Origin of the sequence: Streptomyces sp. NBC_01498, from assembly GCF_036327775.1 — a bacterium.
GTDB lineage: Bacteria > Actinomycetota > Actinomycetes > Streptomycetales > Streptomycetaceae > Streptomyces.
In genome coordinates this window covers 1,207,106-1,432,582 of the sequence record NZ_CP109598.1, presented here as the reverse complement: position 1 = coordinate 1,432,582, position 225,477 = coordinate 1,207,106, and the positions used below count along the sequence as shown (strand labels likewise).

Here is a 225,477-nt window from a genome sequence, read left to right as displayed (position 1 = left end):
ATCATGGGGAGTCGCCACTCCGACCCCCTACCGAAGGACCGTCATGCCTCGTTGGAGATCCGCCCTGGCCCCCCTCCTGGCCGGTTTCGTGGGCGCCGCCACCCTGCTCCTCGCGCCGCCCGCGCAGGCCGCCCCCAGTGACGCCGATCTCGCCTACCGCTGGGCGCCCGTGCACTACCAGGACAGCTCGGCGAACTACTACACCGCCGACTACCTGGCCCCGGTCGACTACGACGGCGACTGGAACGCCCTCAACAACTGGGACAACCTCGACGCCCACACGGCGGGGCTGACCGGCAACGCGTACTACTCCGTGGCCGAGACCCCGACGCACTGGTACCTCACCTACGCGTTCTTCCACCCCCGGGACTGGAAGGACCACCCGCTGAACCTCTTCTCGCACGAGAACGACATGGAGGGCCAGCTGGAGGTCGTCCGCAAGGACGGCAGCGAGTACGGCACCCTCCAGGCCGTCGTGACGCTCGCGCACGACAACTTCTACTCGTACGTCCCGCCCGGCAGCCCCTTCACCGACGGCCGGGAGAACATAGACGGCTCCGTGGTCATGCAGGACCACGACGGCGCCCCGCACCCGACGAGCTTCCAGGAGGCGCGCGGCCACGGCGCGTACGCCTGGGACGGCGGCGGCTTCCCCGGCGGCGACGGGATCGTCTACCGGCCGAGCCGCACCGGAGGTTCGGTCCCGACCGGCGGCAACGACCGCGACGCGCGGTACGGACTGACCGACCTCACCACCGCCGACAGCCTCTGGGGCCGGCGGAACAACACGGAGACGTACGCCTCGTGGGGTGCTTTCCGCGGTGACAACGGCAAGGACAACTCGGCGCGCGCGCCCTGGTCGTGGGACGACAAGACCGACGGCGGCGACCTCCAGGCGGGCGCGATCGCGACCGACCCCGCCTATCTGATCTCCCAGTACTTCGACAACACGGGCGACCTGAGCCTGACGTATCTGCGCAACCCCTACCGGGGCTGAGAGTTCCGCGTACACCCCGTCCCGGGCGGCCGGGCCCCAGGTCCACCGGCCGCCCGGAACGGAACGGCCGTCGCTCCGGAGGCTTCGGTGCCTCGGTGACTCCCGCGCCCCGCGCTCCTGCTTTTCCGTATGCCGCGACGCTCGGGCGGCTGGCGGCGGGGCCCCTCAGCTGTTGTCCTCGATCTCTATCGCCTTCCGGAGGTCGCGCAGGGCCTCGCCCTGATTGCCCTCCTGCGTTTCGAGGAGCGCGGCGGCTATGGCGTCCAGTTTCCGCTGGATCGCGTACTCCGCGCGCCGCTCGGAGTTCTTCAGCAGGGCGAGCAGCAGCAGCGTCACGGCGGTCATCGACTCGCCGGCCAGCAGCAGCCAGGTCACGTCGAGCTTCGCGAAGTGCGCGCCGATGACGACGCCGACGAGGATCATGCAGATCCCGAAGAACGCGGGTGAGCTGGTGAAGTTGGAGGTGTACTCCGCCAGGCGGGCAAACCGGCCGGGCTTGTCGCCACCACGGTCCGCGGGATGTTGAAGCGTCATGCGGACGAAGGTACGGCACCCACCAGGAGTCGATGGTCCCACCAGGTTTCACCGCTGAGAGGGGGGTACACGGTGCGTACGGAACGAACCGGCGCCGCCGACGGGCGGTCGTCACGGATGGTTCGCCCGGCCCGCCCGCAAGGCGTGTCCGGGCAAGAAGGCCGCGTCCCCCTCACGGGCGTGGCCGTACCGAACCGACCCTGAAGATTGGGAACACCATGATTCTTCTTGGACTCATCCTGCTTGTCATCGGCCTTCTGGTCGGTGTGTCCCTGCTCACGACCATTGGTGGTGTGCTCGTTCTGATCGGCGCGATTCTGTGGCTCCTCGGCGCCACCGGTCGGGCGGTCGGTGGCCGGAAGCACTATTTCTGACCGGTCCGTGCGTGACGGAGTACGTCGTTCCGGCCGTCGTCCGGGTCCGCGCCTTCAGGGCGCGGGCCCGGAGCGCCCGGTCGGGGCCGCCGGCTCCGGCGCATGTGCACAGGACAGCCGGCACCGCCGGGACAAACAGGAACGCCGGACCCGAGAAGCCCGTGGACGGGCCCCGGATCCGGCGTCGCGTATGCCGGGAGAGGTGGTCGGGAGGTCGTCAGACCCCGACGCCGAAGTCGGTGGCGATGCCGGCGAGACCCGAGGCGTAACCCTGGCCGACGGCGCGGAACTTCCACTCGGCACCGTTGCGGTACAGCTCACCGAAGACCATGGCGGTCTCGGTGGAGGCGTCCTCGCTCAGGTCGTAACGGGCGAGTTCGGCGCCGCCGTCCTGGTTCACCACGCGGATGAAGGCGTTGCGCACCTGGCCGAAGCTCTGGCCGCGCGACTCCGCCTCGTGGATCGAGACCGGGAAGACGATCTTGTCGACGTCGGCGGGCACCCCGGCGAGGTTGACCTTCACCGTCTCGTCGTCGCCCTCGCCCTCACCGGTCAGGTTGTCGCCCGTGTGCTCGACCGAACCGTCGGGGCTCTTGAGGTTGTTGTAGAAGATGAAGTGCTGGTCGGACGGCACCTTGCCGGCGCCGTTCACCAGCAGCGCGCTCGCGTCGAGGTCGAAGTCCGCGCCGGTCGTGCTGCGTACGTCCCAGCCGAGGCCGACGAGCACGGCGGTCAGGCCCGGGGCCTCCTTGCTGAGCGAAACGTTGCCGCCTTTGGAGAGGGAAACTCCCACGATCTTCTCCTGTGCTCGATGGGTACGCGCCGGACGCGCGCGGGGTGCGGGACGGACACGCGACGGATGCCCGAGATGCCTGTCCGTCCGGACCCATGAAAATCTACAACACTGTAGAAGTTGTGCGGGGATCGACCCGGCCCCGGACCACCCGGCGCCCCCCGCTCCGCCGCGCCACCCCCCGCACCCCGCAGTACGCTCGAACCATGGGTACATGTACGGATCTCGCCGACGCGACCGCTGACGTGGCGCCCCTCTCGCCCACCGACGAATGCTCCGACTGCGTCGCTCTCGACCGCCGGGACTGGGTGCATCTGCGGCTCTGTCTCACCTGCGGTCATGTGGGCTGCTGCGACAGCTCGCCCCTCAAGCACGCGAGTGAGCACTTCGCGCAGACCGGCCACCCGGTCATGCGGTCCCTGGAGCCCGGCGAGAACTGGCGCTGGTGCTTCACCCATCAGTTGCTGGGCTGACCGCCTCCGTACCGCGCGCCTCCGACCCGGCCGCCTCCTGGTCGATCGGCAGGCACACCTGGAACCGGGTGTCCCCCGGCTGCGAGGTGACGCGCAGATCGCCGTGGTGCTTGTTGACGACGATGCGGTACGAGATGTCGAGCCCCAGGCCTGTTCCCTCACCGACCTGCTTGGTGGTGAAGAACGGCTCGAAGATCCGGGGCCGTACGTCCTTCGCGATCCCCACCCCCGTGTCGCCCACCTCCACCACGAGCCGCTCGTCCTCCCGCCAGGTGCGCAGCGTCAGCGTGCCGCCGTCGGGCATCGCGTCCAGGGCGTTGACGATCAGATTCGTCCACACCTGGTTCAGCTCCGCGCCGTACGCGGAGATCGACGGCACGTCCCGGTCGTACTCCCGGACGACCCGCACCTTCTCCGGGATCTTCGCCTGGAGCATGGTCAGCGTGGCGTCGAGCAGCGCGTGCACGTCGACGGTCTGGAGCGGTGTGCGGTCGAGCTGGGAGTACTGCCGGGCCGCGCCCACCAGCTCCGAGATCCGTTCCACGGAGTCGTCGATCTCGCCCATCATCAGCTCGGTGTCGATGGTGTACGTGATCCAGCGCACCGCCGCCTCCAGGTGCTCGGCGCCGACCGACCGCGCCGCCCCGGCCAGCCAGTCGACCCCGACCCCCGCCGCCACCAGCGACGGCGCCAGGTCCCACGCCCCGGAGACCTGGTGCTCGTCCAGCCAGTCGCTGACGGTGTCCTCGGCGTCGGCCGCCTCCATCGCCGTCAGGCTGACGCCCCGGGCCGCCCGCTTCACGGCGTCGTCCTGGAGCCCCACCAGCCGGTGCAGCCCGGCGCCGTCCACCCGGCCGTCGGCGATCATGGCGAGTTTGTGCCGCATTCCGGTGACCCGCTCGCGCAGCCCGGCGGTGGCCCGCAGCGCCGCCGCCGCGGGATTGTTCAGCTCATGGGTGAGACCGGCGGACAGCGACGCCAGCGCCATCAGCCGTTCCCGCTCGCTGACGATCGCGTTGGCCGCCCGCGTACCGAAGAACAGGCCCTCCAGCAGATGCAGCGCCATCGGGAACCAGGTGCGGATCGCGTGCGCGAACTCGTCGGCCGACAGGACGTAGAACTCGGCGTCGCTGACCGCGCGCAGCGTGTGCGGGTACGTCTGTTCGACCCGGTCGCCCAGGTACGAGCGTGTGGCGCCGCTGTAGACGCCCCGCTGGTCGGTCCGGTTGACCTCGACGTCGTCGCCGTGCAGCACCCGGTGGAGCGAGAGGGCGCCGGTGAGCAGGATGAAGAAGCAGGTGGCGGGCGCGCCCTCGCGGTACACCACCTCGCCGGCCGTCCGCCGGTCGATCCGGCCGCGCGCGGCCAGCCAGTCGAGCTGGTCGGGGCTGAGGTCCTCGAACAGGAACAGGGTGCGCAACTCGTCCGGCGTCAGCCGGTCCTCCGCCGGGATCTCCGCGGGGGTGCTGGTCACTGTGCCTCCAGGTATCGGTGCACCAGGGAGACGGCCATCGCGCCCTCGCCGACGGCCGACGCGACGCGTTTGACCGAAGCGGCGCGCACGTCGCCGGCGGCGAAGACGCCCGGAATGTTCGTCTCCAGGTGGTAGGGGTCGCGGGGCAGCCGCCAGTCCGCCGGGCGCTGCCCGCTCGTCAGGAGGTCCGTCCCGGTCATCACGAAGCCGTGCGCGTCACGGGTGACCGCCCCGTCCAGCCAGTCCGTGTGCGGCTCGGCGCCGATGAAGACGAACAGCCAGGACGTCGGGACGCTTCTGCTCTCGCCGCTCCGGCCGTCGCGCAGGGTCAGGCTCTGGAGGTGGCCGTCGCCCTCGGCGCCGGTCACCTCGGTCCAGGGATGGATCTCGATGTGGTCGATGCCGTTGAGCTGGTCGATCAGATAACTCGACATGGACCGGGTGAGGTCGCCCTGGCGGATCAGTACGTGGACCCGGCGGGCGTAGCGGGAGAAGTACACCGCCGCCTGCCCCGCCGAGTTGGCGCCGCCGACGATGTAGACGTCCTCGTCGGAGCAGTTGACCGCCTCGGTGACGGTGGACCCGTAGAAGACGCCGGTGCCGGTGAACTCCTCGACGCCCGCCGCGCCGAGCCGCCGGTAGGACACCCCGGTGGCGAGGACCACGGTGTGGGCGGTGACGGAGCTGGCCTCGCCCAGGCGCAGCACCCGGCCGGAGCCCGCCGCGTCGAGCGCGACGGCGCGCTGGGTGCTGAGGATCTCGGCCCCGAACTTGAGCGCCTGGCGGCGGGCCCGCTCGGTCAGCTGCCGGCCGGACACACCGTCGGGGAAGCCCAGATAGTTCTCGATCCGGCTGCTCTGGCCGGCCTGCCCGCCGGTGGCCTGCTGCTCCACCAGCAGCGTACGGAGCCCTTCGGAGGCCCCGTACACGGCCGCGCCGAGCCCGGCGGGGCCGCCGCCGACGACCACCAGGTCGTAGAAGTCGGCGGCCGGTACGGTGCTGAGCCCGACGTGGTCGGCGAGTTCCCGTTCGGTGGGGCAGACCAGTGTCTTGCCGTCGGAGGTGACGACCATGGGCACGTCCGCCCGGGTGAGCCCGGCGGCGGTGAGCAGCCGGTCGCCCTCCGGTTCGTCGGAGAGCAGCCACCGGAACGGCACGAGGTTGCGGGCGAGGAAGTCGCGTACCGCGAAGGACGGCGCCGACCAGCGGTGGCCGACCACCCGGGTCTCGGTGGCGACCGGGTCGGGGGTGGCCAGCCACAGTTCCAGGAGCGAGTCGATCACCGGGTAGAGGTTCTGCTCCGGGGGGCTCCACGGCTTGAGCAGGTAGTGGTCGAGGTCCACGACGTTGATGGCGTCGATCGCGGCCTCGGTGTCCGCGTACGCGGTGAGCAGCACCCGGCGGGCGAGCGGGAAGAGGTCCATGGCGGCTTCGAGGAACTCCAGGCCGTTCATCCGGGGCATCCGGTAGTCCGCGAGCATGATCGCGAGCTGGTCCCCGCGCAGCTTGATCTCCCGCAGGGCCTCCAGGGCCTCGTCGCCCGACACCGCGCGCACGACGCGGTAGCTCTCCCCGTAGTGGCGGCGGATGTCGCGGGCGACGGCCCGCGACACGGCGGGATCGTCGTCGACGGTGAGGATTGTCGGATTCGCCATAGTTCCATCATCACTCGTGGCGGCGCGGGACGCGGGGTGCGGGCGCCGGTCCGCCCGGTCGCTCTCTGGCGCGGGCTGTTGACAAACCGGTGACATGCTTGAAAACTCTCACTGCCTGATCGCAGGACTCGAACGGCGAAGCTCAATTAATTGCGGTTGCCTTGCAAGATCAGGACGGATCGCAGCGGGCGTTCCATCCTGTTTGTCCGCCCCGATCGATCCGCGCAGTCGCCCGTCCACCCCCACCACGGACCGGCGTCCCTCACTCTGTCGACCCCACCGAAACAGAGGACCCCATGAAGTCGAAGTACCTCCGACGACGCCTCATCGCTGGCATGTCCATGACCGGACTGCTGGTCGTCGGGCTCCTGCCCGCGGCGTCCGCCGCCACCCCCGCCGACGCGCCCGAGGCGTCCGCGCCGTCCGCCGCCACCTCGGCACGCCCGTCCGCCGCGCGCGGAGCCGCCCTCCCGTACACCGAGTACGAGGCCGAAGCCGGCGACTACGACGGCACGTTGCTGGAGGCGGACCCGGAACGCACCTTCGGGCACACCAACTTCGCCAGCGAGTCGTCCGGCCGCGCGTCGGTACGGCTCGACGGCGAGGGCCAGTTCGTGGAGTTCACCTCCACCAACGCCGCGAACTCGATCGTGGTGCGCAACTCGATCCCCGACGCCCCGGGCGGCGGCGGCATCGACGCCACGATCAGCCTCTACGCCGACGGCGTCTTCGTGCAGAAACTGGACCTGTCGTCCAGGCACAGCTGGCTGTACGGCGACACGGACGACCCCGAGTCGCTGACCAACACGCCCCAGGCGGACGCCCGCAGACTGTTCGACGAGGCCAACTCGCTGCTGTCCACGACGTATCCGGCGGGCACCACGTTCAAGCTCCAGCGAGACGCCGACGACACGGCGCCCTTCTACATCGTGGACCTGATCGACCTGGAAGAGGTCGCGCCCCCGGCCGCCAAGCCGGCCGAGTGCGTCTCGATCACCGAGTACGGAGCGGTCCCCGACGACGGCGGCGACGACACCGAGGCACTCCAGGACGCGGTCACCGCCGACCAGAACGGCGACATCCCCTGTGTCTGGATCCCGCCGGGCCAGTGGCGTCAGGAACAGAAGATCCTGACCGACGACCCCGACAACCAGGGGCAGTTCAACCAGATCGGCATCAAGAACGTCTCCGTCCGGGGCGCGGGCATGTGGCACTCCCAGCTCTACACGCTGACCGAGCCGCAGAACGCGGGCGGCATCAACCACCCGCACGAGGGCAACTTCGGCTTCGACATCGACGACAACACCCAGATATCCGACCTCGCCATCTTCGGCTCCGGCCGTATCCGGGGCGGCGGGGGAGCCGAGGGCGGAGTCGGCCTCAACGGGCGCTTCGGCAAGAACACCAAGATATCCAACGTGTGGATCGAACACGCCAACGTGGGTGTCTGGGTCGGCCGCGACTACGCCAACATCCCCGCGCTCTGGGGCCCGGCCGACGGTCTTGAATTCAGCGGAATGCGTATCCGCAACACCTATGCGGACGGGATCAACTTCACCAACGGAACGCGGAATTCGACGGTGGACAACTCGTCCTTCCGCACCACCGGTGACGATTCGCTCGCCGTCTGGGCCAATCAGTACGTGAAGGACCCGGCCGTGGACGTCGCCCACGACAACGTGTTCTCCGACAACACCGTTCAGCTGCCCTGGCGGGCCAACGGAGTCGCGATCTACGGCGGTTACGGAAACACCGTGCGGAACAACCTGATCGCCGACACGGCCAATTACCCGGGCATCATGCTGGCGACCGACCACGATCCGCTGCCGTTCTCCGGCGAGACCCTGCTCACCGGGAACGCCCTGCACCGCACGGGCGGTGCCTTCTGGAACGAGGACCAGGAGTTCGGCGCCATCACCCTCTTCCCGGCGAGCCGGGACATCACCGGGGTGAAGATCAGGGACACCGAGATCCTCGACTCCACCTACGACGGCATCCAGTTCAAGAACGGCGGTGGTGCTGTGCCGGACGTCGAGATCAGCGGCGTGACCATCGCCAAGTCCAACAACGGCGCCGGAATCCTGGCGATGGGCGGCGCCCGCGGCAGCGCGACGCTGACCGGCGTGACGATCACCGACTCGGCCGAGGGAGACGTCCTGATCGAGCCGGGATCCAGCTTCGTGATCACCGGCGGGCCCGCCGCCGGGCGGAACTCCTCCTCATCCACGGCCGGTGGAAAGCGGTAATTTGTCCGCTTTGCGGATAGGGCGTTATGGGTATTCAGCGGATGACTTGTCCCTTTCTGGGTGGGAGGGGTCGCATGGTTGCGCTGAAATGCCGTGATGTCCGTCACAAGCGCGGCCGAGTGTGCGAACGGCCCGGCCGCCCACCGTCCGCGTGGGAAAGGAAAGTTGGGCGATGAACCGCCGGGCGGGAATTCCAATTTCCGCCCGGCGGACGCATGAATGGCATGACGCCGTGAATTCAGGACTTGTTTCGCCCGGATGTTCTCGCTTACGTTCTCGTCATTCCGGGCGGAACGCCGAATCCTGCCGCCGTCCGGAAACCGCATCCACCCACTTCACGTACGGCAGGAGCGGGGGACCCAGGTAAGTCGCCGATCCGGAAAACTCCGGACCGGCTCGGGGTGAAGCCGCGCCACTCGCGCGGCCGGGCAACTCCCGCCCGAACCCGACAGCTCACCTCGCAGGCGACGGAGAGGACTTCGTCATGCCCGCAGAGGGTAAGCACCGCCGCAATTCCCGCACCAGTCCGCTCGCCCGCCGGCTCGTCGCCCTCGGCACGGGCGGCGCCGCTCTCGCACTGCCCCTGATCACCGCCACGACGGCGGGCGCCACGCCCGCGCCGCAGCACATCACGGCGGCCCCGGCGGCGGTCCACGCCGCCTCGCACCGGGTGATCCACGTCGTGGTCAAGGGCGAGTCGCTGTCCAAGATCGCGCGCGACCGTTCGGTGAGCGGCGGCTGGAAGGCCCTGTACAAGACCAACCGGCCCGCCATCGGCGACAACCCGTCGCTGATCCACCCCGGCCTCAAGCTGAAGCTCTCGGGCAAGCCCGTATCCGCCCCCAAGGCCCCCAAGGCCCCGAGCGGCACGTCCTCCGCGACCGGGAACACCCCGGCGGCCACCACCGACGCCATCGAGACGGTCGCCAAGAGCTACACCAACGACCTCGACGGCTGGATCCGGGAAGCGCTGGACGTCATGGCGCAGCACGGCATACCCGGCTCGTACGACGGCATCCACCGCAACATCATCCGCGAGTCCTCCGGCAACCCCCGGGCCATCAACAACTGGGACTCCAACGCCGCCGCCGGCACCCCGTCGAAGGGCCTGCTCCAGGTCATCGACCCGACGTTCCAGGCGTACCACGTGTCCGGCACGTCGACCGACCCGTACGACCCGGTCGCCAACATCACCGCCGCGTGCAACTACGCGGCCGACCGCTACGGCTCGATCGACAACGTCAACGGCCCGTACTGACCGGCGCCCCCACACCGGCTCCCACCGGCGCCCTCGTGAGCGGCGTCCTCGTGAGCGGTGCCCCCTGACCGGCGCCGCTCGACCGACGGCACTGCCGGGCCCCCCGTGCCCGGCAGTGCCGTTCGCCGTACCCCGCCGCCCGGTTGACGCGTCGTCGGATCACCGGCCGGTCGCGCACACGGGCCGTCCACGCCCGCACTCCACCCGCCTACGCGGTGACCTGCCGCGCCCCACTCCGCTCCGTACGGCGCGCGGCGGCGGCCTCGTCCACCAGGGCACGCAGATCCCCGGCGGCCTCGGGGTGGTCCCGCAGCAGCGCGGCGAGCCGACGCGACCAGGGGCGTACGAGATCGTCGCGCACGCCCTCCATGTCGTCACCCGCCCCCTGGACCAGCTCGGCGTCGGCGCGCAACTGCGCGTCCATGACGGCCGCGCGCTGTACGTCCCGCCGCCGGAACACGTCCACGACCCGCTCCCGCGTCCCCTCCCAGGCGGGGGTGGCCATCGCGGCCACGACGGTCCCGGCCCCCGTCATGGCCGGGACGCTCATCGGATCGGACACGGACATCCCCCGTCTCTCGGTGCGTAGATCCGCATCACATTAGTGACCGAGGGAGATTTTTCCCGGTGACCATCACTCGATGGAGTGATGAACAGCCGTGACGGCTCCGCTGCCAGGTGCCTTGGTCGTTACGGCGCCCCGGCCAGTTCCGCCGCCAGTTCCGCCACCCGCGCCCGCCACGCCGCCAGCGCTTCCGCCGCGTCGAAACCGTCGCGCGGCCCGGTCTGGGTGAGGACCAGCCGGGGCCCGTGCCCGGTCCCGGCGCCCAGCTCCCAGCGGACCTCGCCCCCGGCACACCAGGCGTACGCGAGGAGTTCCGACGTCCTGACCTCCGTGACCGGCCCCGCCGGGACCGTGCCCACGGTGAAGCCCGGGGGCACCGGCCCGCCCGCCGACGGCTCGGCGCCACCGGTCAGCCGGTCCCACACCGCCCCGGCGGGCCGTACGAGCTGACGCTCCAGCCGGAGGCGCGTACCGCCCTCCGCCGTCTCCTCCACCCCTCCCCGCGTCAACTCGCCGAACCGCGCCAGATACGCCTCGTGCAGCGCGCCGCTCGTGTCCCGCGCGGCATCGACGGGCCCGCCGGCCAGCACCTGGGCCAGCGCGGTGACACACACCTGCCAGCCGGACGCGAAGCTCGCCGCGCCGAACCGGTCGCCGAAGGTGTGGACGAGCGTGAGCACCGAGCCGTTCGCCCCGTCCGGCGCGATCTCCCAGCGCAGATGGTCCTCGCCCCAGGTGAAGGCGAAGAGACGCGGTTCGTCGGCGTCGGTGACCCGCCCCGTCATCGCCGGACCGGGGCCGGGGTCGCCGGGGAAGTGGAAGCCGATCTCGCCGCCCGGCCGCAGTTCCACACTCACCTCCGACGGGAACCACCGCGCCAGCTGCGCGGGCCGGGTGATCGCGTCCCACACCCGCTGCGGCGGATGCGCCAGCCGGCGCTCCATGCGCAGCGCGGTCCGCCCGTCGTCCGCGTCGGACAGGGCGGCGGGGAATCCTTCGTCGTCGGGGCCGCTCGGGCTCCCGGGGTCCGTGGTCATGGGGAGTCGCTCTCCGTCGTGTCGAGATGCCGTTCGAGCGCGTCGAGACGGCCGGTCCACAGATGCCGGTAGTGCGCGAGCCAGGCGTCGAGTTCCGCCAGTGGTTCCGGCGCCAGCTCGTACCAGCGGCGCTGCGCGTCCTGCCGGACCCGCACCAGCCCGGCGTCCCTCAGCACCCGCAGATGCCGGGAGGTGCCGGGCTGGCTGAGTCCGAGCCGGTCGGTCAGCTCGCCGACCAGATGCGGACGTTCCAGGAGCAGATCCAGGATCTTGCGCCTGCTCGGCTCCGCGAGCACGTCAAAGGGGAGGGGCATGCCTCGAATATACCCCCAGGGTTATATAACTGCAAGATTATGAAAGGGGTGCGTCCTGTCCGGCCAGCCAGTCCAGCGCCGCCGGGCACGCGTCGAGGACCGAGACATGCCCGTCCTCGGGGCGTACCCACAGCTCGGCCCGGGGCAGACCGGCGCGCATCCACTCGGCGTGCGCGGGCGGCACGACCCGGTCGTCGCCGCCCTGTACCAGCAGTACGGGCGCCGACACCTCCGCCAGATCGAACCCCCACACGGTGGCGAACGCGACGTCGTCGTCGATCAGCCCGCCCGGCCCCTCCTGACCCGCCTTCATCGCGTCGGCGCCCAGCGACTTCCAGGTGCCCGCCAGTGCGGCGAAGTCGGCGGCGGTGAAGCTGGCGGGGTCGAACTCGTCGGCCTCCGCGTACAGTTCACGCGCCTCCCGCCCGTCGGCTGCGGCCCGCAGACCACCCGGCGCCACCATGCCCGCGTACCAGTCGAACTCCGTGGTGTACGGGGCGATGCCCGCCAGACACACCACCCCCGTCACCCGGTCCGGCAGCGCCGCGGCGCACGCCAGCGCGTGCGGACCCCCACCGGAAGCCCCCATCACCCCGAACGCCCCGACCCCGAGCGCGTCGGCGATCCGCGCCACGTCCTCGCCCGCCGCCGCCACGTTCCGCCCCGGCAGCGGACTCGACCCGCCGTAACCGGGCCGCCCGTACGTCACCAGCCGGACACCCCGCTCCTCGGCGGCGGTCAGCAGCGGCTCCAACGGCGCCCCGGTCTGCGGCGACCCGTGATGCCAGACCACGACCGGCCCGTCACCCGCCCCGCCCTCGGTGTCGTACGTCCGCAGGATGCGCCCGTCGTTCAGCTTCACGTCCTGTTCGATGACCACGCCCTCAGCGTACGGCCGCCCCGGTGGTCCGGCTCAGCGGATCCCGTCGCCCGGACCCCCGGTGCCGCCCCCGGTCACCACCCGATCCGCCGCCGCGCCCTCAGCCGGGTCTGCCGCCGGGTCCTCGGACGGGCACTCAGCCGGGCCGGACGAAGCCCGACTCGTACGCCGCGATGACCGCCTGCGTCCGGTCCCGCGCGCCGAGTTTCGCCAGGACGGAACTCACATGCGACTTGACGGTCTCCGTCCCCACCACCAGCCGGGCCGCGATCTCCGCGTTCGACAGGCCCCGCGCCATCAGCCGCAGCACGTCCGCCTCCCGCTCCGTCAGCGCGGCACGCTCCATGACGGTCCGCGCCTCGGCACTGCCGGGACCCCTCCCGTACGAAGCCGCCAACTCCCGCACCGCCGCCGGGAACAGCAGCGAATCACCCTCGGCCACCAGCCGCACCGCGTGCACGATCTCCGCCGGCCGGGCCCGCTTCAGCAGGAAACCCCCGGCGCCCGCGCGCAGCGCCCCGTACACGTACTCGTCGTTCTCGAAGGTCGTCACCACCACGATCCTCGGCGGGTCCGGGACCGTCCGCAGCACCGCCCGGGTCGCCTCGATGCCGTCCATCAGCGGCATACGCACATCCATGAGGACGACATCGGGGGCCAGTTCCCGTACCAGAGGAATCACCGCCGCCCCGTCGGCGGCCTCACCCACCACGGTGATGTCCGGCTGCGCCTCCAGCACCGCGCGCAGGCCGACCCGTACGAGCGGCTCGTCGTCGACCAGGAGAACGGTGAGCGCCATACCGTCAGCGTAGGCGTACCGATCACGGCCGTGAACAGCGCGCGATCAACGCGCGCCCGGGGCCCGGCCGGGACGACGGTCCCCCGGTCACCGCAGCGGCAGATCGACGCGCAGCAGCCACTGCCCGCCGTCCCGCCCCGCCCGTGCCTCGCCGCCGAGCAGCGCGGCCCGCTCACGGATACCGCGCAGCCCGCGACCACCGCCCGTGCCCGCCACCGGGGCCGTGCCGGGCAGCGGATTGCGTATCTCCAGGCGCAGCCACGCCTTCTCCACGGCGATACGCATCCCGACCGGCACGGGACCCGCGTGCCGCAGCACATTGGTGAGCCCCTCCTGGAGCATCCGGTACGCCTCACGGGAGACCGCCGCCGGGACCAGCTCCACCGGCCCCGTCACCTCCGCGTCCACCCGCGCCCCCGAGGAGCGCGCGGAATCCAGCAGCCGGCCCGCGTCACCGAGAGTCGGCCGGGCGGCGGCCGGCCGCCCCGACTCGCGCAGCACCAGCAGCACCCTGTCCAGATCCTCCAGCGCGGCCCGCCCCGTCTCCTCGATGGCCTCCAGCGCCCGGTCGGTGAACTGCGGGTCGCCCGCCGTCCGGGCGGCACCCGCCTGCACCACCGCCAGAGTCAGCGCGTGGCCCAGGCTGTCGTGCAACTCCCGCGCGATGTGGTCGCGTTCCAGCAACCGCTCGGCGCGCTTCTCCAGTTCGGACAGGCGCTCCCTGACCGACGGCCCCAGGAGCCGGCGGGCCGCCCGCGCCATGAGCGCTCCCGTCCCGGCGGTCACCACGATCAGCACCAGCACGGGCACCGGTGCCAGCAGGCCGTAACCCCATCCCGTGGCCGGGACGCGCAGGAACGGATCGGCGACATCGGGATCCCCGGCGGCGGCCCCGGCCAACGACAGCGCGAGCGTCCACAGCTCACGGGTCAACAGGGCGATGACCAGCCCTGTTTCGAGACGCAGGACCAGCCAGACACCGGTTCTGGCCCGGTCGCTCCACGAGGCGGAGGAGACGGTGGACACACCCGGGTCCTCCCCGGTCCGCCCGCGCGCGTAAGGACCGGGGAACAGCATCAGCCGCGCCTGAAGCCCTTCCGAACGGCGGACCGACGGCACCAGGGCGGCGATCAGGGCCAGCGGCACCGGAAGGACCGCGATCAGCAGCCAGTCCGCCGGCGACGGATCGATCAGCCCCGGATAGACCAACGCGCAGGCGAACGGCACGATCGCCCCCACCAGCAGATGCAGCCAGCGCGTGTAGGTCACCGCGTACGTCAGCGACAGCAGAAGGCCCGGCATGCCGTCATCGTGGCAGAGCGCCGGCGCCGACGGCTCCCCCGTGCGGGGGAGCGGCCATCCACCGGCGGGGGATCCCCGCCCGCCCCGTCCCGGCCACGCTGGGACACATGACCAGCATCGAGCTCACCCGGCTCACCAAGGAGTACGGAGCCACCCGCGCCGTGGACCGGCTGACGTGCCGCATCGGACCCGGCCGGGTCACCGGATTCCTCGGCCCCAACGGCGCCGGCAAGTCCACCACCATGCGCCTCGTCCTCGGCCTCGACCGCCCCACCTCCGGCACCGCCACCGTCGGAGGCCGCCCCTACACCACACTTCGCGAACCCCTGCGCACGGTCGGCGCCCTGCTCGACGCACAGGCCGCCCACGGTTCCCGCACCGCCCGCGACCATCTGCGCTTCCTCGCCGTCAGCAACGGCCTGTCGGCCCACCGGGTGGACGACGTCCTCCAGGAAGCCGGTCTCACCGCCGTGGCCCGGCGCCGCATCGGTACCTTCTCGCTCGGCATGCGCCAGCGGCTCGGCATCGCCGCCGCGCTGCTCGGCGATCCGCCCGTCCTCATGCTGGACGAGCCCACCAACGGCCTCGACCCGGAAGGCATCGTCTGGATCCGCGGGCTGCTGCGCCGGCTCGCCGGCGAAGGCCGTACGGTCCTGGTCTCCAGCCACCTGATGAACGAGACGGCGGCGCTGACCGACCACGTCGTCGTCCTCGGCCGGGGCCGGCTCCTCGCCGACACCCCCACACAGGACTTCATCGAACAGCACAGCCAGGCACGCGTCCGCGTCCGCAGCGGTGACCCCATCCGGCTGCGGGCGACCCTCCTGGCCCGGGGCCACACGGTGACCGAGGACGAGGGCGGCCGATGGGTCGTCGAGGACGCCACCGCCGAACAGATCGGCTCCGTCGCCGCCCGGGAGGGCATCCCCGTCCTCGAACTCACCGACGAACGCGGCTCGTTGGAGGCGGCCTACTTCGCACTCACCACGGCCGAGACGGAGTTCGCCGCCGACCCCGACCCCGACGCCGCCGACACCACCGCAGACGCCGACCCCGCCGCCGAATCCGCCGCCGGGAGCCGCCCGTCCCCGACCGGACCGCAGGAGGTCTGACCATGCCCGTCACCGCGCTGCTCCACTCCGAGTGGATCAAAATCCGGTCGGTCCGCGCGAGTTACGGCTCGCTCCTGGCCGTCTTCGTCAGCACCCTGGCCATCACCCTCCTCGTTTTCGCCACCGTCGGCCGGGCGGAGGCGGACAACGGCGGGGATACCGTCTTCAACGCCTTCTACGTGATCAACTTCGCGCAGATCGCGGCGATCTCGTTCGGCGCCACCGCCGTCTCCTCCGAATACACGGGCGGCGCCCTGCGCGTCTCCCTGTCGGCCGTGCCGCACCGGAGCCGGTTCTACGCGTCCAAGATCGCCGTCATGGCCGTCGCCGCACTCGCCGCCGGCCTGGCCGCGGGGTTCACGACCTTCCTGGTGGGCCAGGCGTTCCTGGGGGAGTACGCCATCGGCCTCGGCGAACCGGGCGCGCTGCGGGCCTGCTTCGGCGCCGGGATCTATCTGACCGCGATGGCCCTGTTCGCCGCAGGGCTCACGTTCCTGCTGCGCAGCGCCGTCGCGGTGATCAGCCTGCTCGTCCCGTTCATCCTGATCGTGTCCTTCGTGGTCGGAGACATCGCCGGGGGCGCCGCCGCCTACCTTCCGGACCGGGCCGGACAGCAAGTCCTGTACCAGGACCCGCCGGAAGGCCCCGGCCCCTGGGCAGGGCTCGCCGTGACGCTGCTGTGGGCGGCGGTCTCGCTCCTGGCCGGCTGGTGGGCCGTGCGCCGGCGCGACGCGTGACACCCGCCCCGGCGCTCCCGCCCCGGCGCTCCCGCGCCGGGCCGGAAACCGCGCCGACACGGGCGGGACGGCGGTGGCTCGAGCACGCTCGCGCCACCGCTCCGCCGCTGTGGCGTGTGCACAACTGGTGCGCCATTACCGGTAGTTACTCCGCCGGTCCCGAGGATGAATCGGTACGGCGGGGCGATGCACCGGCCGTAGTCCCTGGTGAAAAGCCCGATCCGGCCCGGAAGCCCGGCCCATGGCATCCACTCGGGCCCAAGAGGCCATTACCGTGCGTGTGTTCCTCCAGCGGCTGTCCACGACCCGGCGCGGCGCGCGGCTCGCGCGGACGCCGACCGCGCGGCAACTCGATTCGTGGGGTGTTCCGTACGGCTCCGAGGCGTCCGACGCCGCCTGCCCCGTCGTCGCGGAGCCGGCCGCCAACACGGTGCCGCACGGCCGGGTCCGGGGGCGGGACTTCGCGCTGCGGCTCGCGTACGACGAGGGCTCCGTACGGATCGAGGTGTCCGACACGCACTCCGCACTGCCCGCGCGGACGCCGGACGGGGCCGGGGCCGACGGCGAGCGCGGGCGGGGCCCGCTGCTCGTGGAGGCGGTCGCGCCGCGGTGGGGCGTCAGCGGGCGGTCGGGGCCCGGCACGCCGGTGTGGCCGTATGTGCGGTGCGGGCGTATGTCGCGACCGCGCCTCGGGGCGACGGCCGTGCCGGCGGTCAGGCCCGGTAGCGCAGGCCGTCCAGCAGGAGATCGAGCAGGCGGCCCGCCTGCTCGCGCATGTTCGGCTCGCCCGTCACGAGGGCCACGCCGCTGATGCTGATGAGGACGTCGTCGGCGTCGACATCCTTACGGAGGACTCCGTCGGCCGCCCCGGCGTCGAGCAGCAGCCTGATCGCCGAGCCGAGCAGGTCGCGGCTCTGCGCGTACGGGTTCCGGCCGGAGGCGATGACCGCGCGGAGCGCGTCGGCCATGCCGTGCTTGGCGATCATGAAGTCTATGTAGCGGTCCATCCACGCGCGCGCCGCCTCGACCGGGGGCAGGTCGGCGAGGAGCGCGGGGGCGGCTTCGCAGACGGCCGCCAGTTCGTTGCGGTAGACCGCTTCGACCAGGGCCTCGCGGGTCGGGAAGTGCCGGTACAGCGTGCCGATGCCCACCCCCGCGTCCTTGGCGATCGCGTCGAGGGTCGCCCCGCCACTGCCCCCGCCGCCGTTCCCGCTGCCCCCGCCGCCCTCCGAGAGCAGCCGCCTCGCCGACGCGAGGACCAGGTCGCGGTTGCGCCGCGCGTCGGCGCGCAGGGGCCGTTCGCCGCTCTCTGTCACGCGGTTCTCCGCCCCTCGTCGCTCGGCGATCGGGTATGTGTTCCGGCCAGAACGTAGCCCACGGCCGGGGCCGCTTGCTAAACGGAGGGTCCTCCGATTAGCGTGGGTGACGAGCGGAGGTTCCTCCGTTTAAGTGTACGGCGGTGCCTCCCGGCCCCGCCCTGCCCCGGCCCCGCGGCCTACGGCCAGTCCAAGACCGCCAACATCCTCTTCGCCGTCGAGGCCACCAAGCGCTGGGCCGCCGACGGGATCACCGTCAACGCCCTGATGCCGGGCGGAATCCGTACCAATCTCCAGCGGCACCAGAACGAGAACCCCGAGTTCCTGAAGATGACCGAGGGCGCGAGGTGGAAGACCCCGAGGCGGGCGCCGCCACCTCCGTCTTCGTCGCCGTCTCACCCCTGCTGGAGGGCGTCGGCGGCCGGTACTTCGAGGACGTCGCGGAAGCCGGTCCGTATGTCCCGCCGGCCGTGGAGGGTGTCGCCGACTACGCGCTCGACCCGGAGGCGGCGGCCCGGCTGTGGGTGGTGTCGGAGGAGATGCTGGCGAGCTGAGGAGGGCCCGCCGCCCGCTCCGCACACCGGGCAGGATCGGAGAAGCGCCCGTCACCCGGCCGCACTAGCGTGAGGTGCATGGAGGAGCGCACCTCACGGACGGAGAGACGATGAGCGGCAGCACGAGGACGGGCGGCACACGGGCCCCGGCGGGGACCGCCCCATCGGGGCCCGCCGGGAGCCACGGGGTGATCCGGGTGCACGGCGCGCGGGTGAACAACCTCAAGGACGTCAGCGTCGAGATCCCGAAACGGCAGCTGACGGTGTTCACCGGAGTTTCCGGATCCGGCAAGAGCTCCCTGGTCTTCGGCACCGTCGCCGCCGAGTCGCAGCGGCTGATCAACGAGACGTACAGCACCTTCGTCCAGGGCTTCATGCCCACCCTGACACGGCCCGAGGTCGACGTACTCGAAGGACTGACCACCGCGATCATCGTGGATCAGCAGCGGATGGGCTCCGACCCCCGCTCCACCGTCGGCACCGCCACCGACGCCAACGCGATGCTGCGCATCCTCTTCAGCCGGCTCGGCACCCCGCACATCGGCTCACCCGCCGCCTTCGCGTTCAACGTCGCCTCCGTCCGGGCGAGCGGCGCGATCACGGTGGAACGCGGAGCCCGCAGAACCGTGAAGGCGACCTTCAGCCGTACGGGCGGCATGTGCCCCCGCTGCGAGGGCCGGGGCACGGTCTCCGACATCGACCTGACCCAGCTCTACGACGACACCAAGTCGCTCGCCGAGGGCGCGTTCACCATCCCGGGATGGAAGTCCGACAGCTTCTTCACGGTTCGCGTCTACGCCGAGTCGGGACTGCTCGACCCGCACAAACCGATCCGGAAGTTCACGAAGAAGGAGATGCGGGACTTCCTTCACCGGGAGCCCACCAAGGTCAAGGTCGAAGGGGTGAACCTCACGTTCGAGGGACTGATCCCCAAGATCCAGAAGTCGTTCCTCTCCAAGGACCGGGAGGCGATGCAGCCCCACATCCGGGAGTTCGTGGACCGGGCGGTCACCTTCACCACCTGCCCCGAGTGCGACGGCACCCGGCTCAGCGAGGCAGCCAGATCCTCGAAGATCAGAGGCATCGGCATCGCCGACGCCTGCGCGATGCAGATCAGCGACCTCGCCGAATGGGTGCGCGAACTGGACGAGCCGTCGGTCGCCCCGCTGCTGGAGGCGCTGGGCGGGACACTCGACTCGTTCGTGGAGATCGGGCTCGGCTATCTCGGACTCGACCGGGCGTCGGGCACGCTGTCCGGCGGCGAGGCGCAGCGCGTCAAGATGATCCGGCATCTCGGCTCCTCGCTCACCGACGTCACGTACGTCTTCGACGAGCCGACGATCGGACTGCACCCGCACGACATCAGCCGGATGAACGACCTGCTGCTGCGGCTGCGCGACAAGGGCAACACGGTCCTCGTCGTGGAGCACAAGCCCGAGACGATCGCCATCGCCGACCACGTGGTGGACCTCGGGCCGGGCGCCGGTACGGAGGGCGGCACCGTCTGCTTCGAGGGTTCCGTCGACGGGCTGCGGAAGGGCGGCACGGTCACCGGCCGGCACTTCGACGACCGGGCCGTACTCAAGGAGACCGTGCGGACACCCACCGGCACCCTGGAGATCCGGGGGGCGGCGACGCACAACCTGCGGGACGTGGACGTGGACATCCCGCTCGGTGTGCTCACCGTCGTCACCGGGGTCGCGGGCTCCGGGAAGAGCTCGCTGGTGCACGGGTCGCTGGTGCGGGGTTCGTCCGTGCGGGGGTCGGCGGCGGGCGGTACGGCGGGGGCTGGCGGTGCTGGTGGCGCGGCGGGTGCGGGTGGTGCGGGGGTGGTGTGGGTCGGGCAGGAGCCGATCCGCGGGTCGCGGCGCAGCAACCCCGCCACGTACACGGGTCTGCTGGAGCCGATCCGCAAGGCGTTCGCCAAGGCCAACGGGGTGAAGCCGGCGCTGTTCAGCGCCAACTCCGAAGGCGCGTGCCCCAACTGCAACGGCGCGGGCGTCGTCTACACCGATCTCGGCATCATGGCCGGGGTCACCACGGTGTGCGAGGAGTGCGAGGGGAAACGCTTCCTGGCGTCGGTGCTGGACCACCACCTCGGCGGCCGTGACATCAGTGAGGTGCTGGCCATGTCGGTCGCCGAGGCCGAGGAGTTCTTCGGCGGCGGCGAGGCGCACACCCCGGCCGCGCACCGGGTCCTGGAGCGGCTGGCCGACGTCGGGCTCGGCTATCTCACCATCGGGCAGCCGCTGACCACACTGTCCGGCGGTGAACGGCAGCGGCTCAAGCTGGCCACGCACATGGGCGAGAAGGGCGGCGTCTACGTCCTGGACGAGCCGACGGCGGGGCTCCACCTCGCCGATGTCGAGCAACTGCTCGGTCTGCTCGACCGGCTCGTGGACTCCGGCAAGTCGGTCGTCGTGGTCGAGCACCACCAGGCGGTGATGGCGCACGCGGACTGGATCATCGACCTCGGTCCGGGCGCCGGTCACGACGGCGGGCGGATCGTCTTCGAGGGGACCCCGGCCGCTCTGGTCGCCGACCGCTCCACCCTGACCGGCGAGCACCTGTCGGCGTACGTGGGCGCCGCTTGAGCGGTCGCGTGCCGGACGTCTCCCGGACTCACCCGTGTCCGACCCGTGTCGCTATTGGGCCGAACGGGTGAGGGGCGGGAGGATGGCCCGTATGACGACACAGCGCGCGGGCGGGGCGATCCGGTGAGCCGGTACGGCGGTTACGACAGATACGACGCCACCGACGAGCAGTGGGAGGGCCTGGCTCAGGTCGTCCCCCTGCGGGGGCGCAACGAGTGGCCCTCACGCGTCGACCACCGGGCGGTCCGGGAGGACTACGCGCCCGAGCAGCGGCGTTTCGTGGTTCTGCGGGTACAGGTCTTCGCCGACGCGCGTGATGTCGCCGAGCGTCTGATCGCGCAGATCCCGGTGCTCCTCGATCTGACGCAGGCCGACACCGACGTGGCCAAGCGCATCCTGGACTTCAGCAGCGGGGTCGTCTTCGGCCTCGGCTGCGGCATGCACCGGGTGGACCGCAACGTCTTCCTGCTCGCCCCGGCCGGCACGGAGGTCGAGGGGATCACGGCGGTCGTCCAGCAGCCCTGACGGGCCGGCCGCGTTGACGGCGTTGACGGCCTTGACGGGTCGGCGGCCTTGCGGGTCGGGGCGGTCCGGCCCTGCGGCGGCCCGACGGGTGCGGCGGCCCGACGGGTACGGCGGACAGGACGGGTGCGGCGGGGTTCCGGCCTTGCTGGTACACCTGGGTCCGTGACGGAACTTGATGTGGCGGGACTGCAACGCAGACTGGTGGAGTTCGCGGCGGCCCGCGAGTGGGAGCCGTACCACACACCGAAGAACCTGGCCGCGGCGCTGAGCGTCGAGGCGTCCGAACTGCTCGAAATCTTTCAGTGGTTGACGCCCGAGCAGGCGGCCCGGGTGATGGAGGACCCCGCCTCGGCGCACCGGGTGCGGGACGAGGTCGCGGACGTACTGGCCTATCTGCTCCAGTTCTGCGACGTGTTGGGGGTCGACGCGCTGTCCGCGCTGTCCGAGAAGATCGACCGCAACGAACACCGTTTCCCACCGAGCGCCACCGGCCGCTCGACGTCCACCTCCGACTGATTCGTCACTCTGCGGAGTGGGCGAGTTATCCACAACCGGCTTCCTGTCCACAGATTTCCGAATTCCTCTGGTCTTTCTGTTGCTCGTACCTCACTCTGGGTAATGAAGTAAGTGGGTGGGGTGTTCGACCGGCAGGAACTGACGGGCGGGGATTGTTCGACGGATGCGGACGGACCGACCGTCCGGATCTTCGGATCGTTCGGATCGATCGAGTCGGCCGGATCGGCCGGGTCGGGCAGACGGAGACGGGGACGACGGATGGACGCGGAGAGGCTCATCGGGGCCGGCCGGGTTGCCCTGGCCCGGAGCGGTGCGGCGCTGGACATCGTGGCGGAGGCATGGCAGGCACAGGCCCTCGCCCAGGCGATCGGAGACCAACTGGCCCTGCACGGACCGCAGGAGCTGAAGACGGAGGCAAGGGATCTCGCCGAGACGGGTGCGCGGGGCGTCGTGTCACCCGACCACCCCTCGCTGCGCACGGGAGGGATACGGGCGGCGCGGCTCTCGACGGTCATGGACCCGTACGGCGCCCTGACCGGGCTCGGCGCGCTCCTCGGCGAGGTCGGGATCGCCCTGGTCTCGGTGGCCTGCGGGACGGACGAGGAGGGGTTGTACTGGCAGTGCATCGAGGCGATCGACGCGGCCGACGAGTCGAACGACCGGGTGCTCGGCATGCTGCGAAGACTTGACCAAGAGGAAGGGACACGCGAGCGCGAGCGGGTCCGGGCGGCCGAGATGAACGGGGGCTGAGATGAACGGGGAGTGAGAGACAGGAACGGGGGTGCGACAAGGTGAGAAGAAGGCGGGGGAATAGACGGTGCGAAGGCGACGAGAACGCGGGGACCGGAACACGGGGACACAAGGGGATCGCGCGGGGCCCGGCGAGGAGGCACGGCCGACGGCCGCTCGAAGGTGCAGGATGGACGCATGGATCTTCGAATCTTCACCGAGCCCCAGCAAGGGGCGAGCTACGAGACGCTGCTGACCGTCGCCAGGGCCACGGAAGACCTCGGCTTCGACGCCTTCTTCCGCTCCGACCACTATCTGCGGATGGGCTCCGCCGACGGTCTTCCCGGCCCCACCGACGCCTGGATCACCCTGGCCGGTCTCGCGCGGGAGACCAAGCACATCCGGCTCGGCACCCTCATGACCGCGGGCACCTTCCGGCTGCCGGGCGTGCTCGCCATCCAGGTCGCGCAGGTCGACCAGATGTCCGGCGGGCGGGTCGAACTGGGCCTGGGCGCGGGCTGGTTCGAGGAGGAGCACACGGCGTACGGCATCCCGTTCCCCAAGGAGAAGTTCGCCCGCCTGGAGGAGCAACTGGCCATCGTGACCGGGCTGTGGAACACCCCGTCCGGGGAGACGTTCTCGTACGACGGGACGCACTACCAGCTCACCGACTCTCCCGCGCTGCCCAAGCCGGCCCAGTCCAAGGTCCCGGTGCTGATCGGCGGACACGGCGCGACTCGCACCCCGAGGCTGGCCGCGCAGTACGCGGACGAGTTCAACATCCCGTTCGCGTCGATCGAGGACAGCGAGAGGCAGTTCGGCCGGGTGCGGGCGGCGGCGGAGAAGGCGGGACGGAAGGCTGACGACCTGGTGTATTCGACCGCGCTGGTCGCCTGCGTGGGAAGGACCGACGCGGAGGTGGCGCGCAGGGCCGCGTCCATCGGACGGGAGGTGGAGGAACTGAAGGCGAACGGACTGGCGGGCTCGCCCGCCGAGGTGGTCGACAAGATCGGCCGGTACGGAGCCATCGGGGCGTCCCGCCTCTACTGCCAGATGCTGGACCTGGACGACCTCGACCACCTGGAACTGCTCTCCTCACAGGTCCAGTCCCAGCTCGGCGGCGCCCCCGTCGAACAGTCCACGAGCTGAGCCGACCCGGACCTCGGCTCTGCTCGGTCTGGGTCCGGCGGGTCCGGTCCGAGTGGGCCAGTTCCGAGTGGGCCTGTCCCGAGTGTGTCCGGGTCCGGTCGGGCAGCCTCGGGTCGAACCGAGTCGGGTCGGTCGGGTCGAGTTGAACCGAGTTGGTCCGCTCCGATCCGCTCCGAGATGGTCCGTCCGCCGGCCGAGGACAGGGAGGTGTCCGTGAAGCCCGACCGTTCGCTCGCCGACGCGCTGGGCGAGGGCAGCCTTGTCCTCGACGGCGGGCTCTCCGACCAACTGCGGGCCCAGGGGTGCGATCTCTCCGATGCCCTGTGGTCGGCGCGCCTCCTGGCCGACGGGCCGGAGCAGATCGAGGCGGCCCACGCCGCGTACGTACGGGCCGGCGCCCAGGTGCTGATCACGGCCGGCTACCAGGCGACGTACGAGGGCTTCGCCCGCCGGGGCATCGGGCGGGCCCGGACGTCCCGGCTGCTGGCGGACAGCGTGACGCTGGCCCGGAGCGCGGGAGCCGCGGTGGCACGGGAGGTCTGGGTGGCGGCCTCGGTGGGCCCGTACGGGGCGATGCTCGCCGACGGCAGCGAGTACCGGGGGCGGTACGGGCTGTCGGTGCGGGAGTTGGAACGGTTCCACCGCCCGAGGATCGAGACCCTGGCCGAGGCCGGACCGGACGTCCTCGCGCTGGAGACGATCCCGGACACCGACGAGGCCGAGGCACTGCTGCGGGCGACCGCCGGGTGCGGGATACCGGTCTGGCTCTCGTACACGATCGCGGGCGACCGCACCCGCGCCGGCCAGCCACTGGCCGAGGCGTTCGCCCTGGCGGCGGGCCGGGACGACGTGATCGCCGTGGGCGTCAACTGCTGCGCCCCGGAGGACGCGGACGACGCGGTCCCCCTGGCGGCCTCGACCACGGGCAAACCGGTCGTGGCCTACCCGAACAGCGGGGAGCGGTGGGACCCGGAGGGGAAGGGGTGGGTGGGGGAGGGGAGGGGGGAGGGGCCCCTCCCCCCGGACCGCCTCCACGCGTGGCAGCAGGCCGGAGCCCGCCTCCTCGGCGGCTGCTGCCGCACCAACCCGGCCCACACCGCGCGACTTGCGGCGGCCCTGGCCTCGCGGCGACGCGGGGTGTGAGGCCAGGGGCTCGACTGCTGGAGCGACTCCGCCCGGCTTGGGGCCAGACGCCCGGGACCTGACCGCCGGAGCGACCCCGCCCCCACCCCTCGCCCGGGACTGCCTCTCACACCCCCGTGACTCCGTCGATCTGTTCGCGGATGAGGTCGGCGTGGCCGTTGTGGCGGGCGTATTCCTCGATCAGGTGCACGATGATCCAGCGCAGGGAGACCTTCGGATCGCCCATCTGCTCGGCATCCTCGTCGGGCAGGCGGCCGGAGTCGTCCAGCGACGCGTCCGCGACCAGTTCGCGTGCCCGAGCGATCTCCGTCTGCCAGGCAGCCGTCGTCTCCTCGATTCCCCGCTCCGGGTGAAGGGCGAAGCCGTTTCCTTCCCACTGACCGAAGGCCGGGGGCACGTCCTCGCCGGCGAATACACGCCGGAACCACTTCCTTTCGACCTCCGCCATGTGCTGCACCAGACCGAGCAGTGTCAGGGTGGACGGTGGCGCCGCCGGGAGCCGTAACTGATCGTCCGTCAGGCCCGAACACTTGAGCGCCAGCGTCGCACGGTGGAAGTCCAGCCATGCTTCGAGCGTGGTGCGTTCGTCCGCGTGCGGGGGTGGGATCGGCCGGCCGTCCGGTGTCGTATTCATCAGCCCACCATGCCAGGAACACACCTGGTGCGGCCGGGTAATCCAGTACCGGGAGCGGGCCGGTGACACCCATACTCGGACAGGTGTTCCTGACGATCAGTACCTCCGGCAGCCCTGAACGCCCCGCCACCGACCTCGGGTTTCTGTTGCACAAGCATCCCGACAAGGCGCAGACGTTCTCCACCGCTCACGGCATCGCGCACGTCCTCTATCCCGAGGCGTCCGTCGAGCGGTGCACGGCGGCGCTCCTGCTGGAGATCGACCCCGTGGCACTCGTCCGGCGCGGCAAGGGCAAGGGCAAGGGGCGCGGCGGGGCGCCCGACGCGGCGCTCGCGCGGTATGTCAACGACCGTCCGTACGCCGCGTCCTCGCTGCTCGCCGTCGCGCTGAGCACCGTCTTCAAGAGCGCCCTGCGCGGGGTGTGCAACGCGCTGCCCGAGCGTGCCGCCGAGCCGCTGCCCCTGCGGATCGAGATCCCCGCCGTGCCCGCCCACGGTGGCGCCGACCTGGTCCGTGACCTTTTCGGGCCGCTGGGCTGGGCGAGGGTCGATGTGCGGCCGGTGCCGCTGGACGAGACGTTCCCGGCGTGGGGCGACTCGCGTTACGTACAGCTCGTCCTGGAGGGTGAGCTGCGACTCGCCGACGCGCTGCGGCAGTTGTACGTGCTCCTCCCGGTCCTGGACGACGCGAAGCACTACTGGGTCGCGCCCGACGAGGTCGAGAAACTGTTGCGGGCCGGTGAGGGCTGGCTGGCCGACCACCCGGAGCGCGGGCTCATCACCAGCCGCTATCTGTCCCGCCGTTGGGGTCTGACCAGGGAGGCGACCGAACGCCTCGAACTCGTCCGTCTCGCCGAGGCCGACGACATCGGTGTCGAGGCGATCGACAACGCCGTGGAGGACCCCGGCCCCGAGCCCGAGGAAGAAGCGAACGGCACCCCGGCCGCCCCAGGCGCCTTGCCCGCCCCAGCCACCTCGGTCGCCTCAGTTGTCCCTGTGGCCCCCGCCGCCCTGACCGTCCCGGACACCCCCGCCGCCGCCCCGGCCGCCCCGGCCGGAAAGGCCGTCTCCCTCGCCGAGCGGCGTCGCGCGGCGATCCTTGCCGCCCTGCGCGAGGCGGGCGCCGCCACCGTGCTCGATCTCGGCTGCGGTCAGGGCCAGTTGGTGCAGGCGTTGCTCAAGGAAGCCCGCTTCACCAAGGTCGTCGGGGTCGACGTGTCCGTCCGCGCGCTCACCGTCGCCGCCCGCCGGCTCAGGGTGGAGCGGATGAGCGAGCGCCAGGCGTCGCGCGTCACTCTGACGCAGGGCTCGCTCACGTACACGGACAAACGGCTCAAGGGATACGACGCCGCCGTGCTCAGCGAGGTCATCGAGCATCTGGATCTGCCGAGGCTGCCCGCCCTGGAGTACGCGGTGTTCGGTACGGCCCGGCCCGCGACCGTCGTCGTGACCACACCGAACGTCGAGTTCAACGTCCGCTGGGAGACCCTGCCCGCCGGGCACGTACGCCACCGGGACCACCGGTTCGAGTGGACGCGCGCGGAGTTCCGCGCCTGGGCGGACGCGGTGGCGGGGCGGCACGGGTACACCGTGCGCTACGTACCGGTGGGCCCCGACGATCCGGAGGTGGGGCCGCCCACCCAGATGGCGGTGTTCAGCACCGCGACCACCACCGCGCCCGCCACCGCGACGGCACCGTCCATCGGCACCGTCACCCCACCCACCGCGCCGACTCGGAACACACCCTCCACCCCGACCGCCCCGCCCGCCCCGAAGGAGGACAAGGCCGCATGACCGACAACGAGACCACCCCGCCCGCCCGGCTCCTCCCCGTCACCGACCTCTCCCTCGTCGTCCTCGTCGGCGCCACCGGCTCCGGCAAGTCGACCTTCGCCCGTACCCACTTCAAGTCCACCGAGGTCCTCTCCTCGGACTTCTGCCGCGGCCTCGTCGCCGACGACGAGAACGACCAGAGCGCCAGCGGGGACGCCTTCGACGTCCTCCACTACATCGCGGGCAAACGCCTCGCGGCCGGGCGCCGTACGGTCGTCGACGCCACCAACGTCCAGCCGGAGGCCCGCGGACAGCTCGTCCGGCTCGCCCGCGAACACGACGTGCTGCCCGTCGCGATCGTCCTCGACCTGCCCGAGGCGGTCTGCGCCGAACGCAACGCCGCCCGCCCCGACCGGGCCGGCATGCCGCGCCACGTCATCAAACGGCATCAGCGCGAACTGCGCCGTTCGCTCCGGGGCCTCGAACGCGAGGGCTTCCGCAAGGTCCACGTCCTGCGCGGCGTCGAGGAGGTCGCCCGCGCCCAGGTCGTCACCGAACGCCGCTACAACGACCTCACCCACCTCACCGGCCCCTTCGACATCATCGGCGACATCCACGGCTGCCGCTCCGAGCTGGACACCCTGCTGGCCGCGCTCGGTTACCCGGACGGCGACGGTGCCCACCCCGAAGGCCGTACGGCCGTCTTCGTCGGCGACCTGGTCGACCGCGGCCCCGACAGCCCCGGTGTGCTGCGCCGTGTGATGCGGATGGTCGGGGCCGGCAACGCGCTGTGCGTGTCGGGCAACCACGAGAACAAGCTCGGCCGCTGGCTGAAGGGCAAGAACGTGCGGCTGACGCACGGACTCGCCGAGACCGTCGAACAGCTGGGCAAGGAGGACGACGCCTTCCGCGACGAGGTACGCACCTTCATCGACGGCCTGATCAGTCACTACGTCCTGGACGGCGGCAAGCTGGTCGTCTGCCACGCCGGTCTGCCGGAGAAGTACCACGGCCGCACCTCGGGCCGGGTCTGTTCGCACGCGCTGTACGGGGACACGAACGGCGAGACCGACGAGTTCGGCCTGCCCGTCCGCTACCCGTGGGCCGAGGACTACCGGGGCCGGGCGGCCGTCGTCTACGGCCACACCCCCGTCCCCACCACCTCCTGGATCAACAACACCCTCTGCCTCGACACCGGCGCCGTGTTCGGCGGCAGGATGACCGCGCTGCGCTGGCCCGAGCGCGAACTGGTCGACGTACCGGCGGAGCGCGTCTGGTACGAGCCGGTCAAGCCGCTCCACACCGACACGCCCGGCAGCCGCGAGGGCCGCCCGCTCGACCTCACGGATGTGGCGGGGCGGCGGACCGTCGAGACCCGCCACATGGGCCGGCTCGCGGTGCGCGAGGAGAACGCGGCGGCGGCCCTGGAGGTCATGAGCCGCTTCGCCGTCGACCCCCGGCTGCTCGCCTACCTGCCACCGACCATGGCCCCGACCGCGACCTCCCGTGAGGAGGGGTATCTGGAGCACCCGGCCGAGGCGTTCGCGCAGTACCGCGACGACGGTGTGGAGCGGGTCGTGTGCGAGGAGAAGCACATGGGCTCGCGCGCGGTCGCGCTGGTCTGCCGCGACGCGGCTGTGGCGCGTGAGCGTTTCGGCGTGGGCGACGGCGTCGCGGGCCACCCCGCGCCGACCGGTGTGCTGCACACCCGCACCGGCCGGCCCTTCTTCGACGACCCGGCGGTCACCGAGGAGATCCTGGGCCGCCTCCGTACAGCCGTCGGCGCCGCCGGTCTGTGGGACGAACTCGACACGGACTGGCTGCTGCTCGACGCCGAACTGATGCCCTGGTCGCTGAAGGCCACCGGGCTGCTGCGCACCCAGTACGCGGCGGTCGGCGCGGCGGCGGGTGCCGCCTTCCCGGCGGTCACGGGCGCGCTCGAAGCGGCCGTCGGCCGCGGGGTCGACGTGGGCGCGCTGCTGGCCGGACAGCGGGAACGGGCCGCCGACGCGGCGGCTTTCACCGAGGCGTACCGCCGTTACTGCTGGGAGACGGACGGCCTGGACGGCGTACGGCTCGCACCTTTCCAGCTCCTCGCCGCGCGGGGCCGCAGCCTGGCGTCCGTACCGCACGACCGGCAGCTCGCCTGGATCGACCGGCTCACCGAGCACGACCCGACCGGACTGCTCCAGGTCACCCGCCGGCTCGTCGTGGACACGGGCGACGAGGAGTCGGTGCGCGCGGGCGCCGAATGGTGGCTGGAGATGACCGGCCGGGGCGGCGAGGGGATGGTCGTCAAACCGCTCCAGGCCCTGGTGCGGAACGACAAGGGACGACTGGTGCAGCCGGGCGTCAAGGTGCGCGGGCGGGAGTATCTGCGGATCATCTACGGCCCCGAGTACACCCGGCCGGAGAATCTGGAGCGGCTGCGCGGGCGGTTCCTGGGGCACAAGAGTTCGCTGGCGCTGCGGGAGTACGCGCTGGGGCTCGAAGCGCTGGACCGGCTGGCGGCCGACGAGCCGCTGTGGCGCGTCCACGAGGCGGTGTTCGCGGTGCTGGCCCTGGAGTCGGAGCCGGTCGACCCCCGCCTCTGAGCCGGCGGACCCTCTGAGCCGGCGGACCCCCGCCTCCGACCGCCCCCGCCTCCGACCGCCCCCGCCTCCGGCAGGCCCTGTCCGGCGGACGACGTGCTGGACGTACGAACCGACCGGCGTACGAACTGACCGGCGTACGACTTGATCGGCGTACGAACGGCCGGCGTGCCACCGGACCGGTACACGACCCGGTCGCGCGGTCCACTGCCGGGACCGCGCGACCAGGTCTCCGCAGCCAGGTCTCCGCGAGCGCGCCGCCGTGATCAGGTCTCCGCGACCAGGTCCCGGCGACCGGACCGCCCCGGCCACACCTCCCCGACCGCGTCGCTGTGACCAGGTCCCCTCGTGCAATCCCGCCATGATCGACCCCCGATCCGCCAGGATGGGGTCATGGGATTCCACGTCGACTCCGAGACCGGGCGGCTGCGCCGCGTCATCCTGCACCGCCCCGACCTGGAGCTGAAGCGGCTGACACCCACCAACAAGGACGCGTTGCTCTTCGACGACGTGCTGTGGGTGCGCCGGGCGCGCGAGGAGCACGACGGGTTCGCGGACGTCCTGCGGGAGCGCGGCGTCACCGTCCACCTCTTCGGTGACCTGCTGCGGGAGTCCCTGGACATCCCGACGGCCCGCGCGCTCGTCATGGACCGGGTCTTCGACGAGAAGGAGTACGGCCCGCTCGCCACCGGCCATCTGCGGGCGGTCTTCGACGCGCTGCCCACGGACGATCTCGTGGAGGCGCTGGTCGGCGGCATGACCAAGCGGGAGTTCCTGGAGCGCCACGCCGAACCGACCTCGGTCCGCTTCCACGTCATGGGCCAGGACGACTTCCTGCTGGACCCGCTGCCGAACCATCTCTTCACCCGTGACACCTCCGCCTGGATCTACGACGGTGTCTCCATCAACGCCATGCGCTGGCCCGCCCGGCAGCGCGAGACCGTCCACTTCGAGGCGATCTACAAGCACCACCCGCTCTTCACGGGCCCTGCGGCCGGGCCCTTCCACCGCTGGTCGGAGGGGCAGGTCGACTACCCCTCCACCATCGAGGGCGGCGACGTCCTGGTCATCGGCGAGGGCGCCGTACTGATCGGGATCAGCGAGCGCACCACACCGCAGGCCGTCGAGATGCTGGCGCGCGGCATGTTCGAGGCGGGGTCGGCCCGCACGATCGTGGCTCTCGACATGCCCAAGCGGCGGGCGTTCATGCATCTCGACACGGTGATGACGATGGTCGACCGCGACGTGTTCACGCAGTACGCGGGCCTCGGCATGCTCCGCTCGTACACCATCGAGCCGGGCGCGGGCGGCAACGAGCTCAAGGTGACGGATCACCCGCCGGAGCACATGCACCGTGCGATCGCCGCCGCCCTCGGTCTCGACACGATCCGGGTCCTGACGCCGACGCAGGACGTCCACTCCGCCGCGCGTGAGCAGTGGGACGACGGCTGCAACGTGCTGGCCGTGGAGCCCGGGGTGGTGGTCGCGTACGAGCGCAACGTCACCACCAACACCCATCTGCGCAAGCAGGGCATCGAGGTGATCGAGATCCGGGGCAGTGAGCTGGGGCGGGGCCGGGGCGGTCCGCGCTGTATGAGCTGCCCGATCGAACGGGACGCCGTCTGACGGGACGAACGCGGACGCGCTCCGAGAAGAGGGGGCCCGGCCGCCGGGCGCACGGGACCGGGAGGGAAGTCCGTACGGCGAGAAGGGTGGCCCCTACGGCTATCTGTATATCAATACGGACGGTCGTATATAGTTCCAAGGTCTCTGTACCGGTCCCGTGCAGGTCTCCGTTTCGCGACGCAGGAGCAGCCACCATGGCGATACAACTCGCAGGCCGCCACTTCCTCAAGGAGCTCGACTTCACCGCCGCCGAGTTCCGCGGGCTGGTGGAGCTGGCCGCAGGGCTCAAGGCCGCGAAGAAGTCGGGGAACGAGGTGCAGTTGCTGCGCGGCAAGAACATCGCCCTGATCTTCGAGAAGGCGTCGACGCGGACACGCTGCGCGTTCGAGGTGGCCGCGGCCGACCAGGGGGCCTCCACGACGTACATCGACCCGTCGGGCTCGCACATCGGGAAGAAGGAGTCCGCGAAGGACACCGCGCGGGTGCTCGGCAGGATGTACGACGGGATCGAGTTCCGGGGCGACGCGCAGTCGACCGTGGAGGAGCTGGCCGCCCACGCCGGGGTGCCCGTCTTCAACGGCCTCACCGCCTCGTGGCACCCCACGCAGATGCTCGCCGACGTGCTGACGATGACCGAGCACACCGACAAGCAGCTGGAGCGGATCACCTTCGCCTACCTCGGCGACGCCCGCTACAACATGGGCAACTCCTATCTCGTCACCGGCGCGCTGCTGGGCATGGACGTACGGATCGTGGCCCCCCGCGCCTACTGGCCGGCGGACGACGTCGTCGCCCTGGCCCGGAAGTCCGCCGAGGTCAGCGGCGCGCGGATCACCCTCACCGAGTCGATCGCGGAGGGCGTGAGCGGGGCCGACTTCGTCGCCACCGACGTCTGGGTGTCGATGGGGGAGCCGCAGGAGGTCTGGGACGAGCGCATCACCGCACTCGGGCCGTACAAGGTGACGATGGACGTGCTGAGCGCGACGGGGAATCCCGACGTGAAGTTCCTGCACTGTCTGCCGGCCTTCCACGACCTGGGGACCGTCGTCGGGTGGGAGATCCACGAGCGGCACGGGCTCACCGAACTCGAAGTGAGCGACGAGGTCTTCGAGTCGGCGCACTCGGTGGTCTTCGACGAGGCGGAGAACAGACTGCACACGATCAAGGCCGTGCTCGTCGCGACGCTGGCCCCGGACCCGGTGACCCCCCGCAGTCCGGCGCGCGCCGGCGTACGGCGCTGATGCCACCGCCCGTCCCACCGCCCGTCCCGCTGTCCCTCCCACCGCCCGTCCCCGTGCCTGTCTCGCGGTCCGTCCCGGCGGCCTTCGCGACGGTGCGCCGGGACGGCGGCGCCCGGAGGAGAGGGCGCGGCCGGGAACTCAGCGTCCGGACAGGGTGAACCAGACCGCCTTGCCCTGGTCGGTCGGGCGGTGCCCGCAGTCGGCGCTGAGCGTACGGATCAGCAGCAGGCCCCGGCCGTGCTCCTGCCAGGGGTCCGGCAGGCGGCCGGGCGCCGGCAGATCGCCCGGCGGGCCCGGATCGCCGTCGTGGACCTCGATGCGGCAGCCCGCGCGCAGCAGTTCGACGACCAGCTCTATCGGGACGTCGGGACGGGTGTGCTTGACCGCGTTGGCGACCAGCTCCGCCGTCAGCAGCTCCGCGGTGTCCCGGTCCGTCGTCGGCGACAGACCGGCCAGCGCCGTACGGATCAGCGCACGCGCCATCGGCACCGCCGCCGCGCTGTGCGGCAGCGTGATGCGCCAGGAGTCGGTGTCGGACGAGTTGTCGAGCACGGCGGCATATCCGTTCGGGGGACAGGTCGAGGTGCATGAGACCTCCGGCCGGAACACGGGTGCCTCACGATTCGGGTGTGCTTGACGCCAGCTTTACGGAGCGTAAACGTCATCACAAGAGGCAGCGGACTGCCGGAAATGGGACCTCCGCCACATATCCCCCGGGACCTTCGGCGCCCGCCGTGGCGGTGGGGGCGTCCGCGCGCACCGTATCGCGGACTCGTGACGGCGGTCACGGATCGGTGATACCTTTTTTCGCAGAGTCCATGGATCCGAGTGCGGGCGCGACCGGCGTCAACCGTGCGTAAGCAAGCGGAAGCGTGTGGGAACGCATGAACCCGTTCCCACTCGCCGGTGCTCGCCGGCACTCGCCCGCATCCGCGCGCACCCCCGCACGGTCGGGGCGGTCGGGGCTGTCGAGGGCGCCGCCGCACCCGTCCCAGGGCATCGAGCTGAAGGAGGCCGCACCCATGAGCCCGTTCTCCGGCTCCACCCCCCGCACCGAGACCTGGCGCCATCTGCGGCTGATCCGCGCCGACGGGGTAGCGACCGTCACCCTCGCCCGCCCCGACAAGCTCAACGCCCTCACCTTCGGCGCCTACGCCGACCTCCGCGACCTGCTCGCCGAGCTGTCCCGGGAGCGTTCCGTCCGCGCCCTCGTCCTCGGCGGCGAGGGGCGCGGTTTCTGCTCGGGCGGCGACGTGGACGAGATCATCGGCGCCACGCTCGCCATGGACACCGCCCAGCTCCTCGACTTCAACCGGATGACGGGGCAGGTCGTCCGGGCCGTGCGCGAGTGCCCGTTCCCGGTGATCGCCGCCGTGCACGGGGTCGCCGCCGGGGCGGGCGCCGTCCTCGCGCTCGCCGCCGACTTCCGGATCGCCGACCCCACGGCGCGCTTCGCCTTCCTCTTCACCCGGGTCGGCCTCTCCGGCGGGGACATGGGCGCCGCGTATCTGCTGCCCCGCGTCGTCGGTCTCGGCCACGCCACCCGGCTGCTGATGCTCGGCGAACCGGTCCGCGCACCCGAGGCCGAACGCATCGGACTCATCAGCGAGTTGACCGAGGAGGGCGCCGCCGGCACCCGTGCCGCCGAACTCGCCCGCCGGCTCGCCGACGGCCCGGCCCTCGCGTACGCGCAGACCAAGGCGCTGCTCACCGCCGAACTGGACATGCCGCTCGCCGCCTCCGTCGAACTGGACGCCGCCACCCAGGCGTTGCTGATGAACGGCGACGACTACGCCGAGTTCCACGCCGCCTTCACCCAGAAGCGGCCGCCCGTATGGCGGGGCCGCTGACCGTGACGGCCCCCCGGAAAGCCGCCTCCGCCGAGCCCCTCAGCGTCGCCGTCATCGGTGGCGGCCCCGGTGGTCTGTACGCAGCCGCGCTGCTCAAACGCCTCGACCCGCGCCGCTCCGTCACCGTCTGGGAGCGCAACGCGCCCGACGACACCTTCGGCTTCGGCGTGGTCCTCTCCGACGAGACCCTCGGCGGCATCGAGCACGCCGACCCCACCGTGCACGCCGCCCTCCAGGGCGAGTTCGTGCGCTGGGACGACATCGACATCGTCCACCGGGGCCGCACCCTCACCTCCGGCGGCCACGGCTTCGCCGCTCTCGGCCGCCGCCGGCTGCTGGAGATCCTGCACCGGCGCTGCGAGTCCCTGGGCGTACGGCTCCGCTTCCGTACCCCCGCCCCGCCCGCCGCCGAACTCGCAGCCGCCCACGACCTGGTGATAGCCGCCGACGGGGTGAACAGCCGGACCCGTGAGACCCACGCCGACGTCTTCCGGCCCACCGTCACCACGGGGCGCTGCCGTTACATCTGGCTCGCCGCCGACATGGCGTTCGACGCGTTCCGCTTCGAGATCGCCGAGACCGGGCACGGTGTGGCGCAGCTCCACGGCTACCCGTTCTCGCCCGACGCGAGCACCGTCATCGTCGAGATGCGCGAAGAGGTCTGGCGCGCCGCCGGTTTCGAGACCCTGGACGAGCGGGGCTCGGCGCAGGTGTGCGCCGAGATGTTCGCCGACGCGCTCGGCGGCCGGGCGCTGCGCGGCAACGCCTCCTCGTGGACGGCGTTCCGCACGGTCGTCAACGAACGCTGGAGCCACGGCAACACCGTCCTCATCGGCGACGCCGCCCACACCGCGCACTTCTCCATCGGCTCCGGCACCAAGCTCGCCGTCGAGGACGCCCTCGCGCTCGCGGCGTGCGTCGAGGAGCGGCCCGATCTGGGGGACGCGCTCGCCGCGTACGAGGCGGAGCGGCGCCCCGTCGTGGAGTCGACGCAGCGTGCGGCGGCGGCGAGCCTGCGCTGGTTCGAGGAGTTGGCGACGTACACGGACCAGCCGCCCCGGCAGTTCGCGTTCGGTCTGCTCACCCGCAGCCGCCGGGTCACCCACGACAATCTGCGGCTGCGCGACGCCGGGTTCACCGGCGCGGTGGAGACGGAGTTCGGCTGCCCGCCCGGTACGCCCCCGATGTTCACGCCCTTCCGGCTGCGCGGACTGACCCTGCGCAACCGGGTCGTGGTCTCGCCGATGGACATGTACGTCGCCGAGGACGGCATGCCCGGTGACTTCCACCTCGTGCACCTGGGGGCGCGCGCCCTCGGCGGGGCGGGGCTCGTGATGACCGAGATGGTGTGTGTGAGCCAGGAGGGCAGGATCACTCCCGGCTGCACCGGGCTCTGGACGGACGAACAGGGCGTCGCCTGGCGGCGGGTGACGGATTTCGTGCACAACGGCGCGCCCGCCGGGCCCGGTTCACCCGGCGCGGCGATAGGCGTGCAGCTCGGGCACTCCGGCCGCAAGGGCTCCACGCGGCTGATGTGGGAGGGCATGGACCAGCCGCTGCCCGAGGGAGGGTGGCCGCTGTCCGCCGCCTCCGCGCTGCCGTATCTGCCGGACGTGGGCCAGGTCCCGCACGCGCTCGACCGGGCCGGACTGGCCCGGATTCGCGACCGGTTCGCGGCGGCGACCCGGCGGGCCGCCGACGCGGGCTTCGATCTTCTCGAACTCCACTGCGCGCACGGGTACTTGCTTTCCGGTTTCCTCTCCCCGCTGACCAACGTCCGCACCGACGAGTACGGCGGTGACCTGGCCGGACGGCTCCGCTACCCGCTCGAAGTGTTCGACGCCGTACGGGAGTCGTGGCCGGACGGCCGGCCGATGACGGTCCGGATCTCCGCGACCGACTGGGCGCCGGGCGGTACCACCGCCGACGAGGCGGTGGAGATCGCGCGCGCGTTCGCCGCGCACGGTGCCGACGCGATCGACGTGTCCACCGGGCAGGTCGTCCCCGACGAGAGGCCCGCGTTCGGCCGCTCCTACCAGACGCCGTTCGCCGACCGGATCCGCAACACGCTGAACGTGCCGGTCATCACCGTCGGGGCCATCTCGTCCTGGGACGACGTCAATTCGCTGCTGCTGGCGGGCCGCGCGGATCTCTGCGCGCTGGCCCGGCCGCATCTTCACGACCCGCACTGGACCCTGCACGCGGCGGCCGACCAGGGCTACAGCGGTCCGGGCGCGCCGTGGCCGCTGCCGTACCGGGCGGGCAGCCGCCCACCGCCGACCGGCCGCACCGACGGCCCGAAACCGCGACTCACCCTGAACTGAGCGGGTACGCGGCCTGTCTGACAGGCCGTCAGTCCTCGATCAGGCTGGTCAGTCAGTGTGTACGCACCGCGCCCCGGCGTCCCGCAGCCGTGCGTGCAGTGCCCGGAAGACCTCCGCCGAGCGACCGCCCGGCCAGTCCGCCGGGAGCAGTTCGGCGGGCAACCCCGGGTCGGCGTAGGGCAGTCGGCGCCAGGAGTCGAGCGCCGGCAGATAGTCCCGGTAGGCGTCCGCCGCCTCCCCGGCCACCGGCTCCCGGCTCTCCCACCGCTTCAGCACCGGCTCGTGCGCCGCCAGGAACTCCCGGTGCAGGGCGGCGATCGCGTCGAGGTCCCACCATCTCCCGACGGCGTCCGCCGTGGGCGTGTAGCCCAGGTGCTCGCCCCGGAACAGGTCCACGTACGGGTCGAGCCGCAGCCGCTCCAGCGTGTGCCGGGTCTCCTCGTGCAGCCGGCCGGGCGCGATCCACACCCCCGGCGCGGCGGTCCCGAAACCCAGCCGGGCCAGCCGTGAGCGCAGCAGATGCCGCTTGTGCCGCTCCGCCTCGGGCACCGAGAACACCGCGAGGACCCAGCCGTCCGACAGCGAGGGCGCGGGCGGGTCGTAGATGCGCCGGTCCCCGTCGTCCAGCAGTTGCCGGGCGTCGGGCGAGAGCGCGTACCCCGCAGCGCCCTCCGGCGTGCGCTCGGCGAGCAGCAGCCCGCGCCGCTTGAGCCGGGAGACCGACGACCGTACGGACGGCGCGTCGACGCCGAGCGCGCCCAGCAGCCGGACGAGTGCGGCCACGGCGAGCGGCGCGCCGTCCGGTGTCCGGCCGTACGCGCCGTACAGGGTGACGATCAGGGATCGCGGGGTGTGCTGCTCGGCCACGTGATCACTCTAAGGGGTGGCGGCGGGGCGGCCCGGACGCGTTCATCCCCCCGGGCCGGAGCCCGGCCGCAGCCGGAAGCGCTGGAGCTTGCCCGTCGGCGTCCGGGGCAGCGCGTCCAGGAACGCGAAGACACGCGGGCACTTGTACGGCACCAGCCGCCCGGTGACGAACGCCCGCAGTTCCTCCCTCGTCCCGTCGTCGGCCGGCACCCCGTCGCGCAGCACGACGTACGCGGCGACGAGCTGGCCCCGCAGTTCGTCCGGGTGGCCCACGACCGCCGCCTCCGTCACATCGGGATGCGCCAGCAGCGCCTCCTCGACCTGGGGGCCCGCGATGTTGTACCCGGCCGAGATGATCATGTCGTCGGCGCGTGCGACGTAGCGGAAGTAGCCGTCCGGCTCGCGGACATAGGTGTCGCCGGTGAGATTCCAGCCGTCCTGTACGTAGCCGGTCTGGCGCGGGTCGGAGAGATAGCGGCAGCCGATCGGGCCGCGTACCGCCAGCAGCCCCGGCTCACCGTCGGGCACCGGGTCGCCGGACCCGTCCACGACGCGCGCCTGCCACCCGGGCACCGGCAGTCCCGTGACACCGGGCCGGGCCGCGTCGTCGGCCGCCGAGATGAAGATGTGCAGCAACTCGGTGGCGCCGATGCCGTTGATGACCCGGAGCCCGGTCCGGTCGTACCAGTCCTGCCAGGTGGCGGCGGGCAGATTCTCCCCGGCGGACACGCAGCGGCGCAGCCCCGAGAGGTCGTACCCGGCCCCGTCCGGCCCGGCCAGTTCGTTCAGCATCACGCGGTACGCCGTCGGGGCCGTGAACAGCACCGACACCCCGCGCTCGGTGACGGCCGCCAACAGCTGTCTGGGGCCCGCCTGTTCGAGCAGCAGCGCCGACGCGCCCGCCCGCATCGGGAAGATCACCAGCCCGCCGAGGCCGAAGGTGAAGCCGAGCGGCGGGCTGCCCGCGAACACGTCGTCGGGCTCGGGCCGCAGCACATGGCGCGAGAACGTGTCGGCGGCGGACAGGACGTCGCGGTGGAAGTGCGTACAGCCCTTGGGCCGCCCGGTGGTCCCCGAGGTGAACGCGATCAGCGCGACGTCGTCGGCCGCCGTCTCCACCGCCTCGTACCGCTCCGGTTTCCCCTCCGCCAGCCGCAGCACATCGTCCGGCGCGTCCCCGCCGTACGCCGCGACGCGCAGCCCCGGTACCTCCGCCTTGATCAGGTCGTCCACCGAGCGGATGTCGCAGAGCGCGTGGCCGACCCGCGCGATCTCGCACATCGTGGCCAGTTCGCCCGCCCGCTGCTGGGCGAGCACCGTCACCGCCACGCCGCCCGCCTTCAGCACGGCGAACCAGCACGCGGCCAGCCAGGGCGTGGTGGGGCCGCGCAGCAGCACCCGGTTGCCCGGCACCACACCGAGGTCGGAGGTCAGGACATGGGCGATCCGGTCGACCCGGTCGCGCAGTTGACCGTAGGACCAGCTGTCGCCGGAGGGAAGACGGAAGACGGGACGGTCTGCGCCGAAACGTTCCGCCGTGCGGTCGAGCAGCTCGACGGCGCAGTTGAGCCGGTCGGGTCCGCGCAGGGCGGGCGGGTCGAAGACCAGTTCCGGCCACTGTCCGGCGGGCGGCAGATGGTCGCGCGAAAAAGTGTCACGGTGCGCCGAGGGTGTGAGAACCGCCGGGGTCAGCTCCATCGTTCGCCCCCTCGTGGGGTGGCTTGGTGGCCTTGTGCATCGAGCGTATCGTGTGGGTGACGACAGTCAACAGTCCGCGATAGACGCCATTCAAGTGAGGGCCCGGATGCCCGTATTCTCGCTCGATCCGGCACAAAATTCCTGGTGCGACGAGCTGCGCGCCGTCGCCGCCGACCATCTCCGCCCACTCGCCGAGAAGGGCGAACCGGGACGGATCAACCGCCCGCTGGTCGCCGCCCTCGGCGACCTCGGCCTTCTGAGCCGCATGCTGACCGCCGGGGCGCTCGACCTCTGCCTGCTGCGCGAATCCCTGGCCCACGGCTGTACGGAGGCCGAGACCGCGCTCGCGCTCCAGGGACTCGGCAGCTTCCCCATCGTCCAGGCCGGTACCGGGGAACAGCGCGCCCGCTGGCTGCCCGAGGTGGCGGCGGGCCGCGCCGTGGCCGCGTTCGCGCTGAGCGAGCCGGGGGCGGGCTCCGACGCGGCGGCGCTCGCACTCGACGCCGTACGGGACGACGGCCCCGCCGACGGCCCCGGCGCCCGCTGGCTGCTGACCGGCGAGAAGTGCTGGATCTCCAACGCGCCCGAGGCCGACTTCTACACCGTCTTCGCCCGGACGACACCGGGCGCCGGGGCGCGCGGAATCACGGCCTTCCTCGTCCCCGCCGACCGGCCCGGCCTGACCGGCGCCCCGATCGAGATGCTCTCCCCGCACCCCATCGGCGCCCTGGCCTTCGACGCCGTTCCGGTGAGCGGGGCCGACGTCCTCGGCGAGGTGGACCAGGGCTTCCGCGTCGCCATGAACACCCTCAACCTCTTCCGCCCCAGCGTCGGCGCCTTCGCCGTCGGCATGGCGACCGCCGCCCTCGACGCGACCCTCGTCCACACCGCCGGCCGCACCGCCTTCGGCGGCCCGCTCAAGGACCTCCAGTCCGTCGCGCACCAGGTCGCCGAGATGGCGACGCGCACCGAGGCGGCCCGGCTGCTGGTGTACGCGGCGGCCGAGGCCTACGACTCCGGGGCGCCGGACGTACCCCGCCGCTCCGCGATGGCCAAGCTGTTCGCGACGGAGACCGCGCAGTACGTGGTCGACGCCGCCGTCCAACTGCACGGCGCCCGCGCGCTGCGCCGCGGCCACCTGCTGGAACACCTCTACCGCGAGGTCCGCGCACCCCGCGTCTACGAAGGCGCGACCGAGGTCCAACGCACCATCATCGCAAAGGAGTTGTACAGATGAGCCTGGAGCGGACCAACCCGGCGGACCTCCCGCCGCCCAGCGGCTTCTCGCACGCGGTGAGCGTGACCGCGACGGACGGCCGCCTGGTCTTCCTGGCCGGGCAGACCGCGCTCGACGCGACCGGCACGATCGTGGGGGACACCCTGGTCGAGCAGTTCGAGACGGCCCTCACCAACCTCCTCACCGCCCTGACCGCGACGGGCGGCACCCCGGCCGACCTCGCCCGTGTCACCATCTACACCACCGACGTCCCCACCTACCGCGCGAACGCCCCCGAACTGGGCCGTGTCTGGCGCCGTTTGGCGGGCCGCGACTACCCGGCGACGGCACTCATCGGCGTGGTCAGACTCTGGGACGAGACGGCACTGGTCGAACTGGACGGCATCGCGATGGTCCCCTGAGGACGGAGTCACGGTATGAAGGACGTCACCCCGCTCACCGACAACTGGACGCTGCGGCACGTCCCGGACGGCGGCCCGGTTCCAGAGGCACCCGCCGGTGAGGTGGCAGCCCGGGTGCCCGGGTGCGTGCACACCGATCTGCTGGACGCCGGGCTCATCGAGGACCCGTTCCTGGCGCTCAACGAGACCGCGGTCGCCTGGATCGGGCGTACCGGCTGGCGTTACGACACCGAACTCGGCGCCCGCGCCACCGCGCACGAGCGCACCGACCTCGTCCTCGACGGACTCGACACCGTCGCCGCGGTCCGGGTCGGCGGGGAAACCGTCGGCAACACCCGCAACATGCACCGGAGTTACCGCTTCGACGTCACCGACCTGCTGGACCCCGCCGTGCCGACACCGCTCACCGTGGAGTTCACCTCGGCCTACACCGAGGCCGAGGCCGTACGCGCCCTGCTCGGGGAGCGGCCCAACGCGTACCCCGAACCGTTCCCGTACATCCGCAAGATGGCCTGCTCGTTCGGCTGGGACTGGGGGCCGACCCTGGTGACCGCCGGGATCTGGAAGCCCGTACGCCTGGAGCACTGGTCCACCGCCCGGCTCGCCCGCGTACGCCCGCTCGTCACCGTCGACGGCTCCACCGGCCGCGCCGAACTGCGCGTCGACATCGAGCGCACCGGCACCGGAAACGCCACGGGCGGCGGCACCGACGGCGGGCCCCGGCTCACGCTCCGCGCCCGCGTCGGCGACCACACCGCCTCCGCCGACACCGACGGCTCCCGCGCCGCCCTCACCGTCGAGGTCCCCGGCGCCGCCCTCTGGTGGCCCCGGGGCTACGGCGAACAACCGCTGTACGAAGCCGAGTTGGAACTGCTCGACGCCGACGGGGCGCTCCTCGACCGATGGCGGCGCCGGCTCGGATTCCGTACCGTCACCCTCGACACGAGCGCCGACGCGCACGGCACCGCCTTCACCCTGGGCATCAACGGCCAACCCGTCTTCGCACGCGGCGTCAACTGGATCCCCGACGACGCCTTCCCCTCCCGCGTCGGCCCCGACCGCTACCGCGCCCGGCTCACCCAGGCCGCCGACGCGGGCGTCAACCTCGTACGGGTCTGGGGCGGCGGACTCTACGAGAGCGACGACTTCTACGACGTCTGCGACGAACTCGGCCTGACGGTCTGGCAGGACTTCCCCTTCGCCTGCGCCGCCTACCCCGAGGAACAACCCCTGCGCTCCGAGATCGAGGCCGAGGCCCGCGAGAACGTCACCCGCCTCATGCCCCACCCCTCCCTCGTCCTGTGGAACGGCAACAACGAGAACCTGTGGGGCTTCCGCGACTGGGACTGGGAGCCCGCGCTGGACGGCGACTCCTGGGGCGAGGGCTACTACCTCGGCCTGCTGCCCCGCGTCGTCGCCGAGACCGACCCCACCCGCCCCTACTGGGCGGGCAGCCCCTGGTCCGGCTCCTGGGACCACCACCCCAACGACCCCGCCCACGGCACCGCGCACTCCTGGGACGTCTGGAACCGCGCCGACCACACCGACTACCTCGACACCGTCCCGCGCTTCGTCGCCGAGTTCGGCTGGCAGGCCCCGCCCGCCCACGCCACCCTGCGCCGCGCCCTGCCCGGCGAGGAACTCTCCGCCGGCTCACCCGGCATGCTCCACCACCAGAAGGCCCACGACGGCAACGGCAAACTGGACCGGGGACTCGCCCGCCACTTCACCCCGCCCGAGCCCGGCCCGGCCGGCTTCGACCGCTGGCACTATCTCACCCAGCTCAACCAGGCCCGCGCCGTCACCACCGGCATCGCCCACTGGCGCTCCCACTGGCCGGTCTGCGCGGGCACCGTCCTCTGGCAGCTCAACGACTGCTGGCCGGTGACCTCCTGGGCCGCCGTCGACGGCGACGGGCGCCCCAAACCGCTCTACTTCGCCCTGCGCCGCCTCTACGCGGACCGGCTGCTCACCGTACAGATACGCGACGGCCGCCCCACCGTCGTCGCCGACAACCAGTCCCCGGACCCCTGGGACGCCCGGGTACGGCTGCGCCGCACGGCCGCCGACGGCCGCACACTCGCCGAGACGACCGTGACCGTACGGGCCGGGGCGCGCGCCGTCGCGTGCGCGGCCGTGCCCGCCGCGCTGCTGCCGGACCCCGCCTCCGCGAAGGAGTTCCTGGTCGCCGACGCGGGGGACCTGCGGGCCACGTACTTCCCCGTACGCGACCACGAGTTCGCCTACCCGCCGCCCCGCTACGACGTGGCGGCCGTCCGCCGCTCCGGCGGCCGGACGGACATCGTCGTCACCGCCCGCACCCTGCTGCGCGACCTGCTCCTCCAGGCCGACCGGCTCGCGCCCACCGCCGTCGCCGACCAGGGCCCGCTGACGCTGCTCCCCGGCGAGAGCGCCACCATCGGCGTACACGGCTGGGACCGCGAGGACCCTCCGTCGACCGCCGCCGTCCGCGACGCGCTCTTCGTGGTGGAACCCGCCTGACCGCCGCCCGAACGACGGCCCGCCCGAACGGGCCCGGACCTGTCGCGACGGCGCGCGCGTCCTCGACCGGGGCACGGTGATCCTCGCCTAGGGTCGTTGACCCCGGGATCGACGGGATCGATCCGTCCGACGAAAGCGAGCGGCACCGATGGCCGAGATGTCCGACGACGAGCAGCGGATCCGGGCCCTGATCGAGCAATGGGCGGCGGCCGTGCGCACCGGTGACATGGACCGTGTCCTGGCCGATCACGCCGCCGACATCGTGATGTTCGACGTGCCGCCGCCCCAGGAGGGCGTACGCGGCATCGACGCCTACCGCGAGACCTGGCCCGGCTTCTTCGCATGGCAGGCGAACGGCGCCACGTTCGACATCCTCGAACTGGACGTCACGGCGGGCACCGACGTCGCCTACGCGTACGCCCTGCTGCGCTGCGGTTCGCCGCGCGAGGAGGCCGAGCGGTCGGCCACCCGCCTGCGGCTCACCGTCGGGCTGCGCAAGGAACAGGGCCGCTGGGTGGTCGCGCACGAACACCACTCGTTCCCCGACGTGTCGGGCAGCGACACGTAGGGGCGGGGGCGGGGCGACCGGTGCGGTCAGCCGTCCAGATCGACCCGTACCGTCAGCAGATTCGTCCCCATCAGCCGCACCATCGCGCTGTTCCCGGTCGGCAGACCCCGCAGCCGGGCACGGGCGTCGTCCTCCGGCAGCGGGTACGCCGTCCCCGGATACCAGGTGCCCTTGATCCGGACCCGGACCCTCGGGTCGGCCAGGATGTTCCGTACGTAGTGCGACGTCTCGCCGTACTCGGACACCAGCCAGAACTCCTGGCCCACCCGGCGCCCGCCGACCGGGGTCCGCCTCGGCTGCCCCGACGTGCGCCCCGTCGTCTCCAGCAGGACCTGCCACGGCATCCGGGACGACAGCGGATTGGCCACCCGCCGCTGGAACGCCGTGACGACCCGGTGCTTGACCTCGTGGTACCGCGACATCCGTCCACCTCTCCAGTCCACTGTGACCGACCGCCGGGCCTCCGCGTCGGAGTCCGACCGAGCGCCGCCGGCCCTCCGCGTGGACGGCCGACCGCTGCTGACGGCTTCTCATCCTCCTCTTATGCGGTTCCTATGCTGCCATCACCCACCGTGAATATTTTCGCGTCATGTTCCTCATCTACCTCCGGCGCGAACTGCGCCGCCGCCGCAAGGCCGCGCTGGTCGTCGCCTCGGGGCTCGCGCTCGGCATCGCCCTGGTCATCGTCGTCAACTCCGTCTCCACGGGCATGCAGCGCGCCCAGGGCGACGTCCTGGAGTCGCTGTACGGCCTCGGCACCGACATGACCGTCACCAAGGCCGCCGACCCCGCCTCCGAGGGCGGACCCGCCCGGCCCCGCTTCAACTTCGACGCGCAGGACGGCGAGGAGCAGCAGAGCAACGACTTCGTCATGCCGCAGGGCTTCCAGACCCTCGCCGCCGACACGGTCGACAAGGTCGCCGGGCAGTCCGGGGTGGCCGCCGCCGTGGGCGGCCTCAGCCTCACCGTCGTCAAGGTCGACGGAGAGTTCAAGCCCGGCGAGTTCCAGCCGAGGGAGGGCGGCCCCGGCGGCGGAGGCGGCTCCACGGGCGGGCCGCAGGGAGAAGTACGGGGCGGCGGCGCCGCGTTCGACGTGGACTCCTCCACCGTCTACGGCACCGACACCACCCACCAGGACCTCGGCCCGCTGACCTCCTCCAGGATCACCGACGGCCGCGCCTTCACGGCGGCCGACGCCGGCGCGAAGGTGGCCGTGGTCGACGCCGCCTACGCGAAGGAGAAGAAGTACCGGGTCGGCGGAGACCTCACCCTCAAGGGAACGACGTTCGACATCATCGGCATCGCCACCGCCGACAGCGGTGACGCGGCGGCCGATCTGTACCTCCCGCTCAAACAGGCGCAGACCCTGTCCGACTCCAAGGACAAGATCACCACGGTCTACGTCCGGGCCGACGACTCCCAGCAGCTCGGCGCGGTCGAGGAAACCATCAGGAAGAACATCCCGGGCACCACCGTCACCAGCTCCGCCGACCTCGCCGACACCGTCTCCGGCTCCCTCTCCACGGCGTCCGACCTCGCCGCCGGCGTCGGCAAGTGGCTGTCGATCATCGTCCTGGTCGCCGCCTTCGTCGTCGCGGGACTGCTCACCATGTCCGCCGTCGGCCGCCGCGTCCAGGAGTTCGGCACACTCAAGGCCCTCGGCTGGACGAGCGGGCGCGTCACCCGGCAGGTCGCCGGCGAGGCGATGGTCAACGGACTGGTCGGCGGCGTGCTCGGCATCGCCGTCGGCGTGGCCGCCGCCTACACGGTGACCGCCGCGGCCCCCTCCCTGACCGCCCGGCTCGGCGCCGCGGCGGGCGGCCCCGGCGCTCCCGGCGGCGGCATGTTCCGCGGGGGCGGCCCCGCCGCACAGGCCGCCGACAAGGCCGTCGAGATCGGCCTCACCGCGCCCGTCTCCGTCACCACCATCGCCCTGGCGGTCGGCCTCGCGGTGACCGGCGGCCTCGTCGCGGGCGCCTTCGGCGGCTGGCGCGCCTCCCGGCTGCGCCCCGCCGACGCGCTGCGCCGCGTCGAGTAGCCCCGGGCCGCGCCCCCCGTACCGCCCTCACCTCACCGCAGCACCCAGGAGTCGCACCATGTATGAACTCAGCGGCGTCACCAAGCAGTACCGCCGGGGCAAGGACACCGTCGACGCGCTCGCCGGGATCGACCTGACCATCGGATCGGGCGACCGGCTCGTCATCAAGGGCCCCACCGGCGGCGGCAAGTCCACCCTCCTCCAGATGCTCGGCGGCCTCGACCGGCCCACGGCGGGCAGCGTCACCCTCGACGGCACCGACCTCGCCCGGCTCGGCGAGGGCGCGCTCACCGCCGTACGCGGCCGGTCCATCGGCTTCGTCTTCCAGAGCTTCAACCTCATCCCCACCCTGACCGCCCAGGAGAACGTGGAGACGGCGCTGGTCCCGCTCGGCACCAAGGCCGCCGAACGCCGCGAGCGCGCGGCGGAGTCCCTGCGCTCCGTGGGACTCGGGGAGCGCCTCCACCATCTGCCCTCGGAGCTGTCCGGCGGCCAGCAGCAGCGCGTCGCCATCGCGCGGGCGCTCGTCAAACAGCCCAAGGTCCTGCTCGCCGACGAACCGACCGGCAACCTCGACGAGTCCATGCGCGACGAGATCATGGACCTGCTCGAAGGGCTCTGGAAGGAGCACGGGCTGACCTTCGTCATGGTCACCCACGACACCGCCATCGCCCGCCGCGCGACCCGCCTCGCCACGATCAGGCGGGGCAGGCTCACCCTCACCGAACAGGAGCGGTGACGGGCGGGGCCGGTACGGCGGCGCGGCGGGGGTGGTCCCGCCGCCGTACCGGCCCCTCACCGGCCGGCCCCCGCCGCTACGGCTCGATGCGCACGACCGTCACCGGGCCGCGTGCCCTGGGCAGGGCGATGCCCCGGGCCTCGGCGGCCAGGCCCGGACGCAGCGTCCACGGCACGGTGCCCGTTCCCGTCAGCCACTCGTCCGTCACCAGACTCCCCACGACGAGTCCGCGCAACGGGGCCTTCAGGGACCAGTTCAGGCCCGCGCTCAGCTGGCCGTACGACGGGCCGTGCCCGTGCCGGTCGCGGAAGGCGAGGGTGAACTCGGCCGCCAGGGGGCCCGGGTCGGAATGGGTCCGCCGCCACTCGGCGAACGCCGCCGCGACCTTCTCGGTGGTGGCCCGTGCGCGAACGGGGACCATGAACGCCTCCGCGACCCGCTCGACACGCAGCGCGCACATCGCGCAGTACTCGACGGACTCGGCGTGCCGCCGCAGCCCGGGTGTGGCCGACGCCTTCCACCCGGCCCACGCGTCGGCGTCGAACGTGAATCCGGGAGTCGACGCGATGACCACCCCGTCGTCCGGCTCCGGGGGCTCCGTCGCCTCCTCCGCCTCCGTGGGAGGACGCCTGCCCGACAGATGGCGTACGGCGGGAGCGAGCCGGCACCGGTCCTGCGACAGCTCGGCCAGGAAGCCCTTGCTCAGGAGATCGGGCAGGGCGGCCCGGCAGGCTTCGGGCAGCTCGGGCGGGATCGGCCCCTGAAGCCCGGGGGTGCTGTGCGCGGCGAGGAACAGCCCGGCCAGCCGCGCGGCGGGCGGGAGCTTCTTGACCGGCTTGGCGGACAGAGTCCGCGCGGCCCACCCGGACACCCGCGAGCGCATGTTCTTCCCGAGGGGCAGGGGATGGTCCGTCCCCGGGGCCAGATCAGGGACGGTGACGGGCCACGGTGTCGCGGGATCGCCGTCGAGCAGCCCGTCGGGCACCTCCCAGCCCAGGCCGCGAAGGGCGCCCACGGCCTGCCGCGCGTCGCCCAGCCGCAGGGCGGCCAGATCCGCCCCGCTGACATTGCCGACACCGCCGCGCGCGGCCCGGATCGCCACCACCGCGGCGACGAGCCGGGCGTCGGGGTCCGGCAGGGCCAGCGAGGCCACATGACTGACCAGCGCGCGCGCCGCTTCACCCTGCGGCGGCGTCAAGAGGTAGGGGAGCTGCGGGGGCTTCTCGGCCGGGGCAGCGCTGACATCGGCGGAACGGGACACGGTGTTCGACACACCAGGTACAACGCGCACCGATGACCGAGGTCACCGTCCGACTCCTTTTCCGAGCGGGCGGGCGCGGGGGAGGCCCCGGGGCGCGTCGTGTCCGCGCCGCCGAGGCCGGGCCGTCGCCCGGGTCGCGTTGCCCGGCCACGGCCGGGTCAACGGGCACCCGGCTCCGCCGGCCGTGAGGGGCGCCGGAGCGCGACGCGCCGCCGCACGCCGTCCCGGCCCGAGAGGGAGCACCCGCGCCGGGTCTGGTCCTGACCCGGAGGGAACGGGACCAGCGTTACGCCGTCCCGGCCCGGAGAGGAACGGACCCGCGCCGTAAGCCGTCCCGGCCCGGAAGGAGGCGGGCACCTGCCGTTCGCCGTTCCGGCCCGGATGGGAATGCGACCCGGGCGAGGGCCACGGCACGGAAGGGAACGGCCCCCTGTATCCCGTCCCGGCCCGGAACGGCCCCCGCGCCCCGCCCCGTCCTGGCCGTGAGGGGAACGGGCCAGCGCCGTACGGTGTTCCGGCCCGGAGGGGACTGCGACCCGGGCAAGGGACCCGGCCACGGCGCGGAAGGGCAGGGACCCTGCCGTACCCCGTACCGGCGCGGACGAGAACGGGCCCCCGCCGTATCCCCGGCGCGGAAGGGAGCACCCGCGCCGTGCCCCGTCCTGGCCGTGAGGGGAACGGGCCAGCGCCGTACGGTGTTCCGGCCCGGAGGGGACTGCGACCCGGGCGAGGGAACGGCCACGGCGCGGAAGGGCAGGGACCCTGCCGTACCCCGTACCGGCGCGGACGAGAACGGGCCCCCGCCGTACCCCCGGCGCGGAAGGGCCCCCCGCCCTACCCCGCCTCCGCGCCGACGAGAACGGCCCCCGCCCTGCCCCGTCCCGGTGGCACGCAGGCGGTGGGACTTTCGCGACACGCGCCGGGCGGGCGTGTCAGGCCGGGGTGTGTGGCGGGCGACCGTACGCTGGCCCGGTTCGTGGCCCCTCCACGCCGCGCGCCCACCGTTCCCCCGCGTCCCCCCACGTCGGCCCCGGAGGCGTCTCGTGCCGTCCCGCCCACCCTCGCCGCTCTCGCCGAAGCTGTTCACCCGGCTCCCGCTCGCCGGGAAGTACCCCGCCTCCGTCGCGCTGGCGCTGCTCGCGCTGAGCCCGTATCTGATCCTCACCACGGCGACCTTCCTGATGGAGCCGCAGATCATGCGGAGCATCGGCGCCACCCGGTACGAACTCCAGCTCACCAGCGGCATGTCCAACGCGGGGTACGCCTTCGGCGCCGTCGCCGCCGCCGACCTGGTCCAGCGGGTGTCCCGGCGCCGGGTCTACCTCGTGTGCGAGAGCGGATTCGTCCTCAGTACGGCGCTGGCGCTCGGCGCCCAGAACATCGGCATGTTCGCGACCGGGGTGATCCTCCAGGGACTCTTCACCGGCATGCTGCTGGTCGCCGCGCTGCCGCCGCTGATCACCGGGCACCCCATCACCCGGCTCCAGACGACGGCCGCCGTCGTCAGTCTCGGGCTTTTCGGCATGGTGGCCTTCGGGCCGCTGGTGGGCGGGCTCGTCGGTTCGTTCGGCGGCTGGCGGCCCCTGTTCGCGGCGATCGGCACCCTGGCGCTGATCGGTCTGATCACCGGCTCCCTCACCTTCGAGGGCAACGATCCGCCAGCCCGCCGTGCCCGTTTCGACTGGACCGCGATCCCGCTGGCCTTCGGCACCACGGCGCTGCCGTTCTTCGGTGTCTCCTGGCTGACACGCGGCGACTTCGACGACCCCGAGTTCTACGTGCCGGTCGTCGTCGGTCTGATCTGCGGGATCTTCCTGGTGGGCGGCCAGTACCGCAAGGCCCACCCGCTGATGCCGGTACGGCCCATCAGCAACACGCTGCCGGTGGTCGGGACGCTGAACGCGATGCTCGTCGGCGCGTGCTTCACCACCCTGCTGGAGCTGATCGAGGTCTATCTGACCCAGCGAGCGGGATTCTCCCCCGTACGGATCGGGTCACTGCTCACGCCGCAGATCCTCGGTGTCGTCCTCGCGACCGCCCTGTTCCGCAGTCTGATGTCGACCCGCTGGACGCCCGTGCTGGCGTTGTGCGGCACGGTCAGCGTGGCGATCGGCGCGGCCGTGCTGCTGGCGACCTCCACCAGCAGCGCGTCGGTGACCGTTCCCGTCGCGTCGTTCTTCCTCGGCTTCGGCGCGGGCGCGGGCGTGACACCGGGCCTCTTCCTGGCGGGCTTCTCCGTCCCGGCCATCCAGATCGGCCCGACCTTCGCGCTGGTGGAGCTGCTGCGCTCGGAGGCGGCGTTCCTGATCGGCCCCGTGCTGCTGCACCTCGCCCTGGTCCAGGGGCTCGCCGACGGATTCCATCTCGCGGTGGGGATCACCCTCGGGCTCAGCGTGGTCGGCGGGGTGGGCCTGGTGAGCCTCTTCCTCCTGGGCGGGGCCCGGCCGGAGGCGCCGGACCTGGTGTCCTGGCACGCGGGTACGTCGACGGGCTACCACTCACCGGCCCTGCTGGCGGCCGTCCGCTCCTCCTGACACCTCGCGCGCCCGGCCCGGCGCCGCTCCGGCCCGGACGCCGACGTGCGGGGCCCTGGCCGCCGCCGGATAGTGAGGGGAGGGGGCGGCTCTCGGGCGGACTCTCGCGGTGGAGGCACATCGATGACCAGGCGCGGCAGGAACACCGGCAGGACCCCCGGCAGACACGCCGACCGGAACCGCGACCGGAACCCCGGCGCGGAACCCGGCGGAGCGCCCCGGGCCTCCGGCCGTTTCGGGACGCCCGTACGCCGGCAGACGCTCCACCTCTCCCCGCAGGAGCGGGCCGCCCGGGGAAAGGCAGCGCGCAAACGGGCGCCGAGATCCAGCCACGCGGTGTTCGAGGCGTCCCCCGACCGGCCCGACCCGGTGGCGGTGATCGACGCGCAGTCGCAGTCGCGGGTGCCGGAACTGGTCCCCATCCGCTACGGCCGTATGACCGAGTCGCCCTTCCGCTTCTACCGGGGCGCCGCCGCGATCATGGCCGGTGATCTGGCCTCCACTCCCGACTCCGGCATCCGGGCCCAGCTCTGCGGCGACGCGCACCTGCTGAACTTCCGCCTCCTCGGCTCGCCGGAACGCCGGCTGGTCTTCGACATCAACGACTTCGACGAGACACTCCCCGGCCCCTGGGAGTGGGACGTCAAACGGCTCGCCGCGAGCCTGGTGATCGCCGGGCGCGAGAACGGCTACTCGGCCAAGGAGCGGTCGATGATCGTACGGGCGTCCGTGGGGTCGTACCGCGAGCGCATGCGCCTGTTCGCCGGGATGGGCAATCTCGACGTCTGGTACACCCGCGCCGACATGGCCGACCTCCAGCCGATGGCCGACCGGCGGCTCGGCCCGAAGGGCCGCGAGCGGCTGTCGAAGATGATGAGCAAGGCGCGCACCCGCGACAGCCTCCAGGCGTTCGAGAAGCTGACCCGGCAGAGCGACGGGCTGCGCCGCTTCGCGGCCGACCCGCCGCTGGTCGTACCCATCGACGACCTGCTGCGGGGCGGACAGCACGACACGTTCGTCCGGGAACTGCACAAGCTGGTCGACCGGTACGGCCGGAGCCTGTCCACCGAGCGGCGGCAACTGCTGCGGCAGTACCGCGTGGTGGACATCGCCCGCAAGGTCGTCGGGGTCGGCAGCGTCGGCACCCGCTGCTGGATCCTGCTCCTGCTCGGCCGGGACGACGCGGACCCGCTGATTCTCCAGGCGAAGGAGGCCGACCGCTCGGTGCTGGCGGAGCACGCCGGACCGAGCGAGTACGCCAACCAGGGCCAGCGCGTCGTCGCCGGGCAGCGGCTCATGCAGGCGGTGGGCGACGTCTTTCTGGGCTGGGACCGGGTACGGGGGCTGGACGGCCGTCAACGCGACTTCTACATCAGGCAGTTGCACGACTGGAAGGGCATCCTGGCGCCGCAGGGCATGCTGCCCGGCGGGATGCGGGTGTTCGCCGAACTGTGCGGCGCGACGCTGGCCCGCGCCCACGCCCGCTCCGGGGACCGGATCGCGATCGCCGCGTATCTGGGCGGCGGCCCGGCGTTCGACCACGCGCTGGCCGAGTTCGCCGAGAGCTACGCCGACCAGAACGAACGCGACCACGCGGCCCTGCTGGCGGCCGTCGGATCGGGACAGGTGCGGGCCGCGGCGGCGGCGTGAGCGGGCCGTACGCCCGGTGGACGGCCCGCACCCGGCGGCGGCGCGACCGTGGGCGGCGTACCCGGGCGCGGGCGGCGGGTCAGGGGGTGGTGGAGGGTCGGGGCGGCCCGGCCCCTCCCGCCCCGCCTGTTAGGGTGTCCGGCAGCGAAGGGGAGTAGTCCCGAGAACCGCTGGTCGACACACTGGGCGCCTCCGGGCGCCCCGGCCACCGGGCCACCGCGGTCACTGCGGGGCGGACGAGACCTTCGGCCAAGGCATGATCCGTTCCGCGTTTCCGCGCGGGAGGGCCGTCGTGCCGGGCCGAGTGGTTCCTCCCGTCGCCCCGCTGGGTGCCGTACGAGCCGACGGCCCGGCCCCAGCAGAAAGCACGCACATGTCCTTCGACCCCCTGGCGCTCCTCACCGCCTTCGGGCTGATCTTCCTCGCGGAACTCCCCGACAAGACCATGTTCGCCTCCCTGGCCATGGGCACCCGGATGCGCCCGCTGTACGTATGGTTCGGCACCTCCACCGCCTTCGCCGTGCACGTCGCGATCGCCGTCGGCGCCGGAAGCCTGCTCGGGATGCTCCCGGAAGTGGCCGTCAAGCTCGTCTCCGCCGCCCTGTTCGCGTTCGGCGCCGTCGTGCTGCTGCGCGGCGGGGACGAGGACGACGAGGAGGGCGCGGGCTCCGTCGTCACCGGCTTCTGGCCCGTCTACACCACCGCGTTCATGGCCGTCTTCATCAGCGAGTGGGGCGACCTCACCCAGATCACCACCGCCAACCTGGCCGCGAGCAACGGCTGGGTGCCGACCGCGATCGGCTCGCTCCTCGCGCTGATGTCGGTCTCCGCCCTGGCCCTGCTGGCGGGCCGCTTCATCGCCCGGCGGGTCCCGCTCAGGACCGTGAAGCGCATCGGCGCCGCGTGCATGGCCGCCCTGGCCGTCTGGACGCTGATCGAGGCGTTCGTCGGCTGAGCCGGAGCCGGAGACCGGGATCGGAACCGGGACCGGGATCGGAACCGGAGTCGGGGCCGGTCTCCGGGGGAGGCCCGCGGCGCCGATGCGGACCGGGTCCGGTCCCCGGGGAAGGCCCGCGGCGCCGATGCGGACCGGTCCGGTCCGGTCCGGGGTCTACGGCTCGGCCCTCACGGCTTGCGGGCTATCCCGGCGTAGCAGGCGGCCTCCGTGTCCGTGATGTTGTCCGCGTGGTCGTCGGGGTCGGGCCGCCACCGCTGGCTCGGTACGACGCCGGGCTCCAGCAGCTCCCAGCCGTCGAACAGGCGGACGATGTCCGCGTGGGACCGCGCCTGGCCCGGCGTGCCCGAGGCGCGGTAGGCGCCGGTGAGCCGGGCGATGCCCTCGGGGTCGAAATCGGGGGTGACATGCGTGATGGTGAGGGTGCTGCCCGACGGCAGGGCGTCCTTGAGGCGCTCGACGATGCCGTGGGCACCGCCCTCGACGCGGTCGTCGGTGACGAAGTGCAGCAGCGCGTTGAGACTCAGCGCGATCGGTCTGGTGAAGTCGAGCGTCGCGCGGATGTCCGGCGTGGCCAGGAGCGCGGCGGGATCGGTGACATCCGCGTGGACGTAGGCGGTGCGCCCCTCGGGACGGCTGTGCAGCAGCGCGCGGGCATGGGCCAGGACGATCGGGTCGTTGTCGGTGTAGACCACGTGCGCCGAGGGCGTCGTCGCCTGTGCGATCTCGTGCAGATTGGGCGAGGTGGGGATACCGGTCCCGATGTCGAAGAACTGGGTGGCGCCCCGCTCGGCGAGATACCGGGTGGAGCGCTGCATGAAGCGCCGGTTGATCCGGGCCGTGGCGAGGAGGGAGGGGAACGCGGCGAGTGCCTTGCCGGCGGCCTCCCGGTCGGCGGGGAAGTTGGTCGTGCCGCCGAGGTAGTAGTCGTACATCCGCGCCGAGTGCGCCTCGTCCAGTTTCAGGTCCACCGTGCCGTTGTCCGTCATGCCGCGCCCCCAGGTGCCTCGGTGTCGTCTCGGTGGTGTGCGCGCCGGTCCGGCGGCACGCCTCCGTCGCGGTTCACTGCCCACGACGGTATGGGGACAACCGTACGAACAGGGCGTGCCCGCACGGACGTTGGGGGTACACGCATGCGAACGGGGAACGTGCTTAAGGAATTTGCCTGCCCCTAGCGGGCCCGTAGTCGTACTATTACTGTCTGCGAGAATGCTCGGGGAAGCGGCCCGCCGGACCGCCCCGAGCGCCCGGTCGACCGACCGACGAACGCGAGACACCGTGTCTCACACCGACGTCCTCCTGCGGAGCGGCTCGGTGCCCACCCAACAAGGACATCCGTGGAACTCGATCTGGAAGCCGTGGCGGCGCGGTACGACGCCGTCCGGATCCGCGCCCGAGCGTTACGGTCCGCTCCCCGGCGCTTTCCGGCCGCGGTAGCGCGCGCCGGAGCGCACCACCCCCACTGCCAACGGGCCGCTCCCCGCGCGCCGTTGGGCGCCCCCCGCCGGCGGCGCGGGTCGGTCCCCGCGCACGGGAGCGGGCTCTGATGATTGTCCCGACGCCCCACACGCGGGACATGTACGAACGCATCGGACGGCTCGGCCTGACCTTCGACGCCTTCCACGACCACCACCGCAGGCTCTGGATGCGCTACGCGCACACGCAGATCGGCGGCCGGGCCGCGGCCGAGTCGGTGGTCGACGCCGTCGCCGCCCGCCTCGGACGGCACTGGCAGCACGTCCTGGCACAGGAGTCGGTGCCCCGCTACGCGTGGGCGGTGCTCAAGGAAGAGATCAGACGGTGGCTGGACGCGCGCGGACTGCACCCGGCCCTGGTGGACACCGCCGCCTTCCACGCCGCGATCGGGAAGATGTTCCTGGACCGGACGCGCGACGGGGCGGACCTGCTGGCGGACGAACTCGGGCTGTACGCCGCCATCGCGGGCCTGCCGGAGCGTCAGTACGACGTCGTCGTGCTGCGTTTCGTCCTCGGCGTGGAGGAGGAACAGGTCGCGGAGTACCTGGGCATCGACGCGGCCACCGTACGCTCACAGGTACGGCACGCGCGGCGCCGCCTCGCGCGCCACCTCGACCTGTACGACACCGGAACGAGCGGGTCCGGCACCGGAACGCGCGAGACGGCAGAGTAGAGAGAGCAGACGTGCGCCGTACCGACGACCACGCCTCCCTCAGCGCCCGGCTGGAGCAGGCGGAAGTCCTCACCCACACCTACGACGACTACGACATCGAGGCCGCCCGGCGGCGGGTCACCGCCCCCGCCCCGGCGGTGGCCCCGTCCGCCGGCCCCGACGCCCCGCGCGAGGACCCCGCCGCCCACGAACAGGCGGACCGGGACCTGGACCTCGCGGTCGCACTGATCGTCGACACCCCGCAGGCGGCGAGCGCCCTCGGACGACTGGTGGACGAGGAACGGCCCGACCCCGAGGGCGCGGTCGTGTTCGCGGCCCTGCTCCATCTCACGGGGGACCACGACGCCGCCCAGTTCTGGTGGCAGTTCGCGGCGGGCGGCGGCAACCGCACCGCGGCCTTCTGCCTGTATCTCGCGCACCAGCGCCGCGCCGAGTTCAGCGACGCCACGTACTGGCGCGACCAGGCCCGCAACCTGCACGCACCGACCCCCGTCCCGCCCCCGGTCCTCCGGGGCTCCCTGCTGCCGGAGCGGGTACGCCACCGGCTCCTGGCCCAGTGCCGTACGGGGCGCCGCCCCACCCTCCCGGCGCGGCTGGAGGCGCTGATCAACCGCCTCCCGGTGGACAGCCCGGACCACGACTTCGGCCCGATCCCGCGCCCGGTCGACACCCTCCCCGACGACCTCCCGCTCGCCACGGAACCGGGTGCGGGCGGCGGCCGGTCGTAACGGGGCCCCACCCGTCGCACCGGCCCGGACATGGGCCGGCCCGCCGCCCCGGGGGGGACGAACTCCCCGGAGACGGCGGGCCGTTGTACGGCTGGGCTACCGCCCGCACCCCGCCGTGGCGACGTCCGCGATCACGCCCGCGGGCTTGGGCGGCCGGGGCAGTGTCCGGTGCGCGCCGGGCAGGGAGCCGCTGTCGCTCCGCCGCCGCGCGGCCTGGGTGAGCTCGGCGCGGCCGAACAGCAGCGGATAGCCGGGCGGCAGCTGCGTGAGGACCTGGCCGAGGACATCGCTTCCGGCGAGGTGCCCGACGAGCGTGAGCACCGTGCTGGTGTCCCAGCGCGTGGTGGCGGGGGTGCCGCCGGTGCGGGCGGCGAGTTCTCTCACGAACTCCTGGCCGGTGAGGGGCTCGGCCGGGGCGCCGGCGCCGAGCAGGCGAGCGGCCTCGGCGGGCAGACGGGCGGCCAGGGAGGCGCGCTCGCCGCCGGCGAGCTGCCGTCCCAGAGCGGTCAGTACGTGGGTCACCGACTCCTCGGCGCGCTCGCGCGTCGGGTACGCGCCCTCGTAACGGACCTTCTCAAGCATCCGGTCGAACGTCATGACCTTCGATGAAGCTGCTGCGGCCTGGAAATACATGGGCAGGTGCCTTCCTCGTCGTGGGTGATCGCCAACAAGGCAGACAGAGCCGTTCCGCGCCTTTGCGGATGTCCTGTCGTTCCGGTGCCCGGCCTGTTCCGGCCCCTTGTGGGGTGCCGCGAGCCGGGTCCGGCTCTCAGCGGTGGGTGCGGAGTACGGACCGTGCGTGGGTCCCGCGAAGTGCGGGCCTCGCACGACATCACCGTCTTCCCGAACGCCAATACCGCCGCACCTGGTACCCCGGTTCTCCGGGTCCATACCCGAGCGGGTCGAAACTCTTCACTCGGGGACCCGGCCGGGACCGGAAATCAGACGCGACAAGCTCGGGGCGGCACACGTTCGGACAGTGCCTAGGCGTGAAAGCCGCTGCAGGAGATGGTCCGGAACTCCGTCGGTCCGCCTTCCACATGGTAGATCACCACGGTCCAGTCCCCCCGGTCGGCGCTCACCGGGATCGCGTCCACGGTCCGCGAACCGAAGTGGGCCCGGAAGTCGTCGGGGTAGCGGAAGGTGAGACTCCCGCCCTTGGACCACCGCGAGTACAGGTCGACCGGTTTGCTGGTGAAACCGATGCCCTTGCTCTTCGAGCTGAGCGGGCGGCCGGTCGTGCGGTCGGTCTCGTGCGGCGGGCGTACCCCTACGGACACGTAGTACGGCGCGGGACGCTTCCCGCTTCCGGTGCCCTCGGGGCGCACGGACATCGACGCGGTGCCCGAGCCGGTGGTGTGCGACACGGACGACTGGAAGTTCGGTGACCCGAAGCCGGCGATGCTCGTCGGATCGCAGCGGCCGATTCCGTGGGACGACTCGTACGAATCGTCCGACAGGGCCCAGCGCTCCTCCGTGACACCGCCGTTCAGAAGGTGGTCCGGCGGCCCCGCCGGTTTTTCCTCGTCGGCCTTGTCCTTCTCGCTGTCCTCTGTGTCCTCGGCGGTGGGTCGCGGCGTGGCGGTCCCGGACACCGTGGACCCGGTGACGGGGCCCGCCCCGGGCTCCGAATCGTCGTCGCCGGGGTCGGTGAACTGCCACAGCGCCACGGGCACGAGAAGCGCCGCCACCGCGCACGCCACGAGCGCGCCCCGGCGGGACCGGCGGGGTACGGAGGTGGCCGGCTGCCGGTCCGGCACGGCGTACGGGGTGGTCCCGGGGCGGTCCGGGTCACCGGCCCCGGCCGACGGATGCACCGGCCCGCGCCCCGGTACGGGATCGGTGTCACGCGCCACCTCGCGGTAGTGCGCGTCGGCCGTCAGCGCCGAGTCCACCGCGCAGTCGGCGATCACGGCCGCCAACGCGGGCCGCTCCGCCGGGTTCTTGGCGACACAGCGCCGGATCAGCGCGGCCAGGTCGTCCCGTACGCCCGTCAGGTCGATGTCCTCGTGCACGGTGCGGTAGCTCACCACGGAGGCGTCCCCGCCGCCGTACGGCGGCCGGCCCGTCGCGGCGGCGGCGATCGTCGCCCCGAGCGCGAAGACGTCGGCGGCCGGGCCGACCTCGTTGCGCATGAGGACCTCCGGCGCGGCGTAACCGGGCGTCCCCGGCGCCGTCCCGGCCTGGGTGAGGGCCGTCCACTCCAGCCCCCGGGCGATACCGAAATCGATCAACTGCGGTCCCTGCGGCGCGAGGATCACGTTCTGCGGCTTCAGGTCCCGGTGCGTCACCCCGTGCACATGCACCGTGGCCAGCCCCTCGGCGAGCGCGGCGAACAGCCGCAGGGCGCTCTCCGCCGGGAAGGGCCCGCTCACGCGCACGGCCTCCCGCAGCGTGGGCCCCGGCACGTACTCGGTGGCCAGCCAGTACGGCGGCGCGTCCAGCGACGCCTCGATCAACTGGGCGGAGTACGGGCTGCGTACGGCCTCCATGGTCGCCGCCTCGCGCCGGAAGCGGGCCATCGACTCCGGATGGTCACTGATCTCGTCCCGGATCACCTTCACGGCCACCAGCCGCCCGCCGGGCGAACGGCCCAGGTAGACCTGTCCCATACCCCCCGCGCCGAGCCGGGCGAGAATCTGCCACGCGCCTATGCGCGCCGGATCGTGCGGTCGCAGCTCATCCACCGGCACGACTCTGCCACACCGGCCGCCCGGCGGCCCACGGGACGGCGGGGTCCGGCGGCGAAGGGGAGCGCGCGTATACGAGGAACGCGTATGTGAGGAACACGGTCGTGCCGTGGCCGACACACCGGCAGAATCGGCCGGAGACGTCAACTGACGGGGCGTCGTGGTGCGAGTCCGCGCTCGGGGGAGATGGATGACGACACGCAAGGGTCCCGGCGACGAGGCACTGGAACGGCTGAGCGAACTGACCGAGCGGAACGCCGTGGCCATCATGGACGGGGACGAGTTCTGCGGGACCGGCTTCCTGGTGTCACCCGACACCCTCCTCACCTGCGCGCACGTGGTCGCCGGACGTGACGGGAGCGGCCTCGCGGCCACCGTCGGCGGGCGGGACGTCGCGATCGAGGTGGTGCGTCTCATGCCCGAGGAGAGAGGGAGGGGAGACATCTACGGCTTCCCGGATCTCGCCGAGGTCCGGCTGACCGACCCCGCCGAGGACCTCGGCGGGGTGTGGCTCGGTGCCAGGGGGCCGGCCCAGGGGGCCTCCGTGTCCGTTCACGGATTCAGTGACGACACCCTGGAGCCGGGAGTCCAGCCCGACACCCTGCGGCTCACCGTCGCGGGCCGGAGCGGGCGCTTCGTACGGCTCCAGTGGGATCAGGTCGTACCGGGATTCAGCGGTGGTCCCGTGCTCGACACGGCGACGGGGCGGGTGTGCGGGGTGCTCAAGGCGACCCGGGACGAGAGGGGAGTGTCGGGCGGCTGGCTGATTCCCGTGGACGCCGTGGAGGAGTGCACGCCGGGACTGCTGCGGCGCAACCATGCCGCGCACCGGCCCGGAACGCTCTGGTTCGACCTCGTCGGTGACCGTGAGGGGTGCCAGGCGAAGCTTTTCGCTCCCGACCCCGGCGGTCCGGTGCGTGGGGTCGGCACCACACCGGCGCGGATGCTGGCACACGGGGCGATGCCGTTCGTGGACCGGCCGGAGCTCGGTGAGCTGACGAACTGGTGCTACGAGACGGACGAGCAGCTGTTGCGTCTGCTGTACGCGCCGGGCGGCTCGGGCAAGACCCGACTGGCCGCCGAACTGTGCCGCCGGCTGCGCGCCACCGGCTGGACAGCCGGATTCGCGGGAGAGGCGTTCCTCGGCGACTCCCGGCGACCGGAGCGGTGGCTGGAGCATCTCTCCACCGCTCTCGTCGCGGGCTTCTCCTGCCTGGTCGTGTTCGACTACGCCCAGGCGAGGCTCGGCGACATCAGCACGGTCATGGAGCATGTCCGCCGGCACCACCCCGGTGCCACCTTGCGCGTGCTGTTGCTCGCCCGGTCGGAGGAGCCGCTGTGGCGTGCCCTGAGAGAGGAGTTCCGGAACAAGCACATCGACGACTGGGCTCTGCGGGGCGCGAGTTCACGGAGCCTGCCCCGCACACTGAGCACCGATCCCGCCACCCTGGTCACCGAGGCGTTCGGAGAGTTCGCCCGCCTGCTCGACTGTTCGTGGGTGCCCATGCCGCCGTCACTCGTGGACGGGGCCGGCCGCCAGGACTCGATTCTGACGATGCTGGCGTCCGCGCTCGACGCCGTCCTCACTCTTCGCCGGCGCGAGGAGTGGAAGGAGAGCGACGACCCCCTGGCGGACATCGTCGTGCACGAGATCAAGGGGTGGTTCATGGTGCTGGCGGACAGCATCGGAACGAGTGGCGCCCTGGCCGGAAGCACCGGAGAACGGGTGGCGGACGGTCTGCTGCTCGTGCCGACACTGGCCCGGCGGCGCGACCGACCCGAACTGACCGCGCTGCTGACATCCGTGCGCGGCAGGGCGTTCCCCGATCAGCCGCCCGTCAACGCGATCGCCGTGCAGGCATGCTTGCGCACCCTCTACCCGGCGGAGGAGGCCGACCACGTCGCGCCCCTCGAACCCGACCGGCTGGGGGAGATCCTGGTGCGACGGGTGCTGGCCGAACCGCAGAGCTCGGGCGACAACGTCGGCTATCTCGGGGCGGTTCTGGACGCCTCCCCCCTCCGGGACGAGCAGACGCGGACCAGGGCCGTGCTGGACACCCTCGACGTGCTGGCCCGCGCCCGGGGCTGCACGACCGTGGGCCGGGTCGCGGACCATCCGGCGCACGCGGTTCTCGACCGGGCGCTCGCCCGGCTGGTGAAGGGCGATCCCCGAGCTCTGGTGCCCGCCCTGGTGACCGTCGGCGCGCGCGTGCCGCACGCCGAGCCCCTGGCGGACCTGCTGGAGCCGGTTCTCCAGGAATGTGACACCGATCTGCTCCTCCTGGTCGAACCGCGCCTTCCCGGCTACCCGTCCGGCCTGTCGTCGCTCTCGGCGCTGGTGCTCGGGCGGCTGCTCCGGATCCCCGACGCGGGGAGCGGCGACGACGACCGGCTCGTCCGGTTGCGGCGCCTGCGCGGGTACAGCCTGCGGCTGGAGGAGAGCGGACGACGGGACGACGCCCTGCCGGCCGCGGACGAGGCGGTCGTGCTCAGCCGTGACCTGGTCCGCCGGTCCGCGCGGTACCAGTCCCACTACGCCGCGGCGCTGCACAACCTGAGTCTGCTGAAGCACCGGTCCGGCGACACCGAGTCGGCGTTGGGCCTGAGTGTGGAGGCGGTCGCCCTGTACCGGCAGGCCGTCGAGAGCGACCCCGCCGTACGGCATCGCTCCCTCATGGACACGGCGGGCGCACTGGGCCTGCTCGCCCTGCTGCGGCTCGGAGACGACCAGGTCAACGGCGCGGCCCGGGACGCCGCCGAAGCCGTCGTCCTCTGCGGCCAGGTTCCGCAAGGAGCCCTGGACCACGACGTGTATCTCTCCTGCCTGGGGGTACTGTCCGCGTGCCGTCACCGCACGGGCTTGACGGAGGAGGCGCTCGACTCCAGCGCACAGGCCGTGGAGCACCTGGAGGCACTGGTCGGTCTCCGCCCCGGCCGCTACCTCGCCGGCCTTCCCGACACCTTGCAGCGTCACGGCGTCGGCCTGATCCGCGCCGGGCGATTCGGCGAGGCCTACCGGGCCCTGAGCCGCGCGGCGACGGAACGCGCGGCGCTGCCCGTGCGGCAGACACCCCACCTGCGTGTCCAGCAGCGGGAGGTGCTCGATGTGCTGCTTCAATTCAGCACGGAATTCGACGACTTCGCGCACGAACGCTCATCATGGGCGCAGATGAGAGCGGAACTGGACGACCGCGCGAGCTGAGAGGACCAGCGTCGATGGAGAGCGAGTCACCGAGGGGAAGCGAGCCACCCGTGGAGGGTGAGTCACCTGGATACGCCGACCCCCCGCCCATCCGACGGCAACGGGCGGTGGAGGTCTTCGGCAACCGGTTCGGCACGCTGTTCAACGACGAGGTGGTCGCACCGTCGGGCGAGCGCGGCCGTTACCTGCGCTGGCGGTGGTCGCACGGTGGAGTGGTGATCGTCCCCGTGCGCCGGGGCGGCTTCGCCTTCGTTCCCACGTACCGCTACCCGATCGGTCAGGTCTCCCTGGAGTTCCCCCGGGGCGGATGCGAGGCCGGCGAGGACCCGGCGGTCGCGGCCGTACGGGAGCTCCGGGAGGAGACCGGCTTCGACTGCGCGCCGTCCGACCTGCGTTCACTGGGGGTCATCCACGCCGAGACCGGTCTGATCGAGTCGGCCGTACACGTCTTCGCCGCCGAGATCCACCCCGCAGGCCCGGCGGACGCACCCGCGGTCGCCGAGCCGGAGGGCATGGAGTCGGTGACCCGGCCCGTCTGGGTGTCGCGCACGGAGATGGCGAAGTGGCTCCGCAACGGTGATGTTTCCTGTGGGGTGACGCTGGCCGCCCTGGCCCTCGCACTCGCCGACAGCTCCGCGCCCGGCCTCGGACCGGTGGGGTGAGCGACCGCCGGCTCAGCCGACGTACGCACCCGTGAGGACGCGGTGCCGCAACTTGTGCAGGTCGAGTTCCCCGATGTCGGCCGCTCCGTCGGCGGCCGGCACACTGCGGTCGACGACCCGCAGACTGAGACGGTCCCCGTCGTCGTCCGTCGCCGGCACGTCGAGTCCGGCGCCGAGCGCGCCGGTCAGCGAGTTCTGGGAGATACCGAAACGCATCAGGTTGCGGTTGCCGTCGAGAACCGCCCGCGCGCGTGCGTCGCTGTCCCGGAACGTACGGACGAACGTCTCCTGCATCCACGCGCTGAACTCGGTCGCGGCTTCCGTCAGGAGAGGGACGTCAGGAGCCCCGCCCCGGCGCAGGAGGCCCAACTGGCTCACGAGGACGCCGCGGGACTGCTGTTCGGTGGCCTCCAGCAACACCTCCACGGGCAGCCTGCCGAGGAGGAAACTGTCGAGGAGGCCGGCGGGCAGCGTGGCGCCGCCCAGGACGATGTCGTTCTCGGCGAGGGGGACGTTGAGGCTGCGCGGGGCCGCGGTCCCGGCTCCCAGCACATGGGGGAGTGCCTGGCGGTACGACTCGCCCGCCGCCCGGTCCACGGCGGCGAGAGCCAGCACGATCTCCGCGCTCCCCGACGACCTGCTCCGGTAGGACTCCTCCCAGACTCTGAGGCCCTTGAAGTAGAGAGGCTCCGACTCCCTCATGAACGCGAGCGCGGCGTCGAACGTCTCACGGGTCTCTCCGCCGGAGTTCCGCGTCTGTTCCTCCAGCAGCCGGATCGCGCCCGACTTGAAGGCGGCCGACACGGTGTCGAGGCTGTAGGAGACGGCGTGCGTTCGCGTCAGTCCGTCCATCAGCTCCGCGTAGGCGGGACCGGGCACATGCTCGACCTGCCGCTGCTCCTGGGCGTCCCGCACGGTTGTCAGCGGCTGTCCGTCCCGGCAGGCGACCCGGATCCGGCCGCTGTCCAGGAGCGGCGCGAGGTCGGACCGTACGGTGTGGCCGTCCGCCTCGGAGGCGGACACCAGCGCACGGAAGAGGGGGGTGTTGAGCGACTGCGAGTCACCGATGAGCAGGGTGTCGGACAGCAGTACGTGAAAGAGCACGCGCGCCCGTAAGTCCTCGGCCCTCGCGATGGGGGACTGCCGGTGGATCTCCACGTCGGAGAGGAAGACCTTCTCCGGCGACACCTTGGCCTGTTGGTCGTTCATGACCCGTGCTCCCTCCGTGATGTGACGGCGATTTTAAGTGACCGGCCTCCCCGCGTCCCCGGAATCGGGCATCCTTCCCAAGAGAGTCGACAAGCCACCAGGAGGCGACGCGTGTCCGACGCGGTTCAGGCAGTCATGCCGGACGGAACCCCCGTATGGGTGAAGGTCAACGACGAGGAGCGACGCCCCCGGGACACCGGTGCCGGCGACCGTCTGTCCCGGAGTCTCGGTGATCTCCCGAAGACGCTGGAGGCGGTCACCGAGAGCGTCAGCCTCGGACTGCGGCAAGCGGCCCCGGACGAGGTGACCCTCGAATTCGGCATTGAGATCGCCGTCAAGAGCGGCCAGTTGGTGAGTGTGGTGACCGCCGCCGAGGGCAAGGCCACGCTGAAGGTGACGGTCACCTGGCGCAAGGGGGAGCCCGCGGTGACCACCCTCACGGAGACGGCCGGCGAAGCCTCGGCCCCCGGGTAGTACGTCCTGGAGGAGCCGCGCCTCGCACGGGTCCGTGGGGGCCGTCGGGTCCCGCGACCGGGTCAGGTCCGTCGAACGGCGGGGCGGGGGCCGTCGGCGGGCGGGGCCGGTCAGGTCTGTCGAACGGCGGGGCCGGGCCCCGGCGTTCGATTGCCCCGGTCGTCGGCGGGCGACCATGCTGTCGGGATGCGCTTCTCGATCAACATCCCCAACTTCGGCGACTTCGCCGACCCCCGCAACGTGCGGACCGTGGCCGTCGCCGCCGAACAGGCCGGCTGGGACGGGCTGTTCGTCTGGGACCACGTCGTGCACCGGTACCACCAGGGCCGGCCCTTCGCTGACCCCTGGATGCTGCTGACCGCGGCGGCGTTGTCGACCTCCCGGATCCGGCTGGGCACCCTCCTCACACCCGTTCCGCGCTACCTCCCGCAACAACTCGCCCGGCAGGTCGCCACCCTGGACCATCTCAGCGGCGGCCGGGCGGTCTTCGGCGCCGGGCTGGGCGGTCCCGTCGAGGACGAGTACGGCAGCTTCGGCGACAGCACCGAGCCGCGTCTCCTCGCCGAGCGGCTGGACGAGGGACTGGACCTGCTGGCGCGGTTCTGGACCGGTGGGCCGGTGGACCACCGGGGCCGCCACTACGAGGTCCGCGACGTGACCCTGCTGCCCGCGAGCGCGCAGCGGCCCCGCCCGCCCGTGTGGATCGGCGGGTTCTGGCCGCGCCGCCCGCCCATGCGGCGGGCGGCCCGCTGGGACGGCGCGGCCCCGCTCTTCGAGACGGCGCGGCACGGTCAGGTGCCCGACGTGACCGAGGTACGGGAACTCGTCGTGTACGTACGTGAGCACCGCCCGACCGAGGGCCCGCACCCGTTCGAGTTCGTCGTCGGCGGCGTCACACCCCCGGACGTGTCCCGGGCCCGGGACATCATCGGCCCCCTGCGTGACGCGGGCGCCACCTGGTGGGACGAACGCCAGCTCCAGACCGGCCCCGACCTGGACCGACTGGATCCGGTGCTGCGGCGCGTCGAGGCGGGGCCGCCGGTGATCTGACCGGCGGACAACCCCAACTTTCTGGGATGGCAGCCGCGTTCGGCCCTTGGCAGCCTGAAGTGGTCCTCGTGCTCGTCGACAGAGCGCGTCAACCACTCCGAGAGGTGAGGGAATGTCCATTCGCAGGAGAGCCGGGCGGCTGCTCGCGGTCGCGGCGGCCGTCGTCGGTCTCACGATCCCGATGACCACGTCGGCCAGCGCGGCCCATGTCTACTTCCAGCTCTCACAGAGGATCAACTCCGGGGAATCCTTCTGGAGCGCCGACGGCCACCTCGTCATGCAGGGCGACGGCAACCTCGTGCTGTACTGCGGGACTCCCGCCGGCAAGTACCTCTGGGACACCGCGACCGACGGCAACCCCGGTGCCTACGCCGTCTTCGGCGGTAACGGCGACCTGTCCGTCTACACCAGCACGGGCATCCGCGTCTGGTCCTCCGGAACCGCCCAGCGCGGTGTCGCGTACATGCGCCTCCAGGACGACAGCAACCTGGTCATGTACCGCGACTGGCAGACCCCCATCTGGTCCACCGGCACGGCCGGACGCTGCTGACGGCCGCACCACTCCCCTCCCCGCCCCCGTCGCGGTCGTGAGTGCCGGGGGCGGCGGGGCGGCGGGGCGACGGAGGGAGCGAGCGGAGGTGGAGGGGCGCGGCCCGTGGGCCTCCGGTCAGTGGCGCAGATACCGGGTCAGTTGCGTCAGCAGCCGCGCCGCGTCCTGGAGGCTTCGCGCGGTGTCCGAGAAGTTCCCGGCGAGCAGCCGCCCTTCCTCCTCACCGTCGCCGGTCTCCTCCGCCCCGGACACGGGAGCGGGGATCCTCGTCCCCCGGTAGCCCACCGGCTCTCCGCCGGGGTCCTGCCGGTGGCCGACGAAGTCGAAGGCGCAGGCGTCGGGGTCCGGGGACGTGTCACCGCCGTCGAGGAAACTCACCCGGGACAACTGGGTCTCGTCCGCGCCACCGTTGGCGGTGATCCGCAGGCGGTAGTGGGAGCGGGCCGACGGCTCGGTCAGCCCGAACTCCTCGGTCCGGTGGCGCCCGGGGAAGACCTCCCTCTCCCGGACGTCCAGCCGTGTCCACTCCCGGCCGTCGGAGGAACCTTCCAGCACCCAGCCGGACGGATCGCGGTCGGGGCAGTCGTTGCCGGAGGTGAGGCGGTAGCCGGTGACGGTGACGGGCCCGTCGAAGGTGAAGTGCAGATCGGGGGTCCGCTCGTGGGCGAGCCACTTGTCGCCGTCCCTCAGCAGGTTGTCCGCGACCTCGCCGAACATCGTGAACTCGTCGCTGGCCCACACCCGGGAGACCCGGTGGGTGATGTCGCGCCCCTCTCCCGCCGCCGGGCCGGGCCCCGGCCCGGCGGCGAGCAGGGAGAGCGAGGTGGTGCCACCCCGGCGGTCGCTCCACGTCACCCGTTCGACCGGGTCACCGCCGCTGTCGAGCGCCAGCCGCAGCCGCCCTGCCGGAGCCCACACGGAGTCGTGCGCCTCCTCGGTGGTGAAATGACGTACGTCGGCACGCATTCCACCGACACCACCCGCGCTCCCGGCGGGAGGCAGTTGTCCGGCGAGGGTGCCGCGCAGCTCGCCGACCGAGCCGTCGGCGCTTCGGAAGTGCCCGTGAAACCCTGACATGTCGGAGCGAAATGCGAGGGACGCCTCCGCTCCGGTGGTCTCGCGCCATGCCAGTCCGCTGACGGGTTCGCGCCCGTCCGCACCGAGCCGGCTCTCGCTCCGGTCGAGGTGGAACACCAGATCCGGCCCCGCCCGCCAGGCGTCGGCACCCGGTGAGCGGCGCTCGGTGGCGAACGTCCACGCCGACCGCTCACCCGCCCCGCCCCCTTCCCCGGACCTGTCCCCGGAACGGTGCCCCGCCCGGCCGTCGCTGTCGGCGGATCCCAGGGTGACGGTCCCGAGCCGGAGCACGCCGTCGTCGTCCTCGTCGGTGTTGCGTATCTCCAGGACATTGGCTCCCGGCCGCAGCGCCGCTCCGGGCACGGTGAAGGCGTACTCCCGTACAGCCCCGGCCACTTCACCGGCGGGCAGGCGGAAGCTCTTGACCAGCGGCTCGCCGTTCAGCGTGAGATCCGTCGGAGCGGCGGCGCCCAGCACCGACACGCGCAGCACGGCCTCGGCGGGCGCGTCGCCGTCCGGCACCGCGAAGTCGACCTTGAGGAAGCCTCCGGCCGCCACCACGACGTACGACGGGGCGATCGCGCAGCGGTGGTGACGAACGAGGGCGTTCGACAGGACGGCGGGCCGGACACCGAAGTCGGCGCGTACAGGGTCCATCGCGGTTCCTCACAGTCGTTCGAAGACGCCGCGCGTGACCGAGGTACCCGGCGGATCGTCCGTGTCACAGGACAGTACGGGCCGCCACTGACAACGGATCAGTTCTCCTCGCGCAGGCCCCACGGGGAGCCGTAGGCGGTGAGGAGATCCAGGAACGGGCGGGGCGGCAGGGCCTCGGGGCCGAGGACCCCGCTGCCGGTCCACACGCCGCCGGCGATCAGTTCGAGGGCGACGACCGGGTTGATGGCGGTCTGCCAGACCACGGCCTGGGAGCCGTACTCGCGCATCGACCACTGGTTGTCGACCACGTGGTAGAGGTACACCTCGCGCGCCGCACCGTCCTTGACGCCCTTGACCCAGGTGCCCGCGCAGGTCTTGCCGGTCATCCGGTCGCCGAGTGTGGCCGGGTCGGGCAGACAGGCGGCGACCACGTCACGGGGCGAGACCTGGACCGGCCCGCCGCCCCGGCCGGGGACCGTGACCTCGGTGGTGGAGTCCAGGCCCAGCTCGTGGAGGACCTTGAGCTTGGCGATGAAGTCGTCGCCGAGGCCGTACTTGAACGTCACCCGCCGCGCGTCGACCCAGCGGGGGATCAGCAGCACCTCCTCGTGTTCCACGTTGACGCACTCCACCGGGCCGATCCCCTCGGGGAAGTCGAAGACCTCCGGCTCGCTGAACGGCGCGGTGGTGAACCAGCCGCGCTCCTTCTCGTAGACCACCGGCGGGTTGAGGCATTCCTCGATGGTGGTCCAGATGCTGAAGGACGGGGCGAAGTCGTAGCCCTCCACGGTCAGGTCGGCGCCGTCCCGGATGCCGATCTCCTCGATCTCGTCGAAGAGTTCGTCGGCCGCGTACCGCGCGAAGACGTCCGACAGGCCCGGCTCCACACCCATGCCGACCAGAGCCAGCCGCCCCGACTCCTCCCACTCGCCGGCCAGCTCGAACTGCCCGTCGCCGAGCTTCACACCGCAGTGCTCGTAAGGGTGGGTGCCGTGCGGCGAGGACAGGGACATCGCCATGTCCAGGTAGTGCGTGCCCGCCGCGAGGGCGGCCCGGAACAGCGGCATGACGAATCGCGGATCGGTGGCGTTGAGCAGCACGTCGCACCGCTCCTCGACGAGTGCCCGGCGCACCGCTTCCTCGTCGGAGGCGTCCAGGCGCCGTGCGCCGAAGCGGCCCCCGTGCTCCCCCAGCGCGGTGACGGCCGCCTCGGCGCGGGAGAGGTCGTAGTCGGCCACGGTCATGTGGGTCAGGAAGTCCCGGCGGGCCGCGATCCGGGTGACGGCGGTTCCGACGCCACCCGCGCCCACGAGCAGTACACGCATGTCGCACACCTTTCGTCCCGGCGGGCGGGTGCCTGCCTGGGTGCCCCGATGCAACGGGACGGCGGCGGTTAAGGTCAACTGTGTTGGCATAAGACCCCCGGCGCGCCGTCGGCGGGGAACCGGGCGGCCGACCGGGAACCGAGGAGGAACGCGATGCCGAAACAGGTGGTGCCCGAGGCGACGCGGCGCAGGCGCCGTCCCACCCGGCAGGGCTCCGTACTGTCCGAGACACTGATCGTGCGCACCGCGCTGCGCGTACTGAGAGAGCACGGCAGTACGGGGCTGACCGCCCGCCGCCTGGGCGCGGCCCTCGGCGCCGATCCGACGACCCTCTACCGGTACTTCGCGGGTATGGACGACCTGACCCGGGCCATCGGCGAGGAACTCATGGGACGGGCGCTGGACAACTGGACGGCCACGGGGCACTGGCAGGCCGACCTGCGCGCCCTCGGCCTCGCCGTCCACTCCTCCTACCTCGCGCATCCGCAGGCCGCCGTGCTGACCGCCAGCCGGGTCACCGGCCGGCCCCGGGAGATCGCGGTGGACGAGACGATCCTCGGCGTCCTGCGCGGAGCGGGCTTCCCGGACGGCGCGGCCGTACGCGTCTACCACGCCTTCATCGATTCCAGCCTGGCCTTCGCCGCCCTGGACGCCGGATCCCTCGCCCTCAGCGACCAGGCACGCGAGACGGACGAGGAGATGTGGAGCTCCACCTACGCCCGGCTGCCCGCCGACACCCACCCGCACATCGCCGCCACCGCACGACTGCTGGCGGCCCGCATGACGCACAGCGCCTACCCGGTCGTCCTGGACACCCTGCTGAACGACGCGGCGGCGCAGCTCACGGCCGACCGCGCCCGCGCCGGGCGGAGCGCGGGACGCGGCGCACGGGACACACCGTGACGAGGCGGTGGTCCCGGACCGGGCGGGGCCGCCGTCAGGGCTCGGAGTGGTGGGTCCCCCAGGTGGCGTGGACCAAGGACCGTTCCATGGCGGCGAGATGGACGGCCGTGGCGAGCCAGGCGCGCGCGTAGCGGTCGGGGTCGGCGTCGGTGAGACGGCCGAAGGTGTCGCGGGTGCGACGGTCGGCCTCCTCCGCGAGCGCCGTGGTCAGCTCGGCGGCCACCCGGAATCCCGTACGGCGCAGGGCGACTCCGTCACCGCGGGGATCGCCGCCGCGTGCGGGCTCCGCGACCGCGCGACGGCCTCCGGTGACGGCCAGCTCGACCAGGCGCCGCACCCGCCACAGCGGGGAGTCGGCGAGCGGGTCGGACGGCGGGTGCGGCAGCGCCGGGAGCGGCGGACAGGCGTCGCGCGGCGGAAGGTGCGAGCCCAGGAGCCGGTCGTAGCCGAGGTCCGCGTGGCCCTGCCACTCCGCCGGCAGCCGCAGTGTCGCCTCGGTGCCCGGCACCGGGCCGACCGCGAGCGGGTGCAGGGTGGCGGCCCGCTCGGGGTCGAGCCGGCCGACCACGCGTATCCGCAGGCCGGGGCGGGAGCCGAGCTGCCGGAGATTGGTGGTGTGCGCGAGGTCGGGGTGGCCGTGGGCCGGAACGAGCCGGATCAGTGGGCCCGTCGGGCCGCCCTGCCCGGAGCCGTCCGGTGAGCTGTCCGGTGAGCCGTCCGGCGGCGGTGTGGTGGCGGTGGACGCCGGGGTGGCGGACGGGGCCGGGAGGGGCAGTTCGTGGGCCAGCAGGTGGTCGTCCGCGGCACCGACGATCACCAGGTCGCGGCAGACCGGTTCCCGGGCCGCCGCGCCCGGTTCGAGGTCGGCGGGAGAGGCGGCGGACAGCCGGGCGGTGGCGGTCTCGGTGAGGGGGCGGGCGAACAGGGGGGCCAGCGGGCCCGACGACCAGGACAGGCCGGGAACGGGCGTGGCCCGCACCCCCTTGCCGGCTCCCAGTCGGCCGTCCGGGGAGATGGTCGCCCCGGTGATGAGCAGGCCGCCCCGGGAGAGCTGGGCGTGGTCGAGCGCGGCCGGGCCGAGGGCGACCGGGGCGGTGGCGGCACCCCGGGCGCGCGCCGGGCCGCCGGGCTTCACGTCGGCCACGGTGAACCATCGGCCGTCGGCCGTGACCAGGTGCGTGACGACACCGCCGTAACCGGTGGCGCTGATCACCGGCTCGCGGCAGACCCCGTGGACGCGCAGCTCGGCTCCGTCCTGCCGGTAGTCGCGGCGGGCGGTGCCGACCAGGGTGGGCTCGGGGTCCCCGGATGCCAGCAGGCCCGTCGTGAGGAGGAGTTCGCGCAGGGCGGCGGTCAGATCGGCCAGCCGGTGGCCGTCGTGGCGGGCGCGGGCGGCGCGAAGGCCGCGTACGACACGCAGGGCGGCGGCTTCGGCCCGGTGCAGGCCGGCCAGCCGGGCGGTGTGGGCGGCGCGCAGCAGTTCGGCCTGGGGCACCGCGCCCCCGGCGTGCACCCCGGCGGAGAGCACGGCCGCGGCGGCCGACCACAGGCCGGCCGCCGCGGCGACCTGGGCGGGAGCGGGCGGCGTGAACGGTGGCGGGCCGGCAGGGGGCGGGGCACCGGTGGTGACGCCGCTGTCGGGTCCGGCCCCGTGCGAGGAGGCATCGGCGGGGGCCCCGGGCGCACCCGGGGCCGTGTCGGTGTCGGTGGGTTCGGCGGCGGCGGGGTCACCCACCGGGCACGCGCTCAGCACGGCGGCCCGGTGCAGACAGCGCGGGTCGAGCAGGCAGGTGCAGCGCGCCTGCCCGGCGGTGGTGACGGTGCCGGACGGGCCCGGTTCCAGGGTGACCGAGGCGTCGTCGCCGCACCTGACGGTGACGGTGCCGCCGTCGGTGACGGCGGGCAGGGCGGCGTACTGCTCGATCGCCGCGTCCAGTCTCTTGCGCAGCCGGGAGGTCAGCGCTTCCACGGCGGCGGCCACCACGTCGGGGGCGGCGGGCGGGAGTCGGTCGTTCAACGGGGTTCTCCGCGGAGACGGTCGCCGACCCAGCGGGCGAGGGCGAGGGGGCTGAGGGCGGCCACGGGCATGCCGGCCGCGACGAGTTGCCGGGCCACGGGCACCGAGTAGCGCGGCGCTCCGGTGTCGTCCAGGGCGGCGCAGCCCATCAGGTGGACACCGGACGCGGCCAGCGAACGGACCTCCCGGAGAAGGCCGCCGAGGGGGTTGCCCTCCTCGAAGTCGCTGACCACCACGACGAGCGTGCGGCTCGGCACGGTCACCAGCGAACGGGCGTGGGCGAGCCCGGCGGCGATGTGCGTGCCCCCGCCGACCCGTACCTCCAGGAGCAGGGACAGCGGGTCGGCGACCCGGTCGGTGAGGTCGGCGACCTGGGTCGAGAAGGCGAGGAAGTGCGTGGAGAGGGTGGGCACGCCGCCCAGCACGGCCGCGGTCAGCGCCGACCAGATGACGGATGCCTCCATCGAGCCGGACACGTCGACCACGAGGATCAGCCGCCAGTCCGCCTCGCGGCGGGACAGGGTGCTGAAGACGGGCTGTTCGGGGACGACGACCGTTCGTCCGTCGTCGAGCCGACGGGTGTGGGCCAGATTCGCCCGCAGTGTGCGGGGCAGGTCGATACGGCCACCGGGGCGGCGGGTCGGGCGCGGGGTCGCGAGTCCGGTCAGGGCGGGGCGCAGCCGGGTGGCGAGCTCACGGGAGAGTTCCTCCACCAGGCGGCGTACGAGGGGCCGGAGCCGGGCGAGCCGCTGCTCGGGCATGCCTCCGGCGAGGGAGAGGACGGAGGTCAGCAGCTCGACGGAGGGACGTACGGACCCGGGGTCCAGCTGTGCGAGGACATCGGCGCGGCCGGTGTCGGCGGCCCGGCCGAGGACCTCCTCGCGGACCTCGGCCCCGAACAGGGCCTCCAGCTCCTCCGACCATTCGCGGGCGGTGGGGAAGGACGTCTCCTGGCCGCCGCCGTTCCCCGGGGCCGGGCCGAGGCCGTCGGCGCCCTCGCCGCGCCCGGCGCCGTACAGCTCGTCGAGGGCGTGTGCGTAACGGCGGGCGTCGGCGGGGAGCTTGTCGGACTCCCGGCCGAGCAGCAGGCGCCAGCGGTCGGTGGGGGTGAGGCGGTGCGCCGGTGCCGCCGCGACATCGGCCGGGCCGCTGCCGCCCGTCGGCCGTACGTCTGTGGACGCTTCCTCCACAGGGTCCGGACCGGTGTCCGGGGGCGGTGTCCCGGTGGTCCCGGGCGGCAGTGCCGGTGCGGGTACGCCCTCCGGCGCGTCGGGCGCCCGGCGGTCGGGAAGGTCGGGGACGCCCCCCGCCGGGAACGGCATGCGCAGCGCGTGGAGCACCGCGAGCCCGGCGGTGTCGGCGGCGGTCCACAGGGCGATGAGGCCGGGCGGCGCGGCCAGGGTCAGGTCGAGGCGGTCGCCCAGGCGGTCGGTGACGGTGCCCAGCAGGCGGGTACGGGCGGCGGGGGAGAGGCTGTCGAAGCCGCCGCGCAGGACGGGCAGACGGTCGAGGAAGCCCTGGTCGGTGAGGGTGTCGACGCGCTCCAGCAGCGGGTCGAGGGCCGCCGGGGCCGCCTGGAGCAGCGGCCCGGCGCCGATGAGCAGCCCGGCGAGATGCCGGGACAGGCGGCGGCGGCCTTCCGGGCCGGTGGCGGCGTCGATCCAGCCGGTCGCGCGGGCCCCGAGCGTGTCCGCGCCGTCGAGGTCGAGCAGGACCCTGGCCGCGAGGGCGGCGCCCTGGACGAGCGGGGAACCGGTCTGTGCGAGCGTGCCCAGGACATCGTTCATCCGTAGCCCGAGGTGGTGTTCGCCGACCCGGGACGCCAGAGCCACCAGCGCCGCCGCGTCCTGCGGCCGGTCGCTGCCCGCCAGTCCGGGCAGCGCCCGTACGGCTGCTTCGAGCACGGTGACGGCCAACTCGGCCGCCTGCGCGCGGCCGTCCGGCGTGCTGCCGGGCAGGTGACCCCGGCGCAGCGCCTCCAGGAGGTCGAGGGCATCCAGCAGTTCCGGGAGGGTGGCGGCCGAGGGGAGTACGACGGCGGCCTCGGCGAGGCGGTCGGCGACGAGACCGGGAAGGTCGCACCGGGCCGCGTCCCGCAGTCCGCCGAGGAGCTGTGCGCAGGTGACCCCGCCGTCGGCCGCCTCGCGCCGGTGGGTCTCCCGCAGGGTCCCTGCGGCGGCCTGGGCGGCGTCGACGCCGCGTACGCCCGCCAGGTCGAGCCTGGCCGGTACGGACGGGGTCCAGGCGAGCCGCCACCGGGTGGTCAGCGCGGACCCGTCGCCCGTACCGGCCACCTCGGTCGGCTCGCCGTATCCCGCACCGCACACCTGGAGACGCCGGAGCAGGATCTCCCGCCTGCTGTCGAGCGGCGACCGCAGGGGGTCGAGCCTGACCTCACGGGGGCCGGGATCGTCCGGGTGCGGCAGCCGCAGCGCGGCCAACTCCGCCTCCACGGACGGGCCCAGCCCCGATCGGGGTGTCCCGGGGGCGATACGGCCCCGCTCGGCCCCGACCAGCACCACTTCGAGTGCCAGGGCCAGCGCACGGCCCCGGCCGAGCGGCTCGCCCTGGCCCAGCACGGTGGTCACGGCCTCCAGCAGTTCCCCCCGTCCGGGTGCGGGCAGGCCCCGGAGTACGGCCAGGTCGCACGCCAGCCGCAGGGTCTCGGCGGCCTCGCCCGTGCCCGCGGTGTGCCCGGCCGCGCGCAGTTCACGGCACAGGTCGGTGACGGCGCGGGCGGCGGCGTCGCGCAGTCGGCCGGGGTCGCCGCCGGCCCTGAGCACCGCCTGCTGCCAGCGCGGGTCGCGGATGCCCGCGGGATAGCCCGAGCGGGAGTCCAGCAGGTCGAAGGCGTAGGGGACCAGCGAGGTGACGGGCGCCGGGTGCGCGCTCCCGGCCGTCGGCCTGGCGCTCGGCTGCGCGCCTGGCGTGCCTCGGTCGGCGGTCGGAAGGCCGCTCGCGCCGGGGCTGTCCGGCGCGGGCACGACCGGTCCCGCCGGGTCCGGCGCCGTAACGGGCGCGGCCGGAACCGTGGCGTCGGCACCGGCGGGGTGGGGCACGGACGCAGCCGGAGTGCCGGGTGCGTCCGGAGTTACGGCGGGGGAAGCCGTCCCGGCGGGGACGGTGGTCTCCCGGCCGGAGGCTCCGGCGGGCATGTCGTCGGGGCCGGCCGATCCGGGCCCCCGCGCTTCCGGCGTCGCCGGGCGTGCGAGGGCCGGGGCGTGGAAGGCACCGACCACCGCGGCCACCCGGCGGCCACCGGCGGCGGCTTCGGCCAGGACACGGCGCATGTGGGCCTCGCGGGCGAGGTCGCCGGCCGGGACTCCGCCGGAGGCCGCCGCGTCCTGGCGGAGGGCCCAGCCGACGCCGAGAGCGGCACGGCGCACCGCCTCGGGGGTGCACCCGGGAGCGAGCACCTCGACGGCCCGGTCCCACAGGTCGTCGCCGTCGCGTCCGGAGCCGGACGCGGTGAGGGCGGCGGAGAAGGCGGATCCGGCGTGGCCCGGCGGAGTGTCGGCGGCGGCGCCCGGCCCCTCACCGGTGGCGGGCTCCGGCCCTGGACCGGACCCGGAGTCGGAATCAGACCCTTGACCGGGAACGGACCCGGAGCCGGCGTCGGCCTGGTCGTCGGCCGGCCCGGCGCTGTCCACCGGATCCGGCCCGGTGGGCGCGGACCATCCGGGGTCGGACAGCGGAAGATCGCAGCAGAGCACCTCCGCGCCCCGCTCGCGGGCCCAGCGGATCGCGGCGAGTTCCGGCGAGAAGTCGGCGAAGGGGTAGAAGGCCAGCCCCCCGCCCTGCCCGGCGCCCGCGAGGGCCACCGGGGCCAGGACCCGGGGGTCGGCCAGATGCGGCAGCCAGCCCTGGAAGTCGGCGGGCAGTTCGACGCAGACCACCTCGGCGCCGGCGGCGTCGAGCAGCGCCGGTACGACCACCGCGAGCGCGGGGCTGTGGTGGCGTACACCGAGGAGGTACGGGCTTACGGAGGCGGCGAGCCGCGCGACGGCCTCCCGGGGGTCGTCGTGCGTCAACGCAGGTTCTCCCGGAGGTCCCAGAGGCGGCGCCACATCGCGGAGCCGTTCTCGGCGCGGCGGCGGACGGGGCCGTCCCAGTAGCCGAGCAGCCGTGCGTGGTCGGCGGGGTCGTCCTTGCGGACCACGCCCAGCAGATGCCCGGGGACGAGGTCGAGGACGTCCCCGGCGGGCAGATAGGCGGCGGCCAGTCCGAGAGAGGCGGTGACCTGCACGGCTTCGGCGGTGGACATCACCGTGCCGGGCCGTTCGACGTCCCAGCCCTCGGCCGACCGGCCGGTGCGCAGGTCGCGGAAGACGGTGACCAGCGTGTCGAGCACGGCGTCGTCCACGGCGAAGGCGGCACCGGCCCGCTGCACGGCCGCGGTGGCCTGCCCGCGTACGAGGGCGGTCTCGGCGTCGGCGTCGGCGATCGGGTGGACGGTCTCGAAGTTGAAGCGCCGCTTGAGGGCGGCCGACATCTCCGAGACGCCCCGGTCACGGAGGTTGGCCGTGGCGATGACGCTGAAGCCGGCGGTGGCCGGGACCGAGGCGTCCGCCGTACCCGCGAGTTCGGGGATGTTCACCCGCCGGTCGGACAGGATCGACACCAGGGCGTCCTGCACCTCGGGCAGGCAGCGGGTGATCTCCTCGATCCGGGCGACCCGCCCGTCGCGCATGGCGGTGAGTACCGGGGAGGCCACGAGGGCCGCCGGGGTGGGTCCCTGGGCGAGCAGCAGGGCGTAGTTCCAGCCGTAGCGGAAGGCGTCCTCCGTCGTACCCGCGGTGCCCTGCACGGTGAGGGCGCTGGTGCCGCAGACGGCGGTGGCCAGCAGTTCGGAGAGCATCGACTTGGCGGTGCCGGGCTCCCCGACCAGCAGGAGGCCGCGTTCACCGGCGAGGGTGACCACGCAGCGTTCCACCAGGGCGCGTTCGCCGACGAACTTGGGGGCTATCGCCAGCCGGGCGGGCAGCGAGGCGTGCGGCTTCGGCAGGTGCAGGGTCTCGCCGTCACTGCCGCAGACGAAGGTGACGACGGCGCGGGGGGTCAGCGCCCATCGGGGCGGGCGCGGGCCGTCGTCATGGGCGGCGAGGAAGGCGAGTTCGGTGGCGAAGCGCTCCTCGGCCGGCAGCGTCTGCCGGGCCGGAACGGCGGTCGCCTGATCCGTCAGGGTCATGGGGTTCCTTGTGCTCACGGGATGGGTTGTGGACGTCGTGGGTGGGGGCCGGTACGGAAGCCGGGCCCGGGGAGGGACCGGGCGCCAGGAGAGGCCGGGCGTGAAGCGGGGCCGGGTCACGAACGGGCCGGTCCGTGGCCCGGACCGAGGACCGGGGACCGGGACGGCCCGGGACCGGGACGGCCTGGCGACCAGGACAGCCCGGGGGTGGGAGGGACCGGGGGCGGCGCCGGGTCGTCCGGCACCGCACCCCGTGAACCCCGGCTCAGTGGCGCCGGCCGCGCCTGACCTTCAGCTCCTGGAAGCGCGGGCCGTCACCTTCCCGGACCCGCCGCCAGGCCCGGCGGTAGAGATCGGCGACCGGTTCGGTCGGCACGATCACGCCGAGCGCCGCCTTCCCGCCGACGACCACGCCGTACAGCGGCAGCTTCCACTGCTCCAGCGGCAGGACGGGAGACCCGGGGTCGGTCCAGCCGCCGGGCAGGAAGAGCGAACGCCCGGCACGGGCGCGTCCGGCCTCCACGACCAGGTCGGTGGCGGCCAGTTCGGCGCGCGCCGCCTTGAGGCGGGCGGCCCCGCCCCGGCGCGACGGCCAGCCGGACCACCGCGCGGTGTTGCGGTCGGTCGGGTCGGGCATCGCCAGCAGCATCAGATAGAGCACCGCGGCGTCCTCCCCGATGCCGTACTCCTTCGCCGCCTCACCGACCAGGTCGGGCACCGAGCGGGCCGGATCCTGCGGCCACCACACGCCCTCCTTGTCCCGCTCACCCGCCGACGGGTCGCCGGGGCCGGCGAGGAGGGCTTCGAAGCGCGGGTCGTGGGCGATGCGCAGCGCCGCCTCCGCCGGGAAGGGCTCGTCGTCGGCGCGCAGGGCGGCCAGGTACGGATCATGTCCGGCCGCGTCCAGCAGAGCCGGGCGGATGCCGGGGGAGGGCTGGTTGTCCGCGGTCGCCATGACGACGGCCCCGTACCGCTCGTAGCCCTCGCCGGTCTCGGTCGGGGCGCCCGCCACCTTCCGGAAGTCGGGCAGACTGACGTACCGGTTGAGGTCGAGCATCAGCCCGGGGTGGGCCAGCCGCTCCCGTACGGCGGTGAGGGCCGCGGGCAGCGCCGCCCTGATCGGGTCGCCGGCCGGGAGCCGGTGGGCGAGCCAGGCGGACAGGGTGACGGCGCCGAACAGCGTGCCGGCCGTGAAGCCGGTGGCGCTCCCGCCGACCGGGGCGACCCGGTCGCCGGAGACCTGCCACTCCAGATCGCGGCTCAACTGCCGTTCGCCGGCCGGGTCGAGGAGCGCGGGCAGGCACCGGCTCGGCCTCCAGTTGGTCCGCACCGCGCGGGCCGCCTCCGTGAGCAGCGCTTCGGGGACGGCGGCCCGCCGGCCCACCCGGGCGTTCCAGACCTCGGCGGCGGCGCGCACGTCGGGCCCGTCCGTCCAGAGCCGTGCCGGTTCGGCGGGCAGCAGCGCCGCGACGACGGCGCGCCGCACGCGGTGTTTCAGTCCGCCGAGTTCGTCCTTGGCCAGGGCGGCGTCGGCCACCTTCACGCCGATGGCGGTCCGTGCCTCGGTCGGCAGGAAGGACCGCCCGTAGACGTCCATCTGCGGCAAGCCGGCCACGATCAGCCGGGCCGTCGTGCCGGTGACCCCGGTGAGCCGGCTGAACTCCTCGGCCGCCTCCGGGAACCAGGGCGCCGGACCGCGCTCGGTCAGCTCGGTCAGGAACGCGCCCAGCCGGCCCGGGTCCCCGGCCTGGCCGACCGGAGCCGAGGAGACCACGGTGTACGGCGCCGGGACCTCGAACTGCCCGGCCGGGTCGTGGAAGAGCGCGGTGAACTCGCAACTGCCGGTGTCCGCGCGGTCGTTCACGAAGGCCAGGAACGCGCCCGAGCCCAGCCGGAGCAGCCCCGGCGTGGAGGTGGCGCGCTGCCGGCCGTCGGCCGCCGTGAACAGGGCGCCGTCGAGACGCAGTTCGAACCGGCGCCACCGGTCGGGCCCGACGACCGCCAGGCCCTGGGCGTCCAGCTCGCGCAGGAGCTGCCCCAGCGTCTCCCGGTGGTCCGGCGCGGTGGTCACGGACGCCGCCCGGAACGCCGCCGTGGCGGGCAGGTCGGGAAGGGACGTCCAGTTCAGCCTGGCCCACGGCAGTTCCGGTCCGTCGAGGTGCAGCCGGACCGCCGGATCCGGCTCGGCGGGGTCGCGCAGCTGCTGCCCGACGAAGCGCAGCTGGCGGCAGACCAGGTCGGAACCCTCGGCACCCCACCAGGAGTCGTTGACGAGGCCGAGGCCGTTGAGGGCCTCGCGGAGCACCGGGTCGGCGGGCCCGGTCGGCTCCGTGTCCTCCGCCCGCCCGACCGCGAGATCCTTGTCGAGCCGCTCCGCCACCGCGTCCAGCGCGAGCTGCTGGGTGGCCGCGAACCGCACCACCGAGACGATGCCCGTCACCAGCGCGTCATGGCTGACCTGCGGCAGCAGCTCACGGACCAGCGCGGGCAACGCGAGCGGATCGGCCTTGTCGGCCTTGTTCGCCCGCTCCCGCTTCTGCTCCTCGGCGGCGGCCGTCAGCAGGCCCGCCGCCGTCGCACCGTCGAGGCGGCGCAGTGCCCCGGAGCCCTGCGGGTCGCGGGGGCGCAGGCAGTGCCAGTGGCGCAGCGGCGGCAGCACGAGGGTGCCCGCCGCGAACGTTCCGGGCCTGTTGTCCGTCTTCGCCGTCGTCGTGACGACGCCGTCCTGGTCGACGAGGCTGACGGTGTAGTTGTTCTGGACGACGGCCGTGGGGCGGTCGCTCCCCGGGAAGAGCAGGGCGCGCGCCGGCTGTCCGATGCCGGCGGGCACGGTGACGGTGGTGCCCGCCAGGTCCTCGCCGCGGAACGAACCGTCGGCCAGCTCCACCACCCGCCAGCCGAGCAGCCCGTCGACCGGGGATCCGCCCGGACCGGCCTCGGCCGACGGCGCGGGCAGCACCCAGCCGGTGCGGAAGGTGCTTCCCGCCGGGGCGGTGCGAGTCGCGTCGGCGAGGAAGCCGGGCATGCTCCGCCGGCCGCGCTCGCCGGTGACCGGGTCGTACTCGTACCAGCCGACGGTGGAGTGATAGTCCTCCTGCCAGCCCCACACCCACAGCGAGTGGCCGTCGCTGATGACCGGCCGTTCGTGGGGTACGGCGCTGTCGCCCCGGTGCACCACACCGCGCCCGGTGGTCCGGCCGCCGCCGGGCAGCGGGAGGGTGACGGCGCCGAGATCGCCGAGCCAGTTGACCCGGGTGCCCCGGGGTTCCGGTCCCTCCATGGTCCGTTGGCGGTCGGCGGAGTGCTGCCAGTAGCCGCGCAGCCCGCCGTCCGCGGCGCGGGAGCGCCACTGGACGAGCAGTTCGCCGTCCACGTAGTGGCAGCCGGCGTTGCCGTAGCGGTCGTCGGCCGGGATCCGCAGGTCGTGGGTGAGGACGGTGCCCTCGGTACCGAGCACCCGGACCTGCGAGGAGCCCGACGTGATCAGATACGGCCAGGCGTCCGCGACCACCAGGTCGTCGATGTCCTTCGCCGGTACGAGGGCCGCGGCGGCCTCCTCCCAGGCGGGCCAGCCCAGTTCGTCGAACAGGCCCGCCCGCAGGGTCCGGACGAGGGCCGGGGTGAGATCGGTCCGGGCGGCGGCGCGCGCCTCCTCCTCCGCGAGGGCCAGCGTCCAGCCCGGCAGCCAGGCCAGCCGGCCCAGCTCGTCGGGCAGCCGGGGCAGTCCCGCGGCGGAGAAGCGCGAGACCACCCCGCGCACCCATTCCGTCAGCATCGGGCGTCCGCCGGGGGACCGGGTCAGCGCGCGCAGGGCCCCCGTACCGGACCGGTCGCTCCCGAGACGGTCGGCCCCACTCCGGAACGCGGGCCGGAAGCGGGCGTCGGCCTCCAGCGCGACGAGCTCGCGGCGGTCCTCGTGCTCCGCCCACGCCACCAGGTTCAGCGTGGTGTCCTTCTTGGGATCGGCCACCGGCACACCCAGTGTCAGCAGCAGGTCCAGCAGGTCCACATCGCTGTCCGTGACCGGCAACGCCTCCCCCGAAGCCGCGAGTTCGGCCCGCAGCCGGTCGGCCATCAGTTCCACCAGCGGGTAGAGCCCCGGCAGCCGGTCCCGCCGGTACCACCCGCGCCCCCGGAACGCCAGGAACCGGCGGAACCAGCCCGAGGCGCCGTCTCCCGGGCGTTCCTCGGCGGGCAGCGCGGCGTCGCACAGCCCGGCGGTGGCTCCCGAGGACTCCAGCACCTCCAGCCACAGTCCCGGCAGCCCCGCGTCGGTGTTCGTGGGCATCAGGTCCAGCAGCGTCCCCCGGACCGCGGGCTCCCGCCGGGCCAGCGCCGCCAGCGCCGGACCGTGCGCCTTCCACCAGCCGGCCGCCGCCCGCAACGTGGCGGGCAGCGCCAGCAGTTCGGCCAGATACGCCCCTTCCTCCGCCACCGGGTCCAGGCCCGCGGCCTTCGCCAGCTTGCGCAGCTCGCCCGCCATCGAGGCGGCCGGCTGGAGCCCGCCCGCCGTACGCCGCACGCACAGCCGCCGGAACCGGCCGAACGCCTCCGGCGCCGGCACCCGGGCGGCCAGCTCCTTCGCGTACCCCGACATCACCTTCACCGGCAGCGCCCCGGCCAGCGCGAACTCCAGGAACACCCCGTCCAGCCGGTCCTCGTCGACCGTCAGCCCGTGCTCGGCCTCGGCCCTGCGCGCCCGGGTGAACATCTGGGCGGCGTACGTGGCGTTCTCCACCCCCAGGAACACCCGCCCGGCCTGTTCGTAGAACGTCGGCAGGAAGTGCGGGACAGCGGCGGCGAGCTGCCCGGCCAGCAGCTGGTAGGCGTCCAGCGCCGCCTTCGGCTTGGTCCTGGCCTGCCGTGCGATCCGGTCCAGCTCCGGTACCACGCCCAGCGCGTGGTGGCCGTCCGCCGGGTGGTGCACGAGCACCCACTCCGGGAAGCCCAGCGACTGCCGCAGCCCGATCCCGACCTCGGCCGGCTCACCGTCCGGCACCAGGCCGAGGAAACCGGCGGCCAGATCCTCCGCCGCGCCCAGCTCGGCCGCGACCAGCCGCACGACCACCCGGTCGTCCAGACCCGGGTGCCGGTACGCACGGGCGGTCAGCGGCACCGCGCGCTCACCGCCGCCCTCCGTGCCCGGCGGCAACACCGCCCCGTTCGCCAGCAGTTCGGCGGCTTCCGCCGCCGGAACGATCCCCGTGTCACTCATGCGCCCTTGCCCTCCTCGACCTTGCGGCCGGCGTACAGCGCCGCGGCCATGCGCATCCCCTCGGACCAGGCCACCGGGCCCACATCGGCCGTCCGCAGCGTCCGGCCGTCCTCGTCACTCCAGCTCAGGGCGCCGGTCTCGGTGTCCCCGTCCCAGTACGGCTCACCGATCCACACCGCCGCCTCGACACTGCGCCCGGCGTCCCGCACCCGGCAGGTCGCGTAGCCGCCCGACACCCGGTAGCCCAGCGACGTGGCCCGCGCGGCCAGTCCGAACCGTGAGTCGTACCTGCCGCCCGCGAACTCACCTATCTCGACGGCCTTCTCCGCGAGGCCGTCCGGCTTCAGCCAGGTGGCCCGGTGGATCTGCTCCACCCGCTGACTCACCCCCAGCTCCGCCGCGAACTCCCGCAGATCTTCCAGATCCGGCAGCAGCACCGGGTGCGGCAGCGTCACGGTCAGCGGAGACAGCCGGACGGTCTCCCCGTCGAGGTTCACCATCCGCAGCTCACCGGCGTCCGTGGCGTCCCGCAGAAAACCCACGTCGTCCGGGTCCTCGCCGACCACCACCAGGTCCCGGAGCGCCGACTGCCACGCTTCGTCCGGCCACACCCGGGCCAGCAGCACGGTCGGCACCGGCAACGACGACACCATCCAGGTGTCCACCTGCGCCACACACGCCGCCGCGTGCCGGTCCAGCCACTCGGCGAACCGGCGCAGCCGGTCGGTCTCGGGATGCTCCCGCACCGCCTTCGGCAGCGATTTCAACTGCCGCCCCGCCGCCCGCCCCGAGGTGGCCCTCGCGGTCACCCGGCCCTCCACCAGAGCGACTTCGTACCCGTCGCCCGCCGACAGCCAACCCATTGGTCCCCATCCTCCACGATCCGCACGGCGGCACACGTGAACCGCCCACGTCGCGGTCCCGCTGCACCGTGGCGTGAACGCTAGTGCCAGCCACTGACAGTCGGCCCCTCCAGGTGAAAGCCGCCCCGGTGCCGCCCCGGTGCCGGGCCGCGCAGGCGGTGTCCGGCCGCCCGCCTGTCCGGCCGCCCGCCTGTCCGCCCGGCCGCCCGTCCGTCCGTCCGTGCGCCCGTCGGACTGTTCGCCCACGCGCCCACGCACCCACGCCCCCACCCGGGCCCACCCGGGCCGGTGCGGGCCGGTGCGGGCGGGCCTTGCGGAGACGCGGGCCGGAGCTGGGAACTCCCGGCGCGTCTGCCTGGCACGGCTTTGGGTACTCGGGGGGCCATGAAGGACACCAGCCCTCTTGCCCTGGTCACCGGCGCTTCCAGCGGCGTCGGATTCGAGCTGGCCAAGCTGCTCGCCGAGAACGGGTACGCCCTCCTGCTGGCGGCGGCGGACGACGAACTGCGCCGGGCGGCGGACGAGATTCGCGCCATGGGTGCGCACGCCGACGCCGTTCAGGTCGATCTCTCGGCGCCCGGTGGTGTGGGCCTGCTGTACGAGAGGCTCACCGCCCTGGGACGGCCGGTCGCCGTCGCCGTACTCAACGCCGGTGTCGGCGGGGGCGGACCGTTCGTCCGGACCGGACTGGCCGACGAGATACGTCTCGTCGACCTCAACATCATTTCGACGGTGGCGCTCGCGAAGCGTCTCCTTCCCGAGATGGCCGCACGGCGCGAGGGGAGGGTCCTGTTCACCTCGCAGCTCGCCCCGACGGTGCCGGCCTCCCACCAGGCCGTGCGCCTCGCGTCGATGTCGTTCGCGCGGTCCTTCGCCGAAGCCCTGGGGGACGAACTGCGGGACGCCGGGGTGACCGTCACCGCGCTGATGCCCAGCCCTGGCCCCACGGGGACGGAACTCTCCGGGAACACCGGCACGGCGGACGCCAGGATCGGACAGGAGAAGGAGAGCGACCCGGTCCGGATGGCCAAAGACGGCTTCGAGGCGCTCATGAACGGTCAGAGACCGGTCGTCGTCGGCTCGCCCAGGACGAAGGCGGATCTCGCGGCCACGGTCCTCCCGGACACGGTTCTCACGGACGACGCGCCGCCCGCCCACCCAGGTACGCCCTGTTGACCACTGTCGTTGTCGTTGTCGTTGTCGTTGCCGTTGCCGTTGCCGTTGCCGCTGCCGTTGCCGCTGCCGCTGCCGCTGCCGGTCGGCCGGGGCCGTGGGGCCGCATCCGGTTCCCCTCGGAATCCCCGGAAACCGTAACGGATTTATGACCCCGGCGGCCCGTCGTTTCCGACGGGGCCTCTCCGATTTCCGAGCCGGTGCAGACCAGATAAATCGATCAGCGGCCACGCAGCGGCGCGGGCTGACCAAGATTGAATTTTCATTCTTCCTCTCGCGCGTATTTTCCCCTGTCCTCCGGCGCCCAGCGCCTGATGCGCACTCAAAACGCCCTGACCATGGTGAATTTCAACACGGTGACACATGTGTGAGCCCCGGATCCTCGGGCACACGAAGAACTGAGAGGGACGCGCCGCAGTCGGGGGACACGGCGTGAAATTCATCCGGGCGCTATTGCTGGATGAGCTTTTCTAGGTAAAAGGGAGACGTTTGATGAGTGACAACATGTGGGGATACCAGCCGACCGCCGGCCGCACCTCGGGTACCGATCTGATCGGGTACAAGGTCGAGGCGACCGACGGCAGCATCGGCAAGGTGGACAAGCACTCGGACGATGTCGACTCCTCGTACCTGGTGGTCGACACGGGTGTCTGGATCTTCGGCAAGCACGTCCTGCTGCCTGCCGGTACGGTCCGCTCGATCGACCAGGAGGAGCGGAAGATCCACGTCGACCTCACCAAGGAGCAGATCAAGGACTCCCCTGAGTTCGACAAGGACAAGCACGTCGGAGACGCCGGTTATCACGAGCGGCTCGGCGGCTACTACGACGGACACCGTCGCCACTGACACACGTGGCGCAATGCGCCGAGGGGCGGCCGGAGAACTTCTCCGGCCGCCCCTCGGGCTTTCCCCGGTCGTCATCCGGCGGCAGGTACCGAACGATTGCGGCCGGCCGGTTCGTAGTAAACGGTATGACGCGGAAGAGGTCTTCGTCGCTGTCGATCTGAAAAATGGCTGTCGTCCATTGGCGCTCCCCGCAGGGGCGACGTCGGCCCGTACATGGTCCGGATCCTGTTCCGGCCGTCCGCACTTTGGATGCGGTGCGATGCGGTGCGATGCGGTGCGATGCGGTGCGGTGCGGTGGGAGCACCGAATAGGGCCGTCTCACGCGGCCCACCGGCCCCGCCTGCCCCGTGGCCGACGAGCCTCGTGATCGGATGATGGCCGAACGTCCGCTTCCAGGTCCCCGGATCACTCCCGGCCGGCTACAGAAGGACAAGAGAATGGATGGAGATCCGGACAACCGGGTCAGGGCCGCGCTCAACGACCACTGGCGGGCATCGGAACGTGGGGACACCGAAGCCGAGCACGCCATCTACGCTGCGGACGCGATCCTCGACTATCCACAATCAGGGGAACGATTCCGAGGCCGCGCAAAGATTTCGGCGCAACGTGGCGGGCACCCCGCCGATCGGCATTTCACCGTCCGCCGGATTGTCGGCGGCGGGAATCTGTGGGTGAGCGAATGCGTCATCACCTACGACAGGGTGCCCACCCATTCAGTGAGCATCATGGAATTTTCCGGCGGCCACGTGGTCCACGAGACCCAGTTCTTCGGGGACGTCTTCGCCGCGCCTGAATGGCGGGCAGCACTCGCCGAGCCGATGCCGGGCCGGACCTGATCCAGGGCGTTCGGGACGCCCTCTACGAGCTTCGCCTGTGAGGAATCGCCCCGAGCCGAATCACTTCACGATTTCCAGGAGCCGGTCGGCCAGGACCGCGGCCGAGTTGGGGTTCTGCCCCGTGACGAGGTTGCGATCTTCCACCAGGTACGGCTCCCATATCGGACCGCGGCTGAAGTCGACACCGACCTTCTCCTTCACGTCGGTCTCCAGCAGCCAGGTGGCCCGAGAGGCCAGACCGACGCCTGCTTCTTCCTCGTTGGTGAAACAGGTGATTCGGTAGCCCTTGAAGGGCGACGCGCCGTGGATCCTGGTGGCCAGCATCGCGGCGGGGCCGTGGCACACGATGAACAGCGGTCTGCCCGAGGCGAGTTGTTCCGTCAGCAGTCGGCCTACGTCGGCGTCCCACGCCAGATCCGCCATGGGGCCGTGGCCGCCGGGCAGGTAGACCGCGTCGTAGTCGTCGAGGCGGACGTCCGACAGCATGATCGGCCGCCGCATCTCCTCCGCGGAACGGATGATGGTCTCCAGTTCCAGGGCCCCGTCCTCACCGCCCGCCATGGAGGGCCGCAGGCTCATCATGTCGACGTTCGGGGTCACACCACCAGGAGTCGCCACCACCACCTCGTGGCCGGCTTCCGTGATCTTCTTGTACGGCATCGCGAATTCCTCGGCCCAGTAGCCGGTCGCATGTCTGGTGCCGTCCTTGAGTGTCCAATACGTCGCCCCGCTCACGATGAAAAGTACCTTCGCCATCACACGCCGCCTCCCTGTCTCATCCGATTTACTTCAGTTTTCAAGCCTAGTTGAGTGGGGGAACGGACGCCTGCGGGTGGCCTTCACGTACCCGAATTCGGTGCCTTGGCACAACGAAGAGTGTGCGAGCCGATTCGAAGAGTTCTCAATTCGGAGCGGCTTCACGGTGTGGTTCCTGGGTGGCGAGTCGATTTCGACCGGCGGCCTCTCGGTGCCGGTGGCCGAGGCGGTTTGCATCCGGGGAGGGGGAAGGCGCCCGGGGTTGCCACACCTGGCCTGTCCGAGGCGCGAAGGCCCTCTGATCAGGCAGTTTATCGTCCGAGTGGTGGTTGTCGCTTTCCGTCTGGATCGGACTCCATCAGGGCGTTTCTGCCTGTTCCTGGCCGTTGTTGGTCACGCGTTGGTCGTGCGGCCAACTGTCGGGGCGTCCGTGGGGGCCGCCCCGCCTGACCGCCGCCGATCATGGGGCGTCTCGTGGCGCGTGACCCGCGGCGGATTGGGGTGTGTGGGCCATCGGAACGAAAACCGGCGCCAAGCCCTGTTCGGCCTTGAGAGGGCTTTGACCTGGCCTTCTGTGGGAGTCGAACCTTCGGCAGTCGTATGGATCGATTGTCGAAAGGAGGTCCGGAGGTCCGGGGTGCCGGTCGGCCGGGGCACTTCGACCCCCGGGTTCACGCTGCGGAAGTACTCCCACTTCCTGCCCCGCCCCGGCGCACGAGGCAGCGCCGCCATCGACGTGGTCTTAGCGTGGCCGCGCCGGTCGGCGGAGACTGCCCAGCTCGGCTCCTGGCCCGCCGAGGGCCCGAAGTCCCGGAGGAGTCCCGGAGCTGCCGCCGCCCCTTCCTGGCACACCGGTTGGCAGGTCGGACCGGGCGCGGCGGCATCCGCACCTCAGATGTCGCGGAAGATCTCGATCTGCGCGCCCACCGAGTTCAGCCGCTCCGCCAGATCCTCGTAACCCCGGTTGATCACATACACGTTGCGCAGCACCGACGTGCCCTCCGCCGCCATCATCCCCAGCAGGACCACCACGGCCGGGCGCAGGGCCGGCGGGCACATCATCTCCGCCGCGCGCCAGCGGGTCGGGCCCTCGACCAGAACCCGGTGGGGGTCGAGGAGTTGGAGCCGGCCGCCGAGGCGGTTGAGGTCGGTGAGGTAGATGGCACGGTTGTCGTAGACCCAGTCGTGGATCAGGGTCTTGCCCTGTGCGACGGCGGCGATCGCCGCGAAGAAGGGGACGTTGTCGATGTTCAGGCCCGGGAAGGGCATCGGGTGGATCTTGTCGATCGGCGCCTCCAGCTTCGAGGGCCGTACGGTCAGGTCCACGAGCCGCGTACGGCCGTTGTCCGCCGGGTATTCGGGCGTACGGTCGTGGTCCAGGCCCATCTCTTCCAGCACCGCGAGTTCGATCTCCAGGAACTCGATCGGCACCCGGCGGATCGTCAGCTCGGACTCGGTCACCACCGCCGCGGCGATCAGGCTCATCGCCTCGACCGGGTCCTCGGAGGGGGAGTAGTCCACGTCGGTGTCGATGGTGGGCACCCCGTGCACGGTGAGCGTGGTGGTGCCGACGCCCTCGACCCGGACACCGAGCGCGTCCAGGAAGAAGCACAGGTCCTGGACCATGTAGTTCGACGACGCGTTGCGGATCACGGTGACGCCGTCGTGCCGCGCGGCGGCGAGCAGCGCGTTCTCCGTGACCGTGTCGCCGCGTTCGGTCAGCACGATGGGCCGGTCCGGCGAGGCGGAGCGGTCGACCACCGCGTGGTACAGCCCCTCGGTCGCGGTGATGTCCAGGCCGAAGCGGCGCAGCGCGATCATGTGCGGCTCGATGGTGCGCGTGCCGAGGTCGCAGCCGCCGGCGTACGGCAGCAGGAAGCTGTCCATCCGGTGCAGCAGTGGACCGAGGAACATGATGATCGAGCGCGTACGGCGGGCGGCGTCCGCGTCCATGGCCGCCATGTCCAGCTCGGCCGGCGGGACGATCTCCAGATCCATGCCGTCGTTGATCCAACGGGTGCGCACACCGATGGAGTTGAGCACTTCGAGGAGCCGGTAGACCTCTTCGATCCGCGCCACCCGGCGCAGCACCGTGCGGCCCTTGTTGAGCAGCGATCCGCAGAGCAGCGCCACGCAGGCGTTCTTGCTCGTCTTGACGTCGATGGAGCCGGAGAGCCGGCGTCCGCCCACCACCCGCAGATGCATCGGCCCGGCGTAGCCGAGCGACACGATCTCGCTGTCGAGTGCCTCGCCGATGCGGGCGATCATCTCAAGGCTGATGTTCTGATTGCCGCGCTCGATCCGGTTGACCGCGCTCTGACTGGTGGCCAGCGCGTCCGCGAGCTGGGTCTGTGTCCAGCCCCGATGCTGACGCGCGTCACGAATGAGCTTGCCGATGCGTACGAGGTAGTCGTCTGCCATACGGCGAGGCTATCTCATATGTGAGATGAGGAACCTGTTGAGTTGCGCCATTCGTGATAGGCGGTCGGGCGAACGGCGGCCGTGCGGATCGCGACAGACCCTACGGAGCGCGGCGGTCGTCCAAACCCGCGACGGACGCACGGAGCGGGGTACGCGCCCCGCGTACCCCGCTCATCATCGTCACCCCGCCGGGCGCCTCCCGGCGAGCCGCGTACCGCCGAACGGGAACCGTCGGGCGGATGAACGGCTCGGGCCCCGTGGGGCGCTCGCCGGGCCGTGCGGCGGCTCAGTGGCCGCGGCGCTTCGTCGTCGTCTTGCGCCAGCCGAAGGGGCCCGGCAGGTCCATCGACGTGGTCCGCCGCCCGGTGCTGCTCCGGGTGTGGCGCGGTCCGTTCTTGCCGCCGGTCGTGATGGACCACGACCGCTTGTTGATGTTGAGCCGTACGCCCGGCAGGATCTGGAAACTCTTACGGAATGTGATCGGCACCGTGATCTCCTCAAGTAGGCCCTGGGGCGAAGCCCTGTCGGGAGTACGGGTTACCCGTGCGCGGCCATCCATGTATGCCGGCGCGGACATTGACGGAGAGTCATCTCTGTTCGCGTACGGGAGCCGCCCCGGATCGCTCGCCGGGAGCCCGTACCCGTGGCCGCGCCGCCGTCCGCGAGCGCGCCGCCGGGGCCCTCGTCGCCGCCCGCCGGCGCCCGCCCCGGCGGGCTGCCGCGCGGAAGCCCGCGCGCCCTTCGACGCGAGAGGGGCACGAGAAGGGGTACAAGAAGGAGTACGCGATGAGCGTGAAAGCCCACGCGAAAGATCACAGGTGCCCGAGCATGACCTCGTAGCGGTCATGTACTAGAGTTATCTCGACATCGAGATATCTGCCGAAGGCGTACCGCGGCCGCCGGACAGTAAGGCCCACCTAACTAAGCCTTACCTTAGCGGATTGGCGAGCACCCCGTTGGCGGCACCGCGCGGCGTCAGCCGCACCTGCCTCGCGGGGCGGTAGTACGCGCACATTCATGAAGGAGACTGTCGTGTCGGCGAACAGCTTCGACGCCCGCAGCACGCTGCGCGTGGGCGACGAGTCGTACGAGATCTTCCGGCTGGACAAGGTCGAGGGCTCAGCGCGCCTCCCTTACAGCCTGAAGGTGCTGCTGGAGAACCTGCTCCGTACCGAGGACGGCGCGAACATCACCGCCGACCACATCCGTTCGGTCGGCGGATGGGACTCCCAGGCGCAGCCGAGCCAGGAGATCCAGTTCACCCCGGCCCGCGTGATCATGCAGGACTTCACCGGCGTGCCCTGCGTCGTGGACCTCGCCACCATGCGCGAGGCCGTGAAGGAGCTCGGCGGCGACGCGGCGAAGATCAACCCGCTGGCCCCCGCCGAGCTGGTCATCGACCACTCCGTGATCGCCGACAAGTTCGGCACGCCCGAGTCCTTCGCGCAGAACGTGGAGCTGGAGTACGGCCGCAACAGGGAGCGTTACCAGTTCCTGCGCTGGGGCCAGACCGCGTTCGACGAGTTCAAGGTCGTCCCGCCCGGCACCGGCATCGTCCACCAGGTCAACATCGAGCACCTGGCCCGTACCGTCATGGTCCGCGGTGGCCAGGCGTACCCCGACACCCTCGTCGGCACCGACTCGCACACCACCATGGTCAACGGCCTCGGTGTGCTCGGCTGGGGCGTCGGCGGCATCGAGGCCGAGGCCGCGATGCTCGGCCAGCCCGTCTCGATGCTCATCCCGCGCGTCGTCGGCTTCAAGCTGACCGGTGAGCTGACCCCGGGCACCACCGCCACGGACCTGGTCCTCACCATCACCGAGATGCTGCGCAAGCACGGTGTCGTCGGCAAGTTCGTCGAGTTCTACGGCGAGGGCGTCGGCGCCACGTCGCTCGCCAACCGCGCCACCATCGGCAACATGTCGCCGGAGTTCGGCTCGACCGCCGCGATCTTCCCGATCGACGACGAGACGATCAAGTACCTGAAGCTGACCGGCCGTGACGCGCAGCAGCTCGCGCTGGTCGAGGCGTACGCCAAGGAGCAGGGCCTCTGGCTCGACCCGGCCGCCGAGCCCGACTTCTCCGAGAAGCTGGAGCTCGACCTCTCCACCGTCGTCCCGTCCATCGCCGGCCCCAAGCGCCCGCAGGACCGCATCGTCCTGGCCGACGCCAAGGAGCAGTTCGCGCGGGACGTGCGCAACTACGTGTCGGACGACGAGGAGGCGGGCAAGGAGTCCTTCCCGGCGTCCGACTCGCCGGCCTCCGCCAACGGCGTGCCGACCCGCCCGACACTGGTCACCGCCGCGGACGGCTCGACGTACGAGATCGACCACGGCGCCGTGACCGTCGCCGCGATCACCTCCTGCACCAACACCTCGAACCCGTACGTGATGGTCGCCGCCGCGCTCGTCGCCAAGAAGGCCGTCGAGAAGGGCCTCACCCGCAAGCCGTGGGTCAAGACGACGCTGGCGCCCGGCTCGAAGGTCGTCACGGACTACTTCGACAAGGCCGACCTCACCCCGTACCTCGACAAGCTCGGCTTCAACCTGGTCGGCTACGGCTGCACGACCTGCATCGGCAACTCCGGCCCGCTGGACGAGGAGATCTCCCGCGCGGTCAACGAGAACGACCTGGCGGTCGCCGCGGTCCTCTCCGGCAACCGCAACTTCGAGGGCCGCATCAACCCCGACGTCAAGATGAACTACCTGGCGTCCCCGCCGCTCGTCGTGGCGTACGCGATCGCCGGCTCCATGAAGGTGGACATCACCCGCGACGCGATCGGCGTGGACCAGGACGGCAAGGCGGTCCACCTGGCCGACATCTGGCCGACCGAGGCCGAGGTCAACGAGGTCGTCGCCTCCGCCATCGGCGAGGACATGTTCAGCAAGTCCTACCAGGATGTCTTCGCGGGCGACGCCCAGTGGCAGGCGCTGCCGATCCCCACCGGCAACACCTTCGAGTGGGACCCGCAGTCCACCTACGTACGGAAGCCCCCGTACTTCGAGGGCATGACGATGGAGACGACCCCGGTCGCCGACATCGCGGACGCGCGCGTGCTGGCCATGCTGGGCGACTCGGTCACCACCGACCACATCTCCCCGGCGGGCGCGATCAAGGCCGACACCCCGGCGGGCACCTACCTGACGGAGCACGGCGTCGGGCGCCGTGACTTCAACTCGTACGGCTCGCGCCGCGGCAACCACGAGGTCATGATCCGCGGCACGTTCGCCAACATCCGCCTGCGCAACCAGATCGCGCCGGGCACCGAGGGCGGCTACACCCGAGACTTCACGGTCGACGGCGGCCCGGTCTCCTTCATCTACGACGCCTCGCAGAACTACCAGGCGGCCGGCACCCCGCTGGTCGTCCTCGCGGGCAAGGAGTACGGCTCCGGCTCCTCCCGCGACTGGGCGGCCAAGGGCACGGCGCTGCTCGGCGTCAAGGCCGTCATCGCCGAGTCGTACGAGCGCATCCACCGCTCGAACCTGATCGGCATGGGCGTGCTGCCGCTCCAGTACCCGGAGGGCGCCTCGGCGCTGTCGTACGGCCTGACGGGCGAGGAGACCTTCAGCGTCACGGGCGTCACCGCCCTCAACGACGGCCCGACCCCGGCGACGGTCAAGGTCACCACGGACACGGGCGTGGAGTTCGACGCGGTGGTCCGCATCGACACCCCGGGCGAGGCGGACTACTACCGCAACGGCGGCATCATGCAGTACGTGCTGCGCAGCCTGATCCGCAAGTAGACCGACGACGAAGGGGCCGTTCCCCGCGCGCCCGGCGCGCGGGGAACGGCCCCTTCGTCATGTCACGACGCCGCTACCGCAGCAACTCCACCTCCGACAGCGTCGCCTGCCCCTTCGTCACCAGCCGGTAGTGCGCGTACGAGCCCGGTGCGGTCACCGTGAACGCGCGGGTCTGCTGGTCCCAGGCGAAGGACTGGCCCGACCGCTTGTCCAGGGTCTGCCAGGACGTGCCGTCCGACGAGCCCTGGAGTTCCCACCCGGCGGGTGCCGTCGCGGCCGTCGCCGAGGTCAGCGTGTACTGGACCGCCTTCGTCGCCGACGGCACCGGCAGCTCCACCGGACCGTCCGTCGTGGCCGACGTCTTCGAGGTGTTGTCGAAGAGCGCGCCCGGACCGCTCACCGCGTCCGTCCGGGGCGACGGCGCCTGGTCGTCCTGGGTGATCGACACCGGCGCCGCGTCCTTGCCCGTGCCCCACGCCGACGGCTCCGGGCCCATGTCGAACTCCAGCGTGCCGCCCTCGGCGAGCACCTCGTGCGGCAGCGCCGTGGAGTTCCACGCCTTGCCGTTGACCTTCAGGCCCCGCACGTAGATGTTCTTCTCGCTGTTCTTCGGCGCCGAGACGACGAGCTTCTTCCCGTTCTCCAGGTGCACCGTCGTCTTCGTGAAGAGCGGCGAGCCGACCGCGTACTCCCCGCTGCCCATCACCAGCGGGTAGAAGCCCATGGCGGAGAAGAGGTACCAGGCCGACTGCTCGCCGTTGTCCTCGTCGCCGTGGTAGCCCTGCCCGATCTCGCTGCCGGTGTAGAGGCGGCCCAGCACCTCGCGGACCTTCTCCTGCGTCTTCCAGGGCTGGGAGGCCGCGTTGTACATGTACGTGGCGTGGTGCGCGACCTGGTTGGAGTGGCCGTACATGCCCATCCGGACGTCCCGCGCCTCCGTCATCTCGTGGATGACGCCGCCGTAGGACCCGACGAACTCCGCCGACGCGGTCTCCGGCGTCGCGAAGTACTCGTCCAGCTTGTCGCCGAGACCGGCGCGACCGCCGTACAGGTTGGCCAGGCCCCGCGAGTCCTGCGCGGCGGTGAAGGCGTAACCCCAGCCGTTGGTCTCGGTGTAGTCGTAGCCCCACACCCGCGGGTCGAAGTCGCCGCTCGGGACGCGCCAGTCGCCCTTGAGGTCACGGCCCTGGAAGAAGCCGGCCTCCGTGTCGAAGAGCGAGACATAGCTCCGGGCGCGGTTGAGGAAGTACGCGGACTCCTCCTGGTACCGCTTCTTGCCGGTCTCCGCGTAGAGCTTCTCGCCCATCTTCGCGATGCCGTAGTCGTTGAGGTAGCCCTCCAGGGACCAGGACAGGCCCTCGTGGGTCTCCGTGGAGGCGTAGCCGAGGAACGGCGACGTCTCCATGCCCTTGCGGCCCACACCCGAACTCGGCGGCTTCACCGTCGCGTTCTTCAGCGCCGCCTCGTACGCCGCCTTCGCGTCGAAGTCCACACCCTTCACGTACGCGTCCGCGAAGGCCACGTCCGAACTGGTGCCGGTCATCAGGTCCGCGTAGCCGGGGGAGGACCAGCGGGAGATCCAGCCGCCGTCCTTGTACTGCTGCACGAAGCCGTCCACCATCTTCCCGGCCTGCTTCGGCGACAGGAACGAGTACGCGGGCCAGGTCGTGCGATAGGTGTCCCAGAAGCCGTTGTTGACGTACACCTCACCCGTGACGATCTTCGCGCCGGTGTGGGTGGGGGAGTCCGTGCCCATCTTCGGGACGAACGGGCTCGCGTACTGCTGCCGCGGCTTGGCCGCCGTACCCGTGTTCTCGAAACCGGAGTTGGGATACAGGTAGAGCCGGTAGAGGCTGGAGTAGAGCGTCGTGAGCTGGTCCCGCGTCGCGCCCTCGACCTCCACCGTGCCGAGGACGTCGTCCCAGGCCCGCTGCGCCTTCTTCTGGACCCGTTCGAAGCCGAGGTCGGCGGGCAGTTCGTCCGCCAGGTTCTTCTTCGCCTGGTCGACGCCGATCAGCGAGGTCGCGATCCGCAGGTTGACGGTACGGTCCTGGCCCGCGTCGAAGCGCAGGAAGCCGGTGACGTCCTTGCCGCCACCGCCCGGCAGTTTGCCGCTGTCGGTGACCGGCGCGTCGAAGACGCCGTACACGAACATCCGGGTGGCGCCCGTCGACAGACCGCTGCGCACGTCGGAGTAACCGGTGAAGGACCGGTTCGCCGCGTCGACCGTCAGCCCGCCCGCGTTGGTGATGTTGTCGAGCAGCACGCTCGCGTCATCGCCCGGATAGGTGAAGCGCATCGCCGCCGCGTGATCCGTCGGGGTGATTTCCGCCTTGAGGCCGTTCTCGAACGTCACGCCGTAGTAGTGCGGCCGGGCGATCTCGTTCTCGTGGCGGAACGGCAGCGCGCGCGCCGAACGCGCGGCGTCCGGTGTGCCGCTCACGGTCGACGGCATCAGCTGGAAGGTCTGCCGGTCGCCCATCCAGGGGCTCGGCTCGTGGCTCGCGGACAGCGCCTCCAGGGTGGGGAGGTTGTCGCTGTTGTTGCCGCGCGCGTACTCGTACAGCCAGCTCGTGGAGCCCGCGTCGGTCACCGGGGTCCAGAAGTTGAAGCCGTGCGGGACGGCCGTGGCGGGGAAGGTGTTGCCGCGCGAGAAGGAGCCGCTGGAGTTGGTGCCGCGCGTGGTGGACGCGTAGTCCGACAGATGCGCGAGACGCTTCGCGGGCGCCTTCACCGCCAGGGTGATGTCGTCCACCCAGCCCTGGAACTTCGCCGGGCCCTTCGGCGAGTCGTACGCCACGAGTATCCGGTCCACCGTCTTTCCGGCGGCGACCGAACCGATCCCCGAGGCGACCGCGTTCCACTGGTTGACGTACAGCCGCTTGGCCGCGCCCTGGCCCTGGGGGCTCATCGCGCCGCCGTGCGTGTCGACGGCCTTCAGCTCGCTCAGATACGTGCCGTCGGTGAAGGCGAGGTCCACCGAGACGTTGGTGGCCGGGTAGTTGAGATCGGTTTCCGGCATGGACGGATAGATCCGGTACGACAACTCGGTGTTCGGGCGTACGACGGTGTCGACGTCGAAGACCTTGTTGTACGAGTAGGCCCGGCCGTCGGGCTGGTGCGAACCGGCGTACTCCAGCGCCCGCTTGCCGGTGAAGCCCGCGTTGGACTTGGCCGTGGGGGAGCCGCCGGGGCCGCTGTCGATCTGGCTGCGCATGTCGGCCGGCGGCGGGGTGCTGGTGTCGCCGTCGGAGAACTGGACGTCGGCGAGCTGGGTGGCGTCGCTCCCGCCGTTGTTCCTGGAGATGTCCAGCCGGTAGTGCGCGTACGCCGTCGAGTTGTCGAAGTCGTACGATTTGGTCTGGAACCGCTGGGCGAAGGTCTCGCCCGACCGGGTGTCGAGGGTCTTCCAGTCCTTGCCGTCCGCCGAACCCTGGAGCGTCCAGTCCTTCGGGTCGCGCTCGGCGTGGTCGTTCGCCGACGTGAGCGCGTAGGTGAGGACCTTGACCGGCTCGTCCAGGTCGAACTCGATCCAGGCGGTCGGCTCGAAGGCCAGCCACTTGGTGCTCGACTGGATGTCGACCAGGTTCTCCTTGCCCTCACCGCCGTCACTGTTCTCGTCGCTGGCCCGCAGCTCCACGACATGGTCGGTGACATTGCCGGGGATGCCGGCGCCGAACTCGCCGTTCACGCCCGAGGAGCGCTTGGTCCCGTCCGCTCCCGTATCAACCGTATTGCGCCAGTTCGGCTGGACATCGCCCTCTTCGAAGGAGGACGTGAACGCGTCCTCGGGGGCGCCGGCCTTGGCGGGCTGTGCCACGGCCGCCGATGGTGCGGTGACGACCAGCAGTGACGCGACGGCCGCGAGGGCGGCGTGCCGGCCCCGTGCGAGCCGGGGTCTTGGTGTGCGCTGCATCCCGAGCCTTCCTCCTGCGGAAGCATGATGGACAACGTTGTCAAAAGTCATGCGCCGGTTAAGTAGTGGTACAAGAGAGGCAAGGTGTCAAGGGTGTTGCCGAAGTGAGATGGCGGGAACTGGCCATGGTGTCGTACGCGTGTCACCCATGTTTCGCCGAATATCCCGACAACCGGGTACGGCGTGGGCGCGCGAGCGGGCCGGATATCGCGGCGTGCGCGATCCGGATAAGGCGGAGCGAACCGCACGGATGTCGCGTGGGTTCCCGAAACTCGTCCGAGGTCTCAACTCGGGAAAGACTCCCGCCCAAACCTGCTTTCGATCTTGCTCAGTCGACGTGAAGTGGACTATACCTGTCGCGTCCGCCCCGCCGGGTTTCGCACGGTGAAGGACCGGGAGACGGAGGGCGGTTGGGTGCCGCGACGTCGCGACGCACCTCGACGCCACCGACTTCGGGCCGTTCCCGCCGCACCGCGCGGTTCCCACTTCCCGCACCGTTCAATACGCCGATCGACACTCGCGCCGCACACCTCGGGCGTCACGCAGCACCGCATCACGCACCACCGCATCACGCACCACCGCATCACGTAGCACAGCACCACGCGGAACGGCACACCTGGAACCGCTCGACGGACAATCGCGCCAACGGCACCACGTACAAAGGCACCACGTACAAGGACTCAAAGACACAAGGCGCAAAGACACAAAGGCACGACGTTCAACCGCACAACGGACAGAAAAGCAGCACCACACTCCTGCACGACCCAGCTTCATTCGACCGCGGTGGCGGGGCCCTTCTGCCTCAGGCGAGAAGGACGGGGACCGGTACACCGCCTGAGTCCTGGAGAAGGCGAGGACTTGAGCATGGGAACCACCTCCGCTCACAGCAACGAGGGCCTGGACCGTCGTGATCTGATCAAGCGCTCGGCCGCCGTCGGCCTGATCACCGTGCCGACCATGGGTTTCCTGGCGTCCTGCGCGAGCAGCGGCAGTGACAACGACGAGAAGGTCGAGAAGGGCAAGACCTCGGCGAAGAACCCCCTCGGAGCCAACGAGACGGCGGCGCTCGATGTCGTCATCTTCAACGGCGGCTTCGGCGAGCAGTACGCCATCGACGCGGAGAAGCGGTACAACAAGGCCTTCCCGAAGGCGCCGAAGGTCAAGCACGCGGCGACCGAGAAGATCCAGTCCACCCTCCAGCCGAGGTTCAACGGCGGCACCCCGCCGGACCTGATCGACAACTCGGGCGCCGAACAGATGGACATGGGCGTCCTGGTGGGCAAGAAGCAGCTCACCGACCTCACCGCCCTGATGGACGCCCCGTCCTACGACGACCCGGCGAAGAAGGTCCGCGACACCCTGCGCCCAGGCATCGTGGAGATGGGCCAGTTCGACGGCGACCCCGTCTGGATCATGTACTACGCGTACACGGTCTACGGCGTCTGGTACTCGCAGAAGGCGCTGGAGAACCTCGACGCGGCCTACCCCGAGACCTGGGACGACATGCTGGCGCTCTGCGCCAAGGCGAAGAAGAAGGGCATCGCGGGCTGGACGTACGCGGGCAAGCACCCGTACTACATCCCGTTCTCGCTCTACCCCTTCATCGCCAAGATCGGCGGCACCGAGGTCCTCGACAAGATCGACAACCTGGAGCCGAACGCCTGGAAGGACCCGGCCGTCAAGACGGCCTTCGAGGCGTACTACGAGCTGTTCAAGAAGGGCTACATCCTTCAGGGCACCCCCGGCCTCGACCACATCCAGTCGCAGACCGCCTGGACCAAGGGCAAGGCCCTCTTCATCCCGAACGGCTCCTGGGTGGAGAACGAGGCGGCCAACACCATGCCGGCCGACTTCAACCTCGCCGTCGGCGCGCCGTCCGGCATGGACGCCTCCGACAAGATGCCCTTCGGTACCCTCTGGGCGTCCGGCGGTGAGCCCTTCATCGTGCCGCAGAAGGCCAAGAACCCCCAGGGTGGCATGGAGTTGCTGCGCATCATGCTCAGCGAGGAGTCGTCCAAGAACTTCACCTCGCAGGTGAAGTCGCTGACCGCCTACAACGGCGGCACGGACGGCATCGAGCTGACCCCCGGCCTCACGTCCGCCGTCGGCGCGCTGGAGAAGGCGGGGACGAACGTCGTCAACCCGCGTCTCCAGGACTGGTACGTCAAGCTCCAGAAGGAGCAGATCGGTGTCGCCGGTCTCGGCGAGATGATGGCCGGGCGCGCCACCCCCGCGGAGACCATCAAGAAGATCCAGGGTTTCGCGGATGCCGCCGCGAAGGACCAGTCCGTCAAGCACTACAAGCACCAGTGAGCAGGCGTCACCAGCGGCGGCATCCGCGCACAGATCGGGGTCGGATCCATGCAGCACGGTAAATACCGGTTCATTGTGGGGTTTCTTGTCGCCCCTCTGGTGTTGTACGCGGTCTTTGTCATCTGGCCGTTCATCCAGTCCATCTACTACTCGTTCACGGACTGGACGGGGCTGAGTTCCGATTTCACGATGGTGGGCTTCGACAACTACACGAAGATGTTTCAGGACGACGTCTTCTGGAAGTCCTTGCAGCACAGCCTGATCTTCGTGCTGCTGCTGCCGCTGGTGACGCTCGGCCTGGCGCTGTTCCTCGCCTTCATGATCAATGTCGGCGGGCGGCAGCGGAAAGGCGCGGCGATCAGAGGGGTCCGCGGTTCGTCCTTCTACAAGATCGCCTATTTCTTCCCGCAGGTGCTTTCCATCGCGATCGTCGCGCTGCTTTTCCAGTTCGCGTACAACCCGGAGAGCGGCGCCATCAACGCGGCGCTCTCCGCGGTGGGTCTGGGCGACGTCCAGCCGCTCTGGCTGGGTGATCCGGATCTCGCGCTCTGGTGTGTGATGGCGGTGCTGATCTGGAGCACGGTCGGTTTCTTCGTCGTGCTCTTCTCCGCCGGAATGGCGTCCATTCCGAAGGACTACTACGAGGCGGCGCTGCTGGACGGCGCGGACCGGTTCACCACCTTCTTCCGGATCACGCTGCCGCTGCTCTGGGACACCGTGCAGGCGGGCTGGATCTACATGGGCATCCTGGCGCTGGGTGCCGAGGCGTTCGCGGTCGTGCAGATCATGACCATCGGACCGGGCGGCGGCGGACCGGACTACTCGACCACGGTGCTGCCGCTGTACGTCTACCAAACGGCCTTCCGGGACGCGCAGGCCGGTTATGCCACAACGATCGGTGTCGCCCTGCTGGTGGTGACGCTGTCCTTCGCGGCAGTCGTGACGAAGCTGGGCCGGCGCGAGCGGCTGGAGTTCTGATGAAGACCACTGACACGCCTCCGGCCGCGCTGCCCGGGGAGCCGCAGGACCGGCCGCCGGTGACGGAGGTGGCGGCGCCGCCGGAGAAGGACCGGCGTGAGGGCACCGTCCTCAATGTGTTCTCGCACGGTGTGCTGGTCATCTGGGCGCTGCTGGTCGTGCTGCCGCTGCTGTGGGCGGTGATGTCCTCCTTCAAGGACGACGACTCCATCCTCAGCTCGCCGTGGGCGCTGCCGGACCGGCTCCACTTCGAGAACTGGTCGCGGGCCTGGACCCAGGCGCACATGAGCGACTACTTCCTGAACACTCTTCTGGTGGTGGGCGGCTCGCTGATCGGCACGCTGGTGCTCGGCTCGATGGCCGCGTACGTGCTGGCGCGCTTCGACTTCCCCGGGAACCGGTTCATCTACTTCCTCTTCATCGGGGGGATGAGCTTCCCGATCATCCTGGCGCTGGTCCCGCTGTTCTTCGTCATGAACAACATGGGGCTGCTGAACACCACGCACGGGCTGATCCTGGTCTACATCGCCTACTCGCTGCCGTTCACGGTGTTCTTCCTGTCGTCCTTCTTCAGGACGCTGCCGACGTCCGTGGCGGAGGCGGCGATCATCGACGGCGCCTCGCACACGAGGACCTTCTTCCAGATCATGCTGCCGATGGCGAAGCCGGGTCTGATCAGCGTGGGGATCTTCAACTTCCTCGGGCAGTGGAACCAGTACATGCTGCCCACGGTCCTCAACACCGACCCGGAGAAGAAGGTGCTCTCGCAGGGTCTGGTGCAGCTGGCCGTCAGCCAGGGCTACAAGGGCGACTACTCGGGGCTGTTCGCCGGACTGGTGATGGCGATGCTGCCGGTGCTCGCCGCGTACATCATCTTCCAGCGCCAGGTCGTCGCGGGCCTGACGGCGGGAGCGCTCAAGTAGTCCGGCCCGAGCGCCGGTCCCGGGGCCGCCCCCTGTCGGCCACGGCTCCGGCCCGAGCCTCCGTCCCGGGCCGGACCGCCGGCCCCGGACCCTCCGCCCCTCCGTCGTCGCGTCACCGCACCGCCCTCCGGCCGCCCGCCGGGGGGCGGTTCGCGCGCTCCGGTACCACGCGCGCGACAGGGCCCCCGACCGGCTGCGGGAGCGGGCCCGGGACCGGGCGCCGGCCTCATGCGGAAGGGTTCGTTCGGTATCCATCCCGAGCCGAGGGATCAATTTTCGCCACCAGCCTCGGTCGAAATTCGCCAAAACGGTAAGAATCGCAGGTCAGATGCGTACGTACCGTGTTCATCGGGGTCCGGCACTGCTCAAGGTCTTGACGGGAAGCGGCCCGAAAGGCTGAGCTTAGAGTTCACAAGTTGGAGATACGTCGGGGTTTCACAGGCGCGACCCCGACCGGTGGCGGTGGTCGTGCCGTCCGCCAAGGGCAGGAGTGGATCAGTTGTGGAGACCCCAGGGTCGCAGTCGTCTCTGCACCGGGCGAATCTGGAGCGCGTCGTCCGCGCCGTACGCATGGCGGGTTCGCTCACCCAGGCCGAGATCGCCCGGAGCACCGGGCTGTCGGCCGCCACGGTCTCCAACATCGTCCGCGAGCTGCGGGAGGGCGGCACGGTCGAGGTGACCCCCACCTCGGCGGGCGGGCGCAGGGCCCGCAGTGTCTCGCTCAGCGGGGACGCGGGCATCGTCATCGGCGTCGACTTCGGCCACACCCATCTGCGGGTCGCCGTGGGCAATCTGGCCCACCAGGTCCTCGCCGAGGAGTCCGAACCGCTGGACGTGGACGCCTCGTCGGCCTACGGCTTCGGCCGGGCCGAGGAGTTGGTGGAGCGGCTCATCGAGGCCACCGGCATCGGCCGTCAGAAGGTCATCGGTGTGGGCCTCGGGGTGCCGGGCCCGATCGACGTCGTCTCGGGCACGCTCGGCTCCACCTCGATACTGCCGGGCTGGACGGGGATCAACCCCAGCGAGGAGCTGGCGGGCCGGCTCGGCGTGCCGGTGTACGTGGACAACGACGCCAATCTGGGCGCCCTCGGCGAACTGGTCTGGGGCAGCGGCCGGGGCGTGAAGGACCTCGCGTACATCAAGGTCGCCAGCGGTGTCGGCGCCGGTCTGGTCATGGACGGCCAGATCTACCGGGGACCGGGCGGTACGGCGGGCGAGATCGGCCACATCACGCTCGACGAGTCGGGCCCCGTCTGCCGCTGCGGCAACCGCGGCTGCATGGAGACGTTCACGGCCGCCCGCTACGTCCTGCCGCTGCTCCGCTCCAGCCACGGCCGCGACCTGACCATGGAGCGGGTCGTCCAGCTGGCCCGCGAGGGCGATCCGGGCTGCCGCCGGGTGATCGCCGACGTCGGCCGCCACATCGGCAGCGGCGTCGCCAATCTCTGCAACCTGCTCAACCCCAGCCGGGTGGTGCTCGGCGGCGACCTGGCGGAGGCCGGGGAGCTGGTCCTCGCGCCCATCAGGGAGTCCGTCGCCCGGTACGCGATCCCGAGCGCGGCCCGGCAGCTCTCGGTGCTCCCCGGGGCCCTCGGCGGACGCGCGGAGGTACTGGGCGCGCTCGCCCTCGTGCTGAGCGAGATGGGCGATTCGACCCTTCTGGAGAGCGCCCTGCCCGTGGGCTCTCCTGTCTTCACTTAGATAACGAATGGCACCGTTGTCATCTCGTTAAGGATTTACTCCTTGACGTCGAGTCCGCAGCGGAGTTGACTTCCAGCCACCTCGGCCGCAACGTCGCGGCCTCGTCAGGGAGGTTTCTGAAGTGAACGCACATCTCCGACGTGCTGCCGTGGCTGCCGCTGCCACCGCGATGGCCGTCTCGCTCGCCGCCTGTGGAAGCGCCAAGGAGTCCGGTGACTCCGCCAAGGAGCCCGCGAAGAAGGACGGGCCGCTGACCATCGGTCTGCTGCTGCCCGAGAACCAGACCGCGCGCTACGAGAAGTTCGACAAGCCGCTCATCGAGAAGAAGGTCAGCGAACTGACCGGCGGCACCGGCAAGATCGTCTACGCCAACGCGAAGCAGGACGCGTCGACGCAGAACCAGCAGGCCGACACCATGGTCACCAACAAGGTCGACGCGCTGATCGTGGACGCCGTGGACTCCAAGGCCATAGCGGGCTCCGTCCAGAAGGCCAAGGACGCCGGCATCCCGGTCATCGCCTTCGACCGCCTCGCCGAGGGCCCGATCGACGGCTACGTCTCCTTCGACAACGAAGAGGTCGGCCGTGTCCAGGGCCAGGCGCTCCTGGACGAGCTGGGCCCGAAGGCGAAGGACGGTGACATCGTCATGATGAACGGCGCCATCACCGACCCGAACGCCGCGCTCTTCAAGTCGGGCGCCAAGTCCGTCCTCGACGGCAAGGTGACCGTCGGCAAGGAGTACGACACCAAGGAGTGGAAGCCGGAGAACGCCAACGCCAACATGGAGGCGGCGATCACGGCCCTGGGCAAGGACAAGATCGTCGGCGTGTACTCCGCCAACGACGGCATGGCGGGCGGCATCATCACCGCCCTCCAGAGCGCCGGCATCAAGCCGCTGCCGCCCGTGACCGGCCAGGACGCCGAACTCGCCGGTGTGCAGCGCATCGTCGCCGGTGAGCAGTTCATGAGCGTCTACAAGCCCTACCCGGCCGAGGCGTCCGTCGCCGCCGAGATGGCCGTCAAGGTCGCCAAGGGCGAGAGCCTGGACTCCCTCGCCAAGACGAAGGTCGACAGCCCCACCACCAAGGGCGTCCCGTCGGTCCTCGTCCCGGTCGTCTCGCTGACCAAGGACAACATCAAGGACACGGTGCTGAAGGACGGCATCTACACGATCGACGAGATCTGCACGGCCAAGTTCAAGGCCCAGTGCGACGCCCTCGGCCTGAGCTGATCACCGGCCGGTACGACCGCGGAAACCCGCCCTGAAGCCTGTCCGGCGCCCCGCCCTCAACCGTCCCGCTACCGGGCGGGGCGCCGGACGGACCACTTCACGGCTTTTCGTGTGTCCCCCGAACACCCCGAAGTTCTCTCTTCTGCTCGACCCTCCGCGCCCACCATCCCCCAGGGGCGCGGTATCCCCGCCGGCCAGGCGGCGAAGGAGATGGTTTACGTGACCGCTACGCCCGTGCTGGCGTTGCGAGGGGTCTCCAAGCGGTTCGGTGCCGTGCAGGCGCTCACCGACGTAGAGCTTGAGGTCCACGCCGGACAGGTCGTCGCCCTCGTGGGCGACAACGGCGCCGGCAAATCCACGCTCGTCAAGACGATCGCCGGAGTTCATCCCATCGATGACGGTGTCATCGAGTGGGAAGGCCGGTCCGTCGCGATCAACAAGCCGCACGACGCGCAGGAGTTGGGCGTCGCGACGGTGTACCAGGACCTCGCGCTCTGCGACAACCTCGATGTCGTGGGCAATCTCTACCTGGGCCGGGAGCTGCGCTCCTGGGGTGTACTCAACGAGGTCGAGATGGAGCGCCGCGCCCGCGAGCTGCTCACCACGCTCTCGATCCGCATCCCCAGCGTGCGTATCCCGATCGCCTCGCTCTCCGGCGGCCAGCGCCAGACCGTGGCCATCGCCCGGTCCATGCTCGGCGAGCCCAAGCTGGTGATCCTCGACGAGCCCACCGCGGCCCTCGGCGTCGAGCAGACCGCCCAGGTCCTCGACCTGGTCGAGCGGCTGCGCGAACGCGGCTACGCGGTGATCCTCGTCAGCCACAACATGGAGGACGTCCGCGCGGTGGCCGACAAGGTCGCCGTGCTCAGGCTGGGGCGCAACAACGGCTTCTTCGACGTCGCCGGCACCTCGCAGGAAGACATCATTTCCGCGATCACCGGAGCCACGGACAACGCCGTGACCCGCCGCGCGGCGCGCAACGTGGAGGCCAAGAAGTGAGCGTCGACAAGACCTCGGCACCGGTCGGCCTGGCCGACGACGCGCCCGCCCCGGCGGCGGGAGCCGCGACCGTCGCGGTCGACCCCCGTCTCCTCGTACGCGAGCAGGGCTTCGCCGGTTACCTCGGCGAGTTCAAGCGCAAGCTGCGCGGCGGTGACCTCGGTTCCATACCCGTCGTCATCGGCCTGATCATCATCTGGGCGATCTTCACCAGCCTCAACGGGAACTTCCTGACCGCCGGCAACCTCACCGACATCTCGGTCGCCATGGTCGGCACCGGCATGATCGCGGTCGGCATCGTCTTCGTCCTGCTGCTCGGCGAGATCGACCTGTCGGTCGGCTCGGTCAGCGGTGTGGCGGGCGGCGTCTTCGCGGTCCTCGCCGTCACCCACGGCATGGCGGAGTGGCTGGCGTTCGTCCTGGCCATCCTCACCGGCGCGGTGGCCGGCGCCATCCACGGCTTCTTCTTCGCCCGGGTGGGCGTCCCCGCGTTCGCCGTGACCCTGGCCGGTCTGCTGTTCTGGAACGGCTTCATGCTCCAGATCCTCGGCGACAACGGCACCATCAACCTGGACCGCGACGGCCTGGTCGGCAAGCTGACCGGCTACTACTTCTCCGACGTCGCCGCGGCCTACGGCCTCGCGGTGGTGGCGGTCGGCGCGTACTTCCTCTCCTCGTTCCTCGACAACCGCCGCCGGGCCGCCGCCGGTGTCCCCTCCCGGCTGCTGAGCGAGATCATCGTCCGTACGGCGCTGCTGGCGGTGCTGGCCTTCGCCGTGGCCATCATGTTCAACCAGTACAAGGGCCTGCCCCTGGCCGTGCTGATCTTCCTGCTCGTGCTGGTGCTGACGGACTTCGTGCTCCGCCGCACCTCGTTCGGACGGAAGATATTCGCGCTCGGCGGCAGCGTCGAGGCGTCCCGCCGCGCCGGTATCAGCGTCGTCGGCGTCCGCGTCGCGGTCTTCTCCGTCGCGGGCACCTTCGCCGCGATCGGCGGTCTCTTCATCGCCTCGAAGATCGCCTCCGCCAACCAGGGAGCCGGCGGCGGTGAGCTGCTGATGAACGCCATCGCGGCGGCCGTCATCGGCGGCACCAGCCTCTTCGGCGGCCGGGGCCGCACCTGGAACGCGCTGCTCGGTGTGCTGGTCATCACGTCGATCCAGTACGGGCTCGCCCTCCAGGGCATCGCCTCGCCGATCCAGTACATGATCACCGGTGGTGTGCTCCTGGCCACGGTCGTCATCGACGCCGTCACCCGGAAGACCCAGAAGACAGCGGGCCGCGCCTGACCGCCCGTCCCACCGCGTCGTGCCCGGTACCGGACCCCCGGTACCGGGCACACCCGTGTCACCGGCGCACGGCCGGCCGCCCTCGAACGGGCGCCCGTACGGTGAACGACGCGCCGCCCGATGACGTCCGGCGTGGCGGGAACATTAGACTCGGCGGACCGGCACGCCAGATCTTCAACGCTAGGAGGCACGGTGACACAGCCGCGCGCAGCGCGACCGCCCGAGGCGGCGGTGGGCGACGGATGGGACCTGCTGACCCGGATCAAGGGCCCGCGTGATCTGGACCGTCTCGGCCCGGAGCAGCTGGACCAGCTCGCCGGGGAGATCAGGTCCTTCCTCGTCGACGCGGTCTCCAAGACCGGCGGACACCTCGGTCCCAACCTCGGAGTCGTCGAACTGACGATCGCCCTGCACCGGGTCTTCGACTCGCCCAGGGACAAGGTCCTCTTCGACACCGGCCACCAGTCCTATGTGCACAAGCTCCTGACGGGCCGTCAGGACTTCACCAGGCTCAAGAGCAAGGGCGGCCTCTCCGGCTACCCGTCCCGGGCCGAGTCCCCGCACGACGTCATCGAGAACTCGCACGCCTCGACGGTCCTCGGCTGGGCCGACGGACTCGCCAAGGCCAACCAGGTGCTCGGCCGCCAGGACCACGTGGTCGCCGTCATCGGCGACGGCGCGCTCACCGGCGGCATGGCCTGGGAGGCGCTCAACAACATCGCCGCCGCCAAGGACCGCCCGCTCGTCATCGTCGTCAACGACAACGAGCGCTCGTACGCGCCCACCATCGGCGGCCTCGCGAACCACCTGGCCACCCTGCGTACCACCGACGGCTACGAACGCTTCCTGGCCCGCGGCAAGGACATCCTGGAGCGCACCCCGGTCGTCGGCCGCCCGCTCTACGACACGCTGCACGGCGCGAAGAAGGGCCTCAAGGACTTCATCGCCCCCCAGGGCATGTTCGAGGACCTGGGCCTGAAGTACGTGGGCCCGATCGACGGCCACGACCTGGACGCCCTGGAGTCCGCCCTCCAGCGCGCCAAGCGCTTCGGCGGCCCCGTCATCATCCACTGCCTCACCGAGAAGGGCCGCGGCTACCAGCCCGCGCTCCTGGACGAGGCCGACCGTTTCCACGCCGTCGGCAAGATCCACCCCGACACCGGTCTGCCGATCGCCAGTTCGGGCGTCGACTGGACCTCGGTGTTCGGCGAGGAGATGGTCAAGCTCGGCAAGGAGCGGGCCGACATCGTCGCCATCACGGCCGCGATGCTCCAGCCGGTCGGACTGGAGAAGTTCGCCAAGGCGTTCCCGGACCGGGTGTACGACGTGGGGATCGCCGAGCAGCACGGCGCGGTGTCGGCGGCCGGTCTGGCCACCGGCGGGCTGCACCCCGTCTTCGCCGTGTACGCGACCTTCCTCAACCGCGCCTTCGACCAGGTCCTCATGGATGTCGCCCTGCACGACTGCGGCGTGACCTTCGTCCTCGACCGGGCCGGCATCACCGGCACCGACGGCGCCTCCCACAACGGCATGTGGGACATGTCGATCCTCCAGTGCGTGCCGAATCTGCGGATCGCCGCCCCGCGCGACGCCGACCAGGTCCGCGCCCAGCTCCGGGAGGCCGTGCTGGTGGACGACGCCCCGACCGTGGTGCGTTTCTCCAAGGGCGCCGTCGGTCCCGCCGTCGCCGCCGTGGGCAAGGCGGGCGGCATGGACGTGCTGCGCCGCCCGGCCGAGGGCCCGGCGGACGTGCTGCTGGTCTCCGTCGGCGCGCTCGCCCCGATGTGTCTGGAGATCGCCGATCTCCTCGACAAGCAGGGCATCTCCACCACCGTGGTCGACCCGCGCTGGGTCAAGCCCGTCGACGAGGCGCTCGCGCCGCTCGCCGAGCGGCACCGTGTCGTCGTCACCGTCGAGGACAACAGCCGCGCGGGCGGCGTCGGTTCGGCCGTCGCCCAGTCCCTGCGGGACGCCGGGGTCGACATCCCGCTGCGGGACTTCGGCATCCCGGCCCGTTTCCTCGACCACGCGTCGCGCAAGGAGCTGATGGCCGAGATCGGCCTGACCGCCCCGGACATCGCGCGCCAGGTCACCGGCCTGGTCTCGCGCATCGACGGCCGCATGACCGTGGTTCCCTCGGCCGCCGAGGAGATCACCCGCGACTAGGGGCTGTCGTTTGGAGCGTGTCGCCGACAGGCCGACAGGCCGACACGCCGAGACGGCCGAACACATCGGCGGACGAGCCGGTCGGACTCCCCCTACGGGTGGTCCGACCGGCTCATCCGTGTGAAATAAGCCTTTCCGGGTACCCGGTCGCCGAGCACCTCTCGATCATGGCGGCAACCACGCTCTCGGAGGTACGCCGGTGACCACCCCGCACGACTCGCGCCCCCCACGCGACTCGATGTTCCGCACGAAAAGCGTCGAACAGTCCATCAGGGACACCGAGGAGCCGGAGCACGCGCTCAAGAAGTCGCTCTCCGCGCTGGATCTGACGGTCTTCGGCGTCGGCGTCATCATCGGCACCGGCATCTTCGTCCTCACCGGCGCCGTCGCCAAGGACAACGCGGGCCCCGCCACCGCCCTCGCCTTCGTCGCCGCCGGCATCGTCTGCGCCCTCGCGGCCGTCTGCTACGCGGAGTTCGCCTCGACCGTGCCGGTGGCCGGATCCGCGTACACCTTCAGCTACGCCTCGCTCGGCGAACTGCCCGCCTGGATCATCGGCTGGGACCTGGTCCTCGAATTCGCCCTCGCCACCGCCGTGGTCGCCGTCGGCTGGTCCGGCTATGTGCAGTCGCTCCTGGACAACGCGGGCTGGCAGCTGCCCGACGCACTCGCCGGCACCAGCGAGGAGAAAGGCTTCGGCTTCGACCTGCTCGCCTTCCTCCTCGTCCTCCTGCTGACCGGCGTCCTGATCCTCGGCATGAAGCTCTCCGCCCGCGTCACCGCGATCGTCGTGGCCATCAAGGTGACGGTCGTCCTGATCGTCATCATCGCCGGCGCGTTCTTCATCGACTCCGCGAACTACTCCCCGTTCATCCCCAAGGCCGTGGAACAGCCCGCGGGCGCCGGTCTCGACTCCCCGCTCATCCAGCTGATCTTCGGCTACGTGCCCACCAACTTCGGCGTCATGGGCATCTTCACCGCCGCCTCCGTCGTCTTCTTCGCCTTCATCGGGTTCGACATCGTCGCCACCGCCGCCGAGGAGACCAAGGTCCCGCAGCGCGACATGCCGCGCGGCATCCTCGGCTCACTGATCATCTGCACCCTGCTGTACGTGGCCGTCTCCGTCGTCGTCACCGGTATGCAGCACTACACCGAACTCACCGTGGACGCACCGCTGGCCGACGCCTTCAAGGCCACCGGCCATCCCTTCTACGCGGGCGTCATCAGCTTCGGCGCCGCCGTCGGCCTGACCACCGTCTGCATGATCCTCCTGCTCGGCCAGACCCGGGTGTTCTTCGCCATGAGCCGTGACGGGCTGCTGCCCCGGCTGTTCTCGCACGTGCACCCCAAGTTCCGCACCCCCTACCGCTCCACGGTGCTGCTCGGTGTGATCATCGCGGTCGTCGCGGGCTTCACCAGCATCGAGGAACTGGCCTCCCTGGTGAACATCGGCACCCTCTTCGCCTTCGTCGTGGTCGCCATCGGCGTCGTCATCCTGCGCCGTACGCGCCCCGACCTGCCGAGGACCTTCCGTACCCCGCTGGTGCCCTGGCTGCCCGCCGTCTCCGTGCTCGCCTCGCTGTGGCTGATGCTCAACCTGCCCGCCGAGACCTGGCTGCGGTTCGGCATCTGGATGGCCGTCGGTGTCGTCGTGTACCTCGCCTACGGGCGGCGCAACAGCCGCCTCGCCAAGTCCGGCTGACGCACCCTCGGTTCCGTCCCACCCCCGTACGAGAGTCACGCATGCCCGTCGAGCCGCCGTCCACGGCACCCCGCCCCGCCCCGGTCCGCCCGGTTCCCACCCGTAGGTCCGCCGCCCCGGCCGCCGCCGGGCCCGCCTCCGGCTACTGGCGGCGGCTCCTGCCCGTCCTGGCGCTGATCGCCCTCACCGTCCGCCTGCCGTCCTTCCTGCTGCCCTTCTGGAGCCCCGACGAGGGCTACCTCGCCGTCCAGGCCCGCATGCTCGCGGACGGCGGAGAACTGTACGAGACCGTCGTAGACCGCAAGACACCCCTGCTGCCCCTGCTGTACGAGGCGGCGTTCACCCTCTTCGGCGACCAGTCCGTCCACGCGGTCAAACTCCTCGCGGTCACCGCCCAGTTCACCACCGCCGTGCTGCTCGCGGCCTTCGCCAGGCACCGCTGGGGCGACCGCTCCGGCGTCACGGCCGGTGTGCTCTTCCTGCTGATCTCGGTGGGCTTCGTCCCGCAGGACGGCCAGGCCGTCACCTTCGAGGTCGTCATGCTGCCCTTCACGGCGGCGGCCGTCCTCTGCGCCGACCGGGGCCGCTGGGGCGCCGCCGGAGTCGCGGTCGCCGGGGCGTTCCTCACCAAACAGACCGGCGGCGCGGTCCTCGTCCCCGTGCTCTGGATGCTCTGGCGGACCTCCGGACGCGCGGCCCTCGCGACGCGCCTGCCGTGTACGGTGATCGGCTTCGCCGCCCCCGTCACCGCCGCCGCGCTCCTGACCGACCCGGCGGGCTTCGTCTTCTGGACGGTCACCGGCTCCGGCTCGTACGCCTTCTCCCTCGGCGGCTCCGAGCTGTACGTGCTGCTGCGGGCCGTGGTGAACACCCTGCTCCTCGGCCTCTGCTGCGCGGGCGTCCTGCCGCCGGTCCGCCGGGCGCTGCGCGCCGGACGGGTGACCGGCAGACCCCTCACCGACCTCTGGATCTGGTGCGGCGCCTCCGCCGGGGCCGTCGCCGTCGGATTCCACTTCTACGGGCACTACTTCCAGCAACTCCTGCCGCCCGTCGCCCTGTTGGCGACCGCCGCGCTCCGGTCGCTGCGCCGGGAACGGCTCCGGTCCGTCCTGGCCGTCCCGGCGGGCGTGTGCGCGCTGTTCGTCCTCTGGGCCCCGTTCGCGCCCCGGCCCGAACTCGCCCACGCCGCACGCGTCGCCGCCGCCGTACGGCAGCACAGCGCCCCGGCGGACCGGGTTCTCGTGTGGGGGATACACCCGCAGACGTACCGGCTCGCCGACCGCGCCCCCGCCAGCCGCTATCTGACCGCCGGGCTCCTCACCAACTTCAGCGGAGGCCGCAACGGCCCCCGGGTCGGCGAGGCGTACGGAGTCCCGGGCGCCTGGCGGGTGTTCACCGCCGAGATGCGGACGCGGCCCCCCGCGCTGATCGTCGACGACTCCCGGGGCAAGCCGTACGCCCCCGAACACCTGCCCACCCTGCGGCGGTTGCTGGCCGGCTCGTACGAGCGGCTGCCCGGCACCGTCGCGGGCGCGGTCTTCTACGTGCGCTCGCGCGGGAGTTGACGCACCGTCCGGGGTCCGACGCAGCGGGCCCCGATCTCCTCGACCCGGCGCCGCAGTTCACGGTCGGCGGTGACGACGACACACGGCCGGGCCCCGGCGTCCCCGGCCAGGGCAGCGATCAGGTCGTCCCCGCTGCCGGGCGCCGACTCCACCCGCACCCCCGGCACGGACTCCACCCCGCGTGCCTGCCCCTCCACCACGAGCACGGTCTCCACCGGCCCCGGAATCCCGGCGTCCGGCAGTCCGGGCACGGCGAGCGGCACCAGCCGGTCGCGCAGCCGCTCGGCGGCGCCCCGCCGGTCGCGCCACCATCCGTCGGGCACCGAACCGACCACGTTCGCCCCGTCGACAATCAGTAGAATCCGCACTTCAGGAGCGTGCCACAAGCTGACGGGGCGGTACGGTTCCTGTTCGCTCCCGAGTGTTATCGTCGGGGAAATTTCATGCGCTGGGAAGGTGGCAGTGGGTCATGGCACTGCGGTCCGCACGGACGTCGAAACGATCCGGACGCAGCCCTGGCGAGGCCCCGGAGACCGGCGGCCGGCCTGCTGAGTCCGTTCCCGTACCCACGGCGGACGGTGTGCTGCCCGCGACCTCGGGGTGGCTGCTGCGCGGCAAGGACGGCAGACTCACCGCGTACATGCCCACCGACGAGGGCGTACGGCGGTGGACCGAGGACCGGCCGGGCGGTCCGCGCTGGACCGGGCCCGAACTCCTCCCGGCGCCCGGCCTGTTGCCGTATCTCTCCCTCGCCAGCGGCGCCCAGGGCTATGTCCATCTGGTGGGTCTGCGCCGCACGCCGACCGCCGAGGGGCCGATCCGTACGGATGTCGTCTACGCCGTGCAGTTCCAGACGGGCCGTCCGCTGCGGGACTGGCAGCCGCTCGGTACGCCGTATCCGAAGGACCTCGCCAAGGGCGGGCTGCTCGGCCTGCCCACGGCGGTGGTCGACCCCAACGGCTCCCTGCACCTGTTCGCCCGCAACGCCGGGCGGGGCATGTCGGCCCGGATCCAGAAGCCCACTGGCGCCTGGCTCACCTGGGCGGACCTCAAGGGCTCCCGGATGACCGGCGAGGCGTCGGCCGTCGTCGGCGAGGACGGGCTGATCGAGGTCCTGGGCCCGACGGACGACGCGGTGATGCGCTGGCGCCAGCCGAAGGTCGCCGCGAAGGCCGAGCGCGACCTCAAGAGCTTCGCGGCGCGTGTCACGCCCGGCACCCTGACCTCCGAACGCACCGGCGGCGGCCGGCTCACCCACTACTGGCGCGACACCAACGACCGTACGGTGCACGCCTGGCGGCTCGACGAGGGCGAGACCGCCCCGCTGGGCGGACCCGGCACCGGACCGATCGCCCTGCTCCGCACCCCCGTCGACGGCCACGACTGCACGATCCTGGCCCAGCGCGGCCTCGACGGCCGGCCCATGCTCGCCGCGTACCCCACGGAGGACGAGGCGGCGGGCGTCACCTGGACCCCGACCGGCGAGGAGTGCGTGGGTGCCCCGGCGCTGGCGCTCGACGGCACGGGCCGCGTGGTGATGGCGGCCGTCGCCAAGGACGGCGGCCTGCGCATCGCCCGGCAGAAGGCGGAACCGGGCCTCGCACTGGCGGCCTGGTCCCGCGTCTGACGGAGCCCCGCAGCCGGGTGGGCGGCGGGCGCGCCGGAGTGCGCGTCCCGTGACCGGGGCGTGCCGCGCGGCGGACGACGGGCCGCACCCGGGCGAGCGCCGGTCGTACGCCGCGCGGACCCGTGGGGTCCGGCGACCGGAACCACGGGGCCGGGGCCGTCCAAGTGCCGCGCGCGAGAAGTCCGTCGGGACCCGAGCGCTGTGCCGATGGGGGAGACCGGGCACCGTCGGCCGGGTCGGCGGCAGCGGATCACTCCGTCCCCACGACGAACGACGAACGGGCCGGGCCCGGCGGAGTGATCCGCCGGGCCCGGCCCGTCGTACGTGCCCGCCCGTGCGTTACGCGGGAACGCTCGCCACACCCGGCGCCAGGAACGGCTTCCCGTTCACCCGCCGCGAGACGCCCTCGCGGTCCAGGTACGGGGTGATGCCGCCCAGATGGAACGGCCAGCCCGCGCCGGTCAGCAGGCACAGGTCGATGTCCTGGGCCTCGGCGACGACACCCTCGTCCAGCATCAGCCCGATCTCCCCCGCCACCGCGTCCAGCACCCGGGCCCGCGTCTGCTCCTCCGTCAGGACCGTGTCGCCCTGCGAGAGCAGCGCCAGGACCTCCGGGTCCAGCTCCGGCTTCCCGGAGTCGTACAGGTAGAAGCCCCGCTTGCCCGCCTTCACCACGGCCGCCAGGTTCGGCGAGACCGTGAAGCGGTCCGGGAAGGACCGGTTGAGGGTCTCGGAGACATGCAGACCGATCGCGGGGCCGACCAGTTCCAGCAGGACCAGCGGTGACATCGGCAGTCCCAGCGGTTCGACCGCCCGCTCCGCGACGTCGACCGGGGTGCCCTCGTCGATGACGTTCTGGATCTCGCCCATGAAGCGGGTCAGGATCCGGTTGACGACGAACGCCGGGGCGTCCTTCACCAGCACCGCGCTCTTCTTGAGCTTCCTGGCCACACCGAACGCCGTCGCCAGCGACGCGTCGTCCGTCCGCTCACCGCGCACGATCTCCAACAGGGGCAGTACGGCGACCGGGTTGAAGAAGTGGAAGCCGACGACCCGCTCCGGGTTCTTCAGCTTCGACGCCATCTCCGTGACGGACAGCGACGAGGTGTTGGTGGCCAGGATCGCGTGCGCCGGGGCGACCGCCTCGACCTCCGCGAACACCTGCTGCTTGACGCCCATCTCCTCGAAGACGGCCTCGATGACGAAGTCCGCGTCGGCGAACCCGTCCGCCTTGTCCAGGACCCCGCTGACCAGACCCTTGTAGCGGTTGGCCTTGTCCTGGTTGATCCGGCCCTTGCCGAGCAGCTTGTCGATCTCGGCGTGGACATAGCCCACGCCCTTGTCGATCCGGTCCTGATCGATGTCCGTGAGCACCACGGGCACTTCGAGCCGGCGCAGGAACAGCAGCGCCAGCTGGGAGGCCATCAGCCCGGCCCCGACGACACCGACCTTGGTGACGGGACGCGCGAGCGACTTGTCCGGCGCCCCCGCCGGGCGCTTGGCCCGCCGCTGCACGAGGTTGAACGCGTAGATCCCGGACCGCAGTTCGCCCCCCATGATCAGGTCGGCGAGCGCGGTGTCCTCGGCGTCGTAACCCGCCTGGAGGTCACCGTCCTTGACGGCGGCGACGATGTCCAGCGCCCGGTAGGCGGCCGGTGCCGCGCCGTGCACCTTGGAGTCCGCGACGGCCCGGCCGCGCGCCACCGCCCGGTCCCACGCCTCGCCCCGGTCGATCTCCGGGCGTACCACGGCCAGTTCACCGCTGAGCACCGACGCGGTCCAGCGCAGCGACTGCTCCAGGAAGTCCGCGCCCTCGAACAGGGCGTCGGCGATGCCCAGTTCGTGCACCTGCGCGCCCTTGAGCTGCCGGTTCTGGTTGAGCGAGTTCTCGATGATGACGGTGACCGCGCGGTCGGCGCCGATCAGGTTCGGCAGCAGGGTGCAGCCGCCCCAGCCGGGGACCAGGCCGAGGAAGACCTCGGGCAGCGAGAAGGCGGGCAGCGCCGCGGAGACGGTGCGGTACGAGCAGTGCAGCCCGATCTCGACGCCGCCGCCCATCGCCGCGCCGTTGTAGTACGCGAACGTCGGGACGGCCAGCCCCGCGAGCCGCTTGAACACCTCGTGGCCGCCCTTGCCGATGGCGACCGCGTCCTCGCGGCGCGTCAGCAGTTCGACGCCCTTGAGGTCGGCGCCGACGGCGAAGATGAAGGGCTTGCCGGTGATCCCGACACCCACGATCCGGCCCTCGGCCGCCTCGGCCTCGACCTGGCCGATCGCGGCGTCCACGTTGGCCAGCGACTGCGGGCCGAAGGTGGTCGGCTTGGTGTGGTCCAGGCCGTTGTCCAGCGTGATCAGCGCGAACGTGCCGACACCGCCGGGGAGTTCGAGATGGCGCACATGCGCCTGGGTGACGACCTCGTCCGGGAACAACTCGGCCGCGGACTTCAGGAGTTCGGCGGTGCTCACTTGTTTCCTCCGTCGAAGTGCGGGTTCTCCCAGACGACCGTGGCGCCCATGCCGAAGCCGACGCACATGGTGGTGATGCCGTAGCGGACCTGCGGCTGCTCCTCGAACTGCCGGGCGAGCTGCGTCATCAGCCGTACGCCGGAGGACGCCAGCGGGTGCCCGTACGCGATGGCGCCGCCGTACTGGTTGACCCGGGGGTCGTCGTCGGCGATCCCGTAGTGGTCGAGGAAGGCCAGCACCTGGACGGCGAACGCCTCGTTGATCTCGAACAGACCGATGTCACCGATCGACAGACCGGCCTTGGCGAGGGCCTTCTCGGTCGCGGGGATCGGACCGAAGCCCATGACCTCGGGTTCCACCCCCACGTACGCGTAGCTCACCAGGCGCATCCTCACCGGCAGTCCGGCCTCGCGGGCGAACTCCTCGGAGGCGACGATCGAGGCGGTGGCGCCGTCGTTCAGACCTGCCGCGTTGCCCGCGGTGACCCGGCCGTGCGGGCGGAACGGCGTCTTCAGACCGGCCAGCGACTCCAGCGTCGTACCGGGGCGCATCGGCTCGTCGGCGGTGGCCAGGCCCCAGCCGGTCTCGCCGCCCTCGGGGCTGGTGCGGCGCACCGAGACCGGCACGAGGTCCTGCTGGATCGCGCCGTTCGCGTACGCCTTGGCGGCCTTCTCCTGCGAGCGCACGGCGTACTCGTCGGCGCGCAGCCTGGTGAGGTGCGGGAAGCGGTCGTGCAGGTTCTCCGCGGTCATCCCCATGAACAGGGCCGACTCGTCGACCAGTTTCTCCGAGACGAACCGGGGGTTCGGGTCCACGCCCTCGCCCATCGGGTGGCGGCCCATGTGCTCGACACCGCCCGCGACGACGACGTCGTAGGCGCCGAAGGCGATCGACCCGGCGGTGGTCGTCACGGCGGTCATCGCGCCCGCGCACATCCGGTCGATCGAGTAGCCGGGCACGGACTGCGGCAGCCCGGCGAGGATGCCCGCGGTACGGCCGAGGGTCAGCCCCTGGTCGCCGATCTGCGTGGTCGCGGCGACGGCGACCTCGTCGATCCGGGCGGGGTCCAGTCCGGGGTTGCGGCGCAGCAGCTCCCGGATCGCCTTCACGACCAGGTCGTCGGCGCGGGTCTCGTGGTAGATGCCCTTCGGGCCCGCCTTGCCGAACGGGGTGCGGACGCCGTCGACGAAGACGACGTCCCTGACGGTACGAGGCACGATGGCTCTCCTCCAGGGTGCGGGGATGGCTCTGCTGCGGCACGCTCTTCGGATCCTATGCTACTTGCGGGTAACCGCACTGCACAGGCTGCCGAGGTGTTCCGCAGGTCACCACGGGGGTGCGCCGGGGGCGGCCGACCCGAACCGGGCGCCGCCGGGGCACGCCGGGCGCGCACGCCGGGGTGGCCGCCGGGCCGCCTTGGGGGTGGTGCCGGTGTGGGCCGGGTGCGCCCGTAGGCGGCGGGTTTCCGTGCCTAGCGGGCGCACGCGCTGCCGGGCCCGGCGAGGGTGGCCGGCCCGGTCCGGGCGTACCCGGGGAGCGCCGGGCGCGTACGCCGGGGTGCCCTGGAAGTGGTGCCGGTGCCTGCTGGATAACCCGGAACGGGCCCGGCTTCCGCGCCTCGCGGGCGCCCACGCCGCCCCGCCCGGCGAGGGCGGCCGGACCGGGCCCGACGGCGCGGGAGAGCGCGCCGGCGCGTACGCCTCGGTGGCCGCCGGGCGCCTTGGGGGTGGGGTCGGTGTGGGCCGGGTGCGCCCATACGCGGCGGGCTCCCGCGCCTCGCGGGTGTCGGGTGCCCGCGCCGCCGGGCGCGGCGACTTCCGCCCGCCCCGCCCGGCGAGGGGGCCGGACCGGGCCGGGTGCCGCCGGGGAGTCTCGGAAGTGGTGCCGGTGTCGGCCGGGTACGCCCGTACACGGCGGGCTCCCGCGCCTCGCGGGCCGGCGCCCCGCCCCCGCCCGGCGCTACTTTCCGGCCACGGCCACGGCCACGGCTCCAGGCGCCGCCTACCCCGTGGCCGACGTGGCCGTCAGTGCCCGGGTCAGCAGCGGTGCCACCTGCTCGACCTGCCAGCGTCGCGCCCCGTGCGCGGCCAGCGCCTCGGACACCGCCTCCACGCTCCGCTCGGCCGGGGGCTCCCAGCAGACCCGCCGTACGGTGTCCGGCGTGATCAGGTTCTCCTGCGGCATGTGCAGCCGCTCCGCGAGCGCCGTCACCGAGGCGCGCGCGGCCGACAGCCGGGCCGCCGCCTCCGGGTCCTTGTCGGCCCACGAGCGCGGCGGCGGGGGACCGTTCAGCGGCTGGCCGGGCTGCGGGAGCGCGGTGTCGGGCAGCGCCTTCGCCCGGTCGATCGCCGTCTGCCACTGTTCGAGCTGACGGCGGCCCATCCGGTGCCCGAAGCCGGGCAGCCCGGTCAGGGCCGTCACGTTCACCGGCAGCGCCAGCGCCGCCTCGATGATCGCGCCGTCGCTGAGGACCTTGCCGGGGGAGACGTCGCGCCGCTGCGCGGCCTGGTCGCGGGTGTTCCACAGCTCACGTACGACGGCCATCTGCCGGCGCCGCCGGACCTTGTGCATACCGGACGTACGGCGCCACGGGTCCTTGCGCGGGGGAGCCGGCGGGGCGGAGGCGATCGCGTCGAACTCCTGGTGGGCCCAGTCCAGCTTGTCCTGCCGGTCCAGCTCCTTCTCCAGCGCGTCGCGCAGATCGACCAGCAGCTCCACGTCCAGAGCCGCGTACCGCAGCCAGGGCTCGGGCAGCGGCCGGGTCGACCAGTCGACGGCGGAGTGGCCCTTCTCCAGGGCGAAGCCGAGCACGTTCTCCACCATGGCGCCGAGGCCGACGCGCGGGAAGCCCGCGAGGCGTCCGGCCAGCTCGGTGTCGAACAGCCGGGCCGGGCGCATGCCTATTTCCCGGAGGCACGGCAGGTCCTGGGTGGCGGCGTGCAGGATCCACTCGGTGTCGGCGAGGACGTCGCCGAGGGCGGAGAGGTCGGGGCAGCCGACGGGGTCGATGAGCGCGGTGCCCGCGCCCTCGCGGCGCAGCTGGACGAGGTACGCGCTCTGGCCGTACCGGTAGCCGGACGCCCGTTCGGCGTCGACGGCCAGCGGGCCGGTGCCCGCCGCGAACGCGGCGATCACCTCGGCGAGCGCTTCGTCGGTGGCGACCACCGGCGGAATGCCTTCGCGAGGCTCCAACAAAGGGATCGGCGCCTTTTCGACGTCGTCCGGGGGAGCGCCCCCGGTGGTTCGCAGTGCTGGGTCTGCTGCGGTCTCTTGGGCGTCGGTCACGTGTCAAGGGTATCGGTGAACGGACGCCGCCCGCCGACGGAACGTTCCGTCGGCGGGCGGGGCGGCCCGTGGGGCGGGTGAAACCGGTCAGTGGATGATCCCCGTACGCAGGGCGACGGCGACCATTCCGGCCCGGTCGCCCGTGCCGAGCTTGCGCGCGATCCGGGCGAGGTGGCTCTTGACGGTCAGGGCGGAGAGGCCCATGGAGACGCCGATGGCCTTGTTCGACTGGCCCTCGGCGACCAGTCTGAGCACCTCGACCTCACGGCCGGAGAGCTCGCGGTAGCCGCCCGGGTGGCTCGGGGCGCCCGGGGGGCGGCGGTGCATCCGGGGTCCGGCTCCGAGGGGGCCGGCGCCGGGGCGGCCGGGGTGGCCGATGTTCGTACGCGTACCGGTCACGACGTAGCCCTTGACGCCGCCCGCGAGGGCGTTGCGCACCGCGCCGATGTCGTCGGCGGCGGAGAGGGCGAGGCCGTTGGGCCAGCCCGCCGCCCGGGTCTCGGACAGCAGGGTCAGCCCGGAACCGTCGGGCAGGTGGACGTCGGCGACACAGATGTCGCGTGGATTGCCGACGCGGGGACGCGCCTCCGCGATGGACGATGCCTCGATGACGTCACGTACTCCAAGGGCCCACAGATGGCGCGTGACGGTGGAGCGGACGCGAGGGTCGGCCACGACGACCATGGCCGTCGGCTTGTTCGGGCGGTAGGCGACCAGGCTTGCGGGCTGCTCGAGGAGAACGGACACCAGACCTCCTGGGAGGGTGCGGGACGGGCCGGCTCGGGGATGAAGCCGTGGGCGAACCGTGCTTGAAGGGTCATTGACCTCTTCGGCAGCAACCGTCCTCGCCTTTAGAGAATGATCACGAATTGATGAGTAACAATTCGGGCAATTCGGATGCGCGATCGATCATCCTACGAGTGGGCCCCTCCCCGATGGCCGAATATCACCCCTGGGCGGGACCCCGGGGAGTGGGCCGGAGCGCGGCCCCGGGAGCGGGTCGGGAGCGGCTCCGCGTACGACCCGGCGAACCAGCCGGGGCGCGGCCCGGCATGCCGCTCGGCGAACCGGCCGGGGCACGGGGCCGGCCCGGCCCGGCGCACGCGGTCCGGGGGGACTTCCCCTACCGGGCGCCCGGCCCCCGCCGCTGAGGGAGGGACACCACGCCCGCGCCCGGCTCCGTCGGACCCGTCGGCGCCGCCGGCGGCAGCCCCGCGAGCTGGCACAGCAGATCGCACCACGCCGCCAGGTGCGTGGCCGCGTCCGGGACGCCGCCCATGCCCTCGCGCGGTGTCCAGGACGCCCGGATCTCGATCTGGGTCGCGGGGCGGCGCTCCGCGAGGCCGCCGAAGTAGTGCGACCCCGCGCGCGTGACGGTGCCGCTCGGCTCCCCGTACGACAGCCCGCGCGCCTCCAGCGCGCCCGTCAGCCACGACCAGCAGACCTCCGGGAGCAGCGGGTCCGCCGCCATCTCCGGCTCCAGTTCCGCCCGTACGAGCGTCACCAGCCGGAAGGTGCCCTGCCAGGCGTCGTGCCCGTCCGGGTCGTGGAGCAGGACGAGCCTGCCGTCGGCCAGGTCGTCGTCGCCCTGCACGACCGCCGCCTCCAGGGCGTACGCGTGGGGCGCCAGCCGCTGGGGCGGCTTGGTCGGGTCGATCTCCATCTCCGGGCGCAGCCGCGCCGTCCGCAGAGCTTCGACGGCCAGCCGGAACGGGGACGGGACGGAGTCCCCCTCCGTACCCCCCGTACCGCCGACGCCGCTGGAATGATCGGAGAACTGTCCCTGAGCCGCAGCCATGCGGGGAAGAGTAGGCGGAACCGGCCTCCCGTGCGGTGAAGGACACCCGGCCCGGGGCCGGTGCTTCCGCGTACATGCGAAGATTCTGGGCGTGAGCGCCAACGACCGCCCCTCGGGCCAGCCGACGAAGACCGCAGCGACAGCGGCGACACTCGCCACCCGCGACTCCGCTTTCATCAAGGCGTGCAGGCGGGAGCCCGTACCGCACACGCCGGTGTGGTTCATGCGCCAGGCGGGACGGTCGCTGCCCGAGTACCGCAAGCTGCGCGAGGGCACGGCGATGCTGGAGTCGTGCACGCGGCCGGACATGGTCACCGAGATCACGCTCCAGCCGGTCCGCCGGCACGGTGTCGACGCCGCGATCTACTTCAGCGACATCGTCGTCCCCCTCAAGGCCATCGGCGTCGATCTCGACATCAAGCCGGGCGTCGGCCCCGTCGTCGCGCGGCCCATCCGCTCACGGGCCGACCTCGCGCAGCTCCGCGACCTGACGCCGGACGACGTCCCGTACGTCACCGAGGCGATGGGTATGCTCACCGCCGAGCTGGGGTCCACCCCGCTCATCGGCTTCGCGGGCGCCCCGTTCACGCTTGCCAGCTATCTCGTGGAGGGCGGGCCCTCCCGCAACCACGAGAACACCAAGGCCATGATGTACGGCGACCCCGGGCTGTGGGCCGATCTGCTCGACCGGCTCGCCGAGATCACCGGCGCGTTCCTCCGGGTGCAGATCGAGGCGGGCGCCAGCGCCGTGCAGCTCTTCGACTCCTGGGTGGGCGCGCTCGCCCCCGCCGACTACCGGCGCTCCGCGATGCCCGCCTCCGCCAAGGTCCTCGACATGATCGCCGGGTACGGCGTGCCGCGCATCCACTTCGGTGTCGGGACCGGCGAACTGCTGGGCCTCATGGGCGAGGCGGGCGCGGACGTCGTCGGCGTCGACTGGCGTGTCCCGCTGGACGAGGCGGCCCGCCGTGTCGGCCCCGGCAAGGCACTCCAGGGCAATCTCGACCCGGCGGTCCTCTTCGCGCCCACGTCGGCGGTCGAGGAGAAGACCGACGAAGTCCTCGACGCCGCCAAGGGGTTGGAGGGCCATGTGTTCAACCTCGGGCACGGGGTGCTGCCTTCGATGGACCCGGACTCGCTGACCCGCCTCGTGGAGTACGTCCACACCCGCACCACCCGCTGACACCCCCTGCCCCGGGGGCCGCCGACCGGCCCTGCGAGCGCCCGCGTACCGTGCTGTACTGGCCAGATGAAGCGCAAGCACACGCGGGCGCTCACCGCCCGCCCCCAGCGGTCCGGCGCAGCGGCTCCCGACGCCGCCGGTGCCGAGCGGACCGAACAGGTACGCGCCCGGGTGCGGCTCATGATCGAGATCACCGCGCGGGCGGGGTCGTACCGCAAGGGCCTGGTCAAGGCGGCCCAGCGGCTCAGCCCCGAGGAAGCGGTGATCCTCGCCGACCTGGAGCGGCACGGGCTCCAGGTACCGCAGCTGCGCGACGTGCTGCGCGGCGGCCATGTGCTGGTGGACGACCCGGACCTGTACGAGGACTGGCGGTTCGCCAAGGGCAGCCATCCACGGCTGTCCAGCCACCACCGTGACATCGACAAGACGCGCTACCCGGACATCGGGATGCGCGGCCAGGTCGTACGGGAGAAACTGCACGGCCGCACCGCGACCGGCACCTGGGTGCAGCTGGAGAAGACCCCGGCCGCGTTCGGCGGCCCCAAGCTGCCCCGGCCGAGCGATCTGCGGCACCTCGTGGACTACGTGGTCTACCGGTTCACCCACAGCAACGTCGGGCCCTGGGGCCTGTCCCGGATGACGGAGCGGCGCCCGCTGTACCTCACGCCGATGCTGGCCGTGCCCACCTCACTGACCCCGCCGGTCGCGCGGTCGGTGACCCGGGCGCTGCGCCGGATCGAGGCGAACGACGACGTCACCGCCGTCTCCCAGCGGCTCGCGGCCCGTTTCCCGCCGCCGGACCGGCCGGATCTGGCCGGCGAGCTGGGGCAGGCGCTGTCCGGCACCGCCGGGCGTGGCCTGTTCGGCAACTCCGACGTGTGGGTGACGCAGACCCCGTCCCGTACCGCCGCCGCGGTTCTGAGGAAGAGCCGCGAGAGGCCCGCCGCGGGCGGGCTGCCGACAGGAGGTTCGTCATGAGCGACGCCCAGGACGGCACCCCGTCCCAGCCCCCGTCCGAATCCCCGTCCACATCTCAGCCCGTGTCCTCGTCGCAGGATGCGGCGACGCCGGGTACGGCATCCGTGCCCGGGGGCCTCGTCACCGCCGTGGTGGACCTGGTGGACACCGGGCCGGTGCTGCTCGGCGCGTACACCATCGCCGAACTCACCGCCGTGGACGCGATCGTGGACTTCCTGGAGGCCCGCCCGTCGGAGGACGAACTCGCCGAGGCCGTCCGCTCGTTGGCCGCCCGCCAGATGCTTCTCGCGGGCTCCTCGGGCGAGGAGGTCCAGGTACGGGGGGACCTGGGCATCGCCGTGGCGTTCCAGCAGCGGGCGAGGAAGGTGCTCGACGCCCGGACGACCGGAACGGTGCCGGGCGAGCCGTGGCGGATCCTGCTGCTGCCCCAGCCCGAGCGGATCTGTCTGATGGTGCGCATCGACGCGCTCGGCGTCCACCAGATCGGCCTGCACAAGTTCGACGAGGCGCTTCGCATGCTCACCGAGTGGCTGCCCCGGGGCCCGTCGGCTGACACCGGTCCGTCGGTGGACACCGACGCGGTGCTCGGCGGGGCGGAGCGTTCCGCGCTGGTCACCGTCACCGAGTACACGGCGGTCGGATCGGCGGAGACGGCGGGGGCCAGCACCGATCTGGTCCTGGCCCGCGACGAGGGGCGGCTGCACGTCCTGACGCGGGACCCGCGGCACGAGGAGAGGCTGGTGCCGGTCCCGGACGGCGGCAGGGACGGCGTACGGGACCGGCTGGCGGACCTGCTGGCCGCGTAGGACCCGGGACGGGCCGTCCGGGGCCCGACCCGCGTCGGGTCGGGCCCCGGACGGCGCCCTACCAGCCCGCCCCGCGGACCGCCGCCGTCGCCTTGCGCGCCGCCACCAGGACCGGGTCCCACACCGGCGAGAACGGCGGCGCGTACCCCAGGTCCAGCGCCGTCATCCGCTCCACCGTCATCCCGGCCGTCAGGGCCACCGCCGCGACGTCCACCCGCTTCGCCGCGCCCTCGCCGCCGACGATCTGCACCCCGAGAAGCCGCCCCGTACGGCGCTCGGCGAGCATCTTCACCGTCATCAGCGGCGCGTCCGGCAGATATCCGGCGATGCCCGTCGACTCGATGGTCGCCGACACGTACTGGAGCCCCGCCGCCCGCGCGTCCTTCTCCCGCAGCCCCGTCCGGGCGATCTCCCGGTCGCACACCTTGCTGACGGCCGTACCGACGACACCCGGGAACGTGCCGTAGCCGCCCGCCACGTTGGCGCCGATCACCTGGCCGTGCTTGTTGGCGTGCGTACCGAGCGCGATGTGCCGGGTGGTGCCGGTGATCAGGTCCAGCACCTCCACGCAGTCGCCGCCCGCCCAGATGCCGTCGTGGCCGCGCACCCGCATCGACAGGTCGGTGAGCAGCCCGCCGTGCGGGCCGAGCGGCAGACCGGCGGCCTCGGCGAGCGCGGTCTCCGGCCGGACACCGATGCCGAGGACGACCACGTCGGCCGGGTACTCCGCGTCGTCGGTGGCGACCGCCCGCACCCGGCCGTCGTCACCGGTCAGGATCTTCGACACGGCGGCGCCGCCGACCGTCGTGATCCCGAGGGAGTCCATCGCCTCGTGCACCAGCCGGCCCATGTCCGGGTCCAGCGTGGACATCGGCTGCTCGTCGCGGTGCAGGACGGTCACCTCGTACCCGCGCTTGAGCAGCGCCTCCGCCATCTCGACGCCGATGTAACCCGCGCCCACCACGACCGCGCGCCCGCCCCCGCCGGTGCGGGTGAGCGACTCGATCAGCGACCGGCCGTCACCGAGGGTCTGCACGCCGTGCACACCGGGGGCGTCGATGCCGGGCAGCGGCGGCCGGACGGGGCGCGCGCCCGTCGCGATCACCAGCTTGTCGAAGCCCGTCCACGCCTCGGTCCCGGCGTCCAGATCGCGGGCGCGGACCCGCCGGCCCCCGGTGTCGATCTCCAGGACCTCGGTCCGCATCCGCAGGTCGATCGCGCGCTCGCGGTGCTCCTCGGGCGTACGGGCGACGAGGTCCTCCAGCCGCTCGACGTCGCCGCCGACCCAGTAGGGGATGCCGCACGCGGAGTACGAGGCGTAGTCGCCGCGCTCGAAGGCGACGATCTCCAGCTCCTCGGGCCCCTTGAACCTGCGGGCCTGCGACGCGGCGGACATGCCCGCCGCGTCACCGCCGATGACCACCAAGCGCTCCGCTGCCACTGCCGCGTCCCTTCGGATCCGGATGGGTGCCGGGTACTCGGTACGCGTACCCGTACCCGGCACCCAGACGCTACGCGGAGCGGTCGCGTTCGTCCCGCGTGACCAGCCCGGGTGACGCGGAGGTTTCCCGGGCCGGGTCGGTGCCGGGGTCGGTCGCGACGTCGGGCGTGGAGCTGGGCGGGGAGCCGGGCGTGGTGTCGGTCGCCGGTCCCGTCGCCGGTTCCGTGGCCGGTCCTGTCGTCGGTTCGGTGGCCGGTTCGGTGGCCGTTCGCGTGGCGGGCCCCGTCACGGCCGTACGGCGCCGGAGCCCGAACAGCCGGGCCCCCAGCAGCAGCCACAGCCCGTAGAGCACCGCCAGCGCCACGACGAACGGCAGGATCGCCGCCACGACCACCACGATCCAGCGCAGCACCGACACGAACGCGTCCCACCCGCCGCCGAGCGCGTCCAGGAAGCCCGGACCCGTCTCCTCCTCCTTCTTCTCCGCCGCCCGCTCGGTCAGATCGAGCGTCACGGTCGCCATGGCCGTCCGGTCGGCCAGCGACTTCTGCCTGGCCAGCAGGGCCTCCAAATCCGCCTGCCGGTCGTTCAGTTGGCCCTCCAGAGCCACCACGTCCGTGATGTCCTCCGCCCGGTCCATCAACGTCCGCAGACGGTCGACGCTCGCGCGCTGCGTCGCGATCCGGCTGCGCACGTCCACCACCTGCTCGGTGACGTCCTTCGCCTTGGCCGAACGGCTCAACAGCTTGCCGGTGCCAGCGAGTTCGTGGAGGACCACGTCGTACTCGCCCTCGGGCACGCGCAGTACGACGGTCGACGTCTCGTACATGTCGTCGAGCCGGTCGGTGGTCTCGCTCTCGACCACCCCGCCCACGCTCCGCGTGATCGAACGGGCCCTGGCGAGCGCCCGCGTCACGTCCTTCACCTCCACCGCGAGGGTGGCGGTACGGATCACATGAGTCTCCGTCGGCGGTTTCCCGACGTCCTCGGTGCCCTCGGCCCGCTGCTTGGCACCGTCCGTGTCGGAGACGGCGCCCGGCCCGGCGACCCCCCGGTCCCCCGCCCCCGCACCCTTGCTGTCGCTCTTGGACTGTGAGCCGCCGTCCGCACCACTACATCCCGCCAGGGCGAGTGAAACGGTGAGCAGCGCTGCCGCGAACGCGGGAAATGCACGCATATCTGTCCCCCCAAGGCTGCTGTGCGTGTATGTCGGCGGTTCGACGGGCCGGCCCGGGAACCGGTTGCGCTTTTCCGGTCGCGAACCGGTCACGACCGGGCCCGGGTACCCGTACGGGCGGGCGGAGCCGGTCTGAGAGAGTGGAGGCCATGGTGAGCAGCCCGAATCCCCCGCCTCCCAACGGCCCCGCGCCCCATGTCGTCGTCATCGGCGGCGGCATCGCCGGTCTTGCCGCCGCCGACCGGCTGCTGACCGCCGGGGCCCGCGTGACCCTCCTGGAGGCGACCGGCCGGCTCGGCGGCAAACTCCTCACCGGCGAGATCGAGGGCGCCCCGGTCGACCTCGGCGCCGAATCGATCCTGGCCCGCCGCCCCGAGGCCGTCGACCTCGCCCGCTCCGTGGGCCTCGGCGCCCGCCTCCAGCCGCCCGCCACCGCCTCCGCGTCAGTCTGGTCACGCGGGGAACTGCGCCCCATGCCCAAGGGCCACGTCATGGGCGTACCGGGCGACGCCTCCGCCCTCGCCGGTCTGCTCTCCCCGGAGGGCGTCGCCCGGATCGACCGCGAACGCGACCTCGGCCCGGCGCCCGTCGGCGACGACGTGGCCGTCGGCGCGTACGTCGCGCAGCGCCTCGGGCACGAGGTCGTGGACCGGCTGGTGGAGCCGCTGCTCGGCGGCGTCTACGCGGGCGACGCCTACCGCATCTCGCTGCGCGCCGCCGTCCCGCAGCTCTACGAGGCGCTGCGCACCCACGACTCGCTGCTCGGCGCGGTCCGCGCCGTCCAGGCCAGGGCCGCCGAACACCCGCGTACGGAACCGGTGTTCACCGGCATCGACGGCGGTGTGGGCACCCTGCCGGGCGCCGTCGCGGACGCCGTACGCGCCCGGGGCGGCGACATCCGTACGCGGACGCCCGTCGTGGCGCTCACCCGTACCCCCGGCGGCTGGGCGGTCCGGACCGACCGCGAGACCGTCACCGCCGACGCGGTGATCGTGGCGAGCCCCGCCTGGTCAGCGTCCGCACTCCTCGCCCATGAGTCGCCGGCGGCCTCAGCCGAACTGGCCGCGATCGAGTACGCCTCCATGGCCCTCGTCACGATGGCCTTCCGCCGCACGGACCTCGCCGCGCGCCTTGCCGAGGGCGGTGAGGCTGCGGCCGGCAGCGATTCTCCGTCCGGCGGTGCTCCTCCGGCGGGAAGCGGATTCGCGTCCGGCGGCGGATTCGCGTCCGGATATGACCTTCCGCCCGACAGCAGCTCCGCGTCCGGCAGCGACTCCGCGTCGTCCGGAAGCGGCTTTCTGTCCGGCAGTGGTTTCCTCGTCCCGCCCGTCGACGGCCGCACCATCAAGGCCGCCACCTTCTCCACCCGCAAGTGGGGCTGGGTCGCCGCGTCGGCGCCCGACCTGTTCGTCCTGCGCACCTCCGTCGGCCGTTACGGCGAGGAGGACCAGCTCCAGCGCGAGGACACCGACCTCGCCGACGCCTCCCTCCGCGACCTCGGCGCCGCCACCGGCCTCACCGCGCGGCCCGTCGCCACCGAGGTCACCCGGTGGATCGGCGGCCTGCCCCAGTACCCCGTCGGCCACACCGCGCGCGTCGCCCGCATCCGCGACGCCGTCGCGAAACTCCCCGGACTGCGCGTCTGCGGCGCCCCGTACGACGGCGTCGGCATCCCCGCCTGCGTCGCGAGCGCCCGCCGCGCCGCCGACGAGATCATGGCCACGCCGACTCTGGCGCGGGGCACGGACCGGGACACGGGAGAATAGCCGTATGACTTCCGCACCAGAGAAGACGCCCAACGCGGGCAAGAAGGCCAAGGACCTCAACGACGTCATCCGGTACACGCTGTGGTCCGTCTTCAAGCTGCGCGATCTGCTGCCGGAGGACCGGGCCGGTTACGCCGAAGAGGTCCAGGACCTCTTCGACCAGCTCGCCGCCAAGGACATCACCGTGCGCGGCACGTACGACGTGTCCGGGCTGCGCGCCGACGCCGATCTGATGATCTGGTGGCACGCCTCGACGGCGGACGAACTCCAGGGGGCGTACAACCTCTTCCGCCGCACGAAGCTCGGCCGGACCCTCGACCCCGTCTGGTCGAACATGGCGCTGCACCGCCCCGCCGAGTTCAACAAGTCGCATGTCCCGGCCTTCCTGGCCGACGAGAAGGCGCGCGACTACGTCAGCGTCTACCCGTTCGTGCGCTCGTACGACTGGTATCTGCTGCCCGACGAGGAACGGCGCACGATGCTCGCCGACCACGGCAAGATGGCCCGCGGCTACCCGGACGTCCGCGCCAACACCGTCTCGTCCTTCACGCTGGGCGACTACGAGTGGATCCTCGCCTTCGAGGCCGACGAACTGGACCGGATCGTCGACCTGATGCGCCACCTGCGCGGCTCGCAGGCCCGCCTGTACGTACGGGAAGAGGTGCCCTTCTACACCGGCCGCCGCAAGTCGGTCGCGGACCTCGTCGCCGGACTCGCCTGAGCCACGCCTGTACCGTGCCTGATCCACCGGCACGGCCCGCGCGCCGCGTAGCGTGACGGCACAACTGCACGACGACCGGACCCGCCCTCGGGCACCCCGGCCGTCCCCACCCGGAAGATCAGACGACCGGCGGCACCCCGCGGCCGGACCTCTCGTCCAGCGACACCGGGTCCGAACCCCGCGTGCGGCGCGCCTTGGGCGCGCCGCACGCGGGGTTCCTACGTGATGAGGGGATGCCGTTTCCCGTTCCGTGGGGTACCCCCGTCCCCCACCTCTCGGTGCCTGAGGGCTGCCCCGCCCGCAGCCCGCCCCGCCCCTACCCGTCCCGTCGAGCGGGTGGCCCCGTCGGCGGGGCGGTGCCCGGGAGCCCTCAGATGTGGCCGTTCGGGATCAACCTGCGGCGTAGGTCCGTGCGCTTTTCTTGATCGGTGTCCGGGGGCAGCGATACCGGGTTCGGCTCCGGGTGTGGGGCGCAGTCGGCGTGGTGGGGTGGGGTTTTGCCGGTGAGGAGGTAGGCCTCCAGGTGGTCGTTGACGCACTGGTTCGGGCCGCCCGCGAGGCCGTGGGCGCCGGCGGCTCGTTCGGTGATCAGGACCGAGCCGGGGAGGCGGCGCTGGAGTTCGAGGGCGCCGGGGTACGGGGTCGCGGCGTCGCGTTCGGCGGAGAGGATCAGGGTCGGGGGGAGCCGGCCGGGGGCCGTGCCGACGTTCAGCGGGCGCTGGCGGGGGGCCGGCCAGAAGGCGCAGGGGAGGTTCATCCACGCGTTGTCCCAGGTCTCGAACGGGGCGCGCGTGGCGAGTTCGGTGTTGTCCCGGTCCCAGGTCTTCCAGTCCGTCGGCCACGGCGCGTCGTTGCACTCCACGGCCGTGTAGACGGCGTTGCCGTTCTCGCTGTCCGCGGCTGCCGCCGGGCGCGGGGTCGCCTGGTCGATCAGTGGCTTGGTGTTGCCCTTCAGGAACTCCGAGAGGGCCGTCGCCCGCATCGCCCAGTAGTCGTCGTAGTAGCCCGCGCCGAGCATCGCCGCGTGCAGCTGGCCGGGGCCGACCTTGCCGCCCGCCGGGCGGCCGGTCACCGCCGCCTTCACCCGCTCGTAGTTCCGCTGCACCGCGTCGGGTGTGCTGCCGAGGCGGTACGTCGTGTCGTGCTTGGCCACCCAGGTCCGGAAGTCCGCCCAGCGCTGCTCGAACGCGAGGGACTGGTCGAGGTTGTTGCGGTACCAGATCTGCTCCTGAGCCGGGTTGACGGCCGAGTCGAAGACCATGCGGCGGACATGGGACGGGAAGAGCGTGGCGTACAGCGAGCCGAAGTACGTTCCGTAGGAGGCGCCCATGAAGGACAGCTTCTTCTCGCCGAGCGCGGCCCGCAGGACGTCGAGGTCGCGGGCGTTGTTCAGCGACGTGTAGTGGCGCAGGGCCGGTCCCGTGGTGCGGGCGCAGCCCTGCGCGTACGCCTTGGCACCGGCGACACGCTCCTGCTTGTACGACTCCGAGGGGTGCGTCGGCGCGAGCGTGGGCGCCTTCGTGAAGTCGGCGGGGGACTGACAGGACAGCGGCGCGGAGCGGCCGACGCCGCGCGGGGCGTAGCCGACCAGGTCGTACGCCGTCGCGATCCGCTTCCACTCGGGCAGCTCGGCCGCCAGCGGGAACGCCATGCTGGAGGCGCCGGGGCCGCCCGGGTTGTAGACGAGCGCCCCCTGGCGCCGGACGGTTTCCACTGCTTTGCCCTCGCCGCCCGCCGCGCCCGTCCGGCCGGACGCCTTGACCCGGCTGACGGTGAGGGTGATCAGCTCACCGTCCGGCCGGGCGTAGTCGAGCGGGACCTCGACTGTGCCGCAGGTGAGGGGATCGGGCAGCATCTCCGCCTTGGGGCAGGCGCGGAAGGCGATGCCCCTGGCAGCGGCGCGCTGGGCGGCGATCACCGTGCCGCGCGCCTCGGACGAGGCTCCGGCGAAGTCCGCGCCCCCCGCCGGGGCGGCGGAGAGGGTGGACAGGACCAAGGAGCCGAGGGTGGCCAGGGCCCCGTACTTCGCAACTGCTCTCATCGCTTTCCCTTCGGGCGTGGCGCGTGGGGGAAAGCGATCATCTACGGACCCCTGGGTATGTAAAGGATCTGTGAGCGGTGTCGGGGCCTGTGACTCCGATGCGTCATACAGTCACTCAATGAGCCCGTACGGGGTGCGGGAGTGAGCGGTGCGGTGTACGGCGAGACGTCCCAGCCGCACCAGCAGTCCCAGCAGCCCCTTCCGTTCTGCCCGCCTCACCCGCCTCACCCGCCCCGCCGCACCAGCCGTTTCCCCCCGCCCCGTCAGCCACCGCCTCCTCCGCAGCCTCCGCCACCCCCGCCGCAGCCACCGCCCCCTCCACCGCCTCCGCCGTCACCGGACCCGCCCCCACCGCCGCAGCCTCCGCCACCCCCGCCGCAGCCCGATCCTCCGGAGCCGCCGCAGCCACCGCCCCCGTCGCCCGAGCCACTGCCGTCGCCGAAGCCCGCGCTCGCGCACCACACCACCACGGCGCCGGCGGCCAGATGCGGCGCCGGCTGGAAGTCACGGCCGGCCCGCATGGCGCGCGCCGCCGTCAGGTGGTCGCGCAGCTGTGGGTCGTCCAGCGCCATGTGCCCGTTCACGGCGACCTGGTGGGCGGGGGTCCTGATGTGCTGGTAGGCCGTACGGAACTTCAGCCGGGCCTTCACTCCTGCGGCCGTGAGCCGTTGCCGGGCCACCACCGCGCAGATGACGCCCGCGAAGACACCGATGAACGCCAGCGGCAGCGTCGGGATGACCGCCGGGTCCGTGGTGCTGACGAGCAGGACGATCGACAGCGGAATGGCCAGCACGCAGACGACCGCCTGCGTCACGCCCCAGAGCACCCACAGCCGGGTCTTCCGTACCGGGACCAGCAGTCCGCGGGCGGCGAGGGAGTGGCCGATCTCCTGGACGGCGGGGCTGCGCATCACGGCGAGGCGCAGCGCGTGCAGGGCGCCGTTGGGCGCCCGCCGGTACTCCTGTACGACCGCGTGTTCGACAGGATTCCGTGCGATGTCGCTGTGGAGGGCGACGATGCCGGGGCCGCCGACGCGCAGCCGTCCGTCCGTGTGCATGGCGACGATCGCGGTCTCGGCGACCCGGCCCGGCCCGCCGCCGAGGAAGGCCATCTCCATCGGGTCGTGGATCTCGTTCCCGCCGCCGCCCGAGCGCAGGGAGATCACGCCGACGACGAGCGAGACGAAGGAGAGCGGGATGGCGATCTGGAGCGCGGTGACCAGTGTGTTCATGCCGGTCACCGCCCCACGAGCACGGTACGGGCAGCACGTGCGATCCGGGCCGCACGGCGGGGCGGGCGCGGTCCCGACCGGTCGCGCCACCACTGCGTCAGTTCACGCCGCGCCTCCGGGTCCTCGGGCCGGTCGGCGATCAGCAGATGCTCGGCGAAGTCGAGTGCGTCACGCCGGTAACCGGCGTGCATGGGGCGGGACTTGGCGTACGCCAGGTACGCGGCCCGGTACCCGTCCCCGAGGATGCGCGGCAGCTCCGGCGCCACCTTGGCGACGACCTCCGCCCGCTTGGCGGCGAGCGCCCGGCTCTGCACCCCGAGCCGCCGCGAGTCGAAGCCCTCGGGCGCGGGAGTCCCGGCGACCAGGGCGGAGAGGAGCGCGGTCTGCGCGAGGGCGAGCCGCTCACGGGCACGGTCGGTGCCCTCGGTCACGCACTCAGGCGCAGGCGCAGGCGCAGGCTCGGACTCGGGCGCGGGGGTGGCCGCTGTCGGTGCCGCAACCGCGCCTTCCCGGGCGGCAGTTGTACGAGACTCCGGCCCCGTCCCTCGCGACGCCCCCTGCGACGACCCCCACCCCGGCTCCCGCAACGTCGCCCGGATCATGTCCAGTTCGGCGGCCAACTCCGCCGTCGGCGGGAAGTTGTCGTCCCGCTCCAGCAGTACCCCCGGCGGCGAGACCCGCGCGCGCAACTCCGCCAGCACGTCCAGCACCGGCGCGCTCACCGGGTGGGCGTGGGTGTCGTGCCACACCCCGTCCCGTTCGACACCGCCCGCCACATGCACGTATGCGATGGCCTCGACCGGCAGCCGGTCGAGCGCGGTCGCCGGATCCTCGCCCCGGTTGACATGGTTGGTGTGCAGGTTCGCGACGTCGATCAACAGCCGTACGCCCGTGCGCTCGACCAGCTCCGCCAGGAACTGACCCTCCGTCAACTCCTTGTCCGGCCAGTTGATCAGCGCGGCGATGTTCTCCACCGCGAGCGGCACCGGCAGCGACTCCTGGGCGATCCGTACGTTCTCGCACAGCACCCGCAGCGCGTCCCGGGTGCGGGGGACCGGCAGCAGATGACCGGCTTCGAGCGAGACGGAAGCGGTGAGCGCGCCACCGGCCCGTACGAAGGCGATGTGCTCGGTGACCAGCGGGGAGTCCAGGGCCTCGGCGCGCTCCGCCAGATCGGCGAGGCGCTTGGGGTCGGGGCGACCGGCGCCGCCCAGTCCGAGCGAGACGCCGTGCGGGACGACGGTGACGCCTCGGGCGCGCAGTCGCAGCAGCGAGTCGGGGAGGTGGCCGGGGCAGAGGTTCTCGGCGACGGCCTCGACCCAGTCGATGCCCGGCAGCGACTCGACCGCGTCCGCGATCTCGGGTCGCCAGCCGATCCCGATCCCGAGGGTGCTGTGACTCCCGGGCTTCCCCGCGTCGGCCGCACCCCTCGTGGCCCTTGTGTCACTCGCATCCGTCGCGTGACCCGCGTGACCCGCGTGGTCCGCCTGGCCCGTACCGGCGCCCGTACTCCGCGTGCTCCCCGTACCGCGCCGCTCCGCCGTGCCGTTCTGGCTCCTCATGATGCTCCCCCTCCTCCGTGCCCCGGCGACCGCCGGTTCAGGGGTAATGGCCCCGCCGGGTGCCGGTGAACCCGGAGGAGGGGACGTTCAGAGCATCATTTGAGGTTCCCGGGCCCGTCGGACCGCCGGTACGCGGTCCCGGGCCCGGCCTCCGAACGCCGGCTTACGGCGTCGGTTCGTCGCCCGTGACCGGCGGGCGGTTGGTGTTGATGGCGGTCGGCGGGCCCGGCTGCGTGGACGGCCGGGAGGTGAACGAGCTGTCCCCGGTCGGCGAAGCGGCCGGCGGCGACGGGGGCAGGTTCCCGTCCGGCGGCGGCGGGCCGGTCGGGCTGGCGGTCTTGGTGCCCGCGGCCTCCCGCGCGATCGCGTCGAAGTCGACGAGCCCGGTGCCCTCCAGCATCGTGATGTGGTCGAGCACCGTCTGGTTGGCGTCGGTCGCGAGCTGCCGTATCAGGGTGTTGCGGGTCGTGTGTCTGACCTCGGCGATCAGCGCGAACACCTTGCCGTGCGCGTTGCGCAGCAGGTTGGCGAACTTACGGTCGTACTCGGCTCCCGTCGCCGCCGACAACTCCCGCAGCCAGCCCTGCTGGAGCTCGTTGGGCTGGTTCGGCAGGGCGACGCCGAGCTTCGCGGCCACGTCGCGCGCGCGGACGTCCAGGTCGGTGTGCCCGACGACCAGGTGGTCGCCCGCGTCCTTGATGGCCTGGCTCGGGGCCCGCTCGATCGCCTGCTGTCCGGCGGGCAGTTCCCACAACCCCGCCAGTCGCACCTTCACGAGGAAGTCGCGGTCCGTCGCCGAGAGCGGTCCCCACTGGGTGGACACGCTCGACGCCGCGAGATTCGCCTCCCCCGTGCCGGATCGGTCGGCGTACGACCAGACAGGAAAGGCCAGGGCCCCTACCGTCGCGACGAGTGCCGCGATGATGAGTGCCGTGCCGTTGATACGTCGCAACAAAGTGTCTCCCGAGCCGATGAGCAACCGCTTACCACCGCAGAATCAACCGCGCACAGAGCGGCCGTTCAACCTACTTAGCAGTATGGGGAGATACGAATGTACGCCCGCGAGTGTTCAACGCCGTAGCGCCGGATGATCTGCCACCACCGTGCTCGACCCTGGTGCGATTTCCGTGAAACCGGCATCCCGGACCAACGGCAGCCCGCCGCTGGTCAGTTCGCGCCAGCGCGCCGGATCGGCCGTTCGAACGGCGAGTGTGAAACCCGTCTCACACCACGCCTCGCGGTCCTGCTCCGACAGCCTGTACCAGGCCAGTTGCGCGCCGTGACCGGCCTGCGCCATCGCCTTGCCCGCCGACATCCCGAGGTCGGGATTGAGCCACAGTACGGGCGTGGCCGGGTCGGCGGCGGGCGGAGGCGCGGGGTCGTCCAGTTCGGTACCCGAGACCTGGAGCTTCGCCAGCTCCTTGGGCCAGCCGTCCAGCGGGACGGGCGGGAAGACCCGTACCTCCGCGTACGGGGCGAAGGCGGGCGTTTCGTACGTCCCCAGGTTCTCCGCACCCGGAGTCGGAGCCGCAGGGCGGGGCGAAGCCGCAACCTCACCCGGAGTCGGAGTCGGAGCCGAAGCCGGGGCGGGGGCCGCCGGGCTGGTCACCGTGATTCCCGGCAGCCCGGACGCCTTCCGCCACTCGCCGCCGCGCGCCCGGCGCACCACCTTGCGGATACGGGCGTCCTGCCAGTCCCGCATCGCCCGAGCCCACTCACCCTCATCTCCGCCCTCGCCGCCCCCGCCCGTCGACCGCTCGTCGGCGAGCATCAGGAGTACGGCGCGGGCCGCGGCCTCCAGCGCGTCGGTGCGGGTCGGCGGCGCGGCCTTCTCGATCCGTACCACCAGCGGCAGCACGAACTGCGGCGCCTCGTCGCGCGCGGTCCGCTCATGCCGGAACGGACTGTCGGCGGGATCGCCGGAACCGCTCGCCGGACTGTCGGCGGCCGGGTCGCCGGGACCGCTCGCCTGGCCGTCGGACGGGTCCGCAGCTCCGGTGCCTGGGGTGTTGTCGATGCTCACGGGGCCAGTGTGCCAGTCCCGCTCGGCCGGTTTGTTGGCGGAACGCGACCCTCCGGGGGACGATGCCCGGCATGAAGAGCGACCTTTTTGCCAGCGAGAACATGGCGCAGCAGGCGACCGCCCCCGGGATGAGCCTCCAGAACGCCAAATCCGTCAAATACGCCGTCAACGGCGAAATGCACGCGCGCCAGGGGTCGATGATCGCCTTCCGCGGCAACCTCCAGTTCGAGCGCAAGGGCCAGGGCATCGGCGGGATGCTCAAGCGCGCCGTCACCGGTGAGGGCCTGGCGCTGATGGCTGTCAGGGGTCAGGGCGAGGCGTGGTTCGCGCACGAGGCGGCGAACTGCTTCATCGTCGACCTCGACCAGGGCGACGTGCTCACCGTCAACGGCCGCAACGTCCTGTGCTTCGACGCCACGCTCTCCTACGAGATCAAGACAGTGAAGGGCGCCGGCATGAGCAGCGGCCTCTTCAACAGCGTCTTCACCGGATACGGGAAGCTCGCCATCATCTGTGAGGGCAACCCCATCGTGATCCCCGTCACCGCGCAGGAGCCGGTCTGCGTGGACACGGACGCCGTCGTCGGCTGGAGCGCGCACCTGGACACCTCGCTGCACCGTTCACAGTCCTTGGGCTCGATGATTCGCGGTGGTTCCGGCGAGGCCGTCCAGCTCAGACTCCAGGGCGAGGGCTTCGTCATCGTCCGGCCGAGCGAGCTGACGCCCACCAAGCCGTCCGGAAACTGACCCGCACGTGGAACTGCGAGGAGTGGGCCGCCGCTACGGTCTCGGCGGCCCCTGGGTACTGCGCGGCGTCGACCTCTCGCTGCCGCCCGGCCGCCTGATCCGGGTCGAGGGCGTCAACGGCAGCGGCAAGTCCACCCTGCTGCGGCTGGTCGCCGGGATCGACGCGCCGACCGAGGGCCGTGTCACCGGCCGGCCCGGCCGTACGGCGTACGTCCCCGAACGCTTCCCCGTCGCGCTGCCCTTCACCGCCGTCGGATATCTGACCCACCTGGGCCGGATCCACGGACTGCGCGGCGCCGGGGCGGCGTCCCGCGCGGGGGAGTGGCTCGAACGCTTCGGAGCCGGGGAGCACGCCCGTACGCCGCTCGCCGAACTGTCCAAGGGCACCAGCCAGAAGGTCGCCGTCGCGCAGGCGCTGCTCGCCGTGCCGGAGCTGCTGGTGCTGGACGAGGCGTGGACGGGGCTCGACACCGCCGCCCGTGCCCAGCTCGACCTGGTTGTGGCGGAGCGTGTGGCGGCCGGCGGCACCGTCGTCTTCGTGGACCACGACCCCCGGCGCCTGGCCGGGGCCGCCGACGCCGTGTACGCGGTGGCCGGGAACGCCCTCGTACGCGGTACGGCGGCGGACTTCCCGGCCGAACAGGGGCCCCGCGTACGGGTGGTGGCCGTCGCGCCACCGGGTGCCGCGCTCCCGCAGGGGCTGCCCGGCGCCCCCACCCGCGAGCACGAGCCCGAGCACGGGCCCGAACGTAGGCCCGAGGACGGGACCGTTCTGCTGAGCGTCGCCGCCGCACACTCCGACGCGTTGCTCCGTGCCCTGCTGACGGCGCGCCCGGCCTGGCACATCCGGGAGGTGCGCGCACCCGAGAGCGAACCGGGCACGGCGGAAGCGGCGAACGCGATGAACGTGATCAACGTGACGAACGCGGCGGACGAGATGAACGCGACGGACGAGTCGAACGCCGTGGGCGCGAAAGGTACGACGGAACAGATCAGGGAGCACATCAGGCCATGACCGCGCTGTTCCGTTACCACCTCGCCATGCTGCTGCGGTCGCAACGCTGGCTCTCGCCGCTCCTGCTCTACATGGTCCTCCTCGCTGTCGGCGTCGACAGCTCCGGAGGAGTGCTCGACTCCCTCGGGCTCTCCGCCGCCGCGCTGCTGCCGGTCACCGCCTGGCTGGTCCGGATCTGCGTCACGCAGGAACCGGACGCCGCACGTGACGTGACGGCCGCCGCCACGGGGATGCCCCGCGCCCATCTCGCCGCGCTGCTCACCGCGACGGTCTGCGCGGCGGCGATCGGTCTCGTCGGTACGGCGGTCGTCACGGCGATCGCCAACCCACGGCGCGTCGAAGACCTGGTGGACATCACGCCGCTGAGCGCCGGGACGAGCGGACTGCTCGGTGCCCTGGTCTGTCTCCTGACCGGAGTCACGGTCGGTGCCCTGTTCTCCCGCCCGCTGCTGCGCGGCCGGGGCTGGTCGATCCTGCTGACGGGGCTTTTCTCGCTGCTGGCGCTGGTCGCCCCCGGCTCCCCGGCGAACACGGTCGTCAACGATCTGGTGAACAGCTCGCACGGCGGCGGGATCCCCACCCACGCCCCGCCGCTGGCCGCCGCCGCGCTGATCGCGGCCCTGGCCGGGGGCGCGGTCTGCGTCCTGGGCACCCGGCGCGGCTGAGCAGCCCAGCCGAACGGCACGTCTGCGCGGCGCGTCTGCGCGGCACGTCTGCGCGGTGGGCCTGCGTGGCGGGCCTGCACGGCGGGACCGTACGGCACCCGCCCCGCCGGACACGCCCGACCCGCGCGCCCCGCCGGAGACGCCCGACCTGCGCGACACGCCGGAGACGCCCGACCCGTCCCGCCCCCCCGGAGACGCCCGACCCGCGCGATCCGGTGGAGGTGCCCCCGGCCGGGCGCTTCACCTCCCGGGTCGGACGAACCAGACACCCGATGAATCCGCGCCTGGTGGCAGTTCGGACTGCATGGCAGGTGCGCGGCGCCGACCGCACGCTCAACGCCCTTGACGGACATAGCCGTTGGTGTAGCACGGCTTGCGCAGACCCTTGACAGAAGCGGCGGGCCGCTCGACCATTCACCAAACATGGGATGTAAGCGTGCGGTTCAGGTCCTCAGCCCCCCGGAGGCATCTCTCGGACGTACGCGAGTTTTCCAGCGAACGCCCTACCCGTTCGTCCTTCGGTACCCGGGCCTGAGCGCCCGTCGCCGACCCGGCACGCCTTAAGCACGCTTGAGCACTCCTGAACGACCTTGCTTGCCCTTGCACGCCCCTGCACGCCCTTGAACGCGCGCGAAACGTACGTGAACTCATGTGAACGCAGGTGAACACACCTGATGATCGCGCGCGTTGCCCGGCTCCCCACGCCCACTCTCGATTACTCAGAGTAATCGTCTCGTCGCACATGGGAAGGACCCACCCGTGTCACCACAAGGTTCGATCACGCGAAGGCTGCTGCGCCGCGTCGGCCCGATCGCGGCATCCCTCGGTCTGATCCTGACGGCACCCGTCGTCCAGACCGCCACCGCCGCGGCCTCCGTGACGCTCTACGCGTCGCCGTCCGGGACAGGTTCGACCTGTTCCTCCTCGGCCCCGTGTTCCCTGTCCGGTGCCCAGGCGGCGGTACGCACGCGTATCGCCGCCGACCCGTCGGCGGACGTCACCGTACTGCTGGCCGACGGTGTGTACCGCCTGTCGAGCACCTGGTCCCTCGGCCGGGCGGACTCGGGCACGCCCGGCCACCCGGTGGTGTGGAAGGCCGCTCCGGGGGCGCGCCCGGTGATCTCGGGGGCCTCACGGGTCACCGGCTGGACCCAGCGCGGAACGACGGGGGTGTGGTCCGCCCCGGTGCCCAGCACCAGCAACAGCCGCCAGCTCTACATCGACGGCCGTAAGGTCCCGATAGCGCAGGCGACCCCGGCGAGCCTGGGATTCCGGGGTTCGTGGACCGGTACGTCGACGGGCTACACGATCTCCGGTGACCAGGCGGCGATGGCGTGGTTCGGCTCGCTGACCGCGAGCCAGGTGGCGGGAGTCGAGTTCGCCTACCCCGGTGGCAACGGGCCGTGGACCGAGTCGAGATGCCGCGTGGCGAGCTTCTCCGCGTCGGCCGGCACGCTGAGGATGAGCCAGCCCTGCTGGACCAATGTGACCGCCCGTGCGTCGTACGCGCAGGCCAGTGGCGGTCTGCCGTCCATGTCGACCCAGACGATGCCCGCCCGGATCGAGAACGCGCAGACCCTGATCGCTTCCGGGCAGTGGTTCCTGGACGGCCCCGGCGGCACGTTGTACTACCGGCCTTCCGCAGGGCAGCAGATGTCCGCCCTCGACGTGGAACTGCCGCGCCTGGAGACCCTGGTCCAGGGCGCCGGTACGCTCGCCGCGCCCATCCACGACATCACCTTCAGCGGCCTCCAGTTCTCGTACGCGACCTGGAACGCTCCCTCGACCAGCGCCGGGTTCTCCGACGTGCAGAGCAATCTGCGGATGACCGGCGCGAACAACCAGGGAATGTGCGGGTTCTCCAATCCGGCGGGAAGCTGCCCCTGGGGATCGCTGACCCAGCCCCTGGCGAACGTCTCGTTCACCGCCTCGAAGAACATCACGCTCACCGGCAACCGGTTCACCGGACTCGGCGGAGCCGGACTGGGCGTGATGTACGGAGCGGCCAACACCCTCATTCAGGGCAACGAGTTCACCGACATCGCCTCCACCGGGATCCTCCTCGGCTGCACCTACGACCCGCTGCCGACGAACCCGGCCGACGCCGCCGGGATCAAGCAGAACTGCACGCCCAACGGGGCGAGTGAGACCGCCACGATCGGCACCAACGAAATCCTTACCGGCACCACCGTGGCGGACAACGTCATCCATCACATCGGCACCGACTACTCCTCGGCCAGCGGCATCACCCTGCTGTTCTCGCAGAACACGACCATCACCCGGAACAACCTGTACGACCTGCCGTACACCGGCATCACCGCCGGAGTCATCCAGGGGCACGTCAATCAGGCGACCACCCCGCAGAACACCACCAACATCAACAGCTCCAACACCATCAGCAACAACATCCTCCACGACTACCTGTCCGTCCGCAGCGACGGCGGCGCCGTCTACGTCGAGGGACACCAGGCGCAGTACGTGTACCAGTCGGACGGCACGACGATCGACCCGGTGCGGACCCTGGCCAAGGGCCTTCAGGTCACCGGCAACGTCGCCTACAACGGCCCCACGACCAACTTCACCTACTACAACGACGCCGGCTCGGAATGGATCAACTGGCAGGGAAACATCGCCTTCCGGGCCGGTGACAAGTCACACGGCGGCTGTAGCCCCACGGGCCACTTCTGGATCACCAACAATTACTTCTCCGCCGGCATCCAGTCGTACCCCTGCGCCCAGCCGATCGACACCCACGCGAGCGGGAACACGACCATCCCGGCCAACCCCCGGCCGGCCGACCTTCCGCAAGCCCTGCTGCGCGGCGCGGGCACAGGCTCCGGTTCCTTCACACCGGCCCTCTCCGTCCCCGCGAAGATCTTCTACGTGTCGCCCACCGCCAACGCGACGGAGGTCCTCGTCGCCGGTGAGGGCTTCGGCCCGGCGACGACCGTCTACATCGGCACCACCCCGGTCTCGAACGTGACCCGCCTGTCCAGCGGATTCATGATCGTCCCGGTTCCGGCCGGCACCTCGGCCGGGCAGATCTCCGTCACTCCCCAGGTCCCCGGATCCATCCGGCTCAACGACGACGACGGCGCGATCAGCTACAGCGGATTCTCGTACGCGGGCGGCCGTTCCTACGGCGACCATCAGAACGACGTCCACTACGCGACAGCGAACGGGTCGACCGCGTCGCTCACCTTCACCGGCACCAAAGTCACGGTGTACGGCGAGCAGAACACCGACCAGGGAAACATCGGCATCAGCATCGACGGCGGGCCGCAGCAGGTCGTCAGCACACTGCCCAGCGACGGCGTACGCCATGCGAACGTCGCGGTGTTCACGTCCGGTCAGCTCTCCTCGGGGAGACACACCATCGTGGTGACCAAGCTGTCCGGCCAATACAGCACCCTCGACGGATTCACCATATGAGCGGTGAGCGAATCGGTGTCGACGGGTGCTGAGCCGCGCCACCGACACGCGGCGCTGACCCGCCGCACCGACATGCGGTACTGACAGAAGAAACCGCACCGGAGAAACCGCCGCCCCCTCCTCGTATCGAACCGGAGGGGGCGGCGGACGGTCGCCCGGCCGCGCGGGAGCCGGTCGGCCGGTCAGGTGGTCAAGTGATCAGCCGGTCAGGTGATCCGGTGATCCGGTGATCCGGCGGTCATGTGGCCGCCGGGGAACGCAGTTCCTTCCGGAAGACCGTCGAGTTGTGCCGGACGCCCATGCCCACTGCGCGGTAGAAGTCCACCGCGCCGGTGTCCGAGTGCGTCCACAGCGTGCAGGAACGTCGGCCCGCCCGGTGGAACGCGCGGAACGAGTGGCGCAGCAGCAGCCGGGCGATGCCGAGACGCCGATGGCTGCGGCGTACGGCGACCTGTTCCAGATAGCCCTCGTCCGCGCCCGGAACGTCCAACGCCAGCGCCGTTCCCACGAGTTGGCCGTCGGCGAACGCCAGGGCCGACTGGTCCGGGGCGAACGCGGGCCGCTCGACGGTGCGCAGGGCCCACTCCTCGTACGCCGCCCGCCGCTCCTGCCACTCGTCGAACGCGTCCTCGACGAGCAGATGGACGGCGGGCCCGTCACCGTCACGGTACGGCCGTACGCTCACACCCGTCGGCGACCGCGGCAGGGCGGGTTCGTCCGGCATGCGGAACTCCATCAGCCACGACGTCAGCAGCGGGTCGTACCCCCACGCGCGCAGCAGCGCGCCCGCGCCGGCGTTCCCGTCGGGCACGATCTGTACGAGCCGGTCCGCGCCGGCCTGTCGTCCCCGCTCCTGCGCCCAGCGGAGCAGCGCCGTACCCAGTCCCCGGCCCCGGTGCTCCGGATGCACGTCGATCTCCGAGCGCCGGTCCACCCAGGCCCATGCCGCCGGACTTCCGGTCCGGTCGAACACGAGCACGGTGTCCAACTCCGGCACCAGCCTGGGGCGCCCGAGATCCGCGATGATCGCGCCCACGTCCTTGCGGGGCCGCTCGTATACCTCCCGGTCGCACTCCGTGATCAGGGCGTGGATCGCCGGGACGTCGTCGGCGCGCGCGGGCCGCGCGTGGTAGCCGAAAGGCAGGACCGGGGCAATCAAGGTCATCGGCAGACCGTAACCGAACCCGCCGGAATCCCGCTCCCATCGCCCCTCGGATGCCTCTTCCCGCTCCGCGAAAGGGGTTTCTCAACGGGCGTGTGGGGCAATCGGTGGTCAAGGACCCACGACGTCGTGTCGTCCCGTCGTCAACGACCGGATCGAGCTGATCACTCATGAAGCGTATTGCTCTTGCTCCTCGCGCGGTACGGCAGTTGCGGCGGGTGCGTTCCGTCTATCTGGTGGGGACGCTGCTGTCCGTGCTGGGGCTGTTCCTTCAGTCGGGGCGGGTGAGCAGCGGGCGGCAGGCGGAGATCGCGATGGTGCTGGTGGTGGTGTTCGCCGGGTTGCTGGCGGTGACCGTGGTGCAGTTGTGGCGGCATCAGCGGACCGTGCATTGCGGGACATCGAAGCGACTGACCCGCCGCTCGGTCTGACCCCCTCGGCCCGACCCTTCTCCGTCCGGCCCTTCTCCGTCCGGCCTTCTCTGTCCGACCGCCCTTGGTCCGGGACGGCAGCGCGACCTCCGCCCGGGAGGGCACCGTACGCACGAGGCGCGCGCTCAGCCCTTCATCAGCTCCGACACCTTCACGAAGCGGTAGCCGCGCGCCCGCAGCGCGGGCACGATCGCACGAACGGCCTCGTCCGTCACGGGCGCCGCGCCCGTCGTGCAGTGCATGACCACCACCGAGCCGGGGCGCACCTCGGCCAGCACCCGTTCGGCCACCGCTTCCGCGTCCGTCGCGAAGGCGTCACCACTGACCACGTCCCACTGGACCGCCGTCAGGCCGGCCGGGGCCAGGGCCCGCAGGGTCGAGGTGTCGTAACAGCCGCCGGGGAAACGGAAGTACGGCACGACCTGCCGCACCCCCGCCTTCCGGAACGCGCCGAACGCCCGCCGCACGTCGGCGGCCAACTCCTTCCGGGCCAGCACGGGCAGCCCGTGGCAGTCGGGCGTGAAGGAGTGGTGGCTGTACGAGTGGTTCGCGACCTCGAACAGAGGGTCCGAGCCGATCTCGCGCGCCTGGTACGGGTACTCCTCCGCCCACCGGCCGGTCATGAAGACCGTCGCCGGGACCTCCAGCCGGCGCAGTGAGGAGATCAGGGCCGGGTTGTCGAACCGCTCGCCACGGGCGGCGCCCGGCCCCTGATCGGGCGTCATGTCCGCGTCGAAGGTGAGCGCGACCGTTTTGCCCCCCGCGCCCGCGCGTGTCCCGGTTTCCGCGCCCGACCGCGCCCCCGCCCTGATCTCCTCCGTGCCCGTGCCCGTCCTTGTCCCCGTCCGCGCCTCCCTCCCCGTCGCGCCCGCCGGTTCCGGGCCCCGCAGGAAGACCGGCATCAGGGCCGGGTGCTCGGGCCCCGCGGGCCGCTGCGCCGTGGCCGTCGCGGAGGGCGGTTTCGCCGGCCGGGCGACGGGGTCCTTCCCGGCGGCCCCGGCACCGCATCCGACGAGCGCGGTGCCCAGCGTGGTCACGGCGGCGATGCTTCGGGTGATGCTTCTCCGTACATTTATAGTCATATCGGAAAAAATAGTGGACCGGGTGTTCGTCATGCGGTTACGGCACTCGAAGATTGCCGGAACTCGGCAGTGCTCCCTTCCGGGGACCGTGGGAAAATTGCGTCCCATTCAAGGGTTCAAGGGGGTCCGGCGAGAGAGCCGGAGGAGGGACGACCCATGGATGTGTTCCTCGGTCTCGGTATCGCGGGCGTGGTCCTGCTGGCCGTGGCGCTGATCTTCGACGGCATCTTCGAGGGCCTGTTCGGCGGAGTGCTCGACGGCCTGTTCGCGGGCCTGCTGTCGTTGCCGGTCGTGGCGGGATTCGTCGCGATGCTGGGCTTCGGCGGCGCGATCGTGCTCGGTACGACCGACCTCGGTGTCGGCGCCGCCGTCGCGGTGGGCGCCGTCGCCGGAGCGGTCACCGGACTGCTCGCCTGGAAGCTCGGACGGGTACTGATGCGTGATCAGACGGACGCCACGCCACGGGGAGCGGACCTCCTCGGTACGTCGGGGTCCGTGGTCACGGCCATTCCCACCGACGGGTACGGCGAGGTGATGCTCCGGGTGGCGGGACAGCCGGTCAAGTTCGCCGCGAAGTGCCCGGTGCCCCTCGCGCGGGGTGCCGAGGTCTGGGTGGAGTCGACGCTGTCGTCCACCTCGGTGGGGGTCCGGCCCGTCGAACGCTGAGCACCCCGGCACCCGTGCTCATTCTCCCGGTCGGCCGCCGAACCGCCGCCCGGCCCTCCGGCGTCCCCCAGATGCGTCGTCCAACGCCCTGCGCCCGCCGTCGGCCTCGGCAGCCGTACTCACAGCCGTCACGTCAAACGCCCACACGTCACACGCCTGCACGTCATACATCCACCGATCCCACATCAGCGTCGCGCACATCCACATCACGCACATCAGCACAGGGGGAACCAGATGAGCCCAGTGATCATCGCGGTGGCGGGAGTCGTCGTACTCCTCGTCCTGCTCGCTCTTGTCGTCATCACCCGCTACAAGGTCGCCGGACCCAGCGAGGCGTTCATCATCACCGGCCGCCGGGGCAAGTCGTCCACGGACCCCGTCACCGGCCGGACCGTCACCGACAACAGCGGCCAGAAGGTCGTGGTCGGCGGCGGAGTCTTCGTCGTCCCGTTCGTCCAGCAGAAGTTCACCCTCGACCTGTCCAGCCGGCACATCCCCGTCGCCGTCCGGGGCGCGGTCACCCTGCGCGGGGTCAAGGCCCATCTCGAAGGCGTCGCCATCGTCAAGGTCGGCGGCAACGAGGACGCCATCCGGGCCGCCGCCCAGCGCTTCCTGCGCCAGCAGAAGGGCATCGTCGGCTTCACCCAGGAGGTGCTCTCCGGCGCGCTGCGCGCCATCGTCGGCCGGATGGCGGTCGAGGACATCATCCGTGACCGTGCCGCGTTCGCCGGTCAGGTCGCGGAGGAGGCCGAGGCCAGCCTGTCCGGGCAGGGGCTGATCCTGGACGCCTTCCAGATCCAGGACATCACCACCGAGGGCTCCTACCTGGAGGACCTCGGCCGTCCCGAGGCCGCGCGCGCCCGGCAGGAGGCGGACATCGCCGAGGCGATCGCCAAGCGGGCCTCCGAGCAGGCCCGGCTCAAGGCCGCCGAGGAGATCGCGGTGGCCGAGCGGACCTTCTACCTGAAGCAGGCGGAGATCAAGGTCGAGACCGAGGCGGCCAAGGCCAAGGCGAACGCGGCGGGCCCGCTGGCCGAGGCCGCACGCCAGCAGGAGGTACTCGGTGAGCAGGAGAAGGTGGCCCAGCGCCAGGCCGCGCTGACGGACCGTCAACTCGACACCCAGGTACGCAAGCCCGCCGACGCCGCCCGCTACCAGGCCGAACAGGAGGCCGAGGCCCGCCGTATCGCGCAGGTCAAGCAGGCCGAGGCGGACGCCGACCGGTCGCGGCTGACCGGTGAGGGCGAGAAGCTGCGCCGCGCGGCCCTCGCCGAGGCCGTACGCATCGAGGGCGAGGCGGAGGCCGACGCGATCACGGCGCGCGGTACGGCGGAGGCCGGGGCCATGCACAAGAAGGCGGACGCGTTCGCCCGGTACGGTGACGCGGCCGTCCTCCAGATGCTGGTCGAGGTGCTGCCGTCCGTCGTGGCCAAGGCGTCCGAGCCGCTGAGCGCGATCGACAAGATGACCGTCATCTCCACGGACGGCGCGAGCCAGCTGTCCCGCACGGTCACGGCCAACGTCGCGCAGGGACTGGAACTGCTGACGTCGACCACCGGGGTCGACCTCACGGAGCTGCTCAAGGGCCTTTCGCAGCGCGCCGGTTCGACGACTCCCGCGGTCACTCCGAAAGCCTGAGACACCCCATCCTCCACTGATCTGACGCATCGTCAGGGAGTGGATGCGGAGAGGCCGACCGGACCGGCGTGTCCGGCCGGCCTCTCCGCCTTCCCCTCACTTTCCTGTTCTCCGCTGAACACAACTCGCGCGGCGCCCGTATCAAGGGGCCACTCCGTAATCCCCCCACAGGAGGCGACGAGTTGAGTCACAGGCGAATATCCAAGGGCAAGGCCGTACTCGCGGGAGCCGGGGCGGTGGGTGTCGCTGCTGCGGCGATCCTGCTGCCGAACGCCAACGCGTCCCAGTCCGGCACGGACGACGGCGCGGGCGGCGCGGGACAGAACCCGAGGACGGTCAGCGCCGCGTCGGCGCCGGAGATCGTCGCGCGACTGTCCGACCAGCTCGGCGAGGACTACGCGGGGGCGTGGTACGACACGCAGAAGAAGCAGGTCGTGGTGAATGTCGCCGACGGCGGCGGCGAGTCGGCCGCGCGGGTGCGCGCCGCGGGCGCCGTGGCCAGAAGCGTGCCGAACAGTATGGGTGAACTCCGGTCCGCCACCGGCACGTTGGCCCGGGTGGCGACCGTCCCCGGCACCGCGTGGGCGGTCGACCCCCGGACCAACAAGGTCGTGGTCACCGCCGACCGTACGGTGACCGGCGAGCGCTGGGACACCGTGGAGTCGGCCGTACGCTCCCTCGGTGACGGCATGGCCCGGCTCCAGAAGTCGGCGGGAGAGTTCAAACCGTTCCTGGAGGGCGGCGACGCCATCTTCGGCGGCGGGGCCCGCTGTTCGCTCGGCTTCAACGTCCTGGCGCAGGACGGCACACCCGGCTTCCTCACGGCCGGGCACTGCGGCGTCGGGGCCGATCAGTGGTCCGAGGCGCAGAACGGCGCGCCCGTCGGTACGGTCCAGGCCGCGACCTTCCCCGGCGACGGGGACTTCGCGCTGGTCACATACGACGACCCGGCGGTGGACGCGCCGAGCGAGGTGGACCTCGGCGACGGGCAGATCCTGCCGATCGGGCAGGCGGGTGAGGCCGCTGTGGGCCTGGAGGTGATCCGGATGGGCAGCACGACCGGCCTGTCCGACGGTACGGTCACCGGTCTCAACGCCACCGTCAACTACGCGGAGGGCTCCGTCAGCGGGCTCATCCAGACCAACGTCTGCGCCGAGCCCGGCGACAGCGGCGGTCCTCTGTTCACGGCGGACGGCACCGCGATCGGTCTCACGTCGGGCGGCAGCGGCGACTGCACGTCGGGCGGCGAGACGTTCTTCCAGCCGGTGACCACGGCGCTGGCCGCCGTGGGCGCGGAGATCGGCGCGGGCGGTGGCGCGGGCGCCGGTGCCGGTGACGAGGGTGACGGCGAAGAGGGCGCCGAGCAGGGCACGGGCGGCGCCGGAGCCGACGACAACGGCAACGGCAACGGTATCGGCGACGAGAGCGGCGTCGGCGACCAGGGCGTGGACGCCGGCGACAACCACTGACGGCGCCCGGCGCCCGGCTGACACCGACCGCCGAATACCGAACGCCGAACACGAGGAGGGCCGGACGGGCGTCAAGCACCCCGTCCGGCCCTCTCGTACGGCTGTACGGCTTCACAGCCCCTACCGACCCCACGACCCGTCGCCCGAGCCGAAGCCCGGCTGCTCGGGCTGCCGTGCCAGGTTCGGTCCTGACGTCCGGCCGCGCGGGCCGCCGAGCCCGGTCCGGCCCTGAGGCCCGGCCGCTCGGGCTGCCGTGCCAGGTTCGGCCCTGAGGCCCGTCAGGCCACCGAGCCCAGCCTGGCTGCTCAGCCCGGTCCAGCCCTGAGGCCCGGCCGCGCGGGCCGCCGAGCCAGGCCCGGCAGGGCACCGAGCCCAGCCTGGCTGCTCAGCCCGGTCCAGCCCTGAGGCCCGGCCGCTCGGGCTGCCGTGCCAGGCCCGGCAGGGCACCGAGCCCAGCCCGGAGCCGAAGCCCGGCTGTTCGGGCTGCCGTGCCCGTTCGGTCCTGAGGCGGCCCGGCAGGGCACCGTGCCTGGTCCGGTCCTGAGGCCCGGCTGTTCGGGCTGCCGTGCCTGGTCCGGCCCTGAGGCCCGGCCGCTCGGGCTGCCGTGCCCGTTCGGTCCTGAGGCGGCCCGTCAGGCCACCGAGCCCAGCCTGGCTGCTCAGCCTGGTCCGGCCCTGAGGCCCGGCCGCTCGGGCTGCCGGGCCAGGCCCGGCAGGCCACCGAGCCCAGCCCGGAGCCGAAGCCGGCCGCTCGGGCTGCCGTGCCCGTTCGGTCCTGAGGCGGCCCGGCACGCCGCCGAGCCGAAGCCCACCCCTCAAGCCCCGCCGTCAGGCCGTCGTGCCCGGTCCGGTCCTCAGGCCCGCCCCCTCAGGCGCCCGAGCCGAAGCCCAGCCCCTCAGGCAGCCCTGCCAGCCCGGTGCTCAGGCCCGAGCCCTCAGTGCCACGGCCCCGTCACCGCGTATGTCGTCCCCGGTGTGTAGCAGTTCACGTACATCGTCCGGCCGTCCGGCGCGAACGTGACTCCCGCGAACTCACCCCACTCCGGGTCCTCCGGCGTTCCGATGTTCTCCGCGCCGCGCGCCATCTCGTAGAGCTCGCCGTGCCGCGTCAGCCCGTACACGTGCTGCGCGCCGCCGCCGTCCTCGCACACCATCAGCCCGCCGCTCGGCGCCAGACAGATGTTGTCGGGCGACTCGCCGGGCAGCTGGATGTCCGTGTCCGGACCGAAGGCGATCACCAGCGTGAGCCGACGCCGCTGCGGTTCGTACTTCCACACCTGTCCGTAGTGGTCGGCCGCCGAGCCCTCCGCGCTCTTCGCGAAGCTCGACACGAAGTACACGGCCCGGTCGCCCCAGTAACAGCCCTCCAGTTTCTGGGCGTGCGTGATGCCCTTCTTCCCGAAGTCCTGGAGGCGGATGGGTGTTTCCCGCGCCTGCGAGTCCGGCACGGGCACCCACTCGACGCGGTCGAACGTCGCGCCCGGCTCCAGGATCGCCGACAGGTCCGGTACACCGGGGACACGCATCGCCTCCAGCGTGCCGCCCGCGCGCAGCGACCCGAGGCCGCCGAGCGGCTTCTCGGGCAGGAAGCGGTAGAAGAGACCGAACGGCCGCTCGAACGCGTCCTCCGTCTCGTACACCACTCCCGTACGCGGGTCGACGGCGATCGCCTCGTGCTGGAAGCGGCCCATCGCCTTCAGCGGTACGGCGCCCGTACGGCGCGGATCGGCGCCGTCGACCTCGAAGATGAAGCCGTGGTCCTTGGTGTAGCCGTTGGTACCGGCCTTGTCCTCGGTCTCCTCGCAGGTCAGCCAGGTCCCCCAAGGGGACGGCCCGCCCGCGCAGTTGACGGCGGTGCCCGCGATGGCGACGCGCTCGCCGAGGACGTTGTTGCGCCCGTCGAGTTCGAGCGCCGTACAGCCGCCCTTGCCCATCGGGTCGTAGGTCAGGCCGTCGACGGTCGGGACGCCGATCTTTCCGTCGGCCCGGTTCTCGTGGTTGCGGACCAGATGGACCCGGCCCCGGCGCCCGGCGAAGGCGGCCATCCCGTCGGGATTGCTGGGTACCTGGCCCTCTCCCGAGGACAGTTCCTCGCCCGTTCGGGACAGGACGCGGTATCGGAAACCTTTCGGCAGATCGAGCAGGCCGTCCGGGTCGGGGACGAGCGGCCCGTAGCCGCCCCGTCCCATTTCTTGTGCGGCGGCGGTGCCGGCGAACAGCTCCGACACCGCTCCGGTGAACGCGATTCCGGCGACCGATGCTCCGGTGGCCAGGACCTGACGTCGTGTTGCGGACATGAAGGCAACTCCCTGTTGGCGGACAGGAAACGTGACCCGCACGTGTGTATCACGGGCGTACCACACCCGAGAACCGTGCGGGCCACAGAGCCTCATGTGTCCTGAGGGATCAGTGGTTCGGCCGAACCACTGATCCCGGGACGAAAGGGGCCGGTCAGGCGAGCGAGGCGGTGAGCGTGATGCTCGTGCCCGCGAGCGCCTGGCTGACCGGGCAGTTCGCCTTCGCGTCCTCGGCGGCCTTCACGAAGCCCGCCTCGTCCAGGCCCTCGACCTCGCCCTGGACCGTGATGTGCACGCCGGTGATCCCGGTGCCGGGCACCAGCGTCACCTCGGCCTGCGTGGTCAGCTTGGTCGGCGGGGTGCCGGCCTTGGCCAGGCCGTTGGACAGGGCCATCGAGAAGCAGCTGGAGTGAGCGGCGGCGATCAGCTCTTCGGGGCTGGTCTTGCCGTTCGCCTGCTCGGCGCGGGAGGCCCAGGAAACCGGCTGCTCGGCGATGCCGGAGGAGTCGAACGTGACGACTCCGCTCCCCTTGAGGAGGTCGCCTTCCCAGACGGTGTGTGCCTGGCGCGTGGTAGCCATGGTGACGTGAACCCTTCTGTATCGGGCACGCGAGAGCCGATCGATGCCGCATGATCACGTGTCTCGCGCACCGCACATCGTTACGGTCCGAACTTACTCGCCGAGCAGGCCCTTCGCGTCGCGTGCCAGCGCTGTGAGACGTGAGATCGCACGGAAGTACTTCTTCCGGTAGCCGCCGTTCAGCATCTCGTCGCTGAAAAGCCGGTCGAAGGGCAGCCCGGACGCCAGAATCGGTATCTCCCGGTCGTACAACCGGTCCGCGAGGACGACCAGGCGCAGCGCCGTCGACTGGTCGGGCACGGCGCCGACGTCCGTGAAGCAGGCGACCCGCAGACCCTCCGTCAGCGCGCCGTAGCGGCTGGGATGGACGGTGGCCAGATGGGCGAGCAGCGCGGGGAAGTCGTCCAGGCTGGCGCCCTCGGTCGCGTGCGCGGCGCGCTCCACCCGCTCGGTGCTCAGCGGGGCGGGCGCCTCGGGCAGGCCCCGGTGCCGGTAGTCCTCGCCGTCGATGCGCAGCGGGCGGAAGCGGGCGGACAGGCCCTGGATCTCCCGCATGAAGTCGGCGGCGGCGAAGCGGCCCTCGCCGAGCTTGCCGGGCAGTGTGTTGGAGGTGGCGGCGAGCGCCACACCCGCCTCCACCAGACGGCTGAGCAGGGTCGACACGAGGACGGTGTCGCCCGGGTCGTCCAGCTCGAACTCGTCGATGCAGAGCAGCCGGTGGCCGCTCAGGGTCCGTACGGTCTGCTGGAAACCGAGCGCGCCGACGAGGTTCGTCAACTCGACGAAGGTGCCGAACGCCTTCTGTTCCGGTTCGGCGGGGGTCGCGTGCCAGAGGGAGGCGAGGAGATGCGTCTTGCCGACGCCGTAACCGCCGTCGAGGTAGACACCACGGGGGCCGGCCGGCTCCGTTCGGCCGCTCCGCCCGAACCAGCGCCGCTTGCCTTCCCGGCCGTTGTCGCCGACGAGCCCGGCCGCGAAGGCGCTCAGTACGGTGACGGCCTCGGTCTGGCTGGGTTGTTCCGGGTCGGGGACGTACGTGGCGAACCGTACGGAGTCGAAACGGGGCGGCGGCACCATCTCGGCGACCAGCCGCTCGGCCGCGACACGCGGCTCCCGCGCGCAGAGGGACACGGGGCTGGAGCTGGACGCCGGTTCGGCGGGGGAGACGGACACGATGTCCCACTCTAGGCCGTCCCGGACCCGGCCCCCGTCCAGCCGTACGGGACTCCCGCCCGTCCGGGCGGACGCGCCCCGGTGCCCCCACCGGTGGCGCCGCCCGCCCCTCCGGCTGTCGGCCGCGCCGGGCTCGGACCTGCGGCTACTCGTCGGGCAGGGCCGCCCGCATCGCCTGGGCGGTGGCAGCGGGGTCGTAGCCGTCGGGGACGCCCTCGACCAGGATGATGTCGCCCTCGATGTGCCGTGCGCGCAGGGGCGCGATCTCCTGGTACGCGGGGGAGTCCCACCAGGCGCGTGCCTCGGCGATGCCGGGGAAGCCGATCACCACGACGTTTCCGGGCCAGCTGCCCTCCTTCACCTCGTGCTGGGCCGCGTGCACGAGGAATCGGCCGCCGTGCGGCTCGAACGTGGCGCCGATGCGCTCGACGTACTTCACGATCTCGGGGACGAGCGCGGCCTCTCGCAGGTGAGCTATGGCATAGGCGGGCATGGTGTCCTCCCGGTCGGTCGGGCGTGTTGTTCGGTCGGGCCGCGTGCGGGCCGTACGTACGTGTCGGTCGGGCTACGGGTCGGGCGTACGCACGCGTCGCGAACGCGCGAGGCACCGCCGCCCCGGCTCGGGCTCCGTACGCCGCCGATCATGGCATGCGGGGGCACCCGGGGTCGGGGCCTTTCCCGGTCGGCCGTACGGGCTCCCGCCCACCCCCGCCCCCGGCGCCCGTGAGTCGTGTCGCGGCGCACGATCCGGTGCGGCGCCGCGTGTCAGACTGCTGCGCATGCGACGCCTGTTCCCCGTGACCGAGCAGACCGACCGGAACGACCGGAACGACGACTCCGGCCGGAACGACGGGTCCCACCGGAACCACGGGTCCGGCCGGAACCACGGGTCCGACCGTGCCAACGAGTCCGACCGCGAGTGGACGCTGGACGAACTGGCCGACGCGTACGCGTACCCCGCCACCCTCGGCACCTCCCACGGCGCCCCGCACTGGCTGCGCGCCAACATGGTCTCCACCCTCGACGGCGCCGCCCAGCACGACGGCCGCTCGCAGGCCATCTCCTCCGCCGCCGACATGCGCGTCTTCGGCACGCTGCGCGCCCTCGCGGATGTCGTCGTCGCCGGTGCTGAAACGGTTCGTCTGGAGGGCTACCGCCCCGCCCGCGCCCGGGACGCCTTCGCCGCGCGCCGCGCCGCCGCCGGTCAGGCGCCCGCGCCCGCGATCGCCGTGGTCAGCGCGAGTCTGAACCTGGACTTCTCGCTCCCCCTCTTCACCTCGCCCCTCGTCCCGACCCTGGTCCTGACCGGCGCCGCCGCGCCCCCCGCCCGCGTGCGCGCCGCCGAGAAGGCGGGCGCGCGGGTGCTCGTGGCCGGGGACGGGTCCGCCGTCGATCCCGCGCGCGCGGTCGCGGCCCTCGCCGAACGGGGTCTGACACGCCAGTTGACCGAGGGCGGCCCCCGTCTGCTCGGCCAGTTCGTGGCGGCCGGAGTGCTGGACGAACTCTGTCTGTCCGTCTCGCCGCTGCTCACGGCGGGCACCGCCCAGCGCATCACCGGCGGCCCCGAGATCCCGGACCCCGGACGGTTCGCGCTGGCCGCCCTGCTGGAGGAGGGCGGGTTCCTTTTCACCCGGTACCGGCGGATCCGACATTGAGCGGAATTCACCGTTCCGGTTAGCCCCCGCTGGGCACACTTACTCACGCAGACCCCCGTGCGGACACGGGGAAGGATGGTTTCCTCAGTGGGCCTCAGCGGCCCCTGAACGACGAAGGGCGCCTGTCGTGTTCACAAGCGTATTGATGATCGAGAAGCCCCTGTCGTCCGTGGACGTCGACTTCGTCACCACGCTCCACGGTGACGAGGACGTCGCCTTCATCCTGCTCATGCAGCCCCGCGGCGACCAGGCCGACGCGCTGCTCCGGGCCATCGACGACGTCGCGTACGGCGAGCTGAGAGAAGCCGGCCGCGAGGGCGACGAGCCCGAGGGCGCCGAGGCCCGGGGCCCGGCCGGGATCGCGCTCGCCCACTCGCTGTCCGTGCTGCGCGCGGCGGGCCGGGAAGCCACCGGAGTGGTGGTCGACAAGCACCCGCTGGACCATCTCAAGGCCGTGGTGGAGCAGGCGTCCGCCGACGAGGTGATCGTGCTCACCGAACCGCACTACGTGGAGGAGTTCTTCCACCGCGACTGGGCCTCGCGCGCCCGCCACAAGGTCGGCGTGCCCGTGCTCAAGCTGTTCGCCCACAGCGCGGAGGCGGACGACGCGGACGGCGGCGCCGGTGGCGGCGCTACGGGAGGCGGCGGCGCCTGACGGGCGGCCGGAGGGTCCGGGTGGCGGGGCCGGAGCGAATAGGCTGGGCGGGCGCCGACGGCACACGGCCGCCGGCCCGCGCGGGCCCGCACCCGCGGCGGCCCGCACCCCGTCGCACCACCTGGGAGAACACGTATGGCACCCGGTATCCCCACCGCCATGGAACGGCCGCACTTCATCGGCATCGGCGGCGCCGGAATGTCCGGGATCGCGAAGATTCTCACCCAGCGCGGCGCCAAGGTCGCGGGCAGTGACGCCAAGGAGTCCGGCACCGCCGAGGCCCTGCGCGCCCTCGGCGCCACCGTCCACATCGGCCACGCCGCCGACCACCTCGCCGACGACGCCTCGTGCGTCGTCGTCTCCAGCGCGATCCGGGCGGACAACCCCGAGCTGGTACGGGCCGCCGAGCTGTCCGTCCCGGTCGTGCACCGCTCCGACGCCCTCGCCGCCCTGATGGGCGACGGCCTGCGGTCCCTCGCCGTCGCCGGCACGCACGGCAAGACGACGACGACCTCCATGCTGGCCGTCGCCCTCACGGAGCTGGGCCTCGACCCCTCGTACGCCATCGGCGGCGACGTCGACGGCCCCGGCACCAACGCCCGCCACGGCGAGGGAACGATCTTCGTCGCGGAGGCGGACGAGAGCGACCGGAGCTTCCAGAAGTACGACCCCGAGGTCGCCATCGTCCTCAACGTCGAACTCGACCACCACGCCAACTACGCCTCCATGGACGAGATCTACGAGTCCTTCGAGACCTTCGTCGGCAAGATCGTCCCCGGCGGCGCCCTGGTGATCACCGCCGACCAGCCCGGCGCCGTCGAACTGACCGGCAGGATCCGCGACCGCTCCACGGTCAAGGTCGTGACGTACGGCGAGACGCCGGGCGCGGACGTACGTGTCCACAAGGTCACCGCACGCGGTCTGACCAGCGAGGTCACCGTCATGCTCGACGGCCGTCTCCTCACCTTCACCGTCTCCGTCCCCGGCCGCCACTACGCCCACAACGCCGTGGCCGCCCTCGCGGCGGGCGTCGCGCTCGGCGTCCCCGCGCACAATCTCGCCTCCGCGCTCGGCAAGTACACCGGCGTCAAGCGCCGTCTCCAGCTCAAGGGCGAGGCGAACGGCGTGCAGGTCATCGACTCGTACGCGCATCACCCCACCGAGATGGCCGCCGACCTGGAGGCCATGCGCGCCGCCGCAGCTCCCGGATCCCGGCTGCTCGTCGTCTTCCAGCCGCACCTCTTCTCACGCACCCAGGAACTCGGTACGGAGATGGGCCAGGCCCTCGCCCTCGCCGACGGGTCCGTCGTCCTGGACATCTACCCGGCCCGCGAGGACCCGATCCCCGGCATCACCAGCGAGCTGATCATGGACGCGGCGAAGGCGGCGGGCGCCGACGTACGGGCCGTGCACGACAGCGCCGAGGTGCCCGAGGCCGTGGCGGGAATGGCGAGGCCCGGGGATCTCGTTCTCACCATGGGGGCGGGGGACGTCACGGACCTCGGTCCCGAGATCCTGGCCCGCCTGTCCCGCTGATGCGCGTCCCACCGGCGTGCGAGGAAGGAAAGTCATGGCGTACGACATCGACAAGCCCGACGAGCAGTGGCGCGAGGAGCTGACCCCGGCCGAGTACGCGGTGCTGCGCCAGGCCGGCACCGAGCCCGCTTTCGTGGGTGAGTACACCGACACCAAGACGACCGGCGTCTACTCCTGTCGCGCGTGCGGCGCGGAGCTGTTCCGCTCCGACACGAAGTTCGAGTCGCACTGCGGCTGGCCGTCGTTCTTCGACCCGAAGGACACCGACGCGGTCGAGCTGATCGAGGACCGCTCGATGGGCATGGCCCGCACCGAGGTCCGCTGCTCACGCTGCGGGTCTCATCTCGGGCACGTCTTCGAGGGCGAGGGCTACCCGACACCGACGGACCAGCGCTACTGCATCAACTCGATCTCCCTGCGGCTGACCCCCGACGAAGCCTGACACCAGGTCGGGGCAGCACGACACACGGCGGCGAACGGTCCAAGGGCCGTTCGCCGTCCGGTCGTTGGGCGCGCTGTCGGACCGCGCCGGCCGCCTACGTCACGATGCTTGTCCAGGCGCCGGGGCGAGGGCGAGCCGGCGCCCTCGGTGACCTTGGAGTCGCGGAGGTGGATGGTGGTGGGGCAGGCGGCGACCGGCCGCCGGTCCTCCCGCTGGAGGCGCGGAGCGGGCGTGGGCCGCTGATCGTGGAGGCGCCGGGGAGTCCGTGGGAGGGTGCGGGACCGGGTGCCGGTGGGCAGGACCGTAAGGGCGGAACTGGACCTTCCGCACTGATCGGACGGTCCGGCTCGGCGGCCTTGTGGCGGGATGGCGCTTCCCCGACGATGAAGCGCCGGTCCCTCGCTTTCGGAAAGGATTTTCCATGCCCGAGAAGCCCGCTGGAACGCCCGACAGCCCCGACAGCCCGCACGACCCGCGCCATCCGCACGACCCGCACGACGCGCGCCGCCCGCGCCGGAGAACCGTGCTCACCTCGGCCGCCGTGACCGCCGCCGCCGGAGTCCCGCTGATCGCCGCCGCCGGGCAGGCCGCCGCCGCGCCCGGCGGTGGCCCGCGCGGGCGGGAGCACGGCGGCGGGTCCGCCACCGTACAGGCCCCCGACCGGGAGTTGCGGAAGCTGCTCGGGGAGATCGACAAGGACCGGATCGAGGCGACCGTACGGCGGCTCGCGGCGTTCGGGACCCGGCACACACTGTCGGTCCAGGACGACCCGGAGCGCGGTATCGGCGCCGCGCGTGACTGGATCCTGGCGGAGCTGCGGACGTACGCGGCGGTCTCCGGCGGCCGGATGACCGCCGAGCTCCAGTCGTACATCCAGGAACCGGCCTCGCGCATACCCGTCGCGACACGGATCACCAACGTCGTCGCCACGCTGCGCGGTTCGGTGACGCCCGAGCGCGTCTACGTCGTCGCCGGGCACTACGACTCGCGGGCCTCGGACGTGATGGACGCGACGAGTGACGCCCCCGGCGCGGATGACGACGCGTCAGGTGTCGCGCTGGTGATGGAACTCGCGCGGGTGATGGCGAAGCGGCGCCCGGCGGCGACGATCGTGTTCGTGGCGGTCGCGGGCGAGGAGCAGGGACTGTACGGATCGGGTTACGCGGCACGGCAGTTCAAGGCGGCGGGCACCGATGTGCAGGGCATGTTCACCAACGACATCATCGGCAGCTCGCGTGCCGACGACGGCACCCGCGACCCGTACACGGTGCGGCTCTTCGCCGAGGGCGTGCCGTCGTCCGAGACCCCGGCGCAGGCGAGTACGCGGCGCTCGGTGGGCGGCGAGAACGACTCGGCGACCCGCCAACTGGCCAGGTTCGTCAGGGACGTCGGGGACAACGACGCGACCGGCATGAACGTGCGCGTGGTCTACCGGCGCGACCGGTACCTACGCGGGGGCGACCACATCCCGTTCCTCGAACAGGGCTACGCGGCGGCCCGGTTCACCGAACCGGCCGAGGACTTCGCGCACCAGCACCAGGACGTACGGGTGGAGGACGGCAAGCAGTACGGCGACCTGCCGGAGTTCTGCGACTTCGGTTACATCTCCCGCGTCACGAAGGTGAACGGCGCGGTGCTGTGGACCCTGGCCCAGGCGCCGGGCACCCCGCGCGAGGCGCGGATCGTGACCAGCAACCTCACCAACGACACCGAACTCAAATGGGCGTTGGGGACGGAGCCGGACCTGGCGGGCTACGAGGTGGTGTGGCGGGAGACGACGGAGCCGGAGTGGACCCACGTCATCAAGGTGGGGCTCACCACCACGCACACGGTGGACCTGTCCAAGGACAATGTCTTCTTCGGCGTCCGCGCGGTGGGCCGGAACGGCAAGCGCAGTCCCGTGGCCTTCCCCTCACCCGGAAACTGATGGAGCGTCAACTGCCATGAGCGTCCGACTCGTCTACGAGACCCATGCCACCACCACCGACAACGAGGCCGGTCTCGCGACGGGTTGGCGCCCCGGCGAGCTGTCGGCGGCGGGCCGGCGGCAGGCCGCCGAACTCGGCGACCGCCGCCGCGACGACGGGATCGACGTGGTGTACACCTCCGACCTGGCACGGGCGGTGGACACCGCGCGGATCGCGTTCGCCGGGACGGCGGTGCCGCTGCTCCAGGACGTACGGCTGCGGGAGTGCGACTACGGCCACTTCACCGGCCGCCCGCTGGCCGAACTCCGCCCGCGCCGCGCCCGCCACCTCATGGAACCCTTCCTCGACGGCCAGAGCTACCGCGACGTGCAGCGCTCCACGGCGGACTTCCTGCGCGAACTGAGCGCGGAACGCGACGGCCAACGCGTCCTGGTCGTCGCCCACTCGGCCAACCGCTGGGCCCTGGCCTCCCTCCTCGGCGGCACGCCGCTGCGCGAGGCGATCGAGGAGCCGCCGGACTGGTGGCGGCCGGGCTGGGAGTACGAACTTCCGGCGGGCTGGACACCGTAGCCCCGGAGCGGCCCCGCCGTGCGCGGTGTTCCGACGGGCTGGTCCGACGGCACACAAGGCACGGCGGGGCGCTCGGGGCGGTCGGGACCACGCCGGAAGCGGGCTCCGCCGGAACGCGTCGGCCTTCCGGCGACGTCCGGCGACGTCCGGCGGCGAACGCGTCGACGGACCCGGCACCCTCACCCAGGGCCGGCGTTCCACGCGCTGATCCGCGCGGCGAGCGCGGTCAGTCCGCTGTCCCCGGGCGGTACGCCGAACTGGAAGCGTTTCCCTTTCACGGGTACGTGACGGACTCCCCGCCGGTGACTGAGGTGTTCGGCGGTGACCCTCGCTGGTCGGTCTGTGCAGCGAAACCGTGCGGGCGGCCGTCCGCGCCCATCGTCACCGCACTCCACCTGGCCGCCCGGTCCGCCGGTCCGGGCGGGGACCGTGGCCGGGTCGGTGCCGCTCGCCACGCCCGGTGGCCCGCACGCGGCCTTGCCCGGCGCTGGTCATACGTATAACGTGCGGCCATGCCCTCCCTCGCCCTGGTCACCTTCCTCGTCCGCGACTACGACGAGTCCGTCGCATTCTTCACCGGCCCCCTCGGCTTCGACCTGGTCGAGGACACCGACCGGGGCGACGGCACCCGCTGGGTGGTCGTACGGCCGCGCGGCGGCGACGCCGCGCTTCTCCTGGCCCGCGCGTCCGACGACGGGCAGCGGGCGCGCGTGGGCGGGCAGACGGGCGGCCGGGTGGCGTTCTTCCTCCACACGGACGACTTCGCGCGCGACCACGCCCGGATGACGGCGGGCGGCGTCCGCTTCCTGGAGGAGCCCCGCCACGAGCCCTACGGCTCGGTGGCGGTCTTCGAGGACCTGTACGGCAACCGCTGGGACCTCCTCCAGCCGGCGACCGCCACGCCCTGAGACGGGGCGGAGCGACGCGCACCCGGACACGCGCACCCGGACAGGCACACCCGGCCGGTCGGACCCGGATGGAACAATGCCCCCATGGACGCGCGGCAGTTCGGCACCCTCACCTCCCGCGCCCGGCGGCTCGCCGTCCCCGGCCGACGCCGGATCCTCGGCATCGCGGGACCGCCCGGCGCGGGCAAGTCCACGCTCGCGGCCCAGCTGGTCGCGGCGCTCGGCGACAGCGCCGTGATCGTCCCCATGGACGGCTTCCACCTCGCCCAGGCCGAGCTGAACCGCCTCGGCCGCGCCGACCGCAAGGGCGCCCCCGACACCTTCGACGCCCCGGGCTACGCCGCGCTGCTCGCCCGGCTCCGGGCTCCCGAGCCGGGCGTCGTCGTCTACGCGCCCGCGTTCGACCGCGCGCTGGAGGAGGCCGTGGCGGGCAGTGTCCCGGTCGCCCCGGACGTCCCGCTGGTGATCACCGAGGGCAACTACCTGCTGCACGACGACGCCGCCTGGGCGCCGGTCCGCGCGCTCGTCGACGAGGCGTGGTTCCTGGAGACCGACCCCGTCGTACGGGTACGGCGGCTGGTCGACCGGCATGTGCGCTTCGGCAAGGAACGGGCGTACGCCGAGCGCTGGGTCCGGGACTCCGACGAGGTCAACGCCCGGCTGGTGGCGCGCGGCCGGGACCGCGCGGACCTGGTCGTTCCGGTCTCCGCCTGACCCGGCCGCCCCGCACCGTACGGACACCCGGGAGGTTGCCGACGGCCGCCCAGGGCCTACCATCGATCGTTCGACGCACGCGGACGATCACAGGGGCAACGGGGACGGGCGGCGCCCGGTGGACGCGATCATGGGGAGGCGGACGACGTGGGGTTGTTCAGGCGCGGGCCGAGACGGGACGGGCGCGAGACACCGCGCGATCCCGAGTTCTCCTTCTTCTCCACCGACGAGGCCGCGCACTTCCGCAGCCAGGTCCGGCAGGCGTTCGCCGAACGGGGCCTGGAGGTCACGCTCTACGCGGACATGGCTACCGACAGCGCGGGCCGCCAGTTCGGACTCGGCAATCTCGCCGCCGTCTGCCACCACGACGACCGGGGCCCCCGCGTGTGGGGCGACCTGATCCGCCGGCACGCCGGGATGGTGCTGCGCACGATGGACGGCCCGTCCGCCCTCGACACGCTGCCGCCCGAGCAGATCCGCGCCCAGCTCTACCCGAGGGTGATCAGCGGCGACAGTCTCGACGCGCAGGCGTTCGGATACGCGCGCTCGGTGGCGCCCGGACTGTACGAGATCCTCGCGCTCGACCTCCCGGAGAGCGTCATGATGCTCACCGACGAGGCACTGGAACCGCTCGGCCCGCTGCCCGAACTGCGGGCGCGCGCCCTCGGCAATCTGCGTCAACTGCCCGTCGAGGGACGGGAGACCGTCAAGGACGGCGACATGCGGTTCGAGGTCGTCATGGGCGACTCGTTCTACACCGCCAGCCGCGTCCTGGCCCTGGACGGCCTCGTCCACCAGGTCACGGGGCGCACGCTCGGCCCGGACGGGGCGCTGGTGGCGTTCCCGTTCCGCCATCAGCTGGCCTTCCACGCGATACGGGACGCCACCGTCATCCCGTCGCTGAACGCGATGGCGTCGTTCGCCGCGTCGGGCTTCGAGGACGCGCCGGGGGCGATCAGCCCGTACGTCTACTGGTGGCGCGGCGGCACGCTGACGCAGCTCAGCGACCGGGACGAGGGCAACACGGAGGCGGGCGGGCTGCGCATCGTGGTCGGCGACGACTTCCAGGACCTGCTGGAGCGGCTGGTGTCGCCGTCGGGGCCGGAGGAGGACTGACGGGGGAGGACCGAGGGGGAGGGCCGTTCCCCCGCCCTGCGGGACCTTCCCCGTGACGGCCTACAGCCGCCCCGCCTCCACGATCCGCCGCAGGAACCTCCGGGTGCGCTCCTCCCGGGGAGCGCCGAAGACCTCGTCCGGCGTGCCGCGTTCCAGCATCACCCCGGCGTCCAGGAAGCAGACCTGGTCGGCGACCTCCCGGGCGAAGGCCATCTCGTGGGTGGCGATGACCATCGTCATGCCCTCGTCCTTCACCTCGCGCACGAGACCGAGCACCTCGCCCACCAGCTCCGGGTCCAGCGCGGCGGTGATCTCGTCCAGGAGCAGCAGCCGGGGGCGTACCGCCAGCGCCCGTACGATCGCCGCCCGCTGCTGCTGCCCGCCGCTGAGCCGGTCCGGGTACTCGTCGGCCTTCGCCGCGAGCCCGAGCCGTTCCAGCAGTTCACGGGCGCGCTCCTCGGCCTCCGGGCGGGAGAGGCCGTGGACGCGCCGGGGGGCGAGGGTGATGTTCTGGAGGACGGTGAGGTGCGGGAAGAGGTTGTACGCCTGGAACACCACACCGATCCGGCGGCGTACCGCGTTCGTGTCGGTCCCCGGGTCGGTGATCTCCTCGCCGTCGAGCCAGATGGCCCCGTCGTCCACCTCCTCAAGGAGGTTCACGCAGCGCAGCAGGGTCGACTTCCCGGACCCCGAGGCGCCGATCAGCGCGGTCACCGTGTGCGGGGCGACCGCCAGATCCACGTCACGCAGCACCAGCGACGCCCCGAACGACTTGCGGACGGCCTCCATCCGCAGCACCGGAGCCCCGTCCCCGGCCCCTGCTACGGCCCCTGCTCCGGCTTTTGCGACCGCGCCCGGCGTCTCCTCCGTAGCGGGCGCCGTGTCCTTCGCCGTACTCATACGATCCCTCCCTGGGCCCGCCGCCGGTCCATCCGGGCCGTCACCCAGTCGGTGAGCCGTGTCATCGGGATGGTCAGCGCGACGAAGACCAGCCCCGCCACGACGTACGGCGTGTAGTTGAAGTCCTTGCCGGCGATGATCTGCGCCGCGTACACCGCGTCGACGGCGCCGGCGATCGACACGAGACCGGTGTCCTTCTGGAGCGACACCAGGTCGTTGAGGAGCGGCGGGACCACCCGCCGCACGGCCTGCGGGAGCACGACGAAGCGCAGCGCCTGGCCACCGCTGAGCCCCAGGGAGCGCGCCGCGGCGCGCTGCGAGGGATGGACGGACTCGATGCCCGCCCGGAAGACCTCCGCGACGTACGCCGAGTACGTCAGCACGAGCGCGGTTCCCGCCAGCAGCACGGGATCGTTGGTGACCCCCTGGAGGCGCAGCGCGGGCACACCGAAGACCACCAGCAACAGGCAGATGATCAGCGGCAGTCCGCGGAAGAAGTCCGTGTACGCGGCGGCCAGCGCCCGCACGGGGAAGAACACCGGCCCGCGCAGGGTGCGCGCCACGGCGAGCAGCAGGCCGAGAGCCAGCACGGCCGCGCCGCACACCGCCAGCAGCCGCAGATTGAGCCACAGGCCCTCCAGGACCTGCGGGAGCGCCACGCGCGCGTAGTGGGCGCTGAAGAAGGTCTCCCTGGTGCGGTCCCAGCCGGGGGAGTTGGTGATCAGGACGAACAGCACCACGCCGGTCACCAGGGTGCTGAGGGCGGCGACGGCCGTGGCGCGCCGGGCGCGGGCGCGCCGGTGGCGTTCGCGGGCGATACGGCGCTCCGACGGGACGTACCCGCCCTTCGCCGTCGCCTCCGTCCCCGTCACCGGCTCCCTGTCGCGTGTGGGCGGCGTGTACGAGGTCACTTGAGTACCGGCGCGTCGACGGCCTCGGAGAGCCACTTCTTCTCCAGGGCGGCGAGCGTGCCGTCCTTCCGGAGGGCGTCCACGGCACCGCTCACACACGAGGTGAGCGCGCTGTCCCGGTCGAGTACCAGCCCGAACTGCTCCGGCGTGGCCGAGGAGTTGGGGAACTGTCCGACGACCTTCGCCTCCGGCACCTCGGCGCCGGTGATGTAGAAGGCGGTGGGCAGGTCCACGACGATGGCGTCCACCTGGCCGCTCTTGAGCGCGGACTTGGCGAAGTCGTTCTTCTGATAGACGGCGGCCGGCCGGGCGGGCTTCACGAGATCGTTGATGAAGTCGAGGCTGGTGGTGCCCACCTGGGCGCCGAGCTTCACGTTCTTGAGGTCCGCCACGCTCGTCGCCCGCGCCGCCTCGGAGGACTTGAGGGCGACGACGGCCTGACGTACGTCGTAGTAGCCGGAGGAGAAGGCGACGGCCTTCTTGCGCGACTCGCTGATGGAGACCTGGTTGATGTCGAAGTGCCTCCACCTAACCCCACGCTGACCAGCTACCCAGCAATGTCCTCTTGATCCACTGGGAGGGGGATGGGAGCGGGTGGCGCCCAACCGGGTCCTTGAGCCGCCGCGAACGCTGCCCACCGTTCCTCAAGTGCCGCCATGATGCGCCGTTCCATCGTAGGCGTCACGTTTCCGTACAGCCCCTCCACGCCGGCAACTTCATGTCCCATGCGCGCCTCAACCGCCACCCGCGAATGCTTCTCGTCCTCGTCGAGCCATTCCTTGTGGCCGTGCCTCAGCAGGTGCATGCGCTTGGGGCCCCACTCGCCGTCGGGCTGCCGGACCCGCCACGCCTCAACGGGCGGGATCTTGGACCGGGCGCGCTTGCCAACTCTCTCCTCCGCCCCGAGAGTGATGGGCCCGTAGTAGCTGATCGACCAGTTCGATCGAATCAGGGGGCCCCCGCCGATTGCCGGGAACATCCACTCGGAAGTGTGCGACGCAAGCAGCTGCTCGTGAAGTCGTGAAAGAAATGGGGGGAGCACCAATGTGCGACTCGACTCGTACTTCGGTGCAGTCAGTGTGGGGCGGCCGTGCATCCACTTGTGCTGATACTCAACCCGCAGGGCAGGCATGAGCCCCTCGCCCTGGCCGTAGCGTTCCATGTCGTCGTCGTACCGCTCAGTCTCCTCGGGGTCCGCTCTGGGATCGGATGCCGGCCAGGTGGGGGAAGCGAACTCCCTTCGCAGCCCGAACATTTCCGAGCGTCGCAGTCCCGTGAACGGGACGGTCAGAAAGAACACGTACCCGGGGAAGCCCCACACGGTATGGGCATTCATGGCCAGCTGGTGCACGACAGCCATGTCGAGTGGGCGCTTTCGCGGTCGGGCCTTCTTGACGAATCGCCCCCGGCGGGTGCGCTTGATGACGGGGGACGACTTCCGCATCTCGCACTCAACTGCGTAGTTCATGATCAGGCCGAAGACCATCAGGATGCTCTGCGCGTAGTTTCGTGACCACTTCGCTCTGACCTGGTTGGCCCAGGCGTCGTACTCAGGAACACTGATGTCGCCAACGGCCCTGTCGCCCCAGTAGGGGATGATCTGGGCGGTAATGACAGTTCGGTACGCGCGGATTGAGTCGTAGGCCAGGTCTTGTAGCGCCAGCCACGCCGGGCAGAGGTCCTCCATGAGGACGGATCCGTCGCGCCGGCTGATGTACCGGTCGTTGCGGACGTCCGACTCGCGGTCGAGGCCGTAGTCGTATGCCTCCGTCTCGGTCCACTTGGTGCTGGACTTCGAGTCGAAGAGCTTCTTGCCGGTCTCGGGGTGCAGTTTGCCGGTCTCCCACCGGACCCGGCAGCTGTTTCCCCGCCACTCGACCCACGGCATGCGTGTACTCCCTGGTGAGTTGAGAGCGGATTACCGGCGGGCACCCCTGACCGCCAGTCTCCGCGTGACTGCGTCTACTCTGCCGTGCCCACCGGGCACCCGCAGCAAGATCGGCAGTCGAGTCCTTGTCCCTTGAGCAGTCGTCTGATGCGCTTCTGGACTGCGCTGTCAGCGACCGCTTCCGGGGTCAGGACGCACACCATCCCATCGCCGATCTTGAACACGCTGGCTATGTGGCCCGGTCCGAGGTCGACGTTGATGACTGTGTTCATAGGTCCCCCCTGTTCACTCGCGGAGAACCCCTCCAGGTAGATGCAGGGTGCCACGTTGGGCACACGGAGGGCACCCGTCTCACAGGGTTTGTTTCCAGACGCACCGTCACAATCGCGTCACACACGAATGGTTGTACTGAATCGGGTGCGAATCACTCAGGCTTTGGTAGTAGGTCTCGCTTGCGGAGCTCCTCAAGTGCCTTGAGGGCGAGCTCCTTCGCCTGCCCGACGGAGAGGTCGGGGGCGGTGACTTCGACTGCGGCCTGGATCGCTTCCCTGGCGCGGGCATCGATGTCGGCGAGCGACGGCCAGCTGCGGGCGCCGGGGATGAGTTCGCCGCCGTCGGTCAGTTTGATGCTGTCGGCGCCGTCAAGGAACGCCCGGCATGAGCCGGGGAGTAGGCCGAAGGCAAGTTCCACCTTGGTGTAGGTGAGGTCGCTGACGGCCAGCCCGTTCTCCACGTTCCGGTACGGGACGTGGGACAAGCCGACTGCCTCGGCCGCTTTCTCTTTGCTGCTGTACCCGAGGGCGCGGCGCTGCTGCTTGACCAGCTCGCCAAGGATGCGGCGCCGGTGTGAGTCGTGATCCGTGGGGGCGGCCATACCGGGGAGTATCCCAGCTACCTATAGCTACCGCTAGAGCCGTCTCACGCCATGGCCCGAACGTGACCTTTGGCCATAGGTTCGCCTAGAGGTCTCTGTAGTTTGATAGAGATGAATAGAGGTTACTCATCGGTACCTCTAGAAACCTATATGCGCAACCACTAGGTTCTGCGCATGGAACAACCCCCAGCCACCACCTACCAGGTGGACGGGGCGGAAATCCGCACCCGCCGCATGGAACTCGGCATGAGCCAAGCCGAGTGCGCCGCCAGGACCCAGATAACGAGGCCGTACCTCTCCCAGATCGAAACGGGGGAGAGGCGGCACATGAGGCGCCCCACGTACACGGCGCTACGCACCGCACTCCAGATCCCCCAAGACGACCGCCGGCTCCTCGCCCCAGACGAGGACCAGCACAGGAAGGAGAACCATGGCCGCCCCCACGAAGCCGAAGCCGAAGCCGGTCCTTGAGAACTTCTACAGCGTCTCGGAGGCCGCGATCCGCCTCGGCCTCCGAGACAAGGACGACGCCAGCAAGAAGGGTGAGAAGTGGCTCCGCGACGGAGTCAACCGTCACGGGTTCCCCAAGCACCGCATGGCCGGACAGCTCAAATTCTCGGACTCCGACCTTGCCGAGATCGCCAAGCGTCACAGCGACCAGCCCCACTACCGGACCGGGACCCGGCGCAGGAGTCGCCCCGCCGCCCGCAAGCCGCAGGCAATCGCGCAGCTCTCCGACGCCGCCTAGAGCGGCAAACGGCCCCAACCGCCGGTGTCGAGACCGGCAGCAGGGGCCTACGAGTCCCACCTCCACCCGCGAAGACGAAAGGCAGAACCCATGCCCAACATCATCCCATCCGCCACCCCGGATGACACCAACCCCACCGCCCTGACGCCGGAACGCGAGCAGGAGATCCGCTCCCGTCGGCTGGACGAGGTTACGGCTGGCCCTTGGCTGGTGGCTGACGCGGAGAACGGTCGACCGCTCATCTACGTCGAGCGTGAAGGCAACGGCGGCGAGGTTCGAGCGCTTCCGCTGCTAGTCGCGGATGCCGCATCGGAGGCCGACGTTCAGTTCGTAGCGAGTGCTCGGCGCTCGGTCCCGGAACTGCTGGCCGAGCTGGACCGGGTCCGCGCCGAGCTGGCAGCCCGCCCGACCCGCGCCGAGGTGCTGAACGAGGCCGCCGACAAGATCGAGCGCAAGGCCAAATCCATGGACGCCACATGGCTGCGGGCCGACCAGGTCTGTGACGCTCTCCGGCGCCTGGGCGATCCCGCCCCCGCTGACGAGCAGCGCACCGACGGCACCCCGATCGGCGGCGACCGATGAACGCCTCGCAGCCCAGCACCCGCCCTGACTTGGTGGGCCTGAACCCGACCGGTCGCCCGCGCCGTTCGTCGGCCGCGTCCCGGCGGAAGGCCACACGCCGTGGCCTCGCCGCCGTGAAGCCGAAGGGCGGCAACCGATGAACGCCGACGAGTTCAACTCCCTGTACCCGGTGGGCACGCCGGTCGTGGCCTACCCCGGCTTCCGTCCGGAGGTCGACCCCAGCGGCGAGCGCATCGTCACCCGCACCCGTAGTCGCGCCTCGGTCCTCGGCGGTCACACCGACGTCGTCTGGGTCGACGGGCACGGCGCGTGCATCAGCCTCACCCACATCGACGTCACGACGGGCGGCGACCGATGACCGCCCCGATCGAGCGTCTGGATGTGCCGCTGGACACCGTCCTCGCTGACCTGGCCCGTATCCGTGAATCCCTGCCGCTGGACGACCCGGACCGTCGCGCACTCGACACGGACGCCGACACCCACTTCGCCCAACTCGCCGCCAACTACACCGCCAGGAGCACGTCATGACCTGCGACGAACCGCTGTACAGGGACGGCGAGGAGTTCTCCTCCCGCGACTGCCAGTTGAAGCTCGGACACTCCGGGGACCACGACTACCTGGGCGAGAAGTTCCCGCGCCCGGAGCTGACCGAGCCGGACCCGGACATCACCAACCTGATCGCCGCCGCCGCCCACAAGCGCGGCATCTGGGGTCTGGACGAGGTCCAGTGGCCGATCGTCGTCGAGGTCACGACCGTCTACGTGGTCAGGGCCCCGGGCGCGACCGAGGACGAAGCTCTCGCCAACTACGGCGACGAGTACCCCGACCTTGACGGTGAGCACGCGATCGACGGCAGCTTCGAGGTCCGCCGCCTCGAAAGCTGGCAGCGCCGCGACAACCTCGGCACCAGCCCGTTCGGCCCGATGGTCCAGTGCCCTGGCTGCGGCAAGTTGGCCATGAGCCGCGAGTGGTTCCACAACCCGCTGCGGAAGTGCCACGGTCCGATCCGGTGGCGTGAGACGCGGGCGCCGAGCCTCCGCTGCCGGTACAGCCGCGAGTACACCGCGACGCCCGTCTACAACGCCCGTCAGACGGTGGCAGCGTGACTGCCTCCCCGCTGCTCGCCGACGCCATATCCCACGCCCGTACTGCGGCGACCGCAGCCGAGCACGTCGACCTGGACGACCGGCTCGCGGTCATCAGCTCGCACGAGACGCTCAGGTCCGAGCTCCGCCGAGTCCTGTGGACCCTCGACTACGACGGCATCGCCGACGGCGAGCCGGACGTGGCCGGACAGTTCGATGCCGAAGACGGTGTCCGGCAGCCCACCAGCGTCCGCTACCAGCGCGAGCAGGTGGCGGCATGACCCTCATGCGCCCCGAAACGGCCGTCCTGTCCGAGCTGCTGTGCGACACCGGACCCGTCATGCAAACGGAGGTCGCCGGCCCGCTCCTCCGAGCCCTGGATCTGGTCGAACGGGCCATCCCCGCCTGGATCACCGACCCGAACCTGCGGGCCGACATCGCCGCCGGATACGTCGAGCTCAGCGACGACCTCGCCGGGGGTGCACGGTGACGCCGAAGCGCCGCACCCAAGGCATCCGGCACGCCGACGACCAGCCCGACGCCGGTTTCGAGGTGGCCCTCGGAACGTGCACACCGGGCCAGATCGCCGCCGCGCGCCGGGTCGTTGATCGTGCCGCCCGCGACAAGGACGACCGCAGCTTCCTCCTCGACGTTCTCGGCCTCGGCCCCGCCACCACCCTCCTCGCCGCCGCATCCACCGCGCTCCTCCTCCTGGGGCGCCACCTCAACCACGGAGGAAGCCACAATGCCTGACCTGATGGTTCGAATCGGCGAGGAGACGCTGCCGCTCGCCAACTGCGTCTGGATCACCTGGGCGCCGTGCGGCTGCCCCTGCGGCGTGCTCACCGCCGCATACGGCGACGAGGCGCACGCCACCGAAGAGCAGGCGTGGCAGGAGAAGTACCCGATGAAGCGCGAGCGCGCCAAGTACCGGCGACAGGGCTACCGACTCGAACTCATGGGCTGGAGTCGGTACCGCGCGGAAATCGACTTGGCCGCGAAGTGCCCGCACGTCAAGGCCAAGGCGGCAGCCTCGTGAGCCTGACCATCCCGTGGCAGCGCGGCACTGGCACCCACCGCGCCGACGACCGGATAGCCGAACTCCGTGACGAGAACGTGCGGTTGCTGGACCGGCAGGCGGCGGCGGACGACTACTTCGCCGTCCTCCTCGCCGACCGGGCCGACATGTACGCGGCCTGGCGGGACGCCGTGCACCGGGCTGACCTCGCCGACGACATCGCGACCGCGCGACTCGTCGCCGCCTGCGAGGCCACCGCGCGCGCCCAGGAAGCCGAGCAGCAGGCCGCCGACATGCGGGCCGAACTCCTCGAACTGCGGGCGTACAAGGCCCAGAACACCGCGATCACCGTGCCGTCGATGGTCCGCGACACCAGCAACGGTGCCGACCAAGCGACCGCACCCATCGACGTGCGGCCCCTGTGGGACGCGCTGCGCGAGCACGCCGCCTGACACCGCCGTCGCGCCGTGCCCGCAAACCGGCGCGACGGCGGGCCACACGAGAACACCCCGCCAGTCGAAGTGGCGGGGCATCCGAGACCAGCATCCCAGAGAGGGACCCCATGTCCGTCACCATCAACGCCCACAGGCTCGGCCAGCTCATCGACAAGGTCCGTGGACATGTCGGCAGCGAGTCGATCGAGATCCTGAACGGCATTCGCCTCGACGCCGACTCCAGCCACCTGTACGCCGTCGCGACCGACCGGTTCACCCTCGCCGCCGCCCGCTACCGGCTCAAGTACGACGACGCCAAGCAGGAGCCGTGGGCGCGGACCATCCCCACCTCCTGGCTGAAGCCGCTCCGCGAATGGGTCAGCGCCCACGGTGGCGGCGACACGATCCGCATCGCCCTCGCCGAGGGATTCGTCGTCTTCGGTACCGAGTACACCGAGATCCGCATCCCCGTCACGGACGACCAGGAGTTCGCGGACTGGCGGCGCCTCCTGCGGGGTGCATCTGTCCAGCCCGGAACCATCTTCGCGTTCCCGGCCGTCAGCTCCCGGCTGCTCGCCCGCTGGGCCGACACCGGACAGGCCCTGCGAGTCCACGTCACCACCGACCTCAAGGCTTTCATGCTGTTCGGCGAGGACTTCATCGGAGTCCAAATGCCGGAGCGGTACGCCGGCATCGGACCGGTTGAGGAAGAGACGTTCGAGCAGGCCCTCGAACTGTGGCCCGGCATCTTCGCCGATGCCGACGACACCGCCGACATGGCCACGGACATGCCCGCCGAGGTCGACGAGATGGGCACCATCCCCGAGATGGTGAGGTCCCTCCTACAGCAGACGCTCCGATCCACCGGCGACATGCTCGGCGCCCCGAGTCGGGATCCGGGCGCCATGGCTTCCTTCGCCCTGGCCGGGGTGAACGCCTGGTCCGCGTACCGGTTCCTCGACGCCCTCCACACGGCTGACCCGAGGCTCGCCGAAAAGGTCGTCGCCGAACTCGGTGAGGAGCTGGACGCGGGGGACTTCAGCGAGCACGCGTGGGACATCGCCGCGAAAGCCGGTCACGACCCACAGGCGTGGCACGACGACTACGCCGCGCACCTCAAGAAGCTCGCCGAGAAGCGGGCCGCTGAACAGCCCGCCACCTGACCACCCTCCCTGCGGCGCGTCGAGCCCCAACTCCGCGCCGCCCACCCGCCGCCCGGCCCCCACCGGGCGGCGGGCCCCAACGAAAGGCACACCGTGGACATCCGACTCGGCCGCTGGCAGGTGGAGTACCACCAGCGCGCCATCCACATCACCCGCGAACCGCAGGCCAACCCGAAGTGCCCCGACTGCCAGGGCAAGGGCGGCCACGGCTACATCACCGAAGGCGGCGACGGCGACTGGGACTACTGCCACTGCTTCGACTTCATCGCCTGGCGACTCCCGCTCTGGCGGCGAAGCGCCCGGCAACTCGCAGACAGGACCCCCTTCTGATGCCGCCGATCGCCTGCGCCCGCTGCGAAGGAACCGCCGGACCATTCGCCCGGCAACCCGAAGGCCCCGTGTGCGAAGACTGCCTCGAAGAACAGGACGGCACGAAGTGACCACGACCATCGAACCGGCCGCGATAGCCGACCCGGTTGTCGTGGACGGCCTGTCCACCGACGAGTACCACGCCGATAGGGCATCCATCTCGTCCACCGGCCTGCGGAAGCTCCTCGCGCCCGGCTGCCCCGCCCAGTTCAAGTACGACCGCGACAACCCGCAGCCCCACAAGAAGGAGTTCGACCTCGGGCACGCCGCGCACCTCCTGGTGCTCGGTGAGGGGCCGGAGCTGGCGGTCATCGACTACCCGGACTGGCGGAAGAAGGACGCGCAGTCCGAGCGGGACGACGCCTACGCCGAGGGCAAAGTGCCGCTGCTGACGAAGGATTTCGAGGTGGTCACAGCGATGGCTGCGGCGATCCGTCAGCACCCGCTCGCCGGCCCGCTGTTCGCACCCGGCAGTGGTGTTGCCGAACGGTCGATCTTCTGGACCGACCCGGCCACCGGCATCCGCTGCCGCGTCCGACCCGACTACCTCAAGCAACTGCCGGGCCTGACCCTCGCCGTGGACTACAAGACGATCACCAAGGCCGATCCGGAGACCATCTCCAAGGCCATCCGCGATCACGGTTATCACCAGCAAGACGCCCTGTACGTCGACGGCATCGAGGCCGCTGGGCTCGCCCCCGACGGCTGTCGGTTCCTCTTCGTGTTCCAGCAGAAGACCGCCCCGTACCTGATCACCGTGCGCGAACTCGCCGGACAGGACCGCGACATCGGCCGCGCCAAGAACGAACGCGCCCTCCGCATCTACGCCGACTGCACCACCACCGGCATCTGGCCCGACTGGACCGGGCCCGTCGAAGACATCCCCGTCATCTCCATGCCCACCTGGGCCGTGCTCAACGAAACCGAGGAGTACCTCAAGTGACCAACGAGATCGCCACCCGCGACGACCAGACCGTCGCCACCCAGCAGACCAACACCCTCCCCGCCCCGGCCCCGACCGAGGGAGCCAACGCCCTCATGGCGTGGGCGCAGGAAGCCGACCTGGCGTACCAGATGGCGCAGAAGCTGGCCGCCACCTCCTTCGTTCCCGCCACCCTGCGGGGCAAGCCTGGCGACATCGCCGCCGCGATCCTCGCCGGCTCCGAGCTCGGACTGAAGCCCATGGCCACCCTCAAGTCGATCGACGTCATCCAGGGCACCCCCGCCCTCCGGGCCCACGCCATGCGGGCCGTCGTCCAGAAGCAGGGCCACGAGATCGAACTCGTCGAGTCCACCCCGGAGCGGTGCGTCATGCGTGGCCGCCGCAAGGGGAGCGACAGCTGGCAGACCGTCGAGTGGACGACCGCCCGCGCCAACCAGCTCGGGCTGCTGAACAAGCCGGAGTGGAAGAAGCAGCCGCAGAACATGCTCGTCGCCCGCGCCACCGGCGAGCTGTCCAGGCTGATCGCATCCGACGCGCTGCACGGCATGGCCTACGTCGCCGAGGAGCTCGGGGGGATCGCGCACGCCGAAGTCGCCCCCGCCAAGGCCCCGCTCAGTGTCGCCGCTCTCACCGTGCCGACGCCGCCTGATGCTCCGGCCGCCGCGTCCGAGTACGCGGTCACCCGAGACGACCAGACCACCGATGGCGAATGGGACACCGACGCCGCCGAGGGCTCCACCGACTGGCCCGCTACGACCCTGACGGGCGGTGCTGTCGCATGAACACCAACCACCGCACCGAAGCCGAACGGCACCTCAGTCGGGGCTCGTTCGTCAGCAGCCCCGACCGCGCCCATCCGACTGACCCGGTCGCCACCGACTTTCACCTCCGCATGGCCCAGATCCACGCCACCCTCGCCGCCGGAGAGACCGCCTCGGCCGACACCGCCTCATACCGGCACGCCATCCACACTCTGCGCTTCGCCCTGATCCGGCAGGTCGGTGAAGGGCTCGCGCTCAGCGAAGGCGACGAAGCACACCAGCACGCGGCGGGTCTCGCCGAGTACCTGGACTCCGTTGGCCTGAACATCGACCGCGAAGTCGACGCCTATATCGATGGCCTCGGTTGGGGCGACCCGCGCGACGCGCGACTCTCGCCGACCGACCGCAGGGCCAAGCGGGACGCCGCGCCTGGCCCGTGGGACGTGAAAGCCGACCCGTGGGCCGACGCCCCTCCCCAGCCCACCACCTGATCCACCGCTTCCGGGGCCGTCCCGCCCGCCGAAATCAGGCGGGGCGGCCCCTCTGCCTCAAGGAGAACACGCCATGACCGACACCATCACACCGACCGAGACCCATCTCCGCGCCGCCCTCAGCGACCTGGCGGCCCGCTACGAGGCCACCGCCAGCCGCGCCACCACCGACGTCGGCAAGAGCCGGGCCCGGCAAATCAGCCAGGCCGCCGCTGACATCCGACACGTACTCACCACGGGCCGCGCCCCCGACTACCTGATCACCGACACGAAGCCCGAGGTGACGTCATGACCCGCCGTCTCACGGTCGCCGAGCGCCACGCCGCCGCCGACAAAGACCTGCTGCTGTCGGAGATAACCGCCCAGTCCAAGTGGTCCCAGTTCCTCGTCGAGCAGGCCGTGTATGCGGTCGGCCTCACCAACGACACCTTCACATGCAACACGCTTCGCAACCTGCTCCCCGAGCTGGGCCACGGCTTTCTCGGTGCTGCGATCAGCGCCCTGCGCGGGGGCGGCGTCATCGTCACCACCGGGCAGTTGGTGCCGTCCACCTCGGCCGCCACCAAGGGCCATGGAATCCACGTGTGGAGGCTCACCGCCAAGGGGCACCAGATCGCCGCCGCGAGGCGTGAGCGGAGGGCCGCCGCATGAACAAGGCGCCCGAGACCATCGAGTTCCTGTACGGAGTCGACAGCAGCGTCAACGACGACTCCCGGTTCTACGAGCCTCCCAGAGTCGTCCAGTTCCGGATCACCAGGAAGACAGCCCGCCGCATCTACTACCTGCGGCGCGCCGGGTGGCCCGAGCGGTACGTCGACCGTCAGACCATCGAGCGGGATGGAGAGATCAGGCGTCGGTCAGCCGGGTGGTGGGAGCCGGACGGCACCCTCTACCTGACCTCGCCCGAACTGCCCGACTACACCAGCCGCCCAGACATTGGCGAGCTGAAAGCGGCTATGGCCGCCGCTCACCCCGACCGTGGCGGCACCGACGCCGCGTTCATCGCCGCTCGCACCCGGTTCGAGCGGGCAGCCCGGAGGACGGCATGAGCGACCGCCCGTACCGGATTCTCGTCACCGGCTCCCGCGACTGGACCGACCACGACGTGGTCCGCAGCGCCCTCGTCGTCGCGATCTACCAGAACGTGCCCGCGGTCATCATCCACGGCGCCTGCCCGTCCGGCGCCGACGCAATGGCCTCCTGGTGGGTCCGCCGCTACCGCCACCTCGGCGTCACCGAGGAGCGCCACCCCGCGCAGTGGCGCACCCACGGCCGCGGAGCCGGACCGATCCGCAACCAGCACATGGTCCACCTCGGCGCCGACGCCTGCCTGGCGTTCATCCGCAACGGAAGCCGCGGGGCCACCGGTTGCGCCGACCTCGCCGAAACCGCCGGAATCCCGGTCAGGCGGTGGACCGCATGAACCTCGTCTGGATCTGGCCCGCACTCCTCACCGCCGGTGCCCTCCTCGGCCTGTGGGACGCGTGGCGCGGGAGGCGGACATGAACCCGCTGACCGCCCTCCTCGCGGCGGCCGGCATGTGGTTCGCCGTCCTCTGCACCTACGCCGTCGCCACCGTCCCGTTCGCCATCTGCCTCGCCCTCGCCTGGGCCGCCGTCACCGGCACCCGGCGGGCCAACCGTGCTCGGAAGGAGCGGACATGAAAAGGATCTACCCGACCCCGCCCCACGGAAGCGAAGGCCGCTACAAGGGCACCCGAAGCGGAAGCCGGCCGCCCTGCCGGTGCGCCACCTGCCGCCGCGGGCAGCGTCTCGCCAACGTCCGCCGCGAGCTGGTCCGCATGAACGAAGGCGGCAACCTCGTCGACAACGCGGTCCTCCAGGCCCACCTGAAGACGCTCACCGACTCCGGAATGACCCAGGGGGCGATCTCCCGCCAGTCCGGCGTCTCCCAGACCACGATCAGCTACATCGTCAACGGCTTGACCCGCGGTTGCCAGCGTGACAAGGCCGATCGGCTCCTCGCACTCACCCCGAACACGTTCGACTCGATCAGTGAGCGGCCCGCCGTCGGGGCGCAGCGCAAGATGCAGGCCTTGTACGCCATCGGCCATGGTCAGCTAGCCATCTCCATGGTCAGCGGGATGAACGTGGCCACGATCTCCCATCTCGTCAACGGCCGCTACGGCAAGATCGACGGCCGCACGGATGCCAAGGCGGACTTGGCGTACAGGAAGCTCGCCGCGGCCCCCGGCGCCAGTAAGAGGGCTATTGGTCGCGCCAAGAAGTCCCACTGGGCACCGGCGGCAGCATGGGACGACGACACCATCGACGACCCAGCGGCCGTCCCGAACTGGACCGGGCACTGCGGGACGGACCGCGGCTGGTGGACACACCGGCAGGCCGGCATCCCCGTCTGCCCGGCCTGCGACAAGGCACATCTCGCGTGGAAGGCGGAGCGCAAGCACCTGCCGCAGCGGGATCTCATGATCGAACTCGGTCATGCGCGGGCCGCCGCATCCGGGCGCGGTGCCGCCATCGCCCACGACGCCCGCGAACTCCTCGCCCAGGGCTGCGACTACGACACCGCCGCCGCGCGCATCGGCATCACCCGTCAGCACCTCACGCAGGAACTGTGGCGTCAACGCCAGGAGGCGGCCTGATGTCCCGCGCCGCGATCGCCGAACTTCTCCAGGCCGGTCTCACCACCAAGGCCATAGCCCGCCGGATCCACGTCCACACAAGGACTATCACCGCTGTCCGCAGAGAACTCGATCTGCCCCCGGCCAGGCCGGGACCCAAGCCCAGCGCCCCGGAAGCGATCTTCTGGCGCCGCACCCGACCCACCGACGACGGACACCTCCTGTGGACCGCCCCCGGCCGGCAACTGCGCGGCGGCGACAACAAGGTCTCCGTGTACCGGGTCGCGTTCCGCATCGGCAACCAGCGGGACCCGGTCGGCAACGTCATGACCGGGTGCGGGCGGAACCGGTGCGTTCACCCCGCACACGTTGAAGACCAGCCCATGCGCGAGCAGTACAAGGCGATCTTCGGAGAGGCGCCGTGACCGCGGCCTGTGCGACGGGGAAGCGCCGGTACCGCAACCGTCTCGACGCCAAGATCGCGCTCACCGACACCCGTCGCCGCGACCGCCGCGAAACCCGCGCCTACCGGTGCAACACCTGTCGCGGCTGGCACCTCACCAGCCAACCCGCCCGCCGAAACGCCTAAGCGCACGACAAAGGCCCCGCACAGCGGGGCATGAAGGAGAAAGGGATGTCAGTCGGACTCGGTGGTCGGCTTCTTACGGCGCACGATGCGGCGCTTCGGCTTGGCGTCTCCTTGGAGTTCTTCGAGGGCACGCCGGTCCGCGAGGGCTTGCTCGTAGAAGTCGGGCGTGACGAGGTACGCCCGTCGGGCTCCGCGCTCCGTGAAGGCGCCGACCTGTCCGCCGTATCGAACGTCGCGAATCAGGGCCGTAAGCAGCGCGCGAGCTTCGGTCATGCCAACCGTCGCCACGCCGTCCTCGGCGATCTCGATGCCCTTCCCAGTAGCCATGGCCAGAGTGTAAGCCATCTCCAAGAATTCCAATCTGTTCGTCCTGGCCAACCTTTAAAGAACTATGGCAGAGTGGACCCCAGAAACGCCAGACCTGACCGGGTGCGAATCACGAACTGCGAGGCCCGCAAGGGCCTGGTTCCGTGCGCCCCGATTCACCAGATGCCGACCACGGGAGGGCTCTGCATGAGCTACCGAAACGACGGGGACGCCCTGAGCGTCATGGACTGGTTCTGTGGCGCAGGCGGGTCGTCACAGGGCGCGCACGCCGTGCCGGATGTGCAGGTCACCAGGGCCGCCAATCACTGGGCGAAGGCCATCGACTCCCACGAGGCGAACTTCCCTCAGGCCAGCCATTACCGCGGTGACATCCGCAAGGCCCCGGTGTGGGACTGGCCCGTCACAGACATCTTCTGGGCTAGTCCGGAATGTACTAATTGGAGTGTCGCGAAGGGGAAGCGCCGCAACTTCGACACCGCGATGCAGGGCAGCCTCCTCGACCTCCTGGTTGAGCAGCACGAGGAGGAGCCGGCCGACCTGGAGGAGGAGTCGCGGGCGCTGATGGAGGAGGTGCCGCTGTACCTGCGCGGCGTCCAGGAGCGCGGCGGCCTCGTCAAGGCCGGAGTGGTGGAGAACGTCACCGACGTCCGCGCGTGGGACCAGTGGGACCGGTGGATAGGCGAACTGCACAAGCTCGGCTACCGCACCCGGATCATCGCCCTCAACTCGATGCACGCCAACCCGCGCACCGTGCACGAGGCCCCGCAGTCCCGCGACCGCTTGTACGTCGGCTACTGGCACAAGTCCCTGAACCGCACCCCGGACTGGGACAAGTGGCTGCGCCCGCGCGCCTGGTGCTCCGGCTGCGACCAGTGGGTGCAGGCCATGCAGGTGTTCAAGCAGCCCGGCCGGGACATGGGCCGCTACCGCTCCCAGTACGTGTACCGCTGCCCGCACACCTCGTGCCGGAACCAGATCGTCGAACCCCGCGCCCTACCGGCTGCGGCGGCGATCGACTGGACCATCCCGGGTCAGCGCATAGGCGACCGCGCCAAGCCCCTCGCCGACAAGACGATCGCCCGCATCGAGGCCGGGCTGAAGAAGTTCAGCAGGCCCGTGCCAATGATGGTCCCGGCCGGCGGCACCTGGCGCGACAACGCGGTCAGCGTCGGCGAACCGATGGCCGCACGCACGACCCGTGAGAACGACGGGCTCATGGTCCCCCCGCTCCTCGTTCCCGTCGAGGGCCGTGACGGCAAGGAGGCCCGATCCGCGCACGACCCGCTGCGCACTATGACGACACGCAACGAAACCGGGCTGGCGTGGCTGCCATTCATCGCCGAACTCCGCGGCGGAGGATCCGGCGCCCGGTCCGTGACCGACGCTCTCGCCACGGTCACCGCCTCGGGGAACCACCACGGGCTCGTCACACCGGAACTGCCCGCAATGGTCATGCGAAACAACAGCAGCAAGGGGGCATGGGGCGAGCACTGCACCCCGGCAACCGAGCCGATGCGCACTCTGACCACAGCCGGGCACCAGTCGCTCGTCACGTGGCGGGACATCCTCATCCCCTACTACAGCAACGGCACCGCGCGGACCGTGGCCGAGCCGATCGGCACGCTCTCCACCCGAGACCGATACGCCCTCGTGCGCGGCGAAGTCGACCTCAACGATGTCCGCTTTCGGATGCTGGAGCCCCACGAAATCGGACGGGCCATGAGCTTCGCCGACGAGTACATCGTCCTCGGCTCCAAGCGCGACAAGGTCCGCCAGTACGGCAACGCCGTCACCCCCAACGCCGCCGAAGTGATCCTCTGCGCCCTCGTCGAAGCCGTCACCGGCGACGAGTTGGAGCGGTACGCCGCACCCGAGCTGGAGGCAGCCGCCGCGTGACCAGTCGCCGGCCCCGCGCCCCCACCTGACCGGGCCGCACCCGCCGCCCCGTATCCGTACCTGCCAGCCAGAGAAGAGATCCGATGGGTTACGACCTCCGTCGCAAGCTGCGTGAGGCGCTCGGTCCGAGCATCACGGGCCTACAGCGTGCCGTCGCGTTGGAGATCGCCGACGATGCCAACGAGGCGACTCGGCGCAGTTGGGTTGCCCTGGAGGATCTCGCCCGGTGGACCGGGGCGAAGGACGCAGTCGTGGTTCGTAATGCCCTGAAGCGCCTCGCGGCGGCCGGGTGGGAGTTCCGGGTCGCCATCGGCAAGGGCAGGGACGGCCGGACGTTGTACGCGGTGCCCGGTACGCGGATGACTTTCATCGTCCCGACCTTCGAAGGGGTAGCCGGGGCTACCTCTAAGGGGGAGCCACCGCTACCCATAGGGGTAGCCGGGGCTTATTCAGAAGGTGCCACGGCTCACTCAGAAGGTGCCGGGGCTACCCCCTTCTCCTCATACTCCTCAGCTCCTCAAGAAGTAGAAGCTTCTTCGGGCCTAGGGGGAGCCACCGCTACCCCTTCTGTTGCGGCCCGCGAAATCACCGCCGAAGAGAAGCTTGAGTTCGGCCGCTTCTGGCAGCTCCACCCCAAGAGCCGCGACATGGACAAGACCCGCGAAGCCTGGGTCGCCGCAGTCCTCGCTGGCGCAGACCCCAAGAAGATCACCGAAGCGGCCAAGGCATACGCCCGCGAGATGGCCGGCCAGGACTTCAAGTTCATCAAGCAGTCCGCCGGCTGGGTCCGCGCCCGCCGCTACGAGGACAAGTTCCCTCCCGAGCCCAACGGCAAGCCCGACCTCAAAGCCGTCGGCGGCAACCGCCACACGCCCTTCCAAGCCACAACCTCACCCAGCGCCTACGCGAACGGATTCTGACCATGCCCGAACCCCAACGCCTCGGCGGCGAGAACCTCACCCGCCGACTCCAGACCCAACTCGATGCGCGTGGCCTCGGCCAAGTGGCCGCCGGCCCCTTTGACGACAATCCCGCACCCGACGAGCCCGGCCACCCCGAATACCACCGCCGTCGGCGCGCCGAATGGGCACTTCGCCGCTGGACAACCGCAACCCCCTTCCGCTACCAGGAAGCCACCGCCACCCACCCTGACGTAATCGCCTGGGCAGACCAGGTCGCGGCCGACCCTCGCAAGGCCGGATTCCTCTTCCTCACAGGCTCGTTCGGCACCGGCAAGACCCACCAGGCATACGGAGCACTCCGGCAGATCGCCGACGCAGGCCCCGAAAAGTACGAGGTCCTCGCGCTCACCGCACCGGACATGTACGCCCTGATGCGGCCCGGCGGCAGCGACAACGGACCCGAGTTCGAAGTGAAGCGCCTCATGCGCATCCCGCTGCTACTCATCGACGACCTCGGCACAGAGAAGATCAGCGAGTTCACCGAGGAGGCCACCTACCGGCTCCTGAACACCCGCTACAACGAGTGCCGCCCGCTGATCATCACCAGCAACCTGCCGGCCAGCGACCCCAACGGCCCGGACCTGGTCGACAAGCTCGGGGAGCGCATCACCTCGCGCCTCTCGCAGATGACGACCATCGTCCCGATGGGCGGCTTCGACCGTCGGCGAGGTGCGGCATGAAGGCCGACGACCCGCGCATGGACGGTGTGGTCTGCGAACTGGCCCGCATGAGTTACGTGTCTGGCAAGAGCGGTATCGAGGTGGCCGAGGACTGGATCGTTCCGTACCTGGAAGCGCTCCTCAGCGTCAGGGAATGGCGAGCCAAGGACCCCGCGGCTTATCCGGGATTCGGCGACGGCAGCACGGCGGAAACTGCCCGGCGAATCATTGCCCGCCTTCTTGACGCGGGCTGGCGCCCGCCGGATGCCGATTGCCTCGATGTGCCCGCCATTCCCGAGGACGCGTCATGACGGACTTCGACCAGGACGACATCGCGGCAATGCGCCGGGAGAACGGCGGCGCCGACCTGAAGCGGTTCATGCGCGACCAACTTCGGGTCGGCAAGCAGCGCCGGGACATGCCCACCGCCGCGGCCCCGCCCCCGCGACCGCCGGGTCACCGGCCGGGCGCCTGGCCGTCCGGCACCAGCCCACCCGAAGCGAGACCTCAGGCTCACCCGCCCGCGGCATGGGGTGCGGCGCTCAACGAACACCGGGCCGCGCTCATGGCCGACGACCACACACAGCTCACCTCCGACCAGCCGTGCGGCTGCGTCACCTGCCAACTCACGAAGGAGAACTGATGAGCAGCATTGAGTGGACCGAGCAGACGTGGAACCCGACGACCGGGTGCGACCGCATCAGCGACGGGTGCACGAACTGCTACGCGCTGACCATGGCCCAGCGGCTCAAGGGCATGGGCTCGGCGAAGTACCAGACCGACGGCGACCCGAGCACTTCCGGCCCCGGCTTCGGCCTGGCCATGCACCAGGACACGCTGACCGACCCGCTGGGCTGGAAGAAGCCCCGCAAGGTCTTCGTGAACTCCATGTCCGACCTGTTCCACAAGGACGTCACGAGCGAGTTCATCGCCCAGGTCTTCGCCGTCATGGCGCTCACGCCGCAGCACACGTACCAGCTCCTCACCAAGCGGCACGGGCGGATGCGGTCACTGCTGAACAACGACGCCTTCCACTTGTCGGTGCTGGCCTGGACTGCGCGCCAGCAGGATGAGAAGCACCCCATGCCCGCTTGGAATCCGGGAGCACGACTACTCAAGACGTGGCCGCTGCCGAACGTGTGGTTGGGCGTCAGCGTCGAGGACCAGAAGCGCGCCGACCTCCGCATCCCCGCCCTGATCGACACCCCGGCCGCCGTGCGGTTCCTGTCCTGCGAACCGCTCCTCGGGCCGGTCAGGCTGACCAACCAGGACCACGCCCAGCACCAGCGCGACTGGGATGGTGCCGACTGGGTGTGCCTCGACTGCTCCACCGACGACACGACCGTCCCGTGGCGCATCACCGACCCGACCAACCTCGGCATCGCCTGGACGATCATCGGCGGCGAGTCCGGCCCCGGCGCCCGCCCCCTCGACACCGCATGGGTTACCGACCTCATCACCGACTCGCGCACCATCGGTGCCGCGCCGTTCGTCAAGCAGCTCGGTTCCATCTGGGCCCGCGACAACCACGCCTCCGACGCCAAGGGCGGCAAGCCCGCCGACTGGCCCGAAGGGCTGCACGTCCGCGAGTACCCGACTCAGGTCGTGGCGGTGGCGTCATGACCCGCCACATTGCCGCCCCGATGCCCGAGTCGATCCGGCACTTCATGCGCGCCGGCCAGCACCCGGCCCGCAGCACCACTTGCCCCTGGTGCCACGCGGGCGCCCACAAGCCGTGCGTCATCCGGTCATCCGGAACGCCCAGTGTCAACGTTCACCACAGTCGCAAGGACGCATGGGCCAGGCTGACCGCCTGCTGCACCACCTGCCAAGTCGCCCCCGGAGTCCCGTGCCACAAGGACGGGCGCGAACTCGACGGCGGTGCCGTGCACGCAGTCCGGCACTCCGAGGCGGAGGCGACCGCGGCATGAGCACCGAAACCCGCTGCGCCGTCCCCGGCTGCCCGCGTACCCCAGGCGGGCGGCGCACCCTGTGCAGCACCCACCGCACTCGTCAGTGGAGGCACGGCGACCCGCACCAAAAGGCAACCCCGCCCGACGCGCTCGCCATCGACATGGCCGTGGCCAACCGAAGCCCACTGCCCGGCATGCGGCCCGCCGAGCGTCGCGCGGCGGGGGTGCGGCTCACCGAACTCGGCCTGCCCGCCAACGAGATCGCGCGGATCTTTCAGGTCGACCCGCGCACCGTCCACCGCTGGCGTTCCCAGAGCCGCACCCGAGTGGCGGCCTGAGACCGGTCGCCGCCGAAACCCACCCTTGGAGGTCCCCGTGTTTGCCCGTCCCGCCCGCTGGAACCACGACAAACCCCACCGCTGCCCCAACTGCCACGCCGTCGCCGTCAGCCTGGAACGCCCGAAGTGGTGGCGGATCTACACCTGCTGCCGCTGCGATGCCCGCTTCACCCGCTGGCCCCGTCTCGCCCCGGTGCTGAACGACGCCGGGGTCATGTGCCGAGAGCACCGCTAGATCCCCACCGCCGCCTGACCAACCACACCCCGACCCAACAGGAGAAACCCATGAAGATCGGCCCGCGTACCGGGGAAATGGAAAACCACGTCCAGCACTTCTGGACCCGGGAAATCGGCGGCGTCCCATTCCACTTCGTCCACGTGAAGGTTTCGCGCCTCGGACAGCCGTACATGTCGGCATCGCGCATGGACAACCTCGTTCGCTGCTCATGTCCTCGGTCTGACTGCCCCTTTGCTTCCTCAAGGCGCCGCCCGTGACCTACCTCGCCGTCTGACCGCCGCGGATCCGGTTCTCGCCGGCCCGCGCCCACCACGCCTGCACATGTACGAGGAGGACCCTGTGAACGACCGCACCAGACGCCGCACCATCACCTGCGCTGCTTGCCAGCAGCCCGGCCCTCACCGCGGCCACGGCTACTGCGTGACCTGCTACACCCGCTGGGTGTACCACGGGCGACCCGCCAGCGGCCCGCCGCAGCCCGGCGAGACAACTCCGAAGCCGCGCGCCAAGGCCACCCGAATCATCCCCGCGTTCTGCGGCCACGGACACCGGCTGAACGCCGCGAACCTGCGCTACACCCCGGCCGGGGTCCGCTACTGCCGGGCCTGCCGGTACGTCACCGAGAAGACATACACCGAGCGCCGGTTCACGTACCGGCACCAGGGGCACGACGTCATCCCCACCCGGGACGGTCGCCGCTACTGCCGCACCTGCACCCGCGGCGACCACGACGTGGACGAGATGGTGGTGGAGCGGACCGCCTCCGGGGACCGGCCGGCCCGGGTCACGGCGGCCGAGCTGGAGACCGCGGTCGTGCAACTGCGGCTGTACGGGCTGACGTACGAGCTGATCGCAGCCCGGACGGGGTGCTCGCTGCGGCACGCGTGGTGGATCTGCGAGCGCAACGGGCTGACCCAGCAGCGCGGCGCTGGACGGGGGTTGTCGCGTGAGCAGCAAGCAGCGTGACCCCCGCTGGCCCCCGCGTGGTGAGACCACGGGGCCGGTCGTGCACGAGCCGGTGCGACTTCCCGAGGTGCCGCGCCGGTTCCGTGTCCACCAGCCTCACGGGCGGACCCAGGACTGCACCCTCCACCCCGACGGGCGGATGTCCATGGCGGCCGGCGGCCAGACGCTGTGGTCGATGGTCTCGTTCGACGGCATGCGGGAGATGGGCTGGGCCACCGCGCGGATCGAGTGGGACCCGGCGCCGCTGCCCGAACCCGATGTGTCCGTCGCGGCCGCCGTGGTGCAGCCGCCGCTCGCGCTCCCCGCCCCGTGACCTCGCACTGCGGCCCGCCCCTGCTCGTAACAGGGGCGGGCCTGGCCCCAGCATCCCAACCAACCCCGCAGGAGATCAACATGAGCACCACGCCCGAATCGACCGTGACCGACTTGCCCGGCTGCCTGTTCTGCCCCGGCTCGCAGGGCAGCACCGTGATCGCGTCGGCCGAGACCGCTTACGTGCGCCTGGACAACTTCCCGTCCAGTCCCGGCCACATGGAGGTGGTGCCGCGCCGGCATGTGGAGTCGTTCTACGACCTGTCGTCGGTGGAGGTCCGTGACATCTACGCGCTGGCCTGCGATGCCGGCGCGCACGTCCCGGATGCGGACGGGTGGACGGTCGGGGTGAACGAGGGCCGGGCGGCGGGGCGGACGGTGGATCACGTGCACGTCCACCTGATCCCTCGGCGTCTCGGGGATGTGCCGGACCCGACCGGCGGAGTGCGGTGGGTGCTGCCGGGCACGGCGGCACTGCCCACGGCCAGGGTGCGGCCCGAGTCGTGCGGCGGTCAGCAGCCGCACTCGCGTCACCGGTTCATGCGCGGCCTGGTGGTGAGCGACTGCCCCGGATGCGCCCCCGCCCGGCCTGTGCCCGACGCCGAGGCCGCCACGACCGCCGACCGGGGCACGGCGCTGTGGGCAGCCGCAGGCGCAGTCGCGCTCGACCGCGACGCCAGCGCCGGTGTCCCTGCGGCCTACAGGGAGGGCATGACGAGGGCCGTCGTGCTCCTCGGCCGCCTGGCCGAAGAGGCCGCCGCCGGGTCCGGTGGGCAGGCCGAGGACGGGGCGCCCGAGGCGCAGCAGGTTCTTCTGGCGCAGCTTGCCGACGAGTGGGAACGGCACGCCCGCCGACTGCGCGCGTGGGCCGACGAGTACCACCCCCGGCTCTCGGCCGCCGACCTGATGCGCGGCCGGGCCGTCGTTCTGTGCCAGGCCGCCCACGATCTTCGGCACGTGACGGAGACGGGGGTGTTGCCTGCATGGGTGGCGCAGGAACAGGCCGACGAGGACGGGGCGCAGTCGTGACGTACCGGCGCCCCGCTCGCTACCGGTCGATCTACGTCAACAGCTGCCCCGTCTGGGAGTGCGGGCGCTGCGGAGATCGGCGGCCCCCGGGAACCCCTGAAGCGGACCTGCGGCGCCACGAGAACACGTGCGGCCGGGCCATCGATCCCGCCGCGCATCCGACTACCTGACCCCGGTGTGGCGCGCCCTGACCCCCACGGGGCGCGCCACACGCCCGTCTCCCGCCCGAACACCCGCCCGACGGCACCCAGCCACCCCGAGGGCGCCACAAGCCCGCACAACGCCACGGAGGACCACATGACCACACCCGACACGGACCCGATCGGCGAACTGGCACAGCTCGCCGGGGACTTCCTCGACAACCAATGCTCCGCCATCACGACGGCCCTGCCCGATGACCCGTCGACCGTGCTGCGCCCCATGATCGAGATCGTCCTCGAAGAGGCCGCCGCGCAGCAGTGGGTCGAGAAGCAGATCGCCGAGACCGGACTCAAGTCCATGGATTTCCGCAACGGCATGAGCATGGACCTCGAACCCGCCCGCGACATGGTTGCCCAATGGGTCGGTGCCGCACGGGCGATGCTCGGCGACGCCCCGAACTACACCGAGACACCGGTCGAGATGGTCGTCAAGGTCGGCGAATCCCCCGAGCGGTACGCCTTCACCCTCCAGCGCGTCGGGAAGATCACCCCGCACCAGGCCCGCCAGAAAGCCGAGGCCGACCTGGACACGATGCTGCGGATCATCACCGAGTACGTGGTCGAGTCGAACGACATCGGCGGCCTGGACGCCAACGACCTCGTGAGCCGACTGGGAAGCGCCGGGTTCCCGCTGCCCGATGAAGACGGCGAGGCCACGCCGTGACCGCCCCCGTGGTGTACCTCGTGATCCCGCTCGCGCTCATCGGCGCGTGCGCGTGGCTCATCGCGCTCCTCACGTCGGAACGGCGCGAGCGGCAGGCCGCAGCACGCCGGGCCGAACGCGCCGCCCGGCCGGGCACCGCCCGCGAAGACGCCCTCGCCTTCCAACTCGCCGACGCACGGGCGCAGATCCGCCGACTGGAAGCCGCGCTCGCCGCACAGAAAGGCCACGCCGCATGACCCGCCTGTCCGTCAACGACATCACCAGCGACCAACTCGACGCCCTGTACGAGCGGATCGCCGAGCTGGAGAACGACGCCGCGATCCGTACCGAGTGCGACGCCAAGACAGACGAACACCTCAACGACGCGCACGAGGTCGCCCGCTACTTCAAGGCGCTGGCCGAGCGAGCGCAGGCGTGGGGCGAGCAGCACCGCGACCGGGCCAACCGGTACCGAGCCCGCACCGACGCCGTCCGTACCGAGTGCGACGCCGTCCTCGCCGAGTCGGCCAGCTCGACATCAGTCGCCCTCATGGGCCGCCGAGTAGCGGCCACCCGCATCCGGGCCGCGCTCCAGACCATCAGCCACGACCTCCCGGTCCCTGACGACCCGCGCGTCACCGCTCTCGACCGCGTCATGAAGCTCGCCGCTGTGTGGGACGACGCGCCCGACCCCCTCGCCCAAGCCATGGCCCGCGACCTCCGCAGCGCGATCAACGGACCGAAGGAGAACTGACCATGCCCATTGCACACAACGCCGAGCCCACCGACCTGCGTTCAGCCCTGGTGGAACTGCGTCACGCCCAATCCGAAGTCGAACGCCTGCGGCCCTTCGTCGCCATGGCCGACGGCGCCCAGCAGGCCGAGGAGCAGCGCGACGGGGCGTACCGCGAACGCGCCCACCTCGTCGCCCTCGTCGCCGGAGGCCTCGCCGAACGGGCTGTCGTCGCGCCCGCGCCGGACGTCACCGAGCCCGGCTGGCAGATCCTGTACATCACGCTTCACGGCCGCCAGTGCTCATGGCACATCGCCCCGCAGGACGCGGGCCTCTTCGAGTTCTTCGACCACGTGACCGCCGACGACCCGCGCGCCCAGTGGGACGGCCACACGACCGAAGCGAAGTACGAGCACATCGCCTATCTCGCCGAGGCGCTCGGCACACCCGGCCCGTTCAGGAAGGCCAACTGATGAGCAGCGCCCTGCCCCCGTACACCGGCCCCGGCGTCGTCTGCCCTAAGTGCGGCGGCGAAGGCGCCGATACCGAGTACCGCGCCCACGGCACCTGCCTCCACAGCCCGACCGACGACGTGATCGGCCTCAACCCCAACGAGCGCCTGCACCGCACCTGCGGGACCTGCGGCTACGCCTGGGACGAAGCCGTACAGAACACCCCGCACACGACGGTTGAGGAAGGCTGACCGTGAATCACGATGGGAACCGCTCGAAACGAGAGCGGCGCGATCGGCTACGCGAGCGAGTAGCTGACATCTACACCAACGGCGCCACGATTAGCGCGACGGCGCAGAAGATCGGCTGTTCAAGGGGCACGATCCGCGTCCTGTTGAAGGAGGCGGGAGTGTCTACCCGAGCGCATGACGACCTCCTGCCTGCCCGAATGATCACGACCAGGGAAGCGGCCGTCATCAGTGGCATGAGCCACAGAGTCTTCAGCCAGGAGTGCGCGCACGGGCAGGGCCCGAAACAGGCTGAACAGCCGCCCACCGGACACTCTCACTACCGCTACTTCTGGCGACAGGACGTCGAGGAATGGACCGCCACCCAGCGGAAGCGGAAGGCGGAACGCCAACGGCTGAAGCAGGTGCGAGAGGCCGCACGGGCGAACAGCGCCCCTCTTCAACAGCCGGACTACGTCCCCAAGCGGGCAGCTTTGCTCGAAGCAATCGACGCGAAGCGCAGCAAAGACGCCCTTCACTGGGCTGACGTCGCCCTGGCCGCAGGCATCGACCCAGCCCGGATCAGCCGCATCCGCGCGGGCTACGTCGCTGGCTGGGCGCTCTACTTCCGGCTGACGGCCTGGCTGCATGACGGCGAATTGCCGCTTGAGCTTCAAGCCGTCGCTGTGCCGCGCCGCTGAGCATGCGTGAGGGGCGCGCCTGATGTCTTCCCGGACCGGCGCGCCCCCAGGTGATGGAAACCGTACCGCTTGAGCACCAGGAGCACCGCGATGACCACCACCACCGCCACGACCGCCACACACCTCCGGCTGATCATCAGCCACTGGCCCGACCTCGCCGACGCCCTCGCCGCGTCGAACGTCAGCGCCTGGCCGCCGTCCGGGCTCCGCGCCCACCTCGCCGCCGTCGAACGCGAGGAGACCGACGAGGACGAAGCCCGCCGCCACCGAGACGCAACCGCCCGCGCCCACGAGGGACTGCCCACCCCGCTCGCCATCACCCCCGCACCCCTCGTCCTCGGCATCTACGACACGATGCGCACCGTCGAGCAGTTGCTCCTCGCCACCGCCGACGCCACAGCGGAGCACGTCCAGCGCCCGCCGATGCCCATGCCGGCCCCCCGGCGTGCTGCTTACGCCAAGACGCGGGCGGACCGGGTCGCGTGGGCGGATCACGCCCGCCGCGTCCAGGCTGCGCAGGATGATGCCGCCGACCCGCGCAGGTGGTCCTGGACCGGGCGCAGACCGGACGGCCGGTACGCCGCGCTCTGGCTGTTGGGCAGGGTCACCAGCGCGCCGGGCCCGTTCCGGCCGCTCACCCCCGCGCAGGAGGAGCACATCGCCACCGCCGCGAGGTTGGCCCTCGGTCGGGTGGAGCGCGCCCTCGACCTCGCCGCCCGGCAGGAGAGCCTCCGTATCCCCTGCCCGGACTGCGCTGGGACCATCAGCATCCACGGCGGGTCCGGCGCCGCACCCGTCGCCCGCTGCACCGCATGCGGACGGACCTGGTCGGAGACCGGACTGGCCGCATGACCCATGCGTGAACGAGCGCCGTTTCTGCCATGCTGAGCGGGACGGCGCAGCGCCCCGGGGGTGCTGTCCGATCGAGCCGTCAACTGCGCTGGGGTCGCGACCTGGTGCCCACTGTGCGCCCGCCCCGGCCACTTTCCGGGGCGGGCATCCGTGCGTCAGTCGAGTATCCCGAGTACGCGCTCGGGCCGGCACATGATGCACGGCTCCACCCCGAGCTGGGTGATCGCCTCCAGGGCCTGCTCTCGGCTGAGCGGTCGCATGCGGAAATTTGTTTGCCAGCATTCGGCGGTGTGCACCGCGAGCGGCTGTGTGCGCCCGCTGGGCCCGTACTCAATCGCCCAGTCCGGCGACGACGGGCGTACTCGGCGGCCCGCTGCTCCTCGGCCCGGATCCATGCCCGAGTGCGCGCAAGATCCTGCTCCTGGACGCGCAGCAGGAAGCGCAGCGCGGCCAGACGCTCCTCCGGAGTGGATTCGGACATGCGTTCGAGTGTAGAGGGCACCGATTCCCGACCGGGCCCACCCGCAGACATGAGGCCCACCCCAATCAGACGAGTGACCGGCACCGGGCCAACGTTGCCAAACCCGCAGACGGCACCCCCGATCATTGCTACCGTCCATCCCCGAAGTGACCACGCGCCGACCTCGGGGGAGGATTCCATGGATGGCGCCTTACTGGCGCACGCCGGGACGCATCCAGAATCGGGAGCCTCGACCATGGCCACGAAGGTAGGCATCTCCCTCCGCGGGCCCCAGGCCGGCATGGACGCGGACGCCTCCCTGGAGACGCTGTCGAAGCTCCTCAAGGTCATCGCCGAACTGGAACGGACCGAAGGCCAGAAGAACTCGAAGTCGAAGGTCAGCCGCTGGACATTCCAGGAACTCCGCCTCGGCAGCGTGAACGCCACCCTGGAACCGCTCGAACTTGCCCCCGAGTCGAGCTACACCACCCTCGAACGCGTCCTGGAACAGATGGTCGGCGGATTCGAGGCCGCCGAGAAGACCGCCGAACTCCCACCCCGGTGGACCCCTCGGGCCGCCCGGCTGGGCGCCGACGCCGTACGCCGCCTAGGCGCCTCCCCCGACGTTGGCATGGAATTGCTGCTGTACGGCGCCACCCCCCTGCGCGTCGACGTCACGCAGCGGGCGCACCAAAACCTTCGCGCCGCCGTAGTCGAGCGTTACACCTCTTTCGGGTCACGGCGGGGCCACCTGAACAGCCTCTTCGACACCGACAAGGGCACCATCAAGGGCGTCCTCAAGTCCGAAGTCGGGAACGAACGCATCCCCCTGGTGTGCCCGGAATCCCTGCGCGAGGACCTGCGTGGCGCTTGGGGCGAGGACCGGGTCGAAGTCACCGGGAACATCATCGAGAACGCGCGCGGCCAGGTTATGAGGATCATCGTGGACGACCTGGAGATCCTGCCGACCGAGCCGTCGCTCACGGCCGAAGAACTGAAGGGCGGGTTCTGGCCCGACATGACCGGCGGCCTCAGTGCCCGCGAGCACCTGGCGGTGATCCGCGGTGAGGCGTAACGAACCGAAGTCCGCCTATCTCGACGCGTGCTGCTACATCGACTGGGCGACAGGCAAGAGCCACGTCGTTGACTCCTGGGTCGAGGCGGCCCGCGCCAAGAAGCTCCAGCTCTTCGCCAGCACCCTGCTTTTAGCGGAAGCGCGAGGCGGCTCCCGCGCCCAGCCGAACCCGCAGGCCGAAGCCCGAATCCGGACACTGCTCACCGAGCCGTACGTCACCCTGGTCGATGTAAGCCGACGGGTTGGCCTCACGGCGCGGGAGATCATCGCGGACACGCCCCGGATCCGGAACTGGGACGCGGTGCACCTGGCAACCGCAGTGGTCGCGCGGGCCGAAGTCCTGCTCAGCACCAGCACCAAGGACTTCACCCCGGGGCAGGTGCTGCGGGGTGTGTGGATTGACGAGCCCTACCAGTACGGAGGAGAGGGCCTGTTCTGATCGACCAGCGGCTCCGCCTCTTCCACACGGTGCGCAACATCCCGTACGCGACGGACGGCGCCCACACCGCCGACACCCTGCTCGCCGTCGGCCGCGGCGACTGCCTCGCGAAGTCCGCTTACCTGCTTCGGGAGTTCACCCGGCTCGGCCACCAGGCCCGCCGCGTCCGCTGGCTCTACCACCTCGGCGACCAGCCCGCCGAGGTGCAGCTGCTGCCGTCGCGCGAGGATGTGCACACCGCGTGCGAGATCCGGCTCGACGGGGCGTGGGTGCTCGTCGACCCCACGCACGACCCGGAGCTCGCTGCGGCGGGTCTCACGGTCGCCGACTGGGACGGGCTCACGGACACCGCACCGGCATACCCGCCCTGCGGAGAAGTGTGGCGGCCGGGAGGCGGGCCCGAGCCCGTACCCAACGGGGGTGCTGCGCCGTCCATCTGTGCGGCGCGCGCGTACCAGCGCGCGTTCAACCAGTGGCTCGAACAGGTGCGCATCGGAGCCTGATCACCCGCGCGAGGGGGAGTCCGGCATTCCGCCCCCGCACGACCGTCCCGCAGCTACCGTCCGGCCATGACCACCACACCCCCGCCTGACCCCCGCGATCAGCGCATCACCCTCCTGCGAGCCGCCCTCACCGAGGTCCTCCCCCTGCTCAGCTTCTCCGCCGGGCTGCTGGCGGCCAGCAACCCGGAGTACGCCGCCCAGATGATGGCCGCCGGCGCCAAAGCTGAGACCGCCCTGAACCTCACCGCCCCGGGCCCCGCCAACGGGTAGGCGCGGACCAGCACGAAGGCCCCCACCACGGTGGGGGCCTTTGCGTTCGGCGTCAGGCGAGGCGGTTCTCCGCATCCGGATCCTCGGCACCGGTTGGAAGATCACCGTGCCCCTCCGACCAGTGATTCACCCAGCCGCACAGCGGACACGCGTACCGCCCGTCCAGCCCGGCGATCAGCGTCCCGCACTGACGGCACTCAGCCTCGGTGATCTCCAAGGCGTCCAGCGACGGGCCGTCAGGCTGCTGGGGGGCTTCCAGGCTCATGAGCTGAGGGTACCGCCGGAGGGACAGCGGCAACCCCCGACGACCAGCCGCACTGGTTCGAGCAAGTCCACGACCCACCAGAACCCTCGATCGCCCCAGCCCCACACGTCGGACAGTTCACAGCGCCGCCTACGCCCTGAACCGGCCCGTGCACGCCAGGCAGATCAACGAACCGGCCCACGACGCCCTCGCCACCTCGGCGTCCCCGGCCGCCCGATGCCCGGCCACACCCCACAACACAGCACCCGCCAACAACAACAACCCCAACCAAAACCCCGAACCCACCATCGCCAACCCCACCACCCCGGCGACAATCGCACCCGCCAACTTCGCATCCACCTCATCCGGCTGGGCATATGCCCGCTTCAACGGTGAATCCGACGGAAGTGACTTCCAGTAATGCGGCAGGCTCTGCACATTCGATGACCCGCACTTCTCGCTCGGACAGTTCACGGCACCCCCAGTACCTCGACGAGGAACAGCACACTGCCGCCCCCTGTCAGCCGCCACACCGAAACCCACCAGTCTGTGAGCGGCAACACAAACCACCCGTCACCGCAGCCCCGGCAGTACCAGCCGGGACTCGCTCGTAGTACGGCAATCACACTGCGGGTGTCCGTTCCCAGTCGACCTGCGCAGCGCAGCATCCCCGCCGAGGCCACCTTCCCGCGAAGGCAATGCACCCGATCCGACTGTTGCATTCGGCTCAGGGAGAGGAGGGGCACGACGACCGGCAGACGGACCCTCCCTCACCGAGTTGCCAGAAGGGGTGGGGAGACAACCGCACCAATTGGTTCGGCGGTCAGCAGGAGTGCCCGCCGCTCGTGGCGACCGCGGCCGGTAGGGAGCGGCCAGCGCACGACGGCAAGAGGTCCGCCGTATGGGTGATGGGTTCGCCGGGACGCCTACGCCGCCACAAGGCGGCTGGTCTTTTGCAACCATGAGTCATGTCCGTGTGGATCCTTTCTGACTGAGCACGGGCAGTGACGGGAGTCTCACGGCTGGGGACTCCCGTCACGCTTCCGCCCGGGGGATTTCGGCCTCGTGGAGCTACAGCGCGGCGAATTGGCGAACGTCGAAGGCCCCCAGGAAGCAACCCGGGGGCCCGTAGACGAAGGTCAGGGAAAGATCAGTTCTACAGCTGGGTGGCCGCTACGCGCTCACCCTTGGAAGTCAGCCCCAGGCCGACGACCACCTCATCGTCACCCGGAGGCTTCTCCTCCACCGCCAGCAGGTGCTTCCGTTCCAGGCTTCTGATCGCCTCACCGAGAACCACATCCGCCACCGGATAGTGAGCGCACGCCCTCCCGAGGGCCGGCTGGACGAACATCAGCCCAAGGTCCTGCTGCAGTGCCCTCATGGCGCCCAGCCCCCCACCCGGGCCCAGCAGCTCGGACAGGCCCGCCAGGAGTTTGCGCTCCACGGGAGTCAGATCCACCGGCTTCGCCGGCCTGCCACCCCGCCGGTCCCAGCGCCTCTCGAACGCGACCACCTGCTCGCGCACGAAGACCGGCCCGGCTTTGAGGCGGGCAACAGCGGGCGGAAAGTCCTCCCGCTGGGAAAGCTGAGTCACCCTCTGTCTTCCCACACCGAACATGTCCGCGATCTCTGAAACCCCGACGAGGTCCGGGACCGACGGCTCGGCCAGTCTGCGGTCCAACTCTTCCTCGGTGACCAGGTCCACCCCGACCACCGTTGCCGGGATACCAGCCTCCTTGGCTGCGGCGGTCACTTCTCTGAGTGCACTGTCGATGGCCTGCCGGGCCGTGCCGGCTTCGACGAAGATTCTTGCGGACAGGTGTCCGTTCGGCGCTGTACCAACGGCGGGGCTGTAGTCGATCAGGTGCTCGAACAGCTCCTCGACGAGGTCGTCGCTGACGTCGTTTACGCCCAACTCGACTTCGATGCTCCACGCCTGGGGCATTATGTGAACAACTCCTTCCGGGGCTATGGGTTGGGGGTTGGGGGTCCGCCGGGGTGCCACCCGGCGGACCCTGCTGGTTGTGTTGCCTAGTCGATGTATCCAGCCCGCTTGAGCTGGGCCTTGGCGTTCTTGAGGCTGTGGTGGTTGGACGGGGTGCCGGAGATGAGGGTCACCCGCTCGCCGCCCTTCCTGACCATGTAGTGCCCCTTCGTCGTGCGTGCGACCTCGAATCCCTGGGCTTCCACCCTCTTGATGAGGTCCCGCACTTCCTTGTTCAAGAGTACTCCTTTCCCTAACCGTCGTCTACCCTTATGGTAGCAGAAGGGTAGACGACGGTTATAGTTTCCCAGGGTGTCGGGCGATCGGCGGTCCAGCCGAGTGCACTCATCGCCGAGCCCGCCCACGCGAAACGGCCGGGCGGTGGCACCGCCCGGCCGTCGGATGCGCGAAGACTTAGCCCAAGTGGCGCAGTCCCATGACCTCGACCATGTCGAAGAACGCGCGCGCCTGGATCAAGAACAGCTCCGTCTCCGCCGCGTCCAGTTCCACATCCGTCTCCCCGCCCAGATACAGGCGCGCCGACCCAGGCCCCTCCGGGCGGTCCGTACCGAACAACTGGGCGCGCAGCATCACTGCCGGTCCATCGTTCAGCGGGGACGGATTCGGCACCGTGAACTCCGCCGACATGTGCGTCAACGTCCCCAACAACGCCGCCGCCTCCAGGTCGTGCGGCAGCCGGCACCACGACGGACACGGGAATGGATACACCGAGGGGGACTTGGCGGCGGTGGGGGAGAGGGGTGCGGCAGGCGGCCGTAACGGGGACGCCGAGGCGGACGAAGCCGATAGCCCGCTAACGCTTTGAGCTACGCTCATCGGTGAACCTTCTTCCTTGAACTGGAGTGGGTGAATGGCCAGCGGGTGATGCCGCTGGTTGAGCTGGCCCCAGCCGCCTGATGAACGGCTGGGGCCACTCGCGTTCCCAGGGCGGATGAAGCCCCAGGGGTGATGCGCCGGCGGATGAGACCGGTGATCGAGACACTAGAACGGGCCACGGAGCGGTGATTCGAAACCGGACCGCCCACCCCTGTCGCGGTCGACACATAAAACATGGCGAACCCGCAGGTCACGTTATTTTATGTGTGTCACTGTCGACCGTCTGACCTCCCGTTTCCCGCGTCTCACGTTGCCCATTGTTGATATGAGATGTACCGAGATTTGCATTTTTTGCACCGATTCTCACTTTGGCCGGAAGACGCCACGCCCCCCGACCCGACCCAGCCTTCACGATCGCGGCCCGCCTGACCAGGAAGAGGGTCTTCCGGTCGACGCGACACCCGGCGCCTCCGATAATCACGCTAGCCGGAACCGGCCACCCCAAACGGCGCCGTAGACGCGATCCGGGCATCCGCCAGCCAGCAGACGATTCTGCCCGGGATCAGAATTCATCGCACCCAAACAGGCAGGTCACAGGCCCACCAGGGGCTATACGGCGACCGATCGCCAGTACCCGAGGGATTCCGAGCGGCTCCGAGGAATCCCGAGTGAAACCCGGTGCAGGATGCGGCCGGAAAACGACGGTCGAAGCTACCCGGCCGGCGAGCGGTACCGGCGCTGGCAGAGGGTCCGTTCGCGTCGGTGGGGCCTACTGGTACTCGCCGAACCAAGATCGGTAGACCCACTCGGGGATCGTCTCTCGGGTGACCGGCTGGATCCTCCCCTCGCGCTTGGCGTCTTCGTGCTGCAACTCCCGGCGCCGGTCTCCGTTGAAAGCGCGGTTGTACTTCGGACCGTCTTCCTTGACTTCGAGCTTCTCGATGCGTTCGGCGCTCTTGCGCGTCTCGAACCACTCGATGGTCTTCCGGTTGACCTCGGGCCACCAGCACTTGTCGCGGGAGTGGTCGTACCACCGCTTCTTCGGGTTGTTCGTGATGCCGACGTACAACAAATTCCCGTCAGCGTCGTAGAGCCGGTAGAGCGCTGTGCGCTCGGAGGTGACTTCAGTCATGCGGGCCCTTCCTCTGGGTGTAGAGCCAAGGCTCGTTACACGTGGAGGTTGTGCGTACAGTGGTGGAGCGGGCATGGCGACATGGCCTCATGGCGGACAAACGTTCACCATGATGCAGGTCAGCACCGTGGGTGCTTGTGCAACTACTGGACTACGGTCCGGTACCTAGACGTGTAAGTCAAGTGGGTCACGAAAAGACGCGAGGAGGAGACTTGGCCGGGAGCAAGCGCGGCTACAAAGAGATCGCCGACGAGCTGCGTGCGCAGATCGAGCGGGGTGACTATCGCCCCGGCCAGAAGATCCCCAGCGAATCCGCCCTGATGGACGAGTTCGAAGCCGGACGGGAGACCGTCACTAAGGCCCTACGCCTCCTGAAGGATCTCGGCCTCACCGTCAGCACTCAGGGCCGCCCCGCCACGGTTCGGGAGTTCGAGCCGATTCGGCGGACGGCGAACGAGCGGCTCTCGAAGCAGGTGTGGGGCGGCGGCGCGTCCATGTGGTCGGTTGACGTGAAGGACGCGAAGCCCACAGTTGCCGGCTTGTCCGTTGCGCAGATCGAGGCGTCACCTCGGGTCGCTGAAGCTCTGGGAGTCCAGCGCGGAGACCCTGTTGTGCTGCGTAAACGTCATTACGTCCTTGCTGGCAAGCCGGTCCTGATGTCCGACACGTACATTCCAGGCGACCTGGCCAGCGGCACGCCAATGGCCGAAGAGGATACGGGTGCGGGCGGCGTCTATGGGCGCCTCGCTGACATCGGCCACGGCCCCGTGCGCTTCAAGGAGGAGGTGCGGACGCGAATGCCTCTTCGAGCCGAGGCCGCACTGCTGCGACTAGAGCCGGGCACGCCGGTCCTGTGCGTCTTCCGCTCTGCTTTCGATTCTGAAGGCCGCACCGTCGAGGTGAACGACATGGTCCTCGACGGCGGAAACTACATCTTGGACTACGTCGTCGACGCCTGACCTCGGCCGTTCCATCGAAGCCCCCGCCAATCGGCGGGGGCTTTTTGTGTTTCCTCGGAGGCTGCAACCCGTGGGGCTTGACCTAGACGTGTAAGTGGGGCCACTCTTGGAACACGCCGACCTACACGTCTAAGTGGGGCGGCTAGACCATGCCCTTCTACCCGGGAGCAGCGATGCGCCACGAGACCCGGCGGGCCACGGAGAACGTGGCCACCGCCCCCATCAAGTTCCTGAACGCCGCCGAGGTCGCCACGCACCTCGACGTCTCGCGTTCGACCGTCTACAACCTGATCGCCTCCGGCCGGCTCCCCGCCCACTGCATGGGCGGCGGCAAGATCCGCCCCCGTGGTCTGCGGGTCCCCGAGTCCGCCGTGACCGCATACCTGGCCGGTTCGACCATCACCCCGAAGGCGGTCGCCTGATGTCCACCGCATCCCTCACCAAGCCCACCCCCACTCCCCTCACCCTGGCTGACGCTGCGGCTCATCGCGCTGCTTCGTCCGTCCGCCCGACGGCCCCCGCCCTGTCTGTCGGTGACGTGTACGTGGCCGCCGCCACCGCCGCGCACCTCGCGCGCTGCGCCGGGTGCCGTGCGGGCGCCGACGAGACGGAGCGCGACGCCCGTGCGGCGGGCGAGTCCATGGCCCGCCGCGACCGCCGCGACCTCGGACGCCGTGTTCTGGGTCCGCGCGAGGTGGCGTCGTGACGGCCACCCTGGTTGCGACGCCGGACCCGTCGCCGCGCCCCGGCCGCCGGCTGATCGCGACGGGTGTGAAGCGTGGCGTCGGCCCGCTGGTGGTCGAGCCCTTCGAGCCGAAGCCGCTGCCGTCCGACCCGCGTGCGCGCCGTCGGACCCTCGCGCTGAGGGTGTGGTGACGGTGGCTACGAAGCACTCGCACGGTCCGAACTTCGGCCGCCGCGTGGATGACTGCCTCCGCTGCCAGGAACTCGCCGAGGGCGCCGCCCCGGTTAGCTGGAATCGCTCCCGGTCGCAGCGTGACCGTGACGACGATGCACAGCGGGCGCAGGAGATCCGTGACCACGACTGCCGCAAGGCTCGCTGCTCGGTCGTCTGCACCTTCGGGGACTGGTGACCGTGGACGCTGTGGAACTCACCGACGCTGACCGCGAGGCTCTGGCCGCGATCGAGCGCGCCAACGCTGCCCGCCAGGCCGCCGAGGACGCCGAGTGGCAGGCCGACGTGATCCGCGTCGACACCGGGGGCATCCGGTGACCGGCCACGACCAGGCTCCGCCGGACCGGGACGATGAAGAGGCCCGCCCGCACCCGGAGTTGCCGCACCGCAAGCCCGGCAGCTCTCTGTAGACCGCACCGCCCGTGGGGTGCTTCCAACCCCCGTAGCCCCCACGGGCGGTGCTTCAACCACCCATCCAACCCATTCGAAGGGCACCCCCATGTCTTTGACCCTGCTTTCTGACCTGCTGGACGACCACGAGGCGGCTGAGGCTGCGGTGCGTGGTTTCACGACCGGGCTGGAGGTGGCGTTGTCGACGGGTGACGAGCTGGACGTGCGCCGGATCGAGGCCGAGGCCGCCGTGTACGAGCTGCGGACCGGTGTGCAGGTCCTGGCCGTGCTCGACGCGATCCAGGCGGCGTGACGTGGATGCCCAGGCGTTCATTCCCATGGCCGCCGATATGGAGTACAGCCGGTACGGGCTCCACGTCAGCAGCCTCGGGTCGATCGACGACCCGACCCACGAGTTGATTGCTGCCGGAACTGACGTCACCCCTCGCCGGGCTCTCGCGGCGTTTGTCTCCTACGCCCGCACTATTTCCGGCCGCATCTTCTCCTCCGAGCTCCGGCAGAGCCTTGAAGACGGCTCGATGGTCCTCACGATCTGCCCTACCACGTTCGTCCACACCGAGGACGGCGGATGGGAGGTCTTCAAGCACCAGCAAGGCGGCGCAATGCCTGGCGCCTGGCTGGAGGAGACGCGCAGCTCACTGGCCAGTTATGGCCTCATCGACCTGGACGAGTGCCTGCTGTGCGGGGCGCCGGGCGGCTACCCGTTCTGCAACGACGCCTGCCGCGCAGCCGCTCCCGGCGACGACGCACCGATCCACAACCCGCCTGAGAACCTGCCGGCGCCATGGGCGCCCGGCGACCCGCGCCCCTTCTGATCCGCCCCACCTCATGCCGCCAAGCCGAAGGACCTGACATGACCAAGCCGACGTTCTTCATTACCACCGACGAGACGACTCACATCCAGGGCGAGACCACCGAACTGTTCAAGGCCCTCGGCGTCGCGTCGGCCCGCCTGGAGTCCTACGACCACCAAGGCGACTACGTCGACCTGACCTACACGGGCGGTCTCAACCTGGCGATTCCCGAGTACCGGGTCCGGCGCATCGGCCGATCCGCCTCTGTCGTCGCCTGACGGTTGCCCGCGTCGCCCGCCACCGGTGGGCGGCAAGGGGAGCCGGAACAGGCCGGAACCGAATAGATCACCAGGGAGATTCGCATGGCAGGCACGAAGAAGGTCGTCACGAAGTACGTCACCTCGGGCGGCGCGGTTGTGAGCGTGGTCGAAGACCGGCTGTACCCGAACCAGTTCCAGTGGGAGTGCGCCGGATGCAGCGAGACCGGCTTCCCCCGAGCGCGGACCTACGCCAACGAGGACGGGCAGAGCCACGCGCGGAAGTGCGCCGCCCTGCCCCTCGGCTGACGCCTGATCCTCCCCGCCTCTGTCGCCGCCGGGTTTCGGCCCGGCGCCGGCAGAGGGGACCGGAACGGCCGGAACCCGAAACGAAGGAGTCACATGCCCAAGGAGCCCAAGCGCCCGAAGGATCTCGACACCCGCTTCTCGACGACCGGCGGGTCCTGGGTCGATGTCCTCGCTGGCCGAACCGGAAGCCACACCGCCTACTACTGGTTCTGCCGGGGCTGCAAGGACGATGCGGTGTCCCGGCCGGACCGCAACCAGGTCGTCGGCGAGGCCAGGGGGCACGCCGCGAGCTGTACCGCCGCCCACGTCCGCTGACTGATCCTGCCGCCACCGGTCCGGCCCTGGCACCCGGTGGCGTCGACCACCAGAGAGGAACCCCACCATGCTGCGTCGACTGCGTGAAACGGCCGCCGAGGTCCAGGGCCACCACGAGTTCACGAACGACATCCGGGCCGCCATCCACGCCGGTGACGAGGCCGCGAAGGACACGTTCCGCACCGGCACCCTGGCCGCCGCGCTCACCCGCAAGGGCCGGGATGCCAGGGGCAGTGAGGTCGTCAAGTACGTGAAGGACGCCGTCGCCTCCGGTGACACGGGCCGGCTGGGCTGGCTGAACCGGAAGGGGCCGTCGTGAACATCGGACTGCTCATCGGCCTGACCCGCGCCCGGGTCGCCCTTCTGATCGCCGGCCTGGCGTGGTTCGTCGGCCTCACCCCTGATCTTCACGTCCGTATCGGTATCGCGGTGCTCGTCCTAGTCGCGCTCGCGTTCGACGGGCTCGTCGATGAGCAGCGCATCAGCCAGACCAAGACGACTGCCGACCGGCAGCACCAGACCACCCACTGACCAGGAAGGAACCCCCGTCGTGAGTACCGCCGCCCCACCCCAGGTGAATGGCCGCCCGCGCCCCGCCCTGCCCGAACTCGGGGACTGGCGGCCCGTCAAGACCACCGGCACCGCAACCGTGTGGGAGAAGCCAGTTCCCGCCCCCGATGAGCCGGCCGTCCAGACGACCCCCGCAGCTCAGCCGGCCGTTGACCACGTTGCCCTCGCCGAGGCTGAGGCGATCCGTCAGCGCGCTGCCGCGGAGGCGGACGCTGCGCGTATCAAGGCGGAGTCCGAGGCTGCCGCCGAGGCCAAGGCCGTCGAGATCAAGGCGGAAGCCGAAGCGGAGAAGCAGCGGATCGCCAACGAGCGGGCCGCGATGAAGCTCGAAGCCGACAAGGCCACGCACGCCAAGCGACTCGCCGACCTTGAAGCACAGCGTGCCGCGTCCGAAGCCGCTGCGGCGAAGACCCGCAAGGACGCTGACGACGAGGCGGAGCGGGAGGCCGATCGGGCCGGCGAGCAGAAGCGCAGCGCCGATCTGTGGAAGTGGGGCGCCCGCTCCATCTACGCAGTCGGCCTGGTGATCGCTGCTCCGATCCAGTTCCTTGCCTTCTGGGACGAGAAGCGCCCGTTTCTCGTCGCGGCCCCCGCGCTGCTCGAAGGGCTCGCCCTGGTACTGGCGTTCGGTGCCGCGTGGGCTGTGGCGAACCGCCGGGACGTGACGCCGTACCGCATCGGCATCATGATCGGCGCCCTGATCGCTGCGGGCATCAACCTGTGGCACGGCGTAACGGATATCGCGATCGGCTTGAACGCCGGCCTCATCGGTGCCATCGCCTCCCTCGGCGGTCCTATCGTCCTCATGGCCTACGAGCACGGCATCGCCCAACAGGCCGACGGCATCCCCTCTCGGCGTGAACGTCGGGCAGCCCGAAAGGCTGCGGCGGCCGAGGCGAAGGCCAAGGAGAAGGTGCTGCGCGACAAGCGAGACGCCGAGCACGCTGCCGCTGCCGCGAAGGACCGTCAGGAGTCGCGCGCCAAGGCGGAGCAGGAGCGCCGTGACGCTGACCGGAAGGAGAGTCACCCGGACGTGTGGAGGGTCGCCGATGCGATGCGGTCCGCCCGCGGTTCGGAGCACGTCACCGAGCAGATCTGGGCCGACGCCTGGTACCGCGTGACCGGGTCGAAGCACGTCGGCATCACTGCCGACATCGAGGCCCAGACGCGCGCGGCACAGGCCCGAATGAAGGCTGCCACGGAGTGCCCGGTGGGTGACTCGTTGTCGCAGGTCGATTCCCAAACGAACCCGCGTCCGAAGAAGGACCCCAACACCCCTGATGGGCGCCGCTTCAACGGCGGCATCCCGCCCCTCCGCACCCCTGGTGACACCGCCCCGTACAGCGACGCCGCGCGCAAGGCGGCATCCCTCGCCGCCCGCGCTGAGAAGGAGTCGAAGTGAGTACCGCTACGCATCCGCAGTCGACCGTCGAGCGGCCCGCGCTGAGCCTCGTCAAGGACGCTGCTGCGGCGGTCGAGGGAACGGTCGTTGAGCACCGCGGTGAGAAGGTTCGCCCGGCGTGGATCGAGTCGCATCGGGCTCGCCTGGAGCGCGCCCGTCGGCACGCGCTGGGGAATCGGTTGTACATCCCGCAGGCCGGCCGCGGGTACGCGAATCTGGCACGCCGGTGGGCGGACGGCTGGACGGATGACTACCCGCAGATGATCCAGTCGGCGCGGCGAGCGGTACACGCGGCCAAGGACAAGGTCGACGAAGAGGCCAAGTACAAGGCGACCGTCACCCAGCGGCGTGCCGACTACCTGCGGCACCGGCTCATCTACAGCGGCAAGACTGCCGCGTGGGGGAGCGCCAGCGCCGCGGGTGTCGCGACCGGTGTGGTGGTCGGCGGGCCGTGGATCGACCTGGCCCTCGCCGTCGCCGGGTACATCACCGGGGTGTGGAACGGGCGGGACCGCACGGTGGCGGGCGTGACCGCGGCGCCGATCCCCGGTCTGTCTGCCAGTCCGGTCTCCGCCGGCCGCAGGGCCGTCACGGTCGGCGAACTGCCGCCGGGCGCGGCGCCGTTCCCCATCGCCCAGGCCCAGACCGAGCACCAGGCCACCCTGTGCGTGCTCCTCGCGCTCCGCGCCGAGAGCGTGCCGGTGGCGGAAGTCAGCGACATGGTGCGCCAGTCATGGGGCTGGCAGTGCGTCGTCCGCGTGTCGGAGGGCACCCCGGAGGCGATCATCAAGGTGGCTGGTGACCTGGAGACCCGCTTTGACCTGCCGACGAATGGTGTCCGTCCGCAGCCGATGATCGAGCGCCGGGCTTGCGCGGTCCTGCGGCTGGTCGAGGGCGACCCGTTCTCCACCGCGCCGGGTCTGCCGTACCGGGCGCCCAAGTCGATGTCGATCACCGATCGGTTCCGTGTTGGCACCTCCGTCGGTGGCGACCCGCTGGAGCTGTCCCTGGCCGGCGTCATGGGGCTGTGGGTCGCTGCTTCCGGTGGTGGCAAGACCGGCATCCTTCAGGCCCTCGCCGAGGGCACCACTGCCTGCCGGGACAACATCACCATCGACCTGGACCCGCACGGCGACGGCCTGGAAGACCTGTACGGCTGCGTGCGGCTCACCGCACGCAGCACCGAGCAGATCGAAGCCGCCCTGTTGTTCTTCCTGGTCATGTCGAAGGCCCGCGCACGGCTCAGAAAGAAGCTCGGCATGGGCAAGAAGTGGATCGCCAGCCCGCAGCACCCCGCTGTCACGCTCTTCTTCGATGAGTTCCCCAAGGGTTCCGAGCTGGCGAAGAAGCTGGCGTTCGACCTGCTGCTCGTCGGACGGAAGGAACTCATCGAGGTCGAGATCGCCTCGCAGGGCGGTACCAAGCTGTACCTCGGCGAGAACATCGCCCAGATGATCGCCATGAAGGGTGTCGGGCCTTGCAAAGTCGGCGACACCCGGGCGGTGTTCGGCGACGGCGCTGTCGCCGAGGGCTGGCTGCCCAACCGCCTGTCCCCTGCCACGGACACGGACCCGAAGGACGCTGGCCACATCTACATCCAGGGTGTGCCCGGCATGGCTGACGAACCGATCGAGTACAAGGTCCACGAAGTACCATCCGCCACCCTGCGGGGGCTGGCCGCCGAGCGACTTGCCGCAGGGCTGGTCGAGCCCGACCAGGACTCGCTTGAGGCCATGCGCAACGTAGACCTGCCCGAGTACGTCGAGGCGGTCTACGACCTGGAGGGAAACCTCAAGAAGGAAGCCCCGGTCGAGCTCCTGACGTGGGACCAGCTCCTGCGCCTGTGCGAAGCCGAGCCGGCCGCGAGTGCCGTACCGGATCTTGCCCGAGTCATCGTGGGCGACTGTGTCGATTTGATGGCCAAGGACGGCGTGGGCCGGATGCGGACCGAGACCCTGCGGGACGCGCTCGCCACTCACGACCCGAGTGCTTACGGCGACCTGACAGTCGAGGAACTGAAGACGGCGCTCGCCGCTGCGGGAGCGGGGAAGCCCATGCCGCTCGGACCGATGGGTGAACTGACCAACCCGCGCGGCTTCAAGCGAGAGACGCTTACTGCCTGCCTGTGACCGGAATGCCCTGATCGTCCACCTGCTCGGCCCTGCTCGCGAACGTATATGCGCAGGTCGCGGCTGCTCGCCAGCCTGCTCGACCCTTGCTCGAAGTCCCGCTCCGAGCAGGGGCCGAGCAACCTTCGAGCAGGAGCTGACCTGCGACGGAGCAGGACCGAGCAGGCGTCGAGCACCCTCGCAAATCATCACATAACACACCCATGATCCAACGGCCTGAAGGAGACTGTCATGCCCAAAACCGTGTACCGGCAGACCAAGCGCGACGCGAAGGAGCTGTCCCGCACCGCCAAACGCGGCGACAAGCTCTACGTGATCCGCGACATCGCCACCAACCTCGCCCGCTACGAAGACGCACAGCTGTACTCCGAGTACACGGTCACCGGCCAGCACCCTCTCCTCGGCGGGGCCATGATCTCCGGCTCGCTCAGCGTCGAGGGCCTCGTCCTGCGTGAAGGACCCGTCTACACCAAGCCCCCGAAGGGGATCCGGAACATCGCCGGTCCCGGTCCCCAGGTCGACGCGCCACTTCCGGAGAGGGACAACGTGCGCCCGCTGTCGGCTTACGAGATCCGGCAGATGGAGAAGCAGGTCGAGGCCAACAAGGAGGACCGCAAGCCCAAGCGCAAGACCTGGTGGGCGTGAAGTCCCACCAGCACGCCAACGGCCTCCGCTGCATCCTCTGACGCCCGACCGACTGGAGAAGCCCATGCCCCGCGACTACCCGTACCAGTACGGCCCCTTCAGCTCGGTGGCCCACGCCGCGTCCGCCGAGAGGCAGGTGAAAGAACAGCTCGCGCTCGCCAAGGGGCGCAAGCTCCGCGGCGACTCGGACGGTGCCGCCGACGTCACCGGCTGGAGCAACGAACTCGCCCACATTCAGCAGGAGAAAGCCCGCCTCAAACAAGAGGCCTACCGCCGAGCCTGCGGGCACTGACCAAGCCGGGGGCGCTCCCCACGCCTGGACAGCCGGGAGCGCCCCCACCCCACCCGCCACCCAACAGCAGCAGGAGGACTCTGAGATGACCACGGCCACCCCCGTCAGAGCAAGACCGCCCACCGCGGCGCCGGCGCTCAGTTTGGATGCGCGGCTCGCGGCGGTCGGCGCCTCGATGACCGTGCGCCTCGACCAGGCCGCGCTCGCCCACGCGGTCGACGCACGGCACCCGGAGACCGTTCTCGACTACGCGGTGATCATCCGCCTGACGCCGGCCGACACCGAACGCCCGGTCGCCGCGCTCCTCCGCCGCGCCCAGGCCCACGTCCTCAGCCCCGGCGGGTGGAGCCGCGATACCGGCACCAACGCCCGGGGCGGCACCTGCCTGGAGCACGCGCTGATCACCGAGGCCCGCACCGGGCGGGACGAGCAGGAAGCCCGCATCCTCCTCCGCCAGGCCATCGGCAGTGGCGACCCCGTCACCCACATCAACCGGCGCATCACACAAGCCCAGGCCGGCCAACTCCTCGGCGCCGCCGCAGCACTCGCCGCCAACCGCAACCTCTGAAGAAGGGACCGTCATGCCCGACTACAGCAACCCATCCACTCCGCTCACCGGCCGCAAGTACACGTGGAGTGTCACCCTCACACTCGGCCCCGCCAGGCCCGGATCGAACCCCGCCACGGACCGCACCGGCAGCTACGCCCCGCCGCCCGGCGCCACCGTGGGCACCCTCCTCGACGGCATTCGCAACCTGCACGCACGGGAGTGCGGCGTCCCCGTCAAGGACGTCGTTCTCGTGCGCTACTCGCTGAGCGAGAAGTGAAGATGACCGGTACCGAGACTGTCCGCCTGACCGCCATGGACGACGCAGCCGACGCCCGATGGTGGCCCCTGGACGCACTCCCGGACCTCGCATTCGACCACGCGGACATTCTCACGGCTGCAACGACCACGCCTGAACCGCGCTCCAAAATCCGATAGGAAAACACCATGCCCGAGTACACCGTCACCTACCCGACTCTCCCCAACGGCATCTACACCCAGGAGGTCAAGGCCGACAGCATCGAGGACGCGGTGCGGGCCGCACGTGAGCTCGACTGGCCCACGAACCCCGGCTACACGGTGGAGTTCGACAAGGAGCCCGCAGTGTGGCTTCTGCGGTACCCGCGCCGGATTCGCTCCAAGCGGGTTTCGGGTCCCGACTACGGGGGCTGACATGGGGGCTTGGACCGGCTGCATGCCGACAGCGCACCTCAATGACCGGCAGATCCACCCGATTCAGTTCCGGAAGTGGGTTCACGCGCACCAGCAGTTCGCCCACGGCAAAGACCGGAAGCTTGTTGACGAGCTGAAGACGTCGATCATGCGGGAGGGCCTTCGGGAGCCGATTCTCATCGGCGTGTCCGACCGGTACCCGGACGAGGACGTCGGCCCCGGCCATCACCGGGCGGGGCCGCGCTCAGTCGCCAATGGCCTGACAAGGCCGACTTACTCAACGGAAGATGAACCTCATGACCACGGTAAGTCAACGCACGATCACCACCGGAATCGCCACCCGCGAGGGCACCGCCGCAGACAATGCGGACGCCGCCAGCACCTACGTCCTGGCTGACGGCACACTCGGCGCGGCCGTGGTGGACGGCATCGGACACGGCCCGCACACATCCGCGACCGCCCCGCTCCTGGCCCAGGTCGCCGCCCGGCTCTCCGCCCGCCGCGGCCCGCTCGCCGGCATCCTCGCCGCTGCTGAACTCGTCGCCGACGAGGGCGCCGATGGCGAAGAGGCCGACGCCGTCGCCGTCACGGTGATGCTGCCTCCGGGCCGCACGCCGCGCGCCGCGTGGGTCGGTGACTGCCGCGCCTACGGCTGGGACGGGACCCAGCTCACCCTGTACACCACGGATCAGACGATGGGCCAGTGGGCGCGCATCCACGGCGACATCCCAATCGAGGTCGCCGAACATCATGACGCCTGGGTGCGCGTCAGTCTCAGCACGGCCACCGTCGCCACCGTCCGCGAGGTCGGTATCGACGACCAGCTCGTGATCCTCACCAGCGACGGCATCCACGACCAGATCGAGCAAGGCGCCATGGAGGACCTGGTGGGCGAGCACGCCGATCAGCCGCAGGCCCTCGCGGACGCGCTCGTCGCGGCTGCACGGGACGATGACGACGGGTATCGCGACGACGGCACGGTCGTCGTCATCGCCCGCGCATAGATCACGCCGCGCGGTCCTGGCCTTCACCGGCCGGGGCGCACCATTCAGCCCCGGACCGTGTGGTCCGGGGCTGTGGTGTTGGCGCGGGCAATCCACTGGTCGGACGCGATCTGCGCCGGCCGCTGCGTGATGTCGACGGTGACGCCGTGGTCGGCCAGCAGGTCCAGGAGTGCCAGGCCGTCAGAGCATTCCCGCTCCGTCGTCCCGATGATGCCGATGCGAATCGCCATGGCAGCAGTCTGCCGGGTGTGTGGGGGAGTGTGGGGCGGAACCGGCGATCTACCGACAGTTCGGCCTCTGCCTGTCGCGGTCCGCGAGGCGATCGGCTTCGTCGAGGAGGGCCCGTGCGCCTTCGTGTTTGCCCTCGGCCGCGTACACCTCGGCGCGCTCTCGAAGGATGTCGGCAGCCTCGTGCAAGGCGGTGCTCGCGGCGAAGGTTGCGGCGACGTCGTAGTTCCGATCGCCAGTCCAGCCAAGCAGCGGAGCCGAGGCGAGCGCGTCCCGAACTTGCTCGGTCACGTCGTACAAGACGGTCGGGTCACTCATGGGCGCTACGCCTCCTCGTCGTATTCGGGGTGGTCGGCCCACTCTACGGCGAGGAGTCGAAGTTGCCGTTCGGCGTTCCTGCCGCCCGGCCCGGGTCCTCCCCGCCCGCGCGGGGGTGTTCCGCCCCGAAGCGCTGCGCTGCGGTCACTGCTGACGGCGTTGGCCGCCTCACCGAAAACGCCCCACTCCGCAAGGTCGACACGGATCGGGCGGGTGGGTGACTTTCCGGCGGAAGTGCTGATCTTGTAAGCGGGAGTGCCCATCTTGTTGTGGAGGGGCGTTCCGTGGCGATGGCGGCGAGTTCGGCTTTCTCTGCGCCTGAACGCGTCTCGTGCCATTCAACCGCGCGTTGAGCCACGGCGGGCCACCACGCTTTCTGCTCCGAGTGCTGGCCCCAACGGACGTCCGGCTTGTGGCTGATCCCCACGTAGAGCAGTGCGCCCGCCTCGTCGAACAGTCGGTAGAGGGCGGTACGCCCAGGGTTCTTCGGCACTGATTCCTCCCGTCAGCCGGAGGTGTCCTCTCCGGCCGCCTTCTTGACGCTGACAACGGTTCGTTCACGCAGCGGCGGGATGCCGGCTGCTTTGGAGATGCGGCGGAAGGTCTGCGGCTCCCAGGGGAAGAACTTAGCCATGCGATCGCCCGAGACTCCGGTGAGCATCTCGGCGACTATCGCCCGCTCTAGTTCGTCCCTGAGTTTCCCAACAGCCTCTCGTTCTTGCTCGTATCGGGCGAACAGTTCAACGAGTACGTCGGGGGGTGCCCACCCCTTGCGCGGCGCACGGCGCACCTGGGGGTTGTCGCGATCTGGCATGCCTGGCGCGTTGTTCCACTTCGGACTATGCGCGCCAATCGCCTGCCGCTCGGCGTGTTCGGCATCCGTCCTGGTCTCGAACCACTCGACCTCTCGGGTGACGACGCTGCCCCACCATGACTTGTCAGCGGCGTGGCCCGCCCATCGCGCGCGTGGGCTGTTGGAGATGCCGACATAGATCAATTGGTCGTTTTCGTCGAAGAAGCGGTAGAGGGCGGTTCGTCCGGTCGGCTGGGTCATGCGATCCCTTCTGCGGATTGAGCCTGCTTGAGCCGTTCCGCTCGATCTTGGTAGCGCTCGTCAGGTTCGATGCCCGCCTCGCGGGCCATCTTGCGGACGTGCGCGCTGGTCCAACCGGACGCCTTCGCGATCTCAGTGGGCCGATAACGGCCTTCGCGAAGAGCGGCAAGGACCAGTTCTTTGAGGTCGTCGCTGGACTTCTTGAGGCGGTCTGCGGCACGGAGCCGGCGGTCTCCGGCCGTGGCGATGTCCTCCAGGGTCGGAGGGTCGGCGGGCGGGGTCGGATTCATGACATCAATCTATCGCAACACACTTGCGGTGACCATGCCTCAGGCGTAGTGTCTGAGTCATCGCAACCGCTACTCATGATCGCTAGTTAGTTGCTGTACTGCACCAGGGGGACCCGTTGAACGTCAGTCGCCACATCGCCCGCACCCACCAGGCCGCCCGCACTGTGACCAGGGCCCTCGCCTATCGGTGCCGCTCCGGTCTCATCGCCGCCGCCGTCGAAGCAGGTCGGCTCATTCGAACCGGTGACCTCCTCGACCGGCTGGGCGCCGGCGGCATGAAGGACGGGCACAAGTCCTGGTACGGGCGTGCGGTCAAGAAGGCATTCGTCGTCGCCAACGGGGCTGACCCGGTTCGGGTTTGGGCGCAGCACCGCACCACCGGCAAGTGGATTCACGTCCACGCCTACTCGCCGTTCGACATGGCCCTCTACATCGGGCTCGCCACCTACAAGCAGACGGCCTTCCTCGCCCGGCCCGCCTTCTTCCAGGCGGCATATGCGGAGGCTGCATAAGGAGAACCCGATGGCCCGAAAGCGAATCCAGCTCATCACCTACAGCGGCCGCGTCATCCCCGTCGGCGACAGTGCGGTACTCGACGACAACTACCGCGTCACCGTCGACCGCATCCGGCCCCCATACGACGACGGCGACAACGGGTCTGTCGGCGTCCGCTTCGAATGGGGCGCAACGGAGAACGTCGACCCGGTCCGCCTCCGCGCCTACATCAGCAGCTGAAACGGCATGGCTAGTCCATCCGAGTAGCGCCGGCCGGACCTGTCCGGCCTCAACCCCGAACACGAAGGAGCAGCATGACCGACAACCCGGAAGACGCCCGCCGTAAAGCCGACCGGCTCCAGGCGAAGGCCGACAAGCTCACTGCCGAAGCCGAACGCCGCTCCGAATCCGCCTACGCCATGTACGGCCGGTTCGCCGGCGGACAGCCGCTCCTTCGTGACCACCACTCCTACCGGTCGGCCCGCCGCACAAGAGACCGCGCCGACGCCGCGTCCGAGCGTGCCGTGGACGCCTACAAGGACGCCGAGCGCGCTCGGACGGCAGCGAAGTGGGCGAGCAACAAGGCCCACGCTATCGAGGCCATCGCCTCTGTCACCAACACACGCGAACGCCCGTGGGAGCCGTCCGACTTCAAGCCCGGCGACATCGTCACCGTCCGGGTCTTCGAGACCAGCACCAGCACCTACCGGGTCAAGCGGGTCAACAAGAAGACGCTCACCCTCGACGGCGGCGGAGGCGGCTGGGACGACCCCAAGCGCGAGTACAACCGGGTCCTGTCCCGCACCAGGGACGGCGTCACCGTCACCAACCCCGCCGAAGGAGATCACAGTGATTCGTGAGGACCGCTTCCTTATCAGCCGTAAACCGTTCGCCATCGACCTGTCCACTATCACCGGCACCCAGGCCGGAGGCACCGACGCCGTCAGGTTCAGCGGCCACGCCAACGCGGTCTGGTTCCGCCGGAAGGACGGCGTCATCCGGGCCTGCCTCGGATCGCTGATGCTGTGGAGCCACTACCTGCCCGCACCGCTGGACCTCGATGACCCGCGCGCGATCCTGACGGCCGACTTGGACGGCCGGTATGGCGGCGACTGCGACGGGCGTTGGGACGGTACCGGTTACTGGGGTGCCGAGACGCTGGACGTTCGGAAGCAGCACCTGGCCGTGCTTCAGCCCATGCTCGCCAACTACCCAGCGATCCCCGAGGGCTACGACGGTTGGTGGACGTTCCAGGCCGGCACCCAATGACCAACCTGCCCACTGACGGCGTCCGCTGGATTGTTGAGTACGAAGGCCCCGGCTACTGCTACTCCGAGCCGCACCCCGACAAGGAGTCTGCCTACGCGAAGGCCCGCGACGCGGCCCGGCTTGCCGCCGCCGGTGAGCCTGTCTCCTGCAAGGCTCGTTTCGACAGTTACGGGCGCGACGCCAAGGACCTCGGCCGCATCTCGATCCGCCACTGGTACGAGCAGTTCGGCGAATGGCGCACCCACGCACGCAGCTGGTGGGACAACAAGCCCTCGGCCGACGCCCTGACACCGCACCCCGCCGACTACTGGGACTGAACCCCGACCCAGAACACGACGAGACGCCGCTCATCCACTTCGAACTCGCCCGCGACCCCGACTATCAGCCCCGCGTCACCCTCGCCGCATAGGGAGCCCCGATGACCCGCCAGACTGCTACCCCTCTCGTCCACCTCGGACTGTCGGCCAGCGACCGCCAAGTCCGCGAGCTGGCCCGCAGCTTCACCGATACGTTCGGCCTCGACCTTCGGCCCCCGTACCAGCGGGGGCGGGTGTGGTCGGAGGACCAGAAGGTCGCCCTGATCCGGTCGTGGCTCACCGGCACCCCGACCGGGGTCGTCATCTTCAACGACCGCACCACCATCGAGTGGACTGACGCGAACGGTTACGACCCCACGGACCGCGACGAGGCAATGTACGCGTGCATCGACGGCCAGCAGCGCATCAGCACCGCCATCGACTGGTTCAACGACGAGTTCGCCGTTCCCGCCTCGTGGTTCAACGCCGATGACATCACGGCCACCGAGGACACCGACGACGGCCCTTACGTCCGCTGGAGCGGCCTGACCCTGCGCCGTCAGCGCCACTTCGCCAACCGAGCCCAGCTCGCCGTAGCCGAGGCCCGAGTCGCCACCATCCAGGAGGAGGCGGCCATCTACCTCCTCGTCAACGGCGGCGGCACCCCGCAGACCGACGCCGACATGAACAGCGCTGCCCAGATCGCGGGCAAGGAGGGCGAGCGATGACCGCCCTGGCCACTTTCCGCCTGTGTAACGCGGCTGGTTGCGGCTTCCGCACCGAGGTCGACCCGGCTGATCCGGATGCGGCGTGGGACACGGTCACCGACCACTACCAGACCGACCACGGCATGACCGGACCCGAAGCCGGAATCTTCGGGGCACGGCACAGCACCACCGTGACGGGCCCGTGACCGCCCGCACCACCCTGCCGTCGCTTCCGCCGTGGGAGGAGACCGTAGAAGAAGCCGCCGCCTGGGACCGGCAGTGGGGCGACCGCGACGATGACGAGGAGTGCGACTGATGTGGACTTGCGGGAACTGCGGCACCCACACCAACGCCGAGGAGTAGACCATGACCGCCCGACCAACCCCCGTACAGGCTGCCGCGCTTGCCCTCATCGCGGCCGGGGATGTTGCCCGCGTTGAGCGTGTCGGCGCAGGTTTCGTCGCCAACGCCAGCGGCACCGTGATCAGCAAGGCCACCGTGTTGTCGCTCATCCGCAACGGCTGGGCCGTGTACGGGACGCTGGAGGGAACCCGCCGCCCCCTGCACATCACCGACACCGGCCGCGCCGCACTCCCCACCTGACCACCCCGGCTGCCGTGCGCACGGTACGGCGGCCCACAGTAAGGAGGAACGCGATGAACGCAACCATGACTCAAGACGAGTACGAGAAGGCGCGGCGCCGTCTCGAAGCCGACGCCGCCGACGCCAAGAAGACGTACATCCGGGCCAAGTCCGTGTACGACGGAATCTGCAACGAACTCCGCGACCTGCGCGTGTCTTGGCAGGAACAACAGGCCGCCGCCCAGCCGACGGGGGAAGACGGCCTGCCGCTGCCCGCCGTCGGCTGCGAGAGCTGGCGACACGAACACCGCCGCGCCGACCTCTGCCCCATCCCCGTCTGCGGACGCTGCCGACACCTCGAAAAGCTGTAGGAGCCCGCGATGATCCAGCCCGGACAGATCTACCGGTCCTTGAACCCGCGCGACAGAGGTTTCCGAATCCGCATCGTCGAAGTTGGCGCGTCCAGTGCCCGAGCCGTTGACGCATCCAACGGACGCGCCCTCCTCAACCGGATCATGCTGCACAGTCTCCACGCCACCTCCCCGTGGAACAGCAGGTCGAGATCATCGAGACCGCAGACGCCCGGCGCTGACCACGAGGACCGGCGCACGACGAAAGCCCCTTCCGTCCCGCACTTACTCGATGCACCATTGCACATGGCCACATCACCGATCATGCGATTCGCGGCGGTGTCCGACGCCGTTCGCGAGCCCTGCCCCTCGTGTAAGTGCTGGGGACTCAGGAGCTACACCGCAGACGACGGCAGCAAGAAGATCGTCTGCCTGAATGGCAACTGCACCGACGCAAGATACAAGCCGAAGCTCCCCGCCTAGTCAGGATTGTGTCGCCGGGCCCGCCCCATCACGGGGCGGGCCTTTCGCATCCCTAGGGGTTGTCGGCGACCGCATGGACAATTGGCTCACATAGTGCTTGCTTCCCGAACCACCGCCGAGGAGCCCGCCATGCACCACGCCGACGACGACGCCACCTATCAGTGGCCCACCTGCACCGCATGCCCCCGGCACCTGTGGGCCGACGAAACCGGGCGGCAGGTCTGCGGCATCTGCCAAGAGGAAACCGGCCAACGGCTCGCGGATCTCCCCGCACTGTTCCGCCGGCTCAACACCACCGCGGCACTCACGCGCGGAGCCCGGCGCACCGGCGGTTCCACGTCCGGGTCGAAGACCCCGCCCATCCCGCCCCGGCTGGAAGTCCTCGCGTTGGTCGGCCCTGGTGGTGTTGCGGCACGGTTGCAGGCCATTGAGGACTCGTGGCGCACGGCGCTCCGCTGGAAGATCGAAGTACGGGCGGACGCCGTTCGCACCTTCGCCCCCTGGCGCACCGACCCGCAGCGGGAGATCCCCCGGCTCACCCAGTTCCTCGGCAACAACCTTCTGTGGGCGTGCTCGTCCTACGAGTCCGTAGGCCAGGACATCGCAGACCTGAAGCGGCTCCACGGCGAGATGAAGGCCATAGCCGCCGACGAACGCCAGCCTGGCCGGGTGCAGATCGGCCGGTGCCCCAACGTGGCCGGCGACGCGCGATGCGGGGCTGATCTCACCGCCACCGCCGCCACCCACCGCATCCGATGCGGCACATGCGGGACCCGGTGGGAAACCCTCGGGGAATGGCGGGAACTGCGGGCCGCGCAAGAACAGGCGCTCGCTGAAGCGGCAGGAGTAGCAGCATGAGCGAGATGGCCGACTTCCTGCGGGCCCGCTACGAAGAGGCCAAGGAACGTCAAGCCCGGATCTTCCGCGACATCTGGGAGCCAGGCATGCCATGCCCCGTATGCCACCGGGAGACGTGGGGCATGTCCACCTACGGCAACGATCCGTCAAGGCTCGCGTCGTTCAAGCCCTGCGAGCACGAGATCAACGACCCTGAAGTCTTCGCCCGATTCCAGGAGCCCGCCCCTGATGCGGACATCCTCGCCGACCTCGACGCCAAGCTCGCCCTCCTGGACCTCACGGAACGGACGTTGCGGTTCGCCGAAGGGGACTCCGAAGTCGACCACTACGGCGCACTGGGCAACGCCGACGAGACCCTTTCCCTTCTCGCCCGACCCTTCACCGGGCACCCCGACTACCAGGAAAACTGGGCAGCATGAGCCGCGAACTACTGGACTTCCTGCGCGCACGCCTCAACGAAGACGAGCACTGGGCGTTGACGGTCAGCCTTGAGCTGCGGCCCGAGACATGGGAGACCGACCACGAGAACGGTGTCGTGCTGACTGCGGCGGGCAAGCAAGTGGCCACTGGTGCCCGACACTCGATCAACGACCTTGAGCACATCGCGCGCCACGCCCCCGCCCGGGTCCTGCGCGAGGTCGAGGCCAAGCGGACGCTCCTCGACGACTACGATCGCTTCGTTGCCGAGCGCCGACGCATGATGGGCGGATGGGACAGCTACCCCGAGGCCTCGCCCGTCCTGACGGCTTTCGCCGCCGTCTACTCCGACCACCCCGACTACCGTGACGAATGGCGGCTGACGCCCTGATCGAGGTTAATAGTTGACGAAACGGGGTCCAAGCTGTAAACCTGTTGTTGATCGTGGCACACATGTCACACCACGCTTCCAAGGCCCCACCGTGAACTCGCCGGTGGGGCTTTCGCGTTCCTACGGGAGGTTGCCATGGTCGCCTACGCCAACCCGGACCCCGCCGAGATTCACTTCGCCCGCCTTCAAGGTGACGCGAACCTCGTGGACCTCTGGGAAGCTGCCCGTGCCATCGGCGTGAAGCCCGGAACCATCCGCGTCTGGGTATCCCGAGGAAAGATCGAACCCGTCCTCGACGGCGAAGCAGGGCAGTACTTCCACCTCCCAACCGTCCAAGCGGCAGCCGCCGGTGGGGCCAAGTACAAGCCCGCCGACCCGGCAGCGAACAGTCGCGGCCCTCACCAACGCCAGACGGCGTTACTTGCCGCATAAGCCCCTGCGCGGTGGCGCAGGCGGGCCTTGAAGCACCCCCAGTGCTCGGCCCACCGTCCGCCCGGCCGAGGGTCCGGGCGGACACAAACTTCCCAGACGGGGACGCCGCCGGCAGACGAGAACTGTCGTCTCAAGCTGGCCAGCTACCGGTGCAACTCCGGAACGGCGGCGATCCTTGAACACCCAACCTGCCGAGGGAGTCCCGCGCCATGGCCGATGACCTGCTCGTCATCATCCCTACCCGAGGACGACCCAAGGCCGTCATGCCGATCGTTCGGGCTTGGCACGAGACCAAGGCGACGGCCGACCTGTTGTTCGCGGTTGACACTGACGACCCGGAGCTGGCCGCGTACAAGCGGGAGGCTGCGAAGTTCAAGTCGGACGGGCAGATCCGCTTCACGTTCGGGAAGCGGCGCCGGCTCGTCGGCACCCTGAACGCGCAGGCGGTCAAGGCCGCGAAGCAGTACCGGTTCCTCGGGTTCATGGGTGACGACCACCGCCCCCGTCCGGCGGCGATGCCGTGGGATGCCCGCATCCGCGAGTGCCTGTCCGGCGGCCCCGGCATTGTGTACGGCAACGACCTGCTCCAAGGCGAGAACATGCCGACGGCCGTGGCGATGACGTCGGACATCGTGACGACGCTCGGCTACTTTGCGCCCCCGGCCATGGTCCATTTGTGCGTCGACCTGGTCTGGAAGGACTGGGGAGTCGGCATGCAGCGGATCACCTACCTCGACGACATGGTGATCGAGCACCTGCATCCGGCGAACGGCAAGGCAGAGCTGGACGCGGGTTACGAGGAGGTCAACTCCGAGAGCATGGTGTCCGCTGACACGGCCGCCTACTACGACTACCGCGACAATGGCGGGCTGGAAGGCGACCTCGTGAAGCTGCGGGTGCTCGTCGAGTACGCCGACTATCCCCAGCGGCACATTCTCGGCTTCGACCAGGAGACCGCCTCATGACCGCCGACTCCGTGATCCGGGCCTGGGATGAGGCCGACCCGGCTGCGATCCACCCACTCCGCCGCGTCTCCGAGGACGCCTACTGGGAGTCCGGCCGCGCGCAGGCCGACATGCTCGCCACCGTCATTCCCGCCGGGGCGAAGGTGCTCGACTTCGGTTGCGGTGACGGGCGTGTCGCCATCCCCATGGCCGGGCTCGGGTTTGAGGTGACCGCCGTTGACTCGTCGCCACGGATGCTCGACCGACTCGCAGAACGAGCCACCGAGCTGACCACGGTGCAGGCAGACGCCGACGGGATCGCCAAGCACCTCGGGCGCCGCCGCGTGGACGCCGTGTACTGCCTGGCCGTCCTCATCCACCACAGCTACGCGGACTGCCTGCACATCATCGAGCGCCTGCGGGCGGCGACGAAGCTCGGCGGAATCCTCGTTCTCGACTGGCCCACCTCCGAGACGCCGTCCGAGGCCGACAGCTGGATCGGGGTCACGACCTGGTCCCGCGAGCAGCAGGCCGACGCGTGCGCGCGGATCGGGCTGGAGCCCGTCGACAGCGACCTCCCATGGGGCGTCTACCGGGCCGTGAAGGTGGGTTGATCGTGGTGCTCTCGTGCTTCCTCCGACGACTCCGGATGCATCACCGGTCCGACAGGGCTCGACTTCGAAAGCCCATCTGCAACTGCGGTCGACGCCACCCAGGGCCACGAAGGTAAGGAGGCGCGCAGTGCACGTCCTCCTGACCGGCCACAAGGGCTTCATCGGCAGGCACCTGGAACGGGAACTGGTTGAGCGCGGCCACACCGTTACCGGCATCGAGTTGGCCTACCCGTTCCTCTATGACGCTCTCGACTTCTTCCGCAACGACGACCGGCGGTGGGATCTTGCGATCCACTGCGCGGCGGTAGTGGGCGGCCGGGCGAGCATCGACGGTTCCCCGCTCGGTGTCGCCACGAACCTGGCCCTGGATTCCTGGTACTTCCGGTGGCTGATCCGTACCGGCACCCCGCGCGCCGTGTTCTTCAGCTCGTCTGCGGCGTACCCGGTGGCCCTTCAGCAGCCCGGCGACATCCACCGCCTGGTGGAGGACGACATCGACCTCGACCTGATCAGCCGGCCCGACGCCACCTACGGCCTCGCCAAGGTCACCGGGGAGCGGCTGGCCCGGTACGCGGAGGCTGAGGGATGCCGGGTGCACGTGATGCGCCCGTTCTCCGGGTACGGCGAGGACCAGGCGGACTGCTACCCGTTCCCGGCGTTCATCCAGCGTGCCAAGCGGCGCGCGGACCCGTTCGAGATCTGGGGCGACGGCAGTTCAACCCGCGACTGGTTCCACATCGACGATCTGGTTGGGGCCACGTTGGCGGCCGTCGACCAGGACGTCACCGGCCCGGTGAACCTCGGATGGGGTCGGGCGACATCGTTCGACCAGCTCGCCGGGTACGTCACCGAAGCCGCCGGCTACCGGCCCGCGTTCAAGCACCTGCCGTCCGCGCCGCAGGGTGTCCACCACCGGGTGTGCGACCCGACACGGATGCTCGCCTACTATCAACCCGCTGTGACTTTGGAAGAGGGCATCAGGCGGGCACTCGACAGCTAACCCGGCCCCGTCACCAGCTAACGACGCGCGGGACGCCGCCCCGTTCGTCCTGCGTCCACAGGGTGACGCCCTCGAAGCCCTGCTCCTTGAGGTGGGCCTCCAGCTCGGCCGGGTGCGCGTAGTTCCATCCGAACCAGATGATCGCGCCTCCTCCGGGTTTCCGGCCGCCCTGGAGGAAGCCCCAGTCGTCCTGCGCGGTGGAGATGACCGGCAGATCACCGGCCAGCTCGGGAATACAGGCGCCGACCGCTTCGGCGACCTTTGGGGCGACTTCCTCCGCCGTTCCTGCTGCGCTGTCGCCGACGACGATCACCACGCTCGTCACGTTGCTCATGCAGTCCACCGTATCGCCGCCCACCACCAGGAGCCCGCGCCATGGATCTCCAAACCTGGATCACCCAGCAAGTCGACCGTGCCGAACTGACCGGCCGCCACATCACCCTCGTGCCGGATGACGGCAGCCACGTCATCAGCGGAACCGTGGCGGATGTCGCCCACGGGCCCGACGGGCTCAGCCTCTCCGTCGCTCAGCATGGAGTCGAGCCGACGGGCGACGCGGCAACCCTGCGTCGCTGCGAGGCGGACCGCCGCATCCTCAACCGGCACCGGCTCGACCCTGACGTCGCCTACGAACCCGCCTGCAAGGGCTGCGGCACCTACGGCGATCAGGGCCTGTCGAACGTCGACAACCTGAACGACTACCCCGAACTCCTGGACCTCGCCCACGCCCACGGCATCACCGACGACGTGCTCGCCGGACTCGACCGGCCGCAGCCGCCCCAGTGTCCAGCGCGGCCCGCACCGGACATCGACATGGCGGCGGCATTCGCGAGGGCCTTCGGAGCAACCGTCATCACCGCTAACGTGCCTGCCGCGCTACGCGGCCCCAACTGGAAGCCGTAACCCTCAGGAGCCCGCGCCATGACTCGGTACTCCGCCACCATGCACATGCGTCCCCCAGGGCTGGTCGAACGCCTCTGGTACTGGCGCCACGGCATTCGGCCGCCACTCTCTACCGCCGCTTCCCGGCGCCTGAAGAACGAGAAGTGGGTGCGACTCCTCCCGCAACGGTGGGCCCGCATCCACCGCGAATACGCCCACCGCCACCGCCTCTTCTGGCTGCCATGCGTCCTCTGCTCAGCCCACTACGGCGGGCACCAGTTCGCAGGAAGCATCCCCGACCCCGAGTACGGTCCCGGCTCCGGCCGCAGCGTTGGTATCTGCCCACGCTGCACACGGGCTGGACGACACGTCGAACTGCCCGAAGAGGACCTTCCCGCTTATTGACTCCTGGAGCCCGCGCCATGAACCAGTACTTGATCACCTACGACAACGGCCTCAGCGACACCGTCAACGCAGCCAAGGTCGACAAGAACTTCGAGGGCAACGAGTACCGCCTCCTCGACGGCACCAACAAGGTCGTCGCCTACATCCCCGCCGGGAACGCCCTCAGCATCGTCCTCCTGCCCAACGAGAACTCAAAGACGGTGACCGGCTGATGGCTGCCGTCGAACTGCACGTCGACAACCGCCTACTCGATGACTTCGAGGCAATCCGCCCGAAGCTCAACGGGCATGAGATCGGGCGCCGTTCGAGCCCCGTTTCGGATGACGTCACCGTCCTCACTATGGAGATGGTCACCGCCCCATCCCACGCCAGGACTATGGAAGTCACTCTGCGGCGGGTTGATGACCAGCTTCGGGTCGGAGAGATCCACTACTGGGACGAGCACGGGATCTTCATCGTCCCCGAAGTTCCCTTCCGTGAGGTGGCCGGCTGATGGCCCGCATCCAGGTCCTCGAACTGCCCGAAGGTGCCGGAGACGACCGGCCGCCGTTCGTACTCGTCGTAGACGAGACCTCGTACCCGACCGTCGAGGGTTACCAGGCCGCCGTGACGTGGTGGGCAAAGCTCGCCATCGGCATCGGCGCCAAAGGCTGCATCGTCACCGACGACACCATCGGCATCCCTGCCAACGACCTCACCCTCACCCACATGCAGGAGGCCGCCGACGGCAACGTCGTCCGACTCCGAGTCGAACCCGACCTCGAAGGCTTCACCGAGACGGTCATGAACGAAGTCGCCAAGGCTCAGGCCGAAGTGATGGACACGCGACGGAGGGCACGATGAGCGGCGGCAGCTACAACTACCTTGCCGAACACCTCCCCGGCGACCTCGAAGCCCGACGCGGCAGCATCGAAGCTATGCGAGACCGACTTGCGGGACTCGAAGCCGACCAAGTCCCAGGCGCAGCGAAGGCCCACCGCCTCACCCGCTACGTCCTCATCCACCTCGACCTCGCCGAGATGAAGGCCCCAGAGCTTGCCGACATCTGGCACGCCGTCGAATGGCGCGACTCCAACGACTGGGGCGACGACACCATGCGCGAGGCGTTTACTGAATGGCTCGACAAGACGGACCCCACTTGTGGCTGACGTCACGGTCAAGCTGTCCGACGGCATCCGCGAAGTGACCGTCGAGATCAGCGGTAGCACGGACAACCCCCTCGAGCGCGCCGAAGCTGCCGCCCTGCGCCTCTACGGAACTCTCACCGCAAGCACGCCAGCCGGACAACGAGCAGGCTTCGGGGAATGGTCACTCAGTAGCGACACTGAACGCAGCCCCGAGGAGTAGCTATGAGCGGCGGGTGGCAAGGCAGCACGCGTCGCAGCCGGCTCCCGTCCAACTGGCGCAGCGAGATCCGCCCCGCCGCCCACGCACGCAACCCCGAACACATCTGCCACCTCTGCGGACAACCCGGCGGCGACTACCTCGACCACAAAACCCCCGGCGACGACCACAGCCCCGACAACCTCGACTGGGCCCACGACGCCGTACCCCCGCACTGCCACCGGTACAAGTCCGCCGCCGAAGGCCACGCCGCTAAAGCAGCCCGACCCGGCCGGCAAAGGCCCCCCGAACCGCACCCCGGCCTCCTCTGACAAAGGCGGTGACCATGCCCGCCTACCTCATCACCCACGCCGAAAGCCGCCGCGGCGACATGCTCATCGAAGACCCCAACCTCACCCTCACCCTCGAACACGGATGGGCCGGCTTCCGCGACAAGCTCTCCCTCGAACAAGGCTCAGTCGTCCTCGCCATCCCCGCCGAACAAACCGCCAGCATCCAACGCGTAGACGACCAGGAGCCCGCGCCGCACGAAGGGTGACCGACATGGCCACACGAAGTCGAGGACGCAGGCGCGAGGCAACGCCGAAACCCTGCGAAGGTACTGGACCAGCGGGGCCGGCGCGACCAAGATCCGATTGGGAGCACCAGGCGACTGGGCCAGGTGCAACCAGCAGCTCACCAAGTACATGGGAGCCAGAGCCAAGGGCTACTGCCAGCCCATGCATCGGCGAGTGACAGGGATGTACGCGGGCAGCAGAGCCAACGTCGGACGACGACGCCGAAGCTGAACGAAGACTTCGAACAGCGAAGCCGACAAGCGGCAAGGCAAGGCAGCACACGCCACCCCTAACCCCCAGGGCGGGGCACCGGCACGCCGGCGCTACGGGTGAGGCAGCACACGGTGATGGTCGCGAGGTCACACACATCACGTGATCACATGTTCGTGATCAACGTTCAGCGATAACGAAGCGAAGATCGAATCAACTTGGTTGTGGCGAAGATTGGTTGAGGTCAGATGCGGCGATCAAGGTGATGTCTGGATGATCACGCCGAAGATCCAATGACCAAGATCAATCCGAAATCCCATGATCATCCGTTCCATGATCACCTGGGGGGATCTCCTTGATCATGATCTTTTGAACATCGCTACGTATACACGCTGCCGTCGGCTACGGGTCTGGGGGCTTCCTGACCTGCGACGATGCCCGAGAGGTCTAGTCCACGTGGCGTTGTGTCTGTAGTCACGGAATGGTGACAGTGCTGGTCAAGGGTCTGGAACCGTAACGCAGATGGCCCTAACATGGAGCCATGCCCACCACCGCCACCCTTGCCGCCGACTGCGAGCACTGCGCCGGGCCGCTCCCGCTCATGGCGCGGTCGCACGCCCGGTACTGCTCGTCGGCATGCAAGCAGGCGGCCTACCGTGCCCGCCGTAAGGCGACGGACCTGCGCTTGGCCGGCGAGCGGGCGGCCCGCATCCCGTCCGAGCTGACGAGCCGTGCTCGTTGGGTGCGGTACTCGTCGAAGAAGATTCCGCTGCGGACGGATGGTCGTTTCGCCGCGGTCGATAGCCCGGCGTCTTGGTCGGACTTCTCCGCCGTGGATGCGTCTTCGGTCGGTGGCGGCTTCGGCTTCGTGCTGACCGCATTGGACAGGATCGTCGTAGTCGACCTGGACCACGCAGTGGTGAACGGCCAGGTGTTGCCGTGGGCGCAGCGGATCGTGGATGCGTTGCCGCCGACGTACATGGAGCGGGGCCGGTCCGGTACCGGCCTGCACCTGTGGTTCCGTGGCGAAGTCGCTGCCGGCCGACGAATCCGTAAGAACGAGCTGGCGGTTGAGCTGTACTCCGACCGCCGTTACATGATCGTGGGCGACCGGGTTTCCGGGACGCCCCTCGGGCTTGCTGAGTTGCCTGACGCCGCTGGAGTGATCGCCTCACTGGTCTGACGATTGGGGGTGGTGGCCATGGCTGGCCGCGGCCCTCAACCGAAAGATCCGTCCCGGCGCGCTCGCGGAAACAAGGACCCGATCGCCCAGACGGTCCTCCGCTTCGAACATGCCGAGCCTCCCGAACTCCCGACACTGTCGGTGCTGAAGGACGGCGACCTGGTCGAGTACGCGTGGCCGGCCCGCACGCTGGACTGGTGGGAGATGTGGAAGGCCAGCCCGCAGGCGGAGCATTTCAGCTCGACGGACTGGGATTTCCTCCTCGACACTGCGGTGGTTCATGCGCGGCTCTGGTCTGGCGAGATGTCAGCCGCGGGTGAGCTGCGGCTGAGGGTGGCGAAGTTCGGGGCAACCCCTGAGGACCGGGCACGGCTGCGAATGCAGTTCGCGCAGGCTGACGAGGCGGACAGTAAGCGTCCTGATGGTCCACAGTCGGCTCGTGAACGGCGCGGAACGCTTCACGCGCTGCCGCCCCCCAAATCGTCCGGCGAATAGCCTCGCAGATCGGGGGCGGGTCGTGCCGTGGAAGCCCCCGGAGCCTGGCGCTGTCCCGTCGCTCGGGTATGAGGTCATCGACTGGATATCGGCGTATCTCGCGGCACCCGACCGTGGCGACTACGAGCCGTTCCTGCTGTACCCGGAGCAGGAGGACTTCGTTCTCCGCTACTACGAGATCAACCCACAGACCGGCAAGCGCCGCTTCCGGCGGGGAGTCATCAGCCGGCCGCGGGGGTGGGGCAAGAGTCCGTTCCTGGCCGCCTTGGCGATCGTCGAGGCGCTGGGACCCGTGGTGCCGGACGGCTGGGATGCGGACGGGCAGCCCGTCGGCAAGCCATGGTCCGAGGTTCGTACCCCTCTGGTGCAGATCGCTGCGGTCTCCGAGACGCAGACGAAGAACACCTGGGCGCCGCTCCTGGAAATGCTTCAGGGCCCGGTGATCGACGAGTACGTCGGCCTGGAGCCACTGGACACCTTCGTGAATCTGCCGCGCGGCAGGATCGAGCCGATCACGTCGTCGGCACGAACGGTGAAGGGCAACAAGCCGGTGTTCGCGGTGCTGGACCAGACCGAGGAATGGGTCAAGTCGAACCGCGGCAACCGGCTGGCAGAGACGATGCGAATCAACGCGGCAAAGATCGGTGGCACGACGATCGAGTCACCGAACGCGTTCATCCCCGGTGAGGGGTCGGTGGCCGAGGAGTCGGCGGCTTTCTGGGCGAAGATTCGGGAGGGCCGGGCGCGGGACGACGGTCTGTTCTACGACCACCGCGAAGCGCCGCCCGAGACAGACATGGCGGACCGGCAGTCGCTGATCGCGGGCCTGACGTACACCTACGGAGATTCGGCGGACCGAAACGGCGGGCACGTCGACCTCGACACCCTGGTGTCGACCATCTGGGACCCAAGCACGGACCCGCAGACGGCCCGCGCGGACTTCCTGAACCAGATCACGCACGCCTCGGACTCGTGGATCTCCCAGCCTGAATGGGCGGGAACGGCCGCTCCGGCGAAGGTGGTCGGCCGCGGCGAGGAGATTGTCATCGGGTTCGACGGTTCGCGGCGCCGGAACCGTGGCGTGACAGACGCTACGGCCCTGGTTGGCTGCCGCGTATCCGACGGGCACCTGTTCCTGCTGGGCTGCTGGGAGCAGCCTGACGGGCCGTTCGGCCAAGACTGGCAGGTTCCCACGGTGGAAGTGCTGACCACGGTTGAGGACGCGTTCCGCGACTACAACGTGGTCGGCATGTACGCCGACCCGGCCCGCTGGGAGTCCCACATTGCGAAGTGGGAGGCGGATCACGGCCGCCGGCTGAAGCTGAAGGCGTCGACTCAGCACCCGATCGAATGGTGGATGACAGGCGGGCGGGCGAATCACATCGTGCGTGCGCTGGAGAAGTTCCGATCGAGCGTGGTGGACGGCGAGTTGACGCATGACGGATCGAGCGTCATGACCCGTCACATCCTCAATGCCCGCAGGCGTGAGTCCCGCAGCGGCTTGCAGATCATGAAAGAGCACCCCGACAGCCCAAAGAAGATCGACGTCGCGATTGCGGCGGTCCTGGCTTGGCAAGCCCGCGTTGACGCCATGGCCAAGGGCCTCGGTAAGAAGAAGACCGGCAGGTCG

Annotated in this window: 236 protein-coding genes, 3 pseudogenes and 1 riboswitch (1 of these 240 running past the window's edge); of the genes and pseudogenes, 170 read left to right on the top strand and 69 right to left on the bottom strand. The window is 71.0% G+C overall.

What is annotated here, in order from left to right; genetic code table 11:
* Positions 1-43 precede the first annotated feature (43 nt).
* Positions 44-997: a hypothetical protein gene (locus OG875_RS05940; RefSeq protein ID WP_330173181.1), complete on the top strand. Its 954-nt coding sequence runs from the start codon at positions 44-46 to the stop codon at positions 995-997.
* Between the two features lie 165 nt (positions 998-1,162).
* Here the strand turns inward: OG875_RS05940 and OG875_RS05935 are convergent, their stop codons facing one another.
* Positions 1,163-1,531 (bottom strand): low affinity iron permease family protein, encoded by a 369-nt coding sequence (locus OG875_RS05935; protein WP_330173180.1) that lies wholly within the window; start codon positions 1,529-1,531, stop codon positions 1,163-1,165.
* Positions 1,532-1,749: 218 nt separating this feature from the next.
* On the opposite strand from OG875_RS05935, the gene OG875_RS05930 reads away from it, so the two are divergent.
* Positions 1,750-1,905: a hypothetical protein gene (locus OG875_RS05930; protein ID WP_330173179.1), complete on the top strand. Its 156-nt coding sequence runs from the start codon at positions 1,750-1,752 to the stop codon at positions 1,903-1,905.
* Between the two features lie 217 nt (positions 1,906-2,122).
* On the opposite strand, the gene OG875_RS05925 is transcribed toward OG875_RS05930, so the two are convergent.
* A complete protein-coding gene (locus tag OG875_RS05925; RefSeq protein WP_330173178.1) occupies positions 2,123-2,698 on the bottom strand; it encodes a TerD family protein in 576 nt (191 codons plus the stop codon).
* A 206-nt stretch (positions 2,699-2,904) separates the two neighbouring features.
* Here OG875_RS05925 and OG875_RS05920 point away from each other — a divergent pair, with 206 nt between their 5' ends.
* Positions 2,905-3,171, top strand: a complete 267-nt coding sequence (locus OG875_RS05920; protein ID WP_330173177.1) for a UBP-type zinc finger domain-containing protein — start codon at positions 2,905-2,907, stop codon at positions 3,169-3,171.
* On the opposite strand, the gene OG875_RS05915 is transcribed toward OG875_RS05920, so the two are convergent.
* Entirely contained in the window at positions 3,149-4,645 is a 1,497-nt protein-coding gene (locus OG875_RS05915) for an ATP-binding protein (RefSeq protein WP_330173176.1), read from the bottom strand. The genes OG875_RS05920 and OG875_RS05915 overlap by 23 nt on opposite strands.
* Positions 4,642-6,300: an FAD-dependent oxidoreductase gene (locus OG875_RS05910; RefSeq protein ID WP_330173175.1), complete on the bottom strand. Its 1,659-nt coding sequence runs from the start codon at positions 6,298-6,300 to the stop codon at positions 4,642-4,644. Before OG875_RS05910 ends, OG875_RS05915 begins: the two co-directional genes overlap by 4 nt.
* A 296-nt stretch (positions 6,301-6,596) precedes the next feature.
* Here OG875_RS05910 and OG875_RS05905 point away from each other — a divergent pair, with 296 nt between their 5' ends.
* Both OG875_RS05905 and OG875_RS05900 read left to right on the top strand, forming a co-directional pair.
* Positions 6,597-8,546 carry a right-handed parallel beta-helix repeat-containing protein gene (locus OG875_RS05905; protein ID WP_330173174.1) on the top strand — a complete coding sequence of 650 codons (1,950 nt, stop codon included), beginning with the start codon at positions 6,597-6,599 and terminating at the stop codon, positions 8,544-8,546.
* Between the two features lie 317 nt (positions 8,547-8,863).
* A riboswitch (cyclic di-AMP (ydaO/yuaA leader) is annotated at positions 8,864-9,026 on the top strand.
* Between the two features lie 4 nt (positions 9,027-9,030).
* Positions 9,031-9,804: a LysM peptidoglycan-binding domain-containing protein gene (locus OG875_RS05900; protein ID WP_330173173.1), complete on the top strand. Its 774-nt coding sequence runs from the start codon at positions 9,031-9,033 to the stop codon at positions 9,802-9,804.
* 208 nt (positions 9,805-10,012) lie between these two features.
* Here OG875_RS05900 and OG875_RS05895 read toward each other — a convergent pair whose 3' ends face one another.
* The 6 genes from OG875_RS05895 to OG875_RS05870 form a co-directional block, all read right to left on the bottom strand.
* Entirely contained in the window at positions 10,013-10,339 is a 327-nt protein-coding gene (locus tag OG875_RS05895; protein WP_330173172.1) for a hypothetical protein, read from the bottom strand.
* 155 nt (positions 10,340-10,494) lie between these two features.
* Positions 10,495-11,406: an SRPBCC family protein gene (locus OG875_RS05890; RefSeq protein WP_330173171.1), complete on the bottom strand. Its 912-nt coding sequence runs from the start codon at positions 11,404-11,406 to the stop codon at positions 10,495-10,497.
* Positions 11,403-11,720, bottom strand: coding sequence for an ArsR/SmtB family transcription factor (locus OG875_RS05885; RefSeq protein WP_330173170.1), 318 nt, complete (start codon positions 11,718-11,720; stop codon positions 11,403-11,405). Before OG875_RS05885 ends, OG875_RS05890 begins: the two co-directional genes overlap by 4 nt.
* A gap of 37 nt (positions 11,721-11,757) precedes the next feature.
* Complete coding sequence (locus OG875_RS05880; RefSeq protein ID WP_330173169.1) at positions 11,758-12,600, bottom strand: alpha/beta fold hydrolase; 843 nt, start codon at positions 12,598-12,600, stop codon at positions 11,758-11,760.
* A 136-nt stretch (positions 12,601-12,736) separates the two neighbouring features.
* Positions 12,737-13,399, bottom strand: coding sequence for a response regulator transcription factor (locus OG875_RS05875; RefSeq protein WP_330173168.1), 663 nt, complete (start codon positions 13,397-13,399; stop codon positions 12,737-12,739).
* Positions 13,400-13,486: 87 nt separating this feature from the next.
* The gene (locus tag OG875_RS05870; RefSeq protein ID WP_330173167.1) at positions 13,487-14,701 is read right to left on the bottom strand and encodes a sensor histidine kinase; all 1,215 of its coding nucleotides are present in this window, start codon (positions 14,699-14,701) and stop codon (positions 13,487-13,489) included.
* A 107-nt stretch (positions 14,702-14,808) separates the two neighbouring features.
* Here OG875_RS05870 and OG875_RS05865 point away from each other — a divergent pair, with 107 nt between their 5' ends.
* Together OG875_RS05865 and OG875_RS05860 are read left to right on the top strand one after the other, a co-directional pair.
* Positions 14,809-15,813: an ABC transporter ATP-binding protein gene (locus OG875_RS05865; RefSeq protein WP_330173166.1), complete on the top strand. Its 1,005-nt coding sequence runs from the start codon at positions 14,809-14,811 to the stop codon at positions 15,811-15,813.
* A gap of 2 nt (positions 15,814-15,815) precedes the next feature.
* Positions 15,816-16,550, top strand: coding sequence for an ABC transporter permease (locus tag OG875_RS05860; protein ID WP_330173165.1), 735 nt, complete (start codon positions 15,816-15,818; stop codon positions 16,548-16,550).
* A 713-nt stretch (positions 16,551-17,263) separates the two neighbouring features.
* Here the strand turns inward: OG875_RS05860 and OG875_RS05855 are convergent.
* Positions 17,264-17,866, bottom strand: a complete 603-nt coding sequence (locus OG875_RS05855) for a TetR/AcrR family transcriptional regulator (RefSeq protein WP_330173164.1) — start codon at positions 17,864-17,866, stop codon at positions 17,264-17,266.
* Between the two features lie 102 nt (positions 17,867-17,968).
* Between OG875_RS05855 and OG875_RS05850 the strand changes: the two are divergent.
* The 8 genes and pseudogenes from OG875_RS05850 to mmuM all read left to right on the top strand — a co-directional run.
* Positions 17,969-18,121 (top strand): annotated as a pseudogene (locus tag OG875_RS05850) (hypothetical protein); the annotation flags it as partial.
* Positions 18,122-18,213: 92 nt separating this feature from the next.
* Positions 18,214-18,420 carry a hypothetical protein gene (locus tag OG875_RS05845; protein ID WP_330177964.1) on the top strand — a complete coding sequence of 69 codons (207 nt, stop codon included), beginning with the start codon at positions 18,214-18,216 and terminating at the stop codon, positions 18,418-18,420.
* Positions 18,421-18,530: 110 nt separating this feature from the next.
* Positions 18,531-21,014 carry an excinuclease ABC subunit UvrA gene (locus OG875_RS05840; RefSeq protein ID WP_330173163.1) on the top strand — a complete coding sequence of 828 codons (2,484 nt, stop codon included), beginning with the start codon at positions 18,531-18,533 and terminating at the stop codon, positions 21,012-21,014.
* A gap of 123 nt (positions 21,015-21,137) precedes the next feature.
* Entirely contained in the window at positions 21,138-21,539 is a 402-nt protein-coding gene (locus OG875_RS05835) for a cell division protein SepF (protein WP_330173162.1), read from the top strand.
* A 162-nt stretch (positions 21,540-21,701) separates the two neighbouring features.
* Positions 21,702-22,055: a nucleotide pyrophosphohydrolase gene (locus OG875_RS05830; RefSeq protein ID WP_330173161.1), complete on the top strand. Its 354-nt coding sequence runs from the start codon at positions 21,702-21,704 to the stop codon at positions 22,053-22,055.
* 258 nt (positions 22,056-22,313) lie between these two features.
* Positions 22,314-22,805, top strand: coding sequence for a DUF6099 family protein (locus OG875_RS05825; protein ID WP_330173160.1), 492 nt, complete (start codon positions 22,314-22,316; stop codon positions 22,803-22,805).
* 177 nt (positions 22,806-22,982) lie between these two features.
* Complete coding sequence (locus tag OG875_RS05820) at positions 22,983-23,933, top strand: LLM class F420-dependent oxidoreductase (protein WP_330173159.1); 951 nt, start codon at positions 22,983-22,985, stop codon at positions 23,931-23,933.
* A gap of 213 nt (positions 23,934-24,146) precedes the next feature.
* Complete coding sequence (gene mmuM, locus OG875_RS05815) at positions 24,147-25,076, top strand: homocysteine S-methyltransferase (RefSeq protein WP_330173158.1); 930 nt, start codon at positions 24,147-24,149, stop codon at positions 25,074-25,076.
* Positions 25,077-25,182: 106 nt separating this feature from the next.
* On the opposite strand, the gene OG875_RS05810 is transcribed toward mmuM, so the two are convergent.
* On the bottom strand, positions 25,183-25,710 hold the full coding sequence (locus OG875_RS05810; protein ID WP_330173157.1) for a DinB family protein: 528 nt from the start codon (positions 25,708-25,710) through the stop codon (positions 25,183-25,185).
* A gap of 83 nt (positions 25,711-25,793) precedes the next feature.
* Here OG875_RS05810 and OG875_RS05805 point away from each other — a divergent pair, with 83 nt between their 5' ends.
* The 4 genes from OG875_RS05805 to argF all read left to right on the top strand — a co-directional run bounded on the left by OG875_RS05805 (position 25,794) and on the right by argF (position 32,940).
* The gene (locus tag OG875_RS05805; protein WP_330177612.1) at positions 25,794-27,503 is read left to right on the top strand and encodes a 3' terminal RNA ribose 2'-O-methyltransferase Hen1; all 1,710 of its coding nucleotides are present in this window, start codon (positions 25,794-25,796) and stop codon (positions 27,501-27,503) included.
* Positions 27,500-30,076, top strand: coding sequence for a polynucleotide kinase-phosphatase (locus OG875_RS05800; RefSeq protein ID WP_330173156.1), 2,577 nt, complete (start codon positions 27,500-27,502; stop codon positions 30,074-30,076). Before OG875_RS05805 ends, OG875_RS05800 begins: the two co-directional genes overlap by 4 nt.
* Positions 30,077-30,466: 390 nt before the next feature.
* On the top strand, positions 30,467-31,699 hold the full coding sequence (locus OG875_RS05795) for an arginine deiminase (protein WP_330173155.1): 1,233 nt from the start codon (positions 30,467-30,469) through the stop codon (positions 31,697-31,699).
* A 194-nt stretch (positions 31,700-31,893) separates the two neighbouring features.
* Positions 31,894-32,940: an ornithine carbamoyltransferase gene (gene argF, locus OG875_RS05790; RefSeq protein WP_330173154.1), complete on the top strand. Its 1,047-nt coding sequence runs from the start codon at positions 31,894-31,896 to the stop codon at positions 32,938-32,940.
* A 138-nt stretch (positions 32,941-33,078) separates the two neighbouring features.
* Here the strand turns inward: argF and OG875_RS05785 are convergent, their stop codons facing one another.
* Complete coding sequence (locus OG875_RS05785) at positions 33,079-33,492, bottom strand: ATP-binding protein (protein WP_330173153.1); 414 nt, start codon at positions 33,490-33,492, stop codon at positions 33,079-33,081.
* 470 nt (positions 33,493-33,962) lie between these two features.
* Here OG875_RS05785 and OG875_RS05780 point away from each other — a divergent pair, with 470 nt between their 5' ends.
* A complete protein-coding gene (locus tag OG875_RS05780; protein WP_330173152.1) occupies positions 33,963-34,790 on the top strand; it encodes an enoyl-CoA hydratase family protein in 828 nt (275 codons plus the stop codon).
* Positions 34,775-37,114: a bifunctional salicylyl-CoA 5-hydroxylase/oxidoreductase gene (locus tag OG875_RS05775; RefSeq protein ID WP_330173151.1), complete on the top strand. Its 2,340-nt coding sequence runs from the start codon at positions 34,775-34,777 to the stop codon at positions 37,112-37,114. The genes OG875_RS05780 and OG875_RS05775 overlap by 16 nt, the downstream gene beginning before the upstream one ends.
* Positions 37,115-37,162: 48 nt before the next feature.
* Here OG875_RS05775 and OG875_RS05770 read toward each other — a convergent pair whose 3' ends face one another.
* Both OG875_RS05770 and OG875_RS05765 read right to left on the bottom strand, forming a co-directional pair.
* The gene (locus OG875_RS05770) at positions 37,163-37,981 is read right to left on the bottom strand and encodes a PaaX family transcriptional regulator (RefSeq protein WP_330173150.1); all 819 of its coding nucleotides are present in this window, start codon (positions 37,979-37,981) and stop codon (positions 37,163-37,165) included.
* 42 nt (positions 37,982-38,023) lie between these two features.
* The gene (locus OG875_RS05765) at positions 38,024-39,679 is read right to left on the bottom strand and encodes an AMP-binding protein (protein WP_330173149.1); all 1,656 of its coding nucleotides are present in this window, start codon (positions 39,677-39,679) and stop codon (positions 38,024-38,026) included.
* A gap of 106 nt (positions 39,680-39,785) precedes the next feature.
* Here OG875_RS05765 and OG875_RS05760 point away from each other — a divergent pair, with 106 nt between their 5' ends.
* The 4 genes from OG875_RS05760 (at position 39,786) to OG875_RS05745 (ending at position 44,387) form a co-directional block, all read left to right on the top strand.
* Entirely contained in the window at positions 39,786-40,916 is a 1,131-nt protein-coding gene (locus OG875_RS05760; protein ID WP_330173148.1) for an acyl-CoA dehydrogenase family protein, read from the top strand.
* Positions 40,913-41,317 (top strand): RidA family protein, encoded by a 405-nt coding sequence (locus tag OG875_RS05755; RefSeq protein ID WP_330173147.1) that lies wholly within the window; start codon positions 40,913-40,915, stop codon positions 41,315-41,317. The genes OG875_RS05760 and OG875_RS05755 overlap by 4 nt, the downstream gene beginning before the upstream one ends.
* Positions 41,318-41,332: 15 nt before the next feature.
* Positions 41,333-43,819 carry a glycoside hydrolase family 2 protein gene (locus OG875_RS05750; protein ID WP_330173146.1) on the top strand — a complete coding sequence of 829 codons (2,487 nt, stop codon included), beginning with the start codon at positions 41,333-41,335 and terminating at the stop codon, positions 43,817-43,819.
* Positions 43,820-43,976: 157 nt separating this feature from the next.
* Complete coding sequence (locus OG875_RS05745) at positions 43,977-44,387, top strand: YybH family protein (RefSeq protein WP_330177611.1); 411 nt, start codon at positions 43,977-43,979, stop codon at positions 44,385-44,387.
* A gap of 26 nt (positions 44,388-44,413) precedes the next feature.
* Here OG875_RS05745 and OG875_RS05740 read toward each other — a convergent pair whose 3' ends face one another.
* A complete protein-coding gene (locus OG875_RS05740) occupies positions 44,414-44,809 on the bottom strand; it encodes a nitroreductase/quinone reductase family protein (protein ID WP_330173145.1) in 396 nt (131 codons plus the stop codon).
* Positions 44,810-44,976: 167 nt separating this feature from the next.
* Here OG875_RS05740 and OG875_RS05735 point away from each other — a divergent pair, with 167 nt between their 5' ends.
* Positions 44,977-46,425 (top strand): ABC transporter permease, encoded by a 1,449-nt coding sequence (locus OG875_RS05735; RefSeq protein ID WP_330173144.1) that lies wholly within the window; start codon positions 44,977-44,979, stop codon positions 46,423-46,425.
* Positions 46,426-46,483: 58 nt separating this feature from the next.
* Positions 46,484-47,164 carry an ABC transporter ATP-binding protein gene (locus OG875_RS05730; protein ID WP_330173143.1) on the top strand — a complete coding sequence of 227 codons (681 nt, stop codon included), beginning with the start codon at positions 46,484-46,486 and terminating at the stop codon, positions 47,162-47,164.
* 76 nt (positions 47,165-47,240) lie between these two features.
* Here OG875_RS05730 and OG875_RS05725 read toward each other — a convergent pair whose 3' ends face one another.
* Positions 47,241-48,437, bottom strand: a complete 1,197-nt coding sequence (locus tag OG875_RS05725) for a hypothetical protein (protein ID WP_330173142.1) — start codon at positions 48,435-48,437, stop codon at positions 47,241-47,243.
* Between the two features lie 1,031 nt (positions 48,438-49,468).
* Between OG875_RS05725 and OG875_RS05720 the strand changes: the two genes are divergently transcribed.
* The 3 genes from OG875_RS05720 to OG875_RS05710 all read left to right on the top strand — a co-directional run bounded on the left by OG875_RS05720 (position 49,469) and on the right by OG875_RS05710 (position 53,564).
* The gene (locus OG875_RS05720) at positions 49,469-50,959 is read left to right on the top strand and encodes an MFS transporter (protein WP_330173141.1); all 1,491 of its coding nucleotides are present in this window, start codon (positions 49,469-49,471) and stop codon (positions 50,957-50,959) included.
* A gap of 123 nt (positions 50,960-51,082) precedes the next feature.
* Complete coding sequence (locus OG875_RS05715) at positions 51,083-52,609, top strand: DUF2252 domain-containing protein (protein ID WP_330173140.1); 1,527 nt, start codon at positions 51,083-51,085, stop codon at positions 52,607-52,609.
* 373 nt (positions 52,610-52,982) lie between these two features.
* On the top strand, positions 52,983-53,564 hold the full coding sequence (locus OG875_RS05710) for a TMEM165/GDT1 family protein (RefSeq protein WP_330173139.1): 582 nt from the start codon (positions 52,983-52,985) through the stop codon (positions 53,562-53,564).
* 170 nt (positions 53,565-53,734) lie between these two features.
* Here OG875_RS05710 and OG875_RS05705 read toward each other — a convergent pair whose 3' ends face one another.
* Positions 53,735-54,553, bottom strand: coding sequence for an SAM-dependent methyltransferase (locus tag OG875_RS05705; protein WP_330173138.1), 819 nt, complete (start codon positions 54,551-54,553; stop codon positions 53,735-53,737).
* Positions 54,554-55,140: 587 nt separating this feature from the next.
* Here OG875_RS05705 and OG875_RS05700 point away from each other — a divergent pair.
* Positions 55,141-55,713 carry an RNA polymerase sigma factor gene (locus OG875_RS05700; protein WP_330173137.1) on the top strand — a complete coding sequence of 191 codons (573 nt, stop codon included), beginning with the start codon at positions 55,141-55,143 and terminating at the stop codon, positions 55,711-55,713.
* Between the two features lie 11 nt (positions 55,714-55,724).
* Positions 55,725-56,441 carry a hypothetical protein gene (locus OG875_RS05695; RefSeq protein ID WP_330173136.1) on the top strand — a complete coding sequence of 239 codons (717 nt, stop codon included), beginning with the start codon at positions 55,725-55,727 and terminating at the stop codon, positions 56,439-56,441.
* A gap of 207 nt (positions 56,442-56,648) precedes the next feature.
* On the opposite strand, the pseudogene OG875_RS05690 reads toward OG875_RS05695, so the two are convergent.
* Positions 56,649-57,038 (bottom strand): annotated as a pseudogene (locus tag OG875_RS05690) (DUF2267 domain-containing protein); the annotation flags it as partial.
* Positions 57,039-57,424: 386 nt separating this feature from the next.
* Positions 57,425-59,128 (bottom strand): protein kinase domain-containing protein, encoded by a 1,704-nt coding sequence (locus tag OG875_RS05685; RefSeq protein WP_330173135.1) that lies wholly within the window; start codon positions 59,126-59,128, stop codon positions 57,425-57,427.
* A gap of 193 nt (positions 59,129-59,321) precedes the next feature.
* Here OG875_RS05685 and OG875_RS05680 point away from each other — a divergent pair, with 193 nt between their 5' ends.
* A complete protein-coding gene (locus tag OG875_RS05680; protein WP_330173134.1) occupies positions 59,322-62,333 on the top strand; it encodes a serine protease in 3,012 nt (1,003 codons plus the stop codon).
* Between the two features lie 14 nt (positions 62,334-62,347).
* Complete coding sequence (locus tag OG875_RS05675) at positions 62,348-62,995, top strand: NUDIX hydrolase (protein WP_330173133.1); 648 nt, start codon at positions 62,348-62,350, stop codon at positions 62,993-62,995.
* A 12-nt stretch (positions 62,996-63,007) separates the two neighbouring features.
* Here the strand turns inward: OG875_RS05675 and OG875_RS05670 are convergent, their stop codons facing one another.
* Positions 63,008-64,204 (bottom strand): hypothetical protein, encoded by a 1,197-nt coding sequence (locus OG875_RS05670; protein WP_330173132.1) that lies wholly within the window; start codon positions 64,202-64,204, stop codon positions 63,008-63,010.
* Between the two features lie 111 nt (positions 64,205-64,315).
* On the opposite strand from OG875_RS05670, the gene OG875_RS05665 reads away from it, so the two are divergent.
* The 3 genes from OG875_RS05665 (at position 64,316) to OG875_RS05655 (ending at position 66,278) form a co-directional block, all read left to right on the top strand.
* Positions 64,316-64,678, top strand: a complete 363-nt coding sequence (locus OG875_RS05665; protein ID WP_330173131.1) for a CU044_2847 family protein — start codon at positions 64,316-64,318, stop codon at positions 64,676-64,678.
* Between the two features lie 186 nt (positions 64,679-64,864).
* Entirely contained in the window at positions 64,865-65,728 is an 864-nt protein-coding gene (locus tag OG875_RS05660; protein WP_330173130.1) for an LLM class flavin-dependent oxidoreductase, read from the top strand.
* A gap of 112 nt (positions 65,729-65,840) precedes the next feature.
* A complete protein-coding gene (locus OG875_RS05655; protein WP_330173129.1) occupies positions 65,841-66,278 on the top strand; it encodes a hypothetical protein in 438 nt (145 codons plus the stop codon).
* 117 nt (positions 66,279-66,395) lie between these two features.
* Here the strand turns inward: OG875_RS05655 and OG875_RS05650 are convergent, their stop codons facing one another.
* Together OG875_RS05650 and OG875_RS05645 are read right to left on the bottom strand one after the other, a co-directional pair.
* Positions 66,396-68,012, bottom strand: coding sequence for an alpha-1,2-mannosidase (locus tag OG875_RS05650; protein ID WP_330173128.1), 1,617 nt, complete (start codon positions 68,010-68,012; stop codon positions 66,396-66,398).
* A gap of 98 nt (positions 68,013-68,110) precedes the next feature.
* The gene (locus tag OG875_RS05645) at positions 68,111-69,337 is read right to left on the bottom strand and encodes a saccharopine dehydrogenase family protein (RefSeq protein WP_330173127.1); all 1,227 of its coding nucleotides are present in this window, start codon (positions 69,335-69,337) and stop codon (positions 68,111-68,113) included.
* A gap of 153 nt (positions 69,338-69,490) precedes the next feature.
* Between OG875_RS05645 and OG875_RS05640 the strand changes: the two genes are divergently transcribed.
* Positions 69,491-70,240, top strand: coding sequence for a TetR/AcrR family transcriptional regulator (locus OG875_RS05640; RefSeq protein WP_330173126.1), 750 nt, complete (start codon positions 69,491-69,493; stop codon positions 70,238-70,240).
* 34 nt (positions 70,241-70,274) lie between these two features.
* Here OG875_RS05640 and OG875_RS05635 read toward each other — a convergent pair whose 3' ends face one another.
* The 5 genes from OG875_RS05635 to OG875_RS05615 all read right to left on the bottom strand — a co-directional run bounded on the left by OG875_RS05635 (position 70,275) and on the right by OG875_RS05615 (position 83,523).
* On the bottom strand, positions 70,275-72,257 hold the full coding sequence (locus OG875_RS05635) for a hypothetical protein (RefSeq protein WP_330173125.1): 1,983 nt from the start codon (positions 72,255-72,257) through the stop codon (positions 70,275-70,277).
* Positions 72,254-76,288 (bottom strand): vWA domain-containing protein, encoded by a 4,035-nt coding sequence (locus tag OG875_RS05630; protein WP_330173124.1) that lies wholly within the window; start codon positions 76,286-76,288, stop codon positions 72,254-72,256. The genes OG875_RS05635 and OG875_RS05630 overlap by 4 nt, the downstream gene beginning before the upstream one ends.
* Complete coding sequence (locus OG875_RS05625; protein ID WP_330173123.1) at positions 76,285-77,445, bottom strand: ATP-binding protein; 1,161 nt, start codon at positions 77,443-77,445, stop codon at positions 76,285-76,287. Before OG875_RS05625 ends, OG875_RS05630 begins: the two co-directional genes overlap by 4 nt.
* Before the next feature lie 265 nt (positions 77,446-77,710).
* Positions 77,711-82,660 (bottom strand): DNA-binding protein, encoded by a 4,950-nt coding sequence (locus OG875_RS05620; RefSeq protein WP_330173122.1) that lies wholly within the window; start codon positions 82,658-82,660, stop codon positions 77,711-77,713.
* On the bottom strand, positions 82,657-83,523 hold the full coding sequence (locus tag OG875_RS05615) for a DUF4132 domain-containing protein (protein ID WP_330173121.1): 867 nt from the start codon (positions 83,521-83,523) through the stop codon (positions 82,657-82,659). Before OG875_RS05615 ends, OG875_RS05620 begins: the two co-directional genes overlap by 4 nt.
* A gap of 384 nt (positions 83,524-83,907) precedes the next feature.
* On the opposite strand from OG875_RS05615, the gene OG875_RS05610 reads away from it, so the two are divergent.
* The 3 genes from OG875_RS05610 to OG875_RS05600 all read left to right on the top strand — a co-directional run bounded on the left by OG875_RS05610 (position 83,908) and on the right by OG875_RS05600 (position 86,378).
* Positions 83,908-84,699: an SDR family NAD(P)-dependent oxidoreductase gene (locus OG875_RS05610; RefSeq protein WP_330173120.1), complete on the top strand. Its 792-nt coding sequence runs from the start codon at positions 83,908-83,910 to the stop codon at positions 84,697-84,699.
* Between the two features lie 489 nt (positions 84,700-85,188).
* Positions 85,189-85,542 carry a PRC-barrel domain-containing protein gene (locus OG875_RS05605; RefSeq protein ID WP_330173119.1) on the top strand — a complete coding sequence of 118 codons (354 nt, stop codon included), beginning with the start codon at positions 85,189-85,191 and terminating at the stop codon, positions 85,540-85,542.
* Between the two features lie 437 nt (positions 85,543-85,979).
* Positions 85,980-86,378: a nuclear transport factor 2 family protein gene (locus OG875_RS05600; protein ID WP_330173118.1), complete on the top strand. Its 399-nt coding sequence runs from the start codon at positions 85,980-85,982 to the stop codon at positions 86,376-86,378.
* 60 nt (positions 86,379-86,438) lie between these two features.
* On the opposite strand, the gene OG875_RS05595 is transcribed toward OG875_RS05600, so the two are convergent.
* From OG875_RS05595 to OG875_RS05585, 3 genes are all read right to left on the bottom strand, one after another.
* Entirely contained in the window at positions 86,439-87,134 is a 696-nt protein-coding gene (locus OG875_RS05595; RefSeq protein WP_330173117.1) for a type 1 glutamine amidotransferase domain-containing protein, read from the bottom strand.
* Positions 87,135-88,025: 891 nt separating this feature from the next.
* Positions 88,026-89,555 (bottom strand): helix-turn-helix domain-containing protein, encoded by a 1,530-nt coding sequence (locus tag OG875_RS05590; protein ID WP_330173116.1) that lies wholly within the window; start codon positions 89,553-89,555, stop codon positions 88,026-88,028.
* 286 nt (positions 89,556-89,841) lie between these two features.
* Positions 89,842-90,042 (bottom strand): DUF4236 domain-containing protein, encoded by a 201-nt coding sequence (locus OG875_RS05585; protein WP_330173115.1) that lies wholly within the window; start codon positions 90,040-90,042, stop codon positions 89,842-89,844.
* A 545-nt stretch (positions 90,043-90,587) separates the two neighbouring features.
* On the opposite strand from OG875_RS05585, the gene acnA reads away from it, so the two are divergent.
* Positions 90,588-93,302 carry an aconitate hydratase AcnA gene (acnA, locus tag OG875_RS05580; RefSeq protein ID WP_330177610.1) on the top strand — a complete coding sequence of 905 codons (2,715 nt, stop codon included), beginning with the start codon at positions 90,588-90,590 and terminating at the stop codon, positions 93,300-93,302.
* 73 nt (positions 93,303-93,375) lie between these two features.
* Here acnA and OG875_RS05575 read toward each other — a convergent pair whose 3' ends face one another.
* The gene (locus tag OG875_RS05575) at positions 93,376-97,218 is read right to left on the bottom strand and encodes a GH92 family glycosyl hydrolase (protein WP_330173114.1); all 3,843 of its coding nucleotides are present in this window, start codon (positions 97,216-97,218) and stop codon (positions 93,376-93,378) included.
* Between the two features lie 864 nt (positions 97,219-98,082).
* Between OG875_RS05575 and ngcE the strand changes: the two genes are divergently transcribed.
* From ngcE to OG875_RS05525, 10 genes are all read left to right on the top strand, one after another.
* Complete coding sequence (gene ngcE / locus OG875_RS05570) at positions 98,083-99,531, top strand: N-acetylglucosamine/diacetylchitobiose ABC transporter substrate-binding protein (RefSeq protein WP_330173113.1); 1,449 nt, start codon at positions 98,083-98,085, stop codon at positions 99,529-99,531.
* A gap of 48 nt (positions 99,532-99,579) precedes the next feature.
* Complete coding sequence (locus OG875_RS05565; protein ID WP_330173112.1) at positions 99,580-100,509, top strand: carbohydrate ABC transporter permease; 930 nt, start codon at positions 99,580-99,582, stop codon at positions 100,507-100,509.
* A complete protein-coding gene (locus OG875_RS05560; protein ID WP_330173111.1) occupies positions 100,509-101,432 on the top strand; it encodes a carbohydrate ABC transporter permease in 924 nt (307 codons plus the stop codon). Before OG875_RS05565 ends, OG875_RS05560 begins: the two co-directional genes overlap by 1 nt.
* A gap of 501 nt (positions 101,433-101,933) precedes the next feature.
* Complete coding sequence (locus tag OG875_RS05555; protein WP_330173110.1) at positions 101,934-103,133, top strand: ROK family transcriptional regulator; 1,200 nt, start codon at positions 101,934-101,936, stop codon at positions 103,131-103,133.
* Between the two features lie 121 nt (positions 103,134-103,254).
* On the top strand, positions 103,255-104,364 hold the full coding sequence (locus OG875_RS05550) for an ABC transporter substrate-binding protein (RefSeq protein WP_330173109.1): 1,110 nt from the start codon (positions 103,255-103,257) through the stop codon (positions 104,362-104,364).
* Positions 104,365-104,574: 210 nt separating this feature from the next.
* The gene (locus OG875_RS05545; protein ID WP_330173108.1) at positions 104,575-105,363 is read left to right on the top strand and encodes an ATP-binding cassette domain-containing protein; all 789 of its coding nucleotides are present in this window, start codon (positions 104,575-104,577) and stop codon (positions 105,361-105,363) included.
* Positions 105,360-106,652: a sugar ABC transporter permease gene (locus tag OG875_RS05540; protein WP_330173107.1), complete on the top strand. Its 1,293-nt coding sequence runs from the start codon at positions 105,360-105,362 to the stop codon at positions 106,650-106,652. The genes OG875_RS05545 and OG875_RS05540 overlap by 4 nt, the downstream gene beginning before the upstream one ends.
* A 231-nt stretch (positions 106,653-106,883) precedes the next feature.
* A complete protein-coding gene (gene dxs / locus OG875_RS05535; RefSeq protein ID WP_330177609.1) occupies positions 106,884-108,818 on the top strand; it encodes a 1-deoxy-D-xylulose-5-phosphate synthase in 1,935 nt (644 codons plus the stop codon).
* Between the two features lie 238 nt (positions 108,819-109,056).
* Positions 109,057-110,520 carry an amino acid permease gene (locus OG875_RS05530; RefSeq protein ID WP_330177608.1) on the top strand — a complete coding sequence of 488 codons (1,464 nt, stop codon included), beginning with the start codon at positions 109,057-109,059 and terminating at the stop codon, positions 110,518-110,520.
* Positions 110,521-110,561: 41 nt separating this feature from the next.
* Entirely contained in the window at positions 110,562-112,085 is a 1,524-nt protein-coding gene (locus tag OG875_RS05525) for an ArnT family glycosyltransferase (RefSeq protein ID WP_330173106.1), read from the top strand.
* On the opposite strand, the gene OG875_RS05520 is transcribed toward OG875_RS05525, so the two are convergent.
* Positions 112,061-112,453, bottom strand: coding sequence for an NTP pyrophosphohydrolase (locus OG875_RS05520; protein ID WP_330173105.1), 393 nt, complete (start codon positions 112,451-112,453; stop codon positions 112,061-112,063). The two genes, OG875_RS05525 and OG875_RS05520, sit on opposite strands and share 25 nt — an antisense overlap.
* A gap of 101 nt (positions 112,454-112,554) precedes the next feature.
* Here OG875_RS05520 and OG875_RS05515 point away from each other — a divergent pair, with 101 nt between their 5' ends.
* Positions 112,555-113,712: a hypothetical protein gene (locus tag OG875_RS05515; protein WP_330173104.1), complete on the top strand. Its 1,158-nt coding sequence runs from the start codon at positions 112,555-112,557 to the stop codon at positions 113,710-113,712.
* Positions 113,713-114,051: 339 nt separating this feature from the next.
* Here OG875_RS05515 and OG875_RS05510 read toward each other — a convergent pair whose 3' ends face one another.
* From OG875_RS05510 to OG875_RS05490, 5 genes are all read right to left on the bottom strand, one after another.
* Positions 114,052-116,178, bottom strand: a complete 2,127-nt coding sequence (locus OG875_RS05510) for a 3-hydroxyacyl-CoA dehydrogenase NAD-binding domain-containing protein (RefSeq protein ID WP_330173103.1) — start codon at positions 116,176-116,178, stop codon at positions 114,052-114,054.
* Positions 116,175-117,395 (bottom strand): thiolase family protein, encoded by a 1,221-nt coding sequence (locus tag OG875_RS05505; RefSeq protein ID WP_330173102.1) that lies wholly within the window; start codon positions 117,393-117,395, stop codon positions 116,175-116,177. Before OG875_RS05505 ends, OG875_RS05510 begins: the two co-directional genes overlap by 4 nt.
* A 784-nt stretch (positions 117,396-118,179) precedes the next feature.
* Positions 118,180-119,463: a ribonuclease D gene (locus tag OG875_RS05500; RefSeq protein WP_330173101.1), complete on the bottom strand. Its 1,284-nt coding sequence runs from the start codon at positions 119,461-119,463 to the stop codon at positions 118,180-118,182.
* Positions 119,464-119,550: 87 nt separating this feature from the next.
* Complete coding sequence (locus OG875_RS05495; RefSeq protein ID WP_330173100.1) at positions 119,551-120,210, bottom strand: helix-turn-helix transcriptional regulator; 660 nt, start codon at positions 120,208-120,210, stop codon at positions 119,551-119,553.
* A 376-nt stretch (positions 120,211-120,586) separates the two neighbouring features.
* Positions 120,587-121,261 carry a DUF3000 domain-containing protein gene (locus OG875_RS05490; protein WP_330173099.1) on the bottom strand — a complete coding sequence of 225 codons (675 nt, stop codon included), beginning with the start codon at positions 121,259-121,261 and terminating at the stop codon, positions 120,587-120,589.
* A gap of 91 nt (positions 121,262-121,352) precedes the next feature.
* On the opposite strand from OG875_RS05490, the gene hemE reads away from it, so the two are divergent.
* The 3 genes from hemE (at position 121,353) to OG875_RS05475 (ending at position 124,228) form a co-directional block, all read left to right on the top strand.
* Complete coding sequence (gene hemE / locus OG875_RS05485) at positions 121,353-122,444, top strand: uroporphyrinogen decarboxylase (RefSeq protein WP_330173098.1); 1,092 nt, start codon at positions 121,353-121,355, stop codon at positions 122,442-122,444.
* 66 nt (positions 122,445-122,510) lie between these two features.
* Positions 122,511-123,422 (top strand): hypothetical protein, encoded by a 912-nt coding sequence (locus tag OG875_RS05480; protein ID WP_330173097.1) that lies wholly within the window; start codon positions 122,511-122,513, stop codon positions 123,420-123,422.
* Positions 123,419-124,228 carry a hypothetical protein gene (locus OG875_RS05475; protein ID WP_330173096.1) on the top strand — a complete coding sequence of 270 codons (810 nt, stop codon included), beginning with the start codon at positions 123,419-123,421 and terminating at the stop codon, positions 124,226-124,228. The genes OG875_RS05480 and OG875_RS05475 overlap by 4 nt, the downstream gene beginning before the upstream one ends.
* 58 nt (positions 124,229-124,286) lie before the next feature.
* Here OG875_RS05475 and OG875_RS05470 read toward each other — a convergent pair whose 3' ends face one another.
* Together OG875_RS05470 and OG875_RS05465 are read right to left on the bottom strand one after the other, a co-directional pair.
* Positions 124,287-125,669 carry an FAD-dependent oxidoreductase gene (locus OG875_RS05470; RefSeq protein WP_330173095.1) on the bottom strand — a complete coding sequence of 461 codons (1,383 nt, stop codon included), beginning with the start codon at positions 125,667-125,669 and terminating at the stop codon, positions 124,287-124,289.
* 70 nt (positions 125,670-125,739) lie between these two features.
* Entirely contained in the window at positions 125,740-126,846 is a 1,107-nt protein-coding gene (locus OG875_RS05465; RefSeq protein ID WP_330173094.1) for a DUF4349 domain-containing protein, read from the bottom strand.
* A gap of 149 nt (positions 126,847-126,995) precedes the next feature.
* Between OG875_RS05465 and hemG the strand changes: the two genes are divergently transcribed.
* Both hemG and hemQ read left to right on the top strand, forming a co-directional pair.
* Positions 126,996-128,612: a protoporphyrinogen oxidase gene (gene hemG, locus OG875_RS05460; RefSeq protein ID WP_330173093.1), complete on the top strand. Its 1,617-nt coding sequence runs from the start codon at positions 126,996-126,998 to the stop codon at positions 128,610-128,612.
* Positions 128,613-128,616: 4 nt separating this feature from the next.
* Positions 128,617-129,333, top strand: a complete 717-nt coding sequence (gene hemQ / locus OG875_RS05455; RefSeq protein ID WP_330173092.1) for a hydrogen peroxide-dependent heme synthase — start codon at positions 128,617-128,619, stop codon at positions 129,331-129,333.
* 370 nt (positions 129,334-129,703) lie between these two features.
* Here the strand turns inward: hemQ and OG875_RS05450 are convergent, their stop codons facing one another.
* From OG875_RS05450 to OG875_RS05430, 5 genes are all read right to left on the bottom strand, one after another.
* Complete coding sequence (locus OG875_RS05450) at positions 129,704-131,374, bottom strand: alpha/beta hydrolase (RefSeq protein WP_330173091.1); 1,671 nt, start codon at positions 131,372-131,374, stop codon at positions 129,704-129,706.
* Positions 131,375-131,637: 263 nt separating this feature from the next.
* Complete coding sequence (locus OG875_RS05445; protein ID WP_330173090.1) at positions 131,638-132,606, bottom strand: TIGR04222 domain-containing membrane protein; 969 nt, start codon at positions 132,604-132,606, stop codon at positions 131,638-131,640.
* A gap of 5 nt (positions 132,607-132,611) precedes the next feature.
* Complete coding sequence (locus OG875_RS05440) at positions 132,612-134,168, bottom strand: DUF692 domain-containing protein (RefSeq protein WP_330173089.1); 1,557 nt, start codon at positions 134,166-134,168, stop codon at positions 132,612-132,614.
* Positions 134,169-134,331: 163 nt separating this feature from the next.
* Positions 134,332-135,120, bottom strand: coding sequence for a DUF4142 domain-containing protein (locus OG875_RS05435; protein WP_330173088.1), 789 nt, complete (start codon positions 135,118-135,120; stop codon positions 134,332-134,334).
* Positions 135,121-135,237: 117 nt separating this feature from the next.
* Positions 135,238-136,191 (bottom strand): aminoacyl-tRNA hydrolase, encoded by a 954-nt coding sequence (locus OG875_RS05430; protein WP_330173087.1) that lies wholly within the window; start codon positions 136,189-136,191, stop codon positions 135,238-135,240.
* A 71-nt stretch (positions 136,192-136,262) separates the two neighbouring features.
* Between OG875_RS05430 and OG875_RS05425 the strand changes: the two genes are divergently transcribed.
* The 4 genes from OG875_RS05425 to OG875_RS05410 all read left to right on the top strand — a co-directional run bounded on the left by OG875_RS05425 (position 136,263) and on the right by OG875_RS05410 (position 142,049).
* On the top strand, positions 136,263-136,937 hold the full coding sequence (locus OG875_RS05425; RefSeq protein ID WP_330173086.1) for an AIM24 family protein: 675 nt from the start codon (positions 136,263-136,265) through the stop codon (positions 136,935-136,937).
* A 7-nt stretch (positions 136,938-136,944) separates the two neighbouring features.
* The gene (locus OG875_RS05420) at positions 136,945-137,952 is read left to right on the top strand and encodes an ABC transporter ATP-binding protein (RefSeq protein ID WP_330173085.1); all 1,008 of its coding nucleotides are present in this window, start codon (positions 136,945-136,947) and stop codon (positions 137,950-137,952) included.
* Positions 137,949-138,617, top strand: coding sequence for an ABC transporter (locus OG875_RS05415; protein ID WP_330173084.1), 669 nt, complete (start codon positions 137,949-137,951; stop codon positions 138,615-138,617). The genes OG875_RS05420 and OG875_RS05415 overlap by 4 nt, the downstream gene beginning before the upstream one ends.
* Before the next feature lie 759 nt (positions 138,618-139,376).
* The gene (locus tag OG875_RS05410) at positions 139,377-142,049 is read left to right on the top strand and encodes a hypothetical protein (protein WP_330173083.1); all 2,673 of its coding nucleotides are present in this window, start codon (positions 139,377-139,379) and stop codon (positions 142,047-142,049) included.
* A 238-nt stretch (positions 142,050-142,287) separates the two neighbouring features.
* On the opposite strand, the gene OG875_RS05405 is transcribed toward OG875_RS05410, so the two are convergent.
* Entirely contained in the window at positions 142,288-143,214 is a 927-nt protein-coding gene (locus OG875_RS05405; RefSeq protein WP_330173082.1) for a GNAT family N-acetyltransferase, read from the bottom strand.
* A gap of 167 nt (positions 143,215-143,381) precedes the next feature.
* Between OG875_RS05405 and OG875_RS05400 the strand changes: the two genes are divergently transcribed.
* The gene (locus OG875_RS05400) at positions 143,382-143,642 is read left to right on the top strand and encodes a hypothetical protein (RefSeq protein WP_330173081.1); all 261 of its coding nucleotides are present in this window, start codon (positions 143,382-143,384) and stop codon (positions 143,640-143,642) included.
* Positions 143,643-143,767: 125 nt separating this feature from the next.
* Here OG875_RS05400 and OG875_RS05395 read toward each other — a convergent pair whose 3' ends face one another.
* Positions 143,768-144,724 (bottom strand): polysaccharide deacetylase family protein, encoded by a 957-nt coding sequence (locus OG875_RS05395; RefSeq protein ID WP_330177607.1) that lies wholly within the window; start codon positions 144,722-144,724, stop codon positions 143,768-143,770.
* Between the two features lie 156 nt (positions 144,725-144,880).
* On the opposite strand from OG875_RS05395, the gene OG875_RS05390 reads away from it, so the two are divergent.
* From OG875_RS05390 to OG875_RS05380, 3 genes are all read left to right on the top strand, one after another.
* Entirely contained in the window at positions 144,881-145,390 is a 510-nt protein-coding gene (locus OG875_RS05390; RefSeq protein ID WP_330173080.1) for a hypothetical protein, read from the top strand.
* 234 nt (positions 145,391-145,624) lie between these two features.
* Positions 145,625-147,028, top strand: a complete 1,404-nt coding sequence (locus tag OG875_RS05385) for a flotillin family protein (RefSeq protein WP_330173079.1) — start codon at positions 145,625-145,627, stop codon at positions 147,026-147,028.
* A gap of 182 nt (positions 147,029-147,210) precedes the next feature.
* Entirely contained in the window at positions 147,211-148,497 is a 1,287-nt protein-coding gene (locus OG875_RS05380; RefSeq protein ID WP_330173078.1) for a S1 family peptidase, read from the top strand.
* A 935-nt stretch (positions 148,498-149,432) separates the two neighbouring features.
* On the opposite strand, the gene OG875_RS05375 is transcribed toward OG875_RS05380, so the two are convergent.
* The 4 genes from OG875_RS05375 to OG875_RS05360 all read right to left on the bottom strand — a co-directional run bounded on the left by OG875_RS05375 (position 149,433) and on the right by OG875_RS05360 (position 153,040).
* Positions 149,433-150,794 carry an alkaline phosphatase PhoX gene (locus OG875_RS05375; protein WP_330173077.1) on the bottom strand — a complete coding sequence of 454 codons (1,362 nt, stop codon included), beginning with the start codon at positions 150,792-150,794 and terminating at the stop codon, positions 149,433-149,435.
* 154 nt (positions 150,795-150,948) lie between these two features.
* The gene (locus tag OG875_RS05370; protein ID WP_330173076.1) at positions 150,949-151,374 is read right to left on the bottom strand and encodes an OsmC family protein; all 426 of its coding nucleotides are present in this window, start codon (positions 151,372-151,374) and stop codon (positions 150,949-150,951) included.
* A gap of 93 nt (positions 151,375-151,467) precedes the next feature.
* The gene (zapE, locus tag OG875_RS05365) at positions 151,468-152,547 is read right to left on the bottom strand and encodes a cell division protein ZapE (RefSeq protein ID WP_443079070.1); all 1,080 of its coding nucleotides are present in this window, start codon (positions 152,545-152,547) and stop codon (positions 151,468-151,470) included.
* Between the two features lie 145 nt (positions 152,548-152,692).
* Positions 152,693-153,040 carry a DUF1330 domain-containing protein gene (locus OG875_RS05360; RefSeq protein ID WP_330173075.1) on the bottom strand — a complete coding sequence of 116 codons (348 nt, stop codon included), beginning with the start codon at positions 153,038-153,040 and terminating at the stop codon, positions 152,693-152,695.
* Positions 153,041-153,326: 286 nt separating this feature from the next.
* Between OG875_RS05360 and OG875_RS05355 the strand changes: the two genes are divergently transcribed.
* The 9 genes from OG875_RS05355 (at position 153,327) to OG875_RS05315 (ending at position 162,071) form a co-directional block, all read left to right on the top strand.
* On the top strand, positions 153,327-154,202 hold the full coding sequence (locus tag OG875_RS05355) for a pyrimidine reductase family protein (RefSeq protein ID WP_330173074.1): 876 nt from the start codon (positions 153,327-153,329) through the stop codon (positions 154,200-154,202).
* 127 nt (positions 154,203-154,329) lie between these two features.
* A complete protein-coding gene (locus OG875_RS05350; RefSeq protein WP_330173073.1) occupies positions 154,330-154,857 on the top strand; it encodes an indole-3-glycerol phosphate synthase in 528 nt (175 codons plus the stop codon).
* A 135-nt stretch (positions 154,858-154,992) separates the two neighbouring features.
* A complete protein-coding gene (murC, locus tag OG875_RS05345; RefSeq protein ID WP_330173072.1) occupies positions 154,993-156,393 on the top strand; it encodes a UDP-N-acetylmuramate--L-alanine ligase in 1,401 nt (466 codons plus the stop codon).
* A 34-nt stretch (positions 156,394-156,427) separates the two neighbouring features.
* Positions 156,428-156,835 (top strand): peptide-methionine (R)-S-oxide reductase MsrB, encoded by a 408-nt coding sequence (msrB, locus tag OG875_RS05340; protein ID WP_330173071.1) that lies wholly within the window; start codon positions 156,428-156,430, stop codon positions 156,833-156,835.
* A 421-nt stretch (positions 156,836-157,256) separates the two neighbouring features.
* Positions 157,257-158,762, top strand: a complete 1,506-nt coding sequence (locus OG875_RS05335; protein WP_330173070.1) for a M20/M25/M40 family metallo-hydrolase — start codon at positions 157,257-157,259, stop codon at positions 158,760-158,762.
* Between the two features lie 16 nt (positions 158,763-158,778).
* Positions 158,779-159,333: a histidine phosphatase family protein gene (locus OG875_RS05330; protein WP_330173069.1), complete on the top strand. Its 555-nt coding sequence runs from the start codon at positions 158,779-158,781 to the stop codon at positions 159,331-159,333.
* Between the two features lie 512 nt (positions 159,334-159,845).
* The gene (locus OG875_RS05325; protein ID WP_330173068.1) at positions 159,846-160,241 is read left to right on the top strand and encodes a VOC family protein; all 396 of its coding nucleotides are present in this window, start codon (positions 159,846-159,848) and stop codon (positions 160,239-160,241) included.
* A gap of 84 nt (positions 160,242-160,325) precedes the next feature.
* Positions 160,326-160,955 (top strand): nucleoside/nucleotide kinase family protein, encoded by a 630-nt coding sequence (locus tag OG875_RS05320; protein WP_330173067.1) that lies wholly within the window; start codon positions 160,326-160,328, stop codon positions 160,953-160,955.
* A gap of 147 nt (positions 160,956-161,102) precedes the next feature.
* On the top strand, positions 161,103-162,071 hold the full coding sequence (locus OG875_RS05315; RefSeq protein ID WP_330173066.1) for a hypothetical protein: 969 nt from the start codon (positions 161,103-161,105) through the stop codon (positions 162,069-162,071).
* A 60-nt stretch (positions 162,072-162,131) separates the two neighbouring features.
* Here the strand turns inward: OG875_RS05315 and OG875_RS05310 are convergent, their stop codons facing one another.
* The 5 genes and pseudogenes from OG875_RS05310 to OG875_RS05290 all read right to left on the bottom strand — a co-directional run bounded on the left by OG875_RS05310 (position 162,132) and on the right by OG875_RS05290 (position 166,644).
* The gene (locus OG875_RS05310; RefSeq protein ID WP_330177605.1) at positions 162,132-162,860 is read right to left on the bottom strand and encodes an amino acid ABC transporter ATP-binding protein; all 729 of its coding nucleotides are present in this window, start codon (positions 162,858-162,860) and stop codon (positions 162,132-162,134) included.
* A gap of 107 nt (positions 162,861-162,967) precedes the next feature.
* The gene (locus OG875_RS05305) at positions 162,968-163,843 is read right to left on the bottom strand and encodes an amino acid ABC transporter permease (RefSeq protein WP_330173065.1); all 876 of its coding nucleotides are present in this window, start codon (positions 163,841-163,843) and stop codon (positions 162,968-162,970) included.
* 35 nt (positions 163,844-163,878) lie between these two features.
* A pseudogene (locus tag OG875_RS05300) lies at positions 163,879-164,403 on the bottom strand (ABC transporter substrate-binding protein); the annotation flags it as partial.
* Positions 164,404-164,429: 26 nt separating this feature from the next.
* Positions 164,430-165,770 (bottom strand): integrase, encoded by a 1,341-nt coding sequence (locus tag OG875_RS05295; protein WP_330173064.1) that lies wholly within the window; start codon positions 165,768-165,770, stop codon positions 164,430-164,432.
* A 424-nt stretch (positions 165,771-166,194) separates the two neighbouring features.
* Positions 166,195-166,644, bottom strand: coding sequence for a hypothetical protein (locus OG875_RS05290; RefSeq protein WP_330173063.1), 450 nt, complete (start codon positions 166,642-166,644; stop codon positions 166,195-166,197).
* A gap of 174 nt (positions 166,645-166,818) precedes the next feature.
* Here OG875_RS05290 and OG875_RS30975 point away from each other — a divergent pair, with 174 nt between their 5' ends.
* The 23 genes from OG875_RS30975 (at position 166,819) to OG875_RS05180 (ending at position 177,265) form a co-directional block, all read left to right on the top strand.
* Positions 166,819-167,115, top strand: a complete 297-nt coding sequence (locus OG875_RS30975) for a helix-turn-helix domain-containing protein (protein ID WP_443079069.1) — start codon at positions 166,819-166,821, stop codon at positions 167,113-167,115.
* Positions 167,075-167,392, top strand: a complete 318-nt coding sequence (locus OG875_RS05285; protein ID WP_330173062.1) for a hypothetical protein — start codon at positions 167,075-167,077, stop codon at positions 167,390-167,392. Before OG875_RS30975 ends, OG875_RS05285 begins: the two co-directional genes overlap by 41 nt.
* Positions 167,393-167,482: 90 nt before the next feature.
* Positions 167,483-167,974, top strand: coding sequence for a hypothetical protein (locus OG875_RS05280; RefSeq protein ID WP_330173061.1), 492 nt, complete (start codon positions 167,483-167,485; stop codon positions 167,972-167,974).
* Positions 167,975-168,110: 136 nt separating this feature from the next.
* Positions 168,111-168,332: a hypothetical protein gene (locus OG875_RS05275; RefSeq protein ID WP_330173060.1), complete on the top strand. Its 222-nt coding sequence runs from the start codon at positions 168,111-168,113 to the stop codon at positions 168,330-168,332.
* Positions 168,329-168,502 (top strand): hypothetical protein, encoded by a 174-nt coding sequence (locus OG875_RS05270; RefSeq protein ID WP_330173059.1) that lies wholly within the window; start codon positions 168,329-168,331, stop codon positions 168,500-168,502. Before OG875_RS05275 ends, OG875_RS05270 begins: the two co-directional genes overlap by 4 nt.
* Complete coding sequence (locus OG875_RS05265; protein ID WP_330173058.1) at positions 168,499-169,080, top strand: hypothetical protein; 582 nt, start codon at positions 168,499-168,501, stop codon at positions 169,078-169,080. Before OG875_RS05270 ends, OG875_RS05265 begins: the two co-directional genes overlap by 4 nt.
* Positions 169,077-169,340 carry a hypothetical protein gene (locus OG875_RS05260; RefSeq protein WP_330173057.1) on the top strand — a complete coding sequence of 88 codons (264 nt, stop codon included), beginning with the start codon at positions 169,077-169,079 and terminating at the stop codon, positions 169,338-169,340. The genes OG875_RS05265 and OG875_RS05260 overlap by 4 nt, the downstream gene beginning before the upstream one ends.
* Positions 169,337-169,549, top strand: coding sequence for a hypothetical protein (locus OG875_RS05255; protein WP_330173056.1), 213 nt, complete (start codon positions 169,337-169,339; stop codon positions 169,547-169,549). Before OG875_RS05260 ends, OG875_RS05255 begins: the two co-directional genes overlap by 4 nt.
* The gene (locus tag OG875_RS05250; RefSeq protein WP_330173055.1) at positions 169,546-169,812 is read left to right on the top strand and encodes a hypothetical protein; all 267 of its coding nucleotides are present in this window, start codon (positions 169,546-169,548) and stop codon (positions 169,810-169,812) included. The genes OG875_RS05255 and OG875_RS05250 overlap by 4 nt, the downstream gene beginning before the upstream one ends.
* The gene (locus OG875_RS05245; protein WP_330173054.1) at positions 169,805-170,098 is read left to right on the top strand and encodes a hypothetical protein; all 294 of its coding nucleotides are present in this window, start codon (positions 169,805-169,807) and stop codon (positions 170,096-170,098) included. Before OG875_RS05250 ends, OG875_RS05245 begins: the two co-directional genes overlap by 8 nt.
* Positions 170,095-170,529 carry a hypothetical protein gene (locus OG875_RS05240; protein ID WP_330173053.1) on the top strand — a complete coding sequence of 145 codons (435 nt, stop codon included), beginning with the start codon at positions 170,095-170,097 and terminating at the stop codon, positions 170,527-170,529. Before OG875_RS05245 ends, OG875_RS05240 begins: the two co-directional genes overlap by 4 nt.
* A 110-nt stretch (positions 170,530-170,639) precedes the next feature.
* Positions 170,640-171,674 (top strand): DNA polymerase III subunit beta family protein, encoded by a 1,035-nt coding sequence (locus OG875_RS05235; RefSeq protein WP_330173052.1) that lies wholly within the window; start codon positions 170,640-170,642, stop codon positions 171,672-171,674.
* Between the two features lie 93 nt (positions 171,675-171,767).
* Positions 171,768-172,004, top strand: coding sequence for a hypothetical protein (locus OG875_RS05230; RefSeq protein WP_330173051.1), 237 nt, complete (start codon positions 171,768-171,770; stop codon positions 172,002-172,004).
* Positions 172,005-172,110: 106 nt separating this feature from the next.
* Entirely contained in the window at positions 172,111-172,986 is an 876-nt protein-coding gene (locus tag OG875_RS05225) for a PD-(D/E)XK nuclease-like domain-containing protein (protein ID WP_330173050.1), read from the top strand.
* Positions 172,983-173,768 carry a hypothetical protein gene (locus OG875_RS05220; RefSeq protein ID WP_330173049.1) on the top strand — a complete coding sequence of 262 codons (786 nt, stop codon included), beginning with the start codon at positions 172,983-172,985 and terminating at the stop codon, positions 173,766-173,768. The genes OG875_RS05225 and OG875_RS05220 overlap by 4 nt, the downstream gene beginning before the upstream one ends.
* The gene (locus OG875_RS05215) at positions 173,765-174,238 is read left to right on the top strand and encodes a hypothetical protein (RefSeq protein WP_330173048.1); all 474 of its coding nucleotides are present in this window, start codon (positions 173,765-173,767) and stop codon (positions 174,236-174,238) included. The genes OG875_RS05220 and OG875_RS05215 overlap by 4 nt, the downstream gene beginning before the upstream one ends.
* Positions 174,239-174,311: 73 nt before the next feature.
* On the top strand, positions 174,312-174,530 hold the full coding sequence (locus OG875_RS05210) for a hypothetical protein (protein WP_330173047.1): 219 nt from the start codon (positions 174,312-174,314) through the stop codon (positions 174,528-174,530).
* Positions 174,527-174,889 carry a hypothetical protein gene (locus tag OG875_RS05205; protein ID WP_330173046.1) on the top strand — a complete coding sequence of 121 codons (363 nt, stop codon included), beginning with the start codon at positions 174,527-174,529 and terminating at the stop codon, positions 174,887-174,889. Before OG875_RS05210 ends, OG875_RS05205 begins: the two co-directional genes overlap by 4 nt.
* A complete protein-coding gene (locus OG875_RS05200) occupies positions 174,886-175,287 on the top strand; it encodes a hypothetical protein (RefSeq protein ID WP_330173045.1) in 402 nt (133 codons plus the stop codon). The genes OG875_RS05205 and OG875_RS05200 overlap by 4 nt, the downstream gene beginning before the upstream one ends.
* A complete protein-coding gene (locus OG875_RS05195) occupies positions 175,284-175,661 on the top strand; it encodes an SLOG family protein (RefSeq protein WP_330173044.1) in 378 nt (125 codons plus the stop codon). Before OG875_RS05200 ends, OG875_RS05195 begins: the two co-directional genes overlap by 4 nt.
* A gap of 79 nt (positions 175,662-175,740) precedes the next feature.
* On the top strand, positions 175,741-175,902 hold the full coding sequence (locus OG875_RS05190; protein WP_330173043.1) for a hypothetical protein: 162 nt from the start codon (positions 175,741-175,743) through the stop codon (positions 175,900-175,902).
* Entirely contained in the window at positions 175,899-176,861 is a 963-nt protein-coding gene (locus tag OG875_RS05185) for a hypothetical protein (protein ID WP_330173042.1), read from the top strand. Before OG875_RS05190 ends, OG875_RS05185 begins: the two co-directional genes overlap by 4 nt.
* Complete coding sequence (locus OG875_RS05180; protein WP_330173041.1) at positions 176,861-177,265, top strand: hypothetical protein; 405 nt, start codon at positions 176,861-176,863, stop codon at positions 177,263-177,265. The genes OG875_RS05185 and OG875_RS05180 overlap by 1 nt, the downstream gene beginning before the upstream one ends.
* Before the next feature lie 212 nt (positions 177,266-177,477).
* Here the strand turns inward: OG875_RS05180 and OG875_RS05175 are convergent, their stop codons facing one another.
* Entirely contained in the window at positions 177,478-177,756 is a 279-nt protein-coding gene (locus OG875_RS05175; protein WP_330173040.1) for a hypothetical protein, read from the bottom strand.
* A gap of 186 nt (positions 177,757-177,942) precedes the next feature.
* Between OG875_RS05175 and OG875_RS05170 the strand changes: the two genes are divergently transcribed.
* The 19 genes from OG875_RS05170 to OG875_RS05085 all read left to right on the top strand — a co-directional run bounded on the left by OG875_RS05170 (position 177,943) and on the right by OG875_RS05085 (position 189,877).
* Positions 177,943-179,652, top strand: a complete 1,710-nt coding sequence (locus tag OG875_RS05170) for a DNA cytosine methyltransferase (RefSeq protein ID WP_330173039.1) — start codon at positions 177,943-177,945, stop codon at positions 179,650-179,652.
* An 83-nt stretch (positions 179,653-179,735) separates the two neighbouring features.
* Positions 179,736-180,572, top strand: a complete 837-nt coding sequence (locus OG875_RS05165) for a hypothetical protein (RefSeq protein WP_330173038.1) — start codon at positions 179,736-179,738, stop codon at positions 180,570-180,572.
* A 2-nt stretch (positions 180,573-180,574) separates the two neighbouring features.
* Positions 180,575-181,294: an ATP-binding protein gene (locus OG875_RS05160; protein WP_330173037.1), complete on the top strand. Its 720-nt coding sequence runs from the start codon at positions 180,575-180,577 to the stop codon at positions 181,292-181,294.
* On the top strand, positions 181,291-181,584 hold the full coding sequence (locus OG875_RS05155) for a hypothetical protein (protein ID WP_330173036.1): 294 nt from the start codon (positions 181,291-181,293) through the stop codon (positions 181,582-181,584). Before OG875_RS05160 ends, OG875_RS05155 begins: the two co-directional genes overlap by 4 nt.
* The gene (locus tag OG875_RS05150) at positions 181,581-181,916 is read left to right on the top strand and encodes a hypothetical protein (RefSeq protein ID WP_330173035.1); all 336 of its coding nucleotides are present in this window, start codon (positions 181,581-181,583) and stop codon (positions 181,914-181,916) included. Before OG875_RS05155 ends, OG875_RS05150 begins: the two co-directional genes overlap by 4 nt.
* Positions 181,916-182,896, top strand: a complete 981-nt coding sequence (locus OG875_RS05145; RefSeq protein WP_330173034.1) for a DUF5131 family protein — start codon at positions 181,916-181,918, stop codon at positions 182,894-182,896. The genes OG875_RS05150 and OG875_RS05145 overlap by 1 nt, the downstream gene beginning before the upstream one ends.
* A complete protein-coding gene (locus OG875_RS30970; protein WP_443079068.1) occupies positions 182,893-183,204 on the top strand; it encodes a zinc finger domain-containing protein in 312 nt (103 codons plus the stop codon). Before OG875_RS05145 ends, OG875_RS30970 begins: the two co-directional genes overlap by 4 nt.
* Positions 183,201-183,524, top strand: coding sequence for a helix-turn-helix domain-containing protein (locus tag OG875_RS05140; RefSeq protein WP_330173033.1), 324 nt, complete (start codon positions 183,201-183,203; stop codon positions 183,522-183,524). Before OG875_RS30970 ends, OG875_RS05140 begins: the two co-directional genes overlap by 4 nt.
* Before the next feature lie 37 nt (positions 183,525-183,561).
* Positions 183,562-183,759, top strand: coding sequence for a hypothetical protein (locus tag OG875_RS05135; protein ID WP_330173032.1), 198 nt, complete (start codon positions 183,562-183,564; stop codon positions 183,757-183,759).
* A 423-nt stretch (positions 183,760-184,182) separates the two neighbouring features.
* Positions 184,183-184,728: a hypothetical protein gene (locus tag OG875_RS05130; RefSeq protein WP_330173031.1), complete on the top strand. Its 546-nt coding sequence runs from the start codon at positions 184,183-184,185 to the stop codon at positions 184,726-184,728.
* Positions 184,709-185,041: a hypothetical protein gene (locus tag OG875_RS05125; RefSeq protein ID WP_330173030.1), complete on the top strand. Its 333-nt coding sequence runs from the start codon at positions 184,709-184,711 to the stop codon at positions 185,039-185,041. The genes OG875_RS05130 and OG875_RS05125 overlap by 20 nt, the downstream gene beginning before the upstream one ends.
* An 80-nt stretch (positions 185,042-185,121) precedes the next feature.
* Positions 185,122-186,069, top strand: coding sequence for an HIT family protein (locus tag OG875_RS05120; protein ID WP_330173029.1), 948 nt, complete (start codon positions 185,122-185,124; stop codon positions 186,067-186,069).
* Positions 186,070-186,366: 297 nt separating this feature from the next.
* Complete coding sequence (locus tag OG875_RS05115) at positions 186,367-186,933, top strand: hypothetical protein (protein ID WP_330173028.1); 567 nt, start codon at positions 186,367-186,369, stop codon at positions 186,931-186,933.
* The gene (locus tag OG875_RS05110) at positions 186,930-187,169 is read left to right on the top strand and encodes a hypothetical protein (RefSeq protein ID WP_330173027.1); all 240 of its coding nucleotides are present in this window, start codon (positions 186,930-186,932) and stop codon (positions 187,167-187,169) included. The genes OG875_RS05115 and OG875_RS05110 overlap by 4 nt, the downstream gene beginning before the upstream one ends.
* Positions 187,166-187,666 (top strand): hypothetical protein, encoded by a 501-nt coding sequence (locus OG875_RS05105; protein WP_330173026.1) that lies wholly within the window; start codon positions 187,166-187,168, stop codon positions 187,664-187,666. Before OG875_RS05110 ends, OG875_RS05105 begins: the two co-directional genes overlap by 4 nt.
* 2 nt (positions 187,667-187,668) lie before the next feature.
* Positions 187,669-188,118 (top strand): hypothetical protein, encoded by a 450-nt coding sequence (locus tag OG875_RS05100; RefSeq protein ID WP_330173025.1) that lies wholly within the window; start codon positions 187,669-187,671, stop codon positions 188,116-188,118.
* On the top strand, positions 188,118-188,348 hold the full coding sequence (locus OG875_RS05095; protein ID WP_330173024.1) for a hypothetical protein: 231 nt from the start codon (positions 188,118-188,120) through the stop codon (positions 188,346-188,348). Before OG875_RS05100 ends, OG875_RS05095 begins: the two co-directional genes overlap by 1 nt.
* Positions 188,349-188,350: 2 nt before the next feature.
* On the top strand, positions 188,351-189,025 hold the full coding sequence (locus tag OG875_RS05090; protein ID WP_330173023.1) for a helix-turn-helix domain-containing protein: 675 nt from the start codon (positions 188,351-188,353) through the stop codon (positions 189,023-189,025).
* Between the two features lie 90 nt (positions 189,026-189,115).
* Positions 189,116-189,877 carry a hypothetical protein gene (locus OG875_RS05085; RefSeq protein ID WP_330173022.1) on the top strand — a complete coding sequence of 254 codons (762 nt, stop codon included), beginning with the start codon at positions 189,116-189,118 and terminating at the stop codon, positions 189,875-189,877.
* A 155-nt stretch (positions 189,878-190,032) separates the two neighbouring features.
* Here OG875_RS05085 and OG875_RS05080 read toward each other — a convergent pair whose 3' ends face one another.
* Positions 190,033-190,272: a DUF6233 domain-containing protein gene (locus OG875_RS05080; RefSeq protein WP_330173021.1), complete on the bottom strand. Its 240-nt coding sequence runs from the start codon at positions 190,270-190,272 to the stop codon at positions 190,033-190,035.
* A gap of 321 nt (positions 190,273-190,593) precedes the next feature.
* Here OG875_RS05080 and OG875_RS05075 point away from each other — a divergent pair, with 321 nt between their 5' ends.
* The 4 genes from OG875_RS05075 (at position 190,594) to OG875_RS05060 (ending at position 192,624) form a co-directional block, all read left to right on the top strand.
* Positions 190,594-191,412 carry a hypothetical protein gene (locus OG875_RS05075; protein ID WP_330173020.1) on the top strand — a complete coding sequence of 273 codons (819 nt, stop codon included), beginning with the start codon at positions 190,594-190,596 and terminating at the stop codon, positions 191,410-191,412.
* A complete protein-coding gene (locus OG875_RS05070) occupies positions 191,402-191,851 on the top strand; it encodes a type II toxin-antitoxin system VapC family toxin (protein ID WP_330173019.1) in 450 nt (149 codons plus the stop codon). The genes OG875_RS05075 and OG875_RS05070 overlap by 11 nt, the downstream gene beginning before the upstream one ends.
* A 29-nt stretch (positions 191,852-191,880) precedes the next feature.
* Entirely contained in the window at positions 191,881-192,354 is a 474-nt protein-coding gene (locus tag OG875_RS05065; protein WP_330173018.1) for a hypothetical protein, read from the top strand.
* A gap of 66 nt (positions 192,355-192,420) precedes the next feature.
* Positions 192,421-192,624: a hypothetical protein gene (locus tag OG875_RS05060; RefSeq protein WP_330173017.1), complete on the top strand. Its 204-nt coding sequence runs from the start codon at positions 192,421-192,423 to the stop codon at positions 192,622-192,624.
* A 52-nt stretch (positions 192,625-192,676) separates the two neighbouring features.
* Here OG875_RS05060 and OG875_RS05055 read toward each other — a convergent pair whose 3' ends face one another.
* Positions 192,677-192,889 carry a hypothetical protein gene (locus OG875_RS05055; RefSeq protein ID WP_330173016.1) on the bottom strand — a complete coding sequence of 71 codons (213 nt, stop codon included), beginning with the start codon at positions 192,887-192,889 and terminating at the stop codon, positions 192,677-192,679.
* A gap of 148 nt (positions 192,890-193,037) precedes the next feature.
* Here OG875_RS05055 and OG875_RS05050 point away from each other — a divergent pair, with 148 nt between their 5' ends.
* The gene (locus OG875_RS05050) at positions 193,038-193,289 is read left to right on the top strand and encodes a hypothetical protein (RefSeq protein WP_330173015.1); all 252 of its coding nucleotides are present in this window, start codon (positions 193,038-193,040) and stop codon (positions 193,287-193,289) included.
* A gap of 735 nt (positions 193,290-194,024) precedes the next feature.
* Here OG875_RS05050 and OG875_RS05045 read toward each other — a convergent pair.
* The 4 genes from OG875_RS05045 to OG875_RS05030 all read right to left on the bottom strand — a co-directional run bounded on the left by OG875_RS05045 (position 194,025) and on the right by OG875_RS05030 (position 196,821).
* Positions 194,025-194,813, bottom strand: coding sequence for a hypothetical protein (locus OG875_RS05045; RefSeq protein WP_330173014.1), 789 nt, complete (start codon positions 194,811-194,813; stop codon positions 194,025-194,027).
* A gap of 86 nt (positions 194,814-194,899) precedes the next feature.
* Complete coding sequence (locus tag OG875_RS05040; protein WP_330173013.1) at positions 194,900-195,091, bottom strand: hypothetical protein; 192 nt, start codon at positions 195,089-195,091, stop codon at positions 194,900-194,902.
* A gap of 175 nt (positions 195,092-195,266) precedes the next feature.
* On the bottom strand, positions 195,267-195,689 hold the full coding sequence (locus tag OG875_RS30965; protein ID WP_443079067.1) for a DUF6907 domain-containing protein: 423 nt from the start codon (positions 195,687-195,689) through the stop codon (positions 195,267-195,269).
* Positions 195,690-196,458: 769 nt separating this feature from the next.
* Complete coding sequence (locus OG875_RS05030) at positions 196,459-196,821, bottom strand: GIY-YIG nuclease family protein (RefSeq protein WP_330173011.1); 363 nt, start codon at positions 196,819-196,821, stop codon at positions 196,459-196,461.
* A 212-nt stretch (positions 196,822-197,033) separates the two neighbouring features.
* Between OG875_RS05030 and OG875_RS05025 the strand changes: the two genes are divergently transcribed.
* From OG875_RS05025 to OG875_RS04925, 21 genes are all read left to right on the top strand, one after another.
* The gene (locus OG875_RS05025) at positions 197,034-197,780 is read left to right on the top strand and encodes a GntR family transcriptional regulator (protein WP_330173010.1); all 747 of its coding nucleotides are present in this window, start codon (positions 197,034-197,036) and stop codon (positions 197,778-197,780) included.
* 173 nt (positions 197,781-197,953) lie between these two features.
* Complete coding sequence (locus OG875_RS05020) at positions 197,954-198,202, top strand: helix-turn-helix transcriptional regulator (RefSeq protein WP_330173009.1); 249 nt, start codon at positions 197,954-197,956, stop codon at positions 198,200-198,202.
* Positions 198,202-198,486, top strand: coding sequence for a hypothetical protein (locus OG875_RS05015; protein WP_330173008.1), 285 nt, complete (start codon positions 198,202-198,204; stop codon positions 198,484-198,486). Before OG875_RS05020 ends, OG875_RS05015 begins: the two co-directional genes overlap by 1 nt.
* The gene (locus OG875_RS05010) at positions 198,483-198,656 is read left to right on the top strand and encodes a hypothetical protein (protein WP_330173007.1); all 174 of its coding nucleotides are present in this window, start codon (positions 198,483-198,485) and stop codon (positions 198,654-198,656) included. The genes OG875_RS05015 and OG875_RS05010 overlap by 4 nt, the downstream gene beginning before the upstream one ends.
* Before the next feature lie 2 nt (positions 198,657-198,658).
* Positions 198,659-198,874, top strand: coding sequence for a hypothetical protein (locus OG875_RS05005; protein WP_330173006.1), 216 nt, complete (start codon positions 198,659-198,661; stop codon positions 198,872-198,874).
* A 2-nt stretch (positions 198,875-198,876) separates the two neighbouring features.
* Positions 198,877-199,014 carry a hypothetical protein gene (locus OG875_RS05000; RefSeq protein ID WP_330173005.1) on the top strand — a complete coding sequence of 46 codons (138 nt, stop codon included), beginning with the start codon at positions 198,877-198,879 and terminating at the stop codon, positions 199,012-199,014.
* 181 nt (positions 199,015-199,195) lie between these two features.
* A complete protein-coding gene (locus tag OG875_RS04995; RefSeq protein ID WP_330173004.1) occupies positions 199,196-199,399 on the top strand; it encodes a hypothetical protein in 204 nt (67 codons plus the stop codon).
* Position 199,400: 1 nt separating this feature from the next.
* A complete protein-coding gene (locus tag OG875_RS04990; RefSeq protein ID WP_330173003.1) occupies positions 199,401-199,922 on the top strand; it encodes a hypothetical protein in 522 nt (173 codons plus the stop codon).
* A gap of 38 nt (positions 199,923-199,960) precedes the next feature.
* On the top strand, positions 199,961-200,179 hold the full coding sequence (locus OG875_RS04985; RefSeq protein WP_330173002.1) for a hypothetical protein: 219 nt from the start codon (positions 199,961-199,963) through the stop codon (positions 200,177-200,179).
* 84 nt (positions 200,180-200,263) lie between these two features.
* Positions 200,264-200,467, top strand: a complete 204-nt coding sequence (locus OG875_RS04980) for a hypothetical protein (protein ID WP_330173001.1) — start codon at positions 200,264-200,266, stop codon at positions 200,465-200,467.
* A gap of 93 nt (positions 200,468-200,560) precedes the next feature.
* Positions 200,561-200,782, top strand: coding sequence for a hypothetical protein (locus tag OG875_RS04975; RefSeq protein WP_330173000.1), 222 nt, complete (start codon positions 200,561-200,563; stop codon positions 200,780-200,782).
* Positions 200,783-200,849: 67 nt separating this feature from the next.
* Positions 200,850-201,101, top strand: coding sequence for a hypothetical protein (locus OG875_RS04970; protein WP_330172999.1), 252 nt, complete (start codon positions 200,850-200,852; stop codon positions 201,099-201,101).
* Entirely contained in the window at positions 201,098-201,313 is a 216-nt protein-coding gene (locus OG875_RS04965) for a hypothetical protein (protein ID WP_330172998.1), read from the top strand. Before OG875_RS04970 ends, OG875_RS04965 begins: the two co-directional genes overlap by 4 nt.
* A 19-nt stretch (positions 201,314-201,332) precedes the next feature.
* Positions 201,333-202,754, top strand: a complete 1,422-nt coding sequence (locus OG875_RS04960; protein WP_330172997.1) for a hypothetical protein — start codon at positions 201,333-201,335, stop codon at positions 202,752-202,754.
* Positions 202,751-204,883: a hypothetical protein gene (locus OG875_RS04955; protein ID WP_330172996.1), complete on the top strand. Its 2,133-nt coding sequence runs from the start codon at positions 202,751-202,753 to the stop codon at positions 204,881-204,883. The genes OG875_RS04960 and OG875_RS04955 overlap by 4 nt, the downstream gene beginning before the upstream one ends.
* 231 nt (positions 204,884-205,114) lie before the next feature.
* Positions 205,115-205,528 carry a hypothetical protein gene (locus OG875_RS04950; protein WP_330172995.1) on the top strand — a complete coding sequence of 138 codons (414 nt, stop codon included), beginning with the start codon at positions 205,115-205,117 and terminating at the stop codon, positions 205,526-205,528.
* Positions 205,529-205,592: 64 nt separating this feature from the next.
* Entirely contained in the window at positions 205,593-205,820 is a 228-nt protein-coding gene (locus OG875_RS04945; protein WP_330172994.1) for a hypothetical protein, read from the top strand.
* A gap of 85 nt (positions 205,821-205,905) precedes the next feature.
* Entirely contained in the window at positions 205,906-206,388 is a 483-nt protein-coding gene (locus OG875_RS04940; protein ID WP_330172993.1) for a hypothetical protein, read from the top strand.
* Positions 206,389-206,401: 13 nt separating this feature from the next.
* Positions 206,402-206,647: a hypothetical protein gene (locus tag OG875_RS04935; RefSeq protein ID WP_330172992.1), complete on the top strand. Its 246-nt coding sequence runs from the start codon at positions 206,402-206,404 to the stop codon at positions 206,645-206,647.
* A 167-nt stretch (positions 206,648-206,814) separates the two neighbouring features.
* Positions 206,815-207,039 (top strand): hypothetical protein, encoded by a 225-nt coding sequence (locus OG875_RS04930; protein ID WP_330172991.1) that lies wholly within the window; start codon positions 206,815-206,817, stop codon positions 207,037-207,039.
* Positions 207,040-207,326: 287 nt separating this feature from the next.
* The gene (locus OG875_RS04925) at positions 207,327-208,043 is read left to right on the top strand and encodes a hypothetical protein (RefSeq protein WP_330172990.1); all 717 of its coding nucleotides are present in this window, start codon (positions 207,327-207,329) and stop codon (positions 208,041-208,043) included.
* Between the two features lie 44 nt (positions 208,044-208,087).
* Here the strand turns inward: OG875_RS04925 and OG875_RS04920 are convergent, their stop codons facing one another.
* Genes OG875_RS04920 through OG875_RS04905 form a run of 5 tightly spaced genes read right to left on the bottom strand, consistent with a single transcriptional unit; the run spans position 208,088 to position 209,933 of the window.
* Positions 208,088-208,273, bottom strand: coding sequence for a hypothetical protein (locus tag OG875_RS04920; protein ID WP_330172989.1), 186 nt, complete (start codon positions 208,271-208,273; stop codon positions 208,088-208,090).
* A 49-nt stretch (positions 208,274-208,322) separates the two neighbouring features.
* On the bottom strand, positions 208,323-208,589 hold the full coding sequence (locus tag OG875_RS04915; RefSeq protein ID WP_330172988.1) for a hypothetical protein: 267 nt from the start codon (positions 208,587-208,589) through the stop codon (positions 208,323-208,325).
* Positions 208,590-208,632: 43 nt separating this feature from the next.
* Positions 208,633-209,082, bottom strand: a complete 450-nt coding sequence (locus OG875_RS30960; RefSeq protein WP_443079066.1) for a GIY-YIG nuclease family protein — start codon at positions 209,080-209,082, stop codon at positions 208,633-208,635.
* A gap of 12 nt (positions 209,083-209,094) precedes the next feature.
* Positions 209,095-209,643, bottom strand: coding sequence for a GIY-YIG nuclease family protein (locus tag OG875_RS04910; RefSeq protein ID WP_330172987.1), 549 nt, complete (start codon positions 209,641-209,643; stop codon positions 209,095-209,097).
* Positions 209,640-209,933, bottom strand: a complete 294-nt coding sequence (locus OG875_RS04905) for a hypothetical protein (protein ID WP_330172986.1) — start codon at positions 209,931-209,933, stop codon at positions 209,640-209,642. The genes OG875_RS04910 and OG875_RS04905 overlap by 4 nt, the downstream gene beginning before the upstream one ends.
* 116 nt (positions 209,934-210,049) lie before the next feature.
* On the opposite strand from OG875_RS04905, the gene OG875_RS04900 reads away from it, so the two are divergent.
* The 16 genes from OG875_RS04900 to OG875_RS04825 all read left to right on the top strand — a co-directional run bounded on the left by OG875_RS04900 (position 210,050) and on the right by OG875_RS04825 (position 218,771).
* Positions 210,050-210,445, top strand: a complete 396-nt coding sequence (locus OG875_RS04900; protein WP_330172985.1) for a hypothetical protein — start codon at positions 210,050-210,052, stop codon at positions 210,443-210,445.
* Between the two features lie 10 nt (positions 210,446-210,455).
* Positions 210,456-210,668, top strand: a complete 213-nt coding sequence (locus OG875_RS04895; protein WP_330172984.1) for a hypothetical protein — start codon at positions 210,456-210,458, stop codon at positions 210,666-210,668.
* 74 nt (positions 210,669-210,742) lie between these two features.
* The gene (locus tag OG875_RS04890; RefSeq protein ID WP_330172983.1) at positions 210,743-211,288 is read left to right on the top strand and encodes a DUF3560 domain-containing protein; all 546 of its coding nucleotides are present in this window, start codon (positions 210,743-210,745) and stop codon (positions 211,286-211,288) included.
* Positions 211,278-211,697: a hypothetical protein gene (locus tag OG875_RS04885; RefSeq protein ID WP_330172982.1), complete on the top strand. Its 420-nt coding sequence runs from the start codon at positions 211,278-211,280 to the stop codon at positions 211,695-211,697. Before OG875_RS04890 ends, OG875_RS04885 begins: the two co-directional genes overlap by 11 nt.
* Positions 211,694-212,014, top strand: a complete 321-nt coding sequence (locus OG875_RS04880; protein ID WP_330172981.1) for a hypothetical protein — start codon at positions 211,694-211,696, stop codon at positions 212,012-212,014. The genes OG875_RS04885 and OG875_RS04880 overlap by 4 nt, the downstream gene beginning before the upstream one ends.
* Before the next feature lie 101 nt (positions 212,015-212,115).
* A complete protein-coding gene (locus OG875_RS04875; protein ID WP_330172980.1) occupies positions 212,116-212,721 on the top strand; it encodes a DUF262 domain-containing protein in 606 nt (201 codons plus the stop codon).
* Positions 212,718-212,906 (top strand): hypothetical protein, encoded by a 189-nt coding sequence (locus OG875_RS04870; protein WP_330172979.1) that lies wholly within the window; start codon positions 212,718-212,720, stop codon positions 212,904-212,906. Before OG875_RS04875 ends, OG875_RS04870 begins: the two co-directional genes overlap by 4 nt.
* A gap of 160 nt (positions 212,907-213,066) precedes the next feature.
* The gene (locus OG875_RS04865) at positions 213,067-213,303 is read left to right on the top strand and encodes a hypothetical protein (protein WP_330172978.1); all 237 of its coding nucleotides are present in this window, start codon (positions 213,067-213,069) and stop codon (positions 213,301-213,303) included.
* Positions 213,304-213,356: 53 nt separating this feature from the next.
* Positions 213,357-213,653, top strand: coding sequence for a hypothetical protein (locus OG875_RS04860; protein WP_330172977.1), 297 nt, complete (start codon positions 213,357-213,359; stop codon positions 213,651-213,653).
* A 591-nt stretch (positions 213,654-214,244) separates the two neighbouring features.
* On the top strand, positions 214,245-214,973 hold the full coding sequence (locus OG875_RS04855; RefSeq protein ID WP_330172976.1) for a hypothetical protein: 729 nt from the start codon (positions 214,245-214,247) through the stop codon (positions 214,971-214,973).
* On the top strand, positions 214,970-215,392 hold the full coding sequence (locus OG875_RS04850; protein WP_330172975.1) for a DUF6221 family protein: 423 nt from the start codon (positions 214,970-214,972) through the stop codon (positions 215,390-215,392). Before OG875_RS04855 ends, OG875_RS04850 begins: the two co-directional genes overlap by 4 nt.
* Positions 215,389-215,781, top strand: coding sequence for a DUF6221 family protein (locus OG875_RS04845; protein ID WP_330172974.1), 393 nt, complete (start codon positions 215,389-215,391; stop codon positions 215,779-215,781). Before OG875_RS04850 ends, OG875_RS04845 begins: the two co-directional genes overlap by 4 nt.
* 135 nt (positions 215,782-215,916) lie before the next feature.
* A complete protein-coding gene (locus OG875_RS04840; protein ID WP_330172973.1) occupies positions 215,917-216,213 on the top strand; it encodes a hypothetical protein in 297 nt (98 codons plus the stop codon).
* Positions 216,214-216,422: 209 nt separating this feature from the next.
* Complete coding sequence (locus OG875_RS04835) at positions 216,423-217,178, top strand: hypothetical protein (RefSeq protein WP_330172972.1); 756 nt, start codon at positions 216,423-216,425, stop codon at positions 217,176-217,178.
* Positions 217,175-217,771: a class I SAM-dependent methyltransferase gene (locus OG875_RS04830; protein WP_330172971.1), complete on the top strand. Its 597-nt coding sequence runs from the start codon at positions 217,175-217,177 to the stop codon at positions 217,769-217,771. The genes OG875_RS04835 and OG875_RS04830 overlap by 4 nt, the downstream gene beginning before the upstream one ends.
* Before the next feature lie 127 nt (positions 217,772-217,898).
* The gene (locus tag OG875_RS04825) at positions 217,899-218,771 is read left to right on the top strand and encodes an NAD-dependent epimerase/dehydratase family protein (RefSeq protein ID WP_330172970.1); all 873 of its coding nucleotides are present in this window, start codon (positions 217,899-217,901) and stop codon (positions 218,769-218,771) included.
* Positions 218,772-218,781: 10 nt separating this feature from the next.
* On the opposite strand, the gene OG875_RS04820 is transcribed toward OG875_RS04825, so the two are convergent.
* On the bottom strand, positions 218,782-219,105 hold the full coding sequence (locus tag OG875_RS04820) for a hypothetical protein (protein WP_330172969.1): 324 nt from the start codon (positions 219,103-219,105) through the stop codon (positions 218,782-218,784).
* A gap of 41 nt (positions 219,106-219,146) precedes the next feature.
* On the opposite strand from OG875_RS04820, the gene OG875_RS04815 reads away from it, so the two are divergent.
* The 11 genes from OG875_RS04815 to OG875_RS04765 form a co-directional block, all read left to right on the top strand.
* Entirely contained in the window at positions 219,147-219,674 is a 528-nt protein-coding gene (locus tag OG875_RS04815) for a hypothetical protein (RefSeq protein ID WP_330172968.1), read from the top strand.
* Positions 219,675-220,075: 401 nt separating this feature from the next.
* Complete coding sequence (locus OG875_RS04810) at positions 220,076-220,270, top strand: hypothetical protein (protein ID WP_330172967.1); 195 nt, start codon at positions 220,076-220,078, stop codon at positions 220,268-220,270.
* The gene (locus tag OG875_RS04805) at positions 220,270-220,551 is read left to right on the top strand and encodes a hypothetical protein (protein WP_330172966.1); all 282 of its coding nucleotides are present in this window, start codon (positions 220,270-220,272) and stop codon (positions 220,549-220,551) included. The genes OG875_RS04810 and OG875_RS04805 overlap by 1 nt, the downstream gene beginning before the upstream one ends.
* Positions 220,551-220,901: a hypothetical protein gene (locus tag OG875_RS04800; RefSeq protein WP_330172965.1), complete on the top strand. Its 351-nt coding sequence runs from the start codon at positions 220,551-220,553 to the stop codon at positions 220,899-220,901. The genes OG875_RS04805 and OG875_RS04800 overlap by 1 nt, the downstream gene beginning before the upstream one ends.
* Positions 220,898-221,206, top strand: a complete 309-nt coding sequence (locus OG875_RS04795; RefSeq protein ID WP_330172964.1) for a hypothetical protein — start codon at positions 220,898-220,900, stop codon at positions 221,204-221,206. The genes OG875_RS04800 and OG875_RS04795 overlap by 4 nt, the downstream gene beginning before the upstream one ends.
* Positions 221,199-221,405 carry a hypothetical protein gene (locus OG875_RS04790; protein ID WP_330172963.1) on the top strand — a complete coding sequence of 69 codons (207 nt, stop codon included), beginning with the start codon at positions 221,199-221,201 and terminating at the stop codon, positions 221,403-221,405. The genes OG875_RS04795 and OG875_RS04790 overlap by 8 nt, the downstream gene beginning before the upstream one ends.
* A 2-nt stretch (positions 221,406-221,407) precedes the next feature.
* Positions 221,408-221,713 (top strand): HNH endonuclease, encoded by a 306-nt coding sequence (locus OG875_RS04785; protein ID WP_330172962.1) that lies wholly within the window; start codon positions 221,408-221,410, stop codon positions 221,711-221,713.
* A gap of 14 nt (positions 221,714-221,727) precedes the next feature.
* On the top strand, positions 221,728-221,940 hold the full coding sequence (locus OG875_RS04780; RefSeq protein ID WP_330172961.1) for a hypothetical protein: 213 nt from the start codon (positions 221,728-221,730) through the stop codon (positions 221,938-221,940).
* A 770-nt stretch (positions 221,941-222,710) separates the two neighbouring features.
* A complete protein-coding gene (locus OG875_RS04775) occupies positions 222,711-223,352 on the top strand; it encodes a bifunctional DNA primase/polymerase (RefSeq protein ID WP_330172960.1) in 642 nt (213 codons plus the stop codon).
* Positions 223,353-223,370: 18 nt separating this feature from the next.
* Positions 223,371-223,847 carry a phage terminase small subunit gene (locus tag OG875_RS04770; RefSeq protein ID WP_330172959.1) on the top strand — a complete coding sequence of 159 codons (477 nt, stop codon included), beginning with the start codon at positions 223,371-223,373 and terminating at the stop codon, positions 223,845-223,847.
* A 22-nt stretch (positions 223,848-223,869) separates the two neighbouring features.
* Positions 223,870-225,477, top strand: partial view of a terminase gene (locus OG875_RS04765; RefSeq protein ID WP_330172958.1) — the 5' portion only. The gene runs 24 nt beyond the window's last position; the window shows 1,608 of its 1,632 coding nt (coding positions 1-1,608); it begins with the start codon at positions 223,870-223,872; its stop codon lies off the right edge, out of view.

Coding starts and splice junctions, on each gene's coding strand:
- OG875_RS05940 (WP_330173181.1), top strand. CDS start 44: ATGCCTCGTTGGAGATCCGCCCTGGCCCCCCTCCTGGCCGGTTTCGTG.
- OG875_RS05935 (WP_330173180.1), bottom strand. CDS start 1,531: ATGACGCTTCAACATCCCGCGGACCGTGGTGGCGACAAGCCCGGCCGG.
- OG875_RS05930 (WP_330173179.1), top strand. CDS start 1,750: ATGATTCTTCTTGGACTCATCCTGCTTGTCATCGGCCTTCTGGTCGGT.
- OG875_RS05920 (WP_330173177.1), top strand. CDS start 2,905: ATGGGTACATGTACGGATCTCGCCGACGCGACCGCTGACGTGGCGCCC.
- OG875_RS05910 (WP_330173175.1), bottom strand. CDS start 6,300: ATGGCGAATCCGACAATCCTCACCGTCGACGACGATCCCGCCGTGTCG.
- OG875_RS05905 (WP_330173174.1), top strand. CDS start 6,597: ATGAAGTCGAAGTACCTCCGACGACGCCTCATCGCTGGCATGTCCATG.
- OG875_RS05900 (WP_330173173.1), top strand. CDS start 9,031: ATGCCCGCAGAGGGTAAGCACCGCCGCAATTCCCGCACCAGTCCGCTC.
- OG875_RS05895 (WP_330173172.1), bottom strand. CDS start 10,339: ATGACGGGGGCCGGGACCGTCGTGGCCGCGATGGCCACCCCCGCCTGG.
- OG875_RS05890 (WP_330173171.1), bottom strand. CDS start 11,406: ATGACCACGGACCCCGGGAGCCCGAGCGGCCCCGACGACGAAGGATTC.
- OG875_RS05885 (WP_330173170.1), bottom strand. CDS start 11,720: ATGCCCCTCCCCTTTGACGTGCTCGCGGAGCCGAGCAGGCGCAAGATC.
- OG875_RS05875 (WP_330173168.1), bottom strand. CDS start 13,399: ATGGCGCTCACCGTTCTCCTGGTCGACGACGAGCCGCTCGTACGGGTC.
- OG875_RS05870 (WP_330173167.1), bottom strand. CDS start 14,701: ATGCCGGGCCTTCTGCTGTCGCTGACGTACGCGGTGACCTACACGCGC.
- OG875_RS05865 (WP_330173166.1), top strand. CDS start 14,809: ATGACCAGCATCGAGCTCACCCGGCTCACCAAGGAGTACGGAGCCACC.
- OG875_RS05860 (WP_330173165.1), top strand. CDS start 15,816: ATGCCCGTCACCGCGCTGCTCCACTCCGAGTGGATCAAAATCCGGTCG.
- OG875_RS05840 (WP_330173163.1), top strand. CDS start 18,531: ATGAGCGGCAGCACGAGGACGGGCGGCACACGGGCCCCGGCGGGGACC.
- OG875_RS05825 (WP_330173160.1), top strand. CDS start 22,314: ATGGACGCGGAGAGGCTCATCGGGGCCGGCCGGGTTGCCCTGGCCCGG.
- OG875_RS05820 (WP_330173159.1), top strand. CDS start 22,983: ATGGATCTTCGAATCTTCACCGAGCCCCAGCAAGGGGCGAGCTACGAG.
- OG875_RS05810 (WP_330173157.1), bottom strand. CDS start 25,710: ATGAATACGACACCGGACGGCCGGCCGATCCCACCCCCGCACGCGGAC.
- OG875_RS05800 (WP_330173156.1), top strand. CDS start 27,500: ATGACCGACAACGAGACCACCCCGCCCGCCCGGCTCCTCCCCGTCACC.
- OG875_RS05795 (WP_330173155.1), top strand. CDS start 30,467: ATGGGATTCCACGTCGACTCCGAGACCGGGCGGCTGCGCCGCGTCATC.
- argF (WP_330173154.1), top strand. CDS start 31,894: ATGGCGATACAACTCGCAGGCCGCCACTTCCTCAAGGAGCTCGACTTC.
- OG875_RS05780 (WP_330173152.1), top strand. CDS start 33,963: ATGAGCCCGTTCTCCGGCTCCACCCCCCGCACCGAGACCTGGCGCCAT.
- OG875_RS05775 (WP_330173151.1), top strand. CDS start 34,775: ATGGCGGGGCCGCTGACCGTGACGGCCCCCCGGAAAGCCGCCTCCGCC.
- OG875_RS05765 (WP_330173149.1), bottom strand. CDS start 39,679: ATGGAGCTGACCCCGGCGGTTCTCACACCCTCGGCGCACCGTGACACT.
- OG875_RS05760 (WP_330173148.1), top strand. CDS start 39,786: ATGCCCGTATTCTCGCTCGATCCGGCACAAAATTCCTGGTGCGACGAG.
- OG875_RS05755 (WP_330173147.1), top strand. CDS start 40,913: ATGAGCCTGGAGCGGACCAACCCGGCGGACCTCCCGCCGCCCAGCGGC.
- OG875_RS05750 (WP_330173146.1), top strand. CDS start 41,333: ATGAAGGACGTCACCCCGCTCACCGACAACTGGACGCTGCGGCACGTC.
- OG875_RS05745 (WP_330177611.1), top strand. CDS start 43,977: ATGTCCGACGACGAGCAGCGGATCCGGGCCCTGATCGAGCAATGGGCG.
- OG875_RS05740 (WP_330173145.1), bottom strand. CDS start 44,809: ATGTCGCGGTACCACGAGGTCAAGCACCGGGTCGTCACGGCGTTCCAG.
- OG875_RS05735 (WP_330173144.1), top strand. CDS start 44,977: ATGTTCCTCATCTACCTCCGGCGCGAACTGCGCCGCCGCCGCAAGGCC.
- OG875_RS05730 (WP_330173143.1), top strand. CDS start 46,484: ATGTATGAACTCAGCGGCGTCACCAAGCAGTACCGCCGGGGCAAGGAC.
- OG875_RS05715 (WP_330173140.1), top strand. CDS start 51,083: ATGACCAGGCGCGGCAGGAACACCGGCAGGACCCCCGGCAGACACGCC.
- OG875_RS05710 (WP_330173139.1), top strand. CDS start 52,983: ATGTCCTTCGACCCCCTGGCGCTCCTCACCGCCTTCGGGCTGATCTTC.
- OG875_RS05705 (WP_330173138.1), bottom strand. CDS start 54,553: ATGACGGACAACGGCACGGTGGACCTGAAACTGGACGAGGCGCACTCG.
- OG875_RS05700 (WP_330173137.1), top strand. CDS start 55,141: ATGTACGAACGCATCGGACGGCTCGGCCTGACCTTCGACGCCTTCCAC.
- OG875_RS05680 (WP_330173134.1), top strand. CDS start 59,322: ATGACGACACGCAAGGGTCCCGGCGACGAGGCACTGGAACGGCTGAGC.
- OG875_RS05675 (WP_330173133.1), top strand. CDS start 62,348: ATGGAGAGCGAGTCACCGAGGGGAAGCGAGCCACCCGTGGAGGGTGAG.
- OG875_RS05670 (WP_330173132.1), bottom strand. CDS start 64,204: ATGAACGACCAACAGGCCAAGGTGTCGCCGGAGAAGGTCTTCCTCTCC.
- OG875_RS05660 (WP_330173130.1), top strand. CDS start 64,865: ATGCGCTTCTCGATCAACATCCCCAACTTCGGCGACTTCGCCGACCCC.
- OG875_RS05655 (WP_330173129.1), top strand. CDS start 65,841: ATGTCCATTCGCAGGAGAGCCGGGCGGCTGCTCGCGGTCGCGGCGGCC.
- OG875_RS05650 (WP_330173128.1), bottom strand. CDS start 68,012: ATGGACCCTGTACGCGCCGACTTCGGTGTCCGGCCCGCCGTCCTGTCG.
- OG875_RS05645 (WP_330173127.1), bottom strand. CDS start 69,337: ATGCGTGTACTGCTCGTGGGCGCGGGTGGCGTCGGAACCGCCGTCACC.
- OG875_RS05640 (WP_330173126.1), top strand. CDS start 69,491: ATGCCGAAACAGGTGGTGCCCGAGGCGACGCGGCGCAGGCGCCGTCCC.
- OG875_RS05625 (WP_330173123.1), bottom strand. CDS start 77,445: ATGACCCTGACGGATCAGGCGACCGCCGTTCCGGCCCGGCAGACGCTG.
- OG875_RS05620 (WP_330173122.1), bottom strand. CDS start 82,660: ATGAGTGACACGGGGATCGTTCCGGCGGCGGAAGCCGCCGAACTGCTG.
- OG875_RS05615 (WP_330173121.1), bottom strand. CDS start 83,523: ATGGGTTGGCTGTCGGCGGGCGACGGGTACGAAGTCGCTCTGGTGGAG.
- OG875_RS05610 (WP_330173120.1), top strand. CDS start 83,908: ATGAAGGACACCAGCCCTCTTGCCCTGGTCACCGGCGCTTCCAGCGGC.
- OG875_RS05605 (WP_330173119.1), top strand. CDS start 85,189: ATGAGTGACAACATGTGGGGATACCAGCCGACCGCCGGCCGCACCTCG.
- OG875_RS05600 (WP_330173118.1), top strand. CDS start 85,980: ATGGATGGAGATCCGGACAACCGGGTCAGGGCCGCGCTCAACGACCAC.
- OG875_RS05595 (WP_330173117.1), bottom strand. CDS start 87,134: ATGGCGAAGGTACTTTTCATCGTGAGCGGGGCGACGTATTGGACACTC.
- OG875_RS05590 (WP_330173116.1), bottom strand. CDS start 89,555: ATGGCAGACGACTACCTCGTACGCATCGGCAAGCTCATTCGTGACGCG.
- OG875_RS05575 (WP_330173114.1), bottom strand. CDS start 97,218: ATGCAGCGCACACCAAGACCCCGGCTCGCACGGGGCCGGCACGCCGCC.
- ngcE (WP_330173113.1), top strand. CDS start 98,083: ATGGGAACCACCTCCGCTCACAGCAACGAGGGCCTGGACCGTCGTGAT.
- OG875_RS05565 (WP_330173112.1), top strand. CDS start 99,580: ATGCAGCACGGTAAATACCGGTTCATTGTGGGGTTTCTTGTCGCCCCT.
- OG875_RS05560 (WP_330173111.1), top strand. CDS start 100,509: ATGAAGACCACTGACACGCCTCCGGCCGCGCTGCCCGGGGAGCCGCAG.
- OG875_RS05545 (WP_330173108.1), top strand. CDS start 104,575: ATGGTTTACGTGACCGCTACGCCCGTGCTGGCGTTGCGAGGGGTCTCC.
- OG875_RS05530 (WP_330177608.1), top strand. CDS start 109,057: ATGTTCCGCACGAAAAGCGTCGAACAGTCCATCAGGGACACCGAGGAG.
- OG875_RS05525 (WP_330173106.1), top strand. CDS start 110,562: ATGCCCGTCGAGCCGCCGTCCACGGCACCCCGCCCCGCCCCGGTCCGC.
- OG875_RS05515 (WP_330173104.1), top strand. CDS start 112,555: ATGGCACTGCGGTCCGCACGGACGTCGAAACGATCCGGACGCAGCCCT.
- OG875_RS05490 (WP_330173099.1), bottom strand. CDS start 121,261: ATGGCTGCGGCTCAGGGACAGTTCTCCGATCATTCCAGCGGCGTCGGC.
- OG875_RS05480 (WP_330173097.1), top strand. CDS start 122,511: ATGAAGCGCAAGCACACGCGGGCGCTCACCGCCCGCCCCCAGCGGTCC.
- OG875_RS05475 (WP_330173096.1), top strand. CDS start 123,419: ATGAGCGACGCCCAGGACGGCACCCCGTCCCAGCCCCCGTCCGAATCC.
- OG875_RS05465 (WP_330173094.1), bottom strand. CDS start 126,846: ATGCGTGCATTTCCCGCGTTCGCGGCAGCGCTGCTCACCGTTTCACTC.
- hemG (WP_330173093.1), top strand. CDS start 126,996: ATGGTGAGCAGCCCGAATCCCCCGCCTCCCAACGGCCCCGCGCCCCAT.
- hemQ (WP_330173092.1), top strand. CDS start 128,617: ATGACTTCCGCACCAGAGAAGACGCCCAACGCGGGCAAGAAGGCCAAG.
- OG875_RS05450 (WP_330173091.1), bottom strand. CDS start 131,374: ATGAGAGCAGTTGCGAAGTACGGGGCCCTGGCCACCCTCGGCTCCTTG.
- OG875_RS05445 (WP_330173090.1), bottom strand. CDS start 132,606: ATGAACACACTGGTCACCGCGCTCCAGATCGCCATCCCGCTCTCCTTC.
- OG875_RS05440 (WP_330173089.1), bottom strand. CDS start 134,168: ATGAGGAGCCAGAACGGCACGGCGGAGCGGCGCGGTACGGGGAGCACG.
- OG875_RS05425 (WP_330173086.1), top strand. CDS start 136,263: ATGAAGAGCGACCTTTTTGCCAGCGAGAACATGGCGCAGCAGGCGACC.
- OG875_RS05415 (WP_330173084.1), top strand. CDS start 137,949: ATGACCGCGCTGTTCCGTTACCACCTCGCCATGCTGCTGCGGTCGCAA.
- OG875_RS05405 (WP_330173082.1), bottom strand. CDS start 143,214: ATGACCTTGATTGCCCCGGTCCTGCCTTTCGGCTACCACGCGCGGCCC.
- OG875_RS05400 (WP_330173081.1), top strand. CDS start 143,382: ATGAAGCGTATTGCTCTTGCTCCTCGCGCGGTACGGCAGTTGCGGCGG.
- OG875_RS05395 (WP_330177607.1), bottom strand. CDS start 144,724: ATGACTATAAATGTACGGAGAAGCATCACCCGAAGCATCGCCGCCGTG.
- OG875_RS05390 (WP_330173080.1), top strand. CDS start 144,881: ATGGATGTGTTCCTCGGTCTCGGTATCGCGGGCGTGGTCCTGCTGGCC.
- OG875_RS05385 (WP_330173079.1), top strand. CDS start 145,625: ATGAGCCCAGTGATCATCGCGGTGGCGGGAGTCGTCGTACTCCTCGTC.
- OG875_RS05375 (WP_330173077.1), bottom strand. CDS start 150,794: ATGTCCGCAACACGACGTCAGGTCCTGGCCACCGGAGCATCGGTCGCC.
- OG875_RS05370 (WP_330173076.1), bottom strand. CDS start 151,374: ATGGCTACCACGCGCCAGGCACACACCGTCTGGGAAGGCGACCTCCTC.
- OG875_RS05360 (WP_330173075.1), bottom strand. CDS start 153,040: ATGCCCGCCTATGCCATAGCTCACCTGCGAGAGGCCGCGCTCGTCCCC.
- OG875_RS05355 (WP_330173074.1), top strand. CDS start 153,327: ATGCGACGCCTGTTCCCCGTGACCGAGCAGACCGACCGGAACGACCGG.
- murC (WP_330173072.1), top strand. CDS start 154,993: ATGGCACCCGGTATCCCCACCGCCATGGAACGGCCGCACTTCATCGGC.
- msrB (WP_330173071.1), top strand. CDS start 156,428: ATGGCGTACGACATCGACAAGCCCGACGAGCAGTGGCGCGAGGAGCTG.
- OG875_RS05335 (WP_330173070.1), top strand. CDS start 157,257: ATGCCCGAGAAGCCCGCTGGAACGCCCGACAGCCCCGACAGCCCGCAC.
- OG875_RS05330 (WP_330173069.1), top strand. CDS start 158,779: ATGAGCGTCCGACTCGTCTACGAGACCCATGCCACCACCACCGACAAC.
- OG875_RS05325 (WP_330173068.1), top strand. CDS start 159,846: ATGCCCTCCCTCGCCCTGGTCACCTTCCTCGTCCGCGACTACGACGAG.
- OG875_RS05320 (WP_330173067.1), top strand. CDS start 160,326: ATGGACGCGCGGCAGTTCGGCACCCTCACCTCCCGCGCCCGGCGGCTC.
- OG875_RS05310 (WP_330177605.1), bottom strand. CDS start 162,860: ATGGAGGCCGTCCGCAAGTCGTTCGGGGCGTCGCTGGTGCTGCGTGAC.
- OG875_RS05295 (WP_330173064.1), bottom strand. CDS start 165,770: ATGCCGTGGGTCGAGTGGCGGGGAAACAGCTGCCGGGTCCGGTGGGAG.
- OG875_RS05290 (WP_330173063.1), bottom strand. CDS start 166,644: ATGGCCGCCCCCACGGATCACGACTCACACCGGCGCCGCATCCTTGGC.
- OG875_RS30975 (WP_443079069.1), top strand. CDS start 166,819: ATGGAACAACCCCCAGCCACCACCTACCAGGTGGACGGGGCGGAAATC.
- OG875_RS05285 (WP_330173062.1), top strand. CDS start 167,075: ATGGCCGCCCCCACGAAGCCGAAGCCGAAGCCGGTCCTTGAGAACTTC.
- OG875_RS05280 (WP_330173061.1), top strand. CDS start 167,483: ATGCCCAACATCATCCCATCCGCCACCCCGGATGACACCAACCCCACC.
- OG875_RS05275 (WP_330173060.1), top strand. CDS start 168,111: ATGAACGCCGACGAGTTCAACTCCCTGTACCCGGTGGGCACGCCGGTC.
- OG875_RS05270 (WP_330173059.1), top strand. CDS start 168,329: ATGACCGCCCCGATCGAGCGTCTGGATGTGCCGCTGGACACCGTCCTC.
- OG875_RS05265 (WP_330173058.1), top strand. CDS start 168,499: ATGACCTGCGACGAACCGCTGTACAGGGACGGCGAGGAGTTCTCCTCC.
- OG875_RS05255 (WP_330173056.1), top strand. CDS start 169,337: ATGACCCTCATGCGCCCCGAAACGGCCGTCCTGTCCGAGCTGCTGTGC.
- OG875_RS05245 (WP_330173054.1), top strand. CDS start 169,805: ATGCCTGACCTGATGGTTCGAATCGGCGAGGAGACGCTGCCGCTCGCC.
- OG875_RS05235 (WP_330173052.1), top strand. CDS start 170,640: ATGTCCGTCACCATCAACGCCCACAGGCTCGGCCAGCTCATCGACAAG.
- OG875_RS05215 (WP_330173048.1), top strand. CDS start 173,765: ATGAACACCAACCACCGCACCGAAGCCGAACGGCACCTCAGTCGGGGC.
- OG875_RS05210 (WP_330173047.1), top strand. CDS start 174,312: ATGACCGACACCATCACACCGACCGAGACCCATCTCCGCGCCGCCCTC.
- OG875_RS05205 (WP_330173046.1), top strand. CDS start 174,527: ATGACCCGCCGTCTCACGGTCGCCGAGCGCCACGCCGCCGCCGACAAA.
- OG875_RS05200 (WP_330173045.1), top strand. CDS start 174,886: ATGAACAAGGCGCCCGAGACCATCGAGTTCCTGTACGGAGTCGACAGC.
- OG875_RS05195 (WP_330173044.1), top strand. CDS start 175,284: ATGAGCGACCGCCCGTACCGGATTCTCGTCACCGGCTCCCGCGACTGG.
- OG875_RS05190 (WP_330173043.1), top strand. CDS start 175,741: ATGAACCCGCTGACCGCCCTCCTCGCGGCGGCCGGCATGTGGTTCGCC.
- OG875_RS05185 (WP_330173042.1), top strand. CDS start 175,899: ATGAAAAGGATCTACCCGACCCCGCCCCACGGAAGCGAAGGCCGCTAC.
- OG875_RS05180 (WP_330173041.1), top strand. CDS start 176,861: ATGTCCCGCGCCGCGATCGCCGAACTTCTCCAGGCCGGTCTCACCACC.
- OG875_RS05175 (WP_330173040.1), bottom strand. CDS start 177,756: ATGGCTACTGGGAAGGGCATCGAGATCGCCGAGGACGGCGTGGCGACG.
- OG875_RS05170 (WP_330173039.1), top strand. CDS start 177,943: ATGAGCTACCGAAACGACGGGGACGCCCTGAGCGTCATGGACTGGTTC.
- OG875_RS05165 (WP_330173038.1), top strand. CDS start 179,736: ATGGGTTACGACCTCCGTCGCAAGCTGCGTGAGGCGCTCGGTCCGAGC.
- OG875_RS05160 (WP_330173037.1), top strand. CDS start 180,575: ATGCCCGAACCCCAACGCCTCGGCGGCGAGAACCTCACCCGCCGACTC.
- OG875_RS05155 (WP_330173036.1), top strand. CDS start 181,291: ATGAAGGCCGACGACCCGCGCATGGACGGTGTGGTCTGCGAACTGGCC.
- OG875_RS05150 (WP_330173035.1), top strand. CDS start 181,581: ATGACGGACTTCGACCAGGACGACATCGCGGCAATGCGCCGGGAGAAC.
- OG875_RS05145 (WP_330173034.1), top strand. CDS start 181,916: ATGAGCAGCATTGAGTGGACCGAGCAGACGTGGAACCCGACGACCGGG.
- OG875_RS30970 (WP_443079068.1), top strand. CDS start 182,893: ATGACCCGCCACATTGCCGCCCCGATGCCCGAGTCGATCCGGCACTTC.
- OG875_RS05140 (WP_330173033.1), top strand. CDS start 183,201: ATGAGCACCGAAACCCGCTGCGCCGTCCCCGGCTGCCCGCGTACCCCA.
- OG875_RS05120 (WP_330173029.1), top strand. CDS start 185,122: ATGAGCACCACGCCCGAATCGACCGTGACCGACTTGCCCGGCTGCCTG.
- OG875_RS05115 (WP_330173028.1), top strand. CDS start 186,367: ATGACCACACCCGACACGGACCCGATCGGCGAACTGGCACAGCTCGCC.
- OG875_RS05105 (WP_330173026.1), top strand. CDS start 187,166: ATGACCCGCCTGTCCGTCAACGACATCACCAGCGACCAACTCGACGCC.
- OG875_RS05100 (WP_330173025.1), top strand. CDS start 187,669: ATGCCCATTGCACACAACGCCGAGCCCACCGACCTGCGTTCAGCCCTG.
- OG875_RS05095 (WP_330173024.1), top strand. CDS start 188,118: ATGAGCAGCGCCCTGCCCCCGTACACCGGCCCCGGCGTCGTCTGCCCT.
- OG875_RS05085 (WP_330173022.1), top strand. CDS start 189,116: ATGACCACCACCACCGCCACGACCGCCACACACCTCCGGCTGATCATC.
- OG875_RS05080 (WP_330173021.1), bottom strand. CDS start 190,272: ATGGATCCGGGCCGAGGAGCAGCGGGCCGCCGAGTACGCCCGTCGTCG.
- OG875_RS05075 (WP_330173020.1), top strand. CDS start 190,594: ATGGCCACGAAGGTAGGCATCTCCCTCCGCGGGCCCCAGGCCGGCATG.
- OG875_RS05060 (WP_330173017.1), top strand. CDS start 192,421: ATGACCACCACACCCCCGCCTGACCCCCGCGATCAGCGCATCACCCTC.
- OG875_RS05055 (WP_330173016.1), bottom strand. CDS start 192,889: ATGAGCCTGGAAGCCCCCCAGCAGCCTGACGGCCCGTCGCTGGACGCC.
- OG875_RS05045 (WP_330173014.1), bottom strand. CDS start 194,813: ATGCCCCAGGCGTGGAGCATCGAAGTCGAGTTGGGCGTAAACGACGTC.
- OG875_RS30965 (WP_443079067.1), bottom strand. CDS start 195,689: ATGAGCGTAGCTCAAAGCGTTAGCGGGCTATCGGCTTCGTCCGCCTCG.
- OG875_RS05030 (WP_330173011.1), bottom strand. CDS start 196,821: ATGACTGAAGTCACCTCCGAGCGCACAGCGCTCTACCGGCTCTACGAC.
- OG875_RS05020 (WP_330173009.1), top strand. CDS start 197,954: ATGCGCCACGAGACCCGGCGGGCCACGGAGAACGTGGCCACCGCCCCC.
- OG875_RS05015 (WP_330173008.1), top strand. CDS start 198,202: ATGTCCACCGCATCCCTCACCAAGCCCACCCCCACTCCCCTCACCCTG.
- OG875_RS04995 (WP_330173004.1), top strand. CDS start 199,196: ATGTCTTTGACCCTGCTTTCTGACCTGCTGGACGACCACGAGGCGGCT.
- OG875_RS04985 (WP_330173002.1), top strand. CDS start 199,961: ATGACCAAGCCGACGTTCTTCATTACCACCGACGAGACGACTCACATC.
- OG875_RS04980 (WP_330173001.1), top strand. CDS start 200,264: ATGGCAGGCACGAAGAAGGTCGTCACGAAGTACGTCACCTCGGGCGGC.
- OG875_RS04975 (WP_330173000.1), top strand. CDS start 200,561: ATGCCCAAGGAGCCCAAGCGCCCGAAGGATCTCGACACCCGCTTCTCG.
- OG875_RS04970 (WP_330172999.1), top strand. CDS start 200,850: ATGCTGCGTCGACTGCGTGAAACGGCCGCCGAGGTCCAGGGCCACCAC.
- OG875_RS04950 (WP_330172995.1), top strand. CDS start 205,115: ATGCCCAAAACCGTGTACCGGCAGACCAAGCGCGACGCGAAGGAGCTG.
- OG875_RS04945 (WP_330172994.1), top strand. CDS start 205,593: ATGCCCCGCGACTACCCGTACCAGTACGGCCCCTTCAGCTCGGTGGCC.
- OG875_RS04940 (WP_330172993.1), top strand. CDS start 205,906: ATGACCACGGCCACCCCCGTCAGAGCAAGACCGCCCACCGCGGCGCCG.
- OG875_RS04935 (WP_330172992.1), top strand. CDS start 206,402: ATGCCCGACTACAGCAACCCATCCACTCCGCTCACCGGCCGCAAGTAC.
- OG875_RS04930 (WP_330172991.1), top strand. CDS start 206,815: ATGCCCGAGTACACCGTCACCTACCCGACTCTCCCCAACGGCATCTAC.
- OG875_RS04925 (WP_330172990.1), top strand. CDS start 207,327: ATGAACCTCATGACCACGGTAAGTCAACGCACGATCACCACCGGAATC.
- OG875_RS04920 (WP_330172989.1), bottom strand. CDS start 208,273: ATGGCGATTCGCATCGGCATCATCGGGACGACGGAGCGGGAATGCTCT.
- OG875_RS04915 (WP_330172988.1), bottom strand. CDS start 208,589: ATGAGTGACCCGACCGTCTTGTACGACGTGACCGAGCAAGTTCGGGAC.
- OG875_RS04910 (WP_330172987.1), bottom strand. CDS start 209,643: ATGACCCAGCCGACCGGACGAACCGCCCTCTACCGCTTCTTCGACGAA.
- OG875_RS04905 (WP_330172986.1), bottom strand. CDS start 209,933: ATGAATCCGACCCCGCCCGCCGACCCTCCGACCCTGGAGGACATCGCC.
- OG875_RS04895 (WP_330172984.1), top strand. CDS start 210,456: ATGGCCCGAAAGCGAATCCAGCTCATCACCTACAGCGGCCGCGTCATC.
- OG875_RS04890 (WP_330172983.1), top strand. CDS start 210,743: ATGACCGACAACCCGGAAGACGCCCGCCGTAAAGCCGACCGGCTCCAG.
- OG875_RS04880 (WP_330172981.1), top strand. CDS start 211,694: ATGACCAACCTGCCCACTGACGGCGTCCGCTGGATTGTTGAGTACGAA.
- OG875_RS04875 (WP_330172980.1), top strand. CDS start 212,116: ATGACCCGCCAGACTGCTACCCCTCTCGTCCACCTCGGACTGTCGGCC.
- OG875_RS04870 (WP_330172979.1), top strand. CDS start 212,718: ATGACCGCCCTGGCCACTTTCCGCCTGTGTAACGCGGCTGGTTGCGGC.
- OG875_RS04865 (WP_330172978.1), top strand. CDS start 213,067: ATGACCGCCCGACCAACCCCCGTACAGGCTGCCGCGCTTGCCCTCATC.
- OG875_RS04860 (WP_330172977.1), top strand. CDS start 213,357: ATGAACGCAACCATGACTCAAGACGAGTACGAGAAGGCGCGGCGCCGT.
- OG875_RS04855 (WP_330172976.1), top strand. CDS start 214,245: ATGCACCACGCCGACGACGACGCCACCTATCAGTGGCCCACCTGCACC.
- OG875_RS04850 (WP_330172975.1), top strand. CDS start 214,970: ATGAGCGAGATGGCCGACTTCCTGCGGGCCCGCTACGAAGAGGCCAAG.
- OG875_RS04845 (WP_330172974.1), top strand. CDS start 215,389: ATGAGCCGCGAACTACTGGACTTCCTGCGCGCACGCCTCAACGAAGAC.
- OG875_RS04840 (WP_330172973.1), top strand. CDS start 215,917: ATGGTCGCCTACGCCAACCCGGACCCCGCCGAGATTCACTTCGCCCGC.
- OG875_RS04835 (WP_330172972.1), top strand. CDS start 216,423: ATGGCCGATGACCTGCTCGTCATCATCCCTACCCGAGGACGACCCAAG.
- OG875_RS04830 (WP_330172971.1), top strand. CDS start 217,175: ATGACCGCCGACTCCGTGATCCGGGCCTGGGATGAGGCCGACCCGGCT.
- OG875_RS04820 (WP_330172969.1), bottom strand. CDS start 219,105: ATGAGCAACGTGACGAGCGTGGTGATCGTCGTCGGCGACAGCGCAGCA.
- OG875_RS04815 (WP_330172968.1), top strand. CDS start 219,147: ATGGATCTCCAAACCTGGATCACCCAGCAAGTCGACCGTGCCGAACTG.
- OG875_RS04810 (WP_330172967.1), top strand. CDS start 220,076: ATGAACCAGTACTTGATCACCTACGACAACGGCCTCAGCGACACCGTC.
- OG875_RS04805 (WP_330172966.1), top strand. CDS start 220,270: ATGGCTGCCGTCGAACTGCACGTCGACAACCGCCTACTCGATGACTTC.
- OG875_RS04800 (WP_330172965.1), top strand. CDS start 220,551: ATGGCCCGCATCCAGGTCCTCGAACTGCCCGAAGGTGCCGGAGACGAC.
- OG875_RS04795 (WP_330172964.1), top strand. CDS start 220,898: ATGAGCGGCGGCAGCTACAACTACCTTGCCGAACACCTCCCCGGCGAC.
- OG875_RS04785 (WP_330172962.1), top strand. CDS start 221,408: ATGAGCGGCGGGTGGCAAGGCAGCACGCGTCGCAGCCGGCTCCCGTCC.
- OG875_RS04780 (WP_330172961.1), top strand. CDS start 221,728: ATGCCCGCCTACCTCATCACCCACGCCGAAAGCCGCCGCGGCGACATG.
- OG875_RS04775 (WP_330172960.1), top strand. CDS start 222,711: ATGCCCACCACCGCCACCCTTGCCGCCGACTGCGAGCACTGCGCCGGG.
- OG875_RS04770 (WP_330172959.1), top strand. CDS start 223,371: ATGGCTGGCCGCGGCCCTCAACCGAAAGATCCGTCCCGGCGCGCTCGC.